Source organism: Microbacterium sp. NPDC056234 (assembly GCF_042267585.1).
Classification (GTDB): Bacteria; Actinomycetota; Actinomycetes; order Actinomycetales; family Microbacteriaceae; genus Microbacterium.
This window is the reverse complement of the sequence record NZ_JBHJTE010000001.1, coordinates 805,914-1,036,599: the sequence shown is the minus strand read 5'-3', so window position 1 is coordinate 1,036,599 and position 230,686 is coordinate 805,914. Positions and strand designations below refer to the sequence as shown.

General features: G+C 68.2%; 186 protein-coding genes (1 of these 186 running past the window's edge). 67 read left to right on the top strand and 119 right to left on the bottom strand.

Translation table 11 applies throughout. The annotated features are described in order from the left end of the window. Positions 1–74 carry the 5' end (the start) of a hypothetical protein gene (locus tag ACFCYE_RS04925; RefSeq protein ID WP_376176795.1) on the bottom strand. The gene continues 973 nt to the left of window position 1, outside the view, so only the first 74 of its 1,047 coding nucleotides appear in the window; the start codon lies at positions 72–74; the stop codon falls past the left edge of the window. Between the two features lie 104 nt (positions 75–178). Between ACFCYE_RS04925 and ACFCYE_RS04920 the strand changes: the two genes are divergently transcribed. Next, a complete protein-coding gene (locus ACFCYE_RS04920; RefSeq protein ID WP_376177145.1) occupies positions 179–955 on the top strand; it encodes a hypothetical protein in 777 nt (258 codons plus the stop codon). A gap of 49 nt (positions 956–1,004) precedes the next feature. Here the strand turns inward: ACFCYE_RS04920 and ACFCYE_RS04915 are convergent, their stop codons facing one another. Then, positions 1,005–1,640, bottom strand: coding sequence for a helix-turn-helix transcriptional regulator (locus ACFCYE_RS04915; RefSeq protein ID WP_376176793.1), 636 nt, complete (start codon positions 1,638–1,640; stop codon positions 1,005–1,007). Positions 1,641–1,756: 116 nt separating this feature from the next. Here ACFCYE_RS04915 and radA point away from each other — a divergent pair, with 116 nt between their 5' ends. Next, a complete protein-coding gene (radA, locus tag ACFCYE_RS04910) occupies positions 1,757–3,127 on the top strand; it encodes a DNA repair protein RadA (protein ID WP_376176791.1) in 1,371 nt (456 codons plus the stop codon). Between the two features lie 177 nt (positions 3,128–3,304). Here radA and ACFCYE_RS04905 read toward each other — a convergent pair whose 3' ends face one another. The 3 genes from ACFCYE_RS04905 to ACFCYE_RS04895 form a co-directional block, all read right to left on the bottom strand. Then, entirely contained in the window at positions 3,305–3,709 is a 405-nt protein-coding gene (locus ACFCYE_RS04905; RefSeq protein WP_376176790.1) for a dehydrogenase, read from the bottom strand. Between the two features lie 227 nt (positions 3,710–3,936). After that, positions 3,937–4,578: a hypothetical protein gene (locus ACFCYE_RS04900; protein ID WP_376176788.1), complete on the bottom strand. Its 642-nt coding sequence runs from the start codon at positions 4,576–4,578 to the stop codon at positions 3,937–3,939. Then, the gene (locus tag ACFCYE_RS04895; RefSeq protein ID WP_376176787.1) at positions 4,578–5,078 is read right to left on the bottom strand and encodes an amino-acid N-acetyltransferase; all 501 of its coding nucleotides are present in this window, start codon (positions 5,076–5,078) and stop codon (positions 4,578–4,580) included. Before ACFCYE_RS04895 ends, ACFCYE_RS04900 begins: the two co-directional genes overlap by 1 nt. Positions 5,079–5,172: 94 nt before the next feature. On the opposite strand from ACFCYE_RS04895, the gene ACFCYE_RS04890 reads away from it, so the two are divergent. Both ACFCYE_RS04890 and ACFCYE_RS04885 read left to right on the top strand, forming a co-directional pair. Continuing rightward, positions 5,173–5,658: a MarR family winged helix-turn-helix transcriptional regulator gene (locus tag ACFCYE_RS04890; RefSeq protein WP_376176786.1), complete on the top strand. Its 486-nt coding sequence runs from the start codon at positions 5,173–5,175 to the stop codon at positions 5,656–5,658. Between the two features lie 13 nt (positions 5,659–5,671). Continuing rightward, the gene (locus ACFCYE_RS04885; protein ID WP_376176784.1) at positions 5,672–6,466 is read left to right on the top strand and encodes an SDR family oxidoreductase; all 795 of its coding nucleotides are present in this window, start codon (positions 5,672–5,674) and stop codon (positions 6,464–6,466) included. Between the two features lie 64 nt (positions 6,467–6,530). On the opposite strand, the gene ACFCYE_RS04880 is transcribed toward ACFCYE_RS04885, so the two are convergent. After that, positions 6,531–9,062: an ATP-dependent Clp protease ATP-binding subunit gene (locus ACFCYE_RS04880; RefSeq protein WP_376176782.1), complete on the bottom strand. Its 2,532-nt coding sequence runs from the start codon at positions 9,060–9,062 to the stop codon at positions 6,531–6,533. A gap of 209 nt (positions 9,063–9,271) precedes the next feature. Between ACFCYE_RS04880 and ACFCYE_RS04875 the strand changes: the two genes are divergently transcribed. The 6 genes from ACFCYE_RS04875 to ACFCYE_RS04850 all read left to right on the top strand — a co-directional run bounded on the left by ACFCYE_RS04875 (position 9,272) and on the right by ACFCYE_RS04850 (position 13,716). After that, positions 9,272–9,883, top strand: coding sequence for a hypothetical protein (locus tag ACFCYE_RS04875; protein ID WP_376176780.1), 612 nt, complete (start codon positions 9,272–9,274; stop codon positions 9,881–9,883). Next, the gene (locus ACFCYE_RS04870; protein WP_376176778.1) at positions 9,883–10,488 is read left to right on the top strand and encodes a hypothetical protein; all 606 of its coding nucleotides are present in this window, start codon (positions 9,883–9,885) and stop codon (positions 10,486–10,488) included. The genes ACFCYE_RS04875 and ACFCYE_RS04870 overlap by 1 nt, the downstream gene beginning before the upstream one ends. Next, positions 10,488–11,231 carry a hypothetical protein gene (locus tag ACFCYE_RS04865; RefSeq protein ID WP_376176777.1) on the top strand — a complete coding sequence of 248 codons (744 nt, stop codon included), beginning with the start codon at positions 10,488–10,490 and terminating at the stop codon, positions 11,229–11,231. Before ACFCYE_RS04870 ends, ACFCYE_RS04865 begins: the two co-directional genes overlap by 1 nt. Further along, complete coding sequence (locus ACFCYE_RS04860; RefSeq protein WP_376176775.1) at positions 11,228–11,458, top strand: helix-turn-helix domain-containing protein; 231 nt, start codon at positions 11,228–11,230, stop codon at positions 11,456–11,458. Before ACFCYE_RS04865 ends, ACFCYE_RS04860 begins: the two co-directional genes overlap by 4 nt. 315 nt (positions 11,459–11,773) lie before the next feature. After that, complete coding sequence (locus ACFCYE_RS04855) at positions 11,774–12,136, top strand: hypothetical protein (protein WP_376176773.1); 363 nt, start codon at positions 11,774–11,776, stop codon at positions 12,134–12,136. A 164-nt stretch (positions 12,137–12,300) separates the two neighbouring features. Next, positions 12,301–13,716 carry a dicarboxylate/amino acid:cation symporter gene (locus ACFCYE_RS04850; protein WP_376176771.1) on the top strand — a complete coding sequence of 472 codons (1,416 nt, stop codon included), beginning with the start codon at positions 12,301–12,303 and terminating at the stop codon, positions 13,714–13,716. A gap of 159 nt (positions 13,717–13,875) precedes the next feature. Here the strand turns inward: ACFCYE_RS04850 and ACFCYE_RS04845 are convergent, their stop codons facing one another. The 3 genes from ACFCYE_RS04845 to ACFCYE_RS04835 all read right to left on the bottom strand — a co-directional run bounded on the left by ACFCYE_RS04845 (position 13,876) and on the right by ACFCYE_RS04835 (position 16,514). Continuing rightward, positions 13,876–15,642 (bottom strand): cation:proton antiporter, encoded by a 1,767-nt coding sequence (locus tag ACFCYE_RS04845; protein WP_376176769.1) that lies wholly within the window; start codon positions 15,640–15,642, stop codon positions 13,876–13,878. 135 nt (positions 15,643–15,777) lie between these two features. Beyond that, a complete protein-coding gene (locus tag ACFCYE_RS04840; RefSeq protein WP_376176768.1) occupies positions 15,778–16,008 on the bottom strand; it encodes a DUF2795 domain-containing protein in 231 nt (76 codons plus the stop codon). 83 nt (positions 16,009–16,091) lie between these two features. Continuing rightward, positions 16,092–16,514: an Hsp20/alpha crystallin family protein gene (locus tag ACFCYE_RS04835; protein WP_376176766.1), complete on the bottom strand. Its 423-nt coding sequence runs from the start codon at positions 16,512–16,514 to the stop codon at positions 16,092–16,094. Between the two features lie 123 nt (positions 16,515–16,637). On the opposite strand from ACFCYE_RS04835, the gene ACFCYE_RS04830 reads away from it, so the two are divergent. The 4 genes from ACFCYE_RS04830 to ACFCYE_RS04815 all read left to right on the top strand — a co-directional run bounded on the left by ACFCYE_RS04830 (position 16,638) and on the right by ACFCYE_RS04815 (position 19,061). After that, positions 16,638–16,937, top strand: a complete 300-nt coding sequence (locus tag ACFCYE_RS04830; protein ID WP_376176764.1) for a MerR family transcriptional regulator — start codon at positions 16,638–16,640, stop codon at positions 16,935–16,937. Positions 16,938–16,980: 43 nt separating this feature from the next. Beyond that, positions 16,981–17,616 (top strand): phosphoribosyltransferase, encoded by a 636-nt coding sequence (locus tag ACFCYE_RS04825; RefSeq protein WP_376176763.1) that lies wholly within the window; start codon positions 16,981–16,983, stop codon positions 17,614–17,616. A gap of 41 nt (positions 17,617–17,657) precedes the next feature. Continuing rightward, positions 17,658–18,707: an LLM class flavin-dependent oxidoreductase gene (locus tag ACFCYE_RS04820; protein ID WP_376176761.1), complete on the top strand. Its 1,050-nt coding sequence runs from the start codon at positions 17,658–17,660 to the stop codon at positions 18,705–18,707. Positions 18,708–18,851: 144 nt separating this feature from the next. Next, complete coding sequence (locus ACFCYE_RS04815) at positions 18,852–19,061, top strand: methyltransferase (protein ID WP_376176759.1); 210 nt, start codon at positions 18,852–18,854, stop codon at positions 19,059–19,061. Positions 19,062–19,105: 44 nt separating this feature from the next. Here the strand turns inward: ACFCYE_RS04815 and pheA are convergent, their stop codons facing one another. Further along, positions 19,106–20,056 (bottom strand): prephenate dehydratase, encoded by a 951-nt coding sequence (pheA, locus tag ACFCYE_RS04810; protein ID WP_376176758.1) that lies wholly within the window; start codon positions 20,054–20,056, stop codon positions 19,106–19,108. A gap of 63 nt (positions 20,057–20,119) precedes the next feature. On the opposite strand from pheA, the gene pgm reads away from it, so the two are divergent. Beyond that, positions 20,120–21,763 (top strand): phosphoglucomutase (alpha-D-glucose-1,6-bisphosphate-dependent), encoded by a 1,644-nt coding sequence (pgm, locus tag ACFCYE_RS04805; protein WP_376176756.1) that lies wholly within the window; start codon positions 20,120–20,122, stop codon positions 21,761–21,763. A gap of 81 nt (positions 21,764–21,844) precedes the next feature. Here pgm and ACFCYE_RS04800 read toward each other — a convergent pair whose 3' ends face one another. From ACFCYE_RS04800 to ACFCYE_RS04760, 9 genes are all read right to left on the bottom strand, one after another. Beyond that, complete coding sequence (locus tag ACFCYE_RS04800; protein WP_376176754.1) at positions 21,845–22,990, bottom strand: glycerate kinase; 1,146 nt, start codon at positions 22,988–22,990, stop codon at positions 21,845–21,847. Continuing rightward, a complete protein-coding gene (locus ACFCYE_RS04795; RefSeq protein ID WP_376176752.1) occupies positions 22,987–24,018 on the bottom strand; it encodes a LacI family DNA-binding transcriptional regulator in 1,032 nt (343 codons plus the stop codon). The genes ACFCYE_RS04800 and ACFCYE_RS04795 overlap by 4 nt, the downstream gene beginning before the upstream one ends. 27 nt (positions 24,019–24,045) lie before the next feature. Further along, on the bottom strand, positions 24,046–24,804 hold the full coding sequence (locus ACFCYE_RS04790) for a sugar phosphate isomerase/epimerase family protein (RefSeq protein WP_376176750.1): 759 nt from the start codon (positions 24,802–24,804) through the stop codon (positions 24,046–24,048). Between the two features lie 82 nt (positions 24,805–24,886). Further along, entirely contained in the window at positions 24,887–25,744 is an 858-nt protein-coding gene (locus ACFCYE_RS04785) for a sugar phosphate isomerase/epimerase family protein (RefSeq protein WP_376176749.1), read from the bottom strand. Beyond that, entirely contained in the window at positions 25,741–26,910 is a 1,170-nt protein-coding gene (locus ACFCYE_RS04780; RefSeq protein WP_376176747.1) for a dihydrodipicolinate synthase family protein, read from the bottom strand. The genes ACFCYE_RS04785 and ACFCYE_RS04780 overlap by 4 nt, the downstream gene beginning before the upstream one ends. Beyond that, a complete protein-coding gene (locus ACFCYE_RS04775) occupies positions 26,910–28,070 on the bottom strand; it encodes a Gfo/Idh/MocA family protein (protein ID WP_376176745.1) in 1,161 nt (386 codons plus the stop codon). The genes ACFCYE_RS04780 and ACFCYE_RS04775 overlap by 1 nt, the downstream gene beginning before the upstream one ends. A gap of 177 nt (positions 28,071–28,247) precedes the next feature. Further along, positions 28,248–28,832 (bottom strand): hypothetical protein, encoded by a 585-nt coding sequence (locus ACFCYE_RS04770; RefSeq protein ID WP_376176744.1) that lies wholly within the window; start codon positions 28,830–28,832, stop codon positions 28,248–28,250. 13 nt (positions 28,833–28,845) lie between these two features. Beyond that, on the bottom strand, positions 28,846–29,265 hold the full coding sequence (locus tag ACFCYE_RS04765; protein WP_376176742.1) for a DUF4383 domain-containing protein: 420 nt from the start codon (positions 29,263–29,265) through the stop codon (positions 28,846–28,848). A gap of 95 nt (positions 29,266–29,360) precedes the next feature. Continuing rightward, entirely contained in the window at positions 29,361–35,612 is a 6,252-nt protein-coding gene (locus ACFCYE_RS04760) for a fibronectin type III domain-containing protein (RefSeq protein ID WP_376176741.1), read from the bottom strand. A 257-nt stretch (positions 35,613–35,869) separates the two neighbouring features. On the opposite strand from ACFCYE_RS04760, the gene ACFCYE_RS04755 reads away from it, so the two are divergent. Further along, positions 35,870–36,877 carry a LacI family DNA-binding transcriptional regulator gene (locus ACFCYE_RS04755; RefSeq protein WP_376176739.1) on the top strand — a complete coding sequence of 336 codons (1,008 nt, stop codon included), beginning with the start codon at positions 35,870–35,872 and terminating at the stop codon, positions 36,875–36,877. A 66-nt stretch (positions 36,878–36,943) separates the two neighbouring features. Here ACFCYE_RS04755 and ACFCYE_RS04750 read toward each other — a convergent pair whose 3' ends face one another. The 3 genes from ACFCYE_RS04750 to ACFCYE_RS04740 are packed head-to-tail and all read right to left on the bottom strand — an operon-like array spanning position 36,944 to position 40,390. After that, complete coding sequence (locus ACFCYE_RS04750; protein ID WP_376176738.1) at positions 36,944–37,885, bottom strand: glycoside hydrolase family 43 protein; 942 nt, start codon at positions 37,883–37,885, stop codon at positions 36,944–36,946. Beyond that, entirely contained in the window at positions 37,878–38,873 is a 996-nt protein-coding gene (locus tag ACFCYE_RS04745) for a glycoside hydrolase family 43 protein (protein WP_376176736.1), read from the bottom strand. The genes ACFCYE_RS04750 and ACFCYE_RS04745 overlap by 8 nt, the downstream gene beginning before the upstream one ends. Beyond that, positions 38,870–40,390 carry an alpha-N-arabinofuranosidase gene (locus ACFCYE_RS04740; protein WP_376176734.1) on the bottom strand — a complete coding sequence of 507 codons (1,521 nt, stop codon included), beginning with the start codon at positions 40,388–40,390 and terminating at the stop codon, positions 38,870–38,872. Before ACFCYE_RS04740 ends, ACFCYE_RS04745 begins: the two co-directional genes overlap by 4 nt. A gap of 84 nt (positions 40,391–40,474) precedes the next feature. Here ACFCYE_RS04740 and ACFCYE_RS04735 point away from each other — a divergent pair, with 84 nt between their 5' ends. The 8 genes from ACFCYE_RS04735 (at position 40,475) to ACFCYE_RS04700 (ending at position 51,444) form a co-directional block, all read left to right on the top strand. Then, positions 40,475–41,476 (top strand): LacI family DNA-binding transcriptional regulator, encoded by a 1,002-nt coding sequence (locus ACFCYE_RS04735; protein ID WP_376176733.1) that lies wholly within the window; start codon positions 40,475–40,477, stop codon positions 41,474–41,476. Positions 41,477–41,748: 272 nt separating this feature from the next. Further along, entirely contained in the window at positions 41,749–43,041 is a 1,293-nt protein-coding gene (locus ACFCYE_RS04730; protein ID WP_376176731.1) for an ABC transporter substrate-binding protein, read from the top strand. A 78-nt stretch (positions 43,042–43,119) separates the two neighbouring features. Next, positions 43,120–44,115 carry a carbohydrate ABC transporter permease gene (locus ACFCYE_RS04725; RefSeq protein WP_376176729.1) on the top strand — a complete coding sequence of 332 codons (996 nt, stop codon included), beginning with the start codon at positions 43,120–43,122 and terminating at the stop codon, positions 44,113–44,115. Then, positions 44,112–45,047 carry a carbohydrate ABC transporter permease gene (locus ACFCYE_RS04720; RefSeq protein ID WP_376176727.1) on the top strand — a complete coding sequence of 312 codons (936 nt, stop codon included), beginning with the start codon at positions 44,112–44,114 and terminating at the stop codon, positions 45,045–45,047. Before ACFCYE_RS04725 ends, ACFCYE_RS04720 begins: the two co-directional genes overlap by 4 nt. 2 nt (positions 45,048–45,049) lie before the next feature. After that, positions 45,050–45,700 (top strand): DUF624 domain-containing protein, encoded by a 651-nt coding sequence (locus tag ACFCYE_RS04715; RefSeq protein WP_376176725.1) that lies wholly within the window; start codon positions 45,050–45,052, stop codon positions 45,698–45,700. A gap of 31 nt (positions 45,701–45,731) precedes the next feature. Beyond that, the gene (locus tag ACFCYE_RS04710) at positions 45,732–47,807 is read left to right on the top strand and encodes a beta-galactosidase (protein ID WP_376176724.1); all 2,076 of its coding nucleotides are present in this window, start codon (positions 45,732–45,734) and stop codon (positions 47,805–47,807) included. A 27-nt stretch (positions 47,808–47,834) separates the two neighbouring features. After that, a complete protein-coding gene (locus ACFCYE_RS04705; RefSeq protein WP_376176722.1) occupies positions 47,835–49,121 on the top strand; it encodes an ABC transporter substrate-binding protein in 1,287 nt (428 codons plus the stop codon). A 103-nt stretch (positions 49,122–49,224) separates the two neighbouring features. Continuing rightward, a complete protein-coding gene (locus tag ACFCYE_RS04700) occupies positions 49,225–51,444 on the top strand; it encodes a beta-galactosidase (RefSeq protein WP_376176721.1) in 2,220 nt (739 codons plus the stop codon). A gap of 43 nt (positions 51,445–51,487) precedes the next feature. Here the strand turns inward: ACFCYE_RS04700 and ACFCYE_RS04695 are convergent, their stop codons facing one another. Then, positions 51,488–52,444 carry a LacI family DNA-binding transcriptional regulator gene (locus ACFCYE_RS04695; protein WP_376177143.1) on the bottom strand — a complete coding sequence of 319 codons (957 nt, stop codon included), beginning with the start codon at positions 52,442–52,444 and terminating at the stop codon, positions 51,488–51,490. A gap of 118 nt (positions 52,445–52,562) precedes the next feature. Here ACFCYE_RS04695 and galT point away from each other — a divergent pair, with 118 nt between their 5' ends. The 3 genes from galT to galE all read left to right on the top strand — a co-directional run bounded on the left by galT (position 52,563) and on the right by galE (position 56,066). Next, a complete protein-coding gene (gene galT / locus ACFCYE_RS04690; RefSeq protein ID WP_376177141.1) occupies positions 52,563–53,741 on the top strand; it encodes a galactose-1-phosphate uridylyltransferase in 1,179 nt (392 codons plus the stop codon). A 41-nt stretch (positions 53,742–53,782) separates the two neighbouring features. Next, a complete protein-coding gene (galK, locus tag ACFCYE_RS04685; RefSeq protein WP_376176719.1) occupies positions 53,783–54,964 on the top strand; it encodes a galactokinase in 1,182 nt (393 codons plus the stop codon). A gap of 124 nt (positions 54,965–55,088) precedes the next feature. Next, positions 55,089–56,066: a UDP-glucose 4-epimerase GalE gene (gene galE / locus ACFCYE_RS04680; RefSeq protein ID WP_376176717.1), complete on the top strand. Its 978-nt coding sequence runs from the start codon at positions 55,089–55,091 to the stop codon at positions 56,064–56,066. A gap of 33 nt (positions 56,067–56,099) precedes the next feature. On the opposite strand, the gene ACFCYE_RS04675 is transcribed toward galE, so the two are convergent. From ACFCYE_RS04675 to ACFCYE_RS04660, 4 genes are all read right to left on the bottom strand, one after another. After that, positions 56,100–57,452 (bottom strand): MFS transporter, encoded by a 1,353-nt coding sequence (locus ACFCYE_RS04675; RefSeq protein ID WP_376176716.1) that lies wholly within the window; start codon positions 57,450–57,452, stop codon positions 56,100–56,102. Between the two features lie 14 nt (positions 57,453–57,466). Then, positions 57,467–58,402 carry a polysaccharide deacetylase family protein gene (locus ACFCYE_RS04670; protein ID WP_376176714.1) on the bottom strand — a complete coding sequence of 312 codons (936 nt, stop codon included), beginning with the start codon at positions 58,400–58,402 and terminating at the stop codon, positions 57,467–57,469. Beyond that, positions 58,399–59,547, bottom strand: coding sequence for an ROK family transcriptional regulator (locus ACFCYE_RS04665; protein ID WP_376176713.1), 1,149 nt, complete (start codon positions 59,545–59,547; stop codon positions 58,399–58,401). The genes ACFCYE_RS04670 and ACFCYE_RS04665 overlap by 4 nt, the downstream gene beginning before the upstream one ends. A 95-nt stretch (positions 59,548–59,642) precedes the next feature. Further along, entirely contained in the window at positions 59,643–61,898 is a 2,256-nt protein-coding gene (locus tag ACFCYE_RS04660; RefSeq protein WP_376176711.1) for a glycoside hydrolase family 3 C-terminal domain-containing protein, read from the bottom strand. Positions 61,899–62,023: 125 nt separating this feature from the next. Between ACFCYE_RS04660 and ACFCYE_RS04655 the strand changes: the two genes are divergently transcribed. Both ACFCYE_RS04655 and ACFCYE_RS04650 read left to right on the top strand, forming a co-directional pair. After that, positions 62,024–62,623 (top strand): TetR/AcrR family transcriptional regulator, encoded by a 600-nt coding sequence (locus ACFCYE_RS04655; RefSeq protein ID WP_376176709.1) that lies wholly within the window; start codon positions 62,024–62,026, stop codon positions 62,621–62,623. After that, positions 62,620–64,092, top strand: a complete 1,473-nt coding sequence (locus tag ACFCYE_RS04650) for a carboxylesterase/lipase family protein (protein WP_376176707.1) — start codon at positions 62,620–62,622, stop codon at positions 64,090–64,092. The genes ACFCYE_RS04655 and ACFCYE_RS04650 overlap by 4 nt, the downstream gene beginning before the upstream one ends. 6 nt (positions 64,093–64,098) lie before the next feature. On the opposite strand, the gene aztD is transcribed toward ACFCYE_RS04650, so the two are convergent. From aztD to aztB, 4 genes are all read right to left on the bottom strand, one after another. After that, positions 64,099–65,289, bottom strand: coding sequence for a zinc metallochaperone AztD (gene aztD, locus ACFCYE_RS04645; protein ID WP_376176705.1), 1,191 nt, complete (start codon positions 65,287–65,289; stop codon positions 64,099–64,101). A 67-nt stretch (positions 65,290–65,356) separates the two neighbouring features. Next, on the bottom strand, positions 65,357–66,256 hold the full coding sequence (locus ACFCYE_RS04640) for a metal ABC transporter solute-binding protein, Zn/Mn family (RefSeq protein WP_376177140.1): 900 nt from the start codon (positions 66,254–66,256) through the stop codon (positions 65,357–65,359). A 5-nt stretch (positions 66,257–66,261) separates the two neighbouring features. Next, positions 66,262–67,464: a hypothetical protein gene (locus ACFCYE_RS04635; protein ID WP_376176703.1), complete on the bottom strand. Its 1,203-nt coding sequence runs from the start codon at positions 67,462–67,464 to the stop codon at positions 66,262–66,264. Next, positions 67,461–68,306 (bottom strand): zinc ABC transporter permease AztB, encoded by an 846-nt coding sequence (gene aztB / locus ACFCYE_RS04630; RefSeq protein ID WP_376176701.1) that lies wholly within the window; start codon positions 68,304–68,306, stop codon positions 67,461–67,463. Before aztB ends, ACFCYE_RS04635 begins: the two co-directional genes overlap by 4 nt. A gap of 54 nt (positions 68,307–68,360) precedes the next feature. On the opposite strand from aztB, the gene aztA reads away from it, so the two are divergent. Further along, the gene (gene aztA / locus ACFCYE_RS04625) at positions 68,361–69,038 is read left to right on the top strand and encodes a zinc ABC transporter ATP-binding protein AztA (RefSeq protein WP_376176699.1); all 678 of its coding nucleotides are present in this window, start codon (positions 68,361–68,363) and stop codon (positions 69,036–69,038) included. 65 nt (positions 69,039–69,103) lie between these two features. On the opposite strand, the gene ACFCYE_RS04620 is transcribed toward aztA, so the two are convergent. The 6 genes from ACFCYE_RS04620 to ACFCYE_RS04595 form a co-directional block, all read right to left on the bottom strand. Beyond that, the gene (locus tag ACFCYE_RS04620) at positions 69,104–70,027 is read right to left on the bottom strand and encodes a DNA-methyltransferase (protein ID WP_376176698.1); all 924 of its coding nucleotides are present in this window, start codon (positions 70,025–70,027) and stop codon (positions 69,104–69,106) included. 65 nt (positions 70,028–70,092) lie between these two features. Next, positions 70,093–71,142, bottom strand: a complete 1,050-nt coding sequence (locus ACFCYE_RS04615) for a biotin/lipoate A/B protein ligase family protein (RefSeq protein WP_376176697.1) — start codon at positions 71,140–71,142, stop codon at positions 70,093–70,095. A 41-nt stretch (positions 71,143–71,183) separates the two neighbouring features. Beyond that, the gene (locus ACFCYE_RS04610) at positions 71,184–71,450 is read right to left on the bottom strand and encodes a hypothetical protein (RefSeq protein WP_376176695.1); all 267 of its coding nucleotides are present in this window, start codon (positions 71,448–71,450) and stop codon (positions 71,184–71,186) included. Between the two features lie 5 nt (positions 71,451–71,455). After that, entirely contained in the window at positions 71,456–71,779 is a 324-nt protein-coding gene (locus ACFCYE_RS04605) for a hypothetical protein (protein WP_376176693.1), read from the bottom strand. Between the two features lie 118 nt (positions 71,780–71,897). Further along, complete coding sequence (locus ACFCYE_RS04600; protein WP_376176691.1) at positions 71,898–72,776, bottom strand: alpha/beta fold hydrolase; 879 nt, start codon at positions 72,774–72,776, stop codon at positions 71,898–71,900. A 53-nt stretch (positions 72,777–72,829) separates the two neighbouring features. Next, positions 72,830–73,570 (bottom strand): copper homeostasis protein CutC, encoded by a 741-nt coding sequence (locus ACFCYE_RS04595; RefSeq protein WP_376176689.1) that lies wholly within the window; start codon positions 73,568–73,570, stop codon positions 72,830–72,832. A 242-nt stretch (positions 73,571–73,812) separates the two neighbouring features. Between ACFCYE_RS04595 and ACFCYE_RS04590 the strand changes: the two genes are divergently transcribed. Genes ACFCYE_RS04590 through ACFCYE_RS04565 form a run of 6 tightly spaced genes read left to right on the top strand, consistent with a single transcriptional unit; the run spans position 73,813 to position 79,689 of the window. After that, on the top strand, positions 73,813–74,799 hold the full coding sequence (locus ACFCYE_RS04590) for an ABC transporter permease (RefSeq protein WP_376176688.1): 987 nt from the start codon (positions 73,813–73,815) through the stop codon (positions 74,797–74,799). After that, positions 74,799–75,488: a YesL family protein gene (locus tag ACFCYE_RS04585; protein WP_376176686.1), complete on the top strand. Its 690-nt coding sequence runs from the start codon at positions 74,799–74,801 to the stop codon at positions 75,486–75,488. Before ACFCYE_RS04590 ends, ACFCYE_RS04585 begins: the two co-directional genes overlap by 1 nt. Next, entirely contained in the window at positions 75,485–76,999 is a 1,515-nt protein-coding gene (locus tag ACFCYE_RS04580) for an extracellular solute-binding protein (protein WP_376176685.1), read from the top strand. Before ACFCYE_RS04585 ends, ACFCYE_RS04580 begins: the two co-directional genes overlap by 4 nt. Before the next feature lies 1 nt (position 77,000). Then, entirely contained in the window at positions 77,001–78,293 is a 1,293-nt protein-coding gene (locus ACFCYE_RS04575) for a glycoside hydrolase family 28 protein (RefSeq protein ID WP_376176683.1), read from the top strand. Positions 78,294–78,298: 5 nt separating this feature from the next. Next, entirely contained in the window at positions 78,299–78,757 is a 459-nt protein-coding gene (locus ACFCYE_RS04570; protein ID WP_376176681.1) for a hypothetical protein, read from the top strand. Continuing rightward, positions 78,754–79,689, top strand: a complete 936-nt coding sequence (locus tag ACFCYE_RS04565; protein WP_376176679.1) for a carbohydrate ABC transporter permease — start codon at positions 78,754–78,756, stop codon at positions 79,687–79,689. The genes ACFCYE_RS04570 and ACFCYE_RS04565 overlap by 4 nt, the downstream gene beginning before the upstream one ends. Before the next feature lie 22 nt (positions 79,690–79,711). On the opposite strand, the gene ACFCYE_RS04560 is transcribed toward ACFCYE_RS04565, so the two are convergent. Genes ACFCYE_RS04560 through ACFCYE_RS04545 form a run of 4 tightly spaced genes read right to left on the bottom strand, consistent with a single transcriptional unit; the run spans position 79,712 to position 84,421 of the window. After that, the gene (locus ACFCYE_RS04560; protein WP_376176677.1) at positions 79,712–81,055 is read right to left on the bottom strand and encodes a serine hydrolase domain-containing protein; all 1,344 of its coding nucleotides are present in this window, start codon (positions 81,053–81,055) and stop codon (positions 79,712–79,714) included. Next, the gene (locus ACFCYE_RS04555) at positions 81,052–81,867 is read right to left on the bottom strand and encodes a PmoA family protein (RefSeq protein WP_376176675.1); all 816 of its coding nucleotides are present in this window, start codon (positions 81,865–81,867) and stop codon (positions 81,052–81,054) included. Before ACFCYE_RS04555 ends, ACFCYE_RS04560 begins: the two co-directional genes overlap by 4 nt. Then, positions 81,864–82,880, bottom strand: a complete 1,017-nt coding sequence (locus ACFCYE_RS04550; protein ID WP_376176674.1) for a LacI family DNA-binding transcriptional regulator — start codon at positions 82,878–82,880, stop codon at positions 81,864–81,866. The genes ACFCYE_RS04555 and ACFCYE_RS04550 overlap by 4 nt, the downstream gene beginning before the upstream one ends. Before the next feature lie 5 nt (positions 82,881–82,885). Beyond that, a complete protein-coding gene (locus ACFCYE_RS04545; RefSeq protein ID WP_376176672.1) occupies positions 82,886–84,421 on the bottom strand; it encodes a family 43 glycosylhydrolase in 1,536 nt (511 codons plus the stop codon). An 82-nt stretch (positions 84,422–84,503) separates the two neighbouring features. On the opposite strand from ACFCYE_RS04545, the gene ACFCYE_RS04540 reads away from it, so the two are divergent. The 3 genes from ACFCYE_RS04540 (at position 84,504) to ACFCYE_RS04530 (ending at position 87,903) form a co-directional block, all read left to right on the top strand. After that, on the top strand, positions 84,504–84,944 hold the full coding sequence (locus tag ACFCYE_RS04540; RefSeq protein ID WP_376176670.1) for a MarR family winged helix-turn-helix transcriptional regulator: 441 nt from the start codon (positions 84,504–84,506) through the stop codon (positions 84,942–84,944). Positions 84,945–84,949: 5 nt separating this feature from the next. After that, entirely contained in the window at positions 84,950–86,278 is a 1,329-nt protein-coding gene (locus ACFCYE_RS04535) for an MFS transporter (RefSeq protein WP_376177138.1), read from the top strand. A gap of 110 nt (positions 86,279–86,388) precedes the next feature. Next, a complete protein-coding gene (locus tag ACFCYE_RS04530) occupies positions 86,389–87,903 on the top strand; it encodes a molybdopterin-dependent oxidoreductase (RefSeq protein WP_376177136.1) in 1,515 nt (504 codons plus the stop codon). A 9-nt stretch (positions 87,904–87,912) separates the two neighbouring features. Here the strand turns inward: ACFCYE_RS04530 and ACFCYE_RS04525 are convergent, their stop codons facing one another. From ACFCYE_RS04525 to ACFCYE_RS04510, 4 genes are all read right to left on the bottom strand, one after another. Continuing rightward, positions 87,913–88,842, bottom strand: coding sequence for a carbohydrate ABC transporter permease (locus ACFCYE_RS04525; RefSeq protein ID WP_376176668.1), 930 nt, complete (start codon positions 88,840–88,842; stop codon positions 87,913–87,915). Then, entirely contained in the window at positions 88,839–89,774 is a 936-nt protein-coding gene (locus ACFCYE_RS04520; protein ID WP_376176666.1) for a carbohydrate ABC transporter permease, read from the bottom strand. Before ACFCYE_RS04520 ends, ACFCYE_RS04525 begins: the two co-directional genes overlap by 4 nt. A 65-nt stretch (positions 89,775–89,839) precedes the next feature. Then, on the bottom strand, positions 89,840–91,186 hold the full coding sequence (locus ACFCYE_RS04515; RefSeq protein ID WP_376176664.1) for an ABC transporter substrate-binding protein: 1,347 nt from the start codon (positions 91,184–91,186) through the stop codon (positions 89,840–89,842). Between the two features lie 39 nt (positions 91,187–91,225). Further along, the gene (locus ACFCYE_RS04510; RefSeq protein ID WP_376176663.1) at positions 91,226–93,334 is read right to left on the bottom strand and encodes a beta-galactosidase; all 2,109 of its coding nucleotides are present in this window, start codon (positions 93,332–93,334) and stop codon (positions 91,226–91,228) included. A 146-nt stretch (positions 93,335–93,480) separates the two neighbouring features. Between ACFCYE_RS04510 and ACFCYE_RS04505 the strand changes: the two genes are divergently transcribed. The 3 genes from ACFCYE_RS04505 to ACFCYE_RS04495 are packed head-to-tail and all read left to right on the top strand — an operon-like array spanning position 93,481 to position 96,677. Continuing rightward, a complete protein-coding gene (locus tag ACFCYE_RS04505) occupies positions 93,481–94,506 on the top strand; it encodes a LacI family DNA-binding transcriptional regulator (RefSeq protein ID WP_376176661.1) in 1,026 nt (341 codons plus the stop codon). A gap of 42 nt (positions 94,507–94,548) precedes the next feature. Further along, a complete protein-coding gene (locus ACFCYE_RS04500) occupies positions 94,549–96,444 on the top strand; it encodes a BCCT family transporter (protein ID WP_376176659.1) in 1,896 nt (631 codons plus the stop codon). 56 nt (positions 96,445–96,500) lie between these two features. Continuing rightward, complete coding sequence (locus tag ACFCYE_RS04495; RefSeq protein ID WP_376176657.1) at positions 96,501–96,677, top strand: hypothetical protein; 177 nt, start codon at positions 96,501–96,503, stop codon at positions 96,675–96,677. 88 nt (positions 96,678–96,765) lie between these two features. Here ACFCYE_RS04495 and rocD read toward each other — a convergent pair whose 3' ends face one another. The 10 genes from rocD to ACFCYE_RS04445 all read right to left on the bottom strand — a co-directional run bounded on the left by rocD (position 96,766) and on the right by ACFCYE_RS04445 (position 106,925). Further along, entirely contained in the window at positions 96,766–97,947 is a 1,182-nt protein-coding gene (gene rocD / locus ACFCYE_RS04490; protein WP_376176655.1) for an ornithine--oxo-acid transaminase, read from the bottom strand. Continuing rightward, positions 97,944–98,825, bottom strand: coding sequence for a dimethylargininase (ddaH, locus tag ACFCYE_RS04485; RefSeq protein WP_376176653.1), 882 nt, complete (start codon positions 98,823–98,825; stop codon positions 97,944–97,946). Before ddaH ends, rocD begins: the two co-directional genes overlap by 4 nt. A gap of 168 nt (positions 98,826–98,993) precedes the next feature. Further along, positions 98,994–99,992, bottom strand: a complete 999-nt coding sequence (locus tag ACFCYE_RS04480) for an NAD(P)-dependent alcohol dehydrogenase (protein ID WP_376176652.1) — start codon at positions 99,990–99,992, stop codon at positions 98,994–98,996. Then, entirely contained in the window at positions 99,989–100,222 is a 234-nt protein-coding gene (locus ACFCYE_RS04475) for a helix-turn-helix transcriptional regulator (protein ID WP_376176650.1), read from the bottom strand. The genes ACFCYE_RS04480 and ACFCYE_RS04475 overlap by 4 nt, the downstream gene beginning before the upstream one ends. Further along, positions 100,222–100,656 carry a hypothetical protein gene (locus ACFCYE_RS04470; RefSeq protein ID WP_376176648.1) on the bottom strand — a complete coding sequence of 145 codons (435 nt, stop codon included), beginning with the start codon at positions 100,654–100,656 and terminating at the stop codon, positions 100,222–100,224. The genes ACFCYE_RS04475 and ACFCYE_RS04470 overlap by 1 nt, the downstream gene beginning before the upstream one ends. Before the next feature lie 174 nt (positions 100,657–100,830). After that, positions 100,831–104,496, bottom strand: a complete 3,666-nt coding sequence (locus ACFCYE_RS04465) for a proline dehydrogenase family protein (RefSeq protein ID WP_376176646.1) — start codon at positions 104,494–104,496, stop codon at positions 100,831–100,833. Positions 104,497–104,562: 66 nt separating this feature from the next. Further along, a complete protein-coding gene (locus ACFCYE_RS04460; protein ID WP_376176644.1) occupies positions 104,563–105,120 on the bottom strand; it encodes a DUF4190 domain-containing protein in 558 nt (185 codons plus the stop codon). 15 nt (positions 105,121–105,135) lie between these two features. After that, positions 105,136–105,618, bottom strand: coding sequence for a hypothetical protein (locus tag ACFCYE_RS04455; RefSeq protein WP_376176643.1), 483 nt, complete (start codon positions 105,616–105,618; stop codon positions 105,136–105,138). Then, positions 105,615–106,148, bottom strand: a complete 534-nt coding sequence (locus ACFCYE_RS04450) for a hypothetical protein (RefSeq protein ID WP_376176642.1) — start codon at positions 106,146–106,148, stop codon at positions 105,615–105,617. Before ACFCYE_RS04450 ends, ACFCYE_RS04455 begins: the two co-directional genes overlap by 4 nt. A gap of 78 nt (positions 106,149–106,226) precedes the next feature. After that, positions 106,227–106,925 (bottom strand): hypothetical protein, encoded by a 699-nt coding sequence (locus ACFCYE_RS04445; RefSeq protein WP_376176640.1) that lies wholly within the window; start codon positions 106,923–106,925, stop codon positions 106,227–106,229. A 121-nt stretch (positions 106,926–107,046) separates the two neighbouring features. On the opposite strand from ACFCYE_RS04445, the gene ACFCYE_RS04440 reads away from it, so the two are divergent. From ACFCYE_RS04440 to ACFCYE_RS04430, 3 genes are read left to right on the top strand one after another with little or no spacing between them, the layout of a single operon-like run. Further along, on the top strand, positions 107,047–107,745 hold the full coding sequence (locus ACFCYE_RS04440) for a hypothetical protein (RefSeq protein WP_376176638.1): 699 nt from the start codon (positions 107,047–107,049) through the stop codon (positions 107,743–107,745). After that, positions 107,742–108,290 carry a hypothetical protein gene (locus ACFCYE_RS04435; protein ID WP_376176636.1) on the top strand — a complete coding sequence of 183 codons (549 nt, stop codon included), beginning with the start codon at positions 107,742–107,744 and terminating at the stop codon, positions 108,288–108,290. Before ACFCYE_RS04440 ends, ACFCYE_RS04435 begins: the two co-directional genes overlap by 4 nt. Then, the gene (locus ACFCYE_RS04430; RefSeq protein ID WP_376176634.1) at positions 108,275–108,835 is read left to right on the top strand and encodes a hypothetical protein; all 561 of its coding nucleotides are present in this window, start codon (positions 108,275–108,277) and stop codon (positions 108,833–108,835) included. The genes ACFCYE_RS04435 and ACFCYE_RS04430 overlap by 16 nt, the downstream gene beginning before the upstream one ends. Here ACFCYE_RS04430 and ACFCYE_RS04425 read toward each other — a convergent pair. Continuing rightward, complete coding sequence (locus ACFCYE_RS04425) at positions 108,799–110,079, bottom strand: hypothetical protein (RefSeq protein ID WP_376176632.1); 1,281 nt, start codon at positions 110,077–110,079, stop codon at positions 108,799–108,801. The genes ACFCYE_RS04430 and ACFCYE_RS04425 overlap by 37 nt on opposite strands. 26 nt (positions 110,080–110,105) lie before the next feature. Next, a complete protein-coding gene (locus ACFCYE_RS04420) occupies positions 110,106–110,666 on the bottom strand; it encodes a thioesterase family protein (RefSeq protein ID WP_376176630.1) in 561 nt (186 codons plus the stop codon). Between the two features lie 87 nt (positions 110,667–110,753). On the opposite strand from ACFCYE_RS04420, the gene ACFCYE_RS04415 reads away from it, so the two are divergent. Beyond that, positions 110,754–111,260: a GNAT family N-acetyltransferase gene (locus ACFCYE_RS04415; RefSeq protein ID WP_376176629.1), complete on the top strand. Its 507-nt coding sequence runs from the start codon at positions 110,754–110,756 to the stop codon at positions 111,258–111,260. A 159-nt stretch (positions 111,261–111,419) separates the two neighbouring features. On the opposite strand, the gene ACFCYE_RS04410 is transcribed toward ACFCYE_RS04415, so the two are convergent. The 4 genes from ACFCYE_RS04410 to ACFCYE_RS04395 all read right to left on the bottom strand — a co-directional run bounded on the left by ACFCYE_RS04410 (position 111,420) and on the right by ACFCYE_RS04395 (position 116,098). Then, a complete protein-coding gene (locus ACFCYE_RS04410) occupies positions 111,420–112,577 on the bottom strand; it encodes an acetyl-CoA C-acetyltransferase (RefSeq protein ID WP_376176627.1) in 1,158 nt (385 codons plus the stop codon). A gap of 23 nt (positions 112,578–112,600) precedes the next feature. Beyond that, positions 112,601–114,166: a cytochrome b/b6 domain-containing protein gene (locus ACFCYE_RS04405; protein ID WP_376176625.1), complete on the bottom strand. Its 1,566-nt coding sequence runs from the start codon at positions 114,164–114,166 to the stop codon at positions 112,601–112,603. Between the two features lie 181 nt (positions 114,167–114,347). Then, on the bottom strand, positions 114,348–115,319 hold the full coding sequence (locus tag ACFCYE_RS04400) for an electron transfer flavoprotein subunit alpha/FixB family protein (protein ID WP_376176623.1): 972 nt from the start codon (positions 115,317–115,319) through the stop codon (positions 114,348–114,350). Positions 115,320–115,321: 2 nt separating this feature from the next. Beyond that, entirely contained in the window at positions 115,322–116,098 is a 777-nt protein-coding gene (locus tag ACFCYE_RS04395) for an electron transfer flavoprotein subunit beta/FixA family protein (protein WP_376176622.1), read from the bottom strand. A gap of 132 nt (positions 116,099–116,230) precedes the next feature. Here ACFCYE_RS04395 and ACFCYE_RS04390 point away from each other — a divergent pair, with 132 nt between their 5' ends. From ACFCYE_RS04390 to ACFCYE_RS04380, 3 genes are read left to right on the top strand one after another with little or no spacing between them, the layout of a single operon-like run. Then, a complete protein-coding gene (locus ACFCYE_RS04390; RefSeq protein ID WP_376176620.1) occupies positions 116,231–116,767 on the top strand; it encodes a MarR family winged helix-turn-helix transcriptional regulator in 537 nt (178 codons plus the stop codon). Then, positions 116,767–117,219 (top strand): SRPBCC family protein, encoded by a 453-nt coding sequence (locus ACFCYE_RS04385; protein WP_376176618.1) that lies wholly within the window; start codon positions 116,767–116,769, stop codon positions 117,217–117,219. The genes ACFCYE_RS04390 and ACFCYE_RS04385 overlap by 1 nt, the downstream gene beginning before the upstream one ends. A 10-nt stretch (positions 117,220–117,229) precedes the next feature. Further along, entirely contained in the window at positions 117,230–117,673 is a 444-nt protein-coding gene (locus ACFCYE_RS04380; protein ID WP_376176617.1) for a YdeI/OmpD-associated family protein, read from the top strand. 41 nt (positions 117,674–117,714) lie between these two features. Here the strand turns inward: ACFCYE_RS04380 and ACFCYE_RS04375 are convergent, their stop codons facing one another. From ACFCYE_RS04375 to ACFCYE_RS04355, 5 genes are all read right to left on the bottom strand, one after another. Beyond that, the gene (locus tag ACFCYE_RS04375; protein WP_376176615.1) at positions 117,715–118,491 is read right to left on the bottom strand and encodes an enoyl-CoA hydratase-related protein; all 777 of its coding nucleotides are present in this window, start codon (positions 118,489–118,491) and stop codon (positions 117,715–117,717) included. Between the two features lie 94 nt (positions 118,492–118,585). Next, positions 118,586–119,470 carry a 3-hydroxyisobutyrate dehydrogenase gene (mmsB, locus tag ACFCYE_RS04370; protein WP_376176613.1) on the bottom strand — a complete coding sequence of 295 codons (885 nt, stop codon included), beginning with the start codon at positions 119,468–119,470 and terminating at the stop codon, positions 118,586–118,588. Next, the gene (locus tag ACFCYE_RS04365; RefSeq protein ID WP_376176611.1) at positions 119,467–120,618 is read right to left on the bottom strand and encodes an acyl-CoA dehydrogenase family protein; all 1,152 of its coding nucleotides are present in this window, start codon (positions 120,616–120,618) and stop codon (positions 119,467–119,469) included. Before ACFCYE_RS04365 ends, mmsB begins: the two co-directional genes overlap by 4 nt. A gap of 17 nt (positions 120,619–120,635) precedes the next feature. Continuing rightward, positions 120,636–122,138: a CoA-acylating methylmalonate-semialdehyde dehydrogenase gene (locus ACFCYE_RS04360; protein ID WP_376176609.1), complete on the bottom strand. Its 1,503-nt coding sequence runs from the start codon at positions 122,136–122,138 to the stop codon at positions 120,636–120,638. Positions 122,139–122,219: 81 nt separating this feature from the next. Then, complete coding sequence (locus ACFCYE_RS04355; protein WP_376176608.1) at positions 122,220–122,666, bottom strand: hypothetical protein; 447 nt, start codon at positions 122,664–122,666, stop codon at positions 122,220–122,222. A gap of 221 nt (positions 122,667–122,887) precedes the next feature. Between ACFCYE_RS04355 and ACFCYE_RS04350 the strand changes: the two genes are divergently transcribed. Continuing rightward, a complete protein-coding gene (locus ACFCYE_RS04350; RefSeq protein ID WP_376176606.1) occupies positions 122,888–126,580 on the top strand; it encodes a choice-of-anchor I family protein in 3,693 nt (1,230 codons plus the stop codon). 153 nt (positions 126,581–126,733) lie between these two features. Here ACFCYE_RS04350 and pulA read toward each other — a convergent pair whose 3' ends face one another. Beyond that, a complete protein-coding gene (gene pulA, locus ACFCYE_RS04345) occupies positions 126,734–132,436 on the bottom strand; it encodes a pullulanase-type alpha-1,6-glucosidase (protein ID WP_376176604.1) in 5,703 nt (1,900 codons plus the stop codon). 428 nt (positions 132,437–132,864) lie between these two features. Here pulA and ACFCYE_RS04340 point away from each other — a divergent pair, with 428 nt between their 5' ends. Beyond that, positions 132,865–133,437, top strand: coding sequence for an antibiotic biosynthesis monooxygenase (locus ACFCYE_RS04340; protein WP_376176602.1), 573 nt, complete (start codon positions 132,865–132,867; stop codon positions 133,435–133,437). 1 nt (position 133,438) lies between these two features. Here ACFCYE_RS04340 and ACFCYE_RS04335 read toward each other — a convergent pair whose 3' ends face one another. Further along, positions 133,439–134,350, bottom strand: coding sequence for a LysR family transcriptional regulator (locus ACFCYE_RS04335; protein WP_376176600.1), 912 nt, complete (start codon positions 134,348–134,350; stop codon positions 133,439–133,441). Positions 134,351–134,452: 102 nt separating this feature from the next. On the opposite strand from ACFCYE_RS04335, the gene ACFCYE_RS04330 reads away from it, so the two are divergent. Then, entirely contained in the window at positions 134,453–135,118 is a 666-nt protein-coding gene (locus ACFCYE_RS04330; protein ID WP_376176599.1) for a type 1 glutamine amidotransferase domain-containing protein, read from the top strand. Positions 135,119–135,168: 50 nt separating this feature from the next. On the opposite strand, the gene ACFCYE_RS04325 is transcribed toward ACFCYE_RS04330, so the two are convergent. From ACFCYE_RS04325 to ACFCYE_RS04260, 14 genes are all read right to left on the bottom strand, one after another. Beyond that, a complete protein-coding gene (locus tag ACFCYE_RS04325; RefSeq protein WP_376176597.1) occupies positions 135,169–136,518 on the bottom strand; it encodes a hypothetical protein in 1,350 nt (449 codons plus the stop codon). An 84-nt stretch (positions 136,519–136,602) separates the two neighbouring features. Continuing rightward, positions 136,603–137,592, bottom strand: coding sequence for a 1,4-beta-xylanase (locus ACFCYE_RS04320; RefSeq protein WP_376176596.1), 990 nt, complete (start codon positions 137,590–137,592; stop codon positions 136,603–136,605). Beyond that, a complete protein-coding gene (locus tag ACFCYE_RS04315; RefSeq protein ID WP_376176595.1) occupies positions 137,589–140,039 on the bottom strand; it encodes a glycoside hydrolase family 2 protein in 2,451 nt (816 codons plus the stop codon). The genes ACFCYE_RS04320 and ACFCYE_RS04315 overlap by 4 nt, the downstream gene beginning before the upstream one ends. Next, positions 140,036–140,941 carry a carbohydrate ABC transporter permease gene (locus ACFCYE_RS04310; protein WP_376176594.1) on the bottom strand — a complete coding sequence of 302 codons (906 nt, stop codon included), beginning with the start codon at positions 140,939–140,941 and terminating at the stop codon, positions 140,036–140,038. The genes ACFCYE_RS04315 and ACFCYE_RS04310 overlap by 4 nt, the downstream gene beginning before the upstream one ends. Next, positions 140,938–141,930: a carbohydrate ABC transporter permease gene (locus ACFCYE_RS04305; protein ID WP_376176592.1), complete on the bottom strand. Its 993-nt coding sequence runs from the start codon at positions 141,928–141,930 to the stop codon at positions 140,938–140,940. Before ACFCYE_RS04305 ends, ACFCYE_RS04310 begins: the two co-directional genes overlap by 4 nt. A gap of 19 nt (positions 141,931–141,949) precedes the next feature. Then, positions 141,950–143,275, bottom strand: coding sequence for an ABC transporter substrate-binding protein (locus tag ACFCYE_RS04300; protein WP_376176591.1), 1,326 nt, complete (start codon positions 143,273–143,275; stop codon positions 141,950–141,952). Between the two features lie 171 nt (positions 143,276–143,446). Next, positions 143,447–144,475 carry a LacI family DNA-binding transcriptional regulator gene (locus ACFCYE_RS04295; RefSeq protein WP_376176589.1) on the bottom strand — a complete coding sequence of 343 codons (1,029 nt, stop codon included), beginning with the start codon at positions 144,473–144,475 and terminating at the stop codon, positions 143,447–143,449. 141 nt (positions 144,476–144,616) lie between these two features. After that, positions 144,617–147,445: a discoidin domain-containing protein gene (locus ACFCYE_RS04290; protein ID WP_376176587.1), complete on the bottom strand. Its 2,829-nt coding sequence runs from the start codon at positions 147,443–147,445 to the stop codon at positions 144,617–144,619. Between the two features lie 153 nt (positions 147,446–147,598). Beyond that, positions 147,599–148,873 carry an alpha-galactosidase gene (locus tag ACFCYE_RS04285; protein WP_376177134.1) on the bottom strand — a complete coding sequence of 425 codons (1,275 nt, stop codon included), beginning with the start codon at positions 148,871–148,873 and terminating at the stop codon, positions 147,599–147,601. Positions 148,874–148,890: 17 nt separating this feature from the next. Further along, complete coding sequence (locus ACFCYE_RS04280; protein ID WP_376176585.1) at positions 148,891–149,808, bottom strand: aldose 1-epimerase family protein; 918 nt, start codon at positions 149,806–149,808, stop codon at positions 148,891–148,893. 2 nt (positions 149,809–149,810) lie between these two features. Continuing rightward, on the bottom strand, positions 149,811–151,328 hold the full coding sequence (araA, locus tag ACFCYE_RS04275) for an L-arabinose isomerase (protein WP_376176583.1): 1,518 nt from the start codon (positions 151,326–151,328) through the stop codon (positions 149,811–149,813). An 11-nt stretch (positions 151,329–151,339) separates the two neighbouring features. Continuing rightward, complete coding sequence (locus ACFCYE_RS04270; protein WP_376176581.1) at positions 151,340–152,923, bottom strand: xylulokinase; 1,584 nt, start codon at positions 152,921–152,923, stop codon at positions 151,340–151,342. Then, positions 152,920–153,639 (bottom strand): L-ribulose-5-phosphate 4-epimerase, encoded by a 720-nt coding sequence (locus ACFCYE_RS04265; RefSeq protein ID WP_376176580.1) that lies wholly within the window; start codon positions 153,637–153,639, stop codon positions 152,920–152,922. The genes ACFCYE_RS04270 and ACFCYE_RS04265 overlap by 4 nt, the downstream gene beginning before the upstream one ends. A gap of 75 nt (positions 153,640–153,714) precedes the next feature. After that, positions 153,715–154,728, bottom strand: coding sequence for a LacI family DNA-binding transcriptional regulator (locus tag ACFCYE_RS04260; protein ID WP_376176578.1), 1,014 nt, complete (start codon positions 154,726–154,728; stop codon positions 153,715–153,717). A 55-nt stretch (positions 154,729–154,783) separates the two neighbouring features. Here ACFCYE_RS04260 and ACFCYE_RS04255 point away from each other — a divergent pair, with 55 nt between their 5' ends. Beyond that, complete coding sequence (locus ACFCYE_RS04255) at positions 154,784–155,629, top strand: NAD-dependent epimerase/dehydratase family protein (protein WP_376176577.1); 846 nt, start codon at positions 154,784–154,786, stop codon at positions 155,627–155,629. A 54-nt stretch (positions 155,630–155,683) separates the two neighbouring features. Here the strand turns inward: ACFCYE_RS04255 and ACFCYE_RS04250 are convergent, their stop codons facing one another. Beyond that, positions 155,684–156,709 (bottom strand): LacI family DNA-binding transcriptional regulator, encoded by a 1,026-nt coding sequence (locus ACFCYE_RS04250; RefSeq protein WP_376176575.1) that lies wholly within the window; start codon positions 156,707–156,709, stop codon positions 155,684–155,686. Positions 156,710–156,896: 187 nt separating this feature from the next. On the opposite strand from ACFCYE_RS04250, the gene ACFCYE_RS04245 reads away from it, so the two are divergent. From ACFCYE_RS04245 to ACFCYE_RS04225, 5 genes are all read left to right on the top strand, one after another. Beyond that, complete coding sequence (locus ACFCYE_RS04245; RefSeq protein WP_376176573.1) at positions 156,897–158,195, top strand: ABC transporter substrate-binding protein; 1,299 nt, start codon at positions 156,897–156,899, stop codon at positions 158,193–158,195. Between the two features lie 59 nt (positions 158,196–158,254). Then, entirely contained in the window at positions 158,255–159,154 is a 900-nt protein-coding gene (locus tag ACFCYE_RS04240) for a carbohydrate ABC transporter permease (protein ID WP_376176571.1), read from the top strand. Between the two features lie 4 nt (positions 159,155–159,158). Beyond that, positions 159,159–160,049, top strand: a complete 891-nt coding sequence (locus ACFCYE_RS04235) for a carbohydrate ABC transporter permease (RefSeq protein WP_376176569.1) — start codon at positions 159,159–159,161, stop codon at positions 160,047–160,049. Beyond that, positions 160,046–161,896, top strand: coding sequence for a glycoside hydrolase family 127 protein (locus ACFCYE_RS04230; RefSeq protein ID WP_376176568.1), 1,851 nt, complete (start codon positions 160,046–160,048; stop codon positions 161,894–161,896). Before ACFCYE_RS04235 ends, ACFCYE_RS04230 begins: the two co-directional genes overlap by 4 nt. A 99-nt stretch (positions 161,897–161,995) precedes the next feature. Continuing rightward, positions 161,996–162,598, top strand: a complete 603-nt coding sequence (locus ACFCYE_RS04225) for an HD domain-containing protein (protein WP_376176566.1) — start codon at positions 161,996–161,998, stop codon at positions 162,596–162,598. 43 nt (positions 162,599–162,641) lie between these two features. Here ACFCYE_RS04225 and ACFCYE_RS04220 read toward each other — a convergent pair whose 3' ends face one another. The 6 genes from ACFCYE_RS04220 to ACFCYE_RS04195 all read right to left on the bottom strand — a co-directional run bounded on the left by ACFCYE_RS04220 (position 162,642) and on the right by ACFCYE_RS04195 (position 170,176). Next, positions 162,642–163,679, bottom strand: a complete 1,038-nt coding sequence (locus ACFCYE_RS04220; protein WP_376176565.1) for an ABC transporter permease — start codon at positions 163,677–163,679, stop codon at positions 162,642–162,644. Continuing rightward, positions 163,676–164,746 (bottom strand): ABC transporter permease, encoded by a 1,071-nt coding sequence (locus tag ACFCYE_RS04215; protein ID WP_376176563.1) that lies wholly within the window; start codon positions 164,744–164,746, stop codon positions 163,676–163,678. The genes ACFCYE_RS04220 and ACFCYE_RS04215 overlap by 4 nt, the downstream gene beginning before the upstream one ends. Continuing rightward, the gene (locus ACFCYE_RS04210) at positions 164,743–166,350 is read right to left on the bottom strand and encodes a sugar ABC transporter ATP-binding protein (RefSeq protein ID WP_376176561.1); all 1,608 of its coding nucleotides are present in this window, start codon (positions 166,348–166,350) and stop codon (positions 164,743–164,745) included. The genes ACFCYE_RS04215 and ACFCYE_RS04210 overlap by 4 nt, the downstream gene beginning before the upstream one ends. A gap of 83 nt (positions 166,351–166,433) precedes the next feature. After that, positions 166,434–167,447 (bottom strand): substrate-binding domain-containing protein, encoded by a 1,014-nt coding sequence (locus ACFCYE_RS04205; RefSeq protein WP_376176559.1) that lies wholly within the window; start codon positions 167,445–167,447, stop codon positions 166,434–166,436. Between the two features lie 168 nt (positions 167,448–167,615). Next, on the bottom strand, positions 167,616–169,157 hold the full coding sequence (locus ACFCYE_RS04200; protein WP_376176558.1) for a sugar ABC transporter ATP-binding protein: 1,542 nt from the start codon (positions 169,155–169,157) through the stop codon (positions 167,616–167,618). After that, positions 169,157–170,176 carry a LacI family DNA-binding transcriptional regulator gene (locus tag ACFCYE_RS04195; protein WP_376176556.1) on the bottom strand — a complete coding sequence of 340 codons (1,020 nt, stop codon included), beginning with the start codon at positions 170,174–170,176 and terminating at the stop codon, positions 169,157–169,159. Before ACFCYE_RS04195 ends, ACFCYE_RS04200 begins: the two co-directional genes overlap by 1 nt. Before the next feature lie 348 nt (positions 170,177–170,524). Between ACFCYE_RS04195 and ACFCYE_RS04190 the strand changes: the two genes are divergently transcribed. After that, on the top strand, positions 170,525–172,024 hold the full coding sequence (locus tag ACFCYE_RS04190) for a DUF222 domain-containing protein (RefSeq protein WP_376176554.1): 1,500 nt from the start codon (positions 170,525–170,527) through the stop codon (positions 172,022–172,024). Between the two features lie 193 nt (positions 172,025–172,217). Here the strand turns inward: ACFCYE_RS04190 and ACFCYE_RS04185 are convergent, their stop codons facing one another. Together ACFCYE_RS04185 and ACFCYE_RS04180 are read right to left on the bottom strand one after the other, a co-directional pair. Beyond that, complete coding sequence (locus ACFCYE_RS04185) at positions 172,218–174,710, bottom strand: glycoside hydrolase family 43 protein (protein ID WP_376176552.1); 2,493 nt, start codon at positions 174,708–174,710, stop codon at positions 172,218–172,220. Positions 174,711–174,951: 241 nt separating this feature from the next. Next, on the bottom strand, positions 174,952–178,458 hold the full coding sequence (locus tag ACFCYE_RS04180) for a family 43 glycosylhydrolase (protein WP_376176550.1): 3,507 nt from the start codon (positions 178,456–178,458) through the stop codon (positions 174,952–174,954). Positions 178,459–178,582: 124 nt separating this feature from the next. Between ACFCYE_RS04180 and ACFCYE_RS04175 the strand changes: the two genes are divergently transcribed. From ACFCYE_RS04175 to ACFCYE_RS04145, 7 genes are all read left to right on the top strand, one after another. Beyond that, on the top strand, positions 178,583–179,629 hold the full coding sequence (locus ACFCYE_RS04175) for a LacI family DNA-binding transcriptional regulator (RefSeq protein ID WP_376176548.1): 1,047 nt from the start codon (positions 178,583–178,585) through the stop codon (positions 179,627–179,629). Positions 179,630–179,795: 166 nt separating this feature from the next. Then, complete coding sequence (locus ACFCYE_RS04170) at positions 179,796–181,133, top strand: extracellular solute-binding protein (protein WP_376176546.1); 1,338 nt, start codon at positions 179,796–179,798, stop codon at positions 181,131–181,133. Further along, a complete protein-coding gene (locus ACFCYE_RS04165; RefSeq protein ID WP_376176544.1) occupies positions 181,130–182,077 on the top strand; it encodes a carbohydrate ABC transporter permease in 948 nt (315 codons plus the stop codon). Before ACFCYE_RS04170 ends, ACFCYE_RS04165 begins: the two co-directional genes overlap by 4 nt. Beyond that, entirely contained in the window at positions 182,077–182,988 is a 912-nt protein-coding gene (locus ACFCYE_RS04160; protein ID WP_376176542.1) for a carbohydrate ABC transporter permease, read from the top strand. The genes ACFCYE_RS04165 and ACFCYE_RS04160 overlap by 1 nt, the downstream gene beginning before the upstream one ends. 31 nt (positions 182,989–183,019) lie before the next feature. After that, a complete protein-coding gene (locus tag ACFCYE_RS04155) occupies positions 183,020–184,543 on the top strand; it encodes an alpha-N-arabinofuranosidase (RefSeq protein WP_376176541.1) in 1,524 nt (507 codons plus the stop codon). Positions 184,544–184,805: 262 nt separating this feature from the next. Continuing rightward, positions 184,806–185,576, top strand: a complete 771-nt coding sequence (locus tag ACFCYE_RS04150; RefSeq protein WP_376176539.1) for an alpha/beta fold hydrolase — start codon at positions 184,806–184,808, stop codon at positions 185,574–185,576. A 42-nt stretch (positions 185,577–185,618) separates the two neighbouring features. Then, entirely contained in the window at positions 185,619–186,707 is a 1,089-nt protein-coding gene (locus ACFCYE_RS04145) for a LacI family DNA-binding transcriptional regulator (protein ID WP_376176538.1), read from the top strand. Positions 186,708–186,758: 51 nt separating this feature from the next. Here the strand turns inward: ACFCYE_RS04145 and ACFCYE_RS04140 are convergent, their stop codons facing one another. The 11 genes from ACFCYE_RS04140 to ACFCYE_RS04090 form a co-directional block, all read right to left on the bottom strand. Beyond that, positions 186,759–190,352: a carbohydrate-binding protein gene (locus tag ACFCYE_RS04140; RefSeq protein WP_376176537.1), complete on the bottom strand. Its 3,594-nt coding sequence runs from the start codon at positions 190,350–190,352 to the stop codon at positions 186,759–186,761. Positions 190,353–190,439: 87 nt separating this feature from the next. Continuing rightward, a complete protein-coding gene (locus tag ACFCYE_RS04135; RefSeq protein WP_376176535.1) occupies positions 190,440–191,837 on the bottom strand; it encodes a glycoside hydrolase family 28 protein in 1,398 nt (465 codons plus the stop codon). Positions 191,838–191,900: 63 nt separating this feature from the next. Then, on the bottom strand, positions 191,901–193,430 hold the full coding sequence (locus ACFCYE_RS04130; RefSeq protein ID WP_376176533.1) for a glycoside hydrolase family 43 protein: 1,530 nt from the start codon (positions 193,428–193,430) through the stop codon (positions 191,901–191,903). Between the two features lie 11 nt (positions 193,431–193,441). Beyond that, entirely contained in the window at positions 193,442–196,360 is a 2,919-nt protein-coding gene (locus ACFCYE_RS04125; protein ID WP_376176531.1) for a hypothetical protein, read from the bottom strand. Positions 196,361–196,439: 79 nt separating this feature from the next. Then, entirely contained in the window at positions 196,440–197,450 is a 1,011-nt protein-coding gene (locus tag ACFCYE_RS04120; RefSeq protein WP_376176529.1) for a hydroxyacid dehydrogenase, read from the bottom strand. After that, on the bottom strand, positions 197,447–198,340 hold the full coding sequence (locus tag ACFCYE_RS04115; protein ID WP_376176528.1) for a family 43 glycosylhydrolase: 894 nt from the start codon (positions 198,338–198,340) through the stop codon (positions 197,447–197,449). The genes ACFCYE_RS04120 and ACFCYE_RS04115 overlap by 4 nt, the downstream gene beginning before the upstream one ends. After that, complete coding sequence (locus ACFCYE_RS04110; RefSeq protein ID WP_376176526.1) at positions 198,337–200,343, bottom strand: alpha-galactosidase; 2,007 nt, start codon at positions 200,341–200,343, stop codon at positions 198,337–198,339. The genes ACFCYE_RS04115 and ACFCYE_RS04110 overlap by 4 nt, the downstream gene beginning before the upstream one ends. Then, a complete protein-coding gene (locus tag ACFCYE_RS04105) occupies positions 200,340–201,047 on the bottom strand; it encodes a hypothetical protein (RefSeq protein ID WP_376176524.1) in 708 nt (235 codons plus the stop codon). Before ACFCYE_RS04105 ends, ACFCYE_RS04110 begins: the two co-directional genes overlap by 4 nt. Continuing rightward, positions 201,044–201,934, bottom strand: a complete 891-nt coding sequence (locus ACFCYE_RS04100) for a carbohydrate ABC transporter permease (protein WP_376176522.1) — start codon at positions 201,932–201,934, stop codon at positions 201,044–201,046. The genes ACFCYE_RS04105 and ACFCYE_RS04100 overlap by 4 nt, the downstream gene beginning before the upstream one ends. Further along, positions 201,931–202,941 carry a carbohydrate ABC transporter permease gene (locus ACFCYE_RS04095; RefSeq protein ID WP_376176520.1) on the bottom strand — a complete coding sequence of 337 codons (1,011 nt, stop codon included), beginning with the start codon at positions 202,939–202,941 and terminating at the stop codon, positions 201,931–201,933. Before ACFCYE_RS04095 ends, ACFCYE_RS04100 begins: the two co-directional genes overlap by 4 nt. 80 nt (positions 202,942–203,021) lie before the next feature. Further along, positions 203,022–204,365 (bottom strand): ABC transporter substrate-binding protein, encoded by a 1,344-nt coding sequence (locus ACFCYE_RS04090; protein WP_376176518.1) that lies wholly within the window; start codon positions 204,363–204,365, stop codon positions 203,022–203,024. 166 nt (positions 204,366–204,531) lie between these two features. On the opposite strand from ACFCYE_RS04090, the gene ACFCYE_RS04085 reads away from it, so the two are divergent. Then, on the top strand, positions 204,532–205,779 hold the full coding sequence (locus tag ACFCYE_RS04085) for a hypothetical protein (protein ID WP_376176517.1): 1,248 nt from the start codon (positions 204,532–204,534) through the stop codon (positions 205,777–205,779). 6 nt (positions 205,780–205,785) lie between these two features. Here ACFCYE_RS04085 and ACFCYE_RS04080 read toward each other — a convergent pair whose 3' ends face one another. The 17 genes from ACFCYE_RS04080 to ACFCYE_RS04000 all read right to left on the bottom strand — a co-directional run bounded on the left by ACFCYE_RS04080 (position 205,786) and on the right by ACFCYE_RS04000 (position 230,554). Continuing rightward, the gene (locus ACFCYE_RS04080) at positions 205,786–211,008 is read right to left on the bottom strand and encodes a hypothetical protein (protein WP_376176515.1); all 5,223 of its coding nucleotides are present in this window, start codon (positions 211,006–211,008) and stop codon (positions 205,786–205,788) included. Positions 211,009–211,431: 423 nt separating this feature from the next. Next, positions 211,432–212,670, bottom strand: coding sequence for an ROK family protein (locus tag ACFCYE_RS04075; RefSeq protein WP_376176513.1), 1,239 nt, complete (start codon positions 212,668–212,670; stop codon positions 211,432–211,434). After that, a complete protein-coding gene (locus ACFCYE_RS04070) occupies positions 212,667–215,060 on the bottom strand; it encodes a glycoside hydrolase family 2 TIM barrel-domain containing protein (RefSeq protein WP_376176511.1) in 2,394 nt (797 codons plus the stop codon). Before ACFCYE_RS04070 ends, ACFCYE_RS04075 begins: the two co-directional genes overlap by 4 nt. After that, a complete protein-coding gene (locus tag ACFCYE_RS04065) occupies positions 215,057–215,698 on the bottom strand; it encodes a YesL family protein (protein WP_376176509.1) in 642 nt (213 codons plus the stop codon). The genes ACFCYE_RS04070 and ACFCYE_RS04065 overlap by 4 nt, the downstream gene beginning before the upstream one ends. 68 nt (positions 215,699–215,766) lie before the next feature. After that, on the bottom strand, positions 215,767–217,323 hold the full coding sequence (locus ACFCYE_RS04060; protein ID WP_376176507.1) for an extracellular solute-binding protein: 1,557 nt from the start codon (positions 217,321–217,323) through the stop codon (positions 215,767–215,769). A 79-nt stretch (positions 217,324–217,402) separates the two neighbouring features. After that, positions 217,403–218,398, bottom strand: a complete 996-nt coding sequence (locus ACFCYE_RS04055) for a carbohydrate ABC transporter permease (protein WP_376176505.1) — start codon at positions 218,396–218,398, stop codon at positions 217,403–217,405. 7 nt (positions 218,399–218,405) lie between these two features. Continuing rightward, a complete protein-coding gene (locus ACFCYE_RS04050; RefSeq protein WP_376176503.1) occupies positions 218,406–219,347 on the bottom strand; it encodes an ABC transporter permease in 942 nt (313 codons plus the stop codon). A 116-nt stretch (positions 219,348–219,463) separates the two neighbouring features. Further along, a complete protein-coding gene (locus ACFCYE_RS04045; RefSeq protein WP_376176501.1) occupies positions 219,464–220,459 on the bottom strand; it encodes an arabinan endo-1,5-alpha-L-arabinosidase in 996 nt (331 codons plus the stop codon). Next, positions 220,456–221,955, bottom strand: coding sequence for an alpha-N-arabinofuranosidase (locus ACFCYE_RS04040; protein WP_376176499.1), 1,500 nt, complete (start codon positions 221,953–221,955; stop codon positions 220,456–220,458). Before ACFCYE_RS04040 ends, ACFCYE_RS04045 begins: the two co-directional genes overlap by 4 nt. 85 nt (positions 221,956–222,040) lie before the next feature. Further along, a complete protein-coding gene (locus ACFCYE_RS04035) occupies positions 222,041–222,712 on the bottom strand; it encodes a YesL family protein (RefSeq protein ID WP_376176498.1) in 672 nt (223 codons plus the stop codon). Continuing rightward, positions 222,709–223,998 (bottom strand): arabinan endo-1,5-alpha-L-arabinosidase, encoded by a 1,290-nt coding sequence (locus ACFCYE_RS04030; RefSeq protein ID WP_376176496.1) that lies wholly within the window; start codon positions 223,996–223,998, stop codon positions 222,709–222,711. The genes ACFCYE_RS04035 and ACFCYE_RS04030 overlap by 4 nt, the downstream gene beginning before the upstream one ends. Position 223,999: 1 nt before the next feature. Next, on the bottom strand, positions 224,000–224,932 hold the full coding sequence (locus ACFCYE_RS04025) for a carbohydrate ABC transporter permease (RefSeq protein WP_376176494.1): 933 nt from the start codon (positions 224,930–224,932) through the stop codon (positions 224,000–224,002). Between the two features lie 37 nt (positions 224,933–224,969). Next, a complete protein-coding gene (locus tag ACFCYE_RS04020) occupies positions 224,970–225,872 on the bottom strand; it encodes a carbohydrate ABC transporter permease (protein WP_376176493.1) in 903 nt (300 codons plus the stop codon). 83 nt (positions 225,873–225,955) lie between these two features. After that, positions 225,956–227,278: an ABC transporter substrate-binding protein gene (locus ACFCYE_RS04015; protein ID WP_376176491.1), complete on the bottom strand. Its 1,323-nt coding sequence runs from the start codon at positions 227,276–227,278 to the stop codon at positions 225,956–225,958. A gap of 181 nt (positions 227,279–227,459) precedes the next feature. Then, a complete protein-coding gene (locus ACFCYE_RS04010) occupies positions 227,460–228,713 on the bottom strand; it encodes a family 1 glycosylhydrolase (protein WP_376176489.1) in 1,254 nt (417 codons plus the stop codon). Positions 228,714–228,716: 3 nt separating this feature from the next. Then, positions 228,717–229,607, bottom strand: a complete 891-nt coding sequence (locus tag ACFCYE_RS04005) for a carbohydrate ABC transporter permease (RefSeq protein WP_376176487.1) — start codon at positions 229,605–229,607, stop codon at positions 228,717–228,719. Continuing rightward, positions 229,604–230,554, bottom strand: a complete 951-nt coding sequence (locus ACFCYE_RS04000; RefSeq protein WP_376176485.1) for a carbohydrate ABC transporter permease — start codon at positions 230,552–230,554, stop codon at positions 229,604–229,606. Before ACFCYE_RS04000 ends, ACFCYE_RS04005 begins: the two co-directional genes overlap by 4 nt. Positions 230,555–230,686: the final 132 nt, after the last annotated feature.

Below are 230,686 nucleotides of genomic sequence, written 5' to 3'. Positions count from 1 at the left end.
GCCACGCGCATCGTCTTCTCGGCATCATCGAAGTTCACACTGCCCACGAGAAGGGCACCCTGCGGCGTCGTCATGTCTCCAGGCTAGCCGCGCGGTACCTCCGACCCCGACGCCCTGCAGCCCACGGCCCGGCTGGTTAGGATGGCCTCAACGGATGCCGCTGACCAGGAGGCGCACCATGGGCTTCGTCACCTCACCCGCCCTCGACGAGACCGGGTACGTGGTCCTCGACCGCGACGATCGGGCCATCGACCCCGCCGAGTGGCAGGATCTCGAGTACATCGGATGGCGCTCCTCCGGGGTCACCCGCTTCGCCCCGCTCACCAGCTATGCCGGTGACGTCGACTGCAACGGATTCTGGAACCACACCCCGCCGCGCACCGACAAGGACGGCGTCTGGATCGAATCCCAGATCGGGACCGCGCCGACCATCGTCGCCCGCGCGCAGGAACCCGGCGCGAACATCGGCCGCTGCCGTGTCATCGAGCTGCAACCCAACACATACGCCGACGCGATCTACAACCTGCATCAGGACGACAACAACCGCCTCAACGAGGACGGCACAGGGTGGGTGGTCCGCGGATCCCTCAACCTCACCGACGATCCCGATTCTGTGATGATCCTCCGCGAGGACCGCTTCGACCCGGCCACCGAGGTGCGGCTGCCGCTGCCTGCCGGCTCACGCGTGATCGTCGACACCCAGCGCTTCTGGCACGCGGTCTGGCACCGCGGCGCCTCCCCGCGATACTCGCTCATCACCTCGTGGACCTCCGGCCCCGAGCTGGACGCCTACATCGCGGCGGGGCACGGCGATCCGCACGCGCAGAGCATCGCTCTCGATCAGCAGCTCGTGGACGACGCGCAGGTCGAACTGCACCGCCGCATCGAGGAGCGCCGCCGGGCCTTCGAGGCGGCCGGCATCACGATGGAGCCTCCGGCTTCGCTGTACGGCTGAGTTCCCGGGCCGGATGCCGCGGCATCCGCTGTTCGGAATCGCACCGGACTCAGGCGACGGCCCCGGCCAGGTCGCCGGCGAGCCTCAGCCGGACCGTGCATTCCTCGGCCCGCTCCGGTGCGAGCACGCAATCGGCGACGAGTGGGCCACCGGCCTCGGCGAGGACGCCCTGCATCAAACCGAGGTGCACGGCGCACAGCACCGGACGGTGCTCGGGACGCCCTGCCGCATGCGGGCAGGGCGTCAGATCGACTGTGAGCGCGTCATCGTCGATCACCGGCTCGAATCCGCTCTCCTCCAGATGCTCGACGAGGGCATCGAGCTGATGCGTGGCGTCGCGCGCGAGGTCGGGCGCGGTGGAGGGCAGCATCCGCCGCAGCAGGTCTCCGCGGCGGGCCGCCGCCGTCACCTTCTCGCGAGCCACCGGGCTGGACGCCTCCGGTGCACCCGTCGCGGCGCTGTACAGAGTCCGCGGGCGACCACGAGTGGTGCGGTGCTCGGTGGACGCGATGACGTAGCCGCCCTCGATGAGCCGCTGAAGATGCTCGCGGATGGTGTTCGCATGCAACCCTGTCGCCTCGTGCAGTTCCTTGATCGAACGCTCGGGTCGTGCCTGCACCAGGTGCAGGATCTGCACCCGGGAGTAACTCGAGATGGGTCCGTATGCGGGTCTGGCGGTGGCCATGGGTCCATTGTGTCCGACCCGCCTGATCGGATGCCGCAGTGCGGGCCGTGAATAACCGTCGCCGTCCCGAGCTCCCGATCGCCCGGGTTGTCGGATGCCGCGACTAGCCTGAACCCATGGCAAAAACCCGTCCTGCTCCCCCGGCTTTCGTCTGCACCGAGTGCGGGTGGACGGCCTCGAAGTGGGCGGGTCGCTGCGGCGAATGCCAGCAGTGGGGCACGGTGGTGGAGCAGGCGACGTCGGTGGGGATCGCCCGGCCGCAGGCGACGGCGCTCGCTCCGGCCGCAGACCGCGTCGCACGCCCGATCACGCAGATCACCACCGCCGAGTCCCCCCGACGCACGAGCGGTGTCGGCGAGTTCGACCGCGTGCTCGGGGGCGGCGTCGTACCGGGCGCGGCGATCCTGCTGAGCGGTGAACCCGGCGTGGGCAAGTCGACCCTGCTGCTCGAGGTCGCCGCCCAGTCGGCACGCGCTGGGCGTCGCGTGCTGTACGCCAGCGCCGAGGAATCTCCGGCGCAGGTGCGTCTGCGCGCCGAGCGCACCGGAGCGCTGCACGACGAGCTGTACCTGGCCAGCGAGACGGATCTCGCCACGATCCTCGGACACATCGACGATGTGCAGCCCGGGCTCGTGATCGTGGACTCCGTCCAGACCGTGGCGTCGTCGCTCATCGACGGTGCCGCCGGGCAGCCGAGCCAGGTGCGCGAAGTCGCGGCGACGCTCATCCGCGTCGCGAAGGAACGCAGCCTCCCGATCATCATCGTCGGCCATGTGACGAAGGACGGTCAGATCGCCGGTCCACGACTGCTCGAGCACCTCGTCGACGTCGTGTGCCATTTCGAAGGCGACCGGCAGACGTCGCTGCGCTTCATCCGCGCCCTGAAGAACCGCTTCGGCCCGACGGACGAGGTCGGTTGTTTCGAGATGGCCGGTGACGGGATCCGCGAGGTTCCCGATCCCTCCGGGCTCTTCCTGTCGCAGGGCGCCGCCGAACCAGGAACCTGTGTCGCGATCGCGTTGGAGGGCCGGCGTGCGATGCCGGTCGAGGTGCAGGCGCTGACGATCAAGGCGTCGGGTCCGAATCCGCGCCGCGTCGTGCACGGGCTCGACGGGTCGCGCGTGGCGATGGTGCTGGCGATCCTCGAGCGTCGAGCGGGCATCCCGACCGGCAGCCTCGACGTCTACGTGTCGACGGTCGGCGGCGTGCGCTTCACCGAGCCGGCGGCCGATCTCGCGATCGCGCTGGCCGTCGCCGGCTCCATCGAGCAGATCTCCGTCCCCCGCTCGATCGCCGCGGTCGGTGAACTCAGCCTCGCCGGAGAGGTGCGCCCGGTCACGCAGGCCGCGCAGCGACGCAGCGAGGCGGCGCGACTGGGCTACGCGAGGGTGGTCGATGAGCGCTCGCAGACGCTGCGCGCGGCGATCGACGACGTCCGAACGCACGGCCGCCAGCGGCGTGCCATCGACGACATCCCGCCGTTCTGATCCGTCGGTCTCCCGCGCCCATGGCTGCCATCGGCGCACCGCACTCCCCGCGCGACTTTCGGTCGCGCGTCGGGCGAGCTCACCGGCGCCGGACCCACCGCAGGAGCGACCATTCGACCGGGCCGGTCACGACCGGCGACTTCCGGGCCCGGCATCCCACCACAGGCGCGGCCGGACTTACGCCAGCGCCTTGAGCAGTTCCTGCGGCTCGGCCTGCATGGGATGCGGCCCGGCGATGTCCAGGAACACCGTCGTCACGGTGTCGGCGTGCTTCGCGAGGAACGCGCGCAACCACTCCGCCGAGTAGATGCCGACGCCCGGCGGCAGATTGGCCGGCTTGTTCTTCGCATCGCTGAACAGCAGCAGCGCGACGTCGCCCGTGTGGGGATCGCGATACGTCCAGACCTCACCGCTGTCGAGCGGATTGTCCCTGGCGCCTGGCTTGACCAGCGGTACGACGGTGATGCCGTGCCGCAGTGCCAGTGCGACCGCTGCCACGTCCTGTTTCTCGAGCGCCTTGGCGAGTGCCTCGGACCGGAAGTCTTCAGGTGCGGGCTTCTTCGCGATCTTCTTGCGGGCCATGCATCCATCTTAGAGATGGGGCCCTCTCGAGTCCTCCATTGGGGACTGGGGTACTCGAAAGGGCCCTCGGACTCTCGATCGGTGAGTGTCGAAGCGCTGGGGACGCTGAATACGACGCCACTGGGGATGGCATGAACACCGAATCAGTTCCGAGAGTCATCTCTATGGTATCCCAAACACTCTGGGAAATCAGCCAGCACATCGAAACGCTTCTCGCGTTCAGGCGCTCACTGCAGGATGATCTGCCGCGTGCCCGCGCTGTCGAACCCGCCGATGGAGACGGCCACGTGATACGACGCTCCGCCGGCAGGCGCGCGCTGCCGATTCTCGTCTTCGCACGTGGTCGTGCTCGACCGCGTGCGGTCCCAGACAAGAGGCGTGGCGCTCGGCACGGTCTGGCCGGCCGTGAGCGTCACGATCATGCTGCTCGATTCCGCCTGGCAGTCCGTGGAGCGCCACCACAGGTCGTCGCCGCTGGTGATCTCGAAACGCTGGGTCGCCGTTCCGACATCGATCGTGCAGTCCGTCGTCCCCTTGTTCGCGAGCGAGATCGACAGTTGCGGCAACTGATCGGGCGCGTAGGTCTCGGCATCCGTCACGGCGAGCACCTCGATGTCGGCGGCTTCGCATGCGACGACGCCCGGGGTCTCGGCTGCCGACGGCGTGGGCGTCTGAGCGGCGGTCGGCGCAGGGCTGCCTTCCGGAGTCGCCGTCTGGCTGGTCGTCGGCTGAGGGGTCGCCTCCGGGGCCTCCCAGGGACGCGCGATCAAGGCCCAGGCGCCGGCTGCGACCACAGCGATCACGAGCAGCAGCACCAGCACGACAGCCAATCGTCGGCGGCGGTACACCGCGGCGGTGGGCTTGGCCATCACAGTTCCTTCAGCATCCGCGTGTTCCCGAGCGTGTTCGGCTTCACATGGGCGAGATCGAGGAACTCCGCCACACCTTCGTCCGGGCTGCGAAGCAGTTGCGAGTAGACGTCCGGGTCCACGACCTGCTCACCGATCGGCGCGAAACCGCGGCGGGTGAAGAAGTCCACTTCGAATGTGAGGCAGAACAGCCGGCTCAGTCCGAGCTGCACAGCCCGGTCTTCGAGCGCGCTGACGATCGCGCCGCCGACGCCGTGGTGCAGCCAGTCCTCGCGGACGAGCAGTGTGCGGATCTCGCCGAGGTCCTCCCACATCACGTGCAGCGCGCCGCAGCCGATCAGCTCGCCGTCATCGCGCTCCGCGACCACGAACTCCTGCGTTGCGCCGTAGAGCACCGCGAGGTCTTTGCCGAGGAGGATCCGTCGGTCCACCATCGGCTCCAGCAGGCGATGGATGCCGAGGATGTCGGCGCTGCGCGCGGGGCGGACGGTATAGCTCACGGCATCCAGCCTAGAACTCGTCGGCTGGGCACTCCGTGCGCATCGCCCGAGCAATTTAATTGCCTCTGGCAACTATCGGGCGTACGCTGACGAGATGGGATCGCATCTGCCGGAACTCCTGACCGCCCTCACGCGCCTCACGACGCACTGGTCGTCGGCGAGCACGCAGTATGCCGTCGCAGCCGCGGCCGGCGTCGACGTGGACCCGATCGACATTCCACCGCTCTATGTGCTCGGCCTCGAGGGGCCCGCACGGGCCGGCGATCTCGCGATCGCCCTGCGCCTGACACGGCCCACCATGAGCAAGCAGCTGAGCCGGCTGGAGCGAGCAGGACTGATCGAGCGAGCACCCGACCCGACGGATGCGCGCGCCTCGATCATCCGGCTGTCCGCGACCGGCCACGACGTCCACGAACGTCTGGTCGCGCAGGGACTGTCGATGGTGACGGACGCGCTGTCCGGTTGGGGGCGTGCGGAGGCTGCACTGTTCGTCCCCCAGCTCACGCGATTCGTCGAGGCCCTGACAGACATCCCGACCGCAACCGCGATCGGCGAAGGAAGACCGCCGACGCGGTCATGAAACGGAGGACACAATGGCACGCACGTATGTCGTGACCGGATCGGCATCCGGCATCGGCGCCACCACGGCGAAGCTCTTGAACGAACGCGGCGAGCGCGTGATCGGGGTCGATCTGCGAGGCGCTGACGTCGAGGCCGATCTGTCGACCTCACAGGGACGCATCGATGCGGCCGCCCGCGCCGTCGAACTCGCCGGTGGAACCATCGACGCCGTCATCGCGTGCGCGGGCATCTCGGCACCCATCCCGAAGACGATCTCGGTGAACTACTTCGGCGTCACGGAACTGCTCCAGCACCTGCGCCCCGCGCTCGCGAAGTCTGCGGCACCGCGCGCCGCCGTCGTGTCGTCGATGGCTTCGCTCCAGCCGAACTCGCCCGAGATGGTCGAGGCCGCCCTGTCCGGTGACGAAGCGGAGGCACTGCGCATCGCGGAGGGACTCACCGCCCAGGGCCCCGAGCTGGGCTACCTCGTCTACCCGGCGTCGAAGCGTGCACTCGCCCGCTGGGTGCGCCGCACCTCGATCACGCCGGAATGGGCGGGTGCCGGCATCCCCCTGAACGCCGTGGCACCGGGTACCGTCGTGACGCCCATGACCGCGGGGCTGCTCGAAACGGCCGAGGGCCGTGCGATGGTGGATGCCGCCGTGCCGATGCCGCTGAACGGCCACCAGCCTCCGGAGTCGATCGCGAACCTGCTGATCTGGCTGACAAGCGTCGAGAACAGCCATCTGGCCGGACAGGTGATCTACGACGACGGCGGTGCGGACGCGACGCTGCGCGGAGACGACATCTGGTCCTGGAACGACTGACGTCCGTCACTGCCCGGATACGACGAAGGGCGGATGCCTCAGCATCCGCCCTTCGTCGTTCAGATCACTCTCCGCTGGCGACAGCCAGGTCGGGAGTTCCGGGGATCGTGCCGCCGCCGGTGTTGATCCCGACCGAGACCTTCTCGCCGCGCGGCTTGGTCTCGAAAAGGAACTTGCCCTCGGCCGAGTCCACCTTGACGTGGTCTCCGGCGTTGAGCTCGCCGTGCAGGATCTTCTCGGACAGCTGGTCCTCGATCTCACGCTGCATCGCGCGGCGCAGCGGCCGGGCGCCGAGCGCCGGGTCGAAGCCGACCTCGATCAGACGCTCCTTGGCGGCCTGCGTCAGCTCGACCGTCATGTCACGATCCAGCAGGCGGTCGCTGAGACGCTTGGTGAACAGATCCACGATCTGCACCAGCTCCTCCTTCGACAGCTGCGGGAACACGATGACGTCGTCGACGCGGTTGAGGAACTCGGGCTTGAAGTGACGCTTGAGCTCCTCGTCGACCTTGCCCTTCATCCGCTCGTAGCTGGTCTGCGCGTTGCCCTCGATCTGGAAGCCGACGGGGCCTCCGGCGATCGCGGACGAACCGAGGTTCGTCGTCATGATGATGACCGTGTTCTTGAAGTCCACGATCCGACCCTGTCCGTCGGTCAGGCGACCTTCTTCGAGGATCTGCAGCAGCGAGTTGAAGATGTCCGGGTGCGCCTTCTCGATCTCGTCGAAGAGGACCACGCTGAACGGCTTGCGGCGCACCTTCTCGGTGAGCTGGCCGCCCTCTTCGAAGCCGACGAACCCCGGAGGGGCACCGAACAGCCGCGAGACCGTGTGCTTCTCGCCGAACTCGCTCATGTCGAGCGAGATGAGAGCGCCCTCGTCGTCGAAGAGGAATTCCGCGAGCGCCTTGGCGAGCTCGGTCTTTCCGACGCCGGTCGGGCCCGCGAAGATGAACGAACCGGACGGGCGCTTCGGGTCCTTCAGACCGGCACGCTGGCGACGGATCGTGCGGGACAGGGCCGCGATGGCCTCCTCCTGCCCGATGACGCGCTGGTGCAGCGCCTTCTCCATGAAGACGAGTCGCGAGGACTCCTCTTCCGTGAGCTTGAACACCGGGATGCCGGTGGCCTGTGCGAGCACCTCGGCGATCAGGCCTTCGTCGACGACCGCCTGGGTCGCGACGTCGCCCGAACGCCACTGCTTCTCGAGGCGGAGCCGCTCGGCGAGCAGGCTCTTCTCCTCGTCGCGCAGGGAGGCGGCCTTCTCGAAGTCCTGCTCCTCGGAGGCGGCTTCCTTCTGCTCGCGGACGGCGGCGATCTTGTCGTCGAACTCGCGCAGCTCCGGCGGGGACGACAGGATGCTGAGACGCAGGCGTGCGCCGGCCTCGTCGATCAGGTCGATGGCCTTGTCCGGCAGGAAGCGGTCGCTGACGTAGCGGTCGGCGAGGTTCGCCGCGGCCACGAGTGCGCCGTCCGTGATCTGCACCTTGTGGTGCGCCTCGTAGCGGTCACGGAGACCCTTGAGGATGTTGATCGCGTGCGGGAGGCTCGGCTCGTTGACCTGCACCGGCTGGAAGCGGCGCTCGAGCGCTGCATCCTTCTCGAAGTGCTTGCGGTACTCGTCGAGCGTGGTCGCACCGATCGTCTGCAGCTCACCACGGGCGAGCAGCGGCTTCAGGATGCTGGCCGCGTCGATCGCACCTTCGGCAGCACCAGCACCCACGAGGGTGTGGATCTCGTCGATGAAGACGATGATGTCGCCGCGGGTGCGGATCTCCTTGGTGACCTTCTTCAGGCGTTCCTCGAAGTCACCACGGTAGCGGGAACCGGCGATGAGGGATCCGAGGTCGAGCGAGTAGAGCTGCTTGTCCTTCAGCGTCTCGGGCACATCGCCCTTGACGATGGCCTGCGCGAGCCCCTCGACGACGGCCGTCTTTCCGACGCCGGGCTCGCCGATCAGGACGGGATTGTTCTTCGAGCGGCGGGAGAGGATCTGCATGACCCGCTCCGCCTCCTTCTCGCGCCCGATGACCGGGTCGAGCTTGTTGTCGCGCGCGGCCTGGGTCAGGTTGCGACCGAACTGGTCGAGAACCTGCGAGCCGCCCTGCGCGCCGCTCGGGGTGTCGTGCGCCTGCGCGCCGACGGCGGCCGGCTCGCGACCGGGGGCGCCGGAGAGCAGCTGGATGACCTGCTGGCGGACCTTGTTCAGGTCGGCGCCGAGCTTGACCAGCACCTGTGCTGCGACACCCTCGCCCTCGCGGATGAGGCCGAGCAGGATGTGCTCGGTTCCGATGTAGTTGTGGCCGAGCTGCAGCGCTTCACGCAGGCTCAGCTCGAGCACCTTCTTGGCACGGGGGGTGAAGGGGATGTGGCCGGTCGGCTGCTGCTGGCCCTGGCCGATGATGTCCTGCACCTGCTCGCGCACCGCGTCGAGGGAGATGCCGAGACTCTCAAGCGCCTTGGCGGCGACGCCTTCACCCTCGTGGATGAGGCCGAGCAGGATGTGCTCGGTTCCGATGTAGTTGTGGTTGAGCATCTTCGCCTCTTCTTGGGCGAGGACGACCACTCGACGGGCTCGGTCCGTGAATCTCTCGAACATTGTCAACTCCTTGGTTCGCACGGGGCGAATGCACTGACGCCAGACGGCTCTTCAGCGCCTGTACATCGAGAGTAACGACCACCGGGGCGAGGTATGCCCGTGTTCGCCGTGGGCATAGCCCTGGGCGACGGGGTCTTGACAGTCTTTATCGACTGTCGTTATGTTAACGACCATCGATAACAACGACTATCGATATGGGGTGGAAACTGATGAATCGCAATGCAAAGCCGTCCATGCTGGAGGCCGTCGCGCTCGGAGTCGTCGCCACAGGTGCAGTGAGCATCGCCATCGGCGCCGGGGTGGGCGCGACGACGGCCGCGATCGAGATCTTCGGGTCTCCGGTGCCGGTCTCGCTGCCGGTGCATGAAGCACCGATGGAAGCCCTCGCGGATGCCGCGGGCGTGGCCTCGGCGGAGTACACGCAGTCGCTCGTGTCATTCGATTCCCTGGACGGCGGGACCCGCTGGCTGCTGTGGGGAGAAAGCGCTCTGCCCGCACTGGCCACGATCATCGTGTGCATGGCGCTGTGGTGGCTCGGCTTGTCGCTGATCCGTCAGCGCGCGTTCCGGAACTCGATGGCCTCGGTTCTGGGAACCGCGGCGGTCGCGCTCGTGTTCGCGGGCATGGTCGCCCCGCTTCTCGGCGCCATCGCTCGCGCGCAGGTGGTGGAGCAGCTCCCCTCCTCCGAAGCCGGCATGTTCTGGATGTTCCTGTACCAACTCGACCCCGCTCCGATCGGCTGGGGCATCGCACTGGCGCTGGTCGCGACAGCGTTCGAAGTGGGACAGCGCCTGCAGAAGGAAACGGAAGGGCTGGTCTGATGGAACCCACGCGATCTGAGCGCGCGGACGCGTTCACCGTGCTCCTCTACGGTCTCGGCGCGGCGGTCGTGGTCGGCATCGGCACCTGGCTCCGAGGTGCCGCCGTGTTCCGCGATGACGGGATCGCCTGGGTGATTCCGATCGATGAGCAGCCGATCGACGCCACCGCGGAGTCGGGTGCGATCGCGGTCGAGGGCATCGCGCAGGAGGCGCTCATCTTCGCCACGGATATGAGCGCAGGCGCCGTCGCCGCGATCATCGGCAGCATCGCCCTCTGGGCGCTGACCGCGCTCGTGGTCATCAGCGCGGTCATGCTGGTGGCGTTCAACTTCCTTCGTGGCCGAGTCTTCGTCCCCGGCAATGCGTGGGCGTTCACCATCATGGGCTGGGTGCTGTCACTGGCGCCGTTGGTGATCGTCGCGCTCGACAACGTCGCGCGCAACGGCGTGCTCGCCGCAGCGGGGTTCGGCGAGGGCGAGACCGTGCATCCGATCGAGTTCTGGGCGGCGATTCCGGTGGTCGCCGGCGGTATCGCCGTCGGCCTCATCTCTGTCGCGTTCCGGCGCGGCATTCGGCTCCAGAAGGAAACGGAAGGGCTCGTCTGATGATCACATTCGGTGGCGACCTTTGGACTTCGCTCGGGTGGATGGCGCTGGTTCTGGCTGTCATCGCCGCAATCATCGGCGTCGTCGTGTGGAGGGGACGGCGGCGCGGCAGCAAGACGATCGCATTGGATGCCGCGCTGGCGATCTCCGGTTGGTGGGTCATGATGTCGGCAGTGGGCGTCATCATCATCGTGGTCAAGACGTTCACGGTGGACTGGGCCGAGCTGGATGGCGCGACGACCGTGTGGCTCGAATGGCCTGCCGGCCTGCCCTGCGCCGAGTTCGGCGCCGCAGGGATGCTGACATGCGGTGGAGAGGAGTTGTCCGAATTCACCGTCGGCGGAGCATCGCTCGGACTCCGGATGCTGGCGGCGTCGGCGCAACTGTGCGCAGCGGCGTTCATGACGATCCCCGCGGCGATGCTCGCTGCGATCTGTTTCCAGACACTGCGCGGACGCCCGTTCTCGCGCACCGTGACACGGGTGCTGACGATCGGAGCCGCAGCGGTGCTGACGCTGGGGATCGCATCGGATCTTCTGAAAAGCATCGCCGCGACGGCCGCTCTGCGCGAAGTGTTCGATGCGTCCTCCGCGTGGTACCCGACGCGCTTCCAGCTGACGGTGACGCCTTGGCCGTTCGTCGCGGCACTCGGGTTGCTCGCGCTGGCAGCCGTGTTCCGTGAGGGGATGCGCCTGCAAGCACAGAAGGACGTTCTCGAGCGCGAGACGGAGGGCTTGGTATGACCCCGGCCGACTCCGACGACGAGTTCACCGGGATCCATTGCCGACTGGACGAGTTGCTCGCCGAACGCGGGATGACGTTGACGGAGTTGAGCGCTCGGGTCGGGGTCTCGATCGTGAACCTGTCGGTGCTGAAGAACGATCGGGCCAGGGCGATCCGATACTCCACGCTGCGGGCGATCTGCGATGCGCTCGAGTGCGAGGTGGGCGAGCTGCTCGTGCTGGCGTAGCGCGCCGTGGCGCGGCGGCCGCATGGGGCGCGTGCGGCGGCCACATGGGGCGCGTGCGGCGGCCACATGGGGCGCGTGCGGCGGCCACATGGGGCGCGCGCGTCGGGCGCATCGGCGTGGAGGAGCCACCGCGCCGTGGTCAGTGAGATCCGATGGACTCTCAACGTCGAGACACAGGGTGCGGTGGCTCACTGTCAGTGTCCGCCTCTTGCCGCTCGGGCACAAGGCGTTCATCGAGCGCCCGCCGAATCGATGGGCACCTCTCCCCACCATCCGTACCTATCAATCAGCTGAGAACGCGATACCGTGGTTGCCATGAACAGCGACCGGAAACTGCGTACCCGCCTCCTCACCGCTGTGCCGATCGCGGCACTGGCGTTCTCCCTCGCGGCGTGCGGCGGCTCGGCCGCTGAGCGCCCCTCCACCGACGAACTCACCGAGGGCGTGACGGTCATCCTCGAAGACGGCGGCATCGCCGTCGGCGACGCCGAAGACGATCAGCTGACCACTGCCCAGGTCGACTGCATCTCCGACGAGCTCATCGCCTCCGACATCTCCGACCAGGACCTCGCCAACCTCGCGGAGGGCAAGGACGAGCAGACCTCGGAGGAGGCATTCGACCTCGTCCAGACGACGATGACCGAAGCCGTCCAGACCTGCGCGGCGCCCGCGGAGTGACCTCCCGCTGAGACGCTCCGGCAATCTCAGCGCACCCTCCGAACAGTGACGGATGCTTCGGCATCCGTCACCGTTCGTCATATCCACCCTGGGAATACGCTGAACGGCTTAGCGTTGACTCCCATCGGCGTGCGCCCCGGCACGCCCAGGATTCGGAGTTCCCCATGAGCACCACCTCCCGCGCCCAGAAGGCGCCAGATACCCGCAGCCCCGCGCGCAAGCTGCTGACGTCGTTCGGCTTCCAGATCATCGCCGCCCTCATCCTCGGCATCGTCGCCGGACTCATCGGCCGCCAGCTGGGCGCCTCGCCCGAGAACCCGACCGTTCTCTCCGACACGCTCGACAAGATCGGCAGTTCGTACGTGACGATCCTGCGCGCGGCCGTGGTCCCGCTGATCTTCACCGCGATCGTCGCGAGCATCTCCAACCTGCGCCGCGTGCAGAACGCCGCACGCCTGGCCGGACAGACCATCCTGTGGTTCTGCATCACCGCGTTCATCGCCGTGATCATCGGCATCGTGCTCGGCCTCGTCATCCAGCCGGGCGCCCGCGCCGGTGAGGGCCTCGAGCCAGGCGACCCGTACACGGTCGGCACCTGGTGGAACTTCCTCCTCGGGATCATCCCGCAGAACTTCCTCGGCCTCACTGTTTCGACCGGCCCCGGCGCCGCGGAAGGCACCTTCGCCTCCAGCGTCGGCTTCAACATCCTGCAGGTCATCGTCGTCGCCGCCGTCATCGGCATCGCGGCGCTGAAGGCCGGCAAGAAGGCCGAGCCGTTCCTCGTCTTCACCGAGTCGCTGCTCAAGGTCATCCAGCGCGTGCTGTGGTGGATCATCCGCATCGCCCCGATCGGAACCTTCGGCCTGATCGGATCGGCCGTCATCAAGTACGGCTGGGACAAGCTCGTCGGCCTCGGCTGGTTCGCCGGCGCGATCTACATCGGACTCGCGCTCGTCCTGTTCGTCGTCTACCCCGTGATCGTCCGCACCCATGGTCTCTCGATCAAGCAGTACTTCTCGGGTGTCTGGCCCGCGGTGCAGCTGGCCTTCGTCAGCCGCTCCTCGATCGGTACCCTGCCGCTCACCGAGCGCGTGACCGAGCGCAACCTCGGCGTGCCCTCGTCCTACGCGTCGTTCGCGGTGCCGCTCGGCGCGACCACGAAGATGGACGGCTGCGCCGCGATCTACCCGGCCATCGCCGCGATCTTCGTCGCGCAGTTCTTCGGCATCCAGCTCGACTTCTTCCAGTACCTGCTGATCGTGCTCGTCTCGGTGCTCGGTTCGGCCGCGACCGCCGGAACCACCGGCGCCGTCGTCATGCTGACCCTCACCCTCTCGACGCTCGGCCTGCCCCTGGAGGGCGTCGGCCTGCTCCTCGCGATCGACCCGATCCTCGACATGGGCCGCACGGCGGTCAACGTCGCCGGTCAGGCGCTCGTTCCGACGATCGTCGCCAAGCGCGAGGGCATCCTCGACGAGGACCTCTACAACGCCTCCCGCGAGGGCCTTCCGTTCGCCGACGACTCCGGCGACGAGACGGATGCCCCCGAGAAGGATGCCGAGGTCGCTGCCGCTCGTTGAGCGTGCGCCCTCCCTCGCTCGTTGAGCGAGCGAAGCGAGACGAAACGCGGTCATTGCCCTGAGCAGTGACCGCGTTTCGTCTCGGTCGGCTCCGCCGTCCTCGCTCAACGAACGAAGGCGGAGAAGGCTCCGCCTTCCTCGCTCAACGAAGAGGTGGGGCTACGCGCGGGACTGCGGTCGTGTCGCGCCTCTCGTGTCCAGCGCGAGCTCCTCGGCATCCATCGCCGTGATCAGCTCGCGCATGAGCTCCTCGTCCAGGTTTCCTGCGTCGCGCTCCTCGAGGAGGATCTCCCGCCGCACCTGCAGCCACCCTCTCGACAGCGCGACGAGGTCCTCGTAGGTCGGCCGGGCGGCCGCGTCCTCGGCCTCCTGCGCCCGGTCCGTCTCCTTCTCGACCTTCGTCATCCGCTTCGCGAACGCGTCGAAGATCGACAGGTCCCTCTCACCGTGCGCCCCGGCCCACTCCGTGCGCTTGCGATCGAGGAACTCGGCGCCGGCCTTCCTGGTCCGTGCGCGGACAGCCGCGAGCTCCGCGGCATCCTGCGCCTCATCGACATCGCTCGCCACGCCCAGACCTCGAATGAGCACGGGCAGCGTCAGCCCCTGCAGCAGAAGCGTGCCGACCGTCACGACGAAGGCGACGACCACGATCGCGTGGGATGCCTCGGCATCCAGCTCCGCGAGGTCGGCGGCGGCGAGCGCCGTCGCCAGAGTCACCACACCGCGCATTCCGGCCCACGAGATGACGGCGTTGTCCTTCCAGGTGAGCGCGGGCTCCGTCAGCCGAGCGCGGATCTCATCGGGCGTCGGACGTCGGCGGGGTCGCCTGACGGCCCGCTCCGGATGCTTGGCCGCGAACCGTTCCCGCCGCTCGTCATCCCGACGCTCCCTGCGCTCCCACTCCCCAGAGGCGACCGCCTTCTCCCATCGCCTCAGTCTGGCGTGCTGCATCCACACCGCCCACGCATGCGCCGGGTAGATGTAGGCCGGACGCACCAGCAGCACGACCACCAGCACGACGCCGGCGAGCAGGAGGATCTCGCCCACCGACTCGCGCCCCAGGTCGCTGATCACTCGCGGCAGCTGCAGTCCGATGTACGCGAACACGAAGCTCTCCAGCAGGAAGTCCGCCGAGAGCCACAGCGGCGTCTCCTGCTGTCGCGTGGTGTAGTCCGTCCGCGGCGCGTTGTATCCGACGTACAGCCCCATGGCGACGACCGCGAGCACCCCGGATCCGCCGAGATGCTCGGCGATCGCGTAGGCGCCGAACGGCACGAGAAGACCGAAGGTGCCGATGACGACCGGATCCGACAGACGCACCCTCAGCTGGTGCAGCAGGGCGCCGAAGACGAGCCCGACCGCGACACCCAAGACCACGGCGACGACGAACTGCCACACGCCGTCCCACACGCTGAGCGTCGCGCCCGCCACGATCGCCGCGAACACCCGGTACAGCGTCAGCGACGTCGCATCGTTGATCATGCTCTCACCGGACAGCACCGTCATCACCCGACGCGGTAGACCGAGCTTCCGTCCGATCGCGGCGGCCGACACGGCATCCGGCGGGGCGACGATCGCTCCCAGCAGCAGCGCGCCGGGGAGGGTCAGCGACGGGAAGATCAGCCACGCGACCAGCCCGACGACCAGCGCGGTGATGAGGACGAGCCAGATGCCCAGCCGACGGATCTGCGGCAGGCTCCGCTTGAATCCGACGAACGACACGTCCAGCGCTGCGGAGTACAGCAGCGGTGGCAGCACGAGGTTCAGCAGCAGGTGACCGTCGATCTCCAGCTCGGGCACGAACGGCAGGAAGGATGCGGCGAGCGCGACGACCGTCACCAGCAGCGGGGCAGGCCACCCTCGCCAGCGGGCGAAGGCCGCCACGGAGATCGCACCGACGAGGACGTAGAACAGCTCGGCATCCATGCGGTCAGGCTATCGCCCGGTCCGATGATCCACGCCGGGCGTCCAGACCTCCCGCAGCGGCGAGACCCCGCCGTATCGGCGCGGATACGACGGGGTCTCGCCGGCGGGACGGGTCTCGAGGATCCGGCCCGCCGCTCAGGCGGTCGCGAGCGCACGCGACGCCGCTGTGACGTCGGCCAGAGCGCGATGCGCGAGGTGATAGCGGATGTGCCAGCCGGCGCTGAAGCTCTGCCCCGGCAGGTGCTCCAGCCTCGCCCGGTCATGCGGGTCGAGTCCGTCTCGCGCGGCCTCCCGGAGCAGATCGTCCTTCGTCGCTGGGTACTCCATGTTCGCCAGGAAGGCGTCGAGTGCGGGGGAAACGGCCATGATGTTGCTCCTCTCTGATCAGGATCAGGATCAGGATGCCGGGGCGGGCGGCCCGCCCCGGCATCCGGGATTCGGGCGCTGGATCAGGCCGTGACGGCCTGGCGCTCGTCGCGGGACTCGATCGCGATCTTGCGCGGCTTGGCCCGCTCACTCACCGGGATGATGACGGACAGCACGCCTGACTCGTAGGACGCGCTGATCCCGTCGATGTCGACGCCGTCCCCCAGCGTGAACTGGCGCAGATAGTTGCCGGTGGTGCGCTCGCGCGCGAGCCAGCGGACGCCGTCGCGGATGTCGCCCGTGCGTTGAGCACGGATCGACAACTGACCGCCGTCGACGTCCACATCGATCGTGCCGGGGTCGACCCCGGGCAGATCCGCGCAGAGCACATACCGGTCGCCATCTCGGAAGAGATCGACGGGCATCACCCGCGGGGATCGGGCGGAGTCGAGCACGGCCGCCGCGAACCGGTCGAGCTGGCTGAGGGGATCGATAGTCATTGCCATGAGCGTTCTCCTTTCGTCTTCGGTTACTCAGCCCGTCACTGCAGATAATCTGCAGAATCGGCTGTATATTTTTTATAGGACGATTTGAGATGATCTGCAAGTTCGAGTGAGGAAATTCTCCGCATGCCCCAGCGAGATTCGAGTACGCCGTTGTATGGCATCGCCGTCGCCGCGCAACTGACCGGGGTACCCGAAGCCACGCTCCGACTGTTCGAGGCCAAGGGCCTGCTCACGCCGTCCCGCAGCGACGGCGGCACACGCCGCTACAGCGAGGACGACGTCGACCGGCTCCGCAGAGTCACCGGCCTGCGGAGCGAAGGCGTGAATCTCGCGGGCATCCGACGCGTGCTCGAGCTCGAGGACGAGAACGCGAGCCTGCGGGATGAGCTCGACGGCGGACAGGACTCGTCCGCAGGGGCTTGACCCCACCCCTGCCTCCGGCGTAAGCCGGAGGCAGGAGGGCGGAATGGAGCAATTCCCGGACCGGAAGGATGCCGGCCGGCGCCTCACGGTGAAGCTGTCGGAGCGCGAATGGACGGATCCGATCGTCCTGGCGCTCCCGCGCGGAGGCGTACCGGTGGCCGCCGAGGTCGCCCGCGCGCTCGACGCCGACCTCGACATCCTCATCGTGCGCAAACTCGGCGTTCCCGGTCACGAAGAGGTGGCCATGGGCGCGATCGGCGAGGACGGAGCCACGGTGCTCAACGACGACATCATCGGCATGAGCGCGATCACGGCGTCCGCGGTAACGTCCGCCGGCGAGCGCGAGCGACGCGAGGTCGATCGTCGTGTCGGTCTGCTGCGCGAGGGCCGCCCAGCCCCCGAACTCGCCGGAAGGACCGTGATCGTCGTCGACGACGGCATCGCGACGGGCGCGACAGCCAGGGCCGGCTGCGCGATCGCCAGGGCACGAGGCGCCGCCCGAGTCATCCTCGCCGTCCCGGTCGCCCCGCCGGATGCCCCGGCCCACGTCCCCGAGGCGGACGAGGTGATCTGCGTGCTGGCCCCTGAATCGCTGATGTCCGTCGGCATGCACTACATCGACTTCACCCAGGTCCCGGACGACGACGTGATCGAACAGCTGCGCGACTTCCGCGCCTGACGCCGGGAATACCGGCTCTCTCGACTCGGTTGCACCCGGGGATGTCAGACCACGCCGCCCCCGCCCTGTCCGTCCTCGACCTCGTGCCGGTGCGCACCGGGCAGACCAGCACGGAGGCGATCGCCGCCTCGCTCTCCCTGGCCGAGATCGCCGATCGCCTCGGGTACCGCCGCTACTGGTTCGCCGAGCATCACAACATGCCGGCCGTGGCATCCACCACTCCCCCCGTGCTGATCGCTGCGGCCGCCACGCGCACGAAGACGCTGCGCCTCGGCTCCGGCGGAGTCATGCTGCCGAACCACGCACCGCTGATCGTCGCCGAGCAGTTCGCCGCCCTCGAGGCGATCGCACCGGGGCGCATCGACCTCGGACTCGGCCGTGCACCGGGCAGCGACCCCGTGATCACCCAGCTGCTTCGAGGCTCGGGCACGACGAGCGACGTCGAGCAGTTCCCGCGCCATGTACAGGACATCACGCTGCTGCTGTCGGGCGACGGCGCCCAGGTGCAGTTCACCTCCGGCGGCGAGTACACGGTCCGCTCGACGCCCGCCGCAACCGGTGTGCCAGAGGTGTGGCTGCTGGGTTCGAGCGACTACTCCGCTCAACTCGCCGCCGCCCAGGGCCTGCCCTACGTGTTCGCCAACCACTTCTCCGGCCAGGGGCTGGAGCGCGCGCTCGACCTCTACCGTTCCGGGTACCAGCCGAGCGAGCAGCACCCGACGCCGCGGACCTTCCTCACCGTGAACGTGGTCGCCTCCCCGACGCAGGAGGAAGCGGAAGCACGGGCACTGCCTCAGCTGCGGATGATGTCGAGGCTCCGCCTGAACAAGCCGCTGACCGCACTCGAAACGGTCGAGGAGGCGCTGTCCGCAGCATCCGATCCCGCGACCGAGCAGGTCGTCCAGGCCGCTCGAGAGCGCTGGTTCGTCGGCACCGGAGAGTCGGTCGCGTCCGTGGTCACTGCCTTCGCCGCGAAGTACGGCGTCGACGAGGTCATGCTCTCCCCGGTCGCCGGAGCCTACGAGACCGAGTCGAAGGATGCCCCCACAGGCCGCGCCCAGACGCTCGAGCTCATCGCCGCCGCGCAGTAAGGCCGCCGGTCCCGCGCGAGAAACCACTTCCGCCGCGAGAACCATGCGTGCGCTGTTTTCGAGCGCCGCGATCGGTTTCTCGCGACCCCTGGCGCGCCCGCGCGGCGAGGCGTACGGTCAGGAGCATCGGAAGAAGGGAGCGCCATGAGCACCACGAAGACACGCGCACTGTGGGTCGCCTACGGGACGAACGGCGTGAGCGGGAGCATCCGGCACGAGGACGACGGCTATGTCGTCGTGATGGCCGGAGCGGATGCCGTGACCGGGACGTACCCGAGCCTGGAATCCGCCAAGGGAGCGCTGCACTCGCACATGCCGCCCGGCAGTGCGTGGCCGCGGTTCCAGGAGCACTGAACCGGAGAGCGCAAGGCGTCGCGCGCCGTTGCGGCGCGTGACGCCTACGCCTCGGGTTCGCCCGAGAGCAGAGCCCGCAACCAGTCCCGCGCCTCGACGAAGATGTCGTCGGAGTACCGATCGGGATACTGCACGATCTGCCGGTCCGCCCGCGGATACGATCCGAGGAAGACCACGCGGGGGCTGAAGCGCCGGATGCCGAGCAGCGCGTCGGCCATCCGCTCGTCCTGCACGTGCCCATCGGCGTCGATGACGAAACGGTAGCGACCGAGTTCGTCACCGATCGGACGCGATTCGATGAGCGACAGGTTGATGCCGCGGGTCGAGAACTGCTCGAGCATCTCGAGCAGGGAACCCGGGTGATCGTGCGGCAGCTCGACGATGAGCGAGGTCTTGTCCGCGCCGGTCGGCGAGGGAGGAGTCGTCGTCCCTGTCACCAGCACGAACCTGGTGACCGCCTGCTTGTTGTCGCCGATCTCGGACGCCAGCACCTCGACGTCGTAGTGCTGCACGATGCCGGGGGCGGCGATGGCGGCCTGCGCCGGGCTCGTGCCGTCCAGCACGCCGATCGCCGAGGCCACGTTGCTCGCCGCGGGGACATGCGAGTGGTTGGGCAGGTTGGCGCCGAGCCAACCGTGGCACTGCGCGTACGCGACCGGATGCGCGGCGATCACCGTGACGTCCTCGAGTTTCGTGCCCCGCGGGGCGACGAGCACGAAGTTCACCTTCACCAGGTATTCGCCGATGATGCGCAGCCCCGCGAGAGTGGCCAGCGCATCCTGGGTCGTGGAGACGCCGCCCTCGATCGAATTCTCGATCGCGATCATCGCGGCGTGGCTGCGGCCCTCGAGCACGTCGGCGAGCGCTTCACCGACGTTGTGCACGGCCCGCCAGTCCTGGCCTCTGGCCTCGGCGACCTGATCGAGCGCGGCCTCCGTGAAGGTGCCGGCAGGGCCGAGATAGCTGTAGGTGCGCCGTTCAGTCACGCGTTTCACCTTAGCCCTCCCGATGTCGACTCGAAGGTGCACGCGTCGCCGCTTTGGGGGCAGACTGGACATATGACGAGCCGTGCCGGCCTCCCCGCGGAGGAAAGTGACCTCATCGATGTCGACGCGCTGATCGCCGCGTACTACGACCGCCATCCGGATCCGTCCGATCCGGCCCAGCGGGTCGCCTTCGGCACGAGCGGTCACCGCGGATCAGCGCTCACCGGCAGTTTCAACGAGAACCACATCCTGGCCACCACCCAGGCGATCGTCGACTACCGCACCGCTCAGGGCATCACCGGGCCGCTGTTCCTCGGCCGAGACACGCATGCGCTGTCGCTGCCCGCCGAACGCAGCGCGATCGAGGTGCTCGTCGCGAACGGTGTCGACCTCCGCGTCGACGCGCGCGACTCGTGGGTTCCGACCCCGGCGCTCAGCCACGCGATCCTCGCCTTCAACCGCGGTCTGGCCGCCGACGCCCCGGGCCGCGCAGACGGAATCGTCGTCACCCCGTCGCACAACCCGCCGCGCGACGGCGGGTTCAAGTACAACCCGCCGCACGGCGGCCCTGCCGACACGGACGCCACCGGATGGATCGCCGACCGCGCGAACGCCCTCCTCGAAGCAGGACTGGAAGGCGTGAAGTTCGAGCGCTTCTCGGACATCGACTGGGACGCGCTGCCCAGCTACGACTTCCGCGACGCATATGTGCGCGACATCGGTTCGATCATCGACGTCGACGCCATCAAGCGCGCCGGTGTCCGCATCGGCGCCGACCCGCTCGGCGGGGCGTCCGTGGACTACTGGGCGCTCATCAAAGAGGTCTACGGCCTCGACCTCACGGTCGTGAATCCCGAAGTGGACCCGACGTGGCGTTTCATGACGCTGGACTGGGACGAGAAGATCCGCATGGATCCGTCCTCCCCGTCCGCGATGGCGTCCCTGGTGGCACGCCGCGCCGATTTCGACATCCTCACCGGGAACGATGCGGATGCCGACCGTCACGGCATCGTGACGCCTGATGCCGGGCTCATGAACCCCAACCATTACCTCGCCGTCGCGATCGACTACCTGTTCTCGCACCGAGCGGAGTGGCCGCGCGATGCCGCGATCGGCAAGACCCTGGTGTCGTCCATGATCATCGACCGCGTCGCCGAGTCGCTCGGGCGCCGCCTGCTCGAGGTCCCGGTCGGCTTCAAGTGGTTCGTCCCGGGCCTTCTGGACGGCTCCGTCGCGTTCGGCGGCGAGGAGTCGGCAGGCGCGTCATTCCTGCGCAAGGACGGTTCGGTCTGGTCGACGGACAAGGACGGCATCCTGCTCTGCCTGCTCGCCGCCGAGATCATCGCGGTGACGGGGAAGACTCCGTCCGAGCGCTATCGCGAGCTGGAGGAGGCGTTCGGCTCCTCCGCCTACCAGCGCGTCGATGCTCCGGCATCCCCCGAGCAGAAGGCCGCACTGGGCAGACTGGCTCCGGATGCCGTGTCGACCGGGACTCTGGCCGGCGAGCCGATCACCGCCAAGCTGTCGCACGCACCGGGCAACGGCGCAGCGATCGGCGGGCTCAAGGTGCAGACCGAGCACGCCTGGTTCGCCGCGCGCCCGTCCGGGACCGAGGACGTCTACAAGCTGTACGCCGAGAGCCTGCGCGGACCGGACCACCTCGCCCAGGTGCAGGAGGAGGCGCGGGCCGTCGTGACCGAGGCGCTCGGCGGCTGACGCTCCGCGCTGGTCTCCATCCCGGTTCGCCGGGTCGTGAGATCTACGTTGTGAGGCGAGACGTGCGCAGGCTGGCCAGGTTCAGCCTGCAGAGTCAGTCTCGCGGACAGCCAGGGCGAGCGCAGCACCGGCGGCGCGCAGCCACTGCGCCGCATCGGCCTGCGCGGCCTCACCCGATCCCGCGAGGTCTGTCAACGATGCGGATGCCGCGAACGCGCTCGTCTCGGCATCCGGCGTGATGCGGCCGGCGGCGAGGAGTACCGGCACGCCGGCATCCGCGGCGAGGCCCGCGACGAACGACGGGACCTTGCCGTCACCGGACTGTCCGTCGAACGATCCCTCGCCGGTGATGACGACGTCCGCCTCGGCGATCGCGTCGGCAAGGTCGATCAGCTCAGCGACAGCCCCGGCACCAGGAGTGAGCGTCGCGCCCCACGCGACCAGCGCCGCACCGGCACCGCCGGCCGCGCCCGTGCCTGGATGCGCTGGATCGAGGCGCAGCAATTCAGCGAGTCGCGCGAGTGCCGCATCCACCGCCCGGATGTCTTCCGGATCGGTCAGGCCCTTCTGCGGTCCGAACACCGCCGCGGCCCCCCGCTCGCCGATCAGCGGATTCGTCACATCGGTGAGCACGCGCACGTCCGGGGCGGGCCACAGCCCGGTCAGATGCACCGAGGCGACATCGCACAGTCCAGCCGCGCCCGGCGCGACCTGTTCGCCGTCGCGGTCGAGGAAACGCGCGCCGAGCGCGGTCAGCAGTCCCATCCCGCCGTCGGTCGACGCACTGGATCCGATGCCGAGCACGAGGCGCGAGACGCCGGCATCCAGCGCGGCGGCGATGGCCTGCCCGAAGCCGGTCGTGTCGGCATCCCACGGGCGCAGCTCGTCAAGCAGCTCGATTCCGGACGTGGAGGCGAGGTCGACGACCGCCGTTCCGCTCGGCGAATCCGGAGTCGGCGGCAGCCACAGCCACGTGCTGGTGATGGGCTCGCCGGCCGGACCGTCGACGATCACCGAGTGCCGCTTCGCGCCGTCGACGGCGGCCTCGAACGCGGCGACGGTGCCTTCGCCGCCGTCTGCCATCGGCCGAAGCAGGAAGTCGGCGTCGTGCTCGACCTCGGCCCACCCCTGAGCGAGGGACGCCGCGGCATCCGCAGCGGAGATGGAGCCCTTGAAGCTGTCCGGGGCGATGACGATGCGGCGGGGTCGACGACCCACGCCGCTCACGGAGTGCTCTCCCGCACGACGACCTCGAGTTCGAGCGGCGTCTGCGTCCAGTCCTCGTCCACCGTCGCGCGGAACGCCTGGTAGCCGACCTCGGTCAGCGGCACGCGCACCGTCGTCAACGGCGGAGTCACGTCGAGACTCACAGGCACATCGTCGAACCCGCAGATGGCGATGTCGGCGCCGATGTCGCGGCCGGCATCCCTGATCGCCGACATCGCACCGATCGCGACGACATCGCTCATGCCGAACACCAGCGTGCCTGGTTCGATCCCGTCGGCCAGTGCCGCGGCCATCGCGGTCGCGCCGGACTCACGGGCGAAGCCGGCGCGATAGACGCGGTCGGCCATACCGCCGCCCGCCGTGAAGCCTGCGTGGAATCCCGCGATGCGGTCATCGGACGTGCGGATTCCCTCGGCCGCTGCGAGAACGACCGCGTTCCGGTATCCGCGCGCGGCCATCGCCTCGCCCAGCATCCGGGCTCCGGCGACGTTGTCGATCTCCACGATCCGCTCGTCGGCGATGCTTCCGCCGAACGAGACCACGCGGCCGCCGAGACGCGAGAACGCCTCGACCTCATCGCGCATCGCGGTGTCCTCTCCGCCTCGCGACGCCGCCAGGATGAGACCCTGCGGTCGCTGTCCTCGCAGCGCCCGCACGAGGCGCAGCTCGCGCTCGGCATCGCGCTCCGTGACCGCGATCGTGACGATGAGACCCTGCTCATCCGCGCCACGCGCCACGCCGGATGCGATGAGACCGAAGTACGGATCGGCGATGTCGGCGACCAGCAGCGCGATCACCGAAGACGTTCCGCGGACCGTCGCCTGGGCCAGGATGTTCGTCGTGTAACCGAGCTTCTCCGCCGCCTGGCGCACCCGCTCGCGATTCTCGTCCTTGACGTTGCGGACCGAGCCGTTGAGTGCGCGGGACGCCGTGGCCAGCGAGACGCCTGCCTCGCGCGCGACGTCGTGCAGCGTGGGCGTGGCACCGCGCCCGGGACGCGCGGCCGGAGGCTCCTGAACTGGGGTCATGATCCAGAGCCTAGTGTCGGTGACGGCTCAGACACCGTCACGGTATGCCTTCAGCGCCGCGGCTTCACGCGCGAGAATCGCAGGGTCGTCATCGGGTACGAACTCCAGCAGAGCATCCCGCGGCGGCGTCGACGACGCGGATGCCGCGGCGAAGAACCCGCGCCACAGATCGTCTCGGTAGGCCAGGGGACGTCGCTCGGTGCGCGGCCACCACGAGAACACGTGCGCGGCGCTCACCCGATCGGCGACCTGACGGTACTCGGCGACCGCGATCGCGTCGGACACGCCGACCGTCGGCTGCCAGTACGTGCGCAACGACGGGTGGCCGACCTCGTCCAGCACCCGCAGGGTCGTCTCCGGCGCGTTCGTCAGCGTCCCGCCGTGGAACTCGAGCGCGAGCTCGATCCCGCGCTCGGAGGCCGCCTCCGCCGCCGCTCGCAGACGATCGACCGTCCCCGCGTGCTCAGCCTCCGTCGCCTCCGCCGCGTCGATCGACCCCGCCCACACTCGCACACGACGGGCGCCGAGCTCGGACGCGCTGTCCAGCACCGGGCCGATGTCCTCGCCCTCTCCGGCGCGGAAGTACGACCCGTACGACGCGACGGCGAGCCCGGCATCCGCTGTCAGTGCCGCCACGTGCCTGGCCGTCACCGCATCGCCGGGCGGCACATGGATGTCGCCGCCCCACTCGATCGATTCCAGCCTCGCCTGCGCGGCGAGCGCCACGATGTGCGCGGCGCCCAACCCGCGGAACGTCACCGAGCACAGTCCGATTCGGATGGTCATTCCAGCTGTCTCCTTGGCGTTCGAATCGCTGTGTTCGCTGCGGAAATAGGTGCCGGCGAGCGGACACAGCGATTCGAACAGGTTAGAGGTGGGGGGCGACCGCGGCGTCGAAGGCCGCGGCGGTGCGACGCACGACCTCGACCGGGTCGGTCGCCCAGACGTCCTCATTGAAGATCTCGACCTCGATGTCACCGGTGTAGCCGGCCTCCACGACAGCGCGCGTCAGGCTCCCGAAGTCGATCACGCCGTCGCCGGGGTAGTGACGGCTGAGCAGCACGTCGGCGGCCAGCGGGGTCTTCCAGTCGCACACCTGATACGTCGCGATGCGGCCCTCGCGGCCCGCACGCGCGATCTGGTCGAGAACCTGCGGGTCCCAGAAGATGTGGAACGTGTCCACCGTCGCCCCCACCACGGCCGGGTCGAAGTCCGCCGCGATGTCGAGCGCCTGACCGAGCGTGGACACCACGCAGCGGTCGGACGCGTACATCGGATGCAGCGGCTCGATCGCGAGGGTCACACCGGCGGCCGCGGCATCCGAAACCAGCTCGCCGATCGCATCGCGCACCCGCTCGCGGGCGCCGATGATGTCGCGCGACCCCTCGGGCAGCCCACCGGCGACGAGCACGAGGATCGAGGTCGACCCATCGGCTCCGGCCGCGGCCAGCGTTGCAGTCTCCTCGATCGCGCGGCGATTGTCGTCCAGTGCCTGCACGCGAGCAGGGCCGTCCGGCAGCGTGAAGAACCCGCCGCGGCAGTGGGTCGTGAACCGCAGCCCCGAATCGGTAAGCATCTCGGCCGCCGTCGCGAGACCGACCTCGTTCACCGGCTCCCGCCACAGCCCGATCGCATCGACCCCACCATCGACGGTCGCGCTCAGCGCCTCCGCAAGGTTGGCGTACTTGATCGTGGCCTGGTTGATCGACAGCTTCGGATGGCTCATGCACCCACTCCGTTCAGGCGCAGCATCCCGTGCCAGCGCTCGAGCGCGAGCTCGGGCTGCTCCAGCGCGAGCGAGATGTTCGCGAGCTCGACGATGCGGCTGAGGTGCGGAAGGCTCCGCGCCGAGTGCAGACCGCCGATCATCTGGAACGCGGGCTGGTGCCCGTTGAGCCAGGCGAGGAACGCGACACCCGTCTTGTAATAGAACGTGGGAGCGGCGAACACCTGGCGGCTGAGCTCCTCGGTCGGGCCGAGGATGCGCTCGTAGGCCGCGGTGTCTCCGGCATCCAGAGCCTGGATCGCCGCCGACGCGACCGGAGTGATCGCGGCGAAGGCTCCCAGCAGGGCGTCGGAGTACGGACGCGCGCCGACGCCCGAGTCCCCGATGAGACCCACGTAGTTGAAGTCGTCGCCGGTGAACATGCGCACGCCCTCGGGCAAGCGCGAGCGCACCGAGATCTCCGATTCGGCGTTCAGCAGGCTCATCTTCACGCCCGCGACCTTGCCCGGGTTCTCGGCGATGATGTCGAGCAGCACCGCCGACGCCGTCTCCCAGTCGGCGGCACCGAAGTAGCCGGCGAGCTCGGGGTCGAACGCGGTGCCCAGCCAGTGCAGCACCACGGGAACCGTCGCCGACGAGAGCACCGCGCGGTACACCCGGCGGTAGTCGTCGGCCGACGACGCGACCCGCGCGAGATGACGCGACGCCATCAGCACGGGCCCCGCGCCCTGCTCCTCCGTGAAGTGCAGCTGCTCCTTGTAGGCGTCGATCACCTGATCGAGCGAGATGTGCGACTCGGCCACGTGGTCGGTGTTGACGCCGACCACGACGGAGCCGCCCTCTTCACGGGCGACCTGGGCGCTGCGCGAAATGAGTTCGCGGGTGGCCGCGGCATCCAGTCCCATGTTGCGCTGGGCAGTATCCATGGCGTCCGCGACGCCGAGGCCCCACGAGTACACGTTGCGCCGGAACGCGAGCGTCGAATCCCAGTCGATGTCGGCCGGCTGGCCGGGGGTGTTGTCCCCCCAGACCACCGGCACGACGTGCGCGGCCGCGTAGGCGACGCGGCTCTGCAGCGGCGACGTCGGGCGCGTGTACGCGCCGGAGTCGTTCAGTGCGGCATCCGAGAGCTCCCCGGATGCCGAGAGGAGGCGAAGCGTCGACATCAGAGGGACAGCTGCTCGATCGCGACCTTGCGGCCCTCGGCGTTCGACGCGAGGCCGGCCTCGGCGAACTGCACACCGCGGGCACCGGCGAGCAGGTCGAAGGCGTAGTCGGTGCCGAGCACGTAGGACTCCAGGTACTCCTCCCACTGCTGACGGAAGCCGTTGAGGAACACGTCGTTCGTCGGCACCTTCTGCCAGTCGGCGTCGTAGTCGTGGCTGTCCTCGAGGTCGGGGTTCCACACCGGCTTGGGCGTCGCGTTGCGCGGCTGGATCTTCGCTCCGAACAGGCCGACCACGGCCGAGCCGTGCGTGCCGTCCACCTGGAACTCGACCAGCTCGTCGCGGTTCACGCGGACCGTCCACGAGGAGTTGATCTCGGCGATGATGCCGCCCTCGAGCTCGAAGATGCCGTACGCGGCGTCCTCGGCGGTGGCGGTGTAGTGCTCGCCCTTCTCGTCCCAGCGGTCCGCGATGTGCACGGCGGCCTGCGCGTACACGCTCTTGACCTCGCCGAAGAGGTTCTCCAGCACGTAGTTCCAGTGCGGGAACATGTCTGTGATGATGCCGCCGCCGTCTTCGGTGCGGTAGTTCCAGCTCGGGCGCTGCGCCGGCTGCCAGTCGCCCTCGAAGACCCAGTAGCCGAACTCGCCGCGCACTGACAGGATGCGACCGAAGAAGCCCGAGTCGATGAGGCGCTTGAGCTTCTGCAGCCCCGGGAGATAGAGCTTGTCGTGCACGACGCCGGTCTTGACGCCGGCCTCCTGCGCGAGGCGCGCGAGCTCGAGCGCCTCTTCCAGGGACTCCGCGGTGGGCTTCTCGGTGTAGATGGCCTTGCCGGCGGCGATCGCCTTGCGGATCGCGGTCGCGCGCGCCTTCGTGACGAGGAAGTCGGCGTAGATCTCCCACTTCGGGTCGGCCAGAGCAGCGTCGAGATCCGTCGTGTAGTCCTCGATGCCGTGCTTGGCCGCCAGCTCGGCGAGCTTCTGCTCGCTGCGGCCGACGAGGATCGGCTTCACGGTGACGCGGGTGCCGTCGGACAGCTCGATGCCACCCTGATCGCGGATCGCGAGAATCGAGCGCACCAGGTGCTGCCGGTAGCCCATGCGTCCGGAGACGCCGTTCATGATGATCCCGATCTCGCGGGTCGTCGCCTGTGACATTGCTTTCCGTTCGTGAGGTCGGCATCCACTTCGGGATGCTGGGGTAAACGCTTTCCGTTAGTGTGCCATGCCTCCAGGTCCGAACGCAAGCACCACGAAGCCCCGCCGTTCGCGTGGGCGAAGGCGGGGCTGCGTGGCCGGGTAGGTCTCTGTTCCGTGCCTCGTGTCCTCGTCGGCTCAGTGGTGGTGGCCGGTGTCGGGAATGACGACGTCTCCACCGGCTGGGGCGAGGTAGCCCGCCTCGACGGCCGACAGCGCCGGCGTGACGACTGCCGCAGCGAGTACGGCACCGATGATGATCTCCGCCAGACGCGCGCGTCCCGGCGTTCCGTCCTGGCGCGGCCGCGATCGAAGCGCGCGCAGTTCCAGCGCGCAGGCGACGCCGACGACGAGAAGCAGGGCGACCGCCGGTGCCACCGCGAGGATCCCCATCCGCGAGGGGTCGAGCGCGAACGCCGCCACCGCGATGGCGGCACTGGCCATGGCTCCCACGACGCCGATCCGCGGCGCGAGCGTCCGCCCGAGGATCAGCGTCGCCGCGCCCCACCCGATGGCGACGGCACCCGCTGCGACGAGCGCGACCCCCATCAGGCGAATCGCCGGTGCGCCCTGAGCGGCGGTCAGCGCCCCCGCACCGAGTGCGAGCAGGATCAATCCGCCGCTCCACGCCGCGATCGACGGCCACACGGCCACCGTCGCCCGTCTCGCGGGTGCCGCGAGCGCCGTGGAGGCCGGCGAGGCGGTCATCGTCGGGCTGTTCACGTCGCGCTCCCCGTCAGGCCGTGCGGCCCAGCGGCGCCTGGCTCACGGCACGGTCGGCGGCGATCCCGACGCCCAGCAGCACGATCGCGCTGGCGAGGTGCAGGAAGTGGTCGAACGTGTTCAGCGCCAGGATGTTCAGCGCCGTGCCGACGAGGAAGAACCCGACGATGCCGAGCAGCAGATAGGCCGCCCCGACGACGATGTTCACGGTCTTGGCCGCTCGCGTCGACACCACACCCGCGATCAGCAGCGCGGCACCGATGAGCAGGTGCGCGACGTTGTGCAACGGGTTGACCATGAAGATGCCGAGGAGCATGCCGCCCTCGGTGGCGAGGAAGCCCACACCTCCTGTGACGGCGAAGCCGAGCAGTCCGACGAGGATGTACACCGCGCCGAACACCGTGGCGACGAGACGGTTCGGGGAAGAGCGCATGATTGACCTCCTTGTTCCTGTGCGGCCGAATGCCGCATCTACAGGAGTCTTCGGAAGCGTCCGTCGATCGGATTGCCCGCCCGCGCACGGAGCCGCTACCGCACCGTCACGGTGATCTCCTTCGAGCTCGTCGCCCCGGCCGCGTTCGAGAACTCGGCGATGTAGGCGTACTTCCCCGGCGCGCGTGCGGTCACGTGCGTGGTGGCGCGCTGCGCGTTCGGGGATGCCGCGGCGAGCGCCTGCTCATCGATCAGCACGCCGTTCTCGAACAGCCTGTAGAGCGTCGCGTTGGTGCCCCACCAGAGATTCGCGGTGACGGTGTAATCGCCGTCCTTGTCCCAGTTGTCGTGCGACAGGACGGGAACGGCGGGTGCGGCGTCCTTCACCTTCACCGTGACCGACGTCGTCGCCGTGGTGCCCGCCGCATTGATCAGCTCACCGGTGTAGACGTAGGTGCCGTTCTCCTTGCCCGCCACATCGAACGTCGCCACCTGTGCGTCCGGCGAGTCGGCGTCGAGCAGCTTCGTCGAGACCAGCGCGCCGTTCTCGTACAGCCGGAACACCGCGCCGTTGACGCCGTGCCACAGGTTCATCGACACCGTGTACTCGCCGGCATGCAGCCCGTCAGCGTGACCGGAATCGCTCGAGAGCACGCCGCGGGCGGGGGCCTTGGTCGCCCCCTCGTCGTCGAACACGAGCAGCTGCACCGATACGGATGTCACGAGCCCGTCGTGGTTGACCGCGTTCACGCTGAGCGTGTGCGGACCGACCACGTCTGCCAGAGAGATCTCCTCGCCCGGCGCCACCGGCCGCCCGTCGAACGCGATGTCGAGGTTTCGGACGCCGGACTCGGCATCCGACGCCGTGACGCCGACCGTGAAGGTCGATGTGCTGGCCAGCAGCGACCCCTCGACGGGGAGACCGTCGACCACCGGGGCCGTCGTGTCGGACGCCCCCGTCGCGTCGCCGGTCACCGCGATGTGCGGAGCCGCAGGCTGCTCCATCCCGTCGCCCAGGAAGAAACTCGTCTGCGTGGGCTGGTTGTAACCGGTGTTCTGCCACGCGACCGAAAGCCGGTAGACCGGATCGTGCATCAGCGTGCGCAGGCGCAGGCCGGTCTCGTCGGTGGTCGAGTAGATGCGCAGCTCGCTGGAGTCGGCAGATCGCCAGGCGATCTCCTCCCGCCAGTCGCCGAAGAGGTCGGCCTGGATGTTGGGGTTGCCCTTCGTACCGTTGTTGGAGCGCGCCCCCTCGTCGGCCAGGATGACCTCGGACTCCCCCGTCTCCCAGTTCCACTTCGACACGGTCGGGTATCCGCGGTACGCCTCCTGATCGAACGTGTGGTCGACGATCTCGCGCAACGGGTCGCCGTCGAACCACGCGAGGAAGTTCGCCGCAGGGATCTGCTCCCCGATCAGCTCGCCGCCCGCGGACATCAGCTGCCCGACCGGCGAGTTCCACGAGGAGTCCCCGCCGATGGCCCAGCCTTCCGCGCCCTCGTAGCGCGGATCGATGTCGCCGGATGCCGCGCGCCCGGTGTCCTTCGTCGCCGGAATCGACCACAGCACATCGCCGGTGCGCGCATCGCGCATCGTGGCACCCTGGTCCTGCGCGGCGTGCATCTCCTCGTGAGCGGCGAAGACCTCGAGGCCGGGGTTCGACGGCACCAGGTCCGACACGTGGATCGCGTCGCCATGGCCGAGCGCTGTCGAGTACAGCAGCGAACCATCATCGTCGATCGTCGCCGAGCCGAAGACGATCTCGTCCTTGGCGTCGCCGTCGACGTCGGCCACCGACAGGTTGTGATTGCCCTGCCCGTACAGCGCCTCGCTTCCGGCGTCGTTCGAGTCGATGACCCAGCGACGGGTCAGCTCGCTGCCGTCGAAGTCATAGGCGGCGACGACCGCGCGGGTGTAGTACCCGCGGCTGAAGATCGCGCTGGGGTGTTCGCCGTCCAGGTACGCCGTGCCGGCGAGGAACCGGTCGACGCGGTTGCCGTACGTGTCGCCCCACGCCCCGACGTCGCCCCGAGGCGGCGTGTAGTCGACCGTGTCGATCGCCGCCCCCGTGGCTCCGTCGAAGACCGTGAGGTACTCCGGCCCTGTCAGCACGTAGCCGGAGCTGTTGCGGTGGTCCGCACCGGCGGTGCCGATCGGCTGTCCGACGCCGTCGATCGTGCCGTCGGCGGTCTTCATGATCACTTCGGCCCGGCCGTTGCCGTCGTAGTCGAACACCTGGAACTGCGTGTAGTGCGCGCCGGCGCGGATGTTCACGCCCGCATCGATGCGCCAGAGCCGCGTGCCGTCGAGCTCATACGCGTCGAGATAGACGTTGCCGGTGTACCCGGCCTGCGAGTTGTCCTTCGCATTGGACGGGTCCCACTTCACGATCAACTCGTACTGGCCGTCTCCGTCGACGTCGCCGACGCTCGTGTCGTTGGCGCTGTAGGTGTACGGCTGCCCGTCCTTCGTGTAGGCGTCGGCCGGCTTGTCCAGCGGCACGGACCGATAGGCGCCGTCCTGCACGCCGAACTCGTCGGTCTCGGTCGTCTCGACCCCTGCCAGCACCTTCGTCACGAAGTACGCGGATGCCGGGGCTCCCGCCTCATCGACATAGTTGGTCGAGTCGGCGATGGGCTCCTCGGTGATGCGCTTCCCGTCGCGGTAGACGTGGAATGCCACGTCGTCAGGATCGGTGCCGAGCATCCGCCAGGACACCAGGTTCCCGTCATCGGTCGCGATCGCGGCAGGAGCCCGATCCAGGTACTCGGCCTGGCGCTGCAGCACCGTGACCGCCTCGGTCGCGAGCTGCGCCGAGGCGGCTCCCGCACCCCCGGCGTTCACCGCGACCGTCGTGTAGAAGTACGGGATCGTCGTGAGCACGCCGGTGTCGATGTACCGGTGGGTGTCGGCGAGGCCGATCAGCTCGCCCTGCTCACCCTCGACCTCGGATCGGAAGACCAGGTAGTACAGCGCACCGAGGGGTTCAGCCCACGAGAACTCGACGGTGTTCTTCGCGATCGCCTCGACGGTCAGATCGGTCGGGGCACCCGGCGTCTCGGCATGCGCGTCGACGAGCGATGCCGTCACTGCCCGCGATGGAACCGACTCGAGCCTCGTCTGGTCGACGGCCGTGACGTGATATTCGTAGTCGAGACCCACGCGGGCGGTCGTGTCGACGTACGTCGGCTCCTCGACGGCGCCGACCGCGACCGGCTTCGCGTCGAACGGCGATTGCCGGTACACGTTCCAGGTGACGCCGGATTCGGCATCCCAGGCCAGGGAGACCGCCGGCGACGTCGGGTCGGCGTTCACATCGGCGACCTCGAGCCCGGTGGGGCCCAGCAGGATCGGCGTGATCTCCAGGCCGTTCAGGCGGGTGCCCGCCGCCGCGCCGTACGCTTCGACGTTCAACTGGCCGTCCGTGACGAGGAATGGCCCGCGCAGGGTCGAGTTGACGCTGCCGCGTCCCGCGTTGCCGCTGCCGGCTTCCCGTCCTTCGATGCGGAAACCGGTGCGGGTCGAACCGATCCAGTCGCCGGAGTAGGTCTTCACCGAGTACGTCCCGTCCGGCACGTCGAGCGCGAAGGTCGCACTGTCACCGGGGAGGACGAAGTCGCGCACGAGGTCGTTCGATCCCTCCGCGGCGCCGCGGTCGCGCCCTGCCGTGGCGCCCGCCGCGGTGACGAACCCGTAACCACGCTCCTCGGTATAGACGAGGTCTGGCGTGACTTCGGCGTACCCGGCCATCAGCGGATTTCCCGCGAGCTGGAAGTCGTACTTGTAGAAGGCCTGCTTGGTGGTGAATGTCACCTCGGCACTCGGCTCGGATTCGCCTCGTCCGTTCACCGCGACGACGCGGTACCTGTAGGCGGTGCCCTCGGCGAGGCCCTGGACGATCGAGCTCGTCTGCGTCACCATCCCGACCAGCGCCCAGGTGGCCTCCGGATCGGCGACGGCCTGGCGGTGGATCTTGTAGATGTCCGCGGTGGGCGAGGCATCCCACTGCAATGTCGCTCCCCCGTTGCTGATGGCTCCGGCGACGACGTTCTGCGGAGCCGCCGGCACCTCGGCCGGCGGCTCGACGTCGGCGACCTTCAGCGCCAGCGGGTCGTCGAGCTGTGCGATGCCCTGCGCGACGAGGCGCGCCATCTGGATCGCTCCGTACTCCTGGAAGTGCGTGTCGTCGACCGTGCCGGCCGGCCGATTCGGGAACACGCCGGGGTCGACGTGCAGGAAGACGGCCTTGGCGGCATCCGGTCCGATCTCGTTCAGATACGCACGGCTGGACGCCGAGAGGTCGACGAGCAGGACGTTCTCCTCGGCGGCGAGCTCGACCATCTTGTCGACGTACTCGGGGAAGCTCACGGTGAACTCGCCCGTCTCGGCGTTGAAGGCTCGCCGAGAGACCGGCGTCACGAGGATCGGCGTGGCACCGCGCTGCCGAGCACCCTCGACGTAGACGCGCAGGTACTCCTTGTAATCGGCCGGGCTCGCGTAGCGATCATCGACGCCCTGGGTGGCGTCGTTGTGGCCGAACTGCACCATCAGGTAGTCACCGGGGCGGATGCTGCGCAGCACTTCGTCCAACCGGCCCTGCGTGATGAAGTTCTTGGATGACCGGCCGCCGATCGCATGGTTGGCGAACGCGATGTCGTCCGCCAGGAAGCGGTCGATCATCTGTCCCCAGCCGGCCTGCGGGGCGTACGCGATGGGGTCGTACGTCTGCACGGTCGAGTCGCCGGTGACGTAGGCGGTGCCGATGGCGCCGGCGACGCGTGCGGGCAGTCGAGTGATGGTGAGGGCATTGAGAGCCGCGGCATCCCCGGCGATCTGCAGTGTCAGCCGACCATCGACGAGGGCGATCGGGAACGCCATCTCCAGGTAGGTGCCGGCGGCCTGCGGATTGGCCTGCACCTTGGCGATGCTCTCGGCCGTGATGGTCGTCGTGCTCGCGGCTTCGGCGTCGCCGGCGACGACCTGCACGGAATAGTCGCCGGCGCCGAGGTCGACCTCGAAGGTCGCACCGGTCGCCGCGACGAAGTCGCTGCGCAGCGGATCGTCGCCCGCGCGGTCGACGTCAGGGGTCTGCGCCGTCGGCGCGGTCGAGAACCCGTATCCCCACTCCGCGTTGTAGGCCGTCGCAGAGGTGACGGCGAGCGCGCCATCGGCGACCTGGCCGCTGCCGAAGTCGAACGTGACGACGTCGCCGCCGGGAAGCGGTGCCGGCGCTGCGTAGACGGGCGACTGCACGGCTTCGGATGCCGGCGACGATCCGACCTCATTGCGTGCGGCGACCCGGTAGGACCACGACTGCGTCGTGTCGACGGCATCCGTGTATCCCGGCGCGGCGACGGTGGTCAGCTCGGCGAAGACGCCATCGCTGCCCGCACGCTCGAGGAGGTAGGCGTCACCGTTCGGGACGGCCGCCCACGTCAGGATGACCGAGTCCTTCGTCACCTGCGCGACGGCGAGGTCAGCGGGCGTCGCGGGAGCGACGAGCTCGGGGATCACGCCGGAGCGCACTTCGGCCGACGGCGCGGAGAGGCGGTCGTAGGCGCTCACGGCGACGATCGCGTATGCGTACGAACCGCCCTGAGCGACCGATGCATCGGTGTAGGCGGGCTCGGCCGCCTCGCCGATCTGCGCGAACTCGCCGGTCGTGTCGCCGTCGACGTCGGCGCGCAGCACACGGTAGAGCGCGGCGCCTTCGGATGCCGCCCAGGTGAGGTCGACGCCGTTCCACGCCACCTTGGCGGCGGCGAGATCGGCAGGCGCGTCGGGCGTGACCGGTGCGACGACGAGGCCGTTGATGTACGCGCCGAGCCCGGATCCGGCGAAGCCCACGGTGAGCTGCCCGTCCGTGACAGTGGTGGTGAAGGTCTGGGTGGCGTTCGTGCCGCGGTCGGAGAGGAACCGGGGCTGAGCGATGTCCTCGAGCGTCACTGTCGCGTTGGTGCCTGATGCCGAACTGAGCCCGTCGCCGATCGTGACGGTCACGGCGTAGTCGCCCTCGGGAACGCCGTCGAGGGCGAAGCCCCAGTTCGTGCCGGCGACGAAGTCGTCCTCCATGGCACCCGCCGGCGAACCGTCTGTGCTGCGGTCGCGGTCGAACAGGGTCGCATCAGCCGGAAGCGTGATCCCCCAACCGGACTCTGTCGTGTGGTGCGACGTCGTCAGCACCTGCTGGTGCCCCTCGGCGACGGGGCTCGTCGCGGTGCCGAAGTCGAAGCGCCACGCGCCGTCGTCCCCCGGTGCGAGTGCCGCCGCGGCAGGCGGCGCAGTGATGAGGGATGCCACGACGACGGTCGCAGCGATCGTCACGCCGGCGCGGAGGCGGGTGCTCACCGATCCGGATCGGGGGGAATGCGCGGCACGACGGGCGGCGCGGACAGGCTCGTAGGGCACAGTTCTCTCCTGTTGACAGCGGTGGCAAAAGAAAAGGCGGAAAGCGCATTCCGACGCTTCGTCCGGCAGTCTTGCATGCCGCATACGGCGGAGGCAAGGAAAGTGCGAAACGTTTTTTGACCGCGCCTACCCGTTGCGCCTGTCCGCATAGGAAAGCGCATACCATTACGAGAAGGGCACGCGTCTGAAGGAGGGCGATGTTGAAGCGGGTGGGCATCCGAGATGTCGCCGAGCTCGCCGGGGTCTCGATCAGCACCGTCTCGAACGCGCTGAACCGACCGGGGCGCGTGAGCGATGAGCTCGTCGAGCGAGTGCGGAAGGCCAGCGAACAGCTGGGCTACGTCCCGTTGCAGGCGGCGCAGCAGCTCAGGGTCGGACGCAGCGGACTGCTCGGCATGACCGTCATCAACATCGCGAACCCGTTCTTCGCCGACATGGTCGCCGGAGCGGAGGACGCGGCCGCGGCAGCCGGTCTGCGAATTCTGGTCGGCAACGCCAGTGACGACACCGCCAAGGAACTGGACCACCTCGAACTGTTCGAACGCGTGCAGGTCGAGGGCGCACTCGTGAGCCCCTTCGGACCCGTGGCCGCCTGGCAGCAGCGGTTGCGCAGACGCGGCGTACCCGTCGTGCTGGTCGATGCGATCGATGACGCGGGGACGATGCCGTCGGTCTCGCTCGACGACGTGGCCGGCGGCCGCCTCGCCGCGGAGCACCTGATAGCCACCGGACGACGGCGACTGGCGTTCGTCGGCGCCCGTGAGGAGGTGCGGCAGGTCCGCGAGCGCCTCGCGGGCGCGCGACTCGCGGTCGCGGCCCACCCTGGCGTGACGCTCGAGCCGATCTGGGCGACCACGACCACCACACAGCGCGGCCTCGCGTTCGGTGACGAGATCGCCGCCCGGCGCCCCGAGGATCGCCCCGACGGCATCATCAGCTCGAACGACCATCTGGCCATCGGCCTGCTGCACGGGCTGATCGCCCGTGGCGTCCGCGTGCCGGAGGAGGTCGCGGTCGTCGGCTACGACGACATCGAATTCGCGGCGATCGCCGAGGTGCCGCTGACCTCGGTGCGCCAGCCGGCGCGCGAGATGGGACGCGCCGCCGCAGAGATCCTCATCGCCCGCATCAACGGCGCAGAGACTCCCGACCTCACAAACGTCGTCTACCAGCCAGAGCTCGTCATCCGCGCCTCGACGGCATAACCGGTCGGACCGACGCCGCAGAAGGCGTCCGACTGCGGGACCTCTCCGATCGGAGGGACGTCGAACTCAGCCAGCGAACGCCTCCGCGAGGCGGTCCCACTCGCCGGGGCGCAGCGGCACCACGACGCCGTGCTTCGTGTTCGCAGGAAGGGAGAAATCGGCCCGCGGCACGGGTTGCCAATCGCCGCCGGCCAGATCGCGAGTCCGCAGCGCGATGTATCCCTGCGGCCAGTCCGAGTACTGATCGACCCAGAGGTACCACCAGCCGGCCTTCGCGTCGAAGAAGATCAGCGGCGCCTCGACGTGCTCGTACAGGTCATCCGCGATGCGCGAAGCGACGAGCGTGAAGTCGGGAGACGTCGGAGACGCGCCCACCTCGTGGAACAGCCGCCGCTCGTCCGTCGACTTGAGGAAGCGATGCGTCCGGCCTTCGTGCTCGACCATCGTGAGGTCGATCACGCCGTGTCCCGGCCCGAAGTCCGCCAACGTGAACGCCGCGCCGAACGAGCGGAAGTCTCCGGTCCGCGCCGCCACGATCCGCGAGTACGAGTCACCGGCATGCTCGGCATCCGATTCCTCGTACAGAGCGCTCGACCAGTAGACGAGGTATTCGCCGGTGGCCGCGTCGTAGAGCGCCTCCGCCGCCCACGCCATCCCCGCCGTGGGCGGCGCGACCTCGACGCGCCAGGGCTCCGACCAGGCGACCAGATCCATCGAGCGCCAGACGACCAGGGACCGGCTTCCGGACCGCGTCCACCCGTCCCAATCGTGCTCGACGCCGGTCCACACCCGCAGATCGGTCGCGATGATGAACGACTCCTCTGGCCCGCGCACCAGATACGGATCGCGCACACCGGTCGTGCCGAGCCCGGATTCGAGGACGGCCTCTCCCCCGTTCACACGCGTCCAGCGCAGCGGGTCGTCGTGATCGCTGAGGGAGAAGTAGATCTTCTCGCCGTGGCCCTCATGATCCTCGACGAAATGCACGAGAAGGTACCCGTCAGACATCGACCAGGCTCCCGGTCGCGTACGCCGCCAGCATCCGATCGCGATTCTCGGCTGAGATCGGCACGACGGTCCCGTGCCGCGGGCTCCTGGGAAGCTCCGCCGGCACCGACTCCAGCGTGCCGGAATCCAGATCCGTGATGCGGAAGGCGAGATAGCCGTCGCCGCCGTGATAGCTCGGCTGATCGATGAACAGGTACCAGCATCCGTCCCGCTCCGAACGGAACGCCGTCGGGCCCTCTCCCTCGGTGAACCTCCCGCCCCACGGGTTGGGCTGGCCGAAGCCGATCCGCTCGGCGATCCGCTCCCACGCGAGAGAGTGCAGATCGCTGCTCCTGTCGAGCACGGGCAGCATGGTCGCCTCGTCCTTGGTGAAGCGGTAGTACGTGCCGGCGTCCCGGATGATCGTCGAGTCGATGAACCCGCGGCCGGGGCCCCGACGCTCGTCGATCCAGATCCGCGGCTCGCTCACGGTGACGAAATCGCGAGTCGTCGCGAAGAACATCCGCTGATAGGAGTCCTCGATGCGACGCTCGACCGGCGTGGTCTCCGGCGGGTAGAGCGCGGACGCCCAGAACAGGAAGAACTCCCCGCGCTCGGCATCCCACACCGCCTCCGGCGCCCAGGCGTTGCCCGCCTCGGGCGGCGCGACCCCGAGCCGACGCTGCGGGGACCACGTCACGAGGTCCGGCGACTCCCAGACCATGATGTCGCGCGATCCGGTCTGCTGCGCGGCGGCGAAGCCCTCCGACTTGCCCTGGATGCGCAGATCGGTCGCGATCAGGAACCAGCGGTCCTCATGCGGATGCCGAACCAGATGCGGATCCCGAAGACCGCGCTCGCCCTTGGTCGATCGGAGCACCGGCTGTCCGTCGCCGAGCTCGACCCAGCCGGACAACGGATCGTCCGCGGCCGTCACGGCGAAGCGGATGGCCTCGTCGTCGGCGTCGGTCTCACCGGTGAAGTAGACGAAGAGGTACGCGTCGGTCACGCCAGCTCCAGCGAAACCGTCACGTACGAGTGCGCCGGCAGGTCGACTTCGAGCCCCCGCTGGTGCCGGCGGATGCCGTCGTGGGATGCCGGGGCCACGGCATCCGGGTTCTGCGGAGTGTTGTGCTCACCGGTCGACGCGGCCGTCAGCACGCGCGCACTGAAGCCGGCGATCTCGGCACCGCGGAGGTCCAGCACCACGGTCGTGCCCTGTTCGGCATCGAGGTTCGACAGCGACACGAGCGCCGCTCCGTCCTTGGTGGATGCCGAGGCCGACAGCAGCGGCAGGTCGCGGCCGTCCGCGGCGCGGGTGCCGCCGTCGACGACATGCGCGGCGAGCGCCTGCGCGTCGTGGTGCCCGGTGTTCATGGCGAAGACGTGGAACGTCGGGGTCTTGACCAGTGCTCCGGTGTCGGGGTCGGTGAGCAGCATCGCCTGCAGCACGTTCACGGTCTGGGCGATGTTCGCCATGACCAGACGATCGGCGTGGCGGTGGAAGGCGTCGAAGTGGACGCTCGCGACCAGCGCATCGCGCAGGGTGTTCTGCTGGTACAGGAATCCGGGGTTCGTCCCGGGCTCGACATCCCACCAGGTGCCCCATTCGTCGAGCACGAGGCCGACGCGCCTGCGGGGATCATGACGGTCCATGACGGTGCTGTGACGGGTGAGCAGCTCCTCGATGCGGTAGGCGCGCGACAGCGCGAGGTACCACTCGTCCTGGTCGAACTCGGTCGCCGATCCCTTGCTCTCCCACGTGCCGCTCATCGTGTAGTAATGCAGCGAGAGAGCCTGGAACGGCGAGGAGCCCTGGCCGTCGCAACCGAGGCATCCGAGCGCCTTCATCAGCACGTCGGTCCACTCGTAGTCGTCGACGTTCGCCCCCGCGGCGATCCGGTAGACCGTGTTGCCGCCGTGGTTGCGGACGTAGGTCGCGTACTGGCGGGCGAGGTCGGCGTACGCCTCGGCGCGCATGTTGCCGCCGCACCCCCACGCCTCGTTGCCGATGCCGAAGAAGGGCACCTTCCACGGCTCATCCCGACCGTTCTGTCGACGCAGCGATGCCATCGGGGAGTCGTCGGCACGCGTGAGGTATTCGATCCACTCGCTCATCTCGCGCACGGTTCCCGAGCCGACGTTGCCGTTGACGTACGCGTCGGCGCCGAGCATCTCGCACAGCTGCATGAACTCGTGCGTGCCGAACGAGTTGTCCTCCACGACGTCGCCCCAGTGCGAGTTGACCATCCGCGGACGCTCGTCGCGAGGGCCGATGCCGTCGCGCCAGTGGTAGTCGTCGGCGAAGCATCCGCCCGGCCAGCGCAGGTTCGGGATCTTCAGCTCGCGCAGCGCCTCCACGACGTCCAGACGGATGCCGCCCTCGTTCGGGATGTCGGAGTCCTCGCCGACGAAGAAGCCGCCGTAGATGCACCGGCCGAGGTGCTCGGCGAAGTGGCCGTAGAGGTGGCGGCTGATCGTCGCGCCGGGAAGGTCGAGGTCGATGACGACACGGGTGCTGGGCATGATGTCCTCTCGGAGGCTTGGGGTTCGTCCGGAATTGTAGCGATACAATTCCGGAACGGGCAAGAGGCGCGAAAGGATGGACGGATGACGACGATCCAGGATGTGGCGAAGGCCGCCGGCGTCTCGCCCATGACCGTCTCGAACGTTCTCAACGCCCATCCGCACGTCCGCGAGTCGACGAGGCAGAAGGTGCTGGCCGCTGTCGAAGAGCTCGACTACCGCGTCAACGCCGCCGCCAGGAACCTCCGCACCGGGCGCACCGGCACGATCGGGCTGGCCGTCCCGAACATCGGCGATCACTACTTCGCCCGCCTGGCCGCGCTGGTCGCCACGATCGCCGGCGAAGAGGGCTACCGGGTGGAGATCGAGCACACGGATGCCGTGCGCGAACGCGAGCTCGAGGCGATGACGCTGTCGCAGAATCGCATGCACGACGGCCTGCTGCTCTCGACCGTCGGGCTCGGCCCCGAGGACAAGGGTCTGCTGCGCGTCGACTATCCGGTCGTGCTGCTCGGCGAGGGGATCTTCGACGGCCCGCTGGATCACATCGCGATGCCGAACGTCGACGGCTCCTACGCGGCGACAGCGCATCTGATCGCCCAGGGCTCGCGCGACGTGGCGATCTTCGACGTGCGTTTCACGCTGTCCGACTCGGTGCGCGACCTGCGACTCGAGGGCCACCAGCAGGCGCTGCGGGACGCCGGGATCACCCCGGACCCGCGGCTCTTCTTCGACATCACGGACTTCACGATGCAGGAGGGCTACCGCGCCGCACAGCAGGTGGTGGAGTCCGGCGTGTCCGTCGACGCGGTGTTCTGCCCGACGGACGGCGTCGCGATCGGTGCGCTGCGGGGCTTCGCGGATGCCGGCATCCGCGTTCCGGAGGACGTCCGCGTGATCGGGTTCGACGACCTGCCCGAGAGCGAGTTCCTCACCCCGCGGCTGAGTTCGGTCGCCCCTGCGCACGAGGTCACCGCCCGGACGGCGGTGACGTTCCTGGTGGAGCGGATCCGCGGCACGGCCCCCGCCGAGGCCCGCGAGTTCGTCACCCCGTTCGAGCTGCGTGCTCGCGCCTCGACGGCCTGAGCGCCCTCTTCGGCGGACGATTCACGGACCCTGTGACGAATCACGGGGGGAACCGTCCGATTCGTCCGTGAATCGTCACCGGCTCCGTGATGCGTCGCAGCCCACGGTCTTTACAACGTTGAACGTCGTTATACGATCGAGTCTTGCGAAACGTTTTTATCTGAGCTACATTCTCGGTAAGCGCTTTCCCGCACCGAGAGGCGCGTGCACCATCCCACCCGAGACGCTGAGGTTCCGCGGTCCGAACAGAGGCGTTCACAGAGAGGACAAAGATGTTCAACAAGAAGCGTGTGCTCGCTGCCGGCGCCTTCGCCGCCAGCGCTGCCATCGTCCTGGCGGGCTGCTCCAGCAGCGAACCCGAGGCCGGAGCGACCTACGACCCCGACGAGAAGGTCACCCTCGACCTGGCGTTCTGGGGCAACGACGTGCGCGCCGAGCTGTACAACGAGGCGATCGCGGCGTTCAACGAGGAATACCCGAACATCAAGGTCAACGCCTCGTTCCTCGACTTCCCCGCCTTCTGGGAGAAGCGCCAGACCGAGGCCGCGGGCAAGAACCTGCCGGATGTCATGCAGTTCGACTACTCGTACCTGCGTCAGTACTCGCAGAACGGGCTCCTGCTCGACCTCGATCCGTATCTCGGTGAGATCATCCAGACCGACCCGCTGCCGCAGAACATCCTCGACATCGGCGTGGTCAACGACACGACGTACGGGATCGCGACCTCCACCAACGCCTGGGGCCTGTTCAGCAACCCCGTGCTGCTCGAGACCGCAGGCGTCGAGAACTTCGCCGGCGGCACGTGGGAGGAATACACCGACTGGATGGGCGAGGTCACCGACGCAGCGGGAGGGGCGTTCTGGGGCGGCGGCGATTACACCGGCCGCATCCAGAACTTCGAGCTCCAGCTGCGCGCCGAGGGCGACGTCCTGTTCACCGAGGAGGGCGAGGCCGGCTTCGACGAGGATCGCCTGGCCGCCTTCTGGGAGGAAGGCCAGCCGATCCGCGACGGCATCGGCATCCCTCAGCAGCGCGTCGAGGAGGTCGCTCCCAAGGGCGGCTTCGACAGCGCACTGACCGCGAGCGAGCTCGTCTGGGACAACTTCGGCTCCGGGTACCTGGGCGGACTGGGTGAGGGCTACACCGAGCTGAACCTCATCGCTCCCCCGATCACCGAGGAGGGCGCGAAGGATCTCTACCTGAAGCCGTCGATGCTGCACACGATCTCGGCGAACACCGAGCACCCTGAAGCCGCGGCGACGCTCGTCGACTTCCTGGTCAATTCGCCGCAGTCCGGCGAGATCTTCGGCACGAACCGCGGCCTCCCGGCATCCGAGACCGCCCTCGAGGCAGCGGAGCTCGACCCGATCAGCCAGCAGGTGAAGGACTACGAGGAGTCGATCGCCGACCGTCTCGGTGACGCACCGCCCGTGCCGATCATCGGCTACGGCACGCTCGAGGAGAAGTTCCGTCAGCTCGGGACCGAGCTGAACTTCGGCACGATCACCGTGGACGAGGCCGTCACGCAGTTCTTCGCCGAGATGGACGTCGTCCTCAACCAGTGACGAGCGCTCAGGGGGCGGGTGCACCGCCCCCTGACCTCCTCCTCGAACCCCGTATCGAACCCGCATCGGAGTATCCCCGTGAGCACCACAGCCACCCGAGTCCTCGTGACCGGTGAGAAGCCGTCGAACCGGACCCTGTTCCGCCGCCGTCGCCCCGAGCACGGCGATCGCCCCGGGCTGCGACGAAGGGCGATGCGGGAGACGGTCGCGGGGTACGGGTTCCTCGTCCCGTGGCTGGTCGGGTTCTTCGGTCTCACGCTGATCCCGATGGCGTACTCGTTGTACCTGTCGTTCACGAGTTACAACATCTTCTCGCCGCCGAAGTGGATCGGCTTCGACAACTACGTGCGGATGTTCACCAGCGATCCCGCGTTCATGCAGTCCGCGCAGATCACCCTGATCTACGTCCTCGTCGGCACCCCGATCACGCTGGCCGCAGCCCTGGCGATCGCGATGCTGCTGAACTACCGCGACAAGGGCGCCGGCTTCTTCCGCTCGGCCTTCTACGCCCCCTCCCTCATCGGCGGTTCCGTATCGGTCGCGATCGTGTGGCGGGCGATGTTCGCCAATGACGGACCGGTCGACAACTCGCTGTCGTTCTTCGGCATCGACCTCGGCGGCTGGATCGGAAACCCGAGCCTGGTCCTGCCCGCGATGATCCTCCTCGCCGTCTGGCAGTTCGGCGCGACCATGGTCATCTTCCTCGCCGGACTCAAGCAGATCCCCAAGGAGCTGTACGAGGCGGCGGAGATGGACGGCGCCGGCGCGTGGCACCGGTTCCGCGCGGTGACCATGCCGATGCTCTCCCCGGTCATCTTCTTCAACCTGCTGCTCGGCCTGATCGGCGCCTTCCAGGTGTTCAGCTCGGCCTACATCATCTCCAACGGCTCCGGCGGTCCAGCCGGCATGACGAACTTCATCACCCTCTACCTCTACAAGCGCGGATTCTCCGATGGCCAGATGGGCTACGCCGCAGCGATCGCCTGGGTGCTGCTGATCGTCGTCGCCATCATCGCCTTCATCCTCTTCCGCACTCAGCGCAGCTGGGTCCACTACGCCGGAGACAACCGATGAGCACTTCCAACGCCGCAACGACGTCGGGCGCCGCCTCGACCCCCGTGTTCGCCCAGCAGCAGGCCGCTCCTGCGGCCCCTCCTCGCCGCAAGGTCGCGCGCAAGACCTGGCAGACGGTCATCTGGTTCGTCGCCCTCATCGCCCTCACCGCGATCGTGCTCTACCCGCTGGTCTGGCTGCTGTTCTCGACGTTCAAGCCCAACAGCGAGTTCGGCTCCAACATGGGTCTGCTCCCGAACGCGCCCACGATCGAGAACTATGCGAAGGTCATGGAGGGCATCGCCGGCGTTCCGATGTGGCGGTTCTTCCTGAACTCGTTCATCCTCGCCGCCGGCGCCGTGATCGGAACCGTGCTCTCCAGCGCCCTCGCCGCCTACGCGTTCGCCCGCATCCAGTTCAAGGGGCTCGGCATCCTGTTCGCCGCGATGATCGGCACCCTGCTGCTGCCGTTCCACGTCGTGATCATCCCGCAGTACATCATCTTCAACGAGCTCGATCTCGTCGACACGTTCTGGCCGCTGCTGCTGCCGAAGTTCCTCGCCACCGAGGCGTTCTTCGTGTTCCTGCTCGTCCAATTCATGCGTCAGATGCCGCGCGACATGGACGAGGCCGCCCGCATCGACGGTGCCGGACACGTGCGCATCTTCTGGGCGATCATCCTGCCGCTGATCAAGCCCGCACTCATCACCTGCTCGATCTTCGCGTTCATCTGGGCGTGGAACGACTTCCTCGGCCCGCTGCTGTACCTCACCAGCCCCGAGAACTACCCGCTGCCGATCGCGCTGCGCCTCTACAACGACCAGACGTCCTCCAGCGACTACGGCGCCACCGTCACGGCATCCTTCGTCGCACTCCTTCCGGTCCTGGCGTTCTTCCTCGTCTTCCAGCGGTTCCTGGTCGACGGCGTCGCCACCCAGGGTCTGAAGGGCTGACCATGGACCGTTCACAGCTCCGCGCCGCGCGGCGGGCCGACGCCTCCGGCAGCGGCCCCACGCTCGACGACCGTGCCCCGTCCCGCTTCCCCGGCGCGAAGGGAGCCTTCGCCCTCTTCGGCGAGGTGCTGTGGACCGGTCTGCTGATCACCGTCGCCGGCCTCGCGGTCGTCACTCTGCCGGCAGCGCTCGCCGCCGGCATCAGGCACCTCCGCCGCTACGTGAATGCCGAGGAATCGCACACCCGCGCCTTCTGGCAGGACTGGCGACGCGCACTGCTGCCCGGCGGACTCGTGGTCGGTGCCGTCGCGACCCTCCTCGCGATCGTTCTCGTCATCGACGTCGTGGTCGCACAGTCCGGCGCGCTGCCCGGCGGGCAGGCCGTGGCCCTCATCGGCTGGGCGGGGCTCCTCGTCGGCGCCACCGCGCTGCTCATGATGGCGAGCGCCTGGACACCGGAGACCGGATGGCGGGTCGCCGCACGCGGCATCATCCGCACCGCGGGGTCCGACCCCGTCGGCACCGCCTACCTCGCCGTCGCCGCCGTCCTCGTCGGCGTGGTGACCTGGATGCTCATCCCCCTCCTCCTCGCCTGCCTCGGCTGCGCGGCCTTCGCCGCCGTCGCGGTCCCCGCACGCCAGCGCCGGGCCTGACACACCACCGCAAGAACTGGAGCTGCACGACGTGCTGTACGGAGCCGATTACAACCCCGACCAGTGGCCGGAGGATGTCTGGGACGACGACGTCCGCCTCATGCAGGAGGCCGGCGTCAACATCGTCAGCCTGGGCATCTTCGCCTGGTCCCGCATCCAGCCCGCCGAGAACGTCTGGGATTTCGCCTGGCTCGACACGGTGATCGACAAGCTGCACGCCGGAGGCATCCGGGTGAACCTGGCGACGGCCACGGCATCCCCTCCCCCGTGGGTGAGCGCGACCTACCCCGAGACCCTGCCCGTCGACGAGAACGGCGCCTCGTACTGGCCGGGCAGCCGGCAGCACTTCGCGCCGTCGTCGCCGACCTACCGGCGCCTGGCCGGCGAGCTCGTCCGCCGGCTGGCCGAGCGCTACGTGAACCACCCGGCCGTCGTGATGTGGCATGTCGGCAACGAATTCGGCTGCCATCTCTGGATGGACTTCTCGGATGCCGCGCGCGACGCCTATCGCGTCTGGCTGTCGGACAGGTACCGCACGATCGACGCGCTGAACGCGGCGTGGGGAACGACGTTCTGGTCGCAGACCTACGGCTCCTTCCACGAGATCTTCCCGCCGCGGCTGGCTCCGTACAGCCACAACCCCTCGTCGATGCTGGACTGGCGGCGCTTCACCAGCGACATGCTGCTGGAGTGCTACCTCGCCGAGCGCGAGATCCTGCTCGAGGCCGGAGCCACTCAGCCGATCACGACGAACTTCATGGGCCCGTTCAAGCCGGCCGACTATCGTCGCTGGGCACCCCACATGGACGTGATCGCCGACGACTGCTACCCGGACCCCGCCAATCCGAACCGCATCCGGGATGCCGCCTTCCAGCGCGATCTCGTCCGCTCGCTCAAGCCGGGCGTGCCGTGGATGCTCTGGGAGCAGGCGACGGATGCCGTGAGCTGGCGCCCCGGGAATCCCGGGAAGCGCGCAGGCGCCCTGATGGCGGAGACCGCGCAGTCGATCGCCCGCGGCGCAGACGGCATCATGTTCTTCCAGTGGCGCCAGTCCCGCGCGGGCAGCGAGAAGTTCCACTCCGCGATGCTGCCGCACGCCGGCACCGAGACGCGCACCTGGAACGCGGTCACGCAACTGGGTGCGCGCCTCGCGGCCCTCGGCGATCTGCCGGCACCGGGGCACGATGCCCAGGTCGCCCTGGTCTTCGACTGGGAGAACTGGTGGGCGGTCGAGGAGCGCGATCACCCGACCGAGATCGACTACCTCGCGCTGACGCTGCAGTGGTACGGCGCGTTCCACGCCCGAGGCATCCAGGTCGACATCATCGCGCCGGAAGACGCCGGCGCCGGCTACGACCTCGTCGTCGCCCCCGTGCTGTACCTGCTGCGCGAAGAAGGCGCGTCGGCGATCGTCCGCTTCGTCGAGAACGGCGGGACGCTCGTCACCGGTCCCTTCACCGACATCGTCGACGAGCACGATCAGTTCCGCTCCGGCGGGTTCCTGACGCTGCTCGGCGATGTCGTCGGGCTGCGTCTCGAGGACTTCGGCGCACTGGCCGGGGAATCGACCGGCGGAAACGGCGTCGGTGCGCTGAGCGCCGCGTCGGCGCAGGCCGCCCGGGCCGCCGCGGCCAGGGGAACCGTGTCCTTCTCGTTCGACGACGCGACGCACGTCGGCCGACTGGTGGCCGAGGCCGTCCGGCCGTCCGGTGCGACGGTGCTCGGCACGTTCGAGACCGGTCTGCAGACCGGATCCGCCGCCATCACGCGCAACCGGTTCGGTGCCGGTGAGGCCTGGTACGTGGCGACCCAGCCCGATGCCGGCGCCCTCGATGCCGTCGTCGACGCGCTGGTCTCGGCATCCGGTGTCCGCCCGGTGGTCGAAGACGTGCCCGCCGGTGTGGAAGTCGCCAGACGCGGCGACCTCGTGACGCTCATCAACCACGCCGACGACACCGTCCAGATCGCCATCCACGGGACGGACGCCGAAACCGGGGCAGCGGTCGAGCGGGTGGTGCTCGAATCCCAGGGCGTCGCCTTCGTCCTCGCGCCGATCGACGCCGCCGTCACCCGGACCGCACCGCTCGCAGACGCCACCGTCCTCTGACCCTTCCGCACCACGACAGGAGCTCCCATGCCCACATCCCGCCGCCTTCTCGCCGCCGCCGCGCTGGCCACCGGCGCCGCCATCGTCCTCGCCGGCTGCGGCAGCGGCGACTCCGGCTCGTCGGACGCGTACGACCCCGACGAGAAGGTCAGCATCAACTACGCCTTCTGGGGCAACGACGACCGCGCGACCCGGTACAACGAACTGATCGCCGCATTCAACGAGGAGCACCCGAACATCACGGTGAACGTCTCGTTCACGGACTTCCCGAGCTTCTGGGAGAAGCGTCAGACCGAGGCCGCCGGTGGCGGGCTGCCCGACGTGTTCCAGTTCTCCGACAGCTACCTGCGCCAGTACGGCGAGTCGGGCAACCTGCTCGACCTCGCCGAGGTGTCGGACTACATCGACACGACCACGTTCGACGAATCGCTGCTGGGAACCGGTGCGCTGGGCGACGTGCAGTACTCGCTGCCGACCGGCTACAGCCTGTGGGCGAACTTCATCAACGACGATCTGCTGGCCTCGGCCGGCGTCGACGCGCCGGAGTCCGGTACATCGTTCGAGGAGTTCGACGAGTGGATGGCCTCGGTCACGGACGCCACCGGCGGCGCGGTCTACGGCGGCACCGACTACACGCAGCGGATCCAGCTGTTCGAGCTGCAGCTGCGTGCGGACGGCGGCAACCTGTACACCGAGGACGGCGAACTCGGCTTCACCGAGGACGACCTGCGGGAGTTCTGGGAGTCGGGCGATGCGATCCGCGAGGGCATCACCGTGCCGCAGCAGCGTCTCGAAGAGCTCTCTCCGAAGTCCGGTTTCGGCGCCGCGATCACGGCGAGCGAGATGAGCTGGAGCAACTTCCTCGGCGGCTACCTCGCCGACTCGGGTGCGTCGTCGATCTCGATCGTCGCGCCGCCGACCGCGAAGGAGGGCTCCAAGGATCTCTACCGCCAGGCCGGGCTCCAGGTGGCGATCGCGGAGAACACCGAGCACCCCGAAGCGGCCGCGATCTTCCTCGACTTCGTCGTGAACAGCGAGGCCGCCGGCGAGATCTTCGGCACGACGCTCGGCTTCCCCGCCTCGTCGTCGAAGCTGGAGGGCACCACGCTCGAGGGCGCGGACAAGCAGGTCGCCGACTACATCGAGGCGTCCGCGGACCGCATCGGCGACGCCCCGCCCGTCCCGGTCGTCGGCTACGGCTCGCTGGAGCAGACCTTCTGGGATCTCGGCAAATCGATCGGTCTCGGCGCCGTCTCCATCGATGACGCCGTGAAGCAGTTCTTCGCCGAGGCGGACGTGATCCTCGGAAGCTGAGGCCGCTCGACCTCGACCTGAGAGGGCAGTGATGCACGGTGCCGCCGTACGCGCACGTGCATCACTGCCCTCTCGCCATCGCCCCCCTGACCAGGAGACCTGCATGACCGATCCGCTGCGCCTCGACGCGACCGGCCCTTCCCGCACCGCACGACGCCCGCGGATGGCGAACGATGTCGACCACCGCGAGGGTCTCGAGCTGACCAGCCGCGCAGTGCTGCGCGACGGAATCCCGTGGCTGCCGGTCTCCGGCGAGATGCACTACAGTCGCGTTCCGCGCGAGCGATGGACCGATCGATTGCGGCTGATGCGCGCGGGCGGCATCACCGTCGTGTCGACCTACGTGCTGTGGCTGCATCATGAGCCGATGCGAGGCGAAGCGTCCTTCGCGGGGAACCTCGACGTCGCGGCCTTCATCGATGCGGCGCGTGATGAGGGCCTGGAGGTCGTGCTCCGGATCGGCCCGTGGGCGCACGGCGAAGCACGCAACGGCGGATTCCCCGACTGGGTGCAGCAGGCGGATGTGCGCCATCGCACCGATGACCCCGCCTATCTCGCGCTCGTCGAGGAGTGGTTCCAGCAGCTCGGTGCGGCGCTGGGCGGGCGTGCGACACCCGACCGGCTGCTGGGCATCCAGCTCGACAACGAGCTCTACGACCAACCGGATCATCTGCTGACCCTCAAGCGCCTGGCGCGCGAGGCCGGCATGTCGGCGCCGCTGTGGACGGCGACCGCCTGGGGCGGTGCGCAGCTCCCCGACGAGGAAGTGCTTCCGCTGTGGGGCGGATACGGCGACGGGTTCTGGGTGGATCCGGGCGAGCCGTGGGACCCGACGTTCCGCGCGCACTACTTCTTCTCCGACGAATGGGACGACCCCGGTATCGGCGTCGATGTCCGCGGCGCGCAGGCATCGCACCGGTCGACGCTCTCCGAGTGGTTCCCGGCGGCCACGTGCGAGCTGGCCGGCGGCATGGCGACCGCCTATCATCGTCGCCCGAGGCCGGAGGCGCTCGACGTGGCAGCGATCGCGCACGCGAAGCTCGGCAGCGGCTCCGCCTGGCAGGGGTACTACATGTACACCGGCGGGACGAACCCGCACCCCGGCCTCGAAGAAACCCAGGCGAGCGGCTACCCGAACGACATGACTCGGATGAGCTACGACTTCCACGCGCCGATCGGCGAAGCGGGTCGGGCAGCGCCGAGCCACGCCGCGCTGCGTCTGCAGCACGCGTTCGCCGCGGCGTTCGGCGACCGCGTCGCCCCGGCAGCGGCCCACTTCCCCCTGATGCGGCCGGACGGAGTGGAGGATGCCTCGATGCTGCGCTGGGCAGTCCGCGGCGGCTTCGCGTTCATCGGCTGGCATCAGCCGCACGTTCCGCTGGCGGCATACGCCGGCGCGTACTTCCGCGTGGTGACCGATACCGGCGCCATCGTCTTTCCGAGCACACCGGTCGACATCCCCCCGGGGACGCTCGCCCGCTGGCCGCTGGCCCTCGACATCACCGGCACCGAGATCGCCTGGGCCACGGCATCCGCTCTGACCGTGCTTCCCGGCGACGTGCCGACGCTGGTGCTGCTCGAGGATGCCGGGATCCCGGTCGAGATCGCGCACGACGGCATCGTGCGGCGGGTACCGTCCGGTGCTCCTGCGCTGCGCGTCGGCGGGATCGACGTGCTCGTGCTGGCCGCCGCGGATGCCGCGCGCGCCTGGGTCGTCGAAGCCGACGTGCGTCGACTTCTGGTGTCGGACGATGAACTCACCTGGGATGCGGCAGGGAACGTGTCCGTGCGCACGTCGGACGTGCGACCGGACGTCCGCGAGTTCGTGCGCGGCGCGTGGCGGGCGCTGGAGTGGCGTCACGTCCACGGAGCACCGGTGCGCGCGTCGGTGGGGGTGCGAGAGCTGCGGCAGCCGTCGAGCCCGTCCGGCGAGTACGGCTCGCGGGACGGGCGACAGGCGGCGCCGTCGGATGCCGTGTTCGAAGCGCACGCGGGCGTGTACGCCTTCGAGGTGCCGGCCGGGGTCGACCGCGACGCCGCGCTGACCGTGCGCTGGGCCGGAGACGTCGCGCAGCTGCGCGTGGACGGGAGGACAGCGACAGATCGGTTCTGGGACGGATCCGACCTCGTCGTCAACCTGCACGACGCCGGCGTCCGGTCCGGATCGACGATCGAGCTGCACGTGCTTCCGCTGCGCCAGGACACCGGTGTGCATCTGCCGGTGGAGGCAGCGGATCGGCTGGCGGCGGCAACCGAAGCGCTCTGCGCCGTCGATGCCGCCGAGCTCTCGCAGCGCGCCCTGTGGAGCGAACGGCGCGACTGACGCGTCCGGCGCTCACGCGTCTGATCCCGCGCCGAGCGCCGGATCAGGCCGGCGCGTCGCTCGCGCGCTCGACGAGCGTCGTGCCGATCACGACGTCATCGGCAGCGCCGCCTTCGATGTCCGCCACCAGCGCCTCCACGGCTCTGAGGGCGAGCACGGCGAAATCCTGCCGGATGGTCGTGAGCGGAGGACGGTAGTTCGCGGCATCCGGCACGTCGTCGAAACCGATCACGGCGACGTCCTCCGGAACCCGGCGACCGGCATCCGCCAGCGCCCGCAGCAGACCCAGCGCCATCTGGTCGTTCGCGCAGAAGACGGCGGATGCCGCGGCCAGCTCCCGTGCTGCGGTATGGCCGGAGTCGGCCGACCAGTCGCCTCGGACGACCGGCGGCGGTTCGACATCGGCGCCGATCAGCGTCTCGCGCCAGCCGCGTTCGCGTTCGGCCGCCGCGAAGGAGTCAGCAGGTCCCGCGAGGTGGTGCACGGTGTCGTGGCCGAGGTCGAGCAGTCGCGTCGTCGCGAGCGCCGCTCCCCCCGCGTGATCGCTGTGCACGGCACGAAGGCCTGCCGATTCAGGAGCATCCACGATGACCAGGCGCAGGCCGGCCGGCCGATCGGATGCCGGCACCAGCGCGGATGCCTCGTTGAGCACGATCGCGCCGTCGGCGCCCTGATCCTCCAGGCGGTGGAACGCACGACTCACACCGTCCGCGCCTGCCGCCGTGACGACCGTGAGCGCGAAGCCGCGCTCCTCCGCAGCCTCGGCGGTCGCCTGCAGCATCCGGGAGTTGCCGACGGTGGCGAGGGTCGTCACGACGAGGCCGATGGTCTGCGAGCGCCCCGTGCGCAGTGCGCGCGCGGCGGGATGAGGGCGATAGCCGAGTTCGGCCATCGCCTGCTCCACACGCGACCGGGTCTCAGGGTCGACGCGCGGGCTGTCGTTCACGACGCGGGACACGGTCTGCCCGGACACTCCGGCGAGCGCGGCGACCTGCGCCATCGAGACGCGACCGGTCGGCACGCCTCGCCGACGTTGCTGTGTGTCGTCCGTCACCGGCATCCTCCGTCCTTCCGTGTTGACGTTATCACCGCTGACGCAGTACCGTGTTTACGTGAACATGCATGAATCTGCGGACGTGCCGGCGACCGAACTCGCCGCCGGCGTCGTCAAGCGGGCCACGACGCTCGCCGATGGCCGCGAGCTCATCTACTTCGACGATCCGGGGACGACGCTCGGCGCTGAGCGCTCGGTCGACGCCCGAGCCCTCGACCCGCGCCCCGATACCGCCTCGATGCGCCTCGACGTGCTCACCGGCGACTGGATCACGGTCGCGGCGAACCGGCAGAACCGCGTGATGATGCCCTCAGCTGACGCAGACCCCCTCGCGCCGCAGACGCCGACGAACCCTTCCGAGATCCCCTCGCTCTATGACGTGGCCGTGTTCGAGAATCGCTCGCCCGCCTTCGGCCCCGCCCTCCCCGACGGGTTCGGCGGTGTTCCGGTGGCCTCGAACCCGCCTCGGGGACTCGACGACCTCGCCGCCCTCGGACTCGAGCGCGCACGCACGTCCGTCGGCCGGTGCGAGGTCGTCTGCTTCAGCCCGGAGCACTCCGGCTCCTTCGGCACCCAGTCCGTCACCCGCGCACGAACGGTCATCGAGGCATGGGCGGATCGCACAGCGGCGCTGTCGACGATCCCCGGCATCGAGCAGATCTTCCCGTTCGAGAACCGCGGCGAGGCGATCGGCGTGACGTTGCCGCACCCGCATGGCCAGATCTACGCCTATCCGTACATCACTCCGCGCACCACGCGCGTGCTGGACAGCATCGACCGCACCGCCCCCGATCTGTTCGCCCGGATCCTCGAGTCCGAACAGCGCTCCGACCGGGTCGTGCTGCAGGGCGAGCACTGGACGGCCTTCGTGCCGTTCGCCGCGCGATGGCCGCTCGAGGTGCACCTCATGCCGCACCGCCACGTGGCCGACTTCGCCGGGACGACGGATGCCGAGCGCGACGAGCTCGCTCCGCTCTACCTGCAGCTGCTCCGCGGCGTCGATGCCCTGTACGAGACGCCGACGCCCTACATCGCGGCCTGGCATCAGGCACCCGTCCATGTCGGCCGGGAGAGCGTTCGACTGCACCTGCAGCTCACGAGCCCCCGCCGCGCGGCGGACAAGCTGAAGTTCCTCGCCGGCAGCGAGTCCGCGATGTGGGCGTGGACCGCCGAGATCCCGCCGGAGAAGTCGGCCGAACGGCTGCGCGAGGCCATCGCCTCCGTCGCGAAACCGACGTCCTGACTTCCCTTCCCACCCGCACGCCCGCACGCCCCGAGGACACCATGAGCACCGAATCCACCGCCCGAGACCTGTTCGCTTCGATGACCGGCCACGAGCCGGACGGCGTCTGGTCGGCGCCGGGCCGAGTCAATCTCATCGGCGAGCACACCGACTACAACGAGGGCTTCGTGCTGCCGTTCGCGATCCCGCATCGCACGGTCGCCGCCGTCGGCGTGCGCGGTGACGACCGCGGCCGTGTGCGCGTCGCCTCGACCTTCGCGGCCGAGCCGGTCGAGGTCGCGCTCGGCGAGCTCGGCGATCTCTTCCCGACCCCCACCGGTGCGGCGCCAGCGGTTCCGGAGTGGGCCGCCTACCCGCTCGGTGTCGCCTGGGCGATGCAGGATGCCGGCATCACCGGCGCCGGGGTCGACATCGCGATCGCCTCGGATGTTCCTGTCGGCGCCGGACTGTCGTCGTCGGCGGCGATCGAGGGCGCAGCGGCATCCGCCCTGAACGACCTGTGGTCCGCCGGGCTCGACAAGACCGCACTCGCGCGGATCGGCCGCCGCGCGGAGAACGAAGCGGTGGGCGCTCCGACCGGGATCATGGACCAGATGGCGACCATGATCGGCGGCGTCGACACCGCGATCTTCCTGGACTGCCGTTCGCTCGAAGCGCAGCAGGTGCCGCTGGCCGTGGCCGAAGCCGGGCTCGCGATCCTCGTGATCGACACGCGCGTCAAGCACGCGCACTCCACCGGCGGGTACCGCGAGCGCCGAGAGGCGTGCGAACGCGGAGCGCAGATCATGGGCGTCCCGTCGCTGCGGGACGTGTCCGTCGACGACCTGCCGCGTGCCGCGGAGCTCATGGACGATGTGACCTTCCGCCGCGTGCGCCATATCGTGACCGAGAACCAGCGCGTGCTCGACACGGTCGCAGCGCTCAGGGCCGAGGGTCCGCGCGCGATCGGCGACCTGCTCGTCGCCTCGCACGCCTCGATGCGCGACGATTTCGAGATCTCGGTCCCCGAGCTCGACACGGCCGTCGAGTCGGCACTCGCCGCCGGAGCCATCGGGGCACGCATGACCGGCGGCGGTTTCGGCGGCGCCGCCATCGCGCTGATCGACGCGGATGCCACGGACGCCGTGTCCTCCGCCGTGAACGCCGCTTTCACGGCGGCCGGATTCGCAGAGCCGGCCCTGTTCACCGTGACTCCGTCGGCCGGCGCACACCGCGACGCGTGAGGTCCGGGGTGGCGGTGCGGCCGAGGTCGCTGCACGGCTGCGGTCGCGACATGGCGGGCCCGCGGACCCCACACTGAACCCTGACAGAATGGACGGGGCGCGCTCGCGCCACGGAAGGAGCACCATGAGTTGGATCGTCACCGGCGGCGCCGGCTACATCGGATCGCACGTCGTCCGCGCCCTGGCCGATGCCGAACTCCAGCCGGTCATCCTCGATGACCTCTCCAGCGGTGTCGCCTCCTTCGTGCCCGAGGGCGTCCCCTTCGTCCAGGGTTCGATCCTCGACCGCGACCTCGTGGAGAAGGCCCTTCGTGATCACGATGCCGAGGGCGTCATCCATGTGGCTGGGTTCAAGTACGCCGGCGTCTCGGTCCAGCGCCCACTGCACACCTACGCCCAGAACGTCGAGGGGACGCGCATCGTCCTCGAGGCGATGGCGGCAGCCGGGGTCTCGAACATCGTGTTCTCCTCCTCCGCCGCCGTCTACGGCACTCCCGATGTCGCACTCGTCACCGAGGACACCGCGAAGGCGCCGGCCAGCCCGTACGGCGAGTCCAAGCTCATCGGCGAATGGCTGCTGCGCGACGAGGCGACGGCGACCGCGGCATCCGACAAGCCCTTGCGCCACACGTCGCTGCGCTACTTCAACGTCGTCGGATCCGCGGATCCGACCGTGTACGACGTCAGCCCGCACAACCTCTTCCCGATCGTGTTCGAGGCATTGCTGGCAGGCAAGACGCCGCGCATCAACGGCGACGACTACGCGACGGAGGACGGCACGAACGTCCGCGACTACGTGCACGTCGGCGACATCGCCGCCGCGCACGTCGCCGCCGCGAAGCGCCTGGCCGCCGGCGACCCGATCGAACCGGCGTACAACCTCGGTTCGGGCGATGGGCTGAGCGTCGCGCAGATCATGGATGCCGTCGCCCGCGTCACGGGCATCGACTTCGCCCCCGAGATCGGACCGCGCCGCGCCGGCGACCCGGACCGGATCGTCGCTGCCGGCGACCTCGCGGCCCGTGACCTGGACTGGAAGATGCGGTACACCGTCGACGAGATGGTGCGCACCGGGTGGGAAGCCCGCCGCAACGCCGGCTGACCGCGCCGCCCTCCCCGCTCCGCGAGACGCGACCTACGGGACGGGGAGAACCGCGGCAGGGGCGAGATCCTGCGTGCGGATCGGGTAGAACCAGAAGCACAACCACGCCAACGCCGCGAACGCCAGCGGGACGACCGCGAGCATGATCCGGATGCCGCCGTCCACCGCGCCCGGCTGCGCATCACCGAGGGCTGCGTCGAACCCCGAGGCGTTGAGCACCCAGGCGGCGACGATCGCCTGCAGTACGACCGAGCCGCGCACCACGAATCCGTTGACTCCGAAGTAGACGCCTTCGCGGCGCAGTCCGGTGCGCTCGGCATCCGCGTCGATGATCTGCGACAGCACCACCTCGAGCAGCTGCAGCAGGCCGCCGACCCCCACGCCGACGGCGATGCCGACCAGCGCAGCGCCGAGCACGCTGGCCGGCAGCAGATACGCGAACACCGAGAGGCCGAACACCGCGACAGCCCAGAGCAGCGCCGTCCGAGGCGTCGTGCGGCGGACGACGGCGCTCCAGAGCACGATCGCGGGGATCGCGGTGACGAAGATCGCCCCGAGCAGGATGCTGCCCTCCCCCTCAGCGGCATGCAGCGAATAGCGCACGTAGAACGGGATCGCCGCGAGGATCACCGCGATCGAGGTCTGCACGAACATCGACCCCAGCACGTACGGTACGAACGCCCGGTTGCCGAACGTGTATCGCAGCTGATCGCCCCAGGTCATCGACGCCTCGGCATCCGACGCCTCTCCGCGGCGTTCGATCATGCCGCCGGCGAACGACCAGATCAGCATGACCAGGCACACCGCGCCCAGTGCGAGTGCCATGCCCGGCCAGCCGATCGCGTCGTACAGCAGCGGTGCGCCGGCGGTGCCGAGCACCATGCCGACGATCGCGAAGATCTGCCGTGGGACGTTGCCGCTGGCGCGCTCGGCGGTGGTGCGGAAGATCTCGGGGAACAGCGCCGAGATGTTCAGCACGACCACGACGAAGGCGATGTCGTACACCGCAACCACGATGAGGAACCACGCGATCAGCCCACCGATGGGCAACGAAGGAGGCATCCATACCAGGGCGAACGCCACGACCAGCGGCACGATCCCCAGCCCGATCCACGGAACGCGGCGTCCCCACGAGGTGCGGATCCGGTCGGAGAGCGCGCCCACCACGGGGTTCAGCAGGGCGTTGAGGATGCCATGGGCGATCATCGCGCCGGCGACCCACTCGGCGGGTACGCCGAGGTGCGCGACATAGAAGTAGACGACGAAGGCGGAGAAGGTCTGCGCCATGAGCTGCGTCGGGAATCCGGACGCGCCGAAGGCGATGGTCTGCGCCCTGCCCGGAGCATCGGAGAGTCTGCGGTCTCTGAGGCGGGTGACCAGACTCATCGTTTACTCCCTCGTCAGCGGTGCCGGCCGCGTTGCAGATCCCTCAGCGCGCGCCAGCCGACGCGCACGAGTCCTTCCTCGGCGATCGTAGCGGCCACCACGGGATCGGTGAGCAGTCGGCGCTCGAATCCGCGTTTGGCCGCGCTGAAGTCGACGGCCGCGCGCAACTCGTCGCCGTCGGTCATCGGATGCAGGAAGATCTCGGTGACCCCCGCCGGCACCGCGCGCAGCAGGTCGACGAAACCGTCGCGCGTCTGCTCGTAGGCCTCTTCGTCAGCGGTCCCCTCGTTCGCAAGCGGGAACGGGTGCGTCCAGGCGCGGTCGGGGATCACGACTCCGAGGGCGTCCGCCGCCGCCGCCGCACGGTCGGCCGCGTCCTGGAACGTCGGAGCGAACTCCGTTCCCTCGACCACCCGGGGCAGGCGGAAGGGCAACCCGTGCTGCGCGGCCAGGCCCAGCACCTCGGCGACGAAGTCCCTGCCGGTCGCGAGTCCGTAGACGGACCCCATGTGGTTGTCGAGATGGGTGACGTCGACCCCGGCATCCAGCGCGACCCGCAGCTGCGCGGACAGCTCGGCGGCGACGTCGGCGGCATCCGCGTTCTCCTCGACGGAGCGCACCTCTGCCGGGAAGAATCCGGCCGCGTCGACGAGCGAGGTCGCGGTCCCGGTCAACGGCCGCCACCGGTAGCGGGTCCACTCGCTCGTGAGCACGAGGTGCACGCCGACGTCGAGATCGATGCGGTTCGCCGCGAACGCCAGAGCCTCGGGTGCCCACGCGCACGGCACCATGATGGTCGCGGAGTCGAGGTGGCCGGACTCGAGCAGCTCCGTGATCGCGGTGTTGGCCGCGTGACACATGCCGAAGTCGTCCGCGTTGATGATGATCGCGCGGGTCTCCGGCGCGTATCCGAGTCGTGCGGTGAGATCGGAAGGGGGCAGCAGCGTCATCGCCGGGTCCGCTCTGTCGGGGTGAGGATGTCGGAGAAGATCGCGTCCCGAAGCACCGCGGTGGCCTCGCCGACCGCGCCGACCAGGGTCGCCTCGCGTCCGAAGGAGGACACCAGGAACGTGAGCGGCAGCAGGTGAGCGATCTCGTCAGCCGCCTCTCGGACCGCCTCTTCGAACGCCGGATGGGCTGCGTCCCCGGCGAGGATGTAGGCGGCGGGGTCGAGCACGAGAGTGATGCTGCCGGCGACGAGGATCACGCGACGGGCGAGCTCGGCCATCATGTCGACGGCCGCCGCGTCTCCCGCGAGGGCCGCATCGAGATGCACGCGCAGCGGCGCGCCGGCGTCGCGCCCATTGGTCAGCGCGAGATCGGCGACGACGACTTCACTGAGCACGGGCGCACCGATGGGCAGCGAGGGCTGGGGCAGGTACATCACCTCGCCCGCGATGCCGGCGGCACCGCGGTGCAGCGCGCCGTCGATCACGATCCCCGCACCGAGACCGTCATCGATCGTCAGCAGAGCGAAACTGTCGAGGCCGGTCGCCACGGTGCCGGACAGCTCGGCGAGCGCGGCGAGGTTCACGTCGTTCTCGATGTGGACGTCGCACCCCCATCGAGTCTCCAGCGCGGTTCGGAACGCGCCGCCGTCCGGCCCGTGGTCATCACGGATGGCGCCATCGCGGCTGACGATCCCCGGGATCCCGATGACCGCGACGCGCAGCGGCCCCGCCGCAGGAGTCAGCGCGGCAGTCAGCAGTCCGGTCATCGCATCGACGCGCTCGACGAGGTCACCGGCCGGGGGGAACGGGCCGCTCCGCTCGGCGAGAACGCGCCCGGTCGGGTCCAGGATCGCGACGCTCGCGGAGTGGTGGTCGATGTGCACGGCGGCCGCGCACCCGAGGGAAGGATGCAGGGAGACCCGGGCCGCCGCGGGCCCGCGTGTCGCCCGGTCCTCCCCAGCGGATGCCACAGCCTCCCCGTTCTCCAGCATCCGTAGGACCTGAGTGACTGCGGTCCGCGACAGCCCGGTCTCGCCCATCAACTCGGCACGGGTCAGGGGGCCGCGTCGCGCCAGTGCCTCCAGAATCGCTCTCGCGTTCAGGCTTCGCAGCAGGGTCTGCGGGCCGGCTGGAGGTCGTGTCACGTGGCTTCCCCGCGCTTCGTCAAGATGAGTATGTCATGAAGTGTCACACTTCTCGACACATTGTGTCATACCCGTTGCGCGCAGCCTGCGAGCGACTACTCCTGATTGCCCAGCGCGATGAGCTGCTCGACCTGCTCGCGATCGATTCCCACGCCGGGGAAACCGGCGAGCCGCCCGATCGGGAACGACGCCATCATCTTCGCCATCGCCTCGTCGCTCATGATCCCGGCATCCATCGCACCGTCGGCGGCCTCCTGCCCGCCGGTGAGCTGCTCGCGGACGATCGGGCCGACGACCGCGTGCGCCAGCAGCTCCCCGATCGAGGAGTTCGCGCTCAGGGGGACGCGCACCTCGTCGCCGTCGACGTGCACCGAAGTCGAGCCGCGCAGATCGCGGCTCGAGGCCCCGACCTCGACGCGGTACGTGCCGTCTTCGACCACGAAGCGATCGACGCGGATGTCCCAGTAGGCGAGATCTTCACGACGCACGACCACCGTGACATCCTGCGTCTCACCCGCAGCCAGCGCCACAGAGGCGAAGGCCTTCAACTCGCGGGGTGCGCGCTCGACGATCGAGGATTCCGGCGCGACGTAGACCTGCACGACCTCGCGGCCGTCGACAGCACCCGTGTTCGTCACCGCGACGGTGACCCGGATGTCCCCGTCGTCCTCGACGATCGCGCTCGGCGCCCGATACGAGAACGTCGTGTACGACAGGCCGTGCCCGAACGGGAACGCGACGTCCATGCTGCGGGCGTCGTACCAGCGGTAGCCGACGAACACGCCCTCGCCGTAGCGGACGTGACCGAACGCACCGGGGAAGTTCCCGAAGGCCGGAGTGTCCTCGAGGCGATGCGGGATGGTCTCGGCGAGCCGCGCCGACGGATTCACGGCGCCGGTGAGGACATCGACCGTCGCCGAACCGCCGGCCTGACCCAGCAGCCACGCCTCCACGATCGCCGGCACGCGATCCGCGAACGGCAGCGCCACGACCGAGCCGTTCGACAGCACGACCGCGACCCTCGGGTTCACGGCGAGCACGGCATCCACCAGATCGAGCTGGGCAGCCGGAAGATGGAGGTGCGTACGATCGAAGCCCTCGGACTCCTCGGCGTCCGGCAGACCGAGGAACAGCACGACGACGTCGTTCGCCGCGGCCAGCGCGACCGCCTCGGCGCGCAGCTTCTCGGCATCCCCCGATCCGTCGAACGTGAAGCCGGGGGCGAACACCACCCGGTCGCCGAAGGCGTCCAGGGCCGTGTCGAGCCTGGTCGGGTTGATGTGCGACGATCCACCGCCCTGGTACCGCGGAGTGCGGGCGAACTCGCCGATGACGGCGACGGATGCGCCCTGCTCCAGCGGAAGGACCGGCGCGCCATCGACCGGCGCGTTCTGCAGCAGCACGATCGACCGCCCGGCGACCTCGCGCGCCAGCGCGTGATGCGCGTCGGCATCCAACGGCCCGTCCACTGTCGGCCGCGCCTGCGCCTTCGTGACCAGAGCGAGCACACGACCGGCGGCGGTGTCCAGCACCGACTCGTCGAGGGATCCGTCCTCCACGGCGGCGACGATCTGGGCATCCGTGAATCCGCTGCTCGAGGGCATCTCGAGATCGAGTCCGGCTGCCAGGGCCTTCACGCGCTCGTTCACCGCTCCCCAGTCCGACACGACGAGGCCCTCGAACCCCCAGTCGTCGCGGAGCACGTCACCGAGCAGCCACGGGTCCTCCGACGCGTACACGCCGTTGATGCGGTTGTACGAGCACATCACCGTCCACGGCTGCGCCTCCTTGACCACGTACTCGAAGCCACGGAGATAGATCTCGTGCAGCGGACGAGGGTCGATGTCGCTCGAGGAGCGCATCCTGTCGTCCTCCTGGTTGTTCGCCGCGAAGTGCTTCAGCGACGATCCCACTCCCTGGGACTGGATGCCGCGGACGAGGCCGGCCCCGATCCGGCCGGCGACGACCGGATCCTCCGAGACGTATTCGAAGTTGCGACCGCATAGCGGCGAGCGCTTGATGTTGATGCCGGGGCCGAGGATCACCGCGACGTCCTCGATCGCTGACTCGACGCCCAGAGCCACGCCGACGCGCTCCGCGAGCTCGGGGTCGAAGCTCGAGCCGAGGGCGACGGCCGGTGGGAAGCAGGTCGCCGGAACGCTGTCGTTCAGCCCGAGGTGATCGCTGGCGGCAGCCTGCTTGCGCAGCCCGTGGGGACCGTCGGTGAGCATGATCGACGGCACGCCGACCCGATCGATCGCGGTGGTGGTCCAGAAGTCGGCGCCGCTGGTGATCGATGCCTTCTCCTCGAGAGTGAGGTCTTCGAGAGTCAGGTTCTGAGGGTCGGTCATCCGAGTTCGCCTTTCGCCGCTTCCGCCGTGGATCGCTCGGCCAGGATACGTGCGCTCCCGCACAAAAAGCAAGCAACGTTCGGTTTTCACTTCCCAGCATGCCCCGACGCGGATACGCTGGCACCATGACGCGACGAGGGGCCTACGCCAAGGGAATCGTCAAACGCGAGGAGATCCTGACGACCGCCCTCGAGGTCGTCGCCGCGAACGGCTATCGACGCGCCTCGGTCCGTGAGCTGGCGGATGCCGTCGGGCTCAGCGCCGCAGGACTGCTGCACTACTTCGACAGCAAGGAGGAGCTGTTCACCGCGATCCTCCGCAAGCGCGACGAGCACGATCGGGAGGCGTACGGCACCGACGGCGCCGACCTCAGTCGGTTCCTCACGGTGATCCGGCACAACGCGACGGTGCCGGGTCTCGTGCAGCTGTATGCGCAGTTGGCGGTCGAGGCCGTCGACCCGGAGCATCCGGCACACGCGTTCTTCCGCGAGCGGACGCGGGCTCTGCAGGACCACTTCCGCGCGGCGGTGATCCGTGCACAGGAGAACGACGAGATCCGCGCCGACCTGGATCCGGCATGGGTGGCGACGAGCGTGCAGGCCCTCTCGGACGGTCTGCAGTCACTGTGGCTCGTGGACCCCGACGTCGACATGGCCGTTCATATCGAGCGGTTCCTCGACGCGCTGCGTCCGGCCTCGCACCCACAAGGAGGAGCAGCATCGTGACCGCCGCCCCCGTCGTTCAGACGGCATCCGGTCCGGTCCGCGGATTCTGGCGGGATGCCGGGACACCCGATGCCTCTGCGGCCTTCCTCGGCATCCCGTTCGCCGCCGCCCCCGTCGGCGGACTGCGCTTCGCGGCCCCGGCGCCGCCGGAACCGTGGACCGAGGTGCGCGAGGCGACCGCATACGGCGCGACGGCGCTGCGGCGGGACCCGGGCGCAACCCTGATCCCTGAGCCGCCTATCCCCGGCGCTGCGATCCTCAACGTCAACGTGTTCACGCCGACGGTCGACGACGGCGCGCGGCTCCCGGTGGTGGTGTGGATTCACGGCGGCGGCTACACCGAGGGTTCTCCCGCGAGCCCCTGGTACGACGGCAGCCGCTTCAACCGCGATGGAGTCGTGACCGTCTCGCTGTCGTATCGGTTGGGTTTCGACGGATTCGGACACATCGATGGGGCGCCGCACAACCGCGGCGTCCTGGATTGGATCGCCGGACTCGAATGGGTGCAGCAGAACATCGCCGCCTTCGGAGGCGACCCTGATCGGGTGACGATCGGCGGGCAGTCGGCGGGTGGTGGCGCTGTGCTGACACTGTTGAGCATGCCCGCAGCCCAGCACCTGTTCCACGGCGCGCTCGCGCTGTCTGCTGCGCTGGCGGACATCCGGGCGCCGGTCGCGAAAGAACGCGGCGAGCGCCTGGCCGGGATCCTCGAGATCGAACCGACGCTGGAGGGGTTCCGGTCCGTCTCCGAGTCGCGGATCCTCAAGAATCAGTCCAAAGCCGTCGGCGGGCGCAAGGGCCTCGGGCTGCTGTCCGGGCTGATCGAGGACGGTCTGCCCTGGGGGCCCATGGTCGACGGCGAGCTCGTCATCCGCCCCGCCGTGGAGGCCCTCCGAGACGGTATCGGATCGGACAAGCCGCTGGTGCTCGGCGCGACGGACGACGAGTTCACGATGATCGTCGACAGGGCGCCGCGTGCGCTGCGCGCCATCCCCTCGAGCATCCTGTTGCGCAGCGCCCTGAGGGATCGCGGTGTGCGCCGCGCGTATCTGCGGGCGAACCGCCCGCAGCGGGCGAAGGGTTCGCCCGCGATGATCGGACGGTTCGTGACGGACCACGTCTTCCGCAGTCTGGTCGTCCGCGTCGCCGAAGCGCGCAAGGACGCGGATGCCGAGACGTTCGTGTACGCCTTCCGCTGGGTGTCGCCGACGAAGGGGTGGTCGTGCCACTGCCTGGACGTCCCGTTCTGGTTCGACGGCCTCGACCGCGAACGGGTCGCAGACCTCGCAGGTCCGCACCCGCCGCAGTCCCTCGCTGATGACATGCATGCCGCCGCCGTCTCGTTCGCCTGCGGCGGCGCCCCCGGCTGGCCCGCATGGCGGAGCGAGCCGGGGACGGCACGGGTCTTCGGAGGCGACGGCCTGCAGATCACGACGACCGCCTACGACGACGCGCTCGCGCTGGTCTGACGTTCGTCAGCCGACGACGGCGATCTCGTTCGGCACGTGCGGCAGCTCGCCGGACGCGAGCTCCTCACCCGTGTGCGGGTCGAGGGCGACGATCGTGCTGTTCGCCGAGTCCGTCACGTACACGACATCGCCGGTCGTCGCGATGGCGGGGTGCGCCTGCTGCCACTCGGTCGGGCTCTCCCACGCCTCGATCGCCTCGTGGGATGCCGTGATCTCACCGGTCGCGGGGTCGATGACGTGCAGGCGTCCGTCGGAGCCGATCATGACGGCGTCGCCGTCCTCGGTACGGGTGACCCCGCGCCAGGTGTAGCTGATGCCGTCCGGAAGCGCGACCTTCTCGAGGGTCTTCGCCTCCGTGTCCACCAGCGCGAGGTTCGTCAGCAGGTAGCCCTCGGCATCCGGGTCGTCCTTGTAATCCATCAGGACGAGCGGGCTGTTCCCCGAGACGTAGGCGTTGCCGATGCGGCCGAACTCATCCGGCGAGGTGAGCTTCGTGATCGCGCCGTCGTGGAAGACGACCGCTCCGTTCTCGCAGCCGAACACGACGGCCTCATCCTGCGCGGTGCCCTCGCCGTGCACGTTGGGGCACTCCGCGCTCACGGCGATCTCGGTGCCTTCGGTGTCCACGGCGCGGATGCCGGAGCGGCCGCTCGCGTCGCCGACCGTCGTGACTAACGTGCCGTCCTCCAGCACGACCGAGACACCGTGGTGCGCGTCGACGCCTTCGATGACCTCGGCATCCGGCAGCGCGTCGTCGACCTCGGCGAGAGCCGCCGTGTCGAAGATCGTGGTGTCGCTGGTCGCGTCGTCGTACAGCACGGTCTTGCCGCCGTGGCGGACCACGTGGCCGGCGGCCGCGGCCTCGACGACGAGGTCGGTGAGCTCCGGGTCGCGCACGTCGAGCAGCTGGAACCCCTCCGACGTGGTGACGAACACGTGGCGGTCGTCGCCCGCCGGGTTCACGCGGACGAACTCCTCCGATGCGAGATCGTCGATCACCTCGAGCGTCTCGCCGTCGACGACGAGCACGCCTCCCTCGTAGGCGACCGCCACCCGCGGGCCGGTGCTCGCGGCCTCCGTGCTCGTGGGCTGATCGGCCGGAGCGTCGGCCGCCGGCTGGGCGGCGCATCCGGCGAGGAGCAGTGCCGCGCCTGCCACGCCTGCGGCGAGGCGCGCCGTTCGCTTGCGCTGTGTCATCGTTCTTCCTTTCGTCGCCCTCTCGGGCGGGTGGTGCCCTTTCGGGCGGAGTGCCCTGTCGGGCGGGTCAAGGACTCAGGCCGTCGGCGATGCGCGTGGTGTTGACGCGCATCATGCCGAGATAGGTGTCACCGGGCTCTCCCGGCGCTGCCAGCGACTCCGTGATGAGCTCGACGACGGCCACCTCGCGGTCGGCCTCGTCGGCGAGCACCTGCACGAGCCGGTCAGGGGAAGACGACTCGGCGAAGATCGTCCGCACGCCGGCCCGGTCGATCGCGTCGACGAGTTCCTGCAGGTCGGCGGGGCTGGGCGCGGCGAGCGTCGTGCCGCCGGGGATCGCGGCCCCGAGCAGCGCGACGTCGTAGCGATCGGCCAGGTATCCGAAGACGTGATGGTTGGTGACGAGGGCGCGGTGCTCGTCCGGTACCGCGCCGAGGGCGGTCGCCATCTCATCGTCGAGATCGGAGAGCTCGGCGCGGTAGGCACCCGCGGCGGCGCGGACGTCGTCCGCACCGTCACCGGCGAGTTCGGCGAGTGCCGGTGCGAGGGCCTCCACGACGAGGGTCATCTGCGTCGGGTCCGTCCAGAAGTGCGGGTCGGGCCCCGCGCCGTCGGCGTACTCCAGCACGTCGACGTGGTCTCCGGCCAGGAGGATCTCGACGCCCTCGTCGGCTGCGGCATCCACGTGCTGCGCGAGCCCTTCCTCGAGTCCCAGGCCGTTCGCCACGACGAGGTCAGCAGCGCGCATACCGGCGGCCTGCTGCGCGGAGAGCTCGAAGGAGTGGGGATCGGCGCCCGGCGCCATCAGGGTCACCACGTCGAGATGGTCCCCTGCGATCTCGGAGACGACGTCGCCGAGGATGTTGGTGGTCACGTACACGGACGGCCGATCCGAGCCGGGCGTCGCACATCCGCTCAGGCCGGCGATCACGCCGATCGCGACCACGGCGGCAGCGACACGACGCACCGCGCTCATCGTCCGGTCCCCGCGAGGTGCAACGGCGTGTACGCCGTCTCGAAGGTCCTGGCCAGGCGCGCGCTGTCGGCGGCGTCGATCTCCCACATCGTCTGCTCGAGCGGCCCGTTGAGATACGCCCGGTTCTGATCGACGACGAATCGCACCTCGTCGGCGGCCTCGGCTTCTGCGAGGGATGCCGCCACCAGGGGCTCCGTGCGGGCGACGACCTGCCCGCCGGCGAGGACGAGCACTGCGCCGTCCGCCGTCAGCGCGAGCACCCGTCCATCGGCGTCGTCGATCGCGGCGACCCGCACGATCGGCTCGCCGACGTCCTGGAAGGCCCAGGCCCGCTGCCGCGTATCGAGGATCCACACGCCCGTGCTGCCGGCGACCGCGGCCACGCGGGGTCGCGCCTCCCGCGCGGCGAAGCTCGTCGCGGCGGGGGCTGCGCCTTCGGGGTACGGGATGCGCTCGACCGCGGCGGGGTCGCCACCTGTGAACAGCACCGCACCGTCCGCGCAGCCGATCACGACGCCGACGACCGTCGTGATCGTTCCGCTCGCGCTCTCGCACGGAATACCGGCGCCCACCGTGCCGTCGGCTGCGACCACGCTCAGCGCCACGGATGCGCCGCCTTCGGCATCCGTCATCACGGCGCCGGACTTCAACGGCACGACGAGTCCGTCGCCATCGTCGGCGGGAATCCGGAACGCCTCGTCGATCTGCCCGTCGGCGAGGGCGGGGGCGTCGAGCAGGACCGCCTCGTCCGCGAACCGGACGCCGATGCCCACGTCGCCGGTGACGACGGTGGGCGTGCCCTGCCCTTCGATCTCGCCGACAACACGTGCCGGTGCCTCGTAGTAATGGAAGTGATCGATGTGGCTCCACGTCCACACCCCGCTGTCGATCACGGTGACCGACCCGTCGCGGATGCCGAAGAGATACCGTCCGTCCGTCACGACGTCGTCCACCGGCTCGATCTCGGCGAGCACCGAAGTCTCCTCGTCGAGGAGGTCGAGATGGTGCACGACGCCATCGGCATCGATCGTCGTGAGGTGCAGCGCCGGCTCCGCGAGCTCGCGGGCTCCTTCGATCTGACCGTGCCCGTCATCCTCCGTCGTCGCCGACGTCGGTTCGGGTGCGGGAGCTGCGGGTGCGGCGCACCCTGCGAGCGTCAGGAGGAGGATGCCGGATGCTGCGGCGAAGCGGAGTCTCATGAGGTCCTTTCTGGGAGGGCGCGGCGGCGCCCGATGGTGACGATCCGGTGCAGTACGGCGGAGAGACCGGCGGCGAGGATCGCGACGAACGCGATCGTCGCTCCGGCCGCTGTGCCGGCGTACCAGGAGACGAGGAGGCCGACGGCGACGGCAGCGCAGCCGATGCCGGCCGCGAGCGCCATGGTCGTGGGGATGCGCGTGGCCCAGCGCCCTGCCGCGACCGCCGGTCCGAGCAGCATGCCGACCACGAGCAGCGATCCGACGGCCTGATAGGCCGCCACGACGGCGAGGGTGATGAGTCCGACGAGCAGGACGTGGGCGAGCTTCGGACGCAGTCCCAGCAGCTGCGCCTGCCGAGGATCGACCGTGAGCGCGACGAACGCCCGGTGGCCGAGGGCCGCGACGGCGAGCGTGATGACGGCGACGGCGGCGAGCATGACGACATCGGCGAGGGAGGCGGCGAGGATGTCGCCGAACAGGATCGCGGTGGCGTCGGTCGCGAAGCTGCGCGAGGCCGAGATGATGATGACCCCGAGCGCGAGACTGGCGACGAAAAGCAACCCGATGCTCGTGTCCGCCGACAGCCGTCCTCGACGCTGCAGCACGCCGATCCCGACGGACATGCCGGCGGCGCTGACGGCCGCACCGAGGATGCCGGGGATGCCGATCAGCGTCGCGACGGCGATGCCGGGGAGCATGCCGTGCGCCATGGCCTCGCCGAGGAACGCCATGCCGCGCAGCACCACCCAGGTGCCGACGACGCCGCAGATCACGGCGACGAGGATGCCTGTGAGCAGGGCGCGCTGCACGAAGGCGATGGCGAAGGGGTCGAGAAGGGTCACAGGGAGCGACTGTAGCACTTATTGAGAACGATTTTCATTTGCAATAATGGGACGGTGTCCTCCTCATCCCTCCTCCTGCCCACCACCCGAGTGCTGACGCTGCGCGGTGTCGCCGTCGATCACGACGGGCACCCGGCGCTCCGCGGCATCGATGTGGACGCGCATGCCGGACGGCTGCTGGTGGTGTCGGGGCCGAACGGTTCGGGCAAGTCGACGCTGCTGAGCGTGGCGGCCGGGCTCGTCGTGCCGCAGACAGGATCGATCGAGGTCCGGCCGGGCACTCGAATCGCTCTCGTCCCGCAGTCGACACCGCTGCCCGCGCACCTGCCGCTGACGGTGCACGACCTGGTCGCGATGGGAACCTGGGCTCGGCTGGGCTCCTGGCGACCCGCACGCAGGGCGGATCGCTCGTCCGTGGCCGACGCCATCGAGACCGTCGGGCTCGCGCAGTTGTCGCGTCGCCGGATCGGGGCGCTCTCCGGCGGCCAGCGTCAGCGCGCGCTGCTCGCGCAGGCGCTCGTCCAGCGGGCCGACCTCGTGCTGCTGGACGAGCCGATGGCGGCGCTGGACGCGCACTCGCGGACGATCGTCGCGGATGCCGTCGATCTTCTCGCCTCGACCGGCGCCGCGGTCGTGGCCGTCACGCACGACCCCGGAGAGTTCCGCCGGATCGACGACCGGCTCGAACTCGAGGACGGCCGCGTCATCGGCCGGCACGCCATCGCTCGTTGAGCGAACCTCAGCCGCGACCCCGTTTCGTCTCGCTCCGCTCGCTCAACGAACGAGTGGGGGCTCGCTCAACGAACCGGCGGGAATGCGGTGGCCTCGGCGCTCGGCATCCGGGTCTGCATCACGCGGATCGCCTCGGGGTTGTCGTCGACGAGCACGGCATCGCGCCCGAGTGCCGCGGCGACGGCTCCGGTCGTTCCGCTGCCGGCGAAGAGATCGAGCACGCGGTCGCCAGGGCGGCTGGACGCCTGGACGATGCGCCGCAGGATGCCCTCCGGCTTCTGCGTCGGATACCCCGTCTTCTCGCGCCCCGTCGTGGGCACGATGGTGTGCCACCACACATCGGTGGGAAGTTTCCCTCTGGCCGCCTTCTCAGGCGTCACGAGCCCCGGCGCCATATAGGGCTCACGATCCACGGCATCCGAATCGAAATGGTACGCACCGGGGTTCTTGACGTACACGAGGATCGTGTCGTGCTTGGTCGGCCAGCGCTTGCGCGACTTCCCGCCGTAGTCGTACGCCCAGATGAGCTCGTTGAGGAAGCACTCGCGGCCGAAGACGGCATCCATCATGACCTTGGCGTAGTGCGCCTCGCGGTAGTCGAGGTGCAGATAGAGGGTGCCGTCATCGGTGAGTAGCCGCCAGGCCTCCTCGAGCCGCGGCATGAGGAACGCTCCGTAGTCGTCGAAGCTGTCGTCGTAGGTGCGCAGCATGCCGCGCACGCGCTCATAGGCGTGCCCGTGGAAGCCGTGCCGGATCTCCTTCTCGGCGGCCTCGTCCTCGCCCGGCTCCTCGATGTCGAGTTCGGGCTGCTCGGTGAATCGCCGAGATGTGACGACCTGCCGCTCCTGGGCCCGCCCCGTGTTGAACGGCGGGTCGAGATAGACCAGAGCGAAGGAGGCCGTCGGCAGCGTCTTCGCGACGTCGAGGCTGTCTCCGTGGACGATCGAGACGGACCCGATGGCATCAGCCGGCCGCGGCGCGGGATCCACGGAGGGGCCACGCGCCCCGGAGGCTCCGGGAAGCGCGGAGCGATTTTCGGAGGGGGGCGTGGGGATCACGGAACCCGATGCAGCCACGCGTCGGTGGAGAATTTCGATTCGACGAGGGCCTCGGCATCCGCGTACTCGTCCGCCGTGATCGCACCGTCCTCGGCCTTGGTGAGCGAGCGGAAGGTGTCCTTGAAGCGCTCGATGATCTCGGCACGGGAGAGCCCGGTCTGGCTGCGCAGCGGATCCACGCGCTTGGCCGCCGAGGTCGTGCCCTTGTCACTGAGCTTCTCGCGCCCGATGCGCAGCACCTCGGTCATCATCTGACCGTCGATGTCGTACGACAGCGTCGCGTGGTGCAGAACGCCGCCGTTGGCGAGGCGCTTCTGGGCGGCCCCGCCGATCTTGCCGGTGGGCGAGGCGATGTCGTTGAGCGGCTGATAGGTCGCGTCGATCCCGAGCGACCGCAGCGCCTGCAGCACCCAGTCATCGAGGAACGCGTACGAATCGGCGAACGTCAGGCCCTGGACAAGGGATGCCGGGACGTACAGCGAGTACGTGATGATCTGCCCCGCCGCCATGAGCATCGCCCCTCCACCGGAGATGCGGCGGACGACGTCGAATCCGTGGCGGGCGGCGCCATCAGGGTCGACCTCGTTGCGGTACGACTGGAACGAGCCGATCACGACGGCGGATTCGTTCCACTCCCAGATGCGCAGGGTGGGGCGACGGCGGCCCTCGCCGACGCGGGAGGTGAGCACCTCGTCGAGCGCGAGATTCATGCGAGGGGACACGGCCTTCTCGTGCACGATCTCCCAGTCGAAGTCCTGCCAGCCGGGGGCCGTCACGAGCGCGCGGCGGACGGCGGTTCCGACCGCCTCAGGGGTGAAGCCGAGCAACTGGGCACCGTCCGGCAGCGCACCGCGGACTGCGGCGGCGATCGCCGTGGCATCCGACTCGGCCATCAGGCCGTTGACGGCCGCATTGATGTCGTCGAGCACGGTGTCCGGCTCGAGGAAGAAGTCGCCGGCGAGCCGGAATCCGTCGATCCGCCCGTCCTTGACCTCGAGGTCGACGACGACGAGCTTTCCACCCGGAACCTTGTACTCACCATGCACGGTCCCAGCCTACGCCGGGCGGCGTGGAAGCAGCCTCCTCGTCACCCGCCGGACGGCGGATCCGGGAAATCGACGCCGAGAGCGCTTTCGAGCTCATCGAGGTCCGGAAGCTCGCGGAGCGCCTCTTCGCGCGTGAGCACCTTCGGGTGGCTGAACGCCCCGACCTCCCAGTAGGTACCGCAGAATCGGCACCGGCGGACCTGGGCCATGAACTCATCGCTCTCGCCGATCGTCACCGCCCGCGCGTCGTCGGCGTAGGTGCGCCAGTAGCCGACGCAGATGTCGCATGCGCCGGGATACGGGTTCATTTCTGTCATTGCGCGCGGATCTCGGCGAGCAGTGCCTCGTCGATCTTCAAGCCCAGGATCGCCGCCGCACCGACATCCATCGCGGTCGCAGCCGGAGGCATGATGTCGATCAGCTTCTGCAGATTCTGCGACCGGTTCGTATTCCACGCGCTCATCGTCGCCGGACCCGTCTTACCCATCAGCGACCCGGTCAGATCCCCGTTCATCTTCCGATCGATCGCCTGGATCACACCCTCCAGATCCGACCCGAAGTTCCGCACCAGCGCGGCGCCCTTCGTGACCTCATCCTCATCGATGTCCGGCCACTCGAACCCCAGCTTCTCCATCACCCAGACAAGCTCATTCGGCAACATCATCCCCATACGGCGGCAACCTCCTCGGCAACCCTATGGGGGCCGAACGCGTGCCCGCGACGGGGAGATCTGCCCATGCGGACGGGCGTGGGGCTCAGCCTCGGAAGGGGATGTGCTTGTCGAGCCAGGCGAGCAGGTCGGCGCGGACAGCGCCCTGCTGCAGCTCGTTGAAGATCTCGTGGCGTGCGTCGGGGTAGACGAGCGTCGTCACGTCGGTGAGGCCAGAGCGCTCGCGGTACTCGTCGGCGAGGCGATGCACGCTCCGAGGGCCGCCGACCGCGTCGTCGCGGCCGACCATCAGCAGCATCGGGATGTCACGGCCGAGGTGCTTCTTCGGCCGGCCGTACAGCTTCAGCGACTCGATCGGGCCGAACAGTTTCAGCAGCGGCACGTTGGTCGTGAGCGGGTCAGCGTCGAACTCCTCCCACACGGCGGCATCGCGGCTGAGCCACTCGTAGCCGGTGGCGTTCTCGCCCTCCCACCGCGCGTTCAGCGGTGCGGCGTTGAGCATCAGCGGTGTCCGGAGCGCGGAGCCCGAGAGGACGACAGCATCCCACGCCTCGGGGTGATCGTTCACGAGCATCTGCGCGAGGAACGACCCCCACGAGTGGCCGAACAGCACCAGCGGCAGGTCCGGGTTCTCGTCGCGGATGATGCCGGTGAGCTGCCAGATGGCGTTCTTCGCCGCGCGCAGGCCGCCTTTGCCCAGTCGGCCGAGCTTGGCGGCATCCCCGTGCTGGCGCATCCCGGTACGCCCGTGTCCGCGGTGATCGTCGGCGTAGACGACGAAGCCAGCGCGGTTCAGCGCCCCGATCAACTCGCCGTAGCGCCCGGCGTGCTCGCCGACTCCGTGCAGCAGCTGCACGACGCCGCGCTGCCCTCCTTCGGCCGGATGGACGTCGTAGACGATCGTGATGCCGTGAGCATCCGTGAACTCGGCAGTGCGGGACGCGGCGTTGCGGGGGTCGGCCATGGCAGAGAGTCTACGGACGCGACCGGCCGCTGTCCCGCTCGCGTCTCGCCGCGTCAGAGCCCGAGCGCCGCCCGCACCGCGAATGCGGCGTCGCGGTCTGTGACCTCGTACCCGCCGACGCCGTCGGATGCCGACCCCATCCGCACGCCGGTCGACTCCGAGACAGTGCGCTTGGCGGAGAAATGCACGGCGTCGACGCCGGTCGCGACGATCTCGGCGACGGATGCCGCATCCACTCCGCTGCCCGCCATGATCTGGATGCCGCTGTCGGCCTCCTCGACCAGACGACGCAGGACCTCGACGCCGTCGATGGCTGCTGACGCCCCGCCGGACGTGAGAATGCGGGTGAGACCCAGCTCCCGGGCCGCGTGCAGCGTGGCGACGGGATCCGGGGTCACATCGATCGCTCGGTGCAGTGTCACGGCGGCGCCGTTCGCCGCATCCACCAGACGCCCCATCGCCTCCTGGTCGAGCCGACCCGTCGCATCGAGGCAGCCGATCACGACGCCGGCGGCACCGGCGGAGACGGCGAAGCGGACATCGCGCTCGATCACCGCGAGCTCATCACGGTCGTAATGGAACCCGCCCGCCCTCGGGCGCACGAGCACATGGATCTCCGGACCATCCGCGGCCGACTCGGCCAGCGCGAGTTCGAGCGTCGCCGGAGACGGCGTGAGCCCGCCGAGCGCGAGCCCCTGCGTCAGCTCGACGCGTTCCGCACCCACCTCGCGGGCGATGCGCACACCGGCGGGATCCTGGACAGCGATTTCGAGAGCGAGGGTCACAGCATCCATTCTCGCGTGCGAGGCTCCGCGTCATGACGCCGGCGATGGTCAACCCCCTGTACTACGTTGTAGAGAATCGCCTCGAGCCCACCCGGAACGAACGGTTGTTGCCGACCGCCTCCCGTGCTAGTCTCGGGAAACCGGTTACCGAAGAAGCGTTTTCTCTGCGGTGGCCGAGACCCGGAACTCGATGATGAGCGCAGGAAGAGGCCCCCGATGGTGACCGATCTCGCGGTGAAGCGGACGCAGGCATGACCGTGCTGGAAGCCCCGAAGACCGACACGCCGGACGTCCCCGAGGGGCCGGGCGACGCGCTCGCCGCGCTGCGGCGCAAACGTCCGTGGTGGCAGGAGATCTGGCGGCACAAGGCGCTGTACCTCATGGCGCTGCCCGGCATCGTCTACTTCATCGTCTTCAAGTACGTCCCCATGGGTGGCGTGGTCATCGCCTTTCAGGACTATTCGCCCTTCCGCGGCATCCTGAACAGTCCGTGGGTCGGCTTCGAGCACTTCATCCGGTTCTTCACCGAAGACACCTTCTTCATGCTGTTGACCAACACGGTCGTCATCTCGATGCTGCTGCTGATCTTCGCGTTCCCCGTGCCGATCATCCTGGCGCTGATGCTGAACGAAGTGCGCACCAAACTGTTCCAGCGCAGCGTGCAGACCGTCATCTACCTACCGCACTTCATGTCGTGGGTCATCGTCGTCTCCTTGTTCTACGTGATGCTCACCACCGACGGCGGCAGCATCAACAACCTGCTCGCCTCGTGGGGATTCGAGCCGGTGCCGTTCCTCACCGACCCGAACTGGCTGCGTCCGCTCTACACGATCCAGGAGATTTGGAAGACGGCCGGTTGGGGCACGATCATCTATCTCGCCGCGATGACCGCGGTGGATCTGCAACTCTACGAAGCGGCCGAGATCGACGGCGCAGGGCGCTGGCTGCAGACGTGGCACATCACGCTGCCGGCGATCCGCCCGACGATCGTGGTGATGTTCATCCTGTCGATCGGCGACTTCCTCGAACTCGGCTTCGAGCACATGTTCCTCCTTCTGAACTCACTGAACCGCGAAGTCGGCGAGATCTTCGACACGTACGTCTACACCGCGGGTATCCAGAACGGACAACTCAGCTACGCGACCGCCGTCGGACTCTTCAAGGGGCTCGTCGGGCTCCTCCTCGTCATCGCCGCCAACAGACTCGCCAAGAAGCTCGGCGAGGAGGGCGTGTACTGATGTTCTCGTTCGAGGGCTTCATGCGGATCAACCTCTTCCTCAGGGGGATCTACCGCATCGCGTACCTCAACCTGCTCTGGATCGCCGCGACCGTCGCGGGTCTCGTCGTGTTCGGAATCGGCCCCGCGTCCTACGCGGTCGCGGCCTACATCGACCGCTGGTTCCGCTTCGGCGAGACGCCGCCGGTGACCCGCGCGTTCGTCGGACATCTGCGCACGCACTACTGGCGTTCGGCCGCGATGGGCTGGATCGTCAGTGCGGCTGCCGCGATCGCCATCACCAACATCTTCCTGGCGACGGACTGGATCCTGCAGTTCGCCAACGTCCTGGCGCTCATCGCGGTCGGCATCGTCGCCGCCTACGTGTTCCCGCTCATGGCCGCCACCGACGTCCGCGGCCTCGGCCGCCAGCTCGGTACAGCACTCATGATCGGGATCGGCTCACTGCACTGGACGATCGTCGCCACCGCCGCCGTCGCCGCGACTTTCTGGCTGCTGGCGAACTACGCCCTGCCGCTGCTCTTCCTGTTCGGCATCGGCATCCCCGCCGCCGCCGTCGGCTTCGTCACGCGCATCGTCTTCGGCCGCCTCGTCGCGGATGCCGCAGCCGAGGAACTTCACACCTCACCCCCCAGGGCACGCGAAACCACGCGGGTCCACGCCCACCTTGCGAGAGGAAAATCACAATGAGGAATCACTCAAGGCTCGGAATCGCCGTCGCTTCCGCCGCCGTCGCAGCAGTCGCGCTGGCCGGATGCGGAGCATCCAGCGGTGCATCGGACGGCCAGGCCGGCGAGATCCCCGAAGAGATCTCCTGGATGGCGGTGCTGCACACGCCGACGACGCCCGACGCCGACGGCCCGATTCAGACCGCGCTGGAGGAGTACACCGGGGCGGAAGTCGACTTCCAGTGGGTTCCCGCAGCCTCCACCGACGAGAAGATCAACGCCGCCCTGGCCTCTGACTCACTCGCCGACATCACGTCGCTGACCAACATCACGAATGCGTCCGTGCGCCAGGCACTGAAGTCCGGCCAGTTCTGGGACGTCGAGCCGTATCTCAAGGACTACGAGAACCTGTCGAAGATCGACGAGAAGACCATCGCGTCGGCGCGCGTGGACGGCAAGCTCTACGGCGTCCCGTTCCAGAAGCCGATCGCGCGCTACGGCGTGATCGTGCGCCAGGACTGGCTCGACAACCTCGGTCTCGAGGTGCCGCACACGATCGAGGAGCTCAGCGAGGTCGCCGTGGCCTTCACCACGCAGGACCCTGACGGCAACGGCGTCGACGACACGACGGGATTCATCGACCGCCTGGAAAGCTTCAAGCTCGGCTTCAAGAGCCTCGCCGGCTACTTCGGCGCCGGGAACAACTTCGTCGTCACGGATGACGACGAGGTGATCCCGACCTTCCAGACCGACGAGTTCAAACAGGCCATGGAGTGGTACCGCGGCCTCTACGAGCAGGGCGCCGTCAACGGCGAGTTCGTCACGATGCAGAAGCAGAACCAGATCGACGCCGTCGCCCAGGGCAAGGGCGGCATCATGGTCACGGGTCTGTTCGAGCCGAAGGGATACATGAATCTCGCGCTCAGCTCCGACCCGAACACCCCCATGGAATGGGCGCTGATCAACGACATCACCTTCGAGGACGTCCCGCGCCGCATCCTGTCCGACACCAACGGCGGCTTCGGCGGCTGGCTGGCGATGTCCACGAGCCAGGTCAAGGACGAAGCCGAACTGAAGGGGATGCTCGCGTTCATCGACAAGCTGCTCGATGAGGAGGCGTTCACGCTCATGACCAACGGCATCGAGGACGAGCACTACACGGTCGACTCGGAAGACATCGTGACGATCGCCGATCAGGCGAAGTGGGAGCAGGAAGTGCAGCCGTACTCCTCGTCCCGCCCCAGCGACAACGTCATCACCTTCAAGAGCTCGACGCCCTACGTCGACGAGGGCAACCAGAAGATCGAGGAGAACACCGAGTACGCCGTGATCGACCCCACGCTGCCGCTGTCCTCGGACGCCTTCGATCAGAGTTGGTCGACGATCCAGCAGGCCGCGAACGACGCCTACAACAAGTACATGGTGGGCCAGTTGGACATGGCCGGCTTCGAGGCCGCGATCGCCGATCTCGATGGCAAGGGCCTGAACACCATCATCGAGGAACTCAGCGCCTCGTACGCGGAGACGAACTGAGATGAGCGGGACGCAGGTGCAGAGCAGGGCCGCCCGATTCGGCTCGACGGGCGTGCAGCGGACCACCCGTGCGCTGCAGGCCGAGATCGACCGGGCCGCGGACTCGGGCGGCGGACGTGTGACGATCACGACCGGCGTGCACGAAACCGGCGCTCTGCGCCTGCGCTCCCGCGTGGAACTCCATCTCGAAGCAGGGGCGGTGCTGCGCTTCGTCGCCGACCCGGCCCTCTACCCGCCCGTGGCCGCGCGCTGGGAGGGCACTGCCACCACGATCCACTCGCCGTGCATCTATGCGCGCGACGCCGTCGACGTCGCGATCACGGGTCGCGGCGAGATCGACGGCGGGGGCGAGCGGTGGTGGGACGCTCATCGCGCCTCCTCACTCGCCTACCCTCGTCCCACCCTCATCGGAATCCATCAGAGCGAGCGCGTGGAGATCTCCGGCGTCACCCTGCGCAATTCCCCGGCATGGACCGTGCACCCTCTGCTGTGCGACGACGTGCACGTCACCGGCGTGCGCATCATCAATCCGCCGGATTCCCCCAACACCGACGGCATCAACCCCGAGTCCAGTCGCAACGTGCGCATCAGCGACTGCCACATCGACGTCGGCGACGACTGCATCGCGATCAAGGCCGGCAGCGAGCGCTCCGCCGAGCGTGTGGCATGCGAGAACATCGCCATCACGAACTGCACCATGGTGCACGGTCACGGTGGCGTGGTGATCGGCAGCGAGATGTCCGGCGGCGTGCGGGGTGTGGTCATCTCGAACTGCGTGTTCCAGGGCACCGACCGCGGAATCCGCATCAAGTCACGGCGCGGTCGCGGCGGCACGGTCGCTGATGTCCGAGTCTCGAACATCGTGATGGACGGTGTGATGTGCCCGGTCGTGATCAACCCGTTCTACTTCTGCGGCCCTGAAGGCAAGGAGCCGATCGTATCGGACCGCACCGCCCAGCCGGTCGGAGAGGGCACGCCGCGCTTCCACGGCATCCATCTCGCCCACATCACCGCAACCAACGTCTCATCCTGCGCGGCCTGGATCTCCGGGCTTCCGGAGGCTCCGCTGGAGAGCGTCACCCTGGAGGACTTCGTCGTGTCGTTCGCTGCGGATGCGGTCCCGGCCGTGCCGGCGATGGCCGACGGTGTTCCCGCGATCGCGGCGGGAGGCGTACATGCCCAGTTCGCCTCGGGGCTGCGACTCGTGGACGTGCACGTCCTCGGCGCGAGAGGTCCTGCTCTCGTCACCGACGGCACGGCACGCGTGGAGACCAGGGGAAGTGCGCTGGGATGACACTCATGACCGATGCTCCCCGGCACCAGGATGCCGCGCCAGCCCCGTTCCGTCGCCGGGCCGAACTCATCATCGCCGGCGTCGGCGTGCTGGCCGCCGGCGTGCTGCAGGGCGGCTTCGCTCTCGTGATCACCCGCAGCGACGACGCCACGCTGAGATCTCAGGTCGTACCCGCGTTGGAATCCGCCGGGCTCGCGGTCACGGATGCCGATGCCACCGTGGCACTCAACACGCTGGCGGCGTGGTTCGGATTCTCCTTCGTCCTGATCGCGGCGTTGTGCGCGATCGGCTGGTTCTTCGCCACGCACCGGCCGCGCCGACGTTCGACCGGATTCTGGTTCCTCGGCGCCGGACTCGCATGCCTGCTGGGAACGCAGCTCGTGCTCTATCCGGTCGCCTTCCTCTTCTTCTTCTCCGCCGCGCTGTTCGCAGTGCGCACCCCACCGCAACGGAGCACCTCATGACGACGACCTCGCAGATCACCGACGCGACGATCCCCATCCAGATCCGCCGCGCGAACCGCAACCGGCTCCGCGTGACGCCCGGTCGTCGCGTGTTCAGTGTGATCAACGGCATCCTGCTGACGGCGTTCGCACTCGTCTGCGTGCTGCCGTTCGTGAATGTCCTGGCCAGCTCCCTGGCGACGCCGGGCGAGCTCGCGACGCGACCGTTCATCCTGTGGCCGGAGACCTTCACGCTCGACGCCTATCGGTACATCCTGTCGACTCCGACGATCTTCCGTGCTCTGGGTGTCTCGGCGATCGTCACGATCGGCGGCACCTTCATCTCGCTGGTGCTCACCGCGTTCATGGCGTACGCCCTCTCGAAGAAGCACCTCAAGGGACGCCGGGTCATCAACTTCCTCGTGCTGTTCACGATGCTCTTCGCGGGCGGGATGATCCCGACGTTCATCGTCGTGAAGAACCTCGGCATGATCGACACGCTCTGGTCGCTCATCATCCCGGTCGCCATCAACGCGTTCAACTTCGTCATCATGCGCAGCTTCTTCCAGGGCATCCCCGAGAGCCTGGAAGAAGCCGCCCGCATCGACGGCTGCAGCGAGTTCGGCGTCTTCTGGCGGATCGTGCTTCCGCTCTCGCTGGCGTCGATCGCGACGATCGGCCTGTTCTACGCGGTGTACTACTGGAACACGTACCAGAGCGCGATTCTGTACATCAACAGCTCCGAACTCTGGCCCATGCAGGTTCTGCTGCGTCAGATCGTCGTGGTCGCCAGCGGTCTGAACACGAATGACATGGCCGTGGACATCGTGCCGCCGGCGCAGTCGGTGCGGATGGCCGTGATCTTCGTCGCCACCCTTCCGATGCTGCTGGTTTACCCGTTCGTGCAGCGGTTCTTCGTCAAGGGCGCACTGGTCGGCTCGGTCAAGGGCTGAACCGCCGGGGCCGGGGCCGACTTCAGCCCTGGTAACTGCCGCGGAAGGTCCAGGAGTCGCGCGTCCGCGGCCCGAACCCCTGAGACATCAGGGTCAGGATGCCGTCGCCGCTCACGACCAACCGCAACCGGACCGAGGCGATGTCGTCGCCGACGGCGCTCAGGCGTACGTGGAGCACGCCAGGTGCTGTCCAGCCGGCCGTGACGACGGCATCTCCCAGCGCGGTCGGGACCGTCGTCGGTCGCATGGTGGCGAAGACGAGCTCGTGCGCGTCTTCCCAGTGCACGCGGCCGCCGTCGGCACCCACCTCGACGACGATCGCGCCCGGCGCGCCCTCCCCGGTGATCAGAACGGCGTCGGCGCGGACAGGCACGGCGTACTGCGGATCATGCGGCGGCGTGGGCGGGGCGATTCCGATCGCGGAATCCGCCGCCGGGCCATCGTCGCGCTGCGCGTCCTGCCCCAGCTCGTCCACGGCCCGCAGCAGCATCTCGACGAGTCTCTGATCGCCGCCCGTCAGCGTCGTCGTGTCGGCGGTGACGACGGCCGCGAGCTGGCGCGCCGGGTCGCCGTAGACGATCTGACCGCCGAGCCCGAACATCATCCAGCTGTCGCCGCCGGGCAGCCACATCTGCCGCCCGTACCCCGCGCGCAACGGCGCACCCCAGGTCTGCATCGCGGGCGAGCTGCGCGGCTCGAGCAGCCGTGCCACGACGCGTTCGGGAAGGATGCGGCGGCTCCCCCGGCATCCGCCGCCGTTGAGGACCTCGGCGATCGGGAGCAGATCTGCGGGCGCCATGATGAGGCCGGACCCGCCGTGACTGATCCCCTCAGGTCCCGGCAGGAAATGCGCGCCTGCTCCGATGCCGAGGGGATCCAGCAGGCGAGGGCGAAGATAGTCGAGCATCGGCATGCCCGCGACGCGCTCGACCAAGGCAGCGAGCACGTACGAAGCGCTCGTGTCGTAGGTGAACAGCGTGCCGGGCCGTTGCGTCGGCGGCACCTGGAAATACGATTCGAACCAGCTGTCGGATGCCTCGACATAGGTCGTTCGGCTGTACGGACCGGTCATCGCGAGCATGTCGTCGATGCGGGTCTGCTCGAGCCACGGGTGCACCGGAGCCTGCTCGGGGAAGTACGTCATGATGCCGTCGTCCAGGGCGAGCAGCCCCTCCTCCACGAGCAGGAGGACGGCGAGCCCCGTGAACGACTTCGACACCGAGTACAGCCGATGCGGGGCCTGGAGACCGAACGGAGCGATGTCCTCGCGCACAATCGTGCGACCGCCGACGCTGATCTGGATCGAATGCAGGGCGATGTCTGCGGCGTGCGCTTCGGCGAACAGCGTTCGCAAGGGTCTGGTCACACCGCGTCCCTGACACCGTCGAGAAGCTGGTCGGCGATCTCCGCAGGGCGCACCGGGGAATGATCCAGGATCGCCACAGCGAGGTCGAGCCGCAGCGTCTCGCCCCGGGGCAGCTCGCGTCGGCTCTCCACGGCGAGCGCTGGGCCGAATCCGACGTATCCCTCGGCGCGGACGAACCACGGCATCCCGTTGGTGCTGACTCCGACGAGCGACGCATGCTCGGCATCCAGGCAGATCCAGGGCGAAAGCGAGCCGTGCGCGGCGTCGACACCACGGCCGTCCGCGGTTCGAAGGCTCGCTGCGGGGAAGGGCGCCCGCCAGAAGAGCCCCCCGTAGAACGCCCCCGGGCGACCGTTGGTCTGCGGGCTGCCGAAACTCACGTCCTGCTCGAGCGCCGTGAGCCGCGAGACCCAGACGACCTCCCACCGGTCTTCCAGCTCGCGGACCGTGATCGTGCGCTCCTCATCGAGCAGGGCAGCGCCGTGCACGTCGCGCCAGGAGACCTGTTCGATCACCGTCCCGTCGCTCACCTCACGGCCGGTCGAGCGCTGCGTGCCGTGGTTGTCGAGTGCGGTGGGGCCCTGACCGCGCACGTAGGTGCGCCCGCCCCAGAAGCTCGTCCCGTTGACGTCCGGAAACGCAGCGCTCACGCCGAGATGGTGTCGATGATCCTCGGGCTCGATCTCGGTGACCGCGACGCCGAGCGGGCTGGTCGCCGTCAGGAAGGGACGCGGCGACAAGCCCGCATCGACGGCTGTGCCGTCGTGATACTCGACGATCGCGCCTGCGCGGCGAACCAGCTCGATGGTCATTCGCGCGCCCTCGTGCTGCTGCGCGCGGCGAGCGCCGGCGAGAACATGATGGGTTCGCGCAGCGGATCAGCCGTCATCTCCGCACGCAGGACGGTCCAGATCTGCTCGCCGATCTCGGCGAGCCGCGACGTCATCGTCGTCAACGACGGCGACGAGTAGCGCGCGAACGGGATGTCGTCGAAGCCCGCGACCGAGATCTCATCGGGCACCGACACCCCTTCCTCGGACAGACGTCCCAGCAGACCGAGCGCCACGACATCGTTGTAGGCGATCACGGCGGTGGCACCGGTGGCGCGCAGCGCCGGCCACGCATCGTAGCCATCCTCGAACGAGTGCCCGCACGGCACGTCGATGATCTCGATGCCCGGCTCGCTCTCACGGATCTCGGCGAGACCGCGCTCGCGCTCCCAGTTCGCACGGGCATACGCCGGTCCGGCGAGGAACGCGATCCGGCGGTGACCGAGGGAGATGAGATGCCGGGCCAGCACGATGACGCCCTCGTGGTAGTCGATCAGCACGGACCCGGCATTCTTCCCGGTGGTGCGGTTGAACACCGCGACCGGACCGATCCGAGGCAGCAGCTCGAGCAGGTCGGGCCGTGTCATGCGCGGGGAGAACAGCGCGACGGCATCCGTGCGGTCGCGCAGATCTCGGGCGAGATCCGGTTCGCCGTCCGCATCCTCGAACGAATCCGTGACGACGACGTGATAGCCGTCGCGGGCGGCCGCCCTGTTGAATCCATGCAGCACCTGGTGGAACATCGGGTTTCCGAGGTCCGGGACGAGCACGCCCACCGTCCTGCTGACACCGAGCGAGAGCGAACGGGCGGTCTGGCTCGGCGTATAGCCGAGCTCGTCGATGACCTGCCGCACGCGCTGTGCGATCTCGGCGTTGACGGTGGGGATGCCGTTGAGCACCCGCGACACGGTCGCCTTGGACACACCGGCGGCCTGCGCGATGTCGTTGATCGTCGTCCCGCGCGTCGGCGCTGTTCGCGCTCGTCGTGTCGCCATCGTCGCTACTCCCCCATCGTGATGCCGAAGTCGCGGAAACGGGCGAGGACCTCGCCTGCTCCGTGCCGTCCCGCTGCGAACAGCGAGACGGCCGCCCCGACCCAGTGCCCCTCGATCGCCTGGAACTGCGGATCGATATCGATCCTCGCACCGTCTGCGACCAGCTCGACGCGCACGCGCGCGTCTGCGTCGACATCCAGCGTGACCGTCGCGGTCGCGGCGGCGATCGGCACGCGCAGGTGCACGCGCTCCTCCTGGTCGTCGCGCTCGCGGACCGCGACGACGGCTTCGGCGCCGTCCGCGCCGATCCGCACTCCGGCCCAGACATAGGTGTATCCCAGCACCGCGATGCCTGCTCGGTCGCCCGACTTCGTGGTGACCAGCTCGACGTCCACGCGCGAGGTCGACGGCTGCCCGGGCAACGGCTGCGAGATGACCCGGGAGAGCGTGCGGACGTTACCGCTGTCTGCGCTGCCGCGCAGCGTGAGCGCAGACGGCGTCCAGGCGTCGTGGTCGCGCCCGACCACGGCATCCGGATCCGGGTCGGCCTCCCACTGCCAGTCGGCGCTCGGGACGCCGTCGGCGAAATCGTCGGGGCGGGCGAGGGTGCGCAGGCCCTGATCCGTGCCGCGCGGGGATGGATGCTGCAGCACCGGCTGCGCCGGCCCGCCCGCGACCGCCTGGCCCATCACGGGCCAGCCGTCCTCACCCCATGCCATGGGCTGCAGGTGGAGGACTCGGCCGTACACGCCGCGGTCCTGGAAGTGCAGGAACCAGTCGCCGCCCTGGCCGTCGTCGACCCACGCGCCCTGGTGCGGACCATTCACCGGGGTGTCGCCCTGCGACAGCACGACGCGGTGCTCGTACGGTCCGTACGGATTGTCGGATCGGAACACGGTCTGCCAGCCGGTCGCCACGCCGCCTGCCGGTGCGAAGATCCAGTACTCGCCGTCGCGCTGATAGAACTTCGGCCCCTCGACCGTCGTGAACCCTTCCAGGCGATCACCGTCGATGACATCCACCGCGACGCCGCGGGTCTCGGTGAGCAGCCCGTCGACTTCAACGACCGTGAGCGCGTTCTTGCGTCCAGAACGCGAACGCGCCCAGCCGTGCACGAGATACGTGCTGCCGTCCTCGGCCCAGAGCGGGCACGGATCGATCAGCCCGAGTCCTGCCAGCAGCAGTCGCGGCGGCGACCAGGGGCCGGCCGGGTCTTCGGCGGTGACGACGAAGATCCCCTGGTCCGGGTCGGGGTAGACGACGAAGAAGGTCCCGTCGTGGTGTCGGATCGACGGCGCCCACACTCCCCCGCCGTGTCGAGGCAGCGCGAACCAGGCCGCCGGTTCATTGCGCTCGATCGCATAGGAGATGCGGGTCCAGTTCACGAGATCGTCGGAGACGAAGATCGGCAGCCCTGGCGCGCGATGGAAGCTCGATGCCACGAGGTAGAAGCGATCACCGACGCGAATGGCATCAGGATCCGGCACATCGGCATCGATGATCGGGTTGCGATACAGGCTCGCATCTTCGACGAGTTTCATCTCCCTCACGGTAGTCGAGAAACCGGTTCCTGTCCAAGCGTCTCCCCCACGCCGACCGAAACTTAGTTAGACTACCTAAGTAATGCCTGCCTCTGACGAATCGCTGCACACCACCGCCACCGACCTGCGCATGGCCACCTTCCGACTGGCTCGCCGCCTCCGTCGGGAACGCGCCGACGATCACATCAGCGACGCGCACTTCGCCGTGCTCGCCAGCCTGAAGATGAACGGCGCCCTCACGATCGGCGCCCTCGCCCAGCGGGAGCGCGTCACAGCCCCGACGATGTCGAGCACGGTCGCGGCCCTCGTCGAAGACGGCTACGTGACCCGCGTGCAGGACGCGGATGACCGGCGCCGCGTCCAGGTGGAGATCACCGATGCCGGGACGGCTGTGGTCACCGAGACCGTGCGCAAGCGCGATGCAGCGCTCTCCGATGCCCTGTCCGAACTGGATTTCACCGAGACGGAGCTGCGAACGCTGCGGGACGCCAGCGCCCTGATGCGGAAGGTGGCCGAGCGGTGAGCGCCATGTTCCGGTCGTTCTCGACCTTCAACTACCGGATCTGGTTCATCGGCGCCCTGGTGTCCAACGTCGGCGGATGGATGCAGGCCACCGCACAGGACTGGGTCGTGCTGACCGAGCTGACCGACAACGACGCCACGGCGATGGGCGTGACGATGGCACTGCAGTTCGGTCCACCGCTCGTGCTGGTCAGCCTGACGGGGTGGGCGGCCGATCGATTCGATCGGCGCAAGCTCCTGCTCGTGACCCAGACGACTCTGATGATCCTCGCGCTCGGCGTCGCCGCCCTGCTGCTCACCGGCGTCATGACGCTGCCGCTGATGTTCCTGTTCGCGCTGGCGTTCGGAATCACCAACGCGTTCGACGCACCGGCGCGACAGGCGTTCGTGTCCGACATGGTGTCGATCGACGACGCGTCGAACGCGGTCGCGCTGAACTCGGCATCCTTCAACATGGCCCGGCTTCTGGGCCCCGCCGTCGGTGGCCTGCTGATCGTCGTGGTCGGAACCGGGTGGGTGTTCGTCGCGAACGCGGTGACCTTCCTCGCCATGCTCATCGCGCTGCTCATGATGCGCTCCGGCGAGCTGATCCCCCGCGTCAAGAGCCGAAAGGGCTCCGGTCTGGCCGAAGGCTTCCGCTACGCGTGGCGCAGGAGCGATCTCGCCGTCACGTTCGTGATGGTGTTCCTCATCGGCGCGTTCGGCATGAACTTCCCGATCTTCGCCTCGACGATGGCCCTCGAATTCGGCCGCGAGGCCGACGGGTACGGCGTGCTCAGCTCGGTACTGGCGATCGGATCGCTCACCGGCGCCCTGCTCGCGGCCCGGCGGGAGCGCGCCCGCATCCGCGTCTTCGTGATCGCCGCCGGTGGCTTCGGCGTCGCTTCGCTCATCTCGGCGGCGATGCCGACGTACTGGACGTACGCCGCGTCGCTCATGTTCATCGGATTCATGATCGTGACGATGATGACCACCGCGAACGGTTACGTCCAGACCACGACCGATCCGGCGCTGCGCGGCCGGGTGCTCGCGCTCTACATGGCCGTCATCATGGGCTCGACGCCGGTCGGCGCTCCGATCGCCGGGTGGATCACCGATGCGTTCGGCCCGCGGGCCGCGATCGCGGTCGGCGGTTTCGCCGGCATCCTGGCGATGATGATCGGAGTCGGATGGATGCTCGCGTCCGGACGCCTGCACCGCCAGGAGGACACCCGCTTCCGGCTGACGCTGGATGAGACCCGTCCGTTGACCGTGGTGGCGCCGGACCCGACGGAGTTCAGCGACGAGGTCGCCGCGACGACACCGATCCGCACGGAGCACCGCCGCGAGGCCTGATCGACCGCAGGACACTTGCGAGTTCTCACGATTTCGTGACCGGTGCCCCGTGCGCGCCTCGGTGCTCGTAGCCTGAGCCTGTGACCTCTTCTTTCCCACGACGCCGGACGATGGCCGCGGTCGCGGGCATCGCTGCGGCGATCGTCGGCGTGGGAATCGGCGAACTCGCCGCCGCGCTCTTCGCCGCGTCGTCCAGCCCGTTCGCGGTGGTCGGCGGCTCCTCGATCGACGCGGCGCCGACGTGGGCCAAGGACACCGCGATCGCGTGGTTCGGCACCGCCGACAAGGCCGCTCTGCTGGTCGGGATCGGCATCGTCCTCGTCTTGGCCGCCGCGATCGCCGGTATCTGCGAGGCGCGCTGGCGCCGCTCGGGCGTCATCGCGTTCGTCCTGATCGGCGGTGTGGTCGCCGTCATCGCCCTCACCCGATCGGATGCGGGGATGCTCGCGTGGCTGCCGTCGCTGCTGGCCGGAGTGGCGGGCGGCGTCGCACTGCACCTGCTCATCGGCATCCTGACCGGCCGCCCCGAAACGGATGCCGCGGAGCACGCCGAACTGCCGACGCGACGCCGCTTCCTCGCCTGGGCGGGTGGCGCCGCCGCGCTCGGCATCGCGCTCACGATCGCCGGAGCCGTCGCACGCGCGGGGACCTCGGCCATCACGACCGTGCGCGACGCGCTGCGGCTGCCCCGCCCGGCGACGCGGGCCCCCAGCCCGCCGGCCGGGGCAGCGCTGGACGTTCCAGGCCTCTCGCCGCTGATCACCCCCAACAGCGACTTCTACCGGATCGACACCGCACTCGTCGTGCCGACGGTTGATCCGGCATCCTGGCGACTGCGCATCCACGGGATGGTCGCGGAGGAGTTCGAACTCACCTGGGACGAACTGCTCGCGCTGCCGCTCACCGAGACGACGGTGACGCTGTCGTGCGTCTCGAACGAGGTCGGCGGAGACCTCATCGGCAACGCGGTGTGGCTGGGCTACCCGATACGTGAACTGCTCGCGCGGACGCGGCCGAGCGCCGACGCCGACATGGTCCTGTCGACGTCCGCCGACGGCTTCACCGCCGGCACGCCGCTGGAGGCCCTCACCGACGACCGCGACGCGCTGCTCGCGATCGGCATGAACGGCGAGCCGCTGCCGCTCGCGCACGGCTTCCCTGCCCGGATGGTGGTACCGGGGCTCTACGGCTACGTCTCGGCGACGAAGTGGGTCACGGATCTCGAGGTCACCCGCTTCGACCGCGACCGCGCGTACTGGACGGATCGCGGATGGTCGGCCCAGGGCCCGATCAAACTGCAGTCGCGCATCGATGTTCCGCGCGCCGGCCGCGGCGTCGACGCCGGCGACAGCGTGATCGCCGGCGTCGCGTGGCAGCCGCGCACCGGCGTCGCCGCCGTCGAGGTGCAGATCGACGACGGCGACTGGCAGCAGGCGGAGCTCGCACCGGCCATCTCCGACGACACCTGGGTCCAGTGGCGGATGCCGTGGCGCGCCGAACCAGGAGACCACCGCATCCGCTGCCGCGCGGTCAGTGCCGACGGCGAGACGCAGACCGAGGCACCCGCGCCGCCGGCGCCGGATGGTGCGACCGGATGGCACACGGTGAGCGTCAGCGTCGGCTGACGCGCCCCCTCACTCCTTCACGCTGCCGGAGGACAGCCCCGTCTGCCAGTACCGCTGGAGGAACAGGAACGCGATGACGAGCGGAAGGATCGAGACGAACGATCCGGTGATCACGGTCGAGAACACCGCCTGGGACCCGCCTCCGGCCGATGCCGCCGCCTGGATCTGCGCGAGTCCGACCGTGATCGGGTACAACTCCGAGGTGTTCAGCATGATCAGCGGCAGGAAGTAGTTGTTCCACGTTCCGACCAGCGAGAAGAGGAAGACCGTGACCAGACCTGGTCCGAGCAGCCGGAGCCCGATCTGCCAGAACGTGCGGAACTCCCCCGAGCCGTCGACGCGCGCGGCTTCGACGATGCTGTCCGGGATCGCATCGGCCGCGTAGACGCGCATGAGGTACACCCCGAACGGGCTGACGAGCGACGGGACGATGATGGCCCACGGCGTATCGGTGAGGTTCGCCGCCGAGAACAGCAGATACGTCGGCAGCGCCAGCGCGGTCAGCGGGATCATGACGGCACCGAGCGTGATGCTGAACAGCAGCTTCCCGCCGCGGAACTCGTACTTCGCGAACGCATAACCGGCCATCGCCGACAGCAGGGTCGCTCCGACGGCCGCGACGACGGCGTAGAGGATGGTGTTCAGGATCCACCTCAGGAAGATGCCGTCGCGCATCTCGAAGAGCTGGACGAGGTTCTCCCACAGCGAGAAGTCCCCGCCGAACCACAGCCCGAACGTGGTGAACAGCGCGGCGTTGTCCTTCGTCGAGGAGACCAGCAACCACCACAGCGGAAGGACGAAGTAGAGCACGCACAGCCACAGCAGCACGGTCAGCAGCAGGCTGCGCCGCTTCTGCGCCACGTACGGGCGCGGCCGGCGAGCGCGCCGTCGACTGACGGATCCGGGCGCGACGACCGCGCGGGTGTCGAGGTCGGTCATGAGAGCCTCCGCTCGCGCCGCTCACGGCGCTGCTCGCTGAGCTGGACGACGTACGACACGACGGCGATCACGATCCCGAGCAGGAAGGCGATGGCGGCGGCGTAATTCAGCTCCTGATTGATGAACGCGAGGTTGTACGCGTAGTAGTTCGGGGTGAACGAATTCGAGATCGCATCCGGGGCGATCGTGTTGAGCAGGCTCGGCTCGTTGAACAGCTGGAACGAACCGATGATGCTGAAGATGATCGTCAGCATGATGGCGGGCCGGATGGCCGGGATCTTGATGCTCCACGCGACCCGGAACTGACCGGCACCGTCGATCTCCGCGGCCTCGTACAGCTCCGCGGGGATCGACCGCAGCGCCGCGTACATGATGATCATGTTGTAGCCGATGAACTCCCACGTGACGATGTTCATCATCGATCCGAGGACCGACCCCGGCGAGAGGAAGTCCGGAGTGCCGAGCCCCACAGACCGAGCCACCTGCGCGATCGGACCGAAGTCCGGCCCGTACAGGTAGCCCCACATCAGCGTCGCGACCACGGCAGGGACGGCGTACGGCATGAAGATCAGCAGCCGGATGCTGCGCGACCCGCGGGCCCTGCCGCTGTCCAGCGCAAGAGCGAAGAACAGGGCGAGGCCCAGCATGATCGGTACCTGCACGACGAGGAACAGGGCTACACGACCGAGACTGGCCAGGAAGTCCGGATCCATCAGCGCACGTGCGTAGTTGGCGAGTCCGGCGAACTGCTCGCCGCCGATGAGCTTGCTCTCGAACAGGCTCAGATAGCCCGAGTAGATGAGCGGGACGACGAGCATCGCGGTGAAGACGATGAAGAACGGAAGGATGAACAGATAGGCGGCGCGCTGCTGCTTGCGCTTGATCGTGCCGGCTCGACGGCGCTGCGCCTCCGGCAAGGGGGACTGCGACATGGCGGATCCTCTCGGAAGATGTCGGCGGGGCACTGCGCGTCGCCGCGGCAGCGCCCCGCCCGGTCTCACTCGACGGTGAAGCCCTGGTCCTCGGCGTAGGTCACGAGGTCGTCCTGCCACGCGTCGAGCGCGTCGGCGATGTCGCCCTTGGCGGCGATGACCGTGCCGACGTTCTCCTCGTACGAGGCGTAGGCGTAGTCCATGAACGGCAGCCACTGGAAGTCCGTGTCGACCGTCTCCGAGATCTCCGCGAACAGCTTGTTGACCTGCTGCCCGCCGTAGAACTCCGATTCGAGATCGGTGAACGCGGGATCCTCCAGCACCGACACCTGCGGCGGGTACAGGAACTGCTGCGTGGCGAACTGCATCGCCGACTCCTCGTCATGGTTGAGGAACATCGCCAGCTCCGCGGCGGCGATGGGGTTCTTGCTCGTCGCGAGCACCGCATCCGACGATCCGCCCCAGTTCCCGGATGCCGATGCCCCTTCCTCGACCTGCGGCAGCGGCGCTGCGCGCCACAGCCCTGAGGTGTTCTCGGCCGTGCCCTGCAGGAAGACGGGCCCCCACGCCGCGGTCAGCCAGCCGGCGTACTTGCCGTTGGACAGCCCCTGGTACCACTCGTCCGTGAAGTCGACGTCGGTGGCGACCAGATCCTTCTGGATCAGATCGGTCCAGTAGGACGCGATCTCCTTCGCGCCTTCGTTGTTGACATCGATCGAGACGGTCTCCTTGCCGTCGTAACCGAACGGCTTGAGGCCGGCCTGCCAGAAGAACCCGATCATCTGACCGGCCTGCGTGGCGCCGAGATTGGAGATGTAGGAGCCTGTCGCGTCCTTGACAGCCTGCGCGGCAGTCGCGTACTCCTCCCACGTCGCCGGCGGCTCTGTGATTCCTGCCTGCGTCAGCAGGTCCTCTCGGTAGAGGTTGCCCATCGGTCCCACGTCCTGCGGGATCGACCAGACCTCGTCGCCGGGCGAGACCTGATTCCACGCCCACCCGACGTAGTCATCTGCGAGGTCGTCGGCCCCGTGCGGCGCGAGATCGAGCAGCGCCTCGGCCAGGACGAAGGACGGGATGTGCTGGTACTCGATCTGCGCGACATCCGGCGCTCCCTCCCCCGCCTCGAGCGCGCTGCGCAGCTTCTGGTAGTGCGGCAGGCCCTGCCCGACGTTCTCCACCTTCACATCGATCTCCGGGTACTTCTCCTCGAAGAGAGCGACCTCGTCTTCGATGTTGGGCACCCAGGTCCAGAAGGTCAGCTCGGTGGGCGTGTTCAGCGCCTCTTCGCGCTGCTCATCAGTGATCGGCCCAGCGCTCTCCTCCTGCCCACCGGGCGTGCACCCGGCGAGGACGAGAGCGGTGAGGGCGGCGCCGGCGATGAGCGCGGCGCGACGCTGTGCTGTGTTTCTCATGTCCTTCTTCCTCTTCATTGAGTGACGAGCGGATGCGCGTCAGCGGTCGATCAGGATCAGCGATCCCCACGGTTCGATGGTGAGCTCGTCGCCTGCCGAGTGGCCGGTGCCGTCCACGGCATTCTCCACATCCCCGGCCAGCGCGATCGATGCGGCGGCCCAGCTCCAGTTGAAGACGAACCAGGCTCGCCGCCCGTCCGGCAGCGTCCCGGAGCCGACCGTCACCGGAAGCGCGCGGTCGGTCGTGAGGCGGTCGGCGATCGCGGCGGGCACGGCCCACCGGAACAGGCTCGCCGCGAGGTCGGCGGACGGCACGGTGCCGACGGTCGTGACCCGCCCCTGTCCGTGCGGCTTCGTCACGATCGCCGGGAAGGAACGGAACCACGGATGGTCGTACTCGGCGACGACCCGGGCATCCTCGTCGGCGATCAGCCCGTCCGCCCAGAGGCGAGCGGTGCCGACGACACCCGGCAGTTCCGTGGAGTTCAGCACGACGTCGTGCTGCAGGTTCGAGAACTCCTCGTAGTGGACGCCCGCCGCTGCGGTCAGACGGTCGGGCGCCGGGGCGACGCGCGCCCGCGCCTCCTCATCCGCGTAGCCGGTGCGGATGCCGATGAGGAGATGCCCTCCCGCCTCGGCGTACGCGGCGAGCAGGTCGAGCTCCTCGTCCGTGGCGACATAGAATCCCGGCGCGACGAGGACCGGGAAGCGTTCGGCGAGCGCGGTGGCTCCGATCTCGAGCGCCTGCGCCGGGTGCAGAATGCGCGCCTGCGCGCCTGCGTCGACGACCCCCCGATGGAAGGCATCGAAGATCCGGTGGTACGCGGCTCGATCCGGTCGGCCATCGGCATCCGGGAACGGCGGACTGAACTCGAGCGCGTATCGGCTGTCGTTCGACCAGAGGATCGCCACGTCCGCGTCCGGCTCGAAACCGTCCAGACGTGTGCCGATCGATCCGAGCGTCGCGCCCAGACCCGCGACCTCCCGGTAGATGCGCCCCGGTTCGAGGCTGTGCGGCAGGACTCCGCCCCAGTACGTCTCCGTGCCGTACGGCAGCGTGTGCCAGTGCCAGTACTCGATCATCGCCGCCCCACGCGAGATGAGGGCGAGCGCCGCCTGTCGAAGCTGACCCGGATAGGGCGGCATGTTGAACTCCGGACCACCGATGGACTGCGCATCCGTCTCCGTCACGAGGAAACGCGACTGCTGGGAGGAGAACAGCCGGTCCGCCTGGCGGAGCAGGCCTGCCACCCCCGACGTCGTCCACGGCGTCACCGGATCCGGCTCGCGCGTCGCGTCGAGATGATCCTGCATCGCGTAGTACGGGTTGCCTGCGGTCACGTCGAGCCCGCGCACCAGCTTCTCGTCGTCGACGGCCGGCCGCGGGTAGGCGATGCAGGTCGTCACGAACTGCCCCGGTGCGGCGTACTCGCGCACGATGTCCGCCTGCCAGGTGATGAACTCGGTGGTGAGATCGGCCTGATAGCGCCGCCAGGCGAGGTCGTACTGGGGAAGCGTGTTGCCGTCCGGCGTCCACAGCTCGGACCAGTCCGCGATCCGATGCGACCAGTAGGTCAGCCCCCACTCGCGATTGAGCGTGTCGACATCGCCGTAGGTCGCCGCGAGCCGGCGGACGAACCGTCGGAAGGTTCCCCCGTTGTGCGGCAGGAGCATCCCCGGCTCGTTGTCGACCTGGTAACCGATGACCGCCGGATGGTCGACGTAGCGCGAGATCACGGCGCGGATCACGCGTTCGGCATGGAACCGGAACGCGGGGTGCGAGTAGTCGACCTCCTGCCGCCCGCCCCAGGCCATCGGTCTCCCGGTGCTCACCTCGGCCGCGATCTCGGGATACGCCTGCTGCAGCCACGGCGGCACGGCGTAGGTCGGGGTGCCGAGGATCACGGAGATCCCCCTGGCGTGCGCGCCGTCCAGCACCGGCTCGAGCCAGTCCAGCTCGTACTCGCCGTCCCGCGGCTCCCACGTCGACCAGACGGACTCGCCGACTCGGATGACGGTGAACCCGGCATCCTTCATCAGGTCCAGGTCGATCTCGGTGCGCTCGTCGCGGTGGTACTCCGCGTAGTACGCGGCTCCGAAAAGGATGCCGCTGAGCTCGCGCGCGTCCGTGGGGCGCTGCTGGTTCATCTGCCGTACTCCGTTGTCATCGTGGCGAGGGATGTTGTCGACAACATCCGCTGAGAGCTACTATGTTGTCGACAACATCACCTTGTCAAGACCTGGTTTCCCCCGACATGCGAAAGTTCTTGAGAGACCAGACGACGGGAGCACGTATGACCACCGGGAAGACCCCAGCCAAGCCGTCGACGATCTACGACGTCGCCACAGCGGCCGGGGTGTCGCACCAGACGGTCACCCGCTTCCTGCGCGGCTACAAGGGGATCCGGCCGGAGACGCAGGCCCGCGTCGAACACGCGATCGCGGAACTCGGGTACCGCCCCAATCTCACGGCGCGGAGCCTGAAATCGGGACGCTCGCACCGCATCGGTGCGCTGACGCACGAGCTCTCGCAGGTCGGACCGAGCCGCATCGCCGAGGGTGCCGCTGCCGCCGCACGCGAAGCCGGTTACGTGCTCGACCTCGTCTCGCTGGACATGCGCAATCCGCACGCCGTCGAAGAGTCGCTCGCGCTGCTCACCCAGCAGGACCTCGCCGGAATCCTCGCGCTCGGCTCGACGGATGAGATGTCCCGGGCCTTCACCTCGACGAGGTTCCGCGTGCCGACGTTCATCGACGTCGAGTCCGACGATGAGCCGGATCCGTATCGCAACCGACTGTCCAATGCGAGCATGCCGTCCCTGGTGGACCACCTCGTCGAGTGGGGGCATCGACGGATCGCGCTGATCGCGGGTCCGGACAACTGGTCGGCCTCGCGCAACCGCACCCGGGCGTTCCACGCCGCACTCGCCCGGCACGGCCTCGAGGCTGAGGCGGTCGTCCAGGGAGACTGGTCGGCGCGCTCCGGCCATGCGGCCGTCGCCGAGGCCGACGGGATCGGTGCCGCCACCGCCGTGGTCGCAGCCAACGACCAGACCGCCCTCGGGGCGATGCTCGCTCTCAAGGAGAGCGGGCGTCGAGTCCCCGAGGACGTGAGCGTGGTCGGCATCGACGACATCCCTGAGGCGCGGTACTACGACCCGCCGCTGACCACCGTCCACAACCCGTTCGAGCTGCAGGGTCGCGCAGCCCTGCATCGTCTGCTCGCACTCATCGACCCCGACCACGCGATCGATCTCGACGTGCCCCTTCCGCAACTGATGGTCCGGCGCTCGTCCGGGCCGGCACCGGAACCGCGCTGAGGTCCTCCCCCACCCGGCGGACGATCTCGCTACCGTGTACTCATGAGCGGACCGGAGAACGCGCAGAATCAGGATGCCGCGGCATCCTCCACTCCCGGCGACGCGACGACGACGCCCCGCAGGTCGTTGCCGCCCGTGCAGCGCTGGGTCTTCTGGCCCGCCGCGGCGATCATCTTCGTGTTCGTGTCGTTCACCCTGATCGCCCCGCATCTTGCGGAGGAGATGTTCGGGGCGATCCAGAACACGATCGTCAATGCGTTCAACTGGTACTACGTGCTGATCGCCGCACTGTTCGTCGCGTTCAGCCTGTTCATGGGCTTCAGCCGCTTCGGCGACATCAAGCTCGGACGCGACGACGACGAGCCGGAGTTCTCTCTCATGAGCTGGTTCTCGCTGCTGTTCGCCGCCGGCATGGGCATCGGCCTGGTGTTCTACGGCGTCTCCGAACCGCTCAGTCACTTCACGAACCCCCGCCCCGGCGTCGAGGGGACGCCGGAGCAACTGGCCCAGGCCGCACTCGGTCAGACATACCTGCACTGGGGCGTGCACGCCTGGTCGATCTATGTCGTGATCGGACTCGCGCTGGCCTACGCGATCCATCGGCGCCGCCGTCCGATCTCCATCCGGTGGACGCTCGAGCCGCTGCTCGGCAAGCGCGTCGAGGGCGGCTGGGGTCACGCGATCGACGTCGTCGCCCTGGTCGGAACGCTGTTCGGTGTCGCCACGTCACTGGGTCTCGGAGTCATCCAGATCAGCGCCGGACTCTCGTCGGCGGGACTGGGCACACCCGACGAGACCACGCAGGTCATCATCATCCTCGTCATCTCGGTCTTCGTGCTCGCCTCGGTCCTGTCGGGTGTCACCAAGGGCATGAAGTGGCTGTCGAACATCAACCTCATCATGGCCGGGCTTCTGGTGCTCTACCTGCTGGTGATGGGTCAGACCGAGTTCCTCCTGCGGGAGTTCGTGCAGTCGATCGGCTACTACGTCCAGAACTTCGTCGGGCTGTCGTTCAATGTCAGCGCCTTCCAGGGCACAGCCGGCGAGGAATGGCAGGCGGCGTGGACGTCGTTCTACTGGGGTTGGTGGATCTCGTGGGCGCCGTTCGTCGGAATCTTCATCGCCCGGATCTCCAAAGGCAGGACCGTGCGCGAGTTCGTCGCGGGTGTCATCCTGGTGCCCACGCTGCTCGGCATCCTGTGGTTCGCGGTCATGGGCGGTTCGGCGCTCGCGATCGAGCTCCAGTCGCCAGGGACCCTCACGAACGAGGACGGCACGGTGGACCTGCAGGGCGCACTGTTCGAGCTGCTGCAGCACGTGCCGGGGACCACGGTCGTCACGATCGGCGCCATCCTGCTGATCGCGATCTTCTTCGTGACGTCTGCGGACTCCGGCGCGCTCGTGATGGGCATGATCGCGACCGGAGGCCAGCAGAACCCGAAGCGCTGGATCCGCGCGTTCTTCGTCCTGGTCACCGCGGCCCTCGCGATCGCGCTGCTGCTGGCCGGTGGCCTCACCGCGCTGCAGACGGCGGCGATCACGATCGCCCTGCCGTTCAGCATCGTGATGCTGCTCATCTGCTGGGCGACCGCGATCGCGTTCATCCGCGAACGCCGTGCGTACGCCAGGGCGGAACGCGCGCAGCTCATCGACAAGATCGGCGACTACTACGGCCTCGAGGTCGAATCCCGCGCCGAACAGGGAATCATCGGCGCTCAGCCGCGCTGGCTGCGTCACCTGCAGCGTCGGCTGGGGATGCCGGTGGCGCCGACGACGCCCATCCGCATCCCGCACGAGCTGCTGGAGGCCGAGAGCCATGCGGATGCCGGGCCGGCCGGCCTCGACGTCGACGAGCTCGTCTCGGACGACGAGCTGTCATCGCACGATGACCAGGACATCCCCGAGCATGGGGAGGACGGCGCTTCGCCGGTGCGCTGAACCGAGGAAAGTCAATGCCCTTCGCGCCGGGCACCCGGCATCCGTACGCTCACGGCATGGAAGACAACACCGGACGCACACCGCACCCCGAGGATCCGGCCGAAGGTCCGGACATCGACGAGACCGGCGCGCCACTCGGCGGCGATGAGACCACCGAGGAGCAGCTCACCGCCGACAACGCGGCGGAGGAGGACACGCTGCGCACCCTCGATCCGGACGACAGTCCGGCCTGACATCCGCGCGGGTCCGCGAGGGGACGCGAATGGCCGCCTTGCACGACGCAAGGCGGCCATCGGCAATACCTGCCGCGCAGGCGCTCGCTCAGCCCTCCAGCACGAGGCGGAGCTGCTCCAGCGCCCAATCGATCTCGGTCGCGCGGATCACGAGCGGCGGGGCGATGCGGACTGTCTGCCCGTGGGTGTCCTTGACGAGGACGCCGCGCTCCATGAGCTTTTCGGCGATCTCCCGTCCCGTTCCCTTGGCCGGATCGATGTCGACACCGGCCCAGAGTCCTGCCGCGCGGACTGCCGTCACGCCATGGCCGACGAGCTTCTCCAGTCCCGTCGCAAGATGAGCGCCGAGAGCGCGGGACCGCTCCTGCACCTCGCCGGACTCCAGCATCTCGACGACTCGGAGTCCGACCGCCGCGGCGAGCGGATTGCCGCCGAAGGTGGAACCGTGCTCGCCGGGGCGGATGACCCCGAGCACGTCGCGATCGCCGACCACGGCGGAGACGGGGAGGATGCCGCCGCCGAGAGCCTTGCCCAGCAGGTACAGGTCGGGTACCACGCCCTCCCGGTCGCACGCGAACGTCTCGCCGACGCGGCCGAGCCCGGCCTGGATCTCATCGGCGATGAACAGCACGTTGCGCTCGGTGCAGATCTCACGGATGCGGCGCAGGTATCCCTCTGGCGGGATGACGACACCCGCCTCGCCCTGGATCGGCTCGACGAGCACCGCGGCCGTGTCATCGGTGATCGCAGCGGCCACCGCGTCCGCATCTCCGAACGGGACGATGTCGAAACCGGCCATGAACGGGCCGAAGCCGCCACGCGCCGACTCGTCGTCGCTGAAGCTGACGATCGTCGTCGTGCGTCCGTGGAAGTTGCCGGCCGCCACCACGATGCGTGCGGCATCCGCCGGGATGCCCTTGACCCGGTATCCCCAGGCGCGCGCGACCTTGATGCCGGTCTCGACGGCCTCGGCGCCGGTGTTCATCGGCAGGACCATCTCCTTGCCGCACAGGCGGGCGAGCGCCTCGGCGAACGGCTCGAGCCGGTCGTTCATGAAGGCACGGCTGGTGAGCGTCACACGCCCGAGCTGCTCCGTGACGGCCGCGACGAGCGCGGGATGCCGGTGTCCGAAGTTCACGGCCGAGTAGGCGGCGAGCAGATCCAGGTAGCGCTTGCCCTCGACATCCGTCACCCATGCCCCTTCGCCGCGGGCGATCGTGACAGGCAGCGGGTGATAGTTCTCCGCGACGTGCGGTTCGAGGGAGGTCACTTCGCTCCTCGCAGTTCGAGCGTGCAGCACTTGATGCCGCCCCCGCCGAGCAGCAGCTCGGACAGGTCGACCATGATCGGGTTGTAGCCGCGCTCGCGCAGCTGCTTCTCGAAGCCCTTCGCACGCGGCGAGATGACGACGTTGTACCCGTCGCTCGCGGAGTTCAGACCGAACACCGCGCCGTCCTCGTCGGAGACCAGGATGGCGTCGGGGAAGCGCTCCTCGAGGATCGCGCGGCTGGCGTCGTCGAACGCACCGGGCAGGTAGGCGATGTTGGCGTGCTCCGGACCGCCGTTGTCCACGCCCTGCACCGGATCGAGCACGGCGATCGCCGTGTCGAGGTGGTAGAAGCGCGGGTCCACGAGGTTCAGCGTGACGACCTCGCGACCGAACACGTCACCGACCTCTCGGTGGCTGTCGCCGGTGGAGCGGAAGCCGGTGCCCGCGAGGATGACGTCACCGACGAGCAGGAAGTCGCCCTCGCCCTCGTTGACCTCCTTCGGCAGGACCGTGTCGAAGCCGTTGGCGCGGAACCACTCGGCGAATGCGGGCGCCTCGCCCTGGCGCTCGACGAAACGGAACTCCGGCACGTAAGCGCGACCGTCGATGAGGAAGCCGCCGTTGGCCGTGTAGACCATGTCCGGGTATCCGGGCAGCGGGTCGATGAGCTCGACCTCGTGACCGAGCTCGAGATAGAGGTCGTGAAGCTTCTGCCACTGCGCGACGGCCTTCGCCGTGTCTGTCGGGCCCGCCGGGTCCATCCACGGGTTGATCGTGTAGCTGACCGTGAAGTGCTCGGGGCGGCACATCAGATAGCGGCGGTGGTGCGCTGTGCGGGTCGTGGGGGTTGTGCGCACTGCGGTCTCGGGCGTCGACATGGTGCTCCTCAGGAAGAGATGCGGCGGACGCTGTCCAGGGGCCCGGCGGGCCTTCGACCCGGAGCTCAGTGCGAGGCGGGGAAGATGCGACACGGGCACGCCAGATGCCATTGTGTCACCCGCCGCTGAGAACGCGCCAGATTTGCGCGCCATGCCGCGCTGACCCGTTCAGGCGCCGCGCACCACGACCTTGCCGACGGTGTGCCCCGCTTCGATCTGCACGAGGGCGGCGGACGCTTCGGTGAACGCGTACTCCCGCTCGATCACGGGGACCAGACGACCCTCGTCCACGAGCGCGAGCAGCTTCTGCAGCACCTCCGGCCGCGCGGTCGCCGCGAGTGAGCGGATCCGGCGGCGCGAACCGATGGACAGGAACGCTGCCGCGAGCATCCTCGGGATGGGACCGAGGACGCGACCGCCCTCGCCGCCGATGAGGATGACGGAGCCGCCCGGCGCGAGGAGCCGTTGCAGCTGCCGGAGGGGCACACCGCCGACGATGTCGATCACGGCGTGGAAGTGGGCGGCCGGGAGCCCGGCGACCGGAGACTGTCGATGGTCGATCGTGCGGGTTGCACCGAGCCGGCTGACGAGGGCCGCGCTGCGCGCCCCGGCCGATGCCCAGACCTCTGCGCCGCGCAGCGCGGCCAGTTGCACGGCGAACGTGCCGACGCCGCCGGATGCGCCGAGGATGAGCACCCGCGGCGACGCATCGTCGTCGATGCCGATCTCCGCGAGATCGAGGGCCTGCCATGCCGTGCCGGCCGAGATCGGCAGAGTCGCGGCGAGTGCCGGAGCGACCGCGGGCGGCCGTGGCACCAGGCGTGACTCGGGCGCGACCGCGTACGCGGCGAGCCCGCCTCCGCCCGGGAGCTCGACCACGACCTCCTCGCCGATCTCGGCGCCGATGACACCGGGACCGACAGCTGTCACCGTGCCGGCCACGTCCATGCCGCGCACCGGCTGCTTCGGGCGGCGCAGGCCGAAGATCGGTCGGACCAGCAGCGGGTCGCCGTGCAGGATGTGCCGGTCACCGGCGTTGAGAGCCGTCGCGCGCACCCGGATCACCACCTCACCCCTGCCCGGCGTCGGAACCGGGATCTCGGCGGGTACCGTCCCCCTGGCCGGCCCGTACGTCTCGCGCTGCCACGCCGTCATCGTCTCGGTCATGTCGGGCCTCCGGAGTTCTGGTCGGGGTACTGGAAGATGTCGTCGAGCCCTACACCGAACGAGTGGGCTATCTGGAATGCCAGCTCGAGCGTCGGCGAGTACTTGCCCTGCTCGATCGCGATGAGCGTCTGGCGCGTGACGCCGATGCGGCGGGCGAGTTCGGCCTGGGTGAGACCGAACCGTTCGCGCTCGGCGCGGATCGTGTTCGTGACGCGGGTGGGTTTGACCATCAGGCCAGCCCCCGGCGGTAGGCGATGACCCTGGCGATCCCGCCGATGATCGCGGAGACCGCGAAACCGGCGAACATCGTGTTCGCGATCCAGAACACGTCGGCACCGATGGCGCAGAGCGCGATCACGCCGAGCCCCGCGATCACGAGGAACGACTGCTCGACACGCGTGCCCATCTGACTGATGTCACGGTCACGCACATCGCTCTTACCCACGCCATCCGGATCCTTCGCCCCCGCCAACAGCCCCCACAGGATGCTGATGAGGATCGTCGCTGCGATGCTGATTCCGATCGTCCAGAGCATGAGGGGGAACCAGTCGACGTCCGTCAGCGGCCCACCGCCGGCGCTCTGCAGCACGACGATGACGTAACCGGTCATCGTGATGACGCTGACGACCAGGCTCGTCCAGACGTTGCGTTCTTCGTAGACCATGACCACGCCTCCGTGTAAAAGATTCTTTACACAGAACGTACGCCCGCGGCATTCAGATGTCAAGAATTCTTTACACCCCCTCGTGTTCGAATCGCCTTGTGTGCTCGAAACCCCGGCTTCTGACGCAGACACAGCGATTCGAACTCCCGGGGCGGGGTCGAGGTCCGGACGGGGTCAGATGACGCCGGCGCTCCAGTCGTCGGGCTGACCGAACCGGTGTGCGGTGATCGAGACGGACTGCTCATGCAGGAAGGTCAGCAGCTCGATACGTCCGGCCGAGGTGACCTCGCCGTCGAACACCGCCACATCGGGGTCGCCGGAGATCCCCTCGGCGAGCAGCCGATGAAGATCGGCGACGGCCGCGCGCGATCCGACCAGCCGCACGCGCGGCGGGCGCGGCCGCGCATCGAGCTCCGGAAGCTCCAGCGGCGAGGTCTGCGACATCCGCTGCACCCACTCGTCGTCCGATTCGACCGCGACGGCCGCGCCGAGCTCGGTGAGCGATCGGCGGACCTCCGCCGGCACCCCCACCGGCGTGGAGACGAAGAATCCGGCACCACTGCGGATCGCCGCGACGATGACGCGCAGCAGTTCATGCCACCCGGCATCCGCCGTCGCCCTGATCGAGACCGCGACGGGGCGATAGCGGAACAGATTCCGCTCGACCCCGAGCCGTGACACGTCGCGCACCTGGCCGAACTCGCGATCCCAGGCGATCGCGTCGGACAGCGCAGCGCGACGCAACCATTCGAACCGTTCGAAGTCCAGCGACGGCTGCGCGGATTCGATGAGGTCGGTGATCCTCGCATCGAGCCCGCGCAGATGCAGCGTGCTCGACTCCGGGCCCCCGCTGCTCGCGCGCCACGCCCCGAGGCCGATCAAATGGTTCGGTCCGCCCGCCTTCGCGCCGGGGCCGATCGACGAGCGCTTCCATCCGCCGAACGGCTGACGCTGCACGATCGCGCCCGTGATGCCGCGGTTCACGTAGAGGTTGCCCGCCTGGACGCGCTCCAGCCAGAGCGCCAGCTCCTCGGGGTCGCGCGTATGCAACCCCGCGGTGAGACCGTACGCGACCTCGTTCTGCAGGTCGATCGCGCGTTCCAGCGTCGGCGCGTGCATGATGCCGAGCACGGGTCCGAAGAACTCCTCGCGGTGGAACCTCGAGCCGGGGAGCACACCCGCACGGATGCCGGGGCTCCACAGCCGCCCGCTCGCATCCCCCGCCACCGGCGCGGGACGGACGATCCAGCGCTCGTCCTGCTCCAGCTCGCTCAGCGCCCAGGCGAGTTTGCCCTGCGGCGGTTCGATCACCGGCCCGACATCGACCCGCGGCTCGGTCGGCCACCCCACGCGCAGCGAGCGCGTGGCGTCGGCGAGCTGTCGCGCGAAGCGCTGCGAGCGTCCGACCGGTCCGACCAGGATCGCGAGGGATGCCGCGGAGCACTTCTGCCCGGCATGCGAGAACGCGCTGCGCACGAGATCGCCGACTGCGAGATCGATGTCGGCGGACGACGTGACGATGATCGCGTTCTTGCCGCTCGTCTCCGCGTGCAGCGGCAGGTCGGGACGCCACGATCGGAACAGCTCGGCCGTCTCCCACGACCCGGTCAGCACGACTCTGTCGACATCCGGATGCGTGATGAGCGCCTGCCCGAGCGGACCCTCCGGGATGTCCGCGAGCGCGAGCACGTCGCGGGGGATGCCGGATTGCCACAGCGCCTCGGCGATCACCGCAGCGCACCGGCGCGCCGGCGGCGCCGGCTTCAGCACGACGCCGGAGCCCGCGGCGAGCGCGGCCAGCACTCCGCCGGCCGGGATGGCGAGCGGGAAGTTCCACGGGGGCGCGACGACGGTCACACGGGAGGGGACGAAGGTCGCCCCGGGGACGGCATCCAGTTCGCGTGCCTTGGCGCCGTAGAAGCGCGCGAAGTCGACCGCCTCGCTGACTTCGATGTCGCCCTCGGACAGCAGTTTGCCCGTCTCATCCGCGGCGACCTCGATGAGCTCTGCGCGTCGCGATTCCAGCGCGACCGCGGCGCGCATCAGCGCCTCGGCGCGCTCCGCTGCGGGCCGCGATCCCCAGGCCTCGCCGGCGCGACGCACACCGGCCACGATGACGTCCACCTCCGACTCACTCGTCACTCCGGCTGCTCGCACCGCGCCGATTCCGGCGGTCGAACCGCTGATGCGGGAGCGGATGCCACGGGCCCACTCGCGATTCGCCGCGAGTGACAGATCGGTATCAGGAGTGTTCGTGAAGCCGGGCGCACCACCGGCAGCCGGAGCGGCCTCCAGTTGCGAGTAGACCGCCGTCTCGACGAAGGGATCGTCCTCCGAGCCGCGGGAGATCCCGAGCACGATGTTCGTCAGGTCGGTCTCGACGACAGGCGCCGGCGGCGGCGTGCGCACGGATTCGTGCACGGGCGCACGGCGGTCCTGCGTGCGGTGGGACGTCGACCGCACGGTGCGCTGCGCTGCCCGCTCGAGCGCGTCGAGGAAGCGGTCCTGCTCCCGGACGAACAGCGTCTCGTCCTCCGCGAGGCGGAACGCCGCCGAGAGGAAGTTCGCCGGCTCCGCGCTCTCCTCCAGCCGACGCGCGAGATACGCGATCGCGACGTCGAATTCACGCGGGTGGACGACGGGGACGTACAGCCGCACCGGACCGACGTCCTTCGACACGGCGCGTCGGTGTCCCTCAGCCATACCGAGCAGCATCTCGAACTCGACATCCGGGCTCCTGCCTCCGAGCTCGTCCGCCGGCGTCGAGAGTCCGCGTTCGCCGGCGAGCAGGCTCGCGTAGGCGATGTCGAACAGGTTGTGCCCGGCTACGCCGATGCGCACGGCTGCGATGTTCTCCGGCTGCAGCGCTTCGTCGAGCAGGCGCAGGTGGTTGGCGTCCGTGAGGAGCTTTCCGTCATAGGGGGCCTGCGGCCAGCCGTGCATCACGGCATCCACGCGCTCCATCGGCAGGTTCGCGCCCTTCACCAGCCGGACCTTGATGCGCGCTCCGCCGTGTTCGACACGTTCGCGCGCCCACGCCGTGAGCTCTCGGAGGGCCGGCAGCGCATCCGGCAGGTACGCCTGCAGCACGAGGCCCGCCTCCAGGTGCGCGAGCCGCGGATCCTCGAGGATGCGGGTGAACACCGCGATCGTCAGATCGAGGTCGCGGTACTCCTCCATGTCCAGATTGATGAACACGCCGTGCTCGAGCGCGGTGACGTAAAGAGGCAGGAGGCGTGCGGCTGCGGCATCCACGACCTCGTCGAAGGACCACGGATCAGGCCTGCTGAGGATCGACGAGACCTTGACCGAGACGTAGTCGACATCCGGGCGTCGGATCAGATCGTGGATGCCGTCGAGACGGCGCTTGGCCTCGGATTCGCCGAGCACTGCCTCGCCGAGCAGATTGATGTTGAGGGTCGCGCCGCTCTCGCGGATGCGTCCGATCTCGGATCCGAGCTTCGACGGGCGCGCGTCGACGATCAGATGACCCACCATCTCGCGCAGCGCCCGCCGGGCGATGGGCACGGTCGGAGTCGGGAGCGCCTGGGCGATCCCGCCGCCGACGCGCACGGCACCACGCAGGTACCACGGGAGGAACCCCGGGACGTCGGGGGCGATCCGATGCAGCTGGGCGGCGGCGGCGCTCAGGCTCTCGGGCCGAAGCACGCCGTCCACGAACCCGAGGGTGAAGGCGAGACCTCGTTCGTCGCGCAGCACTTCGGCGAGCCGTTGGGCCGCCGGGTCCGGTTCGACGATCGCGGCCTCGGCGACCCAGCGTCGGACGAGCGCGACGGCGCGCTCGGCCAGAGGATCGGACGACACGGGTGAGACGGCCATGGCCACAGCCTATGAGCGCGCCGGCCGTCTCCCGCTGAGGCACAGCGAACGGCGCCGTGTCGGTGTTCAGCTCGGGTCGGGGATCTCCTGGACCGAGCTGTGGACGCCGGCACTCGAGGAGTAGGAGTCCTCGACGGCGATCGGGATGAGCACGGCGATGATGAGCGTCATCACGAGTGCGATAAGGAAGCCGACGCCCGAGAGCACGAGTCCGGTGATCGAGAGCGGACGCCCCTGACGGCGACGGACGGCGATGATGCCGACCACGATGCCTGCGATGGCGACGATGAGGCCGATGAACGGGATCCACGCGGTCACGAATGCTGCGATACCGAGGATCAGTGCGGTGATCGCGAGGCCGCCCGGTCCGGGTGCCGCAGCGGACGGCGGCCCGACGTACGCAGACGGCGCGCCATAGCCGGAGGCGTACGGTGCGGCGTTGCCGAGCTGCTGGTCACCCGGTGCGCCGGTCGGCGGGTAGACCACTGGAATGGTCGGATCCGGGTAGGCGCCACCGGCGGGCGACGCGCCCGGATAACCCGCGCCGGGGCTCGGCAGATGCGGTGCGGGCGGCGGCACATCCTGCCGAGGTGCATCCGGAGTGCGGTCGGTGTTGTCGGTCATGGGATCTTCTCCGATTCAGCCGCGGGCGGGTGGCCAGGACAGGTCGAGCTCGCGCAGGACGTATGGGGCGGAAACGGTGTCCGTGAGGAAATAGGCGTAGAACACCTCGGCGGCCTCATCCGCGGTGAACACCTCGTTCGGGAACACCTTCGTACTGTGTCGCCCATCATCCCACCGGATGACCTCGGTGGGGTCTCCGGTCTGCTCACCGGGCTTGCCGACTGTGTACTGATGCGGCGTTCCGTCCGCATCGAGCGTGCGCACCTCGATCGTCAGCACCTCTGCGGAACCTGCGCACTGCATGTACTCGTCGGACAGCGGGATGTCGTCCAGCAGGTCAGCGCCCTCTGGCGCACGCCACAGGCTGTAGGCCCAGAATGATGAGCCGTTCATGCGGTTCAGCGAGAAGCGGATCGCCTCCGGATACGGCCGCATCGTGTCGATGAGCGGCCCTCGGCTCACTCCGTTCGATTCCACGACATGCGTTCGTCGAGTCATTCCACCTTCTCCAAAATCACCTGAATGATCTCGATGCGTTCACCATCGAGGATCGCGCCGGCGGGCCTGTCTCTACTAACGGTACCGTCGAACAAACGCTGTGCGGGGTCGCGGGTGGCTGTTCCGCTCTTGACTTCGACACCCGTGTACGTGCCATCCGGGTTCTTGAACAGCCCGTCGTAGTAGCGCGGCTGATCGGTCGATACACCCGGCTTTCGGACGCCGGGGATCGTGGCCCGAACCTGATCCCTGATGACGTCGACGCCTTCCCTGTCCGCCACCCGGTCCAGGCCGACCTGCTCCCGGTCGGCCCATGGCCTGTTGCCGTCGCCGACGAACCGGCCCCGCTCATCCCTCCCATCGTTCCGCCCGGTTCCCGCGTTCGAATCAGATTCTCCGCCGGCTTCCGTCGAACGACGCGGGTTCGACGCATCCGGAGCATCGGGCTTGTCGTCGAAATGATCGACGTTCTCGACCCCATCGCGGTTGGTGCCCTGTCTCCCCTTCATGTTGCGCGGGACGCCGCCCAACGGCCGAAGGGCAGGTGCCAGATCATCGACTGAGTTCTGCATCGCATCCTTGATCGCGTCCGCTCTCCCAGACATGCGTCAGCTTCCCGAGAGGTTCAGGCCGGACAGATCGACCATCAGTCGATCGATCAGCGTGTCGATATCGGTCGCGTGCATCTCCATCTCGTCCTCCGCCTGTTCGAGTGCCTGCAGATCCGCGTAGAACTCGTCCGTGTCTCCGACGACCGCCTCGACCAGCGGCGCGTCCAGCGCCGCCATCACGATCCCCGGCAGTTCGCCCGCGAGGGGTTCGATCATCATCGGCAGGAGCTGGTTCATCGCCTCCTCGACAGCGATGTCGACAGCCGCGTTCAGCAGCTTCTTCTTGATGATCATCATCGGCCCGGCGCCCACCGCTGTGATCGGGTTCGTGAGCATCCCGACCAGAGTGATCATGGTGAGCGTCACGTCCGCGATCACCTTGATCTTCAGCCCCAGGATCACGCCCGCCGCGATGTCCGTCGCTGCGGGCACGGGCTCCAGAAGGTCCAGCATCCGCTGCAGGTTCTGCGATCTGTTCGCGTTCCACGCGCTCACGAATGCGGGACCGGCCTGCCCGCGCATCGCTGCCGCCAGATCGCCGTTGACCTTCCTGTCGACGGCCTGGATCTTCCCCTCGAGTTCGCCCCGGAACGTCCCGATGATGTCTCCGCCACGGCGGAGTTCATCCTCGTCCACATCCGGCCATTCGAAGCCGAGCTTCTCCATGATCCAGATCAGCTCATCCGGCAACATCATCCCCACGACACACCTCCGACCACCGAGAGTAGCCAGACGACGAAGATCCGACCATGGGCAGCACTGCCCGTGCGGCATCGTCGTGTTTCACCGTGACCCGCCGGAACTCTAGGATGTTGCCGTGACTCGGTCGGGGGCAGCGCAGGGGGCGGTCGACGCCGCCTTGGCGTCCGCGTCCTCGACAGCGCCTGCAGGAACGGATGCCCAGCCGAAGAAATGGGTCTCCGCCGTCACCTCCCGCGTCTCCACGAAGTGGATCGGCGGCACCGCGACAGTGCTCATCCTCGGTGCGACCGCCGCGTTCGGCGGCCTCGGGGCCGTGCCCGAACCGCCGCTGCCCGAGGTCGCCGCCGGGGACACCTTCACCGGGGCCGGGTGGGAGATGACCCCGCAGCGCGCTGTGCTCATCGATGAGCTCAACGAGACGGGTGTCCGGCCGAAGGAAGGCGAGCGCCTGCTCGTGGTCGTCATGGACGTCACCAACGTCGACGATGCGGCGCGCCAGTCGAGCTCGTCGGCGGAGGGATCGCTCTCCGCGATCCGCGTCGAGGACGCGCCCGACATCGCTCCGATGATCGCACGATACGACGACACGACCCTCTACCCTTGGCTGCAGCCCGGCGTGCCGGCGCAACTCGTGCTGACCTGGGCGATCCCCGCCTCCGGTTTCGCCGGCGGCGATGACATCCGTGTGGCCCTGCCCACCGCGACCGAATACACCGGTGAGTTCTTCGTGTACGGCGAGTACTGGGACGACGAGCAGATCGGTGCACACGCCACCCTTCCCCTCGACGACGTCGGTGCGGGGGTGGAGGAGTGAAGCGCGCGACCCCCTGGCTGATCACCGCCGCCCTCCTGGTCGGAGCGTGGCTGGTCGCGCTCGTCACCCCCGACGACAGCGCCTCCGTCGAGCCCTTCATCGTCCCGGTGACCATAGACGAGGCGGCGGCGGGCCGCGACTTCACGGTGACGGTGCGGGATGTGACCCTCGCAGACAAGGTGTCCGGGTCGGGGGGCTGGAGTGCCGAGGGGACCTGGCTGGTGGTCGAACTGGACGCCGAGGCGAACGTCGACCAGTTCGGAATGAGCTTCAGGGGCGCGACGTTGATCATCGACGACCAGTCGTTCCGTGCGAGCGAGCGCACGGAGTCGTTCCTCTCGACGCAGCTGGTGACGGGCGTGTCGCAGAGCGGAGCACTCGCGTTCGAGCTCCCCGAGGACGCACGCGAGCGCACAGGCGTCCTGCAGCTCTCCGCGAATGCCGACACCCGTGCCGACTCGGTCGCGGAACTCGAGATCGATCTCAGCGCGCTCACTCCGGTCGCGGACGCCGAGGTGCGTGAAACCGAATGGACGCACCCGTGACCGGCTGGTGGCGGCGCAACCGCCTCGCGCTCATCGCTCTGGCGGTCCTCGTCCCGGTGACGACCGCGACCCTCGTCGGCGTCGCGTGGTCCCGGTACTACCTGTACGAGCCGACGATCCCCAAGGATGCCGCCGAGGGAGAGACCGTCGAACTCGCCGAAGCCACGTGGGGTCCGGTGCGGGCTGTCGATGTCACCGATGGCGGAGAGCTCACGGCGCCATCGGATGCCCGGGTGATCGCCGTGGCTGTGCCGGTGGACCCGCACGGCGATTCGCCGTCCTGCTTCTCCCCCGTCCTGGTCGAGCAGGACACCGGGCGACGCTGGGAGGAGATGACGACCGAACTCGGCATCCCCTACTCGTCCGAGGAGCCGACCAGCTGCACGAAACCCGAGGAGGACGAGAACGGCGACCCTGGGCCGATCGTCCCGTACGAGATCATCGTCGGCTACATCGTGCCCGAAGACGCCGAAGGACCTTTCTGGGTCGAAGTTTCCGAGATCGATTCCTATCCGTCGTTCATCAGGTTCTCGGTCGAGCCCTGACCCCCCGTCGGAGTGGTCGCCGCTTCGACGATCCGGTACCGGCGCAACGCACCGAGAGAGGTGTCGTACGCCCCCGCGACGACGCTGATACGGATCGGCTCGATGATGAGGGCGACGACGACGACCAGGGCGTCGCTGACGACCAACCAGAAATCGACGCGGCTCTGCGGCCCGATGATCCGGGTGATGAGGTAGTCCAACGTCGTGTCGCCGGCGAGCACGATGGTGTAGAGCAGAATGAACGTCCCGATGAGCAGTGGCCCGGCACGCCACATCAGCACGATCGCGTCGATGATCGGGGTGAAGCGCGACGTGAACTCGGCACCGAGCTGCCCCAGCATGCGACGCAGCAGAGTAGGGACCTTCTCCACATGCGTGCGCGCCCGCTTGTACAGCGCGATGTCGAGTTTCGGCTTCTCGGCCGCGATCGCCTGGCCGTAGATGACACCGGCGATCGCGAGCCAGGCGAGCGGCTCGACCACGAGCCCGGCGAGCTGCCCGATGAACCACTCGACGCCATCCCACACCCACGCGACGGGGATGAGCTGCGCGCTGACCCACTCGCGGAAGTCGAGGGCCCATTGGATGCCGACGCGGGTATCCACCCAGCCGTTCACCGCCTCGAGAGCATCCTTGATGACCATGATCGAGAGCAGGACCCAGACGGCCTCCAGGTACACCGCGAGCACGGAGAACGGAGCAGGGAGCTTCTTCGGCCATTTCTTCCACGCCCATCGCCCCGCGAACGCCACGACGATCAGCACGCCCGTGACGGCATCCAGAGTCAGATTGCTGCCGACCGCTCCGCTCGGCGCCTCGGTCTGGTTCGCGATGGCCTGCCAACTGATGTCGCTGCGCACCTGGAGTGCGCGGAAGTCGTACGCGATCACGTCGTCCTGCAGCATCCCCCACGCGGCATACACCGCGAAGAACGGCAGGATGCTGGCGAGCAGCGTGTTGAGGAACGTCGCACGCCGTTCGGCCGCCGCCTGCGGCACCGGTGCGATCGCCTGCAGCTCGCGGAGCCCGTCGCGGACGACGAGGAACATGGCGACGAAAGCGATCAGCCGTGCCAGGATCGCCAGCGGAAGCAGAAGGATGCCGCCGGTGGGGGTATAGGCACCGACATACCCGGCGAGTTGGATCAGCGCGAAATGCAGCAGGTACCCCGCCAGATACCAGGCGACGAGCGCAGGCCAGTGCCCGGCGAGCACGCGCCAGGTGGAGGCGAGGAGGGTCAGCACGAAGCCACGTTAGCGCTCCGGCCGCGTCACGACCAGACGCTCGGCGCATCGGCACGCGTCGACGGCAGCGCAGACGCCACAGCCCACTCGTGCATCCACGGCTCGACATCCGGGAGCCCCTCCGGGCGGCCGACCGCGGCGAAGAGCTCCTGGTGCGAGAGCGTCCCGCCGCTTCTCTTGAGCATCCGCGCCCGGACGATCACGCGGGCGTAGATCTCGCCGCCGACGACAGCACGATGCTCCATGTAGATCGCCTTGTCGTCGTGACCGAGCAGGCGCGACTCGATGTCGAAGCGCTGCCAGAGCTCGAGCGACTTGCGGAACGTCACCGTCTCGGCGGAGACGACCGCGTACCAGCCGTTGCGCTTCATGACGTCGCTCATGCCGGTGCGCACGAGCAGATCCCACCTTCCGAGGTCGAACAGCGACAGGTAGCGCCCGTTGTTCATGTGCCGCAGCACGTCGATGTCGGTCGGCAGCGTGGTCAGCCTGATGCGTCCGACCTCGGTCGGCGCGATGCGCCCTTCGCGCCGCACGCGGCGTCGCGCGCTCCACATCACGAGCAGGGTCCGCCAGATCACGTTCACAAGGTGCGAGCGTACCGCCCCCGCGTGTGCGCTCTTCTACAACCGGTAGATTTCCGGTTCCCCCGACCCGCGCGTAGAGTCACGGGCATGAGCGCCGAAGCCCAGCCAGAAGTCATCGTCCGTCCGGTCCGTGATGTGGATGCGGAGGCTCTGGGTCGTGTGCACGCACAGTGCTGGCACGAGACCTACGACCACCTGATCAGCAAGGCAGCACTCGAGAAGGTCTCGCCTCGGCGGCTCGCCGAGCTGTGGACTCACTGGGCCGTCCAGGGCCCTGAGTTCAAGATGAGCGCAGCGCTCGTCGACGGAGAGATCGTCGGTTTCGTCGGATCCGGCCCTGCACGCGACAAGGATGCTCCCGCGAACCGCGAGCTCTACTTCATCTACCTGCTGGATGCCTGGCACTCCACCGGTCTCGGGCAGAAACTGTTCGACGCAGCAGTGGAGAAGGAAGAGCCGCTGTACCTGTGGGTCGCCGAGGACAACCCTCGCGCGCACCGCTTCTACACGCGCAACGGCTTCCACCTGGATGGCGCGACGCACACCGAGCCGTTCCTCGGCGAGACGCTGACCGAAGTCCGTTTCGTCCGCTGAGTTCAGCGGCCGCGGCATCCCGGAGTCCTGACGTCCCGGCGCCCGGCATCGGGGTCTGGAGACCTCTCGATACCTGCGAAACCCCGTCGTATCCACGTGGATACGACGGGGTTTCGCCGTTGCCGCGAGGTTTCGAGGACGGCGCGTGCACCCAGCGCCTCAACCTCGGAGACGCTCGATGATCGTGACGTTCGCGACTCCGCCGCCCTCGCACATCGTCTGAAGTCCGTAGCGACCTCCGGTGCGCTCGAGCTCGTTGAGCATGGTCGCCATCAGGCGCGTACCCGTCGCACCGATGGGATGCCCGAGCGCGATCGCGCCGCCGTTCACGTTCACCTTCTCGTGGGGCGCGCCCGTCTCGTGCATCCACGCCAGCACGACGGAGGCGAAGGCCTCGTTGACCTCGAACAGGTCGATGTCCTCGATATTCATGCCAGCGCGCGTCAAGGCGTGCTTCGTGGCGGGGATCGGCGCGGTGAGCATGAAGACCGGATCATCGCCGCGCACCGACAGGTGATGGATGCGGGCGCGCGGCGTGAGCCCGTGGTCCTTGACGGCCTGCTCGCCGGCGACCAGAACGGCGCTCGAGGCGTCGCTGATCTGCGACGCGACCGCCGCCGTCAGCCGCCCGTCGGGACGCAGCGGCTGCAGCCCCGCCATGCGTTCGAGCGTCGTGTCGCGGCGGACCCCCTCGTCCGCCGCGAGACCGTTCAGCGGCACGATCTCCTGGTCGAAGCGGCCGTCGTCCTGCGCGGCGGCCGCGCGCCGGTGGCTCTCGAGCGCGTAGTGCTCCATCGCCTCGCGCGTGATGTCCCACTTCTCGGCGATCAGCTCTGCACCGGCGAACTGCGAGATCTCCTGATCCGGATAGCGGGCCTGCCAGCCGGGCGACTCCGCGTAGGGCGTCGAGAATCCATATGCCTCACCGGCGGCGGCCGACGACAGGATCGGCAGCCGCGACATGTTCTGCAGTCCCCCCGCGATCACGAGATCGGCCGCGCCGCTCATCACGGCCTGTGCGGCGAAGTGCACAGCCTGCTGGCTGGAGCCGCATTGGCGGTCGATCGTCACGCCGGGCACGTGCTCGGGGAAACCAGCCACCAGAACGGCCGTGCGCCCCACGTTGCCGGCCTGTCCGCCGATCGCGTCGATCGCTCCGATGATGACGTCGTCGATCGCGCCGGGGTCGACGCCCACCCTGTCCACGAGTGCACGCAGGCTGTGCGCGCCGAGATCGGCCGGGTGGATGCCGGACAGCGAGCCACCCCGCTTGCCCACCGGTGACCGAACCGCGTCGACGATGTATGCCTCTGCCATGTTCTTCCTCCTCCGAGGTCGATTCAGCGCCCTGAGACGTTCCCGAAGCCCTTCGCGATCGGCGCGACGATCAGCGGTCGTGCGGCGAACCAGCCGATCGCGATCACCGCGAGCGACCCAATGAACACCCAGGCCCCGGTCCAGCTGACGAGGTCCTGCGACGCGTACATGTGGTTCAGGTTGCGCAGCGCCCCGGTCGCCATCACGAGGATGACGTGCACGACGATGAACGCGATGAAGTACAGCATCACCGGGAAGTGCACGGCGCGCGCCCACTCGACCGGGTACGCGCGGTTGAGCGTCTCGGCGTTCTTCGGCCAGATGCCGGACATCCGCACACCCGTGATCGTTGCCACCGGCGCCGCGATGAAGATCGTCGCGAAATAGGCCAGTTGCTGCAGGCTGTTGTAGTTCGTCCACCCGTTCTCGGTCGGCCAGTCCAGCGACACGTACTGCAGGCCGGCCGACAGCGCGTTGGGGAAGACCTCCCAGCTCGTCGGGACGACCCGCACCCAGTGCCCTGTCGTGAACAGCAGCACGACGAAGATCACGCCGTTGACGAGCCAGAGCACGTCCAGCGCCTGGTGCAGCCACAGCGTGAGGCTGATCTTGTTCTTCGGGTTGCGCCGCGAGGTCCAGAAGACCGTCGGACGCTTCTCGGTGCGCACCGTGAGACCGGTGCGGATGATCAGCACCATCAGGAACATGTTGAAGAAATGCTGCCACCCGACCCAGCCGGGGATGCCGGGTCGCGTCCCCTCCGGCAGGTGGTACTCGCCGGGGAACGCGGCCAGGAAGTCGATCATGACCGGCGTGCTGAGGATCGTGCGGACGAACGCGATGGCGGCGATGCCGAGGATGCCGAGTGCCGCGAGACCGAGCAGTCCGGCGATGGCCTGCGGCCACGTCGGTCGCTTCCCGGTTTCGGATGCCTGAACGGGCAGGTGCTTCGGGGCGACGCCGTGCCATACGGTGCGCGGAACCGCGAGCGGGACGGAGACGTCACGTCCGGCGGCCACGACCGGAACGGCAGACGCGCCGGATGTCGGACGTTCTCCCGCGGACGGTCCGACATCTGGTGCGTCGACCTCCGAAGCAGTGGAGGCGTCGGCCGCGTGGGGAGCGGCGGCGACCGGCGCGACGTCGGCCGTAGTGCTGGCGGTCGCAACGTCAGCGTCGCTCGTCGTCGCGGCAGGCGGCCGGATGGCGGCCGGCGCGGTGCCGGTCGGAGGCCAGGGCTCTCCGCCTGGCGTGCGGGGCAGCCCGCGGCGCAGCCCGCCCGGAGCGGTATCCCCGTCGGGTGCCACGGCAGCGTCCGTCGCGGCGACGGGCACCGCGGCATCCATCGTCTTCGGGAGCGCGTCTGCCGTCGTCGCTGCGGCGATGCCCGCGGTCGCGGCGGTCGCAGACGCCGTCGCGGCACTGGATGCGGCCCCCGCTGCAGCAGCGCCCGATGTCGCGGACGGCACCGAGTCGGCGGGCGGCCACGGCTCACCGCCGGGCGTACGAGGAAGACCGCGACGCAGCGAGCCGGACGAGGCAGGCGCCGAAGCGACGGCCGCGGCATCCACCGCGTGGGGGGCCGACACGCCAGATGTCGGACGGTTTCCGCCGGACGGTCCGACATCTGGTGTGTCGGCCCCCAAAGTGGGAACAGCGGGACCAGCGGCCGCCGCAGGCGCGACCGCTACCGGCTCCTCGTACGAGGAGTCGGCCGGAGGCCAGGGCTCTCCGCCCGGCACGCGTGGCAGTCCGCGGCGCAGCATCCGGTTACTTCCCTCGCGCTTCGAGCGCCTCGATCACCTGCGGCACGACGGCGAACACGTCTCCGACGATGCCGAAGTCGGCGATCTCGAAGATCGGCGCCTCGCCGTCCTTGTTGATCGCGACGATCGTCTTGGCGGTCTGCATGCCGGCGCGGTGCTGGATCGCGCCGGAGATGCCGAGCGCGACGTACAGCTGCGGCGACACCGAGACCCCGGTCTGGCCGACTTGATGCGCGTAGGGGATGTATCCGGCATCCACCGCGGCGCGGGACGCGCCCACAGCCGCACCGAGCGCGTCTGCCAGCTGTTCCACCAGCGCGAACTGCTCCTTCGAGCCCAGGCCGCGACCGCCCGACACGACGCGGGCCGCGCCGCGCAGATCCGGCCGGGAAGAGGCGACTTCGACGGCCTCGATCGGGCCGGCCGTCGCGGCGGGTGCACCGGAGCCGGTCACGACGAGCTCTTCGACCGTCGGCGAGGCGACGGCTTCGGCCCTGACATCGACGGCGCCCTGACGCACGGTGATGATCGGCGCGCCGTAGGTCGGCGCGGAATCCACCAGGTAGGCCCCGCCGTACACCGAGTGGTGCGCCACGATGCCTTCGTCGTCACGGGAGACGCCGACCGCGTCGACCGAAAGCGCATTCTTCGTGCGGACGGCGAGTCGCCCTGCGGCATCGCGACCCGTGATCGAGTTCGAGATGAGCACGGCGTCCGGGGACACCTTGTCGTACGCGGTCTGCAGCGCATCGACGATCGGCACGGTCAGCGCATCGTCGTCGACGGCGGCGGTGAGCACGACGGATGCTCCGGCTGCGGCGGCGGCATCCACGGCGCTCTGCGAGCCACCGGGGACGAGCGCGACCGGGCTGCCGACGGAAGAGGCGGCACCGATGAGTGCCGCCGTGCTGGCCGCGGCATCGCCGGTCGGCGTCACGTCGACGAGGACGAGGATCGGGTTCTCGGGGTAGCTCATGTTCACACCAGCCTGTTCTGCACGAGGAAGTCGACCAGCCGCGTGGCGGCGTCCCCCTCGTCGGTGATCTTGACGCCCGCCGCGCGCGGGGGCTTCTCTGCGACCGAGGTCATGATCGTCCGCGGTGCCGCACCAGGGCCCGCCGAGACGCCGAGGTCGGCGAGGGAGAGCACCTCCAGCGGCTTCTTCTTGGCCGCCATGATGCCCTTGAAATTCGGAAAGCGCGCATCCGGCAACGCCTCGGTGATCGAGATGACCGCCGGAAGGGATGCCGAGACGGGCTGCGATCCGGCGTCCGCGGCCCTCGTGCCGGAAACGGAATCGGCAGTGATCTCCACCGCGCTCAGGGCCGTGGCCAGCGCGAAGCCGAGGTGCTCGGCGAGCATCGCGGGGATGAGACCGGCCGATCCGTCCGTCGACAGGTTGCCGGTGATGACCAGGTCCGCGTCGCCGCGTCGGATCGCCGCAGCCAGGACCTCGGCCGTCAACCCCAGGTCAGCCCCGATGAGCTGCTCGTCCGCGATGTGCACGGCGGAGCCAGCACCGATCGCCAGTGCACGCCGCACGGATGCCGTGGACGACTCCGGTGCCATCGACAGGGCGACCACCTCGGTGCCCTCGTTCTTGCCCGCGTAGCTGAGTGCGACTTCGAGCGCCCGCTCGGTGATCTCGTCCAGGACGACATCACCGGCCGTGCGATCGGCAAGGCCTGTCTCCAGATTCAGCTTGCGATCGCCGTACGTGTCCGGCACCTCTTTGACCAGGACGAAGATCTTCATCGATTGCTCCTCACGACACTTCGATTCTAGTCCGGTGAGACTGAGTCTCACCGCCGACGACCGCCGAGCGCTCCACGCTCCGAGCGTAGCGCGCCGCACCGACTCCGCGGCAGGGCCGAGTAGCGTGGAGGCGTGGCCCAGCACCGACCCCTGCCCATCGATCCGCTCGCCGAGGCGAAGCGGCAATGGCTCGCGCACGGGTGGACGGATGCCGCCGAGGGCATGACAGTGGTCATCTCGGTGATGCGGGCGCAGCAGCTGCTCCTGGCCAGAGTCGACGCGGCGCTCAAGCCGTTCGAGCTGTCGTTCGCCCGCTACGAGGTGCTGCGCCTGCTCGCCTTCAGTCGTCGTGGACGCCTGCCGCTGTCGAGCGTGGTGTCCCGCCTGCAGGTGCATGCGACGACGGTCACCAGCACGGCCGACCGGCTGGTGCGGGACGGCCTGATACTCCGTGAACCGCATCCGCACGACGGTCGCGCGGCGATGCTCGCACTCACGGATGCCGGCCGTGAGCTCGTGGAGCGGGCCACCACCGCGCTGAACACCGAGGTCTTCGCCGACCCGGGCATCAGCCCCGAGGATGCCGCAGACCTGGTCGGCATCGTCGCCCGTCTGCGCAAGGATGCCGGGGACTTCACGGACCCGCGCCCGCAGCCCGATCCGCTCTGATGGCCTCCTTCGTCATCGAACGCGTGATCCGTGCCGCGCCGGAGCGGGTCTACGCGGCATCCCTCGACCCGCAGCTGCACGTGCGGACGATGGCGAGGTACGGCGAGACCATGGAGACGGGGCCTGCCGGCGGATTCTTCACCGAGGGTTCGACCGTGACCTGGCGGGCGCGGCACTTCGGCATCCCGTTCCGGCTGACGTCCATCGTGTTCGAGCTGGACCCGCCGCGCCGATTCTGCGACCGCCAGATCGCCGGACCATTCGCGCAGTTCCACCACGAGCACGAGTTCGAGGAGCATCCGGACGGCACGCTGATGCGTGACACCGTGACGCTGCGCTCCCCGTTCGGGCCGATCGGCTCGCTCGTGGACCGGCTGTTCATGCGGGCGTACCTGCGCCGGCTGATCGATGAGCGCGGTGCCATCCTGGCCGCCGAGGTCGAGCGCGCGTAATCTGTCCGGCATGACCGAGCTGCGCCTGCACACCGTCCTCGAAGCCCACGGGCCCGCGGCCGCGATCGCCCTCACCGACGAGCAGGTCGCCGCTTTCGGCGCCGGCAAGGTCTTCCCGGTTGTGGTCACGATCGGCGACCGCAGCATCCGCCTCCGGCTCGGGCGGATGGGCGGGCTGAACATGATCGGGTTCAGCAAGGCCGCCCGCGCCGAGATGGGCCTCGAGATCGGGCAGGACGTCGACGCCACGATCACGGTGGACACCGCGGAGCGCGAGGTCGAGGTCCCGCCGGCGCTCGCCGAGGCACTCGATGCGGATCCCGCGCTGCGCGCTTCGTTCGATGCCCTCTCGTACTCGAAGCGCAAGGAGCATGCGCGCCAGGTCGCCGAGGCGAAGACCGAGGAGACCCGGGACCGCCGCGTCTTGAAGGTGCTCGCCGCGCTGCGCGCCTGACGCTCGACCGGCGCGCAGCGAGAAACCGTCCCCGCGGCGATTCAGCTGTTGGTGAACCGCGGCGCGCGCTTCTCGCGGAAGGCGGCCATGCCCTCTTTCTGATCCGCGGTGTCGAACAGCGCAGCGAACGCCTGCTTCTCGTGTGCGAGGCCGTCTGCGAGCGGCGTCTCCATCGCAGCATCCAGAGCGGCCTTGGCAGCGTAGATGCTCGGCAGGGACTTCGACGCGATCGTCTCCGCCAGCTTCTCGGCCTCGGCGATCAGTTCGGATGCCGGGACCACCCGCGAGACGAGTCCTGCGCGCTCGGCCTCCTCGGCGCCGATCAGGCGACCGGAGAGCACGAGTTCGGCGGCTTTGTAGTACCCGACGGCGCGGATCAGCCGTTGCGTGCCGCCCATGCCGGGAATGACGCCGAGGTTGATCTCCGGCTGGCCGAACTTCGCCGTGTCGGCCGCGAGGATGATGTCGCACATCATCGCCAGTTCGCACCCACCGCCCAGCGCGAAACCGCTCACCGCCGCGATGACGGGGGTGCGGACGGCGGCGAAGTCGTTCCAGGCGCCGAAGTGGTCGGTGGCGAGCATCTCGGATGCCGTCATCGACTCCATCTCCTTGATGTCGGCCCCCGCGGCGAACGCCTTCTCGCTTCCGGTGACGACGATCGCGCCGACCCCGTCGTCCGCGTCGAACGCGACGGCGGCGGCTGTCACGTCGTCCGCGACCTGCCCGTTGAGAGCGTTCAGCGCCTGCGGGCGGTTCAGGGTGATCCAGCCGACGCGGCCGCGCTGTTCGACCAGGATCGTCTCGTACTCGCTCATGGGTTCCTCACCTCAAAGGTTTCGAATCGCGCGAATGACTGCAGAAGTCGTCCGAACGCGGTCATTCGAGCGATTCGAACGTGCCCGTCGATCTTCACACGGCGCCGTCTCGGATGTCGGCGATGATGCCGGAGAAGTCGCGCGTCGCACCGTCACCGGCCGCGTAGGCCGCGTAGATCTCCTGTGCCAGTCGTCCGAGGCGGGCATCCGTGCCGGTCTGCTCGATCGCCTCGAGCGCGAGCCCGAGGTCCTTCGCCATCAGCGCGCCGGCGAAGCCGGGCTGATAATCGCGGTTGGCAGGGCTCGTCGGCACCGGTCCTGGCACCGGGCAGTTCGTCGACAGCGCCCAGCACTGGCCGGACGCGTTCGAGGCGACCTCGTACAGTGCCTCGTGGCTGAGACCGAGACGCTCGGCGAGCACGAACGCCTCGCCGACGACGATCTGCGACACCCCGAGGATCATGTTGTTGCAGACCTTCGCGGCCTGTCCGAGGCCCGGGCCACCGCAGTGCACGATGCGTCGGCCCATGCGTTCGAGGACCGGCTGCGCTGCGGCGAAGTCGTCATCCGAGCCACCGACCATGAACGCGAGGGTCGCGTTCTCGGCCCCCACGACGCCACCGGAGACGGGGGCGTCGACCTGTCGGTGACCGGCGGCGATCGCGAGGGCGTGCGCCTCCTGCGCGTCGGCGACCGCGATCGTCGACGACTCGATGAACAGCGTCCCCGTCGGCGCGGCCGCCAGCAGTCCTTCTCGATAGGCGGAAAGCACGTGGGCGCCGGCCGGGAACATCGTGATGACGACCTCGGCGGATGCCGCGGCATCCGCCCCCGTCGCCGCGATCGGGATGCCGTCAGCGGCCGCGGCATCCCTCGCCTGCGGCATCACGTCGAAGCCGGTGACCTCGTGCCCTGCGGCGATGAGGTTGTGCGCCATCGGCAGGCCCATGTGGCCGAGGCCGAGGAAGGCGATTCTCATGACGCGACCTTGAGGGTCTCGCGTCCCACGATGAGCTGCATGATCTCGTTCGTCCCTTCCAGGATCTGGTGCACGCGCAGGTCGCGCACCACTTTCTCGATGCCGTAGTCCTGCAGGTACCCGTACCCGCCGTGCAGTTGGAGCGCACGGTTCGCGACGTCGAAGCCGGCGTCTGTGGCGAAGCGCTTGGCCATCGCGCAGCGCACCGATGCATCTTCATCGCCCGCATCCACAGCCGCGGCGGCGTCCTGCACCATGAGTCGCGCCGCGTGCAGCTGCGCGCGCATGTCGGCGATCGCGAACACGATGCTCTGCTTGTCGGCGAGCGGCTCACCGAAGGTGAACCGCTCGTGCACGTACTGGATCGCCTTGTCCAGTGCCCACTGCGCGCCGCCGAGCGAACAGGCGGCGATGTTCAGGCGCCCGCCGTTGAGGGCGGACATCGCGATCTTGAAGCCGCCGCCTTCGTCGCCGAGACGCGCGGATGCCGGGACCCGCACCTCGTCGAGGATCACCTGTCTGGTCGGCTGCGCGTGCCAGCCCATCTTCTTCTCGGGCGCCCCGAAGCTCAGGCCAGGGGTGTCGCCGGCGACGAGGAAGGCCGTGATGCCTCGCGCTCCCGCATCGCCGGTGCGCGCCATCACGACGTAGACGGCGGCTTCGCCGGCGCCAGAGATGAACTGCTTCACGCCGGTGAGCACGTATTCGTCGCCGTCGCGGATCGCACTCGTGGCGATGGCCGCGGCATCCGATCCGGCACCGGGCTCGGTCAGGCAGTAGCCCCCGAATCCGGTCATCCCGGTCAGGATCGGCAGCCAGTGCGAGCGCTGCGCCTCGTCGCCGTAGCGGTCGATCATGCCGACCACCATGTTGTGGATCGAGATGTACGCGGCGACAGCGGGGTCGCCCTTGGCCAGCTCCTCGAAGATCGCGACGGTGTCGGAGCGCGACAGCCCGGTTCCGCCGAAATCCTCACTGGCGTACACGCCGCCCAAGCCGAGTTCGCCGGCGAGCTGCAGGCTCTCGCGCGGGAAGATGTGCTTCTCGTCGCGCTCCTGCGCGAACGGAGCGAGCTCCGTCTCGGCGAACTCCCTGACCGCCTGCAGAATGGCGTGGCGTTCCTCGGTCGTGGTGGTGATGAGGCTCATCGATGCTCCTTGTGGGATCAACGGGTGGTGGGCATGACGAAGCTGGCTCCGTCGCGGACGCCGTGACCGGGCCACCGGCTCGTCACGGTCTTGGTCTTCGTGTAGAAGCGGAAGGAGTCGGGCCCGTGCTGGTTCAGGTCGCCGAAGCCGCTGCGCTTCCAACCGCCGAACGTGTAGTAGCCGAGCGGCACCGGGATCGGCACGTTCACCCCGACCATCCCGACGTTCACGCGAGCGGCGAAGTCGCGGGCTGCATCGCCGTCCCGGGTGAAGATGCCGACGCCGTTGCCGAATTCGTGGTCGGATGCCATCGCCAGCGCCTCCTCGTAGTCCCGCGCCCGCGCGATCACGAGGACCGGACCGAAGATCTCCTCGCGGTAGATCGACATGTCGGTGGTCACGTGATCGAACAGGGTCGGGCCCAGGTAGAACCCTTCCTCGTATCCGTCGACGACGAGACCGCGGCCGTCGGCGAGCAGGGTGGCCCCGGCATCCACCCCCTGCTGGATGCAGTCGGTGACACGGTCGACAGCGGCGCGCGTGATGAGCGGTCCGTAGTCGACGCCCTCGGCGTGAGATGGTCCGATCCGCAACTCGGTCACGCGCTCGGCGAGCTTGGCGGCGAGCGCGTCGGCCGTCTCGTCGCCCACGGGCACCGCGACGGAGATGGCCATGCAGCGCTCCCCCGCCGAGCCGTAGCCGGAGCCGATGAGCGCGTCGACGACCTGGTCGAGGTCGGCGTCCGGCATGACCACGAGGTGGTTCTTCGCGCCGCCGAAGCACTGCGCTCGCTTGCCGTGCGCGGCGGCGGTGGCGTAGATGTACTCCGCGATCGGGGTGGAGCCGACGAAGCCGATCGCCTTGACGCGCTCGTCCTCCAGCAGCGCGTCGACGGCCTCCTTGTCGCCATGGACGACATTCAGGATGCCGGCCGGGAGCCCTGCCTCGAGGAACAGCTCCGCGAGTCGCACGGGGACCGATGGGTCGCGTTCGCTCGGCTTGAGCACGAACGCGTTGCCGGCGGCGATCGCCGGCCCTGCCTTCCACAGCGGGATCATCGCCGGGAAGTTGAACGGCGTGATGCCCGCGACCACTCCGAGCGGCTGACGCAGCGAATACACGTCGATGCCGGTCCCGGCTTCGGTGGAGTACTCGCCCTTGAGCAGGTGGGGCGCGCCGACAGCGAACTCGATCACATCGAGCCCGCGCTGGATGTCGCCCTTCGCGTCGTCGAAGGTCTTGCCGTGCTCGCTGGAGAGCAGCCGGGCGAGATCGTCCATGTCCCTGTGCACGAGGTCGAGGAATCGCATCAGCACCCGCGCGCGCTTCTGCGGGTTGGTCGCGGCCCACGCGGGCTGTGCCGCCTCGGCATTCGCGATCACTCGACGGACCTCATCGGCGCTCGCGAGCGGCACACGGGCCTGAACTGCTCCCGTGCTGGGATCGAACACGTCCGCGAAGCGCCCGGAATCGGGAGCCGAGTGCGATCCGCCTACGAAATGGGGAATGATGCGAGTCATTGTGCGAAGTCCCTTCGTGCCGTCGTTGGCACAAGGAAAGCTTACTTTGCCCCTCATTGATTTACTAGGGCGTCCTAGTATTCAGAGATAGTCGTCCGGGTGGAGCTGACGGACGCCGCGGTTGTGCAGCAGGAACTGCGCCCGCAACGGGACCGCGAGCGACGAAGCCGCATCCGCCATCGCGCTCGCCCACGCGCGATCGTCCTCATCCAGAGTGCTCGGGCCCACCCTCTCCCAGACCAGCACGACGCTCGCGTTGCCGGTGGCCTCGCGGAGCAGACCGCTGCGATGCATGAGCAGGTGCGCCTGGTCGACAAGACCGAGGTCATCGACCTCGACCTCTTCGTGAGGGTCATCGGGGTAGTCGTTCATCGGCATGAGCGGATCGCCGAGGCGGCCGTGCTCGTCGATGAACATCAGCCACATCTGGCGCAGATTCGCCTGCCTCAACAGCACCTGCAGCAGGTCGCGCAGGTCGTCGTCGTGGTCGAGGACCAGTTCTCTGAGAGTCGTGTTCGTGTCGGTCATGAGGCGATGATCGCGCGATCGCCGCGCACGGGTGCGCGGAGTTCCGAGGCCTGTGGACAAGTCGCCCCCGCACACGCACCGGTGCAGAGCGAGTGGCGCGCCGGCCGTTCCCCGACCGTTCACCCCGACGCCATCTGCGGTGGATAGACCTGCTTGCAGTCGTCACCCGCGACCCGCGCGGCTGTGCCGCGATCATCCATCCCCGAACACCCGAGGAAAAGATGCCTTCTGCACCCTCCCGGCGCGTCGTCTGGACGACATCCGCCGCCACCCTGACGTGTGCCCTCGCGCTCACGCCACTGATCGCAGTCTCCGCCGCACAAGCGGCTGTCGTGCCCGCGCCGATCGTCCACTCCGTCGAGGACGCGGCGATCAGCCTGTCCCCGCTCGGCTCGTTCGAGACCGGCGTGTTCGACGAGTCGGCTGCCGAAATCGTCCAGGCCCACGGTGATCGGCTGTTCGTCGTGAACGCCAAGGCCGGCTCGGTGAACGTCCTGAACTACTCGGATCCTGCGGCGATCGCGCCGCTGTTCTCGATCGAGTCGGACGGCGTCGCGAACTCCGTCGCGGTCCGTGACGACGGCCTCGGCGTCATCGCCTTCGAATCCCCGGTCAAGACAGACCCCGGCCACCTCGTCTTCTTCGACGCGAATGCGGCGGACGCGGCTTCCGCGATCCTCGGCCAGGTGACGGTCGGCGCCCTGCCCGACATGGTCACCATCTCGGACGACGGCAACTACGCCGTCGTCGCCAACGAGGGCGAGCCCTCCGACGACTTCACGAGCGACCCCGAGGGTTCGGTCGCGGTCGTGACGCTGCCGGGAACTCTCGCGGCGCCGACCCAGGATGCCGTGCGCATCGCCGATTTCCATGCATTCGAGGAGGGCGGCGCCAAGGCGCTGCCCGCGGATGTTCGGGTGTTCGGCCCGACGCCGGAGAGCGACCTTCCCGTCAGCCGCAACCTCGAGCCGGAGTACATCACGATCGACGGCGGCACGGCTTATGCCGCCCTGCAGGAGGCCAACGCCGTCGCCGTCGTGGACATCGCGTCCGCGACCGTGACGGACATCTTCTCGCTCGGATTCAAGGATCATTCGGTCGAGGGCAACGGCCTGGACGCCAGCGACAAGGACGACTCCGTCGACATCCGCACGTTCGAAGGGCTCAAGGGCGTCTACATGCCCGACGGCCTCGACTCCTACACCGCCGGCGGTACGACCTACCTCGTGACGGCGAACGAGGGAGACGCCCGCGAGTGGGGCGACTACGCCGAGCCGAGCCGAGTCAAGAACCTCGAGGAGGACGGGTACGGACCGGTCTGCGAGAACCTCGCAGCACTCACCGGAGACGCCGACCTCGGACGCCTCAACGTGACCATCGAGAACGGCTTCAACGAGGCCGAGGGCTGCTACGACGAGCTGTACGCGTTCGGCGCACGCTCCTTCTCGATCTGGACCACCGACGGCGAGCAGGTCTTCGACTCCGGCGACGCGTTCGAGCAGATCACGGCCGCCGCCGCCCCGGAGTTCTTCAACTCCAACCACTCCGAGTCGAACTTCGAGGGCCGCAGCGACGACAAGGGACCCGAGCCGGAGAGTGTGACCGTCGGAGAAGTCGACGGGCGCACCTACGCCTTCATCGGCTTCGAGCGTGTCGGCGGCGTCGCCGTGTTCGACATCACCGATCCCGCCGCCGCGTCGTTCGTGACCTACCTCAACAACCGCGATTTCTCGGTGTCGGTCGAGGATGCCGACGACCCGGCAGCCGTCCTGTCGCAGGCGGGCGATCTCGGTGTGGAGGGGATCGTGTTCATTCCGGCATCCGAGTCGGCGACCGGTGAGCCGATGCTCGCCGTGGCGAACGAGGTGTCGGGAACGACCACGCTGTTCGCGATCGACTCGGTGAACGACAGCACGACGACGGATGTCCAGGTCCTGACGATCAACGACTTCCACGGCCGCATCGAGGAGAACCTCTCGGGCGGCGAGGCCGGCGCAGCCGTTCTGGCCGGCGCCGTCGATTCCTTCGAGGCGGAGAACCCCCACACGGTGCTCGTCTCCGCCGGCGACAACATCGGCGCTTCGACCTTCACGTCGTTCATCGACGACGACAACCCGACCATCGACGCGCTGGTCGCGGCCGGTCTGGATGTCAGCACGGTCGGCAACCACGAGTTCGACCAGGGCTTCGCCGACCTGACCGACCGCGTGCTGCCCCGCTTCGGCGGGACGCAGTTCGGTCTGGGCGCGAACGTGTACCTCAAGGGCACCGACACCCCAGCGCTGGATGAATTCTACGTCGAGGAGATCGACGGCGTGCGCGTGGCGTTCATCGGCACCGTCACGGCCGACACGGCCGCCATGGTGACGCCGACCGGCATCGCCGACATCGAGTTCGGTGACCAGCTCGAGGCGGCCAACCGGGTGGCTTCGGAGATCACCGATGCGGATGCCGCGGACGTGATCGTGCTGCTGTCCCACACCGGCGCGGCGGAGTCGGAGTGCGAGGCCGTCGCCGCTGACACGAGCGACTTCGGCGCTCTCGTCCACGACGCGTCGGCCGAGATCGACGCGATCGTCTCCGCGCACACGCACCAGTCCTACTCCTGCCTCATCGAAGGACCGTCGGGCATCGAGCGTCCGGTGATCCAGGCGCACCAGTACGGCACGACCCTCGGCAAGCTGGACATCTCCGTCGACACCGCGTCGAAGGAGCTCGTCTCCATCGATGCCTCCCTGGTGCCGCTGGTCGTGGACGGCGCAGCCGCCTACCCCGCCGACCCCGAGGTCGCCGAGATCGTCGCGGCTGCTCAGGCGGTCGCCGAGGAGGAGGGCTCGGTCGAGGTCGGTTCGATCACCGCCGACGTCCTGCGCGGCGGCGAGCCGGCCGGAGCCGACCGCGGTGTCGAGTCGACGCTCGGCAACACCGTCGCCGACCTGTACCTGTGGGCGACGTCCAACGAGGACTATGCCGGTACCCCGGCGCAGATCGGCGTGATGAACCCTGGCGGCCTGCGCGCCGACCTGCTCTACGGCACCGATGGCACGCTCACCTACCGTGACGTGGCGGCCGTCCAGCCCTTCGCCAACACGCTCGTCACGGTGACGCTGACCGGCGCGCAGGTGAAGAGCATCCTCGAGGAGCAGTGGCAGCCGGACGGTTCGGAGCGTCCGAAGCTGCACCTGGGTGTCTCGGAGGGCTTCACCTACGAGTACGACCCGGAGGCTCCGCGCGGTGAGCGCATCCTCGCGATGTCGTTCCAGGGCGAGGAGATCGACCCGTCGGCGGAGTACACCGTCGTGACGAACTCCTTCCTGGCGGCCGGTGGCGACAACTTCACCACCTTCGCCGAAGGCACCGACCGCACTGACACCGGCCAGGTGGACCTGACCGCCACCGTGGCGTACTTCGCGGCGAACAGCCCTGTCGCGCCGGCCGAACTGGGTCGCGCCGTGGTCTCCGACGGATCGGCCGAGCCGAACCCGACGCCGACGCCGACCGAGCCGACGGAACCGGGAACGGATGCCTGGGCGACCGTGACCCTGTCGTCCACGAGCGTCGAGCAGGGCGGCACCGTCACCGTGTCGGTCTCCGACCTCGAGCCCGGTCAGCGGATCGCCGCCGTGCTGCACAGCGACCCGATCGTGATCGACGGCATCCCGGCGGCCGATGCCTCCGGCGCTGTGGAGTTCACCGTCGCGATCCCGGCGGACTTCGCGCCCGGTGCGCACACGCTCGTGATCACCTCGGGCGAGCTCGCGCCGATCGAGGCCTCGCTCACCGTCACCGCCGCGGGCGGCCTGGCGACGACGGGTGGCGCCGCCCCCTGGGGCGTCGCCCTGGGCGCCGCAGCGCTGCTCACCGCCGGCGCCGTGCTGTTCGTGACGCGCCGCCGTGGCGTGATCGCCGACTGACGCGCACCCATCGCCCGGCCCTTCGACTCCGAGGGGCCGGGCGATGTCGTCTTCCGGGGCGTCGGCCGGACACCTGCACGGCCCGGGAACGGAAGCACGACCGGAAATCGGTTCCGGGTCGTGCTTCCGTTCCCGAGTCGTGCGTCCGTACCGTTACTGCGCGTCCACCAGGACGGCGACCGAACGGGCGGGGACCGTGACGGTGCCCGTCCCGGCATCCCAGGTGGTCGCCGTCACCACGGCATCCGACCCATCGGCCTGGGCCGAAGTCAGCGCGAAGTCGCGGCCGGCGAGGTCCGTCACCGTCTGCGAGATCGCGGATGGCGAGGCGTTGAACACCACCAGAGCGCCTTCCAGCGCCGGGTCGACGTCGTCGCCGACGAGATCGTCGATCAGCATCACGATCACGCCAGGCGCGGCATCCGCACCGCTGTTCGGGAAGGTCACCTTCTCGTCGATCAGGTCAGCGGAACCCAGCCGCAGCAGGTCGACCTCCTCGCGGATGCGCAGCAGATCCAGCGCGGATGCCTCGGCCGCCGCGATGTCGGCGGCCGCGGGCTTCAGGGCAGGATCTGCCAGCAGCGGCGCCATGATCGACCATTTCTCCTCGTTGTCCGCGGCCGGCGGCAGGCCGGAGCCGAACGTCGACTCCTGGCCGGTCCAGTCGATGCGGTTGAACCAGTCGCCCGAGTCATAGCTGTTGCGATCCAGGGACTTCGATCGCAGCAGCTCGGTCCCGGCGTGCCAGAACGACGGCGACTGGGACAGCGTCACGGTCGCCAGCGACAGCGTGTTCATGCGGACGCGGTCAGCCATCGTCGTGCCGGTCGGCAGCTTCAGCACCGACAGGTCGTACAGCGTCTCATTGTCGTGCGCGTCGACGTAGTTGATGACCTCGCCAGGTTCGTCCGCGTAGCCCGCCTGCGAGCCCCGGTAGTCGATGTCGGATCCCGCGGTGACCGCGCCATCGCTGGTCGTGAACGCGTAGTCGCGCAGATTGCCGGCCAGCCCGAGCTTCACCAGATCCGTCTCGTGGCCGAGGTCGGCGATCGCCTGCTCGGTCGTGCCGTTGATCGGGTCGCCGTTCGGATCCGTGCCGAGTCCCGTGCCGAAGCCCTGGCGGAACGTGGACGAGCCGTCCACCGGACTCCCGCCATGCACGGCGTCGCGCAGTCGGTCGTTGAACGTGCCGATTCCGGTGCCGCCGAGCTGCCCCTGCGTCGCCTGCTCGAACAGCGCGTTGTTCGCCACCTCGCCGAAGTTCCAGCCCTCGCCGTAGAGGTGGATCGCCGAGCCGTCGACGCCGTCCTTCTTCACCGTGAGCGCGTCCAGAGCCTCGCGCACGGCGCGCATGTTGGCCGTCGAGTGGTGCCCCATCAGGTCGAAGCGGAAGCCGTCGACCTTGTAATCCCGCGCCCACGTCACGATCGAGTCGACCATGAGCTTCTGCGCGGCGAGGTGCTCTGTGGCCACGTTCTGGCAGCAGGTCGACGTCTCCACGGAGCCCGCCGCGTTCAGCCGGTGATAGTAGCCGGGTACGACACGATCGAGCACCGACGTGTCCGCCTGTCCTGAGGCCGCGGTGTGGTTGAACACCTCGTCCAGCACGACCTGCAGCCCCATGTCGTGAAGCGAGCCGACCATGGTGCGGAACTCGCTCACCCGGGCACCGCCGTCCGCTTCGACCGCGTACGAGCCCTCGGGCGTCGAATAGTGGAACGGGTCGTAGCCCCAGTTGAAGCCGTCGGCACCGGCGACCGCACCGACGCACGCCTGCTGTTCCTCGGACGCGGGACCGAAGGACGCGAGGTCGCATTCCGGCACGGCCTGGGTCGCCCGATCCTCATCGATCGTCGCGATGTCGAAGGACGGCAGCAGATGAACGGTGTTGATTCCGGCATCCGCCAGCTCGCGCAGCTGATCCGTGCCCGCGCTGTCCTCCGCGAAGGCGAGGTAGGTGCCGCGCTTCGCCTCGGGAACCGATTCGTCGCCGATCGAGAAGTCACGGATGTGCAGCTCGTAGATCGCACGATCGACATCGCGCTCGATCTCTGGCGCCTCGGCCTTCTTCCAGAGCTTCGGCTCCCAGGCCTTGTCGTCCAGATCGACGGCGACCGATCGTTCGGAGTTCAGGGTCAGCGCGACCGAGTACGGATCGGTCACCCGGTTCGTCTCGATCTTGCCGGTGCTGGGCGCGTAGACGACGACCTCCCACAGGAACTCGTCGTTCTTCAGTGCCTTGTCTCCCTTGACCTGCCAGACGCCGGATACCGCATCCCACGTCGCCTCGTGGCGCACGGGCTCGCCGGCGTCGTCCGCGTCCCAGGTCAGCAGGGTCGCCTGCTGCGCGGTCGGGGCCCACAGCCGGAACGTGGGCTTCTTGCCCTGGAACGTCACGCCGAGGTCGACGTCGTCGAGTTCGGATGCGTAGAGATCGTCGAGGATGCCGGGGATCTGCACGCCGGTGTACGCGGTGACGGCTCCGTCCACGCCGACCTGGGACACGGCCAGCTGCGTGCGGACGAGGGCTGCGGCATCCGCGTCGGAGATCCTCAGCGCGACGTAGCCCGCCAGCGCGGGGAAGCGCGCGGTCTGCTTCTCGGTCAGCGTGCCGTCGACGGTCAGCTCGATCGCCTCGCCGCCGGTGACCTGTCCGTCCGTCAGAGCGAGGGAGGCGTCGGATGCCGAGTGCAGCACGTATCCGGCCTTGTCTGCGGCGCCGAGGTTCGCGGGCCAGGCGATGGTCGCCTCGTCGATCCAGTGCGCGCGCAGCTCGCCGATGCCCGGCAGCGGCGGGTTCTCGCTGGTCACCTCGAGCACATGCGTGGCGAGCGTGTATCGGAACGACGTGACCTTGCCCTCTGTGGCGCTGAACGAGATGTTCGCGCCGTCGCGGGCGCCGTCGACGCCGTAGTTCTCGGCCCAGCTCAGGCCGTGCGCGACCTTCAGCTCGTATGCCCCGGTGGGCAGGGCGGAAGTCGAGAACTCGTATACGCCGTCGCGATCGCCATCGGCCATGAGCGTGCCGAGGCAGTCCGGCGACCAGTCGGCCGCGCACCCGAGCTCGTCCTGGAGCGAACCTGGCAGGGTGACGATGGGTCCTTCGGCGCTGGACTGCACGATGTTCGTCCGCGGGTCGAAGTAGAACGAGATCGGTCCGCCGGTGTGACCGATCGCGATGTTCGAACCGTCGGGAACACCGTTCGCCCCGTAATTGATGCTCCAGTTGCCGTTGATCGCGGCCTTGTACTCGTAGTCGCCGGCCGGCAGGTCGAACGTCCCGGACCAGATGCCGTCGGCGCGCAGCGACAGCTTCGCCTTCTCGCAGCCGGGCTCCCAGTCGGCGGCACAGCCCATCTCGGAGTTCAGGCTGCCGGCGACCGTCACCGAATCGAAGGTCGGCTGCGGCTCCTCGGTCTCGACGAGCGCGACGGCGTTGCCGACGGACGCGAAGGTGGATGCCGCGGCGTGGTGCCCTGCGGCATCCGTCGTCACCGCTCGGTACTCGACCAGCGTGCCCTTCTCCAGGCCGCCGAGGTCATGGAAGACCCGGGGATCGGTGTCCTCGGCGGTGCCGAGCGGGTGCCACTCGTCGGAGCCTGCGACGCGCCAGGAGAAGCTGGTCTGCGCCCACTGGTCGGCGATGTCCGCGGTGACGGCGGCCTGACCCGTGACGCCGGCGCCGGCCGTAGGGACCGTGAGGGTGATGGGTGCGGCCTCGGCGGGGGCGGTGACCGTGGTATCCGCCTTCCAGACGGCCGCCGACAGGGCGGGGACCGTGATGCCGGTCGCGGCGCTCTGGTCGGTGGCCAGCGCGTCCGCCGTGCCGTACAGCGGAGCGAACGACGCGTCGGCGGTCAGCGTCGTGACGTCGACGGTCTGGTCGGTCGTGGCGTTGTTGACCGCGACGAGATACTCGACCTTCTCCGCGGCATCCACGCGGGAGAAGGCGTAGACCCCGGGTCCGGATGCCGCGTAGCGCTCGATCTGCGCTCCGTCGGACAGCGCGGGGTGCGCCGATCTCAGTGCCGAGAGGTCGGCGATGTGCGCGTAGAGCGGGGCGTCCGTGGCGTAACGGTCGACGGAACCGGCCTGCTCGCCCGTGATGAGGTTCTGGTTCGCGTACTCGTCGACCTGGGTCGCGAACAGCGTCTGGCGGGCATCCTTGTCGCCGCCGGGGCCGGTGAAGCCCTGTTCGTCGCCGTAGTAGACGACGGGCTGGCCGCGGGTCAGGAACATCAGCTCGTGGGCGAGCTCATCGCGCTCGAGCGGCGCGTCGAGGTGGTCGACGAAGGAGCCGACGCGGCCCATGTCGTGATTGCCGAGGAACGTCGGCAGAGCCGTCGACGACGTATCGGCGGTCGTGTAGTAATCGTCGCCTGCGAACAGCGACTGAAGGCCCTTGGCGGAGTTGCCCGCGGCGAAGCTCACCGCGGAGGACTGGAAGGTGAAGTCCAGAACCGAGTTCATGTCGGTCTGTCGCACATATGGCGACAGCTTCACCGGATCGGCGTCGTAGACCTCGCCGAACATGAAGAAGTCGTCGTTGCCCTGCGCGTGCGCGTAATCGAGGACATCCGCGGACCACTGCTCCCAGAACTCGAAGTTCACGTGCTTGACCGTGTCGATGCGGAACCCGTCGATGCCGAGGTCGATCCAGTCCTGATAGACCTCCACGAAGCCGTTCACGACGGTGGGGTGCTCGGTCATCAGGTCATCCAGGCCGTCGAAGTCACCGTGCGTGACCGACTCGCCAGACCAGGTCGAGTTGCCGCGGTTGTGGTACAGGGTCGGGTCGTTCAACCAGGCCGGGACCTTGGCGTTCTCGTCCGCGACCACGGGGGTGTACGGGAAGCTCGTGGCGGGGTCGAGGGTCGGGAAGTCGGTGCTGCCCGCGACGTCAGCGGGGTCGAAGGCGGTGCCTGCGGCATCCGTGTAGGGACGAGTGGCCTGGTCGACGTAGGAGTACGTCTTCTCGGCGTAGTCGATCACGTCGGCCGTGTGGTTGGTGATGATGTCGAAGTAGACCTTGATACCCCGCGCGTGCGCGTCGGCGATCAGCGCCTCGAGCTCCGCGTTCGTGCCGAGGTGCGGGTCGATGCGGGTGAAATCGGTGATCCAGTAGCCGTGATAGCCGGCGCTGGCGGCGTCACCTGCGCCTTGGACGGCCTTGTTCGCGAAGCTCGGCGTCAACCAGATCGCCGTCGTGCCGAGCCCCTCGATGTAGTCGAGGTTCTGGTGCAGTCCCGCGATGTCACCGCCCTGATAGAAGCCCTTGTTCGTCGGGTCGAAGCCCGTGGTGAGCCGGTCGCCCTCAAGGCCCCCGGTGTCGTTCGACGGGTCGCCGTTCGCGAACCGATCGGTCATCACGAAGTAGAACTGTTCGCCATCGCCCTGCTGACGGACGGGGTTCGTGACGAGCGCGTCGTCGTCGGCCGTGTAGCCGCCGCGGAGGTCCGTGACCTCGAGGCCGACTCGCTTGAGCGTGTCGTCGAATGTGAAGCGCAGGGTCGATGGACCGTCGATCGTGAGCGGGATGTTGTCGCCGCCGCCGTCGAGCCCGTACGCCTCATCCCAGGTGTCGTTGAGTGCGACCTTGTACTCGTACGTCCCGCCGGGCACCACGAACTCTGCGCTGTAGACGCCGTCGACGCCGGTGGGTGCGAGCTCCGTCTCCACGCAGTCGGGCGCCCAGTCGGCGGCACAGCCGAGTTCGGACTGCAGGTCGCCGACGAGAGCGACCGTTCGGTCGGCGGCTGACGCCTCTGAGGTGGTGCCTACGGTGCTCATGCCGGTGGCGGCGAGTGCCACTGCGGCGAGGAGGGCGGTACGGCGCTGGACGGTCTTCTTCGACACGAAAGTCTCCCTGCGGGACGGAGGGCACGGCGACGTGCCAGGGTGCTGTGGACCCGAAGCTAGCAGTCCCGCCGGAACTTCTGCAAGCGCTTCCAGTAGAAACTTCGCTCGACGACTGGAGTGAATGGTTGCGCAGCGGGCGATCTCGCAAGCGCTTCCACCATCTGGACGCGAAGTTCGATCCGCGTTCACCTTTCGGACACCTCGGGCGATTACAACTGCTCTTGCGCGGAAGAATCAGACCGGAACGGGTAGTCAGGAACTTTCCGCGCCGCGGTGAGCCGATCGCTCCCGCTCGCGGTTTCCATACCGCGCGAGACCCCCGCCGAATCGGGTCGGCGGGGGTCTCCCTTCTCCCGCCGAGTTCGCACGCGGGACCGTTTACACTCGAATGCGCCACAAGCATCCGATTCTCCCGAGGGCCACCCATGTCCAGCGAAGCCATCACCGTCTCCATCCGCCGCGAAGTCGACCCTGCCCATATCTCCCAAGCGACCGCCTGGGTGCAGACCGGGGTGAATCTCGCGAACAAGCACCCCGGTTTCCTCGGGTCAGGGTGGATCCGCGCCGGCGAGAACTCGCACGTCTGGTACATGCTCTACCGCTTCGCGAACGCCGAGACGCTGGAGGCATGGGAGAGCTCGGCGGAGCGCGCCGAGTGGCATTCGACGGGTCAGGGCCTCGTCCTGAGCGAACGCTCGAAGCGGCGCACCGGAATCGAGGGCTGGTTCGACGAGCCGGCGACCGGGGCGATCCCGGTTCCCGCCGACGCGCAGCCCGATGCTCCCGCCCCGGTGCGGTGGAAGCAGGCCGTCACGATCTGGCTCGGATTCTTCCCGGTGAATCTGCTCTTCACGTACCTGATGACGCCGGTCCCGGGTTTCGGCGACCTGCCGATCTGGCTGCGGGTACTCATCACCACGCTCGTGCTCACCCCGGTCATGACGTACTGGGTGCTGCCCTGGGTGACACGGATGCTGCGGAGCTGGCTGGCCCGCTGAGTCAGTCCAGGCGGGCGACCGCCTGGCGGAGCGCGTCCTCGACGATCCGGGATGCCGCGGCCGGCGCACTGGGGCGTCGGACGAGGAACAGCGTGTTGATGGGCGGATCATCGGTGACCACCAGCATCCGCAGCCTGCCGTCGGCGAGTTCCGAGCGGATGAGGTAGGTCGGCAGCACCGTGACCCCGGCGCCGGCGACAGCCGCTGCCGCAAGCGCACGCAGATCCGGTGCGATGAGCGCGGGCTCGCGGTCGAGCCGCATGCCGAACGTGTGACGCCAGTAACGGCGCAGGATGGGCACATCGTGCGCGTACGCGAGCAGCGGGTGCGCGGTCAGAGCGTCGGGTCCGCGCTCTGCGACGTCTGCCGGGTCGAGCTGAAGACCGGGCGATGCCACCAGCGCGAACTCCTCGTCGATCAGACCGACCGCGGGAAGACTGCGCCCGCGCGGCCGGACGGACGAGATCACGAGATCGAGACGTCCCGCTCCGGCATCATCGAGCAGGTCGTCGGCGAGCCCGGTCGTGACGTGCACCCGCAGCCCTCCGGCGATGGCCGGCGCCAGCGCGGGCATGACGACGGATGCCGTGAACTCGGCGGCGCCACCGATCCGAATGCGGTGCTCGACGGGCCTCGTCGCCTCACCGCTGAGAACCTCAGCGAGCCGGTCGAAGGGCCCGCCGAGTCGCCCCGCCAGCAGGTCGGCCCGTGCCGTCGGAAGCATGCCCCTCGCCGTGCGGACGAACAGCGTCTCGCCTTCGAGCCGCTCCAGCGTCTGCAGATGCGCGCTCACGGTCGGCTGGGCGACCCCGAGCACCCTGGCGGCCGCCGATACCGAACCGAAACGGTGCACCGCGAGGAAACTGCGCCACAGGGGCAATCCCTCCAGACCATCGGAAATCTGATCGCTCATATCGAGAACGTATCGGAATCGCTCGTTCGGTGTCGTCGTTGATCCGAGTATCGCCAGCCCGCGGCATCCGCCGCTCGAACCAACTCGAATCAAGGAGAACGCATGTCGACCATCCTCTTCGTCGTCACCGGCGCCCGCACCTGGACGCTCACGGACGGTACCGAGCACCCGACCGGTTACTGGGCGGAGGAGCTTCTCACGCCGTACCACCTGCTCACCGAGGCAGGCCACGACGTCGTCTTCGCCACCCCGAACGGCGTCGCACCTGTCGCCGACCCCGGCAGCCTGCGGGATGGGGATGCCGCGGCCATCGCCGCGATCTCCGGTCTCGACGCGCCCCTCGTGCTCGCCGAGGTGAATGCCGCCGACTACGCCGCGGTGCACTACCCCGGTGGTCACGGGCCGATGCAGGACCTCGCCGGCGACGACGCATCCGGTGCGCTCATCGCCGCCACGGTCGACGCCGGCCGCCCTCTGGCCGCGGTCTGCCACGGGCTCGCGGCACTGCTTCCGGCACGCGTCGCCGACGGAACCCCGTTCGTCGCCGGACGGCGCATCACCGCCTTCACGGACGAGGAGGAGCGCCTGGGCGGTCTGGCGGACCGCGCCCCGTTCCTGCTGGAATCAGCGCTGCGCGCGCAGGGCGCCGAACTTGCGACCGCCGAGCCGTGGAGCGATCACGTCGTCGTCGACGGCGGAATCATCACCGGTCAGAACCCGCAGTCGTCCGCGTCGGCCGCCCGTGCTCTGCTGAAGGCGCTCGACTGAGACGCGGAAGGGGTGGACGCCGCGGCATCCACCCCTTCGTCGCATCCGGGTCACTCCCAGACGACGGCCGGCGCCTCCGCCGCGAAATCGACCTTCGGAGAGTTCAGATAGCCGCCGAACCACACCTCGAACTCGGCGCGCGTGCCTCCCTGGTCGCCCTCCAGAGTCATCTCGACGTCGACCGAGTCGTAGGTCGTGACGATCGCACCCGACTCGACCTCGGCGGTCAGGCTGTCGAGCGTCGACTGGCCCTCCGCGGTGATCGTGCGCGTGACCGTGCCGTCGATCGGCGTGGCTCCGTTCAGGTCGATGTCGGTGAGATCCAGGCCGCACGGGGTCGTGAGCGTCTTCATCGCAATGCACTCCTCGACCGATGCGCGCACCAGCGAGCGGAACTGCGCGGTGCCGTCCTCGGTGAGCACCGGACGCAGGTCCCACAGCACCTCGGCATCCGCATCGGAGGCGACCACGAACGTCGTGGTGTCGCCCTCGATCATGAACTGTTCGACGCCGACCGCGAGCTCGTAGGTACCGGGGAAGACGTATGCCGTCTCGGGCGCTTCAGACCCGTTCACCGTGAGTCCGAGGCCCTCGAAGCCGTAGAAACCGGCCAGCGAGATCAGGCCGTCGGCGATCTGCCATTCGTCATCGGTCCCGTAGTTGTACACCTGGAAGTCGCGCGAAACCTCCTGGCCGCCGATCGTGAACGTGACGGGGACGCGGGTCTCGTAGTCATCGCTCTCTTCGACCTCGGCCACCTCGATATCGTCGATCGCACCCAGTTCGAGCGACGCCGCGAGGACATCGTCTGTGAGCAGCGTGTCCTCCCCGTACGGATCGACGTACTCGAGCGCCGCCTCGGCATCGCCGTCGGCCAATGCGGTCAGGTAGCTCTCCACGACATCGGATGCCGTGATGGCCGGCCCGCGCAGCACCGCGGGAACGATGATGGCAGCGGCGATGATGAGGACGACCGCGGCCGCACCTCCGATGATGCCGAACAGCGCCCCCTTGGAGAGAGACTTCTTCGGGGCCGGTGCCGCCCCGGGGTAGCCGCCGTACGGCGGGACGCCCTCTGGCGCGTTCGGGTCGTAGGCTGGGGCATTCGGGTCATAGGATGCGGCCGGGTGGGCGGCGCCCGGATACGGCTGGCCGCTCTGATACGGCTGCGCGGGGGCGGCATACGGTGGAACAGCGTACGCCTGGGCCACCTCCGGCTGCGCGGGGTCGGATGCCGAGGCGGCCTCGGGCCGGGCCTGCTCAGGGTGCGCCGGCACGACCTGGTCGGACGAGGTCACCGGCTGGAAAGCGTGGCTTCCCGCACCCGGTACCGCGGCGCCGGACGATTCCGGCGCGGGGGGCGGGGTGGGCTGCGGCGGGTTCTCCGGTGTCTCGGTCACGAGTTCATCGTAGAACCTCACCTCGAACACGGAAACGCGGTACCGAGCGGGGCTTCCGCGTTCGAATCGCTTTGTTCGCTCGAATCACGCCGATTTCGAACCAACATCGCGATTCGAACGGTGGTGGACGTAGGTCTGCTTCAGGAAATCCCCCGCCGGCTTGCCGTACGGACAGTAATCGTCGTTCGCACTCGCGTCCGACTCGGAGTACAGCACGGGCGGCCAGTCCCACAGCATGAACCCGCGCATCCACGGCCGGGCGTCGCACGCCGCGAACATGGCACGGTAGTAGCGCAGCTGCTCCTCACCCGACGGCTCCCCCGGCAGGCTCCAGTCGTTGGGCCTGTCCGGCGAACCCGTGCGCGAAGGGCATCCGGCCTCCATGAAGAAGAACGGCTTGCCGGATGCCTCGACCACCCGCTCGATGCGGTCGAGCTCGGCATCCCACCGGTCGATCGGGTAGTACCCGCTCGAGGTGATCACGTCGACGGCATCCCACCAGGTGACGTGATCCTCCTGATACTTGTCGCAGTTGTAGGTGACGATGCCGCTGTAGACCTCGCGCACTGCGGCGATCAGCGCTCGCCACTGGTCCTCACGCGCGTCGGCACGCACCATCTCGCAGCCGATGCAGAGCATCTCGCACCCCTCGGCCTCGGCGATCCGGGCCGCGTGCAGGATGAACTCCGTGTACGCGGCGAACCACTGCGTCCAGGTCGGCTCGCCGGGCACGTCCCAGTCGAAGAACCCGATGTACGCCCGCCACGTGCCGTCGCTCACGTTCACCACCGGCTTCAGGCACACCTTCAGCCCGTGCGCCTTGGCCTGCCGGATGGCGCCGACGATCTCCTCCTCCGTGACTGTCGGCGCCTGATCCCACGGCATCTCGGTCGACTGCGCCGTGGTCTGCTCGACCGCGTAGGCGAGCGCCGTCCAGTTCGCGCCGTGATCCACCATCGCGGCCATCGACTCGGATGCCGCCTCCGCCGACCAGGTGCCTCGGATCCCCGTCCAGCCCCACGTCATGCCGGCGACGTATCCCCCGAGTGCGTGCACGGGCGCGGGCGCGGTCATCGCACGACCAGCTCGTTCGCGGTGCGCAGCACCCGAGGCGATGCGAGCGCCGCGGTGTCGATCGGCTCGGTGTGGCGCACGAGCAGCGTCGCGGTCTCCCCCGGCAGCAGCGTGATCAGGCCGTCCTCCGTGTAGGCGTCGGGGTCGACCTTGTCCGGCAGCAGCGACAGGTCGCGCACCAGACTGTTCGCCGTCACGCGCACCTCGGTGCCGCCGTCCACCGCGACCGTCTCGACCGCGACGTCGGCAGCCGGCAGTCGCGAATCCCGCGGCTCGGCGAAGTACCAGAAGGCACGCGCATCCCCCGTGCTCGCCACGATCAGCTCGCCCGCGGCATCCTGCGCGGTCGCCACATCCGGCGCGATCACGACCCCCGCCCCTCCCCGAGCGGATGCCGTCACCTGCACCGCCTGCTCGGCGAGCACCGTGCCGTCGAACCGCACGCGACGGATGACGAGGTCGTCCGCCCACGGGGCCCCGGTGTCGTTGCCGAGGACGACGCTGAGCCCTGCCTCGCGCGGCTGGATCGTGGCGACCCGCGGTGCGAAGGCCCTCTTGAGCGCGTGCCACAGCGGCTTCAGCCGCTCGTCACCGTCGATGGCGGCCCACGACGTCACCGGCCAGCAGTCGTTGAGCTGCCACACCACGGCGCCGGAGTTGTGCGGCGCGAGCGAGCGGAAGTGCTCGAGAGCGAACCCGACCGCGTGCGCCTGATTCAGCTGCATCGCCCAGTGCCACGTGTCGGTGTCCGTGGGCACGCGGAAGTGCGGCAGAAGGCCACGGGTCAGTTTCACGTTCCCCTCGGCGGCTTTCTGGTGCACGATCATGCCCGGCGATTCGGGCGTCAACGGCTCGTCCGAGATGGATCGGGTCATGGTCGACCAGGCGGGCGGCCCCTGCCAGCCGAACTCCGCGACGAAGCGCGGCTCATGATCGCGGTACGCGAGGTAGTCCTGCCGGTTCCAGTGCTCCCACAGGTGCATCGTGCCGTGCGGTTCGGCGTTGGGATGCTGCCCACCCGGACTGAACGGGCTTCCAGGGCTGTACGGCACGTGAGCGGCGAGCTCGTCGACCAGCTGCGGGAACAGCTCGTAGTAGTAGTACGCCCCCCATGTCCGGCCGTCGAGCATCTGCTTCCAGCCCCAGTCCTCGTACCCCCAGAGGTTCTCGTTGTTGCCGGTGAGCAGCACGAGCGACGGGTGGGCTGCGAGACGGACGATCTGCTCGCGCGCCTCCGCCTCGACCTCGCTGCGGATCGGCTCCTCCTCCGGATACGCCGCGCATGCGAACAGGAAGTCCTGCCAGGTCAGCAGACCCAGCTCGTCGCACAGCTCGTAGAAGTCCTCGGATTCGTACATGCCACCGCCCCACACCCGTACGAGGTTGAGGTTCGCCGCAGCGGCCTGGCGAAGACGACGTTCATAGCGCGCACGATCGACGCGGGTGAACAGGGCGTCGTCCGGGATCCAGTTCACGCCCTTGACGTACACCGGCTGATCGTTGACGACGAGCGTGAACGGGGTGCCGTCGGCATCCGTCTCGGTATCCCAGCGTACGGAGCGGAAGCCGACCCGGCGCTCGGCGCGGTCGCGCTCGCCCTCGGCGTCCGACAGCGCGAAGGATGCCGTGTACAGCGCCTGCTGGCCGTAGCCGATCGGCCACCACGGCTCGGCGTCCGGAACGTCGATCACGACATCCGTGCTGTCGCCGGCGACCTCGGCCGACACGGACTGACCGACGACATCGACGTCGAGGGTCAACGGGGCGGTGTCCGCGGCATCCGCTCGCTCGACGAGCACGCGGGCGGACAGCCGTCCGCCCGACTCGGCCCGATCGGCGGCGACCCGCACCTCCGAGATGCGAGCGACCGACCAGGACTCGAGCGCGACCGGACGCCAGATGCCGCTCGTGGCGGTGGCGATGCCCCAGTCCCAGCCGAAGCTGCAGGCGGACTTGCGGATCGCCTCGAACGGCGTCGGATACGGGCGCGGCCGAGGGCCGAGCTCTTGACTCAGCGCGTCGGCGTGACGGACGGGAGATCGGAAGGCGACCTCGAGGCGGTTCGCGCCGTCGAGGAGCGCGCCTCGTACATCGACCCGGTACGACCGGTGCTGGTTGGCCGCGCTGAGCACCGTGTGCCCGTTCAGCCGTACCGTGGCCACCGTGTCGAGGCCCTCGAACACCAGGTCGTGTCTGGCATGGCCGTCGGCTCGCCACTCGAACGTCGTCTCGTACGTCCAGTCCACCAGCCCGATCCACGACAGCAGCGATTCGTTGTCGTCGAGGTACGGATCCGGAATCAGCCCCGCCGACAGCAGGTCCGTGTGCACGACACCAGGGACGGTCGCAGGGATCTGCCTTCCGTCGAGGTGCTCGGGTGCTGGTCCGTGCGCGGCGCGGACGGTCCAGCCGGAGTGCAGCGGGGTGCGGACGGGGGTGAGTGTCACTTGACGGCTCCTGAGGTGAGGCCCTTGTAGATCCAGCGCTGAAGCAGGAGGAAGGCGATGAGGGTGGGGATGATGACGAGCACCGTTCCGGCGGCGATGACCTCCCACTGCGCACCGAACGGTCCTTTGAACCGGAACAGCGACGTGGAGATCAGCCCTTCGGACGGCAGATAGAGGAAAGGCGTGTAGAACTCGTTGTACACCGCAATGCCCTTGATGATGACGACCGTGGCGATCGCGGGTTTCAGCAGCGGCAGCACGATGCGCCAGTAGATCGTCCAGCGGTTCGCGCCGTCGATCATGGCCGCCTCGTCGAGCGACACGGGTATCGACTGCATGAACTGGATGAAGAGGTAGATCGCGATGATGTCGGTGCCCATGAACAGCAGGATCAGCGCGGCCTTGGTGTCGTAGAGCCCGAGACCGTTGATGAGCTGGAAGGTCGCGACCTGGCTCGTGACGCTCGGGATGAGGGTGGCGACGAGGAACAGTGCGAACACGACCTTCTTGCCGCGGAACTCGAATCGGTCCAGCGCATAGGCGGCCATGGTTCCCAGCAGGATCGTGCCGACCAGGGAGACGACGAGAACGATGGCGGTGTTGACGAAGCCCTCGAGCATCTTGCCGCTCGTGAAGGCCGTGGCGAAGTTCTCGAAGTTCAGCCAGTTCGCCGGTGGATCGAACGGCCCGGTCTGCGCGTACTCCGGCGCGGTCTTCATGCTCGCGAACAGCAGCACGGACAGCGGGAGGAGGGTGACGATCGCTGCGATCACCAGGCTCGCGTACTTCGCGGTCGTGGCGCTGACACCCTTGAACCGCTCGAAAGGGGAGCGCCCGCGGATGGTCTTCGGAGGCGTCGTGCGCACCGGCATGGTGCGCAGCGGCTCGGTCGTGGTGGTCATGTCAGGTCGACCTTCTCGTCGGGGAACACCTTGCGCTGGATCCAGGTGACGACCAGGACGATCGCCAGCAGCACCACCGCCATCGCGGAGGCGAGCCCGACATTGCGGAACGTGAACGCGGTCTGCAGGGTCTGGATCACGAAGGTGGCGGAGCCGTTCGCACCGCCGGTCATGATGAACGGGATCTCGAAGACGGCGAGGCTGCCGGAGATCGCCAGGATGAACGACAGGCCGATCACGCGTCGGATGCCGGGGAAGATGATCGCCCAGAACTGCTGCCAGCGGCTCGCGCCGTCCAGGTCGGCCGCCTCGTACAACTCGTGCGGGATCGACTGGATGGCGCCGAGGAACAGCACGAAATTCATCCCCGTGTAGCGCCACACCGAGGTGCCCGAGAGCGACCAGTTGACGATGTCGGGGTCGCCGAGCCACTGCGGAGGGTCGACCACGCCGAACCAGCTCAGTACGGTGTCGAGCGTGCCACCCGGCTGGAACAGATAGAGGAAGACGAAGCCGATCGCGACGCCGTTGATCAGGTAGGGGAAGAACAGGATGCCGCGGAAAAGGCTCGAGAACCGCGTCGAGAAGCTCAGGATCGTGGCGAAGTACAGCGCGATCGCCATCTGCGCGAACGAGGCCGCGAAGTAATACAGGCTGACCCCGAACACCGAGAAGATGCGCGGATCGGTGAACACCTCGATGTAGTTGTCCAGCCCGACGAGATTCTTCTCGAGGTCGATGCCGTCCCAGTCCGTGACGCTGAAGTAGAAGAGGTTCAATGCGGGCCAGTACGTGAACAGCAGGAGGAGTCCGACGGCTCCGGCGAGGAAGAGCCAGGGGGTGAGCTTCTGGAGCGGCCCCTTGCCCGCGACCCCGCCGCGGGTCGGGTCGGTTCGGCGGCGCACTGCGCCGAACCGGCCCTTCCGCGTGACGGTGGAGAGGGCGGCAGTACTGTCCACGGGTGCCGCACCCGGTGTTGCGATGGCCATATCTCTGCCGCCCTCTGCCTCAACCCGCGAGCTTCTCGACCGATGCGCCCCAACGCTCGTTCAGCTCGGCGAAGTAGCTCTCCTTGTCACCGTCGGCAGCACCGCGGGCGACGTCGATGAGCTTCTGCCGGTAGATCGGACCGTAGAGGTCGATCTGCGAGTCGCTGGAGACTTCGTTCAGAAGACCTTCCTTGCCGGCGGGCGCCGCGTTGATCTCCATCAGTTCGACACCGGCCGCCTCGAAGTCGGTGAGGGAGTCGGGAAGTGCTGCATCCTTCAGCGGTGAGACCATCCCCTGCGTCTCGGTGTAGCCCGAGTCGGCCACCACCCACTGGATCCACGCCCATGCGGCGGCCTTGGCCTTGGAGTGCTTGCTGACGGCGAGGTTGTAGTCGCCGCCGATCACGGCCAGTTGCGTGCCGTCGACGTTGGCGGGGAAGGCCATGAAGCCGATGTCATCCGCGGAGGCGCCGTTGTCCTCAGCCGCCTGCTTGATCTGCGAGATGGCCCAGGAGCCGAGCGGCATCGTGGCGATCTTGCCGGTGCCGAGGTCGACCTTGGACTGCTCCCAGTTGGTGGTGAGCGGGTCGGCCTCGGTGAGGCCGGCAGCGACGGTCTCGTACAGCAGACCGTCGATCGCGTAGATGTCGGTGCCCTCGGTCCAGGGCGCCGGGTCCTCGGCGAGAGTGATCGGGGCATCGGCGTCATCCGTGATGGCGCCGAGGTTGCCGAAGCTCTGCGTCAGGGTCCAGCCGTCCTTGTAGTTCGTGTACATGGGGATGGCTTCGGTCGAGTCCTTGACCTTCTGCAGCGCATCGAGCCATTCGGACTCGCTCGTCGGCAGCTCGGTGACGCCGGCGGCCTCGAAGATCTTCTTGTTGTAGACGACGCCGTTCGCGTTGCCGCCGAAGGCGATGCCGTACTGCGTGCCCTCGTAGCTCGCTGCAGGGAGGAAGCGGTATGTGTCCTCGAAGTCCGCAGTCTCGCCCAGCGGCTCGAGGAACTGCTCGTACTGGTCGGGCTGGATCGCCGGGATGCCGATGACGTCGCCGTAGTTGCTGGTGCTCATGCGGGTGAGCATCTCGCCGGCGTAGTCGGTGATCCCCTCGAACGTGACCTTCACATCGGGGTACTCCTTGTTGAACTCCTCGGCGTATGCCTCGAGGGTCCCGTCCTCGACGAGGTCCGTGCGCCAGGTGACGACCTTGATGTCGCCCTTCACCTCGCCGTCGATCGCGTTGTCCGCGTCGCCACCGCCACCGCTGCCGCTCGCGCACGAGGTGAGCAGGAGTGCTGTGGTCGTCGCGACGACGACAATGCCGGTCATTGCCCTGCGTGATGCCATGTGAAATCTCCCTTGATGTCGTGGCAGCCGGCCAACGGATCGCGCGGATCTCTTCGCCGGATGTGGATGTCAGCGTAGGACAGACCGGAGAAGATGTAAAGCGCTTTAGTGATCGATGACTCGAGAAGGCGCGTTCACCACCCCCGCCGCCGGGCAGCGGCGACGGACCCGTCAGCGCCGAGCCGGCCCAGTGGACTCGCGGAGCCGGAGCACGGGCGTGGAATCGAGATCGGTCTCCGGCGTCGCCCCGCCGACCACGTCGAACAGCCGACGGGCCACGTGCGCACCGAAGTTCACCACGTCGTGACTCAAGGAGGTCAACCGGGGATAGGAGTGCTGACACAGCACCGAGTCGTCCCAGGCCACGATCGACAGATCCTCCGGCACGCGGATGCCGAGTTGCGCCGCCACGCCGAGTGCCGCGACGGCCATCACATCGTTGTCGTAGATGATCGCGGTCGGGGAATCTGGTCCGCTCAACGCCGACCGCGTCGCCTCGACGCCCTGGGCCGGGGTGAAATCGGTGTAGAGCACGTGCCCCTCGACACCCTGCCGCCGCGCCTCGTCGTGGAAGGCGACGTCGCGCAGACGCGTGTGCATCAGCTCAGCCATGCCCGCGACGCGCGTGATGCGCCGGTGTCCGAGATCGACCAGATGGCGGACGGCCGCCCTGACGGCTGTCGCGTCGTCCGTCCCGACGGTCATCAGATCGACGGCGACGCTCGGGTCGCCGACGACGACGGCGGGGAGGTCGGGCGTCTGAGCGAGGTAGGCGATGCGCGGATCGTCGACGCGTATGTCCGTGACGATCACGCCATCGACACGGCGGGCCTTGTGCCACCCCCGAAGGGTCTCGAGTTCGCTGTGGATGTCGGGGACGACCTGCAGGAGCAGACCGTGATTGCGCAGCGACAGCTCGCTCTCGATGCCCGCGAGGAACTGCATGTAGAACGTCTCGACGCCCAGGTTGCGCGGATCGCGGGCGAGCACGAGCCCGAACGTCGCCGTCTTGGCGCCCGCGAGCGAACGTGCCGCACTCGCGGGTGCCCAGCCGAGTTCGTCCGCGACGGCGAGGATGCGCTCACGGGTCTCGGCGGACACGCCCTTGCGGCCGTTGAGCGCGAACGAGACGGCCCCGATGGAGACGCCGGCGCGGGCGGCGATGTCTGCGATCGTCACGCGCCCGGTGGTACTGCTCATGTCCTGAACCATACCCGTCGGTGCGCGCGTGACGCCCCGCCTGGCCCTGCTATGCGCCCGCGAGACTTCCTCCGCGCGGTGACACGTGGCTTGCGCAGGCAAGTCTCGCGCCGCAGAGGAAGTCTCGCGGGGTGCGCCTCGTCACCGACAGGTCGTGGCCGAGTACCCGAGTGTCACCGACGCGTCCCCGGCCGTGACCGTGATCTCGCCTGCATCGATGTTCGCCTTCTTCGTCGCGGCCACAGCCTGACCGTCCGCACCGGGCGCGACGGCTTCGATGACACGGCGTCCGAACGGCGTCTCGACGACCGCATCCGTGGCCTCCTCGCCGCTGTTGTGCACGCTCGAGACCACCTGCGCTCTGCCGCCGACGCAGCGCGTCGCGACCGCGGGAACGACCTCGGACGACACCTTCCCGACCGCGAGCACCGGGATCTTCACGTACGAACCAGGAGTCGTGAAGGTCAGCCGAACGGCGGACGCGAGCACGGCGTCGAAGGCGATCGTCGTCGGCTTGCCGTTCGCACTCGGCGCGATCGCCTGCGCCGTCGTCGGGTGCCAGCCGCCGTGAGCGTCTCGGTACTCGATGCCCACGCTCGTGAGCGAACCCTCGACGTTCGTGAACCCGACCCGGTCCACGATGTGCGCCTCGGTCGGCTCCACAGTGAACGTGGCGGAGGCCTTCATGGTCGCGCCCGTCCATGTCGACCAGGAGGTCGACGCCTTGCCGTCGCACGCGTTCTGCGCCGGCATCGTCTCCCACTCGGTCTGGTGGAAGCTCGCCGACACGGTCGTCCCTTCGGCGGTGCAGATGTCCTCGACGCCGTCCGCGCCCCAGATCTGCACCTCCGAGATGGACTGCCATGTGCTCGTCGCGGTCCGCAGCTGCAGGCGGACGCCGCTCGTCTGCGGGATGTCAGAGACGTCCAGAGTCGCCACGGGAGCGGATGCCGAGGCATCCTGTGCGATGTCGACGCCCACGTCCGTCGGGACCCACGTGCCTGTCGCGTCGAGATACTCGGCGTCGATGTTCGACGGCCACGTGGCGCCCGCGCCGTCCTTGTACGTGTGCACCACCACCTCGTCGACGTCCTGCGCGAGCGGCCAGGAGAACGACAGCCAGCTCGAGCGCGGGTAGGCTCCGCCGCCGACCCAGTCATCCCATCCCTTGCCCTTCACGTTGCCGTCGATGACGCGCGGGGCGAGGTCGGCACGACTGGATGCCGCGACCGCCGATTCCGGCGCGAGGTTGACGATGCCCTGCGTGCCCACTTCGATCGTGCGCGCGAAAGTGCGCCCCTCCGTGAACCGGGCATCGGCTGCCAGCGTGCCGGTGATCGTCTGGATGCCGCGCTCGGCGAACGAGGTGGCGCTCCAGATCACGGCCGTCTCGACGGTCGTGTCGCCGACGGCGACCGGAACCGTGGCCGGTAGGGCATCGGCGAAGTCCTGGCCTGGTTCGACCTTCTCCGGAAGCCGGTCGTCGACAACGCTCCAGATCTCCTCGCCGAGTCCCTTGTCATCCCAATAGGTCGCATCCCAGCCCTCGGCCCAGCGGGCCGGATCCTCGACCGCGGGGTTGCGCATCTCGGCGCGGCCGTTCTCACCGATCGTGATCGGCAGCCAGACGTACGTGGAATCCGCGGCGCCGGAGTTCCAGCGGTCGCCCATGTACACGAAGCGTCCGCCGCCCAGGTCGAGCACGTTCGTGCCCTGGGAGCCGAAGGTCGTCCGACGCGTATCGCCGACGGACAGCAGACCGTCACCGCCCTCGGGGATGGCGTTGTAGGCGACGTTCTCGAACGCGTCCCCGCTCTCGACGCCCCGGATCCAGGTGCCGAGGATGCTGTCGGCCGTGTGATAGGTCTGCGGGTTCGGCGCCCAACCGGTTGCGCCGGACGCGGCCGCGTAGTATTTCCCGCCGTGCTGGAACAGCGCGGGCGCCTCGAGCATGCCGCACTCCTTGACGATCTGGAAGTCCTCGCCGCGCACCGGCGCCTCGGCGGTGCCGTCCGCGAAGACGTACGGGAAGCGCCCGTCCTCGGAGAACTGGCCGGCGCCGACCATGTCGGTGCCGGTCGTGTGAGTGACATTCGTGTACTCCGCGTCGAGCTCAGCGATGTAGAGCGAGCGGTTCTCCTCCGAGGAGTACACGATGTACGCGATGCCGTCGTCATCCTGGAACACCGTCATGTCACGCGCCTGCCCGGGGACGGCCGCCGAGATGCAGGCCTTGTAGTCGGTGCGGTTCGGCATCCGGTAGACGCCCGTCATCCGGAATGGACCGGTCGGGCTGTCGGAGACGGCGACGCCCGCCATCGAGCGTGCGTACATGCTGCCGCCCGGCGTGGTCTGTCCATCCGAATGCCACCAGAGCACCCACTTGTCGGTGCTCTGGTTGTAGAGCACCTTCGGGCGTTCGAAGATCGTCGTGTACTCGGCGGCATCGTTCGTGTTGAGGTGGTAGTTCAGCTCCGCGATACGATCCGCACGCGGCTGACCGGCTTCGTCGACCGTGTCGTACAGGGCGTCGAAGTACTCGGTCTCGAACTCGGCTGCGTCGGAGACCGAGCGCAGCACGATGCCCTCGTCGGTCCAGTTGAGGGTGTCGTAGGACTTGTACGCGTGCACGCCAGGACTGCCGAAGTAGCCGTTGCTGCGGTCCTCGCCGTACCAGTAGTAGACGGTACGGCCCTCTTCCTGGCCGGTCACGACTTCCCCGCCCTCGACGCCGAGCTCCTGCGCGGACACCACGGCACCACCGTGCGCCTGGATGTGTGCCCCGTTGTCGTCGAGCCAGTACGGCTGGAAGTAGCCGGGGGCGCTGGCCCCAGGGTCCTGGATCGCCGGATACGCGTCGTACGTCACCGGATCTCCGGTCGGTACGGCGGCGTGCGCCGGCGCCACCGTCGCCACGGTCAGCACCGCGGCAGCACAGGCCACCAGCACGGCACGGGTCGACTTCGTCATTCGCACTCCTTTGTGGATCGAAGCACCCGTCGAACGGGTGTGTTGACGTTAACAGTTGACGTCAACACACATCCAATCAGTCTCGTGCCCCGCACGGCAAGCCCCGCAGCTCTGCGAGGCCTGCCGATGCGGTGGGACCGGCCGAGCCGTGGGTCAGATGCGCAGCAGGGCGGCGCCGTGCGGCGGAAGCGCGACCCGCACGGCCGCACTCCCCGGCGCGACGCCGCGCGCGGCAGCGCTCTGCACCGCGACCGGCTCGAGCGGGACTTCGCGGCCGGTCCACAGTTCGGTGGCGACGCCGGATGCCGGGAACCCGATGTCACCGGCATCCAGCACGGCATCCATCGGCTGGGACCCGAGGTTGAACGCGGCGGCGTAGCGCTCGCCGTCTTCACCGTCGGCGGCCCAGAGCACCAGCGCGCCCTCGCGGAACACCTCTCGGTTGCGCGTGGAACGCTGCAGAACCGCGAGCACGTCCGCGTTCTGGAACAGCGCGATCGTCGCCGGGTCGGAGGAAGGCAGATCGCCGCCGATCATGAGCGGCGACCGGGCGATGATCCACAGCGTCAGCAGGGTGACCCGTTCGTCGGGCGTGAGCCGGTCGTCGCGGGGCTCACCGCGTTCGGCGCGGATACCGATCCGGCCGAGCGGCAGCATGTCGCCGTCCGGCCAGCCCTCGGCTCCTGCGAACGGCGCCCACCGCGCGAACCGGGCGAAGTTCGCCTCGACGTCCACCCACTGATCCCACAGGTCGTCGCAGATCCGCCACATGTCGGCGTGCCCTCGGAGATGATCCAGACGCTCGAGCGACAGATCGCGCCCCGGCGACAGGCTCAGCACGATGTCGCGACCGGACGTCCTGATCGCCGCAGCGTACGCCTCGACATCCGCCGCCTGGTACGGCCAGAGCATGTCGTCGGCCTTGATGAAGTCGACACCCCACTCGGCGTACAGCGCCAGCGTCGAGTCGTAGTACGCCTGCGCCGCCGGGTCGGTGTGGTCGAGCCCCAGCATGTCCGGGTTCCACTCGCACGCGTTGGTCGCGTCGGCGACGTCGGATGCCTTCGCATCCGTGCCGAGGATCGGCAGATTCTGCGCGACCGCCCGCCGCGGGATGCCACGCATCGTGTGGATGCCGAAGCGCAGGCCGAGTTCGTGCACGCGGGCGGCGAGCGGGCCGAATCCTGCCCCGCCAGCCGAACTCGGGAAGCGGTCGGGGTCGGGGATCAGGCGGCCGTACGCATCCAGGTGCAGCGGGGCGTCGGCGTTGTAGCCGTGCGAGCGCGCGGTGGGGTCGGCCCAGTCGATGTCGACGACGATCGTGTCCCAGCCGAAGCGCAGCAGGTGCTCGGCCATGAACTCGGCGTTGGCGATGACTTCGGCCTCGGTGACAGTGGTGCCGTAGCAGTCCCAGCTGTTCCACCCCATCGGCGGTCCCGACACGGTCACAGTGCGGCGATCCGCCAGGATGCCGCGTGCGATGCGCCCGGTTCCAGCACGACAAGGTCGACACCGGAGTTGAACGCATCGGGAGGGCAGGTCATCGGCTCGACCGCGAGACCGATCCGGTGGGTCGCCTCGATGCCGGTGTCGGCGGTGTGCACCTGCACCCATGGGCAGCGCTCGTCCCAGCGCATCGCGACCCCGGTCCCGTCGGCCACGGTGACACGCACCTCGGTGACGCCCTCCGCGTACGACAGGGAGGTGAACGCGTGGTCGATGAACACGTCGCCGATCGCGTGAGCCGACCGGAAGTCCCACTCCGGATGGGCCGTGATCGGCTCGACGGCGACGGGGCTCAGCCGATCGGGCGTCACGGTGAGGACCTCGGATGCCGGGAGGCTGAGCGCCCAGTCGTCCACGCGACCGGAACCGGCCACGAGGTACGGGTGCGGTCCGGTGCCCCAAGGGGCGGCATCCGCACCCAGATTGCGGGCCGTGACCGTCTGCTGCAGACCGTCGGCGTCGAGTCGGTACTCGGTCTCCACCTCGACGCGGAACGGATACCCGTCCTGCGGCGAGATGACCGCGAACAGCACCACCCGGTCGGCCTCGACCGCGCGGGGCAGGAAGTCCGTCCACGACAGCAGGCCGTGCAGCGCCTGTCCCCTGCCCGGCTCGGTGAGCGCGAGCTGGTGCTCGACACCCGCGAACGAGTAGCGGCCGTCCACGATGCGGTTCGGCCACGGTGCCAGGGTCGTGCCGCGGTAGCCGGGGCGGACCTCGTCCGCCTCGAACGGCACGACGAGGTCGCGGCCGTCGAACGCGAGCGCGCGCAGCGAGGCGCCGACGCTCGCGATGGCGGCCTGGTAGCCGTGCGCGGCGATCGTGAACTGCTCACCGGAGCGCGAGGAGCTGCCCATGGTCACAGCCCCTGCGCGAGACGATAGTAGGCCTGGTTCCAGCGGACCTGCTTCTGGAACTCGACCAGCGTGGTGTCCTCGTCGATGACGAGCAGTTCGACCTCGGCCATCTCGGCGAAGTCGCGGAACGCCTCCAGTCCCACAGCGGTCGACATCACGGTGTGGTGCGCGGCGCCGGCGGTCAGCCACGCGGCAGCCGAGGTGGTGAAGTCGGGTGCCGGCTTCCAGACGGCGCGGCCGACCGGGAGCTTGGGCAGCGAGGCCCGGGGCTCGACGTTCTCGACGACATTCGCGGTGAGGCGGAACCGGTCGCGCATGTCGCTCATGGCGACGACGACGGCGGGTCCGGCATCCGCGGTGAAGACGAGGCGGACCGGGTCGTCCTTGCCGCCGATGCCCAGTGGGTGGATCTCGAGCGTCGGCTTGGCCGTGGTCAGCGACGGCGAGACCTCGAGCATGTGCGCACCGAGGATGAGTTCGTCGCCCGGGGTCATGTCGTAGGTGTAGTCCTCCATGAGGCTCGCACCACCGGGGAGGTCGGCACCCATGACGTTCGCGATGCGGACCAGGACGGCGGTCTTCCAGTCGCCTTCTGCACCGAAGCCGTAGCCCTCGGCCATGAGGCGCTGGACCGCGAGACCGGGCAGCTGCTTGAGCTCGCCCAGGTCCTCGAACGACGTGGTGAAGGCGCCGAAGCCGCCCTCCTCCAGGAAGGACCGCAGGCCGATCTCGATCGCCGCGCCGTCGCGCAGCGACTGGTGGCGCTCGCCGCCCTTGCGCAGCTCGGGGACGACCTCGTAGAGCTCCTCGTACTCGGCGACCAGCGCGTCGATGTCGGACTCGGATGCCGCGGCGACCGCCTCGGCCAGCTCGTTCACGCCCCATGTGTTGACCTGCACGCCGAAGCGCAGCTCGGCTTCGGTCTTGTCGCCCTCCGTGACGGCGACGAAGCGCATGTTGTCGCCGAATCGGGCGAGCTTGAGCGAGCGGGCGGCGGCGAGGCCGGCCGCGGCGCGCTGCCACGTGCCCAGCTCCTGCTGGACGCGGGGGTCGGACGCGTGGCCGACGATCGTCTTGCGCGGGACGCCGAGGCGCGTCTGGATGTAGCCGAACTCGCGGTCGCCGTGCGCGGCCTGGTTCAGGTTCATGAAGTCGAAGTCGATGTCGGCCCACGGCAGCTCGACGTTGGCCTGCGTGTGCAGGTGCGCGAGCGGCTTCTGCAGCGCGTCGAGGCCGGCGATCCACATCTTGGCCGGGCTGAACGTGTGCATCCAGGCGACGAGACCGATGACCCTGTCGTCGGCGTTGGCCTCGAGGGCGGCCTTCTTGATCGCCGCCGAGTCGGTCAGGACCGGCTTCCAGACGATCTTCACGGGGACGTCGCCCGCGGCATCCAGAAGCGAAGCGATCTGCTGGGACTGCTCGGCGACCTGCGCGAGCGTCTCGGGTCCGTACAGGTGCTGGCTGCCGGTCAGGAACCAGACCTCGTAGCCGTCGAGGGAAGTGGTGAGCGTGGGCATTTCAGAATCCTTCAGAGGTTCTCGGTGGCGGCGGCCTCGATGGCCAGGCCCGCCCGGTAGCGGTCGAGGTAGGTCGTGAAGCCGGCGACGTCCGCCGGGTCCGGGTCTGCTGTGGAGAGGGATGCCGAGGCGAACACCTGCTCCTCGAGGAACGTGCCGAGGTCGGCGTCCTGCGCGTGCGCGAGGTATGACGCGAGCACCGCGATGCCCCACGCACCGCCCTCGCTCGCGAGCTCGCCGACCGCCACCGGCGCGTCGAGCGCTCCGGCGAGGAAGCGCTGGGCGACGCCTGCGGTGCGGAACATGCCGCCGTGCGCGAACATGCGGTCGAGTCCGACGCCCTCGGCGGAGAGCACCTGCATCCCCAGCGCAAGCGTGCCGAACACGCCGTACAGCTGCGCACGCATGAAGTTCGCCAGTGTGAAGGCGCTGTCCGGGGTGCGGACGAACAGCGGCCGCCCCTCGGTGAGACCCGCGATCGGCTCACCGGCGAGGTGGTTGTAGGCGATCAGGCCGCCGGCATCCGCTTCGCCCTCGAGCGCCTCGCGGAAGAGCGCCTCGAAGACGGCATCGTCGTCGAGCGGCTGCCCTGCTGCCGCGGAGAAGCGCGTGAAGAGCCCTGCCCAGGCGGCCAGCTCGCTGGCGCCGTTGTTGCAGTGCACCATGGCGACGGCATCGCCGGCGGGGGTGGTGACGAGGTCCAGTTCGTGGTGGACCTCGGCGAGCGGGTGCTCGAGCACGACCATCGCGAAGATGCTCGTTCCGGCTGAGACGTTGCCCGTCCGAGGGGCGACCGAGTTCGTCGCGACCATTCCGGTGCCGGCGTCGCCCTCGGGCGGACACAGCGGGATGCCGGACTGCAGCGCGCCGGTGGGATCCAGCAGTGCAGCGCCCTCTGCCGTCAGCGTGCCTGCGGCGGCACCGGCGGGAAGCACGGCGGGGAGCAGTTTCGTCACCGGAGCGGGAAGCCGGTCGGCGGCGCGCTCGTCGTAGGCCGCGATCATCCGCGCGTCGTAGTCGCGGGTCGCCGAGTCGATCGGGAACATGCCTGAGGCGTCGCCGACGCCCAGGACTCGTTCACCGGTGAGCTTCCAGTGCACGTAGCCGGCGAGGGTCGTGACGAAGTCGAGCTGCGGGACGTGCGCCTCCGCATCCACGACGGCCTGGTGCAGGTGCGCGATCGACCAGCGCAGCGGGATGTTCACACCCAGCAGTTCGGTCAGCTCGGCCGCCGCGACACCCGTGTTGGTGTTGCGCCAGGTGCGGAACGGGACGAGCAGGTCGCCCGCTTCGTCGAACGCGAGGTAGCCGTGCATCATGGCCGAGATGCCGATGGCGCCGAACGTCGCGGGCTTCACGCCGTACCGGTCGTGCGCGTCGGCGACGAGGTCGGCGAACGCGCTCTGCAGGCCCTGCCACACCTCGTCGATCGCGTAGGTCCAGAGGCCGTCCTCGAGCCGGTTCTCCCACGAGAACGAGCCGGTCGCGAGGACCTCTGTGGCGTCGGAGCCGATCAGGCACGCCTTGATGCGGGTCGAGCCGAACTCGATTCCGAGGCTCGTGCGACCCGCGAGGAGATCGTCGCGCGCGCTCATCGGCGGGCGTCCGAGTTCTGGCCGTACACGTTCTGGTACCGGTTGAAGAGGCTGTCGATCGCTTCTTGCGGGATCGGGATCAGGGGACCTGCTTCGCGGGCGTAGTGCACCGTGCGGGCGACGTCTTCGACCATGACGGCGGCCTTGACGGCGTCCTTCGCGTCGACCCCGATCGTGAACGGACCGTGGTTCTGCATGAGGACGGCGCGCGAGCGGTGTCCGGTGAGGGTCTGCACGATACCCCGGCCGATCGAGTCGTCGCCGATGATCGCGAACGGGCCGATCGGGATGGGCCCGCCGAATTCGTCCGCCATCGCCGTGATGACGCAGGGGATCTCCTCGCCGCGGGCGGCCCACGCGACGGCGAACGTCGAATGCGTGTGGACCACGCCGCCGACGTCGGGCATGTGGCGGTAGACGTAGGCGTGTGCGGCGGTGTCGCTGGACGGGCTCCGGTCGCTGCCCGCGGTACCCGGGATGACGTTGCCGTCGAGGTCGCACAGGATCATGTTGTCGGCCGTGAGGTCGTCATAGCTGACGCCGGACGGCTTGATCACGAACAGGTCGGCGCCGGGGACCCGGCCGGAGACGTTTCCTCCCGTCCACACGATCAGCTCGTACCGGACCAGTTCCCCGTGCAGTCGGGCGACGTCCTCGCGGACGGTCTGAATGGCGGCTTCGATCTCAGGGGCGAAGACAGGGGCTTCGTTGCTCACGGATACCTCATCATGCGGCGGATTCGTCGATCACTGTGACCGGTCACAGTAGTGTCCCATGGCGACGGGGCGTCGTCAAGGTCGCGGGGGCGCGATGGATGCGCGCGGCACGAGGACCGGGGCGACGGGCGCGAGATCGGATGCCGCGGCATCCGCCCCGGAGATCAGAGTCGCCACCGCACGGCGGGCGAGTTCGCCGAAGTCCTGGCGCACCGTCGTGAGCGGCGGCCAGTAGTACGCCGAGTCGGGGATGTCGTCGAAGCCGACGACGCTGACGTCGCCGGGGACGTCCTGCCCCGCCTCACGCAGTCCGGTGAGCAGGCCCAGCGCCATCTGATCGTTCGCCGCGAAGACCGCCGTGGCACCGGTGGCGCGAATGCCGTCGGCCGCGTCGTACCCGGAGCGCGCCGTCCAGTCGCCGATGAGGACGGGGCCCGCCGGCAGTCCGCGGTCGGCGAGTTCGGCCTGGAATCCCTCCACCCGCGATTCGGCCTCGAGCCAGTCGGCCGGCCCGGCCAGGTGCGCGATGCGGGTGTGACCGGCATCCGCCAGCGCGGCGACGGCGAGCCGTGCACCGGCGGCGTGATCGACCGAGAGGCCTCGGGCGCCGCGTCCGGCCGAATGCAGTGTGACGACGGGGATGCCGATGCGCGAGACATCGAGTGCGACGAGCGTCCTGGCGTGCGGCGCGACGACGACGATTCCCTCGACCCCCTGCGCGATCAGGTGATCGACGGCCGAGGCGACGGCCGCGTCGTCCGCGGCATCCGCGAAGGCCGCGCTCACCCAGTACCCGGCCTCTCGGGCGCTGGACTCGATCGCCGCGATGCTCCGAGACGGTCCGTACTGCAGCGCGTCGGAGGCCAGGATGCCGAGCGTGCGCGTGCGTCGCGTGCCCAGCGCTCTGGCGGCGTTGTTCATCCGATACCCGAGCTCGTCCATGGCGGCGAGCACACGTTCGCGGGTGCCTGCGGCGACCTCGGGGTGGTCGTTGAGCACACGGGAGACGGTCTGCCGGGAGACCCCGGCGAGCGCGGCGACCTCCCGCACGCCGATCGTGCGGGTGCCGTCGGATCTCGTCTCGCTCATCGCGATGAGTCTAGAGCCGTCGCCACGGGTGGTCGGGTCGTGGCACTCTGGACGCATGCGCATCGCACTCACCGGATCATCCGGCAAACTCGGCCGCGTCGTCGCACGGGAACTGCGCGCGAACGGATACGACGTCATCGGGATGGATGTCGCGGGCGACAGAGGCCCCGATTTCGTCCAGGTCGATCTCACCGACTACGGGCAGGTCGTCGACGCGTTCACCGCGGTCGGCGATCGGCACGACGGGATCGACGCGGTCGTCCATCTGGGCGCGATCCCCGCGCCGGGCATCCGCAGCGACGTCGCCACGTTCCACAACAACATGCCGGCGACGTTCAACGTCTTCTGGGCGGCGGTGCGGCTCGGCATCCGGCGGATCGTCTACGCGTCCAGCGAGACCGTGCTGGGCCTGCCGTTCGATGTGCCGCCGCCGTACATCCCCGTCGACGAGGACTATCCGGCCCGCCCCGAATCGGTGTACTCGCTCGTGAAGACGCTCGAGGAGCAGTTGGCGACGGAGCTCGTGCGCTGGCACCCGGATGTCTCGATCACCGCACTGCGGTTCTCGAACGTGATGGTCCCGGAGGACTACGCCGCCTTCCCCGCCTTCGACGGCGATGCGCTGCTGCGCAAGTGGAACCTGTGGGGCTACATCGACGCCCGCGACGGGGCGCAGGCCGTGCAGCGTGCGCTTGAGGTCGCCGCTCCCGGCTTCGACCGGTTCATCATCGCGGCCGCAGACACGGTGATGTCCCGCCCGAACGCCGAGCTCATCGCCGAGGTGTTCCCCGACGTGCCCGTGACGCGGGACGTGGCGCCGAACGAGACGCTGCTCTCGATCGAGCGGGCACGGCGCGTGCTCGGATTCGACCCGCAGCACTCCTGGCGCGATCACGTGTGAGGCGGCGCAGCGGCGGACATCGCCGGCCGCGTACGTCGCCGGCGTGCGCCGCGTCTACCGTCGCGCGATGGTGGACCCGCGGATGACCAGCCGCACCGGCAGCGTCCGCGTTCCGGACCCGATGTCCACACCGTCGATCGCCTCGAACACGCGCTGCGCGGCCTGACGGCCCAGCTGCTGCAGGTTGGCGTCGATGCTGGTCAGTTCGGGACGGGAGTTCGTCGCGATGACCTCCCAGTTGTCGTACCCCATGACGGCCAGGTCGTCCGGCACCGCACGACCGAGGTCGCGGGCCGAATCGAGCACACCGCGCGCGATCTGATCCGATCCGCAGAAGATCGCATCGATCTCGGGATGCCGTTGCAGCAGCAGGGCCGCGGCATCGCGTCCCCAGTGCTCGCTCCACTCCGAGAACATCGGCGCTCCGACGAGGTCGAGCCCTGCGTCGGCGAGCGCCGCCCGCGCTCCGGTCAGCCGGTCCTGCGCCGCCGCGTACGACGGATCACCGGAGATGTGGGCGATGCGTCGTCGCCCGCACGCGAGCAAGTGCTCGACCGCGAGGCGGCCGCCCTCGACGTTGTCCGGCGTCAGCGACAGGTCGCGCGGGTCGTCCGACGGCGCATATGCGTACACCACCGGCACGGGGATGTCCTGTCCCAATGAGGCCCGCGGGTCCGTCTGTCGACCGACGACGATGATCCCGTCGACGCGTCGGCTGAGCAGCTCGCGCAGATGGTGCTGCTCGCGGATCGCGTCGCCGCGCGCGTCGCAGAGGAAGACGTTGATCCGCCCGGCGCCGAAGGCGTCCTCGGCCCCCATGAGGATCGGCAGCATGAATCGACCCTCGAGATCGCTCGTGAGCAGACCCACGGTCCCCGTACGACCCGCCAGCAGGCCCTTCGCCATCGCGTTGGGGGTGAAGGCCAGTTCCGCCGCCGCTGCCATCACCCTGGCACGGGTCGCCGCCGCGACATCGCCGCGGTCGTTGAGCGCCTTGGATGCCGTGGCGATCGAGACGCCGGCGTGACGCGCGACGTCGCTGAGCGTCGCCGCCTTCGTCGCGGTCTCTCCTGCTGCCATCGCGTCCTCCTCGGTTTCGACGGGTGTCGAAGTGTTGCTGAAAGGTTATCGGACCGGTCCTTGACCGGGCGATGAATCACACGGTATACCTTTCCGAAAGGGATTTCGGTGATTTTCGATCCGGCCCCGGAATCCATCGACAGCATCCGCTCGAAACCGCTCGAGGAAGAGCCGAGGAGACACACCCATGCACACGCCCCGACGCCGCACGATCAGACGTGCGGCCATCGCCTTCGCCACCGCCGCAGTCCTGGTCGGCTCACTCGCCGCCTGCGCGAGCGCAGGCGACCCGGAAGAACCGGCCGAGTCGATCCCCGCAGAGGGCGTGGACGACGGGTCGACGTTGACCCTCTGGACCAGGGCTCCGCTGGAGCATCAGGCCAACCTCCTGGTCGACGCGTACAACGAGACGCACGAGAACCAGGTCGAGCTCACGGTCGTCCCGAACGACGACTACGTCGCCAAGGTCGGCGCGGCGGCGGGGTCAGGCGGACTGCCGGATCTGTTCGCTGCCGACATCGTGTACGTGCCGAACTGGGTGCAGCAGGGACTGTTCACCGATATCAGCGAGCAGGTCGACGGCCTCGACTTCAAGGACTCGATCAACGAAGGGCACCTGTCGGCCGGAACCTACGAGGACAAGGAGCACGTGCTCCCCTTCGTGCTCGATCTGTCGATGCTGTTCTGGAACAAGGAGCTCTTCGCCGAGGCCGGCCTCGACGCCGAGAAGGCACCGGCGACACTCGAGGAGTTCGCCGCAGCCGCGCAAGCGGTGCAGGCGCTGAACAAGCCGGACACCTACGGCACCGCCACCGGCCTGAACTGCGGCGGATGCCTCGTGTTCACCTGGTTCCCGTCCATCTGGGCATCCGACGAAGAGGTCCTGACCGACGACGGCACCGAGTCGCTGTTGAACGGCGACGCCGCCCAGGAGGTCTACGACACCTGGGCGGGACTTCAGGAGGCCGGCGCGATCCTGCCGAGCTCCACGGATGAGGCGGGTCCGACCTGGACCGCTGCATTCAGCGAGGGCAAGGTCGGCGTCATGCCGTTCCCCGCGACGCTGCTGCCCACGCTCGAATTCGACGCCGGTGTGGCGGGCCTTCCCGGTGTCGACGGCGGCGCATCCACGTTCGTCGGCGGCGACGGCATCGGCATCTCCAAGGACTCCGAGCAGTCTCCCCAGGCGTGGAACTTCCTGAACTGGATGATGTCCGAAGAGGCACAGGTGGAGGTCCTCGCACAGGACGGCAACGCGGTCTCGCGCGGCGACCTCGCCGACAACGAGTACGCCGCGGCCGACCCGCGTCTGGTCACGATCAACGAGGTGGCCGCCGAGGGCGACACCCCAGTGGCGATCAACTTCCAGCAGGCGTTCAACGCGCCGGGCAGCCCGTGGCTGAACCTTGTGCGCAACGCGGTCCTCAAGGGCACCGACACCGTCGACGCCGACAACGACGAGATCACCGCGATCCTCTCCCAGTGATCCGCTCGGCGGGGCGGCGCGAGCCGCCCCGCCGACCCTCTCGACCCCGAAGGCGGATGATGACCTCCACCGTGCTGCGCCGTCGGCGCTCGCGCACCCGATACGGCGGCCCCGTGCAGGGCTGGCTGTACGCCGCCCCGACCGCGATCTTCGTGGCGCTGCTTTTCATCGTGCCCCTGGTGCTCGTCTTCCAGATGTCGGCATCCGACTGGCCGCTGCTCAGCGGCAACCAGGGCGTCAACTTCCCCGACAACTACGTGGATGCCGTGAACCATCGGCTGTTCTGGGACTCGATCTGGTTCACCCTGAAGTACACCCTGATCGCGACCGTGCTGCTGATCGGGCTCGGCCTCGGCCTCGCGCTGCTCGTGCAGGAGTCCACCCGCTGGAAGGGGTTCCTCCGCACGGCGTTCCTCATTCCGAGCGCACTGGGCCTGGCATCCGCATCCCTGCTGTTCTACGTGCTGTACTCCCCCATCGCCGGCCCGTTCGCCGACCTCATGAAGTCCTGGGGGATCACCTTCCTCGGCACGCCGGAGGGCGCCCTGTGGTCGACGATCTTCCTGATCGTCTGGCGCTACGCCGGGTTCTACATGCTGCTCATGCTCGTGGGGCTCCAGGGGATACCCGACGACGTCTACGAGGCCGCGCGCATCGACGGCGCGAACCGCTGGCAGACCTTCCGCGACATCACCGTGCCGCTGCTGCGCCCGACCTTCGCCCTGACGATCGTGATGTGCGTGACCGGGTCGCTGCTCGCGTTCGAGCAGTTCTACATCCTCACCAAGGGCGGTCCGGACAACAGCACGATGACCGTGGTGCAGCTCATCTACAACGTCGCGTTCCAGGGACAGAACAGCCTGGGCATCGCCGGCGCCCTCTCGGTCATCGTGCTCCTGGCGCTGATCATCATCAACGTCTTCCAACTGCGCGCCTTCCGGCGCCCGGACGAGAGCTGAACCCATGTCTCAGACACTGACCCGCACTCTCGTCGCGCCGGATCATCAGCCGACTCCTCCTCGGTACCGCTCCAGGACGAAGCGCCTCGTCTACGGCATCCCGTACTGGGTGTTCACGACGGCGCTGGCCGTGATCTTCCTCTACCCGCTGATCTGGACCGGGGTCTCGAGCGTCAGCCCACTGGCCGGGACGAGCCAGACCGACGGCTGGGGCTTCGGGAACTACGCCGCGCTCGGCGAGTACCAGGCCGGCATCTGGGTGTACCTGGGCAACTCGCTGTTCGTCTCGGTGCTGACCGTCGCCCTCACGCTGTTCATCTCGCTTCTGGGCGGCTATGCATTCGCGCGCTTCTCGTTCCCCGGCAAGAACGCGTTGTTCCTGCTGACACTGGCGATTCTGATGGTGCCCTATGCGACACTGCTGATCCCGCTGTACGTGATCCTGAACTCGGTCGGACTGCAGAACTCGCTGGTCGGAGTGGCGCTGGTGATCACGATGTTCCAGCTGCCGTTCTCGATGTTCATGATGCGCATCTCGTTCGAATCGATCCCGCGCGAGATGGACGAGGCCGCGATGGTCGACGGATGCTCCAGCTGGAGCGCCCTGTGGCGCGTGCTGCTTCCGGCGGTCAAGCCGGGCCTGGTCACGGTCGGGCTGTTCGCGTTCCTGACCGCATGGAACGACTTCATGGCACCGCTGATCCTCATCAGCGACTCGAACCGGATGACGCTGCCGCTGGCCGTCGCCAATCTCCGCGGGCAGGTGCAGGGGGTGGTCGACTACGGAGCCACCGAGGCCGGCGTCGTCGTGCTCGCTCTGCCCTGCATCCTTCTCTTCCTGATCCTCCAACGGCACTACGTGCGCGGATTCATGTCCGGCGCCTTCAAGGGATGACCATGACTCACACCCCCACCGCCCCCGTCGTCCCATCGCGCGGACGCCTGCGCCCTCTCGGCCTCGACGAGGTGACGATCACCGGCGGCTTCTGGGCCGAGCGCCAGCGCGTGAACGGTACGGCGACGCTCGATCACATCGCATCCCGCCTGGAATCCGAGGGCTGGCTGGGCAACTTCGACCTCGCGGCATCCGGGGCCCTCCCCGCCGGGCGGCGGGGCCGCGAGTTCGCCGACTCCGAGATCTACAAGTACCTCGAGTCGGTCGCCTGGGAGATCGGGCGGACGGATGCCGTCGCATCCTCTCCGCTCGAAGCGCGTTTCCGTGCGATCGTCGCGCGCGTCGCCGCCGCGCAGGAGCCCGACGGCTACCTGAACACCGCGTTCGGACGCCCCGGGCAGGGCGCGCGATGGTCGGATCTGGAATGGGGGCACGAGCTGTACTGCCTCGGCCACCTGTTCCAGGCCGCAGTCGCCCGTGTGCGCACCCGACCGGATGCCGATGACGGCCTCGTCGCGATCGCCAGGCGTGCCGCGGAACTGGTGTGCCGCGAGTTCGGTCCGGACGGACGGGATGCGATCTGCGGGCACGCCGAGGTCGAGGTCGGACTCGCCGAGCTCGGCCGCGCACTGGGCGAGCAGCGCTTCGTCGATCAGGCCGCGCTGTTCATCGAACGGCACGGACGCGGCACGCTGCGCGATATCGAGTGGAGCCGGAAGTACTACCAGGACGACGTGCCGGTGCGCGAAGCCTCGGCGCTGCGGGGGCATGCCGTGCGCGCGAACTATCTGTCGGCGGGCGCCGCGGATGTGGCGGTCGAGCGCGGCGACGACGAATTGCTCTCCGCCTTGCGCGAGCAGTGGGCGCGTACTGTCGAGCGTCGCACGTACATCACCGGCGGGCAGGGGTCGCACCATCAGGACGAGGCGTTCGGGGACGACTGGGAGCTGCCGAACGACCGCGCCTACTCGGAGACGTGCGCCGGCATCGGATCGGTGATGTTCTCGTGGCGACTGCTGCTGGCGACCGGCGATCAGGCATACGGGGACATGATCGAACGGACGCTGTTCAACGTCGTGGCGACCTCACCGGCGCCGGACGGAAAGGCGTTCTACTACGCGAACACGCTGCATCAGCGGGTGCCGGGCGTCCCGGCCGACCCGGACGCCACATCGTCTCGCGCGTCGTCGTCTCTGCGCGCGCCGTGGTTCGAGGTGTCGTGCTGTCCACCGAACGTCGCCCGCACCTTCGCCAGTCTGGAGGCCTACGTCGCGACCGCGGACGATGACGGTGTGCAGCTGCATCAGTACGCACCGTCGCAGGTGCGCACGTCGCTCCCGGATGGTCGGGTCGCCGCGTTCGAGGTGGCCACGGAGTACCCGTCGGACGGGCACGTGCGGATCACGATCGCCGAGGACGGCGAATGGACGTTGACGCTGCGGGTGCCGGCCTGGGCTGACGGGGCGACGCTGCGGGTGGACGGTGCCAGGACGGCCGTGTCTTCGGGCGTTGCGACGGTGCGGCGCGCGTTCAGACGAGGAGACGTCGTGGAACTGGATCTGCCGGTGGCACCGCGCGTTTCCGAGCCTGACCCCCGAGTGGATGCCGTCCGCGGCTGCGTCGTCGTCGAACGAGGGCCCGAGGTGCTCGCGCTGGAGTCGACCGATCTCGGCTCGGACGTCGTGGACGCCGTGATCGACGGCGACCCTGTGGAGCGCGACGGCCGGGTCGTCGTGCCGGTGCGGAATCGATCGACGGGTTCCGTGGTGGAGGCCCCGCTCGTGCCTTATCACGACTGGGCGCAGCGCGGACCATCGACCATGCGGGTGTGGATCCCGACGAGCTGATCGGCTGCTTCCGTTCGGATCGCGCGAATGGCGGCATTCCGACGGACCTTGTCGCTCTTCGCGCGATCCGCAACGGAGTGCGTTCACTACGCTCGCTGCATGCGCATCTCCGACTTCGCCGTGCCCGACACTCCCGCGACCCGAGGCGCCCGCGAGCTGATGGACGAGCACCACTCCCCCGCGCTGCGCCACCACGTGCAGCGCTCCTGGCTGTGGGCCGAGGCGTTCGCGGCCATCGAGGGGCGCGTGGGCGTCGACCACGAGTTGCTCTACGCCGCGGCCCTGCTGCACGACATCGGGCTCGCGCCGGCATTCGACAACCACAGGCTCGGCTACGAAGAGGCGGGAGGCCACGTCGGCGAGGCGATGGCAGCGGGCGCCGGCTGGCAGGCGGAGCGCCGACAGCGCATCATCGAGGTCATCGTGCGGCACAACTGGCCGGAGGTCGACCCCGCGTTCGATCTCGAAGGGTATCTGCTCGAGACGGCCACCGGCCTCGACATCTCCGGGCGACGCGACGCAGAGATCCCGCTCGAATTCCGCCGAGAGGTGCTCGCCTCCTTCCCGCGTCTCGGCCTGGCGGAGGAGTTCGGCGCGCGCGTGCGGGAACAGGCCGGTCGCAAGCCGCACAGCCACGCTCGTCGCCTGCACGACGGCGGCCTCATCGACAAGCTCGCAGCGAACCCGCTCGAGCGCCTCTGAGGCCGGCCGGCCGGCTGAGGCTGCGCGAGGGTCCCGACGAGGGCTACTCCTTCTTGCGTGTCACCGCCCGCTGCAGCAGCACGAACACGAGCAGGATGCCGCCGGTGATGATCGTCGTCATCTCGGGCGGGATGCCGCCGTCGCGCGTGATCAGGACGTTCATGAGCCCCAGCACGAGGGCACCGATGACGGATCCGAGCACGTAGCCGTAGCCGCCAGTGAGCACGGTGCCGCCGATGACGGCCGCGGCGATCGCGTCGAGCTCCCAGCCGACGCCCGTGATGTTCTGCGCGGTGCCGATCCTGGCCGTGTAGAGCACAGCCGCGAGACCTGCGAGCGTCCCGCTGATCACGTACACGAGCACCTTGGTGCGATTCACCGGCAGTCCCATCAGCAGCGCGGAGTTCTCCGACCCGCCGATCGCGTACACCGTTCGCCCGGTGCGCGTGCGGTGCAGCACGAAGAACGCCACCGCGACCACCACCACGGCGATGATGACCGCCGGCGTGATCACGAGGTCGTTGACCTTCGGTCCGTCGATGATCTTGAGCTGCTGGCCGAGCCAGCGGATCGGCGACTCCTCGCCGAGTCGCTCGGCCTTCGTGCTGAGCAGGGATGCGAGTCCGCGGCCGAGGAACATCATGGCCAGCGTCGCGATGAACGGCTGCACGTTGAAGTATCGGATCAGGATGCCGGAGACGACGCCGAACGCCGACCCGATGAGGATCATCGTGATGATCACGGCGAACGCGTTCCACCCTGCGCCGGCCAGCATCACACCGGCGACCGAAGAGACCGCGATGATCGCACCGACCGAGAGGTCGATGCCGCCGGTGATGATGACGAACGTGAGCGCGACGGCGAGCACGATGAGGTGCGCGTTGTTGATCAGCAGGTTCGACAGCGTGCTGGCCTGCACGATGCGCCCATAGGCGATCTCGCCGTACACGACCATTCCGACGAAGATGACGACCGATGCGACGGTCGGCAGCACCGACGGGTTGGCCTTCACTGCGCGGCTGACGCGGTCGACGAACGTGGACGACTCCGACCCGGTCTCGGTCACCGTCAGGGCGGTCATGCCGCCACCTCCTCTTTCAACTGGGCGGCAGGCGGTGGGGTCACCGACGCCTTCCGTGCGCGGAACCAGCTGCGCACCCGCTCGGACTGCAGCAGGCACAGCACGACGATCACGATCGCCTTGAACGCCGGTGTCGCCGACGAGGAGACGCCGAGGAACAGCACGGTCTTGTCGAGCGTGGCGATCAGCAGGGCGCCGACGAAGGCGCCGCTGAGCGAGAACTTGCCGCCCGCGAGCGAGGCGCCGCCGATGACGACGGCGAGGATCGCGTCGAGTTCGAGCTGATATCCGGTGCGCGAGATATCGACGGTCATGACGCTGCCGACCGCCATGATGCCGGCGATGCCCGCGAGGATGCCGCTGAGGATGTAGGTCGTCAGCAGCAGTCCCTTCGGCTTGATGCCCGCCATCCGACTGGCCTTCGGGTTGATGCCGATCGCCTCGATCATGAGTCCGAGTGCGCTGCGGCGGACGACCCAGCCGACCAGGATGACGATCAGCACCGCGAGGATGAACACCACGGGGATGCCGAGGACGTATCCGTTCGAGACCCAGCGGAACGCGTCGTTCGACGCGGTCGTGTTCTGCCCGCCGGTGATCACCTTCGCGATTCCGCGGCCGGCGAGCATCAGCACGAGCGTGGCGATGAACGGTTGCAGCCCGACATAGGCGACCAGCACACCGTTGAGCGCGCCGAGGACGCCGGTGATGAGCAGCGCGAGCCCGACGGCGGCGAACGCGGCGCCCGCCGACCCATCGGCGGCGCTGAGGAACTCCATCGAGACCGCACCGGCCACGGCCATCAGAGAGCCGACCGAGAGGTCGATGCCGCCGGTGGCGATGACGAGGGACATGCCTATCGCGATCATCATGATCGGCGCCGCCTGGCGCAGGATGTCGATCACGTTGCCGACGAGGTGACCGTTGTTCGGGTTCACCGACATCGCGAGATAGGTCGGGTCCTTGATCAGATTCAGCGCGAGCAGGGCGACGATCGCGACGATCCCCCAGAAGAACGGCTTGTGGATGAGCTCACGCCAGAACGACGTGCCGGATGCCGCGGTCATCGCGCTTCCTCCTTGTCAGCGGTGTGCGCGATCGTATCGGGTGCCGCGCCCTCCGTCTCCTCGAGCGTCTCCGCGGCGGCCTCGGTGCCGTGCGCGGCGATCACGTCGACGATCTCCTGCGCGGTCACATCAGGACCGTTCTGGATCTCGCCGATCTTGCGATGGTCCTTGAGCACGACGATCCGCTCCGAGAGCCGGACCACCTCTTCCAGTTCGGACGAGATGAACACGACGGCGACGCCGTCTTCGGCGAGTTCGGCGACCGCCTCCTGGATCTCGGCCTTCGCGCCGACGTCGATCCCCCGTGTGGGTTCGTCGAGGATCAGCAGGTCGGGTTTCGTCGCCAGCCAGCGCCCCAGGAGCACCTTCTGCTGGTTGCCGCCGGAGAGGTTCTTGATCATGCGATCGGGGTCGGCCGGGCGCACGTTGAGTTCGGTGATGTACTTCGCAACGATCGCGTCCTGCTCCTTGCGCGGCATCGGCTTCGCCCAGCCGCGCTCGGCCTGCACGGCGAGGATGATGTTCTCCCGGACGGTGAGATCGCCGATGATGCCCTCGTCGCGTCGGTTCTCCGTGGAGAACGCGATGCGCTTGGCCAGCCCGTCGGAGGGCGACTTCAACTCCGCCTTGACCCCGTTCACCGAGATGGAGCCGGCATCCGGGCGGTCGGCTCCGTAGAGCAGACGAGCGAGCTCGGTGCGTCCCGAGCCGAGGAGACCTGCGAAACCGACCACTTCGCCGGGACGGATGTCGAGATCGGTCGCCTCGACGGATCCGCGGCGGGCGACGCCGGATGCCGACAGCACCGGCTGCTCGTCCGCCTGTCGCGGCGCGGTGCGACGGTTGCCGCCGAGCGACTTCAACGAATCGAGGTCCTTGCCGATCATGGTGGAGATGAGCGCATGACGGTCGAGATCGCGCGTGAGGAACTCGCCCTGGTACTGACCGTTGCGCAGCACCGTCAGGCGATCGCTGATCGCATAGATCTGGTCGAGGAAGTGCGAGACGAAGAGGATGGCGACGCCCTGGTCGCGCAGGGTGCGCATCACCGTGAACAGGCCTTCGACCTCGGCTGCGTCGAGACTCGACGTTGGCTCGTCGAGGATGAGCACCTTGGCCTTGATCGCCATGGCACGGCTGATCGCGACGAGCTGTTGAACCGCGATCGACAGCGTCGACAGCGGCTTGTGCGTGTCGAGGTGCTCCAGCCCGAGTCGGGCGAGCGCGTCGGTCGCGGCGCGGTGGGTCGCGCGCCAGTTGATGCCGAAGGGACCACGGACCTCGTGGCCGAGCATCACGTTCTCGCCGATCGACAGGTTGGGGGCCAGGTTCACCTCCTGGTAGACCGTGGAGATCCCGGCATCCTGAGCGTCGGACGTGCCGGCGAAGCTGCGCGGCGCACCGGCGACGACGATCGAGCCCGAGTCGATCTGGTAGACACCGGTGAGCGCCTTGATCAGGGTCGACTTGCCGGCGCCGTTCTCACCCATGAGGGCGTGCACCTCGCCCTGGAACAGGCGGAAGTCGACGCCGTCGAGGGCTTTCACTCCGGGGAACTCGATCGAGATCCCGCGCATCTCGACGATGGGCAGTTCTTCGTTCATCGCTGACTCTCGGTTTGGAGGATGGGATGCCGGGGCGGCGCAGTTCGCTGCGCCGCCCCGGCACTCGTTGCGATCGTGGGCGATCAGTACTTGCGGTCCGCGAGGACGGCCTGAGCCGCCTCCGCGGAGTCGAACGCCTCGCTCGGAACGACGATGTACGACTCGACCTCTTCACCGGCGAGCGTCTTCTCGACGACCTCGAGTGCGGTCTCGCCGAACAGCGGGTTGTACTCGTGGACGTAGCTGAGCTGACCGTCGGCGAGCGCCTGCATGGCGTTCTTGGTGCCGTCGATCGTGGCGATCTTGACGTCCTCGCCGATCACGAGACCGGCTTCCTCTGCCGCCTGCGCGGCGCCGAGGCCCATCTCGTCGTTCTGTGCGAACACGAACTGGATGTCGTTGTTGTTCGCCTTCAGCATCGTCTCGAAGACACTCTTGCCCTCTTCCGCCGACCAGTTCGCGGTCTGCGCGTCGACCAGGGCGAGCGACGAGTCGCCGAGGCCCTCTTCGAAGCCCTCGTTGCGCTCGTTGACCACGCCGACGCCGGCCGGGCCCTCCAGAACGACGTAGTTGCCGCCGTCGGCGAAGGCGGTGGCAGCCCAGGCGCCCACTTCCTTGGCGACCTCGACGTTGTCGGGGGCGATGCGGGTGACGTACAGGCTGTCGTCATCCGGCTCGATACCGCGGTCGAGCAGGATGACGGGGATCTCCGCCTCCTGTGCGCGCTTGAGCGAGTCCTCCCAGCCGGACGCCTCGGTGGCGGACAGCAGGATGACGTCGACGCCCTCGTCGACGAACGACGTGAACGCGTCGATCTGCGACTTCTGATCGAGGTTGGTGGCCGGTGCGTACTTGAGCTCATATCCGGCGTCCTCCGTGAAGGTGTCCTGGACGTTCTGCTCGTTGGCCTCGCGCCACGCGCCCTCGGGGCCGACGGCGACGAAACCGACGGTGGTCAGCTCGCCGGAGCCGCTCTCGCCGCCCGAGCCCTCACCGCTGCCGCCGCCGTCACCGGTAGAGCAGGCTGCCAGACCGAATACCAGGGCGCCTGCAGCGGCCAGGCCGAATACGGTGCGAATGCGCTTCTTCGCGGACATGTTTCTCCTCCTTGAGACGCCGAGACTCCCCGGCCGGACCGACGTGGTCCCCTGCGTGATTGCAGGACGCCTGAGGGCGTCCTGCTCGTGATGTTACCGGGAACATTTTGTGGAACACAACACATTGGCGAAACTGTGACCTTTAAACGCGCGCTCAGCCGTTACCGGTCACAGAGGATCGACGGCACCTCGGTCGGCGGCGATCATCTCGACGACCGTGTCGACGGTGACGCCGGGGCCGTTGGCGAGCTCCCCGATCTTCTCGCGATCCTTCAGCACGATGATCCGGTCACTCAGGCGCACGACCTCTTCCAGTTCGGACGAGATGAACACGACGGCCACACCGTCACCCGCGAGTTGCGCGATCCGGCGTTGGATGTCGATCTTCGCCGCGATGTCGATTCCGCGTGTCGGCTCGTCGAGGATCAGCACGTGCGGGCGCACCGCGAGTGCTCTGGCGAGCAGCACCTTCTGCTGCGTCCCGCCGGAGAGCAGCTGTGCCGGACGGTCGAGGTCGGCCGGCTCCAGGTGCAGGGCCTCCACGTACGTGTCGATCAGCGCTGCCGCTTCCGAGGGCGAAAGCGGACGCGACCAGCCGCGCAGCGCCTGGATCGAGAGCACGATGTTCTCGCGCGCCGTCAGTTCGGCGATGATCCCCTGCGTGCGACGGTTCTCGGTCGTCATCGCGATGCGGTGCTTCAGTGCGGTGGACGGACTGCGCAGGTCGAGCTTGGCACCGTCCACCCAGATCTCGCCGCTGTCCGCTCGCGCGGATCCGCTCAGCAGCGATGCCAGCTCGGTCCGTCCCGAGCCGCGCAGTCCGGCGAGGCCGATGATCTCCCCGCGCTGCAACTCGATGTCGGTCCGATCCATCTCGCCACGACGTCCGAGCTCGGTCGCCTGCAGCGCCGGCGTCCCGTCCGAGGCGTAGTGGTGACCCTTCCGCTCGGACTTCAGGGCCCGCAGGCTCTCGATGTCCTTGCCGAGCATCTGCGAGATCAGGTCGGCGCGCTCCAGATCGCGGGTCGCATGCTCACCGATCCACCTGCCGCCGCGCAGCACGGTCATCCGGTCGCTGATCGCGAACGCCTGCTCGAGGAAGTGCGAGACGAACAGGATCGCGACTCCCCGCTCGCGAAGTCCGCGGATCACCCGCATGAGCGTGGCGACCTCGGCCTGGTCGAGGCTCGATGTCGGCTCGTCGAGCACCAGCACCCGCGGGTCGTCGACGACGGCACGCGCCAGCGCCACCAGCTGCTTCTGTGCCGGCGAGAGCATCGAGAGCGGGGTCCTCGGATCGAGATCCTCGAGGCCAAGGCGAGTCAGGGCGTCGGCGGCGTCCCTCCGGGTGCGTCGCCAGTCGATGCCGAAGACGCCGCGGCGTTCGCGTCCGAGCATGACGTTCTCGCCGACGCTCAGGTTCGGAGCCAGCTGCGTCTCCTGGAAGACGGTCGCGATGCCGGCGGCTCTGGCGTCCGCCACGCCGGCGAAGCGGCGCGGCTCGCCGTCGACCGACACGGTTCCCGCCACCGGCTCGCACGTCCCGGTGAGCACGGCGATGAGCGTGGACTTCCCGGCGCCGTTCTCGCCCATCAGGGCGTGCACCTCGCCGGGGAACAGGCGGAAGTCGACGTCGTCGAGCGCCCGAACACCGGGGAAGTCGACCGTGATGCCTGCGAGTTCGACCAGCGGCTCGGCATCCTGTGCCATCACCGCACCTCCCGCGGCGCGGCCGACGACGCCCGCGGCACGAGCTCGGTCGGGATGCGGGTGAGCGCCGGGATCTCGCGCTCCTCGATGGCCGCGCGCAGCATCTCGACCACCGCGCCTCCGAGCGCGTGGAAGTCCTGGCGGACCGTCGTGAGCGGCGGGATGAAGTGCCGTGCGAGCGGCACATCGTCGAACCCGACGATGCTGAGATCCTTCGGCACCTCGAAGCCCTTGTCATGGAGGCCGTGGATGAGCCCGATCGCCATGTCGTCGTTGGCGACGAAGACTGCGGTGTAGTCGGGCAGCCGGTTGAGGCCCATCGCGAAGTCGTAGGCGAAGTCCGCTGTCCAGTCGCCGACCACGATCGGCCGCTCGCGGATGCCCCACGACTTCGCCCTGGTGTGGAAGGCGCGCTCTCTGGCGCGCGCGTCCAACCAGTCCAGGGGACCCGCGATGTGCAGGATGTCCCTGTGCCCGAGGGCGACGAGATGGTCCACCACGAGGGTCGTGCCGGCGTGCTGATCGATCGAGACGGTCAGGAAGGTCGGGTCGGCGTCCGCCTTCACGACGAGCATCGGCACGCTGAGCGATATCCGGCGCAGCGCCGCTACGGACGACGAACGGGGTGCGATGACGCACAAGGCATCGACGCCCTGTGTGACCAGGCTGTCCACGGCATCCTGCGGCGAGAGCGCTTCGTCCTCGTGCAGCGCGACGGCGGTGACGGAGTAGTCCGCGGTGCGCGCGGCGAGTTCGACCGCGCGCAGGATGCTGGTGGGGCCGAAGGCCACCGGACTCTCGATGATGACGCCGATGCGGCGCGTGCGCTGAGTGGCCAGCGCCCTGGCGACGAGGTTGGGGCGGTAGTCGAGCTCTTCGATCGCCTCGAGCACGCGCCGGCGGGTGTCCGGTTTGATGTTCGGGTGATCGTTCAGCACCCGGGAGACGGTCATGTGCGACACGCCTGCGATCACCGCGACCTGGCGGATGTTGGGCTTGTCCGAGCCGACGTTCGCCATGCGCACCTCCGTCGGCCTCGCCTTCGGAGATGTTACCGAGAACACGTTCGGACTCGCAATCGGGACCGATCAGTTCTGGCGGATGAGCACCGTGGGTCGCGCATGAGCACCGTGGTTCACGAGGGTGTGGCCGAGAACGATGCCCGAAACCCGGTTCTGGTCGACGCGTGCGGCGGACCCGGGAATCCTGCGGCGGGCTGTCCGTCAGCGGACCCAGACGACACGTTGGTGAGAGAACTGGCCGGCTCGACGCCACATCAATCACTCGACATCCGGTGGCCTGAGGCCTGTGGACAACTCGGGGTGCAGGGCGGCGGAATGTCGGTGGTCGGGGGTTGAATGGTGGGCATGAACAGCACCGCGGCGGTTCTTGATCGGGTCGTTTCCGACCTCGATCTCACGATCGAGAGCGCGGTGCGATCCGCAGGGCTGGGCGGCATGTCGGACGCGGAGAAGATGGACGTGCTCCGCCTCGCGGGCGAGGCCCACCGACGCCTGGACGCTCTGGTCGTCGAGACGGTCGCATCGGTCGACACCCGCCCCGCCGGGTCGGGGGTGCCGACGTTCCCGGCCGTGTTCGGATGCCGGAACATGAACGAACTGCTCCAACGCGCACTGCGCGTCGACGCGACCGGGGCCGGGCGGATCGTGAAAGCCGCCGGCGCCGTGCACCGCGACGTCGCACTCACCACCGGGGCGCCCCTCCCCGCGCGGTGGCCCGCGCTGCGCGAGGCGATGCTGGACGGTGCGATCGGCATCGCCGGGCTGCTCGCCGCGACCGACCCCATCGACCGCACCCGCGACCGCATCACCGGGGCGGACCGGCTGCGCGCCGATGCCGAACTCGCCGCCTGCGCCCGCGGACTGGACGCGGCCAAGGGCGACGCGACCGGCATCGAACCGGACGCGCCCGATATCGAACCGGACGCGACCGCCGGCCCGCCGGAGTCCGGCCCGCCGGCGACACCGGACGATCTGCGACAGTTCGCGCTGCTCATCGCGATCTACCTCGACCCGGACGGGGCGGCGCCGACCGAAGCACAGGCCGTCCAGAACCGGTCCCTGACCATCGGGCGCCTCCGAAACGGGGTGTATCCGATCCGAGGCGCCCTGCTCCCCGAAACTTACGGGCAGCTGAAACTCCTCATCGACGCCCAGAACAATCCGAAAGTCGGCGGCCCACCCGATCTCGGCGTCACCTTCCGCGAGAGCGGTGATGCGGAGGAGGTGCTCGACGCGTTCAACACAGACCCCCGCGCGGTGATCGACCCCCGCACCCTGCCGCAGAAACAGCACGACGCCCTCGCGTTCGCACTCATCATCGCCGCCCGCCACGACGACATGCCTTCGCTCGGCGGCGCCGCCCCCACCCTGGTCGTGCAGGTCGACGCCGAAGCCTTCGTCCGGGGAACCGGATGGGCCCACATCGCCGGCGTCGACACCCCCGTTCCGGTATCGGTCGCCGCGCACGCCGCCTGCTCCGCGACGATCCAACGCGTTCTGTTCCACGAAGGCCGCATCGTCGGAATCAGCACCACCGACCGCATCTTCAACGTCCACCAGCGTCGGGCGATCGTGCTGCGCGACAAGGAATGCCTCATCCCCGGCTGCCACGTCCCCGCAACCTGGTGCGAGATCCACCACGTCGAAGAACATTCCCGCGGCGGCCCCACCCACACCGACAACGGCGTCCCCCTGTGCTGGTGGCACCACCGCACCATCGACCACTCCGGCTGGGAGATCCGCATGACCAACGGCACACCCCACATCCGCGGCCCCGCCTGGTGGGATCCGCTACAGAAATGGCGCACACCTCGACCCCCACTCCCCGCATGGGTCGGCGGATGACCCACGACCCACGACCCACGAAGCGCCGCCGGCCGGTCGAGCAGATCGGCACGCTCGATGACGCTGCCTGAGGAACGAAGGCGAAGCCCCCTCCACGTCGTGGAGGACGCCTGCCCCAGGCGCCTGGCATAGTGCCAGACGCCTGGGTGCAGCCCGTCAGCCGATCACCAACGACACCAGTGACGTGTCGCGCTCAGTCGCAGCCGGTCGCCGCGGTTGCGACGTTCTGCTGCACCACGATCTCCTCCCCATCGACGCTCGCGGTTGCGGTCACCAAGAGCTCGCCGGCCGGAACGTCGGCCTGCTTGGTGTTGATCGACGCCGACCCGCTCTCGCCTGGTGCGATCGCTCCGAGATCGCGCTGACCGAACTCCGACGAGACCGAGAACGTCGCGTCGACGGCGTCCTCATTCGTGACCGAAACCGTCTGCTTCACGAACTTCCCCGCCACGCAGCGATCCGTCACCTCGACCGAGAACGCCAACGCCACCGGACGCTCGGCAGCAGTGAACGTCCAGTTGTCGATCTCGGCGAGGTCGGCATCCTCCTCCGCGCCCTCTGCTGCCGCGAAGACGAAGAACACGTCGTGCTCGCCCGTCGCGCCGGTGACGTCAGCCTGCACGTCGGTCCACTCTCCGGCCGTGCCGCCGAGCGGGATCTCCGCGACGACCGGACCGTCGACATCATCCAGTCGCACCTGGACACTCGCCCCGGCGACCAGCGGCTTCACGCGCGCCGACACTGTTTGGGCGCCGTCACCGAAGTCGACTCCGGCGATGCCGGTGAAGTCGCCGCCATCGACTCCTGCGAGCACCATGTTTCCGGCGCTGTTGTGCTCGGGGAACTCGACGGAGGCGGCCTCGGTCGCCGCCGTCTTGATGCCGAGCTGCCAGGCCAGCGTTTCAGCCTCGAACGTGCGATACGGATCGAACGACTCCACCTGATCGACGCCGGCACGAGTGCCCTGGATCGGATTGATGGTGCCGTCCTCGTTGAACTCCAGTTTGTCGATGTGCACCGAGCGATAGCCCTGCGTCGCCCCCGGCGTGCCGAGTGCTGCGGCCCATGCCGCACCGCGAGTCTGCGCGTGATAGGTGAAGTACGTCTCGCCCTTGAAAGTGAACATGTCGGAGTGGTTGTTGCCGCCGTTGCCCGCACCGAAGTGCACCGCGGGGTTCTGGAAGGCCACGCCGGCGTACTTCGCCGAGGTGAGGTCCATCGGGTCGTCGGTCATCATGTACGCGATAGCACCGCGCTCCGGGTACTCGCCCGGAACCTCGTTCACCTGGAAGTTCGACGAGTACGAGTAGTAGTACTTGTCGCCGTGCTTGAACATGGTGGATGCTTCGAAGATGCCCGGCGCATCGATCTCGACCGGATCACCGTCGAGCGTGACCATGTCGTCCATCAGCTTCGCCACGCGAGTCGACTTCGGGTTCTGCGGTCCCTGCTGGTTCGGGCTCGTGCCGATGACCGAGTTGCCGCCGAAGTACAGGTAGGCCTGTCCATCGTCGTCGATGAACACCTCCGGGTCGAACAGCCACATCCCGGCCGGGAAGCCACCGTTAGCGATGTACTCCGATGACACGGTGTCCGGGATGATCTTCTTGCCCAGCGGGTCCTCCCACGGGCCGAGCGGCGAACCTCCGACGACCACGGCCGTTCCGGTGCCGCTGTCACAGAAGTACAGGTAGACCTTGCCGTCCTTCTCGATCGCGGCCGGCGCCCAGGAATTGCGCGCCCACGGTGCCGCACCGCCCTCACGCGCGACGGGCACTGCGCCGTGATCGACCCAGTTGACCATGTCGCTGGTCGACATCACGTTGAGACGTGTGATCCCGCCGTATCCGTTCGACTGAGTCGGTAGGCCGTTCGCATCCTTGTTGTTCAGCTCGTACTGCTGCGTGTCGTCGGTCGAGTAGATGTAGAGACGACCGTTGTAGACGAGGTGGTGCGGGTCAGCGCCGAACTTGTGCCCGACCAGCGGATTGTGATCGCCGATCGGCTTGGTCTGCACCTGCTCGAGGCTCGTGAACTCCGGCGCAGGCGGAGCATCGGCGATCTTCACGAGCGAGACCTCGTCGACCTGGAAGTCCTGCAGCGCGTTCGATCCCCACGGCGTCTCGACGAAGAGCCAGTCGGCACCGGCGTGCCGGGCCTCGGCGGTGAACTGCTGCGAGAAGGTCCCCCATTCGCCTTTGGTGAAGGTGTGTCCGTAGTCCGCGCAGCCGTTGAAGTTCGCCGGGCAGAACGTGAAGTTGAACTGCTGCGTGTCCGCACCGGCGCTGTATTTGAGCTTTCCTGTCACCCGATAGGACGCACCGAGTTCGATCTTGCCCGTGACGCTCGCGAACGGTCCGGACTGGGTGTTCTCCCGCGCCGTGGTCAGCAGCGAATGCGCTCCGCTCGCAGCATCCGTACTCAGTGAGAGCGTGCCGCCTCGGGTGTTGGTCCACCCGGTCGCGTCCGCGACGAACCGCCCATCGGGAAGAAGGGTGCCCGGCACAGCCGGTGGTTCCTCGGCCGCGGCGGTCTGGGCTGCTCCGATCGGTGTCGCGTGCGCTGAATCGGCCGCACCGATGGCGGTCATGGATGACGCGATGAGCGCCGAGGCGCCCACGAGAGCGGCTGCAAGTCGTATCGACTTCTTCCGGCCCTGCACACGTCCGAGTTGTTGTGATGTCACGGTCTGCACTCCTTTGTCTGATTGACCGCAGGTCGACACGATGATGTGCCGACGCCCGGATGTTACCGGTATCAGAGATTGGCAAGCAAGAGTTTCGGAGTGACCATCAGAACTTTCGTCGCGCGTCAAGCGCTCTCGACGACGCAGAAATCCCCTTCGTCGGATGGATGGCTGGAACGGCCTCCGACAAAGGGGATTTCTCCGACGCGCGGGATCGACCCGCGTCAACCGCGACCCGGGATCAGCCGCAGCCGACCGCCTCCGTGTCGACCTTGCGCTGGACCTGGATCTCCTGCCCATCGACCCTGGCCGTCGCAGTGACCGTCACCTGACCGGCCGGGACCTCCGCCCGCTTGGTGTTGATCGTCGCCGACTCGCTCGCGCCTGCCGCGACCACGCCCAGATCCCGCGACCCGAACGCCGATGCGACCGCGAACGACGCATCCGCTTCTGACTCGTTCACAACACGAACCGTTTGCTTCACGAACTTCCCCGCCACGCAGCGATCCGTCACCTCGACCGTGAACGGGAGCGCGGCCTCGACTGTCACGGTCACCGAAACCGCCCGGTTCTCCGGGGCGACCTCTTCAGCGGCTTCCTGGTCGAGCACCGGCATCCCGTCGGCCGAGAAGTGCACCCTGCGCACGAACATGTCGCGTCCGGTCAGCCCGTTGTGGTCGGTGCGCGCGTGGAAGACGTACAGCAGATTGCCGTCCTCGTCATACGACCACATGCCGTGGCCGGTGCCCAGCTGCCACTCGCCGTTGAACATGCCGGACTTCTGAACCGGGTAGTTCAGTTTGGTCCAGGATGCCGGGTCGGCGAGATCCGCACCCGCACCCGCTGACGCGGTCGCAAGCCCCGTCGTGTAGGTGTCGCCGACGGTCGATCCGGAATACAGCATGTAGAGCGTGCCGTCGCGCTCGAGCACGTTCGGCCCCTCGGCGATGGTGTTGTCCCACGCATACTCGGGCGCGAGGATGCGCACGGGCTCGGTCGTGAGCCGCGTCGGTTCAGTCGGGTCGACCTCGGCGATGTAGATCGCTCCGAGCATCTGCCACGCGTAGTACGACTTCCCGGAATCCTGGAAGAACGTCATGTCGAGCGAGATCTGCTGCACGGGGTTGAGGATGCCGCCATCAGCGCGCACGACGGGCTCGGCCCTGGTCCAGTTCGCCGGGACCGCCGGATCCAGATCGGCACCTGAGGCATCCTGCTTCAACTGGATGATGCTCGCACGCCCGGTCCACATGTCCGGTCGACCGTTGTCGCCGTCGTAGCAGGGCATGAACAGGATCGACAGCTTCCCATCGATCACGTGGAACTCGGGCGCCCAGAAGCATCCCGTCATCAAGTTGCCGGCGGCATCCTCGTCACCCGCCGTCAGCAGATCGATCTCGACGTTGCGGCCGGCGACGATCGCGTCGTCCGAGAGGTCTTCGATGCGCTCGGCGATGCGGATCGGCATGTGCGGACCGTTCGCAGGGTCGACCGGGTTGAGGTTCAGATCCTCCGTCGCGATCATCAGGAACCGCGTCCGACCGTTCGCCTCGTAGCGGAACACCGACGGATCGGCGCGCTCATCGGCGAACGGCGTCGGATATTCGGGCTGCTTCACCCTCCCGGTGACGACGTAGTCCCCGGGCGCCGAGGTGTCGACGGCCGCGAGGTCGTCGTCGTTCCACGCGATCGCGCGCGTCGCGTCCGAACCGTCGCTGTAGCCGAGCTCGACGCGCTCGGGCAGGTCGGATGCCGAGAATGAGGCGCCCTGCGCCACCGTCACGCCCTCCAGCACCTCCGCCGTCGTGTTCGTGATCGGTCCGAAGCGCACCTTCAGCGCCCCAGCCGTGTCCGACGGGATCGGCACGGCGTTGCCGGTGGCATAGTCCGCGACGCCATCGGCCTCGGCACCGGCCGTGGCCGCGATCGCCCCGCGGCGCACGGGACCTCGGGTGCTCCCATCCGCCAGATCGGCGAACGTCGTGTAGTTGGCGACGCCCGAGTCGCTGGTCCAGGTCACGACGTAGCGCCCGGCGGCCGAGTCCCACACCGCCCCCGGGTCGTTCACGCCGTCGGTGACGCCGACGTCCAGCATCCCGACCTCGGTGTAGGACAGCAGATCGTCGGTACGGGCGAAGAGCACGTGCGACGCCTGCGTCCCATCGGATGCTCCGCCACGCGCCACGCGTGTGGCGATGATTCCGTAGCCGCCTTCGGGCAGCGCGAACAGGTGCGGGTCGCGGAGGCTCCGGATGAGCGCCTCGGACGGACCGTTCGCCGGCACCTCCTCGCTGGTCTTCGGGAAGAAGATGCCGTAGTCGTCGTTCAGGGGCGCCCAGCCATCCGAGCCGGCGAGCGCGAGGTGCACGCTGAGCGCGACATCGGCGTTGTTCGCCTCGTTCGCGGTCGTGGGCGTCCGACTGTAGGCGAGCAGGTCGACGGATGCCGAGGCCGGCAGCACCGTCACGACGAAGCGCCGGAGGACGTCCGTTCCGCTCGACTCATCGGTGACCGCGACCTCGATCTCGGCTCGAACCGCGGCATCGCCCGCGAGGGAGATCGTGCCGTCGGCGACGCTCACGCCGGCGCCCGCCACATCCGTCACGGTGATCGTCGCACCGACGGGAGCCGCGGGCAGAGCGGCACCGGCGGCGACGACGGGTGCGATGACGAACTGCTCCGCCAGGCGCTGAGCGCGCTCGGCATCCGTCGACGTCGAGGGTTCGACAGTGACGGTGATCGTCCGGCTCGCGGCCCGACCGCGCACCGATGCGGTCGCGGTGAGCTCGACCTCGACCGGATCCTGTCCGATCAATGGCGGCGTGACGGTGCCGTCGGTCGCGACGACGTCCGGGTTGGATGACATCCAGGAAACCTCTCCTCCTGCTGTGGGCAAACTGATGTGATCGCTGGTGGTGATGTCAGCGAGGTCGAGAGCGTCGACGACGGCCTGCGCCAGCGCCTGCAGTTCAGCGGCGTGCACCGCGGCATCCGCTTCGGCGACGGCGGCGACCTCATCGTCGCCGAGCGCCCGGTCGTACACGCGGAAGCTCGAGATCTCGCCCTGGAAGAGGGCGTCGGGCCAGGGCGACCGACCGATCGCGTTCAGAGATTGATCGGCGACGTCACCCGGGACGAATCCGACGTCGCGGGATGCGGCGAGCATGCCGTCGAGATAGAGCGACAGCACGCCATCGGAGGCGGTGACGGCGACATTGACCCATCGGTCGGCGGCGACACCGCACGACGACGACGCCGCCAGCTCCTCGACGCCGGCCGATTTGATGCCTGCCAGCGGCGTGCGTCCTGAGCCGCAGTTCAACGACGTGAAGAAGTACTCGGTGCCGGACGCATCGTTGCCGATGTTCCACAGGAAGTGGAACGAGCTCAGCATCGCCGCACTCGCCTTGACCTCGGCGGTGACGGTGGCCGTTCTGGCGCCGGCGAGCAGATCCTCCGGCAGTTCCACCCACGTTCCGGTGGCCTTGTCGCCGCCGCGCAGTACGAGGCCGTCGGCCGTCCAGTCGCCGGCCTCGACGTTGTGCACGAGTGCTTCACCCACGACGGAGTCCGGCACGCCGTTGGGCACAGTCGTCCCGTTGCCGTCGACGAAGTCGTAGGACGCGACGAGTCCGGAGGCCGGCGCACCGGCGGCGATCGCGGCCGGAGCGGCGAAGGCGCCCAGCGCGACCGAACAGGCCGCGACCAGAGCGGCGGACGCGAGCCCGGCACGGTGAATGGTTGGCATTGTCACTCTCCTCTGAGTGGCTCGGCGCCACACGCGCCGTGGCGTCACGCCGACGTTACCGGTGACGCGACGATTCTACAACGTTGTAGTTGCGGACGGCGGGCCCGCGATTAGGCTGACCGGAATGAAAGCGACGACGCCACTGCGAGCGACCATGAAGGATGTCGCGGCGCTCGCGGGCGTCTCGCCCAAGACCGTCTCCAACGTGGTCACCGGCACGGTCGTCGTTCGCGAGGAGACCAGGGCGCGCGTCGAAGCGGCCATGGCCGAGCTCGACTTCGTCCCGAACCTCAGCGCCAGAGGTCTTCGCCAGGGACGCTCCGGGATCATCGCGCTCGCCCTCCCCGATCTCGCGACGGCCTATTCGGCCGAGCTCGTGCACCGCATCGTCGAAGCCGCCCACGAACGCGGACTCGCGGTTCAGATCGAGGAGACGGCCACCGAGCCCGCCCGCGAGAAGGAACTGCTGTCGCGGGCTCGCGCGCACCTCGTCGACGGCCTGATCCTGAACCCGATCCGCATGGAGGACAGCGTCGTCCGCTATGCGGATCGCCTGCCGCCCATCGTCGTGATCGGCGAGGTGGAGCAGCATCGCACCGACCAGGTGCTCATCGACAGCCGCCAGGCGGCTGCGGACGCCACCCGTCACGTCATCGCGCGCGGCGCACGGCGGATCGCGGTCGTCGGCGCGGATGACCGCGGCGAAGTGGCGACCGCCACGAGTCGGCTGCGTCTCTCGGGCGTCCACGACGCGCTGCGCGAGGCGGGACTCCCCCGCGACCCCACCATGGCGGTCAACCGGCTGCCCTGGTCCATGGCGGCCGGCGCCGAAGGCGTCACCGAGCTGCTCGCGCGGGGAGTGGCCTTCGACGCGGTCGTGGCGTTCACCGATTCCATGGCGGCCGGAGCTCTGCACGCGCTCCACAGCAACGGCATAGACGTGCCGGGTGACGTCATCGTCACCGGCTTCGACGATGTCGAGTTCTCACGATTCACCTCTCCGGCGCTCACGACGATCGCGTTCGACCGTCGTGCGTTCGCTGAGGCGGCAGTGGGTCTTCTGCTGTCCCGGATCGACGAACCTGACGCACCGCCTCGCTCGCTCACACTGTCGCACCAGCTGATCGAGCGGGGCAGCACGGCTCGGACCCCCTCGGGTCACCCCCGCTGAGCTCGCACTCGGAAGTCCCGGCACCCCGGCATATCGAGCGATTCCGCGCGATCCCGGTCAATCCCAAGCGATTCCCCCGTCGCGCTTGCGCCCAGGATTACCACGATGTAATGATGGGACCGCTCGATCCACCCGAAGCAATGACGACTGTCACGAAGGAGTGACGATGACGCCCCCGCTCGACCTGTCCCGAAGGCAGTTCCTCGCTGCCGCATCGGTAGCCGCCGGCAGCGTGCTGCTCGCCGGCTGCGCACCAGGCACATCCACGGGTTCCACAGCCCAGACCCTCCAGTTCTGGCACCTGCTCTCCGGCGGCGACGGCGTCACGATGACGTCGCTGCTCGACGGAGTGAACAAAGCCCAGGACGCCTACGCCATCCGACCGACCGTCCTCGCCTGGGGAACGCCGTACTACACGAAGCTCGCCATGGCGGGTGCCGGCGGACGCGCACCGGATGTCGCGGTCATGCACGCGACCCGCACGGTCGGCTGGGCGCCCGGTGGCCTCCTCGACACCTGGGACATCGACAAGCTCGCCGAACTCGGCGTGGACAGCTCCACCTTCCCGAAGCCGATCTGGGAAAAGGGCTTCGTCGGCGAGGGGATGTACAGCATCGCCCTCGATGCGCACCCGTTCGTCCTGATGTTCAACACCGACATCTGCGACGCGGCCGGCGTGCTGGAGTCGGATGGGTCGCTCACGCAGACCTCGTCTCCCGAGGAGTACCTCGACCAGCTCCGCACGATCGCCGGTTCCTCCGGCGAGCACGCCCTGTCGTACGGATACCTCGGCGACGGTGCTCAGATGTGGCGCCTGTTCTACGGCCTGTACGCGCAGCACGGTCTCGAGATCGAACTTCCGGTCGGCGGCAGGGCCGTGATCGACAAGGATGCCGCGGTGGAGGTCCTCACCTTCATGCAGACCCTGCTCGACGGCGAGATCGCGAACACACAGGCCGACTACGGCACCGCCGTCGCCGAGTTCGCCTCTGGCAAGAGCGGCATGTTCATGACCGGCGTCTGGGAGCTGCGCACCATGCAGAGTGCCGGCATCCCGTTCGACGCCACCATGATCCCGGCGCTGTACGGGCAGCAGGCGGTGTACGCGGACTCGCACTCGTTCGTCCTCCCCCACCAGACCAACGCCGACCCTGTGCGGCGCGAGCTGACGTATCAGTTCGTCGCCGACATGCTGAAGGGCTCCTTCGGCTGGGCCGAGGCCGGTCACATCCCGGCCTATCTGCCGGTCACGGAATCGTCGGAGTACGACGATCTCGTCCCGCAGGCGCACTACGCCGAGGCCGCCCAGCACGTCGTGTACGACCCGATCGCGTGGTTCACGGGATCAGGATCGAATTTCCAGAGCGAGTTCGGCGCCGCCGTGCAGGGGGTCCTGCTCTCCGGCGACGACCCTGCCGCTGCCATCGACCGCTTCGAGTCGCGGGTGAACACGATGCTCGCTCAGCCGAACCCGGCCGACCCGGAAGGGACGTGGAAGTCATGACCACCACCGCCTCCTCGTCCACTCGCGTGATCGTGACCGGCAAGGCCGCCGACCACCGCGGGCGCCAGTCCGGACCGGTGAAGCGCGAGCAGCTGATCAGCTGGGCGTTCCTGACCCCGTTCCTCATCGCGTTCCTGTTGTTCCTCGTCTGGCCGATCGCCCACGGCATCTACCTGAGCTTCACCGACCAGTCCCTGACGGGTGCCGGCGGGTCGCTGGTCGGCTTCGCGAACTACGCCGAGGCCCTCACCGACCCCGTCATGTGGCAGTCGCTGTGGAACACGGTCTGGTTCACGCTGCTGTCCACGGTGCCCCTCGTCCTGATCGCCCTCATCATGGCGGCGCTCGTCGACCGCGGCCTCCCAGGACAGTGGCTGTGGCGGCTGTCGTTCTTCATGCCCTACCTGCTGGCGTCGACCGTCATCTCGCAGATCTGGGTCTGGATCTTCAACCCCCAGATCGGTGCGGCCAACAACATCCTGAAGGCCATCGGGCTCGAGCCGATCGCGTGGCTGCAGAACCCCGACACGAACATGCTGTCGATCGTCATCGCGACGGTGTGGTGGACGGTCGGGTTCAACTTCCTGCTCTACCTGGCGGCCATGCAGAACATTCCGCCGCAGCAGTACGAGGCCGCGTCGCTCGACGGCGCAGGCGCCTGGCGTCAGTTCTGGTCGATCACGCTCCCGCAGCTGGGCCCGGCCACCGTGCTGATCCTGATCCTGCAGATCCTGGCCTCCCTGAAGCTGTTCGATCAGGCGTACCAGATGCTCGGTGGTGTCGCGAGCGACACCACCCGGTCGATCGTCCAGTACATCTACGAGGCCGGATTCGTCAGCTACCGATTCGGATACTCGGCAGCCATCTCCTACGTGTTCTTCGCAATCATCGTCATCATCGGCGTCGCCCAGGCTCTGGTCATGCGCCGCCGGAAGGAGCAGTGATGTCCACCGCAACTCTCTCTCCGACCGAGGCGATCACGGTCGCGAAGCCCGGCCGCGCACGCCGATCGCACGCCCCAGGGCAGAAGCCGTTCGGTCCGCTGCGCGTCACCGCGTTCATCGTCCTGCTGCTGATGGCGGTCGGCTGGCTGCTGCCGTTCCTCTGGGCGGTCGCCACGGCCTTCAAGACCGAGACGGATGCCGCGTCCGGCGATGCGTCCTGGATCGGCGCCTCCGGCCCGACGGTCGAGGCGTTCGTCGCGATCCTGTCGCAGGGCAATGTCTACATCTGGGCGTTCAACAGCCTCTGGACCTCGGTGGCGGTGACGCTGATCACGCTCGCGATCTCGGCTCTGGCCGCGTACGCGTTCTCGCGGCTGGACTTCACCGGGCGCAAGTGGCTGTTCGCCGTGATCATCGCCTCGATCGTGGTGCCGCCTCAGGTGCTGATCATCCCGCTGTTCTACCAGATGCTCACGTTCAACATGATCGACACCTACTGGGGGCTGATCCTGCCGCAGGTCGTGGCGCCGGCGATGGTGTTCATCCTGAAGCGGTTCTTCGACGCCATCCCGATCGAGCTCGAGGACGCGGCGCGCGTCGACGGCGCGACCCGGTTCCGCATCTTCTGGTCCATCGTGCTGCCGCTGTCGCGACCGATCCTGGCCTCGGTCGCGATCTTCGTCTTCATCGGCGCGTGGAACAACTTCCTGTGGCCGTTCCTCGTCATCAACGACACCACCCTGATGACGCTGCCCGTCGGTCTTCAGACCGTGATCAGCGCCTACGGCGTGCAGTACGCGCAGGTCATGGCCCAGGCCGTGCTCGCCGCGCTGCCGTTGATCATCGTGTTCATCATCTTCCAGAAGCAGATCGTCAAGGGCGTCGCGACCAGCGGCTTCGGCGGCCAGTGATCCCCGCACCGAGACCATAACAAGGAGAGCAATGTCTCAGGCCCGCATCACCATCGACCGCGACTTCACGATCGCCGACGTGCCCCGGAGGCTCTTCGGATCGTTCGTAGAGCACATGGGGCGCTGCGTGTACACCGGCATCTACGAGCCGGGCCACCCCCAGTCGGACGAGCGCGGCTTCCGTCGCGACGTCCTCGCCCTGGTGCGCGAGATGGGGCCGACGGTGATCCGCTATCCGGGCGGCAACTTCGTCTCCGGGTACAACTGGGAGGACGGCGTCGGCCCTGCCGCCGATCGCCCTGTGCGCATGGATGGCGCGTGGCACACGATCGAGACCAACGCGTTCGGGTTGCACGAGTTCGTCGACTGGGCCCGTGAGGCGGATGTCGAGGTGATGGAGGCCATCAACCTGGGCACCCGCGGAGTCGACGAGGCACGCGCGCTGGTCGAGTACGCCAACCACCCGGGTGGCACGTACTGGTCGGACCTGCGTCGTCGCAACGGCGCCGCAGACCCGTTCGACATCAAGCTCTGGTGCCTGGGCAATGAGCTGGACGGCCCGTGGCAGATCGGCCACAAGACGGCCGACGAGTACGGACGTCTCGCCCAGGAGACCGCCAAGGCGATGAAGCTCGTGGACCCGTCGATCGAGCTGGTCGCGGTGGGGTCGTCGAACCGCGGGATGCCGACCTTCGGCACGTGGGAGCACACCGTGCTCACCCACGCGTACGACGAGGTCGACTACATCTCGATGCACGCGTACTACCAGGAGCACGACGGCGACACGGAGTCGTTCCTGGCGGATGCCGTCGACATGGATGCCTTCATCGACGGCGTCATCGCCACGATCGACGCGGTCAAGGCCGCGGGCAAGCACACCAAGCAGGTGAACATCTCTTTCGACGAGTGGAACGTGTGGGACCAGCACAAGTACAACAGTGTCGAGGCCGACGAGATCGAGGCGGCCGGCTGGAAGCAGCACCCCCGCCTGATCGAGGACACGTACTCGGTGACGGATGCCGTGGTCGTCGGCACGCTGCTGAACAGCCTGCTGCGTCACGGCGACCGCGTGAAGATCGCCAACCAGGCGCAGCTCGTCAACGTCATCGCCCCGATCCGCTCTGAGGAGGGCGGTCCGGCCTGGCGGCAGACGAGCTTCTGGCCCTTCGAGCGCATGGCCCGCCTGGCCAAAGGCCGGGTCCTGCGCCTCGCCGTGAACGCGACGCAGATCAGCACCAAGCGGTACGGCGATGTGGACGCGGTGGATGCCGCGGCGACCTGGGACGAGGAGACCGGCCGGGTCGTGGTGTTCGTCGCGAACCGCTCGCTGGAATCGTCCAACGACCTCACACTCGACTTGCGCGGCTTCGGCGAGCTACGGGTCGCGAGCGCCGAAGTCCTGACGAGTCCCGAGGGCGGCGACCGGCTCACGGCGAACCTGGAGACCGCTCCGGATCGCGTGGGCATGGTGCCGCTCACCGGCGTCGAGGTCGTCGACGGCGTCGTGCGCGCGACGCTCCCGCCGGTGTCCTGGTCGGTGATCGAGCTCGCGTAACTCCTTTCTCCCCTCCCCCTTCGTTCGTTGAGCGAGGACGGCGGAGCCGACCGAGTCGAAACGCGTGAACGGCTGAAGATCCTTGGCCTCGATCGCGCTTCGACTCGCTCCGTTCGCTCAACAAATGAGCGAACGGGCGCCTGCTCACGAACAAGAAAGAGCGGCTCGCTCACTCGACGAGCGAGCGCGGGCTGCGCGACCGTAGACTGCGACCGGAGCGGCTTCACCTCGCCGCTCGTCGTATGAAGACGAGGATCCGATCTTGGACAGAACGAAGGCGGACATCGGTCGGACACCTGTCATCCTCGTCCACGGCTGGGCCGGCAGCTCTCGCGCCTGGGACCGCGTCTCGGTGGAACTCATCACCGCGGGCGTCGCTGGGCCGGTCCTTGCGGTGGACCTGCCCGGTTCCCCGTCAGGCGGCACAACGGGTGACCCGACGATTCCGAGCGCCGTCGACCACGTGATCTCCATCGCGGAGTCGTTGAGCTCTCCAGCGGTGCTCGTCGGGCACTCGATGGGCGGGCAGATCACTCTCCGTGTCCACGCACGGCGACCGGACCTCGTCGCCGCGGAGGTCGTCCTCGACCCGGCGTACGGCGCGGCGGCGAGCGATGCCGCGAGCATGGCGATCCTCGAGGACGCCATCAGATCGAGTGGTCCAGGAGCGCTCGTCGACTTCTTCGAGTCCGGGTTCGGACAGCTCGATGCGGACAATCGTGAAACCATCCTCGCCGACCTGCACGCCACGTGTTCCGGAGTCCTCGCCTCATATCTGCGTTCGGAGTATCTCGACCCCGATTCCATCGGTTTCCGACCGTCGACAGAAGTCGCCGCCGCGCTCCGCACGAGGCCGCTGCTCGCCATTCATTCGTCCGAACGCGCCGCCGGAATCGAACGCGAACTCCTGCCACCTCCCGGATCGGTCGTCCAGCTCTGGCACGGACACGGGCACTTCCTCCACCTGGAGGATCCGGAACGGTTCGCACACGTGGCCGTGAACTGGCTCCGCGACATGGATCTAGTTACCTGAACTGCAGCCGGAAAGCGCCATCCATCGCGTAGATTTCCTCTTGTGAGCATCACCACGGGCGATGAGACCCCCGCGCGGCGCAACGCGTCGCCGGGACCGGAGAGGTCCGGCGGAGCCAACCTCGCCGACGTCGCGCGCCTGGCCGGCGTCTCACGCGCCACGGCTTCCCGGGTGCTGGCGGGCCGCGCCGCCGGCAAGGCGGCCAGCCACGCGCGAGTGCTGGCAGCGGCCGAGGAGCTCGGGTACGTCGTCAACGGCCTCGCCCGGTCCATGATGGGTGTCGGCATGCGCAGCATCGCCTTCGTGTCCAGCATGATGGTCGGCCCGACGTTCGCCTCGATGGCCGCCGGCGCAGAGGATGTCGCGACCGCCAACGGACATCTGTTCACGATGTGCACCACCGGCGGCGACGTCGAGCGAGAAGCAGCCCTGATCGACACGCTGACCGAACAGCGCGTGGCCGCGGTCCTCCTCGTCGGAGCGACCCCGGCCACCGAGGAGTTCGAGCAACGCGCCCAACGCTACGCTGACGCTCTCAGCCGCGTCGGCGCTCAGCTCATCCTCTGCGGCCGCGCAGCCCTGCCCCGTCTTCCGCACATCGCGTCCATCGACTACGACCACCGCGGCGGGGTGCACCGCGGAGTCGCGCACCTCGTCGGGCTCGGACACCGACGCATCGGGTTCGTGGGTTCCCTGGACGAGACGACGACATCCCATCAGCGCTTCCTGGGCTACCAGGACGGACTGTCCGACGCGGGGATCCCCTTCGACGAGGCGCTCAGCATCCCGAGCGGCAACACATCCGACGAGGCCGCGAGCGCCACGCGCGACTTCATCGTGAGCCACCAGGACGTCACAGCCATCGTTTGTCAGACCGACATCATGGCCGTCGGCGTGTGCCGTGCGCTGCACGAGGCCGGTATCCCCATCCCGCAGCAGGTGTCAGTCGTCGGCTTCGACGACATGCAGCTCGTCGCCGACCTCACGCCGTCCCTCACGACGGTGCGGGCGCCGTTCCACGATGTCGGCGAGCTCGCCGGGCGCATCGCGGTCGGGATGCCGTACAACGAACCGATCGTGCTGCCGAGCGAACTGATCGTGCGCGGGTCGTCCGGGCCCGTGGGAGGGTAGCGCGGAGAAGACGATGCGAAGGGCCGACCGCGCTCGGTCGGCCCTTCACGGTCAGTACGCTCCGAGATCCACCCAGGGACCGGATGGATCTCCCGGTTGCTGGTTGCGGGTCCACCACTCGGCTCGGAAGGCGTGCCCGTCGTGCGCCACGATCTCGCCGCCGGTGTAGACCCAGGATGCGGTCCAGGCGCGCACCTGCTCGCCGGCGTCGACGAGCGCTCCCTGTTCCATCCACGATCCGGTGACTGCGCTTCCAGGCACCTCGCTCCTCGACCACCATTGCGCGACGTAGGTCTTCCCGTCATGCGACACGTGATCGCCGGCGCCGTACGTCGCCGCAGCGTCCCAGGCCGGCGCGGGAGTGCCGACTGGCTTGACGCTGCCGAACAGACGCAGTTCGGCGACCCCGAGGATCTGGCCGTTCGCGATCCGGACGTAGCGGAACGAAGCATCCCCGTCGACCTGCCAGCGCTGCCAGTCGAGCGTCTTCGCAGGAACACGAGGCGTCAGGCGCGTCCACGTCTGCAGGTCGTTCGACCCCTCCAGCCGCATGTCGGCGATCCGCGACATGCCATAGCCGTCCTGCCGCACCAGCAGTTCGGCTCCCGTCAGCGAAACGACCTGAGCCGCACCGAAGTCCCACAGGTTCCCATAGATTCCCGCGTTCAGTCGGGTATCCGAATGGGTCGCAGGGTCGCCGTCCAGCATCCGCGCGGCGTACTGCGTCCATGCCGAATCGATCTGCCCGTCCGGCCGCAGCGACGCCGCGGCGCGGAACGCGTCGTCGATCAGACCGACGTCGCTCGACAGGTACAGCTCGGATCCGTCGGTGGTCGCGAAGATTCCGTCCGCCGGCCCACCATCAGGGGCCCGGAACTGCACAGCGAACGAGACCGCGCCGCCGGTCTCGGCATCTGCGGGGATCGTGGCCGTCACCAGCCATTCACCGTCGGCAGGCGAGGTCACCTCCGCCGGAATTCCGAGCACCGTCACCGCGACATCGGAGTTCTCGGCGGGGCCAGCCAGGTGCAGCTCCACTCGATCGTCCGCGACCACGCGACCGGCGACGGCATCCGGTGACGAGATGCTGACGGTCTCCATCGAACCAGCGGCCTCGCTGCGTACACCGTCGATACGGATGTCGGCGATGCTCCACAGGCCGGGATAACTCGGGTCCGACGGCACCCCGGGCTCATCGACCTGGAACTTCAGGAAGCGGTAGCGCTCCCTGCGCACCTCGGCGCGCACGTCGACCCATTCCATCGCGGCATCCTGTCCTGCGTTCGGATGCTCGGTCAGCAGCGTCCAGCTCGTCCCGTCGTCGGAACCGTAGACGTTCGTCCCCTCCGAACGATTCGCGAAAGTGTCCCTGGCCTGGAAACCGAACCGATCCGCGCTGACGCGGAACCCGGGTCCGAAGTCGAACGCGATGCTCGCTACGCGCTGATCGCCCCAATGGGTCTGGTTGTCTCCGTCGGTCAGCGCGATCAGCTGCGCGGTCGCCAGCGGTGGTGCCGTGACCAGCGTCCGATAGTCGAGCGGGCCGTCCGACAGTTCCGGATTCAGCAGCACCAGACCCGCCACGGCTTCGCCGAGCCGGTCCAACAGCGCGGCGAACTCCGCGGCATCCGTCGTGCCCGCCTCCTCGACGGCCTCGTCGCGTGCGGCGCTCAACGATACCCAGCTCGCCGCGGTGTAATCCGCCTGGTCGCCGACTTGCCCGTTCCACGCCTCGATCGCCGCTGCCCTGGTCTCGACGACGGTGATCGCGATCGGCAGAGCGGTGATGGTCGTCCCGTCCGACGCCGCCGCGACCATGTTCACTGTGCCGGTCTGCTCCGGCGTCCACGAGATCTCCGCTCCGACGAGCTCAGCGCCCACCGGTGCGTCCTGCAGCGTGAGCGAGACCGTCTCGCCGCCGGCATCCGTCGTCTCGAGCCTCCGCGTGAGCGTCTCGCCGGCCACCGCGACGATGTCGAGGACGGGCGCGTCCGCGAACTCCGGCGGGGTCAGCGTGCCGTTGGCCTGAGCGAGCACGCCCGCCACGTCGACGCGCGCATCCGAGCCGTGCGCTCTGAGGAACACGATGTTGTCGCCCACAGCTCCTGGCGTCTTCGCCTGGTCGAGATCCATCCACACGTATCGCCAGGCGCCATCCGTGTCCGGGACGACGACCTCGGCGAACGGCTCCTCCGTCGACGTCCGCGAAGCCTCCAACCGGGCGACGCTGTCGCTGCGAACCCGCACGCCGACCAGAGACCGCGTGCTCCGATCGCCCCAGACCGCGCGACGGACCGCGACCTGCGCGTCCTCCGCGCCGGCGTCCAGACGAACGAATGCCGTTCCGTCAGCATCCTCCTCACGCTGCGTCCCACCTCCCAACGGGATGCCGAATTGTTCGACCGACAGTTCGGCACCGTCCCCGACCGGCGCGACGGTGTCCTCAGCCTCCGCGAGTTCCTCGGGGAAGGCGACCCAGTACTCGGCTCCGGTGTAATCCGACCCGCGGTCGTTCCAGAAGTTCTGGATACCGGTCCCGTAGTAGTAGAGCGGGCCGTCGCGCTGCTCGTACAGTTCGGCGACGTGGGGCGCTTCGGTCTCGACGTCGACGCCGGCGACGTAGCGATACTGCAGGTAGGTCTCGCTGAGCGGATCCTGCAGTCGCCCACGATAGGCCTGGGAGAGAGAGCCGCCCTCGGTCGCCGGGACGTACGGAACTTCCTCACCCATCATGAACGCGTAGAACGTGTCCGCGCCGTCGAGGATGCGATGGTCCAGGAAGTCGTAGGGAGAGACGGCGCCCTCGGCATCCGACACCGTGCCGTGCACCGGATCGAGCTTCGTCCCCTGCGTCTCGACGATGCGGGCGAGCGCGACCAAGAGGTCGACGTCTCCCTGGCCGTGCGCCTGGTCGCGCAGCATCTCCATGTGCTGGATGAAGCTCTCGCCGGTGGGGTTCGCCGGATCGTCAGCGGGAATCTCGCGGAAGAGTTCAGCGAGAGAGCCGTTCACGTTCCCGCCGTACAGGTCGTGCTCGCTCTCATACCCGGCGTTGACGGTGAACCATTCGACGCGCTCGGCATAGAGGTCGGCATCATCGAGGAAGATCGCGGCCGCGACCATCCCGATGACCCCGTAGAGATGCTGGTTCCACAACCTGTTCTGCGAATAGAGGAAGGTATCCATCACGGGTCGGACGAGGTTGTCCTCGATCCGCTGCTGATCCTCGGCCGTCCACCGCAGGTCGTATCCGTCGAGTTCGGTGTTGACCGGCTCGGTTCCGCGGATCACCTCGGCGGCGATCAGCATGTAATACAGCGGGACTCCCGTGTGGATGTGCGCGTCGCCGAAGTACGCGTACTTCTCCGGGTCCAGGCTGCTCCAGGTCCGCAGGACGTGGAGCGCATTCGCGCGGTATCGCTCATCACCGGTGACGACGTAGTCCAGCGCCTGCGCCATCGCGCCGAGGCTGTCCCTCAGGGCACTGGACCGCATGCCCGCACTGGCGTAGGCGTCGTTCTTCGGCAGGTCGGTGCCCGGCTGAGCGTTCTCGGCCCGGAAATCCACGGCCGCGTAACGCGTCTGCGTCATCGCCTCGTGATAGCTCGACCATGGCTCGACACCGGCGAGCACCTGAGTGCGCATGTTCCCGAGCTGACCGGCAGTGAAGCCGATGCCCGGGTGCGTGAAGCCATCGATCTCTCTCCTTTTCTCACGCGAGTTCGTGCTCGTTCAGAGCACCGATGTCCGCGATTCAGTCGCATCGAGCACGGTGACGTCGTCAGCGAGCACTGTGCAGCCCTCGATGAGGTAAGGCGGTCGCACATCGGGCTGCCGCGCCTGCAGGAGTACCGCCTCGAGACGGAGCGCCTCGACGTTGCGCACGTCGACGAACGTCGTCCGACTCCACGTCGGGAAGTAGTTGGAGGATGCGCCGTCAGTACTCACCCGCAGACCGTCGACCACTTCCGGATAATCCTCGAGCGGATGCGACGGCACCTGCACGCCGCCCCAGGGGACGTAGGTGATGTCGCGCAGAGTGAGGAACCGAATCGGGGCGGTCGCACCCGCATCCACACGGATTCCCGCGAACTCGGCGGCTCCCTGGATGTCATGATCGAATCGCCACTGCTCCTCGGCCATCTTCTCGGAGTCGACCGCGGTCAGACCCGACACCCGGATGTGTGAGAGCTCCCCGATCTCCGGCATGCTCTCCAGTTCCTTTGACGAGCCGAGGCCGTCGGGCTCGAAGCGATTGTTCAAGAGGAACCAGAGCGGCCGGCGGACGTCGTGCATGATCAGGTCGCTGATCGCGATACGGGTGATGACTCCGCCCTCGGTGCACTCGATCTTGACGCCCTCTCGCAGCACGGACGTCATGGTGATGCCCTGGATGGTGACGTCGCTGATCGTGCCGATGGACTTCAGGCCGATGCGGATGCCGGCACAGACCGAGCTCAGCTCGCAATCGCTGATGTGGACATCGCGAGTGGGGTACTCGCGGCGCGACGACTGCAGACAGATGTTGTCATCCGTGCCGGTGATGTGGCATCCGCGCACGTAGACGTGCTGGCAGCCGTCGAAGTTCAGCCCGTCGCCGTTGAAGTTCGATTCGTTGTGGATCCGCACGTTCTCGACCCAGATCCAGCGCGAGTCCAGGAACGCCGTGGTCCAGCCCGGAGCGTCGAGAAGCTGGAGGTCGCGCACCCGCACGTGACTCGCCCGGAGCGTGCGGAGCATCATGGCTCGCGGAGCCGGTCCAGTCCGCGGGAACGCGGGGCCGTTGCCGTTGATCTCGCCCGGCCCGCTCAACGTGACGTGTTCGACGTCCTCCGCGAACAGCAGACATCGGTCGAGGTCCGGCTCATTCCGGTAGCGGTTGTGGTGGACGTTCTCGGGATAGTCCTCGATGTCGGCGCTGGCCAGCAGCCGCGCCGATGCGGCGATGTGCAGCTCGACTCTCGAGCGGAGGAACAGCGTGCCCGTGAGGTAGGTGCCGTGTTCGACCACGACTCGTCCGCCACCGGCGTCTGCGCAGGCGTCCAGCGCCGCCTGCAGCGCTGCGGTGTCCTTCGTCGTGCCGTCACCCACCGCTCCGTGATCACGGGGGTCGAAGTTCGCTCGCATCATCTGGCTCCTGCTCCTGGCTCGCCGGTGGCCGTCCGGCGAGACGCACATCTCGGATGAGTGGTTTCAGGTCTCGCGCTGCGTCAGCGAGAGATCGCCGAAGTCGGCACTCCAGCCGCGCGAGTCGAGATCCTCGGCGCGCACGCCGAAGAACAATCCGGTGAACCTCAGGCGGCCGCCATGGTCGTCGGACAGCGTCCACGCCGGGTGGACGCCGGGAACCGGATGCTCCTTGCCACCGGCATCCGTCCATGCGAAGGTCAGGTCCGGCCCGCGCAGGCGCGCGATCAGCCCCACGGGGCCGTCGGCGATCGGCACGGCCGCCGACCGAACGGTGCGCGAACCGTCGCGGCAGATGATCCGAAGATGCCGCCCGTTCTCGGCATCCCAGGTGAGCTGCACCTGGATCCACCCGGCACGGTCGTACCAGGCGATGATCCCTGCACTCTCCCTGGTCGAACGCGGTTCGGCATCCACCACCGCCGAGAAGTCGATCGCGTGCTCCTCGGCCCGCGTGAGGATCATCGACTGATCGAACACGGATGCCGTGGAGTGTCCGCCGCGCAACCGGAGCCATCCCGGCCGTTCGGTGAGCGATCCGGACGCGAGCGGCGCACGCAGCGTCGACCACCGACGCCCGTCGAGCGCCCGGGCGTCGAACCGTTCGACCCAGGACGACTCCCGCGCCGCGCCGGGACCGACGGAGGCGTGATGCCCGCCGTCCGCCAGCCGCAACCAGCCATCATCACCGAACACCACCCGCTGAAGGCAGGTCTCCCGACCGAGAGTGCTGTACCGCTCGCCGAGATGCAGCGTCGGCCGACTGGCCAGATGCACGAGCATCCACTCACCGTCCGGCGTCTGGACCAGTTCACCGTGGCCGGCCTTCTGCAGCGGGATGCCGGGGGCGTCGCGGCTCGTCAGCACGAAGGGCTCCGGGTCGCGTTCGTATGGACCGGTGCGTTCCCGCGAGCGCGCGACCGTGATCGCGTGATTCCACCCGGTGCCGCCGGCGGCGAGCAGCAGGTAATACCAGTCGCCGATACGGTACAGGTTCGGCCCCTCGACGAGAGTGGGCTCCTGGTACAGCAGGGCGGCATCGCCCGCCGCCCGCCCCTCATCGGGCAGGTACTCCTCGAGCACGATGCCCCCGAACGATGGGTGCTCCGGCCGCTGGTCCCACTGCACGCCGGTGATCCAGTGCGTGCCGTCCGCGTCGTGGAAGAACGAGAAGTCGAACCCGCGGGAACCCAGATGGACCGGTTCGCTCCAGGGCCCGTCGATGCTCTCGGCGGTCACGACATAGTTGTCGATGTCCTTGTCGTCGCCGTCCATCGTGCGGACGATCGAATACGCCAGCCAGAACTTCCCGTCCGCGTGCGTGAGGCTCGGCGCCCACACGCCTCCCGAATCGGGGATGCCGCGCAGGTCGAGATCCAGCGCATGCCCGACGACCGTCCACGTCCGCAGGTCCTTCGAGTGATGCAGCCGCACCGCCGGGTGGTACTCGAACGTGCTCGTCGCGATGTAGTAGTCCTCGCCGACGCGCAGGATCGACGGGTCGGGGTTGAAGCCCCGCAGGATCGGGTTCTGCATGATGCTCCTGGTCAGTCTCGAGACGCCGGGTCGAACAGTACGACGGTCTCGCCGGGACCGACCCAGCGCTGCTTCGGCAGCGCGACTCCGCGTCCGGTCGCGCAGTCGATCCCCCGACCGCTGGCGGGGCATCTGTATGCGAAGGTCTGATCCGACGTGGTGTTCATGGCGATGTGGTACCCGGCATACGAGAGTCGATAGAACGGCGCCCGCCCGGACTCAACCGCCTCGACACCGGTCTCGGTCGCGCCGAGTTTGGGGTCCATATCCGCCGGAGTCGAGGCGATCGGCAGTTCCTCTCCCGCGAACGCCTGCTGGATCGCCGGACCCGGAGGAGCGAATCCGCCCGGGAACAGACCATTCCCGTCGCTGTCGTTGATCGTGTAGTCCCAGCACACCCAGTCCTGGATCGCAAAGATCCCCACCGGTGGCGTGGAGCCGAACTCGACCTCGCTGCGCACCGTCGCACTGCGCTCGGCATCAGGACGCAGCAGATGCACGCGCGACCAACTGTTCACGGCCTGTCGTGCGCGCCAGTACAGCGAGGCGTACAGCACTTCGTCCCCGCGTTTGACCGCCAGGACTCCGGTGGTCGCATCCGCGAACAGGAAGTCGGGTTGCCCCCAGCCCGCGGGAAGGCGCTTGGTGCTCGGCGCGGCGGCGCGGAAGGCCGGAAGGTCGTGGATCAGGAAGCGCGCGGCGTTCAGCCCGATTCGGCTGGACCGATCCGTGTGCAGCGTCTCGAGGATCGGACCGAACTGTCCGTCGTCGATCATCTCCTGCGTCCAGCCCACCAACGCACGCGACGGGAACACGGATGCCGCCTGCATGGGGTTGACGTCCTTGTCGGTGGGCGTCGCGTACACGACCAATCCCGAGTAGTGCTCGTTGCGCCATCCCACGACGGATTCCAGGCGCATGACGCGTTCACCATCAGCTCCGAAGCCCTCATGCCGGAACCAGCCTCGCGACTGAAGACACGTTTCGATGTGTGCGCGGAGCGTCTCGTCCTCGCGGCGGATCGCGCCGCGGGTCACCGCCTCGTACATTCCCGTCAGCAGATCTCCGGTGATCTCGCCGTACCCGCCCACGTATCCAAGCTCACGGCTCAGCCCCTTGGCGCTGTATATCCGGTAGTTCCGACCGAGTTTCCACTTCTTGCTGCCGTCGGGGTTCTCCCCGCTCGAGAGCGGCAGCAGTCCGACCGCCTCGTAGATCCACTCCCGTGCACGTTCTTCCGGCCAGGCATCCGCCGGCGAGAGGAGTTCGAGACCCTTGTTGCACAGGTAGATGCCGAGGCTCGTGAACTGGACCTGGTTGGTGTAGTGCCGCTGATTCTGACGCCAGTACTCCCGGCTGGCGAGCAGCATCTCCCGATAGGCGTCCCTGCGCACCGGCAGGTCCGGGGACTGCGGGGCTGCCCCCTCCGTCTGCACGAGTTCGACGTCATCGAACCACGCCGTGCCGGCGCCCTCCACTCGGAGATCGATGCGGATCGCCGCCGCGTTCACCGGAACGGCGAGGTCCGCCGTGATCTGCTCCCAATCGTGCGTTCCTCCCGCCGCATAGAACTTGCGGTCGGACTGCACGACCGCTCCGGCGGCGTCGTAGAACAGGACGTCGAGATAGGGCCCGACGCCGCTCACGGCATCGGTACGGCACCAGACGGATACGGCGTACGAGCCGGTCCCGACGAGAGGGCGGCTCCCCGTGCCGAGCGTGACGCCGATGACGCTTCCGCCCGCTGCGGGATCCGCGGTCACTCGGATCGAACCGGCACCGGAGTGGAAGGTCTGCTCGTCCGGCGCGACAGAGCCAGTACCGCGCCACTTCTGGACGGACCAGCCGGCTGTTCCCGCTTCGAACCCCGGATTCGGCACCGACGTCGAGCCCTGCATCACCTTCGCCGCCAGCAGAGGCTCGATGTCGCTCCACAGCGTGTCGAGTGCCAGGGCGACACGACCGAATCCGAGCCACTGCTGGCCGGAGGCCGTGAGGACGGCGTCGTTGGCCTTCCATGCCAGATAGTTGGCATCGATGGCCTCGCAGATCTTCGTCAGTGCGAGGTCGGACCGATGGGCGGGGCCGTCCTTCCAGGTGTACCCGAGCGCCAGCGTCATCCACGCCCAGGGATCGATCGACGCGGAGGGCTTGCCGTGCAGCAATTGCCGCTGCTCCTCCAGGACCCGCTCGCGCACGAGTGCGACGGCATCCTCCGAATCATCCGCGCGACGGTGGAGCGGTGCAGGAGCCCCGAATGGATCGTCGGAGGCCGGGACGAAGTAGGCATCCACATGCGTGTACGCCGCATAGATCGGCCGGGTCGGCGTCGTCATGACCCGGTAGTAATTGTCCGCGTTCCCGTACGACCACAGTCGTCCGAGCGAGCGAACCTCCAACTCCAGCTCGTGCTTGCCCGCGGTCATCTTCTCCGGCAGCGGGATCGAATGCACGTAGAACTGACCGGCGATGCGCGGTTCGACGCTGTTCTGGTCGAGGCTGTCGACCGGTCCCTGCTCGAACCATCCCACGGCCTTGCCGTCGACGAACAATTGCAGGCGCCACTCCTGCTCCACACTGCCGAAGTCCTCACCCCAGAGCTTGACCGAGACATAGGTCGTGCGGGCCGGGTCGACCTTCATTCGAAACCGCATTGTCCCGCCCCAGACCTCCGCAGGTTCCTTCGGGTCCAGAGTGCGCGCGGGCTGCGCGAGCGCACCAGCGACCGTCGACGATCCGGAGGCGGCAAGAGCGTGCAGACTCTCCGAAGCGACATCTCCGAACCCGATCCGGTCGAGCGCATGCGGGCGAACAGCCGTCGCCACCTGCGCCGGCTCTGACGCGTGCGCCTCGGAGGGGTTCCAGATCGCAGGGAGAGCAAGCGCCAGGCCGGAGGCCTGCACGAAGGTACGACGATTGAGAGTGGGCATTCGGTCTCCTTTGTCCGATGCGCGCTCGTGCGCGCTGTACGTTGTGTGCGTCACTTCGTCTCCGACGGACGCCTCGCTGTCATCGCGCGCTCGCGAACCCCGGCACCTGCTCGAACGCATGGAAGGGCTCGCCTGTGACGTATCGGGCGACTTCGTCGACGACGTCGCGCCCGAGGCGGTGCAGCTCGTTGCCGGTGGCACCCGCGATGTGCGGTGTGAGGATCACGTTCGGCAGGCTCCACAACTCATCGTCGGCAGGCAGCGGCTCCGGATCCGTCACGTCGAGGATGGCGTCGATCCGGCCGGTGCGCACGTGGACGCGCAACGCCTCGTGATCGACGAGAGATCCGCGGGCCGTGTTGATCAGGACCGCTCCGTCGCGGAGCAGCGCCAGTTCGGGGGAACCGATCATGCGCTCGGTCTCCGCGGATGCCGGCGCATGCAGCGACACGATGTCGGACGCCTCCAGAAGCTCGTCGAGCCCGACCTTCTGCGCACCGAGCGTCGTCACTTCGGTCTCGGACGCATACGGGTCGTAGACGAGCACACGGAAGTCGGTGGGCATCAGCAGCTGCGCGGTTCGCCGGCCGATCCGTGAGGCTCCGATGATGCCCACGGTGCGGCCGAAGTTGCCCGTGTCGGCGAGCTCGCGTTCGCGGTCGATGAAGACGCGCCCATCCCGATAGAGCTGCTCGGCATAGCGTGCCCGCTTGCCCGCGAGCACGATCGTGGCCACCGTGTACTCGGCGACGGCCTGCGCGTTGCCCTCGCCGGCGTTCGTGAAGCCGATGCCACGCCGGGCCGCTTCCGCCGTGTCGAGAACAGCAGAGGCCGATCCGCCGGCGAAGACGACGGCCCCGAGCCGCGGCATCCGGTCCATCAGGTCGGCATCGATGCGCGGACAGCCCCACCCTGCGAGAAGGATCTCGGCATCGGCGAGCCGCACCAGCGCGTCTGCGCTGGTGAAGTCGGTGAGCACGTCGCCAGGCAGGTCGACCAGCTCCTCCAATCGCGACCGATGCGGGCCGAACAGGTTGTCCATCAGCGCGGGCGGGTTCATCGCTGCCTCTGCGCGCGGGCGAGCCGTCACGTCGTCATCTCCTCGAGGTTCCATTCATCGCGCCAGACCAGCTCCGCGCGACCGTCTTCGATCCGCATCGGCAGCCACACGGGCGCCGAGGATGCGAGGTCGTCGCGATCCCACCGGTCGCCGAAGTAGACGTGCCCACCGTCCACCGGCAGCACGACGCTGACCTGCGAGTCGAAGGTGCGGCTGCCGGCCGGTGCGAAGTCCTGCCACGTCGACCAGGGGCCTTCGAGCGCCGTCGCCGTGGCGTACTTGTTGTCGTTGAGATCCCACCCGGTCAGATCCGATCCGAAGAGGTAGTAGACGCCGCCGTGCTTGACGAGGGAAGGCGACTCGTACCCGATCTCGGGTCGATCCTGCTGACGCAGCGTCGCCACGATGGCCTCCACACCGCAGTAGTCGTCCCGCAGGCGATAGATGTGCAGACCGTTCTCACGGTCTTCGGAGAGGAGATAGCCGACGCCATCCTCCTGGTAGACGCCGATGTCCCGACTGATATTGCCGAGCGGACGCTCGCTCCCGAGGTACTCGTACGGTCCCTCGGGCCGGTGGGCGACGGCGTATCCGACCTTCGCCCCCGCGTAGTCGGCACTCTCGACGTGCAGGATCAGCACCCACCGTCCATCCGGCCGTTGCAGGGCCTTCGGGCGCTCGATGATGCGGTCCGGTGCGAGGTCGCCGTCGCCGGCGCACAGCGCGTCGCCGACGAACTCCCAGGTCGCGAGGTCGTCCGAGCGATAGCACGCGACCGCGGTGAACCGATCGCCGGCGATCTTGTCCTCGCCCCACGCGTACCAGTGCTCGCCGACACGCTGGATGCCGATGCCGTGGAGCTGGGCGACCTGCCCTCGGTCGTCGATGAAGAGCTCGCCCGTCCGGATGCCGGCGCTCATGCCCGTTCCTCCCTGACGCGGAACACACGAGCCCCGACCCCCGCGCTGGTGTCGATGCGGATGCCATCGCTCGCGTGATCGAGGGTCCACGAGGTGTCGCCCTCGGGAAAGAGCTGCACGACGTCGCCGGTGATCCCCGGCAACTCGATGGAGCGGACGTCGTCCGCACGGTCCCAGACGAACAGCAGCGCTTCCGCCCCGCCGCGCAGTCCGAGGCACACAGCATCGTCCTCCCAGCCGGGGAGACCGAGCGGCCAGAACGGCTGCGAATCCGCAAGCCTGCCACGCAGCTGCTTGTGCAGCGCGACCGCCTCGGAGACGAGTTCCCGCTGTGCATCGCGCAGCTCGCCGAGGAAGCCCGAGAGATACAGCCGGCCGCTGAGTCCGGTCACGAGCGTGAACGCCGTCTCGGCGTCCGTCATCCCAACAGCCGGGTACGCCCAGTTTCCGCACTGCTCGGGCAGGATCGATGCGGGCGCGGATGCCGCGATCGGCGGATAGAAGCGGAAGTCCTGCTGATCGCTGGTGGACTGCAGGTGCGTCCGCGACAGGAACGCATAGTCTGCACGCATCGCGCCCGAGGCGCAGTTCTCGATCAAGAGGCCTGGATGCCGCGCCTGCACGCCGTCCAGCCATTCGCCGAAGGCTCTGACGTGTCCGAGCAGTCCGTCACCGGCCGCGGTCGCGAGCCACTCGGTACCTGCGCCGGGGTTGATGTTGTAGTCCAGCTTCAGGAAGCTGACTCCGTAGTCGTTCACGAGACGATCGACGGTCTCATCGAGATGGGCGCGCGCCGCCGGGTGGCGGAAGTCGAGGTGGTATCGGTCGTGCTCACGCACCCGGGTGCCGAAGCGGCGGAAGAACGCGTCCTCCGGGAGCGCCGAGGCTGCGGCGCTTCGAATACCGACGACCTCCGGCTCCAGCCAGAGACCCGATCGCATGCCCGCCGCGTGGATCTCGTCGATGATCCCGCGAAGGCCACGGTCGTCGAAGCGACGCGTCGCCTCCCGCCATTCCCCGACCGTGTCCCACCAGTCGCCGATCTCCGGATCGGCGAACCACCCGGCATCGATGCAGAACACCTCGGCACCGGCATCCGCCGCCGCCGAGATCAGAGGGCTCAGCGCTGCGGAACTCGGCTGCCCCATCAGCGTGTTCATGAAGTCGTTGTAGACGATCGGAAGTGCCGATCCGTCTGGCCGACGGGTCGCCCGACGATGAGTCGTGAGACCGGCGAACGCCATCTCGACGTCTGCACCGACGGCGAGCGCGACCGGAGCCGTGACGAAGACGTCGTCACCGGACAGCGTGTGGGCGAACTGGTGCTCCAGATCCGTCGGACCGAGGAGCGAGACCGTGAGGCCGTCGAGTCCCTGACTGATGTCGACGTGCCAGCCGGCGCCGCTCTCGATCTGCCAGGCGACGGTGTCGCCGGAACCATCGACGAGCGCACCGACGGGCAGATGCTCTCCCGTCGGCCACGCACCGTGGCTGGTGAGCGACGCGTGCCCTCGCCCATCCTGCGCATGGACGGGAAGCGAGAGCGGAGGAAGCTCGTCGGTGAGCGGCCGCCGGTGCCAACGGTTCTCTGCCAGCCATTCGCTGCGGGCGGTCAGCAGGTCGTAGGCCGAGCCCGTGTCGGCGTGCTCTCCCAGGCCGAGAGTGAGCGAACTGACGGCGGTGACGACGACCGGGTCGCTGGTCGCCCGGACGGTGTGCTGCACGCGCAACGCCGTTCCCGAGAGCGTGAGCGAGCTCGTCACCTCGAGTCCGGTGCGCACGTCGCGCTGCACGATCGTCACGGCATCGGCACCGACCTCCGAGTCGATGGGCCGCAGCCGCGATCCGACGGCCGAACGGACGTACGCCTGGCTCGTCCGCGCGCGTTGCTCGGCTGAGGTGAAGACCTCGATGAAGGGGACCGGTCGGCCGCCGTTCACCGACACCGTCGCGGGCTCATCGTCTTTCCACCCGACGGTGAAGTCACCGAGCCGGGCCGTCATGCGCCCACCCGCTCGTGCGCGCCCGCGAACCCCAGCGTGCGGTTGCAGATGACGGCTCCCACGGCGGCGAGCGCGGGGGCCGAGAACCACGCGACCGCGCCCACGACGGGCAGCGTGGTCGCGATGACCGCGATGCCGGCGAGCAGCAGCCACGCCAGCGCGAGATGCGGGCGCAGCAATACGATGCGTCCCGCGGCGACCACGAGCGCGACGCCGCGCAACTCGGATCCCGCGGCCACCACGAAGATCGAGGAGAGCAGCACGACCACCGCGACGGCGGCCAGGGCGGCGCCTCCCAGGAGCACCCCGGCGTCCGCCCCGAGGAGCGCGACGTCATAGCCGAGCACGACGACACCGGCACCGACGACGAGTGCGGCCGCCCAGCGGGTGCGCACGGCATCCGCGAACGCTCGCCAGAAGACGCGCCCGGCGTGGGCGCTCGCCCCCTGAGTCAGCAGCCGATCGGCGGCGATGACCAGCGCCTGGAGCGCCGGAGCGAGCGGCAGCAGCGACACCGCCCCCAGCCACAGCGCAAGGTGGGTCGATTGCCACCCCACCAGCGCCTGGAACACCAGCACCGGTGCGAGGCACACGACGAAGGAGGCCGAGAGGAGGAAGTACTCGAACACCGCCAGCAGCAGCGTGGCCACAGCCCCGTCGTACCCGAGCAGTCGTCCGATCCGGGAGGTCGTGACGGCGCTCATCCCTTCACCGCCCCGACGGACATGCCTTTGATGAAGTAGCGCTGGAAGCCGGCGAAGATCGCGATCGACGGGATGATCGCGAGGATCGCGCCGGTGTAGATGAGCTGCCACTGCGAGGTGAGCAGTCCTACCATGCGGTTGATCGCGACGTTGATGGTTCCGGCCGACGATGAGTCGAGGAACACCAGCGGGATGAAGAAGTCGTTCCACAGGCCCAGCGCCTGGATGATGACGAAGGCGCTCGTCACCGGCATCAGCATCGGGAAGACGATGAGCCAGAACGTGCGCAGCCGTCCGGCGCCGTCGACGTGCGCCGCCTCTTCGACCTCGACCGGGATGCCCTTGATGAAGCTGCAGTACAACAGGATGCCGAAGCTCGCAGCTCCTCCGAGGTGGACGAGGATGACCGCGGTCAGCGTGCTGTACAGGCCGACATCGTTGAAGCCCTTCACCAGCGGGATCATCCTCACCTGGAACGGGATCATGAGTCCGGCGATGAACAGGACGTACAGGAAGCGCCCGGTCCATCCCCCTACGCGCTCGATGCCGTACGCGGCCATCGGCACGATGGCGACCAGCAGGACGACCGTGCCGACGGTGATGATGAGGGTGTTCAGCAGCGCCTCGGGATAGTCGGTCTGCTGGAACAGCGCGATGTAGTTGTCGAGCGTGAACTGCGTGGGCAGGCCCATCGGGTCGATCGTGATCTCCGAGTACGACCGGAAGGACTGCAGCAGCGCGTAGACGACCGGAGAAGCGACCGCCAGCACCAGGAGCGACAGGACGATCATCACGATGATCTCGCCGATCGTCCACTTCTTCTTCTCGCGCGGAGTCCGCGTCTTCTTCGGCAGCACCTGCGCGCGCGTGGCGTCTGCAGCACTCATGCTTGGATCTCCCTCTTGCGCATGTAGGCGTTCGCTCCCACCGTGCTGACGATCACGACGAGGAACAGCACGACGGCGGCGGCCGAACCGAACCCGGCACGGTACTCGCCGAAGCCGACCTTGTAGATGAAGAACGCCATGGTCTCGCTCACGAACCCCGGGCCACCGGAGGTCAGCACCATGACCTGATCGAAGATCACCCAGCCGGCGATCATCGCCAGCGTCATGTTGACGGTGACGGCGCCGGCGATCATCGGCCACGTGACGTTCCAGAACACCTTCCAGCTGCCGGCCCCATCGATGCGCGCTGCTTCCAGCAGCTCCTGGGGCACCGACTGCAGGTTCGCGAGGTAGATCAGCGTGGTGTTGCCACCCAGCGTGAAGCAGGTGATGAACAGGATGACCCAGACGACGATGCTGCTGTCGCCCAGCCAGTCCCGTGCCCACTCCGGCATCCCGAGGTCCCGCAGCATCGTGTTGACGATGCCGAAGTTGTAGTTGAGCAGGTACTTCCAGATCGTCGCCATGATGAAGGCGCTGACCAGCGCCGGCAGGTATACGGCGGTGCGGAACAGGCCCTGCGCGTGGTTGAGCTTGTCGAGCATGAGAGCGACGAGCAGCGCGATCACGTTGATGACGAGTGCTGAGCCGAGCCCGAGGATGAGAGTGTTCTTCACCGCGTTCCAGAAGCGGTCACTGGTCAGAATGTCCTCGTAGTTCTGGACGCCGACGTAGTCGTACGACTCGCTGATGCCGTCCCAGTTCGTGAAGCTGAGCTGCACGGACTGCAACGACGGGACGATCACCATCAGCAGGTAGATGATGAGCGCGGGCGCGACGAACCCGAGGAGCACGAGTCGCCCCCGCGCTGCGACGCGCAGACCGCGTCGTCGCGATGCCGGTGGCGGCGGCGCATCGGGCGCCCCTTTGAGGGGCTGTTCGCCGGTGAGCAGGGCCGCGGCGCTGACGACGCCGGCACCACCCTCCATTGAGCTCTGATCGCTCATGTGTCCTCCTACGGGCACGGGACGTGTACGGATGTCGGGGGTCCGAGCGGCGGGGAAGCCACTCGGACCCCGGGGCAGGCTCAGCCGGCGGCGGCGACCTGGGCGTCGAGTTCGGCCTGCGATTTCTCGATCGTCTGATCGATCGTCGTCTGCTTGTCCTGCATCTCGATGCGCGCCTGACGGAAGAACGTGTTGAAGGCGCTGAAGGTGCTGATCTCGGGCGCGTTCTCGTACCAGACGAGGTTCGGGTTCTCCAGCAGCGCGAAGTAGTCGGCGGCGCCGGGGATCGAGTCGTTCTGCGTGACCTCATCCGACTTGACGATGTTCGGCGACAGCCAGCCGTTCTCCTGCATGAGGTTCGCCGCATCCACGGAGTAGAAGTAGGTCAGGAACTCCACCGAGGAAGCCATCACATCCTCGTCCTCCGCCGCCTGGGAGGAGATTGCCAGACCGCCGGCGGTGTCGCCGATGGGGCTGTTCTTGAGGACGTAGATCTTGCCGTCCTCCGCGGGGATGATGAACATCCCGGCGTTGAAGTCGGGGTCCACCTTGCTGATGTCCATCAGTCGGCCGAGTCCGGCAGAGGACGTCGCCATCACGGCTTGATCGTTGACGAGGAGCGTCGTGGTCTGGGCATCCGCCGTGGACTGCCAGCCCTGCAGCAGGAAGTTGTCGGTGATGTACGACAGTTTGTCGAGGGAGTCGCGCAGGTCCTCGACCGATGCATCGCCTTCGGCAGCGACGTTCCAGAATCCGCCCTGGTCGCTGTACTCCGCAAAGGTGGGGGCGGCGAGCGGCTTGTAGAGCTGGTCGGCCGGCCACACCTCGGCTGCCGCGGTGGCGAGCGGCACGTCGCCGTTCGACTTGATGTCCTCCATGAGCGAGATGAACTCGTCGTAGGTGGCCGGAACCTCGAGATCGTGCTCCTCGAAGTAGTCCTTGTTGTAGACGACGTTGATGCCGATCTCGCCGTTGAGAGCGCTGTAAGGCGTCGTGTAGACGTTCCCGTCGGCAGCGGCGGCGAACGCCTCCGGCTGCAGCAGATCGGTGACCTCGGTCGGGATCGGCGCGAGCTTGCCTGCGTTGACGTACGTCAGAGTGTCGCGCATGTCGACGATCGCCGGCCACTTCCCCGTAGCGTCGACGGTCTTGAGCGCGGTCGCGTAGTCGCTGCCGGCTGGCAGCGGGTCGAGTTCGACGACCGTCGAGTCGCTCTGCTCGTTGAAGTCCTTCACGAGCGCGTCGACGGTCGCGTTCCAGGTGTCGTCGCCAGTCGCGTAGAGGAAGCGGATGGTCGTCTTGCCGCCCGCGTCGCCGCCGTCGCTCGAGTTCGAGCAGCCGGCGAGCGCAAGCGCGGCGACGGCCGCCGAAACGGCGACCAACGCGACCCGGCGGGCCGTCGGACGCATCATTGCGTGTGTCATTGCATCTCCCTTGATCATGGGCCGAAGCGGCTCCGTCAAGGGACTGTAACCCAGATGGCGAACGCTTTCCAAGCAAAATGTGAAACTAGTTGCATCACGATTGGATATCGGCCAGAATCGACACGACCGACGTTTGCCATGTCCGCCCACCGGCCGAGGAGCCCCCATGACCGCAACGATCGCCGCGGACCGTGAAGTCTGCCTCTGGGTAACCCCGAAGATCTTCCGCGACGTCACTGCCCCCGCTCCCGAGATCACGGCTTTCTTCGAGCACTACGCCGGATGGGCGGGGCCGGGCGACCGACTCGTCGTCACATTCTGCACCGGCAACGGCGACCATGTACTCGCCTACCGTGGACCGGAACACGAGGCAGATTCTTTCGACTGGGCGCGCTACAACTGTTACGCGGGCGAGGACGTCGGACACCATGAGCACAACCGTGACTGGCTCAGCCGTGTGAGGGAGGGCGGCGAGCGCTCGCATAATCCCTACAGCGCGGGCCCCATGTTCGTACTCTCCGAGCAGACAATGGATTACCGCACCCTGCGAGGTATCTACGCGGCGTTCCGCGCGGAAGCTGCGCGACGAAGCATCGAACTCGTGCTTCTGGAGTACCTGGAGCCGGGCCCCGAATTCTGCCGGAGCGTATGGAAAACACATCTGCACCCGGAAGGCGCCCTGGGGTCGGCCGACGCTGGCGGAAACATCGCCACCGGCGTCATCGATGTGACTGCGGCGCTGCACGGCGATGATCGGACCTACGCGGCATTCCCCACCGGGATCGACGATGGCCTCATCTGCGGCGACTTCGTCGCTGCCCAGGCCGGCGCTTTTGTGAGGGACTTCGATCTCGACGGCGTCTTCCTCGGCAATCAGTTCGGCCTTCTCGGCTTCTGGGACCCTGCGAACGCCCCCGAACCGACGCCGGAGCGTCGCCGGGGGATCACTCGGTTCTTCGAACAGACCCGAGTGGCGTTGGGAGATCGGCTCGTCTATTGGATGGACAGCTATTGGCCTGCCGACATCGAGGACTCCGCCTGGGCCATGAGCGAGGAGAACTACTTCCTGCTCGACGCGATCATGGTCTGCAACTTCGCGGTGCTCGTGGAGCGGACCCAGGTGCGCCCGAATCTGCGCTCCCGTTTCGCGCTCCGCGAGCGTTCGGTGCCTCAACGCCGACCTGCCCCGAAGGTGCTGTTCTCCTTCGATTTTGTCGACCCGTGGTACTGGTACCGCACATACCTCGACGATCGGCGCACCTGGCTCTTCCAGCACGAGGTGTTCCGCGACACCGGGTTCGACGCCGACGGGGTCACGTTCTTCGCGAACGACACCTTCGGCCATTTCGTGTGGCCGGACGCACTCGCCGAGACCCGAGAGGTCATCCGATCGGCGAGCGCACCGCTCCTCTGATCCCGCTCAGCCGACCGGCTCGATGCGCACATCATCCACCCGAAACATGCCGGAGGATCCGCGCAATCCGAACTGCAGGACGAGCCGGTCGATCGCGGCGGACGACGTCGTCAACTCGGTCTCGAACGAACGCCACTCCCCCGGTCCCGTTGCGGCCTCGCGCAGCCAGAACCGCGTCTCTGCTCCCCCGGTGGATCCGCTGAAGCCCCGGGTGAACAGGTACGCGCCGACATTCGGGGTGTACGCATACTCGGTGAGTTGATATCGCAAGCTGATTCGATACGTCGACGAGGGCGCAGCAGAGACCGGGATCGTGCTCGTCGCATTGGTGAACCATACATTGTGCGCAGTGCTCAGCGTGGCGTCGACGCTCGACAGCACGAGCGCCTCACCATCGAGCGTCGCAGCATAGGTGGATGGCGTTCCGGATGCGCGTGCCGACGACCAGCGCACTGCGGCGCCGCTGCCGAAGTCCTCGACGAACACCTGTACGAGCACGCCCTTGGCGGCCTCGAGTCGAGCAACCAGTGCTGTTCGATCCGCCTCGGGAGCCGCGGCCGCGGCCGCGGCCGCGATCGCGTCGACCTCGGCGAGGAACGCCGCGACGCTCGCCTCGGTGTAGCCGGACAGATCCGTTGCACGGGCGTCGGCGATGAGCGCGTCGAGCAGATCGACGGGCTCGACGTGAAGGTCGTCGACGCGGAAGGATCCGGTCGCGCCGCGAAGCCCGAGTTGCAGTACGAAGTGATCGATTTCCTGCGAGCTCGTCGTCAGCAGCGTCGAGAAGGAGTCCCACTCGCCCTCCGCCGTGTCACTCTGTTGCAGCCAGAATCGCTTCTCCGCCTCGGGAGCCGTCGACCCGCTGTACCCGCGGACGAAGAGGTATGCTCCGACCGACGACGCGTAGCTGTAATCCGTGAGCTGGTAGGCAAAGGAGATTCGATAGGTCGTCTCAGGGGCCGCGTCCACCGGGACCGTGCTGGCGCCGTTCGTGAACCACATGTTGTGAGATGCCGACTTCTCCGTGCCGGCATTCGCGATCAGTAGCGAACCGGATCCGGCATGCGCCGCATCCGCGTCGTCGTCGATCGTCTGCGTGTAGGTCGACGGAGTCCCACTCGCCTGCACGCCAGACCATCGATTAGCAGTCTCCGACTCGAACCCGTCGATATAGAGCTGCACGAGCAGACCGTAAGCATCGGCGAGCCGTCGTGCGAGCGCTGCATGGTCCGCTCCTTCCTCTGCTGCCGCAGCCTCGACCGCGGCTACTTCGTCGAGGAAGGCGGCACCGCTGGGCGCCGTGTATCCGGTCAGGTCGAGGGCCCGTGCCTGTGCGATCAGGTCGGCGAGCGGATAGCCCGCAGCGGACACCGGGTCGCTGACCGACGTGACCGCGCCGAACTCGTCGAGTGCGGCGATCACGTACCAGCCGTTCGCGCCGACCAGCGTCGTGCTGATCCCGGTGTCGGTGATGCCGTCAGCGACGGCCTCCCAGCCATCGCTGCGCCGCGGGTCCTTCCTCGCGGTGCGTGCGTCAGTCGTGGCGTAGACGCGGAACGCGGATGCCGTCTCGGGACGCGTCCACACCAACTGCACCTGTTGCTCATCCTGACGGAGACCGGCCACCACGTCTTCCCCGTCGATCGACGTCACGCGCACGCCCACGGCCGCCACAGACTCCGTCGCCACAACGCCGGCCTGCGATGCGCCACTAGTCCAGAGGGCGATCTGCCCGACTCGGACCCAGGCTCGGCCGTCGGCGGAGACGTAGGCGATCACGCGCTGGCCGGATGCGTCGCGATCGAGGCGCAGGTGCGGATAGTCGCTCCCGTTGTAGCCGTCCAGGGCAATTGTCCGAGGCGATGTCTGATCGGTGCGCTTGCCGGTGACCGTGCCCGCGGAACCGATCAGGTTCACCCTGGTGTCCAGCGTGCGCACGCGCAGTTGGAGGGATCCATCTGCGGTGGCACCAAGGTACACATATGGTGAGGTCGCCTCTGTTCCACCGCGCACTGTGAGTCCGGCGACGTCGCCACTGTGCTCGGTGAGCTCCGCGCTCAGGGTGTAGCTGCCCGCACGCGACTGGGTGATCTGGGCGAGAGCATCCTCGCTGAACCGGTCATAGATGTTGTAGTCATCCCCTGCGCCGTATCCGGCTCCCTCGGCGCTCGAGATCGAGATCTGCTTGCCCTTGACCTCGTAGCGGGGGTCGCCGACATCGCCGACGGGCGTCTGCTCCCAGTCGCCGGACAAAGCTTTGCCGTCGACGCGGATCTGCACGGGATCGGAGGCCGCGGCTTCGCTCCCGCCGTTCACGGCGACGACGCGGTACCGGTAGGTGCCGTCTCGCCCTGGCTTCTCGTCGAGATACACAGATCCCGTGACCCCGCGGGCCACGGCCTTGAACTTGCCTCCGCCGGATGCCCGCTCCACCCGGTACTCCGTAGCACCGGGACTCAGCCTCCACGAGACGGCGACGCTTTCGTCGGAGCCCGCCAGCGCGACGGCATCCACCTGCTGCGGTGCCTGCGGGAGGCGATCGGCGTCCTCGATCGAGAGCACCACGGCCGTCTGCGACGGCACCGACACAGCACCGTTGCGTACCGTCAAGGTCTTCCCCGAAACGAGATCGAGAACGCTGGATGCTTGCACCCCGGCAGGCAGTGCGACGTCGAGGCGCTCAGCGTTGCCGTACTGCTCACGCGTGGTGTTCACAGCGAACAGGTAGTCGCCGTAGACGGCCCGGATCAGATTCGGATACCCGGAGTACGGGTTGTCGACAACGAAGTTGTCACGATCCACCGTGCCGACACCGGGCTGGTAGGTGATCGGGACGACCTGGCCAGCGCGGGCGTTCCCCGCACGCGGCCCGTCAGAGTCCGGGTCGACGAGGATCGGGTTGGCGACGGCATCCGCGATCACGGTCGTCTCCTGATACTCGAACTCACCGGAGGTCGCGATCTGCACCATCTGTTCCTGGCCATCGCTCTGAACGTGCAGCCGCCCATTGGCGAGGTAGCCGTAGTTGCGCATCGCCAGAGATCCGAGAATGGTGTTCTCCCCGTCACGCACCCGGACGAGGAGGTTGTCGATGTCGACCCACGCGGTGCGCTCGTCGAGGGCGTCTCGGGCGACGCCGAGCTCGGCCAGTTCCTCATCCGAGTAGAGCTGCAGATCGGTGTTCGGCAGAACGACACCCGCCCCAGCCTCGCCGAGCGCCGCCTCGCGACCGCCGTTGAGCCAGGCCCAGGACTCGGGAACGCGATGATCCTTGTTCATCTGCGCGACAGCCCGCGTGCCGCTCGCAAAGTAGGGGAAGTACTGGTTATCTGCAAGCTGCTGCTGCATGAAGCCAACACCTTCGGCCGCGTACTCCCAATACTCGTCCCATTCCTCACCCTGGTAGAGTTCGGCGTTCTCAGCCATGTGCTCCTCGAGCGCCACATAGAGCATGCCGAGGTTCGCGTTGGTCTCCGTGGCGTACGCGGTCTTGCCGGGGTACGCCGTATTGCGGTCGTCGACGATCTGCTCCATGAACATGGCCCGGTCGCCCGACGCCGTCACGCCCTGATAGCGCGTCAGACCGCGCGAATGCAGATTCTTCAGTGCCTGTCGGAGAAGCTCGGCATTGATCGCCTCGTCGCCAGCGTGGCCCCAGGTGCGCCAAAAGTAGGTGGGAATCCAGTTGGCCGTCTCGCCGTAGCTGCCCACGTAGTGGTTCTCTCGTAGCAGCGCCTCGTCGGTGATCGAGAGGTATTCGGTGCCGTACGGCTCCCGGCGCACGACGTTCCCGTCGTTGTCGAACTTGCTCTGCGCAAGGCCGCGCATCACGATGTCCAGGAAGTCGTCTGTGTACTCGACGTTGTCATCGTGGTTGAACAGACCGTGGGAGAGATCGAGTTCCTGCCCGTCGGGCCCGACGAGCACCTCCTCCCCGAGATAGGGCGACAGGCCCCAGATCTCGCGCAGGATCTCGTGGCTGCGGTCGCGGCCTTCATAGTATTCGGAATCGATCACCCGCAGACCCTCATGCGAGCGCCAGGCACCCTCGTAGTTGTAGTGCACCTGATTCGAGATGTACGACAGTCGTGAGCGGGCGAAGTCGAAGTTGGCCTTCATGACGCGCTCCCATGCCTCGAACCGGCTGAGTTCGCCGCCCTGAGCATCGACGCCCGCGATCGAGTTGTCGCCGTCGACCGTTCCGGTAACCAGGGGTTCTGCAAGGAACGTCTCGAATGCCTCACGTCCGAGAACATCGCCATCTGCGATCACGTTCTCCACGATGTAGAGCGCCTCGCCGAGTTCGGCGTAGTACCCGCCCCAGTCAGACTGATGCCCGCCGCTGCCGAGGCTCTTCACATCGCCGTAATAGCGGATGGTGTAGCGGTCGATGACGGCGAAGATCCGGGACAGCGCACTCCGCTTCTGGGCATCCGTGGTGTCCGGAGACCACTCACTCACCAGCGCCTCGGCGTAGTACCGCAGTTCGTCGGCGTACTTCTGGATGTCCGGGATGCCGGAAGGGCTGGTGTCGATCTTGTTGGCGATGGCCGCGACACGCGCCAGCTGCGCCGCACGGTATCCGTCGATCGAGGACTGCTCCTCCGCATCGCTCCAATCATCGGCGGCGGAAACCCCGCTGAGCGCGGCCCGACCCGACTCGTCGATAAGCGTCGCAGAGGCCTCCACATGGGTGGTCAGGTCGAAGTACGTGCGCGAGCTCGTCGCCGCGAGGGCTGTTGCCGCTGCAGCCGCTGTGCGGACGGTGATCTGCACAGAGGAGCGCCCCTGCGTGACCTCCAGCGGGAGCAGGGTGGTCGCGGTGTATTGACGTCCAGGTAGGCCGGCGCCGAAGCCGGGGTTGATCGACTCGTAGTCTCCCGCCGCAAAGTAGTTGATGTATTGGCCGTCGACGAGGAGATTCGTCCGCAGCGCGGAGGCCTCATCGCCGGAGTACGTCATGCTCAGGTAGTTCTGCGCCGCCGAGTCGACCTTCACAGTGACGACGAGATCGCCGAGCCTGTTCTGCAGCGGAGACAACGGCTGTGCGGTGCGGGTCGTTGTTCCCTCAGCGTCGCCGAGGACACTTCCGTCGCTGCGGAACGCATGCGCCTCTTCGGAGTCGGGATCACCGAACACCACACGATCGACGATGCCCCCGCTGTACGACGTGGGAGCAGGGCGGCTTCCGGCTACGTCGGCGGTGGCCGCAGTGGGAGAAGCCGCCATTAGGACTGAGAGGACGACGGCCGCAGAAACCATCCACGCGACACCGATCGTCCCCCATGAACGCTTTCGAAGTAAGCGAGGCGTGGTCTGACCGTGCACGGGATCTCCTTCGATCGAGCCGTCGACGTATGCAGGGCTTGTTTGGAAAGCGCTATCCTGCAACTAGTTCCAAACGCTAGTGCCTGAAGTGCATTGAGTCAACACCCGGGCCGAGGCCGGGGGGGGGGGGGGACACCCTCGGGCGGTGTCCGCGTGTTCAGTGTCAGTAGATCGAGGTCGACCTCACAACATGGACGTGCGTTTCGTCTCGCTCCGCTCGCTCAACGAACGACGGGGAGAGGACACCCGCACCCTCTGGCCGTTCGTTTGAGCGATGACGCTGCAGGCGACCGAGTCGAAACGCGCCAACGGCTGAGAGTCGTGTCAGAGCGCGACCGTGATGCGCGACGTCAGCAGCCCGGCATCCACCAGCGAACGCTCCAGGGCGATCATCGCGATGCCCGAGGCGACCGGGTTGCCGCGCACGGTCGATACTTCGAGCGCGAGCGCCGTACCGGCCCGTCCAGGCGATTGCTCGCGCATCCGCTGCGCGGCCGGCGGCAGCAGCAGGTCTCCCAGTGCCCACGTCGTCCACCCGGTCAGCGTGATGACCTCGGGATTCACGATCGCGACGAGGTCGGCGAGCGCCGAACCGAGGTAGTAGGCGGTGCGTGCGACGGTCTCGCGCGCCGCGGCATCCTGTTCCGGCTCGGCCACGGCAGCGGCGAGCGCCATGATGAAGTCCCGCTGCATGTCGACATCGGCGAGGGGATGCTGGGGGGCGAGTTCGCGCAGCGTCTGCTGAATGCCGGGCACACCGATGTACGCCTCGACGCAGCCCCGACGCCCGCAGCGGCACAGTCGTCCGTCCAGCTGCAGCAGCGAGTGCCCCCACTCGCCCGCGGAGTTCGTCGAGCCGCGCAGCACCCGGCCCTCCAGCACGATCCCGGCGCCCACGCCGGTGCCGAGGTTGACGGTCGTCATGCTCGACGCCGACCGCCCTCGACCGAGCCAGAGTTCGGCGGCGACCATGGCCTTGAGGGGGTTGTCGATCACGAGCGGAAGGCCGACCCGCTCGCGCAGATGCTCCAGTTCGACGCTGCGCCACTCCCAGTTCGGGACGACCACGGCGATGCCGGTGGGCTCCTGGATGAGCCCGGGAAGCGAGATGCCGACGCCGAGGATCCCGTCGCGCGCGACGCCTGCCTGTACGAGCAGATCGTCCAGCACCAGCCCGATGGCTTCGACGATGGAATCCGGATCCAGCAGATGCTCATCGTGCGCGCGCTCGATCTGCGTCAGCGGATTCAGCGACGCGTCGAGCATCACGCCGCGCACGTAGGTCTCGGCGACGTCGAGTCCGACCACGCGGCCACGCTCGGCGTTGATCGCGAGCACGGCCGTCGGTCGCCCGACCTGGCCGGCCGTGGTCTTCGTCTCGACGATGATCCCGCGGTCGATGAGCTCACCGGCGATCGTGACCACGGTCGCCGCACTCAACCCGGTCTTGTGGGCGATGTCGTTCCGGGTCGTCTCCCCCGCCGACAGCACGGCGTGCAGGACATCCACCATCGAATCGCTGCGGATGTCTCTCGACGTCCGCCGCGGCATCGCACCCCTCATAGCTGAACCGTAACAGCCTCGATGCCGGTCCCGCTGATGCGGACGCTGGTCTGCTCCCCCTCGCGCACATAGGCGATCAGCCGTCCATCGCGCGTGCGGCGCTCCAGGCTCCGGTAGGCCGTGACGTCCGCGAGATCGCCGTTCTCCAGCCCGAGCAGCCTGCCGCCATGCACCTCGACCGCGACCGACGCCTCCGCCGCGGCGACCGCCCCGTCGCGGTCGAGCAGCGCGCACTCGATCTGCACGACGTCGTCGATGTCGATTCCGGCTGCCCGGCATCGCCTGGCGGCATCCTCCGGCGCACGCCAGAGGGCAGCCGCCAGTCTCACCGGATCACCGGCGGGACGCAGCTCGTCCGTCGCCACGACGCGTCCGGCGTCCGCCACTTCCAGCCTGAGCACCGCAGCGGATGCCGAGGCCACCGCCCCCCAGTAGCCGCCGTCTTCGTCGAACTCCAGCGGCACGTCAGCGCCGTCGATCGAGAGTCGCGGCCGGCCGCCGCCCACGAAGGCGAGCACCTCGATCACGCCGTCGCCGGCCGCCCACTGCCGGGAGACCGGATGCCGCCAGAACGCCTTCCGGTCGGCATCCGGCTCGTGCGCACGCACAGCGAGATGCGCGGTCGGCTGATCGGACCACCAGCTGCGACGGAGGTGCCACTCGTGCTTCGGGAACCCGGCGAGGGTCAGCAGACCAGCCCCGGAACCGTGGACCGGCCAGCCGTGCGCCTCACCGAGGTAGTCGATCCCGGTCCAGAGGAACTGGCCTGCGATGAACGCGTTGTCGACGACCGCACGCCACTCGGCGTAGCCATGCCCGTTCTCGCTGCCGACGAACGGCTTGCCGGGGAAGCGCGCATGATCCTCGGCGTAGAGATGCTCCTTGTAGTTGTACCCGACGACGTCGAGGTCGTCGAGCAGACCCGTGCGGCTCGACAGCTCGGGGAATGCGGCCGCGAACGTGACCGGCCTGCTCGGATCGGCGTCGCGGACGATCTCACCGAGCCGACGGGCGATCGTGGTGAGACGGCGGACGTCGGGGCGACTCGGATCGTAGACGCGCTCCTGAGCCGGCTTGTTCGCATCGTTGTTGCCGGTCATCTCCTCGAACAGTTCACTGGCGTAGGGATCGTTGGGATAGTCGATCTCGTTGCCGATGCTCCACGCGATGATCGATGGATGATTGCGATGCGCGGCGATCATGTCGCGCAGATCGCGCTCGTGCCAGAGCGGGAAGTGCGTCGCATACCCCTCGTGCTTCGGCGGGTACACGTTGTGCCCATGCCACCATTTGTTCTTGGGGCTCTCCCACTCATCGAACGCCTCGTCGATCACGAAGAAGCCGAGCGCATCGCACAGCGCGTAGAGCACGGGATCGTGCGGGTTGTGCGCCATCCGCACCGCGTTGCACCCCATGTCCTTGAGGGCGAGCAGTCGTCGCAGCCACACCTGGGCTGGCACGGCGACACCCAGGCATCCGGCATCCTCGTGCAGGCAGACGCCCTTGAGCGTCCGCGGTTCGCCGTTGACGAGAAGCCCGCGATCGGGGTCGAAGACGACCGACCGGATTCCGACGACGTCGCTGCGGTCGATTCGTCCCTGCCCGTCGGTGGTCCGCCAGGTGACGATCGTCGTGAGCCGGTACAGCGACGGCTCGGCATCCGACCAGAGCTGCGGATGCGGCACGCGCCCTTCGACGGCGAGCTCGAGCGATGCCCCGGCCGGTATCTCCAGGTCTCTCTCGAACACGTGCTCGTCCCCCGAGGAGAGCGAGTGGAGTTCGTGACGCACACGCACGTCCGCCGCCTGACCGAGGTCGCTGACCACGGTCTGCGCGATGCGGATGACCGCGGACCGGCCGGTGACGCCCGTGGCGGTGAAGGCCGTGCTCTGCGCGGCGACACGGAGCGGACCGTGCACCTCGAGTACGACAGCGCGAGTGATGCCGGAGCCGTTGTACCAGCGGGAGTCCGCGATCTCGGTGCGATCGACCCGCACGCTGATGACGAGATCGTCGTCAGGGGCGTAGGAGACGACCTCGGTGAGATCGAACGAGAACGGCACGTGCCCGTTCGGTCGGCCCCCGAAGTGGTAGCCGTTGACCCAGACGTCCGCATTCTTGTAGACGGCGCCGAAGGACAGGAGGATGCGGGATCCGTCGATGCGCTCGAGCGCACTCAATGACACGTGGGCGCGGTACCAGCCGATTCCACCAGGAAGGTAGCCGGTGCCGCTGGAGTGCTCGGGAGAGAAGTCCTGCTCGACGCTCCAGTCGTGCGGCACGATGACCTCGCGCCAGGTCGAGTCGTCGAACCCCTTGGCCCATGCCTCGCTGTGGTCGGCGAGCGCGAAGCGCCACCGCGCCACGCGCATCGTCTCCGCGCCGCTCACGCGGCACCGGCCGCGGGGGTGTAGCGGGCGAACACCCTGGTGAACACGACGGCGTGAACCACGGCGAGACCTCCGAAGCCGATGAGGAGCCAGAACAGCCCGTACCCCGTGACCTGCGGGGAGAAGACGCTCACCACGATCACCAGCACCGTGATCGCGAGCACGGCCAGTGCAGCGAGCGGATGGCGCAGCCCGATCAATCGGGCATTGCGGAGCACGTCCCGCGTCGAGTCGTCGAAGGTGGCGAGGTAGGGGAAGACGAAGAGGACGGACGTCGCGGCGATGAAGAGCAGCACGAACCATCCGCCGAGCAGCAGGAACTGCAGCACGGCATCGCTCACCAGCTGCGTGACGACGAAGTACCACGCGGCGAAGGCGCCTCCGACAGCCAGGAGGATCAGCGCGATGGCCGTCGCCTGGCGGAAGTCGCGCCGGAACGCCGTGAAGTAGTCACGCGTGACCGAGTGGTCGGTGCCGGCCACGATGCGCATGGCGGTGGCGTTCAGCGCCGTGAGCGACGCGCCGATCGTCACGAGCGGCAGCGATGTCACGATGAACAGGAAGTTGAGAATCATGACGTCGGCGATGCGCGTCAGGGTGCGCATGAGCGCGGAGTCGGCGGCGAAGATGCCCGGCATTGATCGATCCCCTCTGTCGAAGAAGTGGACGGAGCCGGGTGGGCCGTTCGACCCACCCGGCGAAGTCCTCACTCGAAGTCCTGCTCCTCGGCCCAGGTGTCGATGTCCGCCTGCAGCGAGTCGCGGGCGTCTTCGTAGCCCGCGTCGATCAGCTTCTGCCGCATCTCCTCGATCGCCGTCGCCGGGTCCTCGAACTTGCCGTACTGCAGCTGCGGGATGTACTCCGACAGCACGGCGCCCATCGCGGCGAGCGTCGGATCGATCATGCTCTTGTCGATGATCAGCGTGGAGTACGGGTACTCCTTGGCGACCTCGTCGAGCGCTGCGTAGATCTCGTTCTTGTTCGGAGCCTCGGTGACCCGCTGCGGCTCGTACTCATCCATGCGGCCGGCCCAGAAGTTGGATCCGAGCGAGTCGACGGAGGGATCGTAGCCCTCGGGGAATCCGAGCATGCCGTCATCGGTCATGACGTAGTCGGTGCCCTCGATGCCGAAGTTGAGCAGCTCGTACAGCTCCTCGTCGTTGCGCAGTGCGTCGTAGACCTGCAGCGCCTTCTCGGGGTTGCTGGAGTTGGCGCTCACCGCCATCGCGCCGTGCGTGAGGATGTCCTTGTAGACGTTGTCGTTCTCCTGACCCCAGTAGAACATCTTCGGGTCGGACCCCGGCTGCTTCTTCGTCATGTTGTCGACGATCGCGCCGATGTAGGTCTGCGTGTGGTGCTGGTCGGCGCCGCTGCGCCCGGCGTAGAACTCCTCGCGGGTGTCGCCGTCGTAGTTCAGGGCGTCCTCGCGCCAGACGCCGATCTCGTTCCACTCGCGTGCCAGCTCGGCCGCTTCGAGCAGTTCGTCACCCTCCATGTAGACCGAGGTGACGGTGGTGGGGTCGGATGCCGAGAGCTGGAACGGCATGTAGATTCCCGCGCTCACCCCCTGCAGCGTGACGAGGTCGGTGTGACCCTGCCAGTAGCCGGTGAGCGCCGCCTCGTTTGCGCCGACGACGTCCCACGGGTACACGTCCGGCTTGTTGTCCTTCACCCACTGGAAGTAGGTCGTGAAGTCCTCGAACCTCGTGATCTCGCCGTTCTCGAACCCCGCTTCGGTCGCCCAGTCGCCGCGGTAGAAGAACCCGTGGTTCGTGTACTGCGTGTAGTTGTCCTCCGGGATGAACATGATCTCGTCGTTCAGCTTGGTGAGATCCCAGTGCCCCTCGGCATCCACCTGCTCCCAGGTCTTGGGCGCGTTCTCCTTGAGCATGTCCTCGGTGAGCGGAAGGAACGCGCCCTTCTCGGCGTTCTCCCACGCGTACAGCCAGTCGGTGGCCGTCGTGATCAGATCGATGTTGTCGTCGCCGGACAGCAGTTGCACGTTGTACTGCGTCTGCCAGTCGGCCCATTCGACGTAGAAGAAGTCGAGGGTCGCGTTGACCTTCTCCTTCAGCTTCGGGTTGAGCTCCTCGAGCATCGCCTCGAGGCGACCGTTGGTGGGCTTGTTGCCCAGAACGAGCATCGTGATCTCTGCGGTCTCGCCGCCTTCTTCGCCGCCGGCCGGTGTGCAGCCGGCCAGCATGGCCGTGCTCAGACCGACGACGGCGACAGCCGCCGCGGACGTGAGGATCCTTCTTTTCATGTGAGACTCCTTCGGCTCAGGGTGAGGGTGGTGCGGGGGTGGCCGGTTGGGCCGGGGGGGGAACGTCAGCGTCAGCGGGTCAGCCCTTGACCGCACCGACCGTGATGCCGCTGACGAAGTACTTCTGGACGAACGGATAGAACAGGAGGATCGGCCCGGTGGCGACGACCGCGCTGGCCATCTTCAGGGTGTTGCTGGGCAGATCGGCGATGCTCACGTTCGCGCCGGCGACCGAGTTGCGCAGGGCGCTGGCCGTGTTGATCACGTTGTACAGGTAGTACTGCAGCGGCTTGAACTCGACGGTGCTGCCCAGATACAGCGAGGACAGGTACCACTCGTTCCAGTACGCGAGAGCGAGGAACAGTCCGATGGTCGCCAGAGCGGGCTTCATCATCGGCAGCGTGAGCTTCGCGAAGATGCGGAAGTCGCCGGCGCCGTCGATCTTGCCGGATTCGACGATCTCGTAGGGCACCGTCTTCATGAAGTTCTTCATGAGGATGATCAACCACGGCGTCATCAGCAGCTGCAGGAACACCGCCAGGTACGTGCCGCGCAGTCCGAGGTCGCGACCCACCCAGAGGAAGGTCGGCGCGAGACCGGCGGAGAACAGCGTCGTGAAGTAGATGAAGAACGAGATCTGATTGCGGAACGGGAAGTCCTGCCGGTACAGCGCGTAGCCCGTCATCGCGATCACGAAGAGGCCGATCGCGGTACCGAACACCGTCATCGAGACGGTGACGACATAGGCGCCGATGATCTGACGCGGCGCCTGGAAGATCAGCTCGTAGGCGGCGAACGTGAACTCCTTCGGCCACAGTCCGAAGCCGTCGGAGCGGATCGCCGATTCGCTGGAGAACGAGGCGGACACGATCAGGACGAACGGCAGCAGGCAGAACAGCGCGAACAGCGTGATCCACACGTAGGAGATCCCGCGCAGCCAGCGGTCGCTCGTCGACAGCTTGATCGCGCGCGGCTTGGGCGACCGGTCGAAGAGGCTCTTGCCCTTCTTCGGCAGCAGCAGGGTCCTGGTCGCGCCGGTGTCGGTGTCGGTGAAATCCGCGGCCGGTGCGGTCATGGTGACATCAGAAGAGGGCATAGTCCTTGTTCATCCTTCGCACGATCCAGTTCGCCGTCATGACGATGGCGAAGCCGAAGAGGGATTGGTACAGCCCCACAGCGGTGGAGGTCGTGAAGTTGTTCTGCGACATGACCATCCGGTACACCGAGGTCTCGATGATGTCGGTGGTCGAGAAGAGCGCCGCGTTGTTGCCGACGAGGTTCCAGAACAGCCCGAAGTTGCCGCTCATGATGCCGCCCAGCGAGAACAGGAACAGGATGATGAAGGTCGGCTTGAGGCTCGGCAGGATGACGTACCGGATGCGCTGCCACGCGGATGCCCCGTCGATCTCAGCGGCTTCGAACAACCCCTTGTCGATGCCCATGATGGCCGCGAAGTACACGATCGATCCGTAGCCGGTGCTCTGCCAGAGGTGGACCACGATGATGATGAGCGGCCAGATGCCGGCCATGCTGTAGATCTTGATCGGGTCGCCGCCGGTCTGCTCGATCAGCGTGTTCAGGGCGCCGGTGTCGTAGTTCAGGATGTTGAAGGCGATCACGCCGATCAGCACGACCGAGATGAAGTACGGCAGGAACATGATGCCCTGCGTGATCTTCTTGAAGAACTTCAGCCGGACCTCGTTGAACATGATGGCGATCGCGATCTGCAGGATGTTCCCGAGCACGATGAACGCGATGTTGTAGAGGATCGTGTTGCGAGTGAGGTCCCACAGCATCCCCGACTTGATCAGGAACTCGAAGTTCTTCAGCCCCACGAACGGGCTGCCGAAGATGCCGTCGCGGTAGTTGAAGTCCGTGAACGCGATCCAGATCCCGGGGAGCGGGGCGTAGTTGAACACGAGGAAGAACGCGATCGCCGGAACGCACATGAAGATCAGCACTCGGCTGCTCTTGATCTGCCCCCACAACGATTTGCGTCGACGTGGTGTCTGCGTCAGTGCCATCCTCCGCCTCTCTGCGGTCCTGGCGTCTCCGTCGACACCATGGATGAACAGGGATAAAACTAACCCCTGATTTAACTACCCGCAAAGCTAGCAGACAGGGCGCATCCGGCCAAGGACTATTTCTCGGCGGGCACGACGGGCCAGCCGTCCTGCCATGTGATCGGCCGCAGGCCGAGGGTCGGGATGCCGCCGGAAGTCCCGTCATAGAAGTGGAAGGCGAGGGTGTCATCCCACACCGACTGCCCGCCGGGTCCGATGCGATCCCCCTCTGAGGTCAGCACGAGCGTGCCGCCGTCGTCAAGGAGCGCTCCCCCATCGGCATCCAGATAGGGGCCGGTCACGGCAGCCGAACGACCGACGATGATCTCGTACGTGCTGTCGGTGCCCCTGCAGCAGAAGCCACGGGACGCGAACAGGTAGAACGCGCCGTCGTGCTGGACGACGTACGGCGCTTCGATCGCGTTCTCGGCGAGGCCGCGATCCGCGATCGTCACCGGCTCCGACTCATCGGCGCGCAGCCCGCTCGGCCATTCGAGCGGCACGATCTGCAGACCGGACGAGAACGAACCGAAGGCCATCCACGGGTCTCCGTCGCCGTCCTCGACGATGCCGGCGTCGATCGCGTTGTAGTCGGTGCCCGCCGAGGCGATCACCTCGCCGCGATCGACCCACTCGTAGTCCGGGTCATCGGGATCGAGCGTGGTGTTCGTCGCGAGCGCGATCACCGAGGTGTTGCTGCCGAAGGTCGAGGCCGAGTAGTAGAGGTACCAGATGCCGTCGTGTTCGAAGAGCTCCGGCGCCCAGAGGTTGTCGACGCCCGGCACGGCATCCGACAGCCAATCCGGCTTGGTCTGCCAGACCTCACCGGCGTACTCCCACTCCGCGCCGTCGTCGGACGTGCGGATCTGGATGTTGCCGTCCGCGATCTGCCCGTTGCCGGTCGAATACACGAAGTATCCGTCATCGGTGACGACGTAGGCGGGGTCGTGGACGAAGAGGTCGCCGGACAGTTCGGGCGCGACCGCCTCGGCGGGGGCGCACCCGACCAGTGCAGCGGCCGTGGCGAGGATCACGGCCGATGCACCGGTCAGGCGCAGCGTGAGGATGCTCACGCGAGGGCGATCGCCGACCATGAGACGGGCGGCAGCGTGACGGTGAGCGCGCCGTCGGCGAGGACGGCGCCGTCGAGCTGCTTGAGTCCGACGCGGTTCTGGTCGGTGAGCGTGTTCTTGGCGTACACGTCCTCGTCCCAGACGGTGACGGCCTCGGCGACGGTCGTGGCGCCGAGCTCCGCCACGTCGACCGTGACCGTGATCGCCTCGGTCTGGCTGCGGTTCACGAGGAACACGGCCGACTCGGTGCCGTCGGTCGTCACGACCGAGTCGACCAGCGAAGCCTCGCCGTAGACCTTCGTCTCGTACGTGCCGGCGTCGATGCGGGGCTTGAGGATCTCGCCCTTCGCCAGCCGCGAGGTCACCGAGAACGGGAAGAACGTGGTCTGACGCCAGGCGTCCCCGCCCGGCTCGGTCATGATCGGCGCGATCACGTTGACCAGCTGCGCCAGGGATGCCGAAGCGACGCGGTCGTGGTTCTTCAGCAGCGTGATCATCAGGTTTCCGAGGACCACGGCATCCGCCACGGAGTAGACGTCCTCGAGCTGACGGGGAGCGATGCGCCACTCGTCGTTGACCTCGTCGGAGGCCTGGTGCTCGTCGAGGTACCAGATGTTCCACTCGTCGAACGAGAGCTTGATCTTCTTCTTCGACTTCAGCTTGTTGCCGACGTGATCGGCCGTCGCGACGACCGTCTCGATGAAGTACTGCATGTCCAGCGACGAGGCGAGGTAAGAGCCGAGGTCGCCGCCGCGCTCCTGGTAGTAGGCGTGGCAGGAGATGTAGTCGACGTGGTCGTACGCGTGCTCGAGCACCGTGCGCTCCCAGTCGCCGAAGGTCGGCATCGACGAGCTGGACGAGCCGCACACGACGAGCTCCAGCGACCGGTCGGCGGTCTTCATGGCCTGCGCGGTGCGGGCCGCGATCTTGCCGTAGTCCTCGGCCGTCATGTAGCCGGTCTGCCACGGACCGTCCATCTCGTTGCCGAGGCACCACATCTTGATGTCGTGCGGCTCCACGGTGCCGTTGGCGATGCGCTGATCGCTGAGCGCCGTGCCCGACGGGTGGTTGCAGTACTCGAGCAGATCGAGCGCCGCCTCGATGCCGCGGGTGCCGAGGTTCACGGCCATCATCAGCTCGGAGCCGGTCAGCTTCAGCCAGCGCGAGAACTCGTCGACGCCGACCTGGTTGGTCTCGATCGAGTGCCACGCGAGATCGCGGCGCACCGGCCGCTGGTCGCGCGGTCCGACCGAGTCCTCCCAGCGGAACCCGGAGACGAAGTTGCCGCCCGGGTAGCGGATGGTCGAGGATCCGAGTTCGCGCACGAGGTCGACGACGTCCATGCGGAAGCCGTCCTCGTTGGCGGTCGGGTGGCCCGGTTCGTAGATGCCGTCATAGACGCAGCGGCCGAGGTGCTCGACGAAAGAGCCGAAGATCCGCCGGTCGAGCGGTGCGACGACCGCAGTGCGGTCGACGGAGATGCGTGCCTGAGTCACGTTCTTTCCTTCTCTGGGACAGGCCGCGCTGCGGGCAGCACGGCGTGCGGGTAGTGGGTCTGGAGGTGCGAAGCGGGATGCCGACTCAGTCGGCGTCCTCGATGCGATCCAGCCGCGCGTCGATGAGACGCACGGCGATCACGAGCGGGACGGCGATGCCCGCCAACGGCAGCAGCACCGGCAGGATCGAGACGATCAGCGCCCAGGCGACGACGGCGACGAGCACGCCGATGCTCATCACGAGCGACGTCGGCGGCAGGACCAGCGCGTAGCGCAGTACGGCGATGGCGCCGTCGTCGTACCGCGACAGCAGCGTGATCGCGACCGCGAAGGTCGTGACCGCCGCGATCAGCAGCGCACCCGTGAACACCAGGAGCACCGCCGACACGGGACCTGCGAGCTGCGGGAGCACGGCCAGATCGGCCGCGAACAGGATGCCGACGGTCCAGAACGGGATGCCTGCTCTGTTCGCCCGCCAGAACTCGGAACGATACGTGGTCCAGAAGGTTCGCACGAGCCCTTCTTCGGCCGCGCCGAGGATGACCTCGTTGCGGCGCAGCACCGCGGCAGCGGCGACGGCCGCCGGCATCACGCCGAGCAGGACCAACCCGGCGAGCGCGCCGAGCAGGAACATGACGTTGACGGCGACCAGCGCTGTCACGACCCGCAGCCATTGCATGACGCGGCCGGTCCAGCCGAGAGCCACCTCGTCGGAACCGTTCTCGATCATCGTCGTCCGGGCAGTCGTGACGCTCATGACGCCACCTGCTGCGATCCCGTCCAGACGACGCCGGACTCGTCGATGCCGGCGAAGGCCAGAACCGCGCACTGCGCCACCGGATCCCATGCGCCGAATACGACGCCGTCCAAGGACGAGGAACCGGATGCCGCGGTGAGCACGAGCTCCGCGGCGACGGCTTCGCCGGCGCTCGAGATCGGCGCGGTCAGCTGCACGCGCTCGGCCTCGATGAGCCCGGCCTCCTCCGGCGCGAAGCGAACGGCGTTCCACCGCCCCGAGACGGATGCCGCGGCATCCAGTGCCTCGGCGGCAGAACCCGCGTACGGGTACGGGGAGACCAGCGGCCAGCCGCTGCGCGTCCAGTGCACGCGCCTGATCTGGGCCTCATGCCTGGTCGGCGCGTCCGCGAGGCGCACGTGGTGCACCATGAAGGTCGCGTCCCCGTCGCGGAAGATCGAGTTGTGGCCCGGCGCGATGAACCCGGTGCCGTTCGGGAATCGGTGGCCGCCGAGCACCTTCGTACCGACGACGACCGCCTGCTCGGCGGTCGGGTCGGTGAGGTCGTTGCCCGCGGCATCCCGATACGGACCGGTGATCTCATCCGCGACGCCGACCCGGACGCTGTACGTGTTCACGAGAGAGTCGTACGAGACGAACAGGACGAAGCGGTCCTCCTCCGGTCGGTACACGACGTACGCGCCCTCGATCGCACCGTCGACGTTCGACGGACGGCGAGCGATGAGCACGCCCTTCTCGTCGCGCACGCGCATACCCGTGTCGAGGGACAGCTCGACGATGTGGATGCCGTCGAAGAACGACCCGTAGATCATCCATGCGCGGCCGTCGCGGTCGAAGGTGATCGCCGCATCGATCGCGTTGTGGCCGTCACGATCGTGCTGGGTCGCGACGACGATGCCCTGATCGGTCCACGGACCCGCGAGCGAGTCGGCTGTGGCCAGGCCGATGGCCGAGGTCCGGGAGCCGAACGTGGATGCCGAGTAGTACATGTGCCACCGGACGGACCCGTCGGCCGCCGGCCAGCGGACGACCTCCGGCGCCCAGAGGCCCTGGGCTCCGCTCCACTCGCGCGCCGGTGCGGGGACTTCGCCGAGCGCCGTGCCGTGGAAGGACCACGTCACCAGGTCGGGCGAAGTGCGCACGTGGGCGCCCACCGGGATGCCGCTGACGTCGGCTGCGGCATCCGTGGAGAACATGTACCAGAGGCCGTCGTCGCCGCGGACCACCGTGGGGTCGTGCGCGTTGCGCGCGCCCCACGTGCTCGGGTCGCTGGTGGCAGTGCTCATGTCAGCCCTTCGATCCGCTCAGTGCGACCGACTCGATGATCTGACGCTGGAAGATCAGGAACACGACGAGCACCGGGATCAGCGCGATGAACGACGCCGCCATGATCAGCGGGTAGTCGGTCTGGCTCGCATAGGTGGCGTTGAACGTCGCGATCACCAGCTGCAGGGTCTGCTTCTCCGGCGAGTTCAGGTAGATGATCGGCGCGAGGTAGTCGTTCCAGACCGCCATGAACCACAGGATGAACTGCGCGGCGATCGCGGGACGGATCACCGGGAAGATCAGTCGGAAGAAGATCCGCAGGTAGCCGGCGCCGTCGAGCTTGGCCGCCTCGATGATCGAGTCGGGGATCGAGCCCAGGTACTGCTTCAGGAAGAAGATCATCACGATGTTGCCGAAGATCCCCGGCAGGATCAGCGGCCACAGCGTGTCGACGAGACCGGCATCGCCGAACATCTTGAACTGCGGGATCATGATCGTCGGGAACGGGATCATGATCGCGGACAGCATCGCAAGGAACACGACGTTCTTGAACGGCAGACGCATCTTCGCGAAGGCGAAGGCCGCGAGCGACGACGTCACCGCGCCCACCACCGTCACGCTGACGGACACGATGATGCTGTTCATGATGCCGCTCGCGAGCGGGCCGGCCGTCCACACCCGGAGGTAGTTCTCCCACTGCACGGGGTCGGGGATCCACTGCGGCGGAAGGGCGAACACCGCCTCACGCGTCTTGAGAGAGGTGCTGAAGGTCCACAGCAGCGGCGCGATCATCACGATGCCGCCGATGGAGAGGACGACCGTGACGATCACGTTCATCATGCGGTACGAGCGCGAGCGCATGCCCACCGCGTCCGCGGAGTTGCCGTTGCCCTTGCCGATCGGGTTACGGGGCAGGCCACGGCGGCGCGCGACCTCGGGAACGACGGTGGTCATGGTTCCAGGAGCTGGAGCTGTCTGAGTCATGGCTGCCTCACTCGATCGAGAACTGGGAGCGACGGTTCATCTGGAACTGGATCGCCGTGACGACGAAGACCAGGATGCCGAGCACGACGGACATGGAAGTCGCGTAGCCCATCTGGAGGTAGTTGAAAGCCTTCTGCCAGATGTACCAGACGATGGAGGCGGTGGAGAATTCGGGGCCACCGGTGGGGGTCATGATGTTGATCTCGATGAAGATCTGCGCGCCGCCGATGATGCTCGTGACGACGAGGAAGAAGGTCACCGGCTTCAGCATCGGGATGGTGATGTGCCGGAACTGCGAGAGCGTACCCGCGCCGTCGATCGCTGCCGCCTCGTAGAGATGGCGCGGGACGGACTGGAGGGCCGCGAGGTAGAGCAGCATCGAGAATCCGAGGCCCTTCCACACCGACATGATGATGATGGCCGGCTTGGCGGTCGCGGCATCCTGCAGCCAGTTCGGTCCGTCGATCCCGAAGATCGCGAGGACCTGGTTGACCAGGCCGAAATCGCCGTTGTACGCCCACTGCCAGAGGATGGCGACGGCGGCCAGCGACGAGATCACGGGCACGTAGTACACGGTGCGGAAGAACGTGGTGCCGCGCATCTTGCGGTTCAGCGCCAGCGCCAGCAGCAGCGACAGGAGCAGGCCGATCGGGATGCCGATCATCATGAAGATGGTGTTGCCCATCGCCTGCCAGAAGTAGCGGTCGCCCATCATCTCGACATAGTTGTCGAGACCGTTGAAGACCGGCTCGCTCAGGCCGTTCCACTTCGTGAAGGAAGCGTAGACCGCGAAGATCAGCGGGTAGGCGATGAAGATCAGGAAGCCGAGCGCCGGGGCCGCGATGAATGCGACGGCCGCCAGGTGTTCACGGCGGTGCAGCCGGGATCGACGAACAGTCGTCGTGGACATGGTCACCTCAGTGGGTCGGGGACGGGCAGGTGGGCCCCGGGGCCGGCTCGTGCCGGCCCCAGGGGTGTCAGACGTCGGCCGAGTCAGCCGATTCCGGCGTCCGCGTTCGCCTTGTCCAGCAGCTCCTGCATGCGCGGCTTGACTTCTTCGAGGTATTCCTTCGCCGTCTGGTCGCCGTCGAGGACGGGCTGGATGTTCTTGAACAGCTCGTCGTACCACTCGGCGCTGTACGTCGTGTTCGCCGGCAGCGCGCGGCCGTAGTCCTGCGCGACGTCGAGGAACTCCTGCTTGTTGGCCGGAGGCAGCGTGCTGGATGCCACCCACTCGTCCGCCATGTCGATGAGGTTCGGGATCTGCACGCCGGCGTCGACCAGCGACTGCTGCGCCGTCTCATCGGTGGAGAGGTAGATCGCGAGCTCGGTGGCGAGGTCGGCGTTCTTCGTCGTCTCGGAGACGGCGATGCCGAGCGTGCCGATCCAGCTGGCCGGTTCACCCGTGGAGCCGACCGGGTAGGGGATCAGGTCCCACTCGAAGTCGAGCGCCTCGTACGTGGGCACGTCCCACGGCCCGACGGGGAAGAAGCCGATCTGTCCCTGCATCCACCGCTGGTAGGTGTCCAGCGTCTGCGCGTCGGAGGTGGACGGGGTGACGCCGTCGACGAGCGAAAGGTCGGCGAACCACTGCAGCGCCTCGACGAACTCGGGCTCGTCGACGGTGACCTCGGTGCGGTCCTCGTTCAGCCAGTCGCCGCCGTTCGACCACACGAACGGCTGCAGGTTCCACTGGACGTTGAGCCCGGTTCCCCACTGGTCGAGGGTGCCGTCGCCGTTGGTGTCCAGCGTCAGCTTCTTGGCGACGTCGACGAACTCCTCCAGCGTGTAGGGCTTGTCCTTGTCGGGCAGCGGGATGCCGGCCGCGTCGAACATGGTCTTGTTGTAGCCGAACGAGAACGGCCCGATGTCCTTGGGCATGGCGTAGATCGCGCCCTGGCCCATGAGCTGGCCGTCGAAGCGGTAGCTGTCGACGCCGTACTGCCAGAGGTTGTCGAGGTCGACATCCGCCTCGACTGCCTCGGTGATGTCCTTGACGATGCCGGACTTGACGTAGGCCTGAACGCTGCCCGGATCGATGTAGAAGACGTCGGGAATCTGCTTGCCCGTGATCGCGGCCTTGAGCTTGGTCGAGTAGTCATCGGCCGTGGTCATGATGATCTTGACCTTGGCGTCGTGGTCCTTCTCGAACTGCTTGATGGCAGCCGTGTAGGCCTCCTTCTCCGCGTCGTTGCCGCGGAACATGAAGGTGATCTCGTTGCTGGCGCCGCTGTCACCACTGCCACCGGCGCAGCCGGTCAGTGCGGCAGCCGCGACGGCTGCGATGCCGACTCCGGCCAGAATTCGTGACTTCATTGTGCTGTGTCCTCTCGGGGCTGACTTCGATGTCGCCTCGCGCGCTCCCGCTGGTGAGCGCGGTGCGATTCCCAATCGATCTACAACGTTGTAGTAAACGTTGTAGAAGCCATTGTGAACCGACCGTGAACGATTGTCAATCGCGCGGTCGAATCGTTATCGACAGGCTCCGAGAGGGCGCTCAACGCGCGGCGTTGGCCTCGGCATCCCTCGCGTGAAACGCGAATCGATCGGCGACCGGGTTGCGGCGTCGATCGAGTCCATCGGACGACTCGACGAGGTCGTACAGCCCCATCGCGAGCAACGAATCCTCGCGCGGAGTCGACGCGTGCCGATATGTCCATTCGTACATGTCGAACAGCGGCCACCAGGTGTATCCGACGATGTCGACACCCTCAGCGCGCAAGTTCCGGACGCAGGCAACGGACTCGTCGAGCCATGCGATGCGCACCTCGGCGGTGTCGGTCACACAGGTCTCGGAGAGCATGACCGGCGCGCCGTAGCGATCGGCGTAGGTGCGCAGCAACTCGGCGAGCCCGGCGACACCGTCATCGTGCGCCGGCCACGGGTCTACGAACCCACCCGCGTGCGTGATGCCCTCCTCCATCAACTGGGTGGAATGACGCGGGTAGTAGTTGACCCCCATGATGTCCGGCCGCACCGCGTGGTCGCGGAACCAGGTCAGGCGGTCATCGGACACGCCCGTGCGCGCCAGATTCCCCGCGAGCGGGTGGTCGTGGCCGACGCGGCCGGTGACAAGATCCTCCACCAGGAAGGATTGCGCTCGTTGCAGCTCCACGAGTTCGCGGTGTCCGTCGACATCCCCGGCGAAGCGGGCCGTTGCGTCGACGTGGACGAAGGTCGCACGATCGCCCAGGATGTCGGCGATCGCGCGCTGCGATCGGACGAAACCGTCGGCGAGCGCGACGGCGATCGTGTTGTAGCCGTTCTCACCGGTGAGCTTCGGCGGCCAATAGCCGATGTCTCCGGAGAATCGGGCGTGGAGCATGGGCTCGTTGACCGGGGTGTAGTCCGTTGCGATGTCGGCGTACCGCTCGGCAGCGCGCGCTGCGAACTCTTCGAAGTACAAGGGGAAGTCGGGATGCGCGAACTCCCGCTCGATCCACAGCGGAGTCCCGTAATGCAGCAGATCGACGATCGGGCGCACTCCGAGCTCGGCGAACCGTGCCATCACGGCATCGACCCAGCTCCAATCCCAGAGGCCGCGGCCGGGATTCACGCGATGCCACGGGATGCCCCACCGCACGAACTCCGCCCCCACGTCAGCGGCGAGGCCGAGGTCCGCGTGCCACCGCTCGTAGTGCTCCGTCAACGCGTACTCGTCGAGCGCACGCTCCCCCGGCCCGGACTGCGGAATGAATGTGTCTTCGATTCCGAGGCCGAAATGGAGCCTCCCATCAGTGAGCCAGCTCATATGTCATCCTTTCAGTCCAGTCATGGCGACCCCTTCGACGAAGCGACGCTGAACCACGAGGTACAGGATCACGAGGGGAAGTACAGCGATCAGTGCGCCGGCCATCATCACGCCGTACGGCGCCGTCGCCGTCGCCGACCCGGTCACGAGCGCGAGGCCGGCTGTCAGCGGACGCACCTCCGAATCGCTCGTCATGATGAGAGGCCAGAGCAGGTCGTTCCAGTTGCCGACGAACGTGAACAGGGCCATCGTCAGCAAGGCGGGCTTCGTGTTCGGCAGGATGACGGACCAGAAGATGCGGAATTCCCCGGCACCGTCGATCCGTGCCGCGGAGTCGAGATCCCGCGGGAGCGTGATCATGAACTGACGAAGCAGGAAGATGCCGGCGACATCGGCGGCGCGTGGTATCACCAGCCCGATGAACGTGTTCACCCAGCCCAGTGAGGAGGCGATCTGGTAGATCGGCAGCAGCAGCGCCTGGAACGGCACCATCATGGTGGCGATCAGCACGGCCAGCAGGACACCGCGTCCCCGGAAGTCCATCCGCGCGAGGGCGTACGCGGCGAGCGTGTTCAAGGCCAGCGAGCACAGTGTCACCGCACCGGCGAACACGAGCGAGTTCCACGATTGCTGGAAGACCGGCAGTCGCTCGAGGAGCCCTGCGAAATTGTCCAGGGTCACGTGGGACGGGATCAACCGGGGCGGCCACTGGTTCACCTCGCTCTGCGGCGAGAGCGCGGCGAGCGCGATCACCACGACGGGGAACGCCGTGATGAACAGCAGCGCCACGAGACCGATAACCACGAGAACGCGTTCGGCCAACGGCGCGCGAGTGCTCGCGCGTCGGCTCCTGCTGGGGCGGGAGGCCGTCACGACGGCTGCGGTGGTGGTCATTCGAGTTCCTCTTCGTGGCGTGCGTTGATCCGGAGCTGAATCAGACCGAGGACGAGCGTGATGATCAGCAGCAGATACGACAGTGCGGACGCGAATCCGAGCTTGAAGTCGCGGAACCCATCGGTGTAGATGCGATAGACGAGCGTCTCGGTGGCGTGATCCGGGCCGCCCTGGGTCATGACGTAGATCTGATCGAACGCCTGAAAAGCGCCGATGATGGCGAGGATGACGACGAAGGTCATGGTGCTGCGCAGGCCGGGGAGCGTCACCGCTCGGAGAGTCCGCCAGCGCCCGGCGCCGTCGAGACGTGCGGCCTCGTAGAGGTGACGGGGCACGCTCTGCAGACCGGCGAGGAAGATGACCATGAAGTAGCCGAAGTTCTTCCAGACTGCGATCGCCGTGACCGCGGGGAGCGCTGTGGCAGCGTTGCCGAACACATCACCGAGATCGATGCCAGCGAGGCTCGCCCAGTAGGTGACCAGCCCGAGATTCGGATCGAGCAGGAAGCTCCATGCGATCGAAGCCACTGCCATCGAGATCACGAACGGCAGGAAGATCGCGGTCCGGAAGAATCCGCGGAACGGAATGTCATCGCGGTTGAGCAGCAGAGCCGCACCGAGACCCGCGAGGATCACGCCCGGGGCATACATGACTGCATAGAGGAATGTATTGAGCAATGCCCGCAGCACCGGGCCGGAGCCCAGAGCCTCGATGTAGTTGTCGAGACCGATCCAGGTCGGATCACCGAAACCGGACGCATCGGTGAAGGAGGTGATCAGCGCCTGTACCGCGGGCAGCAGAACGAACCCGATGAGGATGAGCAGCGCAGGCGCGAGGAAGGCGTATGCCTTGACCGCGCGTCGTGCGTCAGCTCTGCGCAGTTCGGGACGACGCCCGCCGAGTGGAGCGGGCGGTCGATACCGCCCGGTGGTGGTGAAGGTGGTCATGAGGGGTGCACTCCTGTCGGCGTGGGGGGGGGGGGGGGGGACCCGCGCCGCGCACCCAGGCGACAGAGAAAAGGAAAGCAAACACACAAAAACCAAAAAAGAAAGCAAAAATACGGCTGTGGCAGAAACATT

Excerpts from the sequence above, each read along its gene's own strand:
- ACFCYE_RS04080 (WP_376176515.1), bottom strand. The coding sequence starts at position 211,008 with ATGGCGGCTTCTCCCACTGCGGCCACCGCCGACGTAGCCGGAAGCCGC.
- ACFCYE_RS04535 (WP_376177138.1), top strand. The coding sequence starts at position 84,950 with ATGTTCCGGTCGTTCTCGACCTTCAACTACCGGATCTGGTTCATCGGC.
- ACFCYE_RS04860 (WP_376176775.1), top strand. The coding sequence starts at position 11,228 with ATGACCCCGGCCGACTCCGACGACGAGTTCACCGGGATCCATTGCCGA.
- ACFCYE_RS04140 (WP_376176537.1), bottom strand. The coding sequence starts at position 190,352 with ATGCGCACTCAGGTGCTCGCCGGTGTCGAGCCATGGTCGAGCTATCAC.
- ACFCYE_RS04795 (WP_376176752.1), bottom strand. The coding sequence starts at position 24,018 with ATGACCCCAGTTCAGGAGCCTCCGGCCGCGCGTCCCGGGCGCGGTGCC.
- ACFCYE_RS04510 (WP_376176663.1), bottom strand. The coding sequence starts at position 93,334 with ATGAACCAGCAGCGCCCCACGGACGCGCGCGAGCTCAGCGGCATCCTT.
- ACFCYE_RS04610 (WP_376176695.1), bottom strand. The coding sequence starts at position 71,450 with ATGAACCCGTATCCCGGCGCATGCGACATCTGCGTCGGCTACTGGCGC.
- ACFCYE_RS04740 (WP_376176734.1), bottom strand. The coding sequence starts at position 40,390 with ATGCCCAGCACCCGTGTCGTCATCGACCTCGACCTTCCCGGCGCGACG.
- ACFCYE_RS04750 (WP_376176738.1), bottom strand. The coding sequence starts at position 37,885 with ATGTCTGACGGGTACCTTCTCGTGCATTTCGTCGAGGATCATGAGGGC.
- ACFCYE_RS04595 (WP_376176689.1), bottom strand. The coding sequence starts at position 73,570 with ATGGATGCTGTGACCCTCGCTCTCGAAATCGCTGTCCAGGATCCCGCC.
- ACFCYE_RS04360 (WP_376176609.1), bottom strand. The coding sequence starts at position 122,138 with ATGACTCGCATCATTCCCCATTTCGTAGGCGGATCGCACTCGGCTCCC.
- radA (WP_376176791.1), top strand. The coding sequence starts at position 1,757 with ATGGCAAAAACCCGTCCTGCTCCCCCGGCTTTCGTCTGCACCGAGTGC.
- ACFCYE_RS04100 (WP_376176522.1), bottom strand. The coding sequence starts at position 201,934 with ATGAGTGCTGCAGACGCCACGCGCGCGCAGGTGCTGCCGAAGAAGACG.
- ACFCYE_RS04060 (WP_376176507.1), bottom strand. The coding sequence starts at position 217,323 with ATGAAAAGAAGGATCCTCACGTCCGCGGCGGCTGTCGCCGTCGTCGGT.
- ACFCYE_RS04900 (WP_376176788.1), bottom strand. The coding sequence starts at position 4,578 with ATGGCCAAGCCCACCGCCGCGGTGTACCGCCGCCGACGATTGGCTGTC.
- ACFCYE_RS04540 (WP_376176670.1), top strand. The coding sequence starts at position 84,504 with ATGCCTGCCTCTGACGAATCGCTGCACACCACCGCCACCGACCTGCGC.
- ACFCYE_RS04335 (WP_376176600.1), bottom strand. The coding sequence starts at position 134,350 with ATGAGCGATCAGATTTCCGATGGTCTGGAGGGATTGCCCCTGTGGCGC.
- ACFCYE_RS04875 (WP_376176780.1), top strand. The coding sequence starts at position 9,272 with ATGAATCGCAATGCAAAGCCGTCCATGCTGGAGGCCGTCGCGCTCGGA.
- ACFCYE_RS04555 (WP_376176675.1), bottom strand. The coding sequence starts at position 81,867 with ATGACCATCGAGCTGGTTCGCCGCGCAGGCGCGATCGTCGAGTATCAC.
- ACFCYE_RS04865 (WP_376176777.1), top strand. The coding sequence starts at position 10,488 with ATGATCACATTCGGTGGCGACCTTTGGACTTCGCTCGGGTGGATGGCG.
- ACFCYE_RS04095 (WP_376176520.1), bottom strand. The coding sequence starts at position 202,941 with ATGAGCGATCAGAGCTCAATGGAGGGTGGTGCCGGCGTCGTCAGCGCC.
- ACFCYE_RS04295 (WP_376176589.1), bottom strand. The coding sequence starts at position 144,475 with ATGAGCAGTACCACCGGGCGCGTGACGATCGCAGACATCGCCGCCCGC.
- aztD (WP_376176705.1), bottom strand. The coding sequence starts at position 65,289 with ATGACACAGCGCAAGCGAACGGCGCGCCTCGCCGCAGGCGTGGCAGGC.
- ACFCYE_RS04835 (WP_376176766.1), bottom strand. The coding sequence starts at position 16,514 with ATGGCAATGACTATCGATCCCCTCAGCCAGCTCGACCGGTTCGCGGCG.
- ACFCYE_RS04580 (WP_376176685.1), top strand. The coding sequence starts at position 75,485 with ATGAGGAATCACTCAAGGCTCGGAATCGCCGTCGCTTCCGCCGCCGTC.
- ACFCYE_RS04350 (WP_376176606.1), top strand. The coding sequence starts at position 122,888 with ATGCCTTCTGCACCCTCCCGGCGCGTCGTCTGGACGACATCCGCCGCC.
- galE (WP_376176717.1), top strand. The coding sequence starts at position 55,089 with ATGAGTTGGATCGTCACCGGCGGCGCCGGCTACATCGGATCGCACGTC.
- ACFCYE_RS04230 (WP_376176568.1), top strand. The coding sequence starts at position 160,046 with ATGACCATGACTCACACCCCCACCGCCCCCGTCGTCCCATCGCGCGGA.
- ACFCYE_RS04765 (WP_376176742.1), bottom strand. The coding sequence starts at position 29,265 with ATGCGCTCTTCCCCGAACCGTCTCGTCGCCACGGTGTTCGGCGCGGTG.
- ACFCYE_RS04220 (WP_376176565.1), bottom strand. The coding sequence starts at position 163,679 with ATGACCGCCCTGACGGTGACCGAGACCGGGTCGGAGTCGTCCACGTTC.
- ACFCYE_RS04755 (WP_376176739.1), top strand. The coding sequence starts at position 35,870 with ATGTTGAAGCGGGTGGGCATCCGAGATGTCGCCGAGCTCGCCGGGGTC.
- ACFCYE_RS04050 (WP_376176503.1), bottom strand. The coding sequence starts at position 219,347 with ATGGCACTGACGCAGACACCACGTCGACGCAAATCGTTGTGGGGGCAG.
- ddaH (WP_376176653.1), bottom strand. The coding sequence starts at position 98,825 with ATGTCGACGCCCGAGACCGCAGTGCGCACAACCCCCACGACCCGCACA.
- ACFCYE_RS04920 (WP_376177145.1), top strand. The coding sequence starts at position 179 with ATGGGCTTCGTCACCTCACCCGCCCTCGACGAGACCGGGTACGTGGTC.
- ACFCYE_RS04670 (WP_376176714.1), bottom strand. The coding sequence starts at position 58,402 with ATGACGCTGCTGCCCCCTTCCGATCTCACCGCACGACTCGGATACGCG.
- ACFCYE_RS04590 (WP_376176688.1), top strand. The coding sequence starts at position 73,813 with ATGACCGTGCTGGAAGCCCCGAAGACCGACACGCCGGACGTCCCCGAG.
- ACFCYE_RS04460 (WP_376176644.1), bottom strand. The coding sequence starts at position 105,120 with ATGACCGACAACACCGACCGCACTCCGGATGCACCTCGGCAGGATGTG.
- ACFCYE_RS04400 (WP_376176623.1), bottom strand. The coding sequence starts at position 115,319 with ATGAGCTACCCCGAGAACCCGATCCTCGTCCTCGTCGACGTGACGCCG.
- ACFCYE_RS04820 (WP_376176761.1), top strand. The coding sequence starts at position 17,658 with ATGTCAGACCACGCCGCCCCCGCCCTGTCCGTCCTCGACCTCGTGCCG.
- ACFCYE_RS04165 (WP_376176544.1), top strand. The coding sequence starts at position 181,130 with ATGACCACCACCGCCTCCTCGTCCACTCGCGTGATCGTGACCGGCAAG.
- mmsB (WP_376176613.1), bottom strand. The coding sequence starts at position 119,470 with ATGAGAATCGCCTTCCTCGGCCTCGGCCACATGGGCCTGCCGATGGCG.
- ACFCYE_RS04635 (WP_376176703.1), bottom strand. The coding sequence starts at position 67,464 with ATGAGACTCCGCTTCGCCGCAGCATCCGGCATCCTCCTCCTGACGCTC.
- ACFCYE_RS04515 (WP_376176664.1), bottom strand. The coding sequence starts at position 91,186 with ATGAGAAACACAGCACAGCGTCGCGCCGCGCTCATCGCCGGCGCCGCC.
- ACFCYE_RS04520 (WP_376176666.1), bottom strand. The coding sequence starts at position 89,774 with ATGTCGCAGTCCCCCTTGCCGGAGGCGCAGCGCCGTCGAGCCGGCACG.
- ACFCYE_RS04660 (WP_376176711.1), bottom strand. The coding sequence starts at position 61,898 with ATGACCGACCCTCAGAACCTGACTCTCGAAGACCTCACTCTCGAGGAG.
- ACFCYE_RS04505 (WP_376176661.1), top strand. The coding sequence starts at position 93,481 with ATGACCACCGGGAAGACCCCAGCCAAGCCGTCGACGATCTACGACGTC.
- ACFCYE_RS04285 (WP_376177134.1), bottom strand. The coding sequence starts at position 148,873 with ATGGGGTGGAACAGCTGGGACTGCTACGGCACCACTGTCACCGAGGCC.
- ACFCYE_RS04135 (WP_376176535.1), bottom strand. The coding sequence starts at position 191,837 with ATGATGCGAGCGAACTTCGACCCCCGTGATCACGGAGCGGTGGGTGAC.
- ACFCYE_RS04025 (WP_376176494.1), bottom strand. The coding sequence starts at position 224,932 with ATGACCACCGTCGTTCCCGAGGTCGCGCGCCGCCGTGGCCTGCCCCGT.
- ACFCYE_RS04115 (WP_376176528.1), bottom strand. The coding sequence starts at position 198,340 with ATGAGCGCCGGCATCCGGACGGGCGAGCTCTTCATCGACGACCGAGGG.
- ACFCYE_RS04075 (WP_376176513.1), bottom strand. The coding sequence starts at position 212,670 with ATGAGGGGTGCGATGCCGCGGCGGACGTCGAGAGACATCCGCAGCGAT.
- ACFCYE_RS04255 (WP_376176577.1), top strand. The coding sequence starts at position 154,784 with ATGCGCATCGCACTCACCGGATCATCCGGCAAACTCGGCCGCGTCGTC.
- ACFCYE_RS04655 (WP_376176709.1), top strand. The coding sequence starts at position 62,024 with ATGACGCGACGAGGGGCCTACGCCAAGGGAATCGTCAAACGCGAGGAG.
- ACFCYE_RS04830 (WP_376176764.1), top strand. The coding sequence starts at position 16,638 with ATGCCCCAGCGAGATTCGAGTACGCCGTTGTATGGCATCGCCGTCGCC.
- ACFCYE_RS04915 (WP_376176793.1), bottom strand. The coding sequence starts at position 1,640 with ATGGCCACCGCCAGACCCGCATACGGACCCATCTCGAGTTACTCCCGG.
- ACFCYE_RS04890 (WP_376176786.1), top strand. The coding sequence starts at position 5,173 with ATGGGATCGCATCTGCCGGAACTCCTGACCGCCCTCACGCGCCTCACG.
- ACFCYE_RS04200 (WP_376176558.1), bottom strand. The coding sequence starts at position 169,157 with ATGGCACAGGATGCCGAGCCGCTGGTCGAACTCGCAGGCATCACGGTC.
- ACFCYE_RS04840 (WP_376176768.1), bottom strand. The coding sequence starts at position 16,008 with ATGGCCGTTTCCCCCGCACTCGACGCCTTCCTGGCGAACATGGAGTAC.
- ACFCYE_RS04545 (WP_376176672.1), bottom strand. The coding sequence starts at position 84,421 with ATGAAACTCGTCGAAGATGCGAGCCTGTATCGCAACCCGATCATCGAT.
- ACFCYE_RS04245 (WP_376176573.1), top strand. The coding sequence starts at position 156,897 with ATGCACACGCCCCGACGCCGCACGATCAGACGTGCGGCCATCGCCTTC.
- ACFCYE_RS04550 (WP_376176674.1), bottom strand. The coding sequence starts at position 82,880 with ATGGCGACACGACGAGCGCGAACAGCGCCGACGCGCGGGACGACGATC.
- ACFCYE_RS04380 (WP_376176617.1), top strand. The coding sequence starts at position 117,230 with ATGACCGAGCTGCGCCTGCACACCGTCCTCGAAGCCCACGGGCCCGCG.
- ACFCYE_RS04130 (WP_376176533.1), bottom strand. The coding sequence starts at position 193,430 with ATGCAGAACCCGATCCTGCGGGGCTTCAACCCCGACCCGTCGATCCTG.
- ACFCYE_RS04675 (WP_376176716.1), bottom strand. The coding sequence starts at position 57,452 with ATGAGTCTGGTCACCCGCCTCAGAGACCGCAGACTCTCCGATGCTCCG.
- ACFCYE_RS04790 (WP_376176750.1), bottom strand. The coding sequence starts at position 24,804 with ATGACCATCCGAATCGGACTGTGCTCGGTGACGTTCCGCGGGTTGGGC.
- ACFCYE_RS04780 (WP_376176747.1), bottom strand. The coding sequence starts at position 26,910 with ATGTCGACGCTTCGCCTCCTCTCGGCATCCGGGGAGCTCTCGGATGCC.
- ACFCYE_RS04565 (WP_376176679.1), top strand. The coding sequence starts at position 78,754 with ATGACGACGACCTCGCAGATCACCGACGCGACGATCCCCATCCAGATC.
- ACFCYE_RS04845 (WP_376176769.1), bottom strand. The coding sequence starts at position 15,642 with ATGGATGCCGAGCTGTTCTACGTCCTCGTCGGTGCGATCTCCGTGGCG.
- ACFCYE_RS04030 (WP_376176496.1), bottom strand. The coding sequence starts at position 223,998 with ATGAGCACTGCCACCAGCGACCCGAGCACGTGGGGCGCGCGCAACGCG.
- ACFCYE_RS04525 (WP_376176668.1), bottom strand. The coding sequence starts at position 88,842 with ATGACCGACCTCGACACCCGCGCGGTCGTCGCGCCCGGATCCGTCAGT.
- ACFCYE_RS04365 (WP_376176611.1), bottom strand. The coding sequence starts at position 120,618 with ATGAGCCTCATCACCACCACGACCGAGGAACGCCACGCCATTCTGCAG.
- ACFCYE_RS04730 (WP_376176731.1), top strand. The coding sequence starts at position 41,749 with ATGTTCAACAAGAAGCGTGTGCTCGCTGCCGGCGCCTTCGCCGCCAGC.
- ACFCYE_RS04010 (WP_376176489.1), bottom strand. The coding sequence starts at position 228,713 with ATGAGCTGGCTCACTGATGGGAGGCTCCATTTCGGCCTCGGAATCGAA.
- ACFCYE_RS04880 (WP_376176782.1), bottom strand. The coding sequence starts at position 9,062 with ATGTTCGAGAGATTCACGGACCGAGCCCGTCGAGTGGTCGTCCTCGCC.
- ACFCYE_RS04020 (WP_376176493.1), bottom strand. The coding sequence starts at position 225,872 with ATGTCCACGACGACTGTTCGTCGATCCCGGCTGCACCGCCGTGAACAC.
- ACFCYE_RS04720 (WP_376176727.1), top strand. The coding sequence starts at position 44,112 with ATGAGCACTTCCAACGCCGCAACGACGTCGGGCGCCGCCTCGACCCCC.
- ACFCYE_RS04530 (WP_376177136.1), top strand. The coding sequence starts at position 86,389 with ATGGCCGCGGTCGCGGGCATCGCTGCGGCGATCGTCGGCGTGGGAATC.
- ACFCYE_RS04340 (WP_376176602.1), top strand. The coding sequence starts at position 132,865 with ATGTCCAGCGAAGCCATCACCGTCTCCATCCGCCGCGAAGTCGACCCT.
- ACFCYE_RS04005 (WP_376176487.1), bottom strand. The coding sequence starts at position 229,607 with ATGACCACCACCGCAGCCGTCGTGACGGCCTCCCGCCCCAGCAGGAGC.
- ACFCYE_RS04065 (WP_376176509.1), bottom strand. The coding sequence starts at position 215,698 with ATGCCGGGCATCTTCGCCGCCGACTCCGCGCTCATGCGCACCCTGACG.
- ACFCYE_RS04110 (WP_376176526.1), bottom strand. The coding sequence starts at position 200,343 with ATGACGGCCCGGCTCGGTGACTTCACCGTCGGGTGGAAAGACGATGAG.
- ACFCYE_RS04155 (WP_376176541.1), top strand. The coding sequence starts at position 183,020 with ATGTCTCAGGCCCGCATCACCATCGACCGCGACTTCACGATCGCCGAC.
- ACFCYE_RS04705 (WP_376176722.1), top strand. The coding sequence starts at position 47,835 with ATGCCCACATCCCGCCGCCTTCTCGCCGCCGCCGCGCTGGCCACCGGC.
- ACFCYE_RS04330 (WP_376176599.1), top strand. The coding sequence starts at position 134,453 with ATGTCGACCATCCTCTTCGTCGTCACCGGCGCCCGCACCTGGACGCTC.
- ACFCYE_RS04410 (WP_376176627.1), bottom strand. The coding sequence starts at position 112,577 with ATGGCAGAGGCATACATCGTCGACGCGGTTCGGTCACCGGTGGGCAAG.
- ACFCYE_RS04385 (WP_376176618.1), top strand. The coding sequence starts at position 116,767 with ATGGCCTCCTTCGTCATCGAACGCGTGATCCGTGCCGCGCCGGAGCGG.
- ACFCYE_RS04430 (WP_376176634.1), top strand. The coding sequence starts at position 108,275 with ATGGACGCACCCGTGACCGGCTGGTGGCGGCGCAACCGCCTCGCGCTC.
- ACFCYE_RS04775 (WP_376176745.1), bottom strand. The coding sequence starts at position 28,070 with ATGTCACAGGCGACGACCCGCGAGATCGGGATCATCATGAACGGCGTC.
- ACFCYE_RS04480 (WP_376176652.1), bottom strand. The coding sequence starts at position 99,992 with ATGACCGAGACGATGACGGCGTGGCAGCGCGAGACGTACGGGCCGGCC.
- ACFCYE_RS04870 (WP_376176778.1), top strand. The coding sequence starts at position 9,883 with ATGGAACCCACGCGATCTGAGCGCGCGGACGCGTTCACCGTGCTCCTC.
- ACFCYE_RS04500 (WP_376176659.1), top strand. The coding sequence starts at position 94,549 with ATGAGCGGACCGGAGAACGCGCAGAATCAGGATGCCGCGGCATCCTCC.
- ACFCYE_RS04175 (WP_376176548.1), top strand. The coding sequence starts at position 178,583 with ATGAAAGCGACGACGCCACTGCGAGCGACCATGAAGGATGTCGCGGCG.
- ACFCYE_RS04355 (WP_376176608.1), bottom strand. The coding sequence starts at position 122,666 with ATGACCGACACGAACACGACTCTCAGAGAACTGGTCCTCGACCACGAC.
- ACFCYE_RS04715 (WP_376176725.1), top strand. The coding sequence starts at position 45,050 with ATGGACCGTTCACAGCTCCGCGCCGCGCGGCGGGCCGACGCCTCCGGC.
- ACFCYE_RS04000 (WP_376176485.1), bottom strand. The coding sequence starts at position 230,554 with ATGACCACCTTCACCACCACCGGGCGGTATCGACCGCCCGCTCCACTC.
- pgm (WP_376176756.1), top strand. The coding sequence starts at position 20,120 with ATGACGAGCCGTGCCGGCCTCCCCGCGGAGGAAAGTGACCTCATCGAT.
- ACFCYE_RS04260 (WP_376176578.1), bottom strand. The coding sequence starts at position 154,728 with ATGAGCGAGACGAGATCCGACGGCACCCGCACGATCGGCGTGCGGGAG.
- ACFCYE_RS04015 (WP_376176491.1), bottom strand. The coding sequence starts at position 227,278 with ATGAAGTCACGAATTCTGGCCGGAGTCGGCATCGCAGCCGTCGCGGCT.
- ACFCYE_RS04905 (WP_376176790.1), bottom strand. The coding sequence starts at position 3,709 with ATGGCCCGCAAGAAGATCGCGAAGAAGCCCGCACCTGAAGACTTCCGG.
- ACFCYE_RS04855 (WP_376176773.1), top strand. The coding sequence starts at position 11,774 with ATGAACAGCGACCGGAAACTGCGTACCCGCCTCCTCACCGCTGTGCCG.
- ACFCYE_RS04300 (WP_376176591.1), bottom strand. The coding sequence starts at position 143,275 with ATGGCATCACGCAGGGCAATGACCGGCATTGTCGTCGTCGCGACGACC.
- ACFCYE_RS04695 (WP_376177143.1), bottom strand. The coding sequence starts at position 52,444 with ATGGCGCAGGTCGCCGCGCTCGCCGGAGTGTCCGGGCAGACCGTGTCC.
- ACFCYE_RS04180 (WP_376176550.1), bottom strand. The coding sequence starts at position 178,458 with ATGCCAACCATTCACCGTGCCGGGCTCGCGTCCGCCGCTCTGGTCGCG.
- ACFCYE_RS04225 (WP_376176566.1), top strand. The coding sequence starts at position 161,996 with ATGCGCATCTCCGACTTCGCCGTGCCCGACACTCCCGCGACCCGAGGC.
- ACFCYE_RS04160 (WP_376176542.1), top strand. The coding sequence starts at position 182,077 with ATGTCCACCGCAACTCTCTCTCCGACCGAGGCGATCACGGTCGCGAAG.
- ACFCYE_RS04470 (WP_376176648.1), bottom strand. The coding sequence starts at position 100,656 with ATGGTCTACGAAGAACGCAACGTCTGGACGAGCCTGGTCGTCAGCGTC.
- ACFCYE_RS04170 (WP_376176546.1), top strand. The coding sequence starts at position 179,796 with ATGACGCCCCCGCTCGACCTGTCCCGAAGGCAGTTCCTCGCTGCCGCA.
- ACFCYE_RS04305 (WP_376176592.1), bottom strand. The coding sequence starts at position 141,930 with ATGGCCATCGCAACACCGGGTGCGGCACCCGTGGACAGTACTGCCGCC.
- galK (WP_376176719.1), top strand. The coding sequence starts at position 53,783 with ATGAGCACCGAATCCACCGCCCGAGACCTGTTCGCTTCGATGACCGGC.
- ACFCYE_RS04205 (WP_376176559.1), bottom strand. The coding sequence starts at position 167,447 with ATGTCCGCGAAGAAGCGCATTCGCACCGTATTCGGCCTGGCCGCTGCA.
- ACFCYE_RS04290 (WP_376176587.1), bottom strand. The coding sequence starts at position 147,445 with ATGACGAAGTCGACCCGTGCCGTGCTGGTGGCCTGTGCTGCCGCGGTG.
- ACFCYE_RS04215 (WP_376176563.1), bottom strand. The coding sequence starts at position 164,746 with ATGACCGCGGCATCCGGCACGTCGTTCTGGCGTGAGCTCATCCACAAG.
- ACFCYE_RS04190 (WP_376176554.1), top strand. The coding sequence starts at position 170,525 with ATGAACAGCACCGCGGCGGTTCTTGATCGGGTCGTTTCCGACCTCGAT.
- ACFCYE_RS04250 (WP_376176575.1), bottom strand. The coding sequence starts at position 156,709 with ATGGCAGCAGGAGAGACCGCGACGAAGGCGGCGACGCTCAGCGACGTC.
- ACFCYE_RS04085 (WP_376176517.1), top strand. The coding sequence starts at position 204,532 with ATGACCGCAACGATCGCCGCGGACCGTGAAGTCTGCCTCTGGGTAACC.
- ACFCYE_RS04885 (WP_376176784.1), top strand. The coding sequence starts at position 5,672 with ATGGCACGCACGTATGTCGTGACCGGATCGGCATCCGGCATCGGCGCC.
- ACFCYE_RS04105 (WP_376176524.1), bottom strand. The coding sequence starts at position 201,047 with ATGAGCGCCGTCACGACCTCCCGGATCGGACGACTGCTCGGGTACGAC.
- ACFCYE_RS04495 (WP_376176657.1), top strand. The coding sequence starts at position 96,501 with ATGGAAGACAACACCGGACGCACACCGCACCCCGAGGATCCGGCCGAA.
- ACFCYE_RS04210 (WP_376176561.1), bottom strand. The coding sequence starts at position 166,350 with ATGAACGAAGAACTGCCCATCGTCGAGATGCGCGGGATCTCGATCGAG.
- ACFCYE_RS04785 (WP_376176749.1), bottom strand. The coding sequence starts at position 25,744 with ATGAGCCATCCGAAGCTGTCGATCAACCAGGCCACGATCAAGTACGCC.
- ACFCYE_RS04310 (WP_376176594.1), bottom strand. The coding sequence starts at position 140,941 with ATGACCACCACGACCGAGCCGCTGCGCACCATGCCGGTGCGCACGACG.
- araA (WP_376176583.1), bottom strand. The coding sequence starts at position 151,328 with ATGCCCACGCTCACCACTTCCCTCGACGGCTACGAGGTCTGGTTCCTG.
- ACFCYE_RS04375 (WP_376176615.1), bottom strand. The coding sequence starts at position 118,491 with ATGAGCGAGTACGAGACGATCCTGGTCGAACAGCGCGGCCGCGTCGGC.
- ACFCYE_RS04575 (WP_376176683.1), top strand. The coding sequence starts at position 77,001 with ATGAGCGGGACGCAGGTGCAGAGCAGGGCCGCCCGATTCGGCTCGACG.
- ACFCYE_RS04465 (WP_376176646.1), bottom strand. The coding sequence starts at position 104,496 with ATGGCCGTCTCACCCGTGTCGTCCGATCCTCTGGCCGAGCGCGCCGTC.
- ACFCYE_RS04600 (WP_376176691.1), bottom strand. The coding sequence starts at position 72,776 with ATGGCCGACCCCCGCAACGCCGCGTCCCGCACTGCCGAGTTCACGGAT.
- ACFCYE_RS04455 (WP_376176643.1), bottom strand. The coding sequence starts at position 105,618 with ATGACTCGACGAACGCATGTCGTGGAATCGAACGGAGTGAGCCGAGGG.
- ACFCYE_RS04815 (WP_376176759.1), top strand. The coding sequence starts at position 18,852 with ATGAGCACCACGAAGACACGCGCACTGTGGGTCGCCTACGGGACGAAC.
- ACFCYE_RS04415 (WP_376176629.1), top strand. The coding sequence starts at position 110,754 with ATGAGCGCCGAAGCCCAGCCAGAAGTCATCGTCCGTCCGGTCCGTGAT.
- ACFCYE_RS04035 (WP_376176498.1), bottom strand. The coding sequence starts at position 222,712 with ATGAGCGTCACGACTGCCCGGACGACGATGATCGAGAACGGTTCCGAC.
- ACFCYE_RS04235 (WP_376176569.1), top strand. The coding sequence starts at position 159,159 with ATGTCTCAGACACTGACCCGCACTCTCGTCGCGCCGGATCATCAGCCG.
- ACFCYE_RS04700 (WP_376176721.1), top strand. The coding sequence starts at position 49,225 with ATGACCGATCCGCTGCGCCTCGACGCGACCGGCCCTTCCCGCACCGCA.
- ACFCYE_RS04735 (WP_376176733.1), top strand. The coding sequence starts at position 40,475 with ATGACGACGATCCAGGATGTGGCGAAGGCCGCCGGCGTCTCGCCCATG.
- galT (WP_376177141.1), top strand. The coding sequence starts at position 52,563 with ATGCATGAATCTGCGGACGTGCCGGCGACCGAACTCGCCGCCGGCGTC.
- ACFCYE_RS04090 (WP_376176518.1), bottom strand. The coding sequence starts at position 204,365 with ATGACACACGCAATGATGCGTCCGACGGCCCGCCGGGTCGCGTTGGTC.
- ACFCYE_RS04125 (WP_376176531.1), bottom strand. The coding sequence starts at position 196,360 with ATGCCCACTCTCAATCGTCGTACCTTCGTGCAGGCCTCCGGCCTGGCG.
- ACFCYE_RS04850 (WP_376176771.1), top strand. The coding sequence starts at position 12,301 with ATGAGCACCACCTCCCGCGCCCAGAAGGCGCCAGATACCCGCAGCCCC.
- ACFCYE_RS04395 (WP_376176622.1), bottom strand. The coding sequence starts at position 116,098 with ATGAAGATCTTCGTCCTGGTCAAAGAGGTGCCGGACACGTACGGCGAT.
- ACFCYE_RS04475 (WP_376176650.1), bottom strand. The coding sequence starts at position 100,222 with ATGGTCAAACCCACCCGCGTCACGAACACGATCCGCGCCGAGCGCGAA.
- ACFCYE_RS04445 (WP_376176640.1), bottom strand. The coding sequence starts at position 106,925 with ATGATGTTGCCGGATGAGCTGATCTGGATCATGGAGAAGCTCGGCTTC.
- ACFCYE_RS04570 (WP_376176681.1), top strand. The coding sequence starts at position 78,299 with ATGACCGATGCTCCCCGGCACCAGGATGCCGCGCCAGCCCCGTTCCGT.
- ACFCYE_RS04280 (WP_376176585.1), bottom strand. The coding sequence starts at position 149,808 with ATGGGCAGCTCCTCGCGCTCCGGTGAGCAGTTCACGATCGCCGCGCAC.
- ACFCYE_RS04825 (WP_376176763.1), top strand. The coding sequence starts at position 16,981 with ATGGAGCAATTCCCGGACCGGAAGGATGCCGGCCGGCGCCTCACGGTG.
- ACFCYE_RS04240 (WP_376176571.1), top strand. The coding sequence starts at position 158,255 with ATGACCTCCACCGTGCTGCGCCGTCGGCGCTCGCGCACCCGATACGGC.
- ACFCYE_RS04055 (WP_376176505.1), bottom strand. The coding sequence starts at position 218,398 with ATGACCGCACCGGCCGCGGATTTCACCGACACCGACACCGGCGCGACC.
- ACFCYE_RS04320 (WP_376176596.1), bottom strand. The coding sequence starts at position 137,592 with ATGACCGCGCCCGCGCCCGTGCACGCACTCGGGGGATACGTCGCCGGC.
- ACFCYE_RS04195 (WP_376176556.1), bottom strand. The coding sequence starts at position 170,176 with ATGGCGAACGTCGGCTCGGACAAGCCCAACATCCGCCAGGTCGCGGTG.
- ACFCYE_RS04585 (WP_376176686.1), top strand. The coding sequence starts at position 74,799 with ATGTTCTCGTTCGAGGGCTTCATGCGGATCAACCTCTTCCTCAGGGGG.
- ACFCYE_RS04270 (WP_376176581.1), bottom strand. The coding sequence starts at position 152,923 with ATGAGCGCGCGCGACGATCTCCTCGCGGGTCGCACGAGCCTCGGAATC.